Source organism: Streptomyces fulvoviolaceus, from assembly GCF_000718165.1.
GTDB classification, from domain to species: Bacteria; Actinomycetota; Actinomycetes; order Streptomycetales; family Streptomycetaceae; genus Streptomyces; species Streptomyces fulvoviolaceus.
The window spans coordinates 57,672-286,816 of record NZ_JOEY01000024.1 but is presented as its reverse complement, the minus strand read 5'-3'; the positions used below and the strand labels follow the sequence as shown (position 1 = coordinate 286,816).

Annotated in this window: 208 protein-coding genes, 7 tRNA genes and 3 pseudogenes (2 of these 218 cut by a window edge); 74 read left to right on the top strand and 144 right to left on the bottom strand. The window is 70.3% G+C overall.

The features are described from left to right. The 4 genes from IG08_RS0126295 to fmt all read right to left on the bottom strand — a co-directional run. Positions 1-29, bottom strand: partial view of a TniB family NTP-binding protein gene (locus tag IG08_RS0126295; protein WP_030607106.1) — the beginning only. The gene continues 1,120 nt to the left of window position 1, outside the view; 29 of the gene's 1,149 nt are visible here — the first part of the coding sequence; its start codon is at positions 27-29; its stop codon lies beyond the left edge, outside the window. Beyond that, entirely contained in the window at positions 26-3,100 is a 3,075-nt protein-coding gene (locus IG08_RS0126290; protein WP_078655755.1) for a TnsA-like heteromeric transposase endonuclease subunit, read from the bottom strand. Before IG08_RS0126290 ends, IG08_RS0126295 begins: the two co-directional genes overlap by 4 nt. 231 nt (positions 3,101-3,331) lie before the next feature. Continuing rightward, positions 3,332-4,750, bottom strand: coding sequence for an RsmB/NOP family class I SAM-dependent RNA methyltransferase (locus IG08_RS0126285; protein ID WP_030607102.1), 1,419 nt, complete (start codon positions 4,748-4,750; stop codon positions 3,332-3,334). Positions 4,751-4,814: 64 nt separating this feature from the next. After that, positions 4,815-5,747 carry a methionyl-tRNA formyltransferase gene (gene fmt / locus IG08_RS0126280; RefSeq protein ID WP_030607100.1) on the bottom strand — a complete coding sequence of 311 codons (933 nt, stop codon included), beginning with the start codon at positions 5,745-5,747 and terminating at the stop codon, positions 4,815-4,817. A 347-nt stretch (positions 5,748-6,094) separates the two neighbouring features. Between fmt and IG08_RS0126275 the strand changes: the two genes are divergently transcribed. Beyond that, the gene (locus IG08_RS0126275) at positions 6,095-6,646 is read left to right on the top strand and encodes a hypothetical protein (RefSeq protein ID WP_030607099.1); all 552 of its coding nucleotides are present in this window, start codon (positions 6,095-6,097) and stop codon (positions 6,644-6,646) included. Between the two features lie 200 nt (positions 6,647-6,846). Here the strand turns inward: IG08_RS0126275 and IG08_RS0126270 are convergent, their stop codons facing one another. The 14 genes from IG08_RS0126270 to pyrR all read right to left on the bottom strand — a co-directional run bounded on the left by IG08_RS0126270 (position 6,847) and on the right by pyrR (position 23,542). Further along, positions 6,847-8,997, bottom strand: coding sequence for a primosomal protein N' (locus IG08_RS0126270; RefSeq protein ID WP_030607097.1), 2,151 nt, complete (start codon positions 8,995-8,997; stop codon positions 6,847-6,849). A 169-nt stretch (positions 8,998-9,166) separates the two neighbouring features. Continuing rightward, positions 9,167-10,375: a methionine adenosyltransferase gene (gene metK, locus IG08_RS0126265; RefSeq protein ID WP_030607094.1), complete on the bottom strand. Its 1,209-nt coding sequence runs from the start codon at positions 10,373-10,375 to the stop codon at positions 9,167-9,169. Positions 10,376-10,615: 240 nt separating this feature from the next. Continuing rightward, positions 10,616-11,818 carry a bifunctional phosphopantothenoylcysteine decarboxylase/phosphopantothenate--cysteine ligase CoaBC gene (coaBC, locus tag IG08_RS0126260; RefSeq protein WP_030607092.1) on the bottom strand — a complete coding sequence of 401 codons (1,203 nt, stop codon included), beginning with the start codon at positions 11,816-11,818 and terminating at the stop codon, positions 10,616-10,618. A gap of 124 nt (positions 11,819-11,942) precedes the next feature. Continuing rightward, positions 11,943-12,215: a DNA-directed RNA polymerase subunit omega gene (gene rpoZ / locus IG08_RS0126255; RefSeq protein WP_003988945.1), complete on the bottom strand. Its 273-nt coding sequence runs from the start codon at positions 12,213-12,215 to the stop codon at positions 11,943-11,945. Between the two features lie 83 nt (positions 12,216-12,298). After that, entirely contained in the window at positions 12,299-12,892 is a 594-nt protein-coding gene (gmk, locus tag IG08_RS0126250) for a guanylate kinase (RefSeq protein WP_030607090.1), read from the bottom strand. Between the two features lie 60 nt (positions 12,893-12,952). After that, on the bottom strand, positions 12,953-13,276 hold the full coding sequence (locus tag IG08_RS0126245) for an integration host factor (RefSeq protein WP_003977346.1): 324 nt from the start codon (positions 13,274-13,276) through the stop codon (positions 12,953-12,955). A 311-nt stretch (positions 13,277-13,587) separates the two neighbouring features. Then, positions 13,588-14,430, bottom strand: a complete 843-nt coding sequence (pyrF, locus tag IG08_RS0126240; protein WP_030607088.1) for an orotidine-5'-phosphate decarboxylase — start codon at positions 14,428-14,430, stop codon at positions 13,588-13,590. Then, positions 14,427-15,533, bottom strand: coding sequence for a quinone-dependent dihydroorotate dehydrogenase (locus IG08_RS0126235; protein ID WP_030607085.1), 1,107 nt, complete (start codon positions 15,531-15,533; stop codon positions 14,427-14,429). Before IG08_RS0126235 ends, pyrF begins: the two co-directional genes overlap by 4 nt. 52 nt (positions 15,534-15,585) lie before the next feature. Continuing rightward, complete coding sequence (gene carB / locus IG08_RS0126230) at positions 15,586-18,894, bottom strand: carbamoyl-phosphate synthase large subunit (protein WP_030607082.1); 3,309 nt, start codon at positions 18,892-18,894, stop codon at positions 15,586-15,588. Beyond that, positions 18,887-20,044, bottom strand: a complete 1,158-nt coding sequence (gene carA / locus IG08_RS0126225; RefSeq protein WP_030607079.1) for a glutamine-hydrolyzing carbamoyl-phosphate synthase small subunit — start codon at positions 20,042-20,044, stop codon at positions 18,887-18,889. Before carA ends, carB begins: the two co-directional genes overlap by 8 nt. Continuing rightward, on the bottom strand, positions 20,041-20,622 hold the full coding sequence (locus tag IG08_RS0126220; protein ID WP_030607076.1) for a PH-like domain-containing protein: 582 nt from the start codon (positions 20,620-20,622) through the stop codon (positions 20,041-20,043). Before IG08_RS0126220 ends, carA begins: the two co-directional genes overlap by 4 nt. Beyond that, positions 20,619-21,905 (bottom strand): dihydroorotase, encoded by a 1,287-nt coding sequence (locus IG08_RS0126215; protein ID WP_030607073.1) that lies wholly within the window; start codon positions 21,903-21,905, stop codon positions 20,619-20,621. Before IG08_RS0126215 ends, IG08_RS0126220 begins: the two co-directional genes overlap by 4 nt. Positions 21,906-21,910: 5 nt before the next feature. After that, entirely contained in the window at positions 21,911-22,888 is a 978-nt protein-coding gene (locus IG08_RS0126210) for an aspartate carbamoyltransferase catalytic subunit (RefSeq protein ID WP_030607070.1), read from the bottom strand. A gap of 96 nt (positions 22,889-22,984) precedes the next feature. Then, complete coding sequence (pyrR, locus tag IG08_RS0126205) at positions 22,985-23,542, bottom strand: bifunctional pyr operon transcriptional regulator/uracil phosphoribosyltransferase PyrR (protein WP_030607055.1); 558 nt, start codon at positions 23,540-23,542, stop codon at positions 22,985-22,987. A gap of 253 nt (positions 23,543-23,795) precedes the next feature. Here pyrR and bldD point away from each other — a divergent pair, with 253 nt between their 5' ends. Beyond that, entirely contained in the window at positions 23,796-24,296 is a 501-nt protein-coding gene (bldD, locus tag IG08_RS0126200) for a transcriptional regulator BldD (RefSeq protein ID WP_030607052.1), read from the top strand. Between the two features lie 170 nt (positions 24,297-24,466). Here bldD and nusB read toward each other — a convergent pair whose 3' ends face one another. The 13 genes from nusB to IG08_RS0126135 form a co-directional block, all read right to left on the bottom strand. Then, positions 24,467-24,901 (bottom strand): transcription antitermination factor NusB, encoded by a 435-nt coding sequence (gene nusB, locus IG08_RS0126195; RefSeq protein WP_030607049.1) that lies wholly within the window; start codon positions 24,899-24,901, stop codon positions 24,467-24,469. A 2-nt stretch (positions 24,902-24,903) separates the two neighbouring features. Beyond that, positions 24,904-25,470: an elongation factor P gene (efp, locus tag IG08_RS0126190; protein WP_030607045.1), complete on the bottom strand. Its 567-nt coding sequence runs from the start codon at positions 25,468-25,470 to the stop codon at positions 24,904-24,906. 51 nt (positions 25,471-25,521) lie between these two features. Continuing rightward, positions 25,522-26,628, bottom strand: coding sequence for an aminopeptidase P family protein (locus IG08_RS0126185; RefSeq protein ID WP_030607042.1), 1,107 nt, complete (start codon positions 26,626-26,628; stop codon positions 25,522-25,524). Positions 26,629-26,792: 164 nt separating this feature from the next. After that, entirely contained in the window at positions 26,793-27,644 is an 852-nt protein-coding gene (locus IG08_RS0126180) for a Pro-rich N-terminal domain-containing protein (protein WP_078655754.1), read from the bottom strand. Positions 27,645-27,810: 166 nt separating this feature from the next. Beyond that, positions 27,811-28,902: a 3-dehydroquinate synthase gene (aroB, locus tag IG08_RS0126175; protein ID WP_030607035.1), complete on the bottom strand. Its 1,092-nt coding sequence runs from the start codon at positions 28,900-28,902 to the stop codon at positions 27,811-27,813. Further along, the gene (locus tag IG08_RS0126170; RefSeq protein WP_199820907.1) at positions 28,899-29,381 is read right to left on the bottom strand and encodes a shikimate kinase; all 483 of its coding nucleotides are present in this window, start codon (positions 29,379-29,381) and stop codon (positions 28,899-28,901) included. Before IG08_RS0126170 ends, aroB begins: the two co-directional genes overlap by 4 nt. 32 nt (positions 29,382-29,413) lie before the next feature. After that, positions 29,414-30,598, bottom strand: a complete 1,185-nt coding sequence (gene aroC, locus IG08_RS0126165) for a chorismate synthase (protein ID WP_030607029.1) — start codon at positions 30,596-30,598, stop codon at positions 29,414-29,416. 271 nt (positions 30,599-30,869) lie between these two features. Next, positions 30,870-31,709 carry a shikimate dehydrogenase gene (locus IG08_RS0126160; protein ID WP_030607026.1) on the bottom strand — a complete coding sequence of 280 codons (840 nt, stop codon included), beginning with the start codon at positions 31,707-31,709 and terminating at the stop codon, positions 30,870-30,872. Next, positions 31,690-33,402: an endolytic transglycosylase MltG gene (mltG, locus tag IG08_RS0126155; RefSeq protein ID WP_078655753.1), complete on the bottom strand. Its 1,713-nt coding sequence runs from the start codon at positions 33,400-33,402 to the stop codon at positions 31,690-31,692. The genes IG08_RS0126160 and mltG overlap by 20 nt, the downstream gene beginning before the upstream one ends. Positions 33,403-33,525: 123 nt before the next feature. After that, positions 33,526-33,990, bottom strand: coding sequence for a Holliday junction resolvase RuvX (gene ruvX / locus IG08_RS0126150; RefSeq protein ID WP_030607020.1), 465 nt, complete (start codon positions 33,988-33,990; stop codon positions 33,526-33,528). An 8-nt stretch (positions 33,991-33,998) separates the two neighbouring features. Next, positions 33,999-36,671, bottom strand: a complete 2,673-nt coding sequence (gene alaS / locus IG08_RS0126145) for an alanine--tRNA ligase (protein WP_030607018.1) — start codon at positions 36,669-36,671, stop codon at positions 33,999-34,001. Beyond that, complete coding sequence (locus IG08_RS0126140; protein WP_030607016.1) at positions 36,671-37,024, bottom strand: hypothetical protein; 354 nt, start codon at positions 37,022-37,024, stop codon at positions 36,671-36,673. Before IG08_RS0126140 ends, alaS begins: the two co-directional genes overlap by 1 nt. A gap of 15 nt (positions 37,025-37,039) precedes the next feature. Beyond that, entirely contained in the window at positions 37,040-37,483 is a 444-nt protein-coding gene (locus IG08_RS0126135; RefSeq protein WP_030607014.1) for a DUF948 domain-containing protein, read from the bottom strand. A 153-nt stretch (positions 37,484-37,636) separates the two neighbouring features. Between IG08_RS0126135 and IG08_RS0126130 the strand changes: the two genes are divergently transcribed. Next, positions 37,637-39,796 carry an ATP-binding protein gene (locus IG08_RS0126130; protein WP_030607012.1) on the top strand — a complete coding sequence of 720 codons (2,160 nt, stop codon included), beginning with the start codon at positions 37,637-37,639 and terminating at the stop codon, positions 39,794-39,796. 31 nt (positions 39,797-39,827) lie between these two features. On the opposite strand, the gene rpsD is transcribed toward IG08_RS0126130, so the two are convergent. From rpsD to IG08_RS0126115, 3 genes are all read right to left on the bottom strand, one after another. Beyond that, on the bottom strand, positions 39,828-40,442 hold the full coding sequence (gene rpsD / locus IG08_RS0126125) for a 30S ribosomal protein S4 (RefSeq protein WP_030607010.1): 615 nt from the start codon (positions 40,440-40,442) through the stop codon (positions 39,828-39,830). Between the two features lie 302 nt (positions 40,443-40,744). Continuing rightward, positions 40,745-42,100 (bottom strand): replication-associated recombination protein A, encoded by a 1,356-nt coding sequence (locus tag IG08_RS0126120; protein WP_030607008.1) that lies wholly within the window; start codon positions 42,098-42,100, stop codon positions 40,745-40,747. Positions 42,101-42,160: 60 nt separating this feature from the next. Beyond that, positions 42,161-42,823, bottom strand: coding sequence for a vitamin K epoxide reductase family protein (locus tag IG08_RS0126115; protein ID WP_030607005.1), 663 nt, complete (start codon positions 42,821-42,823; stop codon positions 42,161-42,163). A gap of 144 nt (positions 42,824-42,967) precedes the next feature. Here IG08_RS0126115 and IG08_RS0126110 point away from each other — a divergent pair, with 144 nt between their 5' ends. From IG08_RS0126110 to IG08_RS0126095, 4 genes are read left to right on the top strand one after another with little or no spacing between them, the layout of a single operon-like run. Next, a complete protein-coding gene (locus tag IG08_RS0126110) occupies positions 42,968-43,834 on the top strand; it encodes an ABC transporter ATP-binding protein (RefSeq protein WP_030607002.1) in 867 nt (288 codons plus the stop codon). Continuing rightward, entirely contained in the window at positions 43,831-44,676 is an 846-nt protein-coding gene (locus IG08_RS0126105; protein WP_030606999.1) for an ABC transporter permease, read from the top strand. The genes IG08_RS0126110 and IG08_RS0126105 overlap by 4 nt, the downstream gene beginning before the upstream one ends. Continuing rightward, positions 44,673-45,872: a sensor histidine kinase gene (locus IG08_RS0126100; RefSeq protein ID WP_030606996.1), complete on the top strand. Its 1,200-nt coding sequence runs from the start codon at positions 44,673-44,675 to the stop codon at positions 45,870-45,872. Before IG08_RS0126105 ends, IG08_RS0126100 begins: the two co-directional genes overlap by 4 nt. Further along, positions 45,869-46,492, top strand: coding sequence for a response regulator (locus tag IG08_RS0126095; protein ID WP_030606993.1), 624 nt, complete (start codon positions 45,869-45,871; stop codon positions 46,490-46,492). Before IG08_RS0126100 ends, IG08_RS0126095 begins: the two co-directional genes overlap by 4 nt. Positions 46,493-46,699: 207 nt before the next feature. Here IG08_RS0126095 and hisS read toward each other — a convergent pair whose 3' ends face one another. Both hisS and IG08_RS0126085 read right to left on the bottom strand, forming a co-directional pair. Further along, on the bottom strand, positions 46,700-47,962 hold the full coding sequence (gene hisS / locus IG08_RS0126090; protein WP_030606990.1) for a histidine--tRNA ligase: 1,263 nt from the start codon (positions 47,960-47,962) through the stop codon (positions 46,700-46,702). Positions 47,963-47,974: 12 nt separating this feature from the next. Further along, the gene (locus IG08_RS0126085) at positions 47,975-48,697 is read right to left on the bottom strand and encodes an MBL fold metallo-hydrolase (protein ID WP_030606987.1); all 723 of its coding nucleotides are present in this window, start codon (positions 48,695-48,697) and stop codon (positions 47,975-47,977) included. Between the two features lie 180 nt (positions 48,698-48,877). Here IG08_RS0126085 and IG08_RS0126080 point away from each other — a divergent pair, with 180 nt between their 5' ends. Beyond that, positions 48,878-49,708, top strand: a complete 831-nt coding sequence (locus tag IG08_RS0126080) for a peptidylprolyl isomerase (protein WP_030606984.1) — start codon at positions 48,878-48,880, stop codon at positions 49,706-49,708. A 135-nt stretch (positions 49,709-49,843) separates the two neighbouring features. After that, a complete protein-coding gene (locus IG08_RS0126075) occupies positions 49,844-51,073 on the top strand; it encodes a DUF349 domain-containing protein (protein ID WP_030606981.1) in 1,230 nt (409 codons plus the stop codon). 70 nt (positions 51,074-51,143) lie between these two features. On the opposite strand, the gene IG08_RS0126070 is transcribed toward IG08_RS0126075, so the two are convergent. From IG08_RS0126070 to pgsA, 15 genes are all read right to left on the bottom strand, one after another. Then, the gene (locus IG08_RS0126070) at positions 51,144-53,726 is read right to left on the bottom strand and encodes a RelA/SpoT family protein (protein WP_030606978.1); all 2,583 of its coding nucleotides are present in this window, start codon (positions 53,724-53,726) and stop codon (positions 51,144-51,146) included. Positions 53,727-54,046: 320 nt separating this feature from the next. Continuing rightward, positions 54,047-54,586 (bottom strand): adenine phosphoribosyltransferase, encoded by a 540-nt coding sequence (locus tag IG08_RS0126065; protein WP_030606976.1) that lies wholly within the window; start codon positions 54,584-54,586, stop codon positions 54,047-54,049. Continuing rightward, positions 54,583-55,707 (bottom strand): protein translocase subunit SecF, encoded by a 1,125-nt coding sequence (gene secF / locus IG08_RS0126060; RefSeq protein WP_030606973.1) that lies wholly within the window; start codon positions 55,705-55,707, stop codon positions 54,583-54,585. Before secF ends, IG08_RS0126065 begins: the two co-directional genes overlap by 4 nt. A gap of 1 nt (position 55,708) precedes the next feature. Further along, positions 55,709-57,469, bottom strand: coding sequence for a protein translocase subunit SecD (secD, locus tag IG08_RS0126055; protein WP_030606970.1), 1,761 nt, complete (start codon positions 57,467-57,469; stop codon positions 55,709-55,711). A 132-nt stretch (positions 57,470-57,601) separates the two neighbouring features. Continuing rightward, entirely contained in the window at positions 57,602-58,138 is a 537-nt protein-coding gene (yajC, locus tag IG08_RS0126045) for a preprotein translocase subunit YajC (RefSeq protein ID WP_030606967.1), read from the bottom strand. A gap of 175 nt (positions 58,139-58,313) precedes the next feature. Further along, positions 58,314-59,408, bottom strand: coding sequence for a Holliday junction branch migration DNA helicase RuvB (ruvB, locus tag IG08_RS0126040; protein WP_030606964.1), 1,095 nt, complete (start codon positions 59,406-59,408; stop codon positions 58,314-58,316). Between the two features lie 10 nt (positions 59,409-59,418). Beyond that, on the bottom strand, positions 59,419-60,024 hold the full coding sequence (gene ruvA / locus IG08_RS0126035) for a Holliday junction branch migration protein RuvA (protein ID WP_030606961.1): 606 nt from the start codon (positions 60,022-60,024) through the stop codon (positions 59,419-59,421). Next, positions 60,021-60,575 carry a crossover junction endodeoxyribonuclease RuvC gene (gene ruvC, locus IG08_RS0126030; RefSeq protein WP_030606958.1) on the bottom strand — a complete coding sequence of 185 codons (555 nt, stop codon included), beginning with the start codon at positions 60,573-60,575 and terminating at the stop codon, positions 60,021-60,023. The genes ruvA and ruvC overlap by 4 nt, the downstream gene beginning before the upstream one ends. A gap of 130 nt (positions 60,576-60,705) precedes the next feature. Then, entirely contained in the window at positions 60,706-61,458 is a 753-nt protein-coding gene (locus tag IG08_RS0126025; RefSeq protein ID WP_030606954.1) for a YebC/PmpR family DNA-binding transcriptional regulator, read from the bottom strand. A 51-nt stretch (positions 61,459-61,509) separates the two neighbouring features. Then, entirely contained in the window at positions 61,510-62,118 is a 609-nt protein-coding gene (gene pdxT / locus IG08_RS0126020) for a pyridoxal 5'-phosphate synthase glutaminase subunit PdxT (protein ID WP_030606952.1), read from the bottom strand. A 7-nt stretch (positions 62,119-62,125) separates the two neighbouring features. Continuing rightward, the gene (gene pdxS, locus IG08_RS0126015) at positions 62,126-63,037 is read right to left on the bottom strand and encodes a pyridoxal 5'-phosphate synthase lyase subunit PdxS (protein WP_030606950.1); all 912 of its coding nucleotides are present in this window, start codon (positions 63,035-63,037) and stop codon (positions 62,126-62,128) included. A 118-nt stretch (positions 63,038-63,155) separates the two neighbouring features. Beyond that, positions 63,156-63,698: a LemA family protein gene (locus IG08_RS0126010; RefSeq protein WP_030606948.1), complete on the bottom strand. Its 543-nt coding sequence runs from the start codon at positions 63,696-63,698 to the stop codon at positions 63,156-63,158. Between the two features lie 149 nt (positions 63,699-63,847). Further along, positions 63,848-65,023 carry a glycosyltransferase family 4 protein gene (locus IG08_RS0126005; protein WP_030606947.1) on the bottom strand — a complete coding sequence of 392 codons (1,176 nt, stop codon included), beginning with the start codon at positions 65,021-65,023 and terminating at the stop codon, positions 63,848-63,850. After that, on the bottom strand, positions 65,020-65,940 hold the full coding sequence (locus IG08_RS0126000; RefSeq protein ID WP_030606945.1) for a phosphatidylinositol mannoside acyltransferase: 921 nt from the start codon (positions 65,938-65,940) through the stop codon (positions 65,020-65,022). The genes IG08_RS0126005 and IG08_RS0126000 overlap by 4 nt, the downstream gene beginning before the upstream one ends. Next, the gene (gene pgsA / locus IG08_RS0125995; protein WP_078655751.1) at positions 65,937-66,689 is read right to left on the bottom strand and encodes a phosphatidylinositol phosphate synthase; all 753 of its coding nucleotides are present in this window, start codon (positions 66,687-66,689) and stop codon (positions 65,937-65,939) included. Before pgsA ends, IG08_RS0126000 begins: the two co-directional genes overlap by 4 nt. A gap of 216 nt (positions 66,690-66,905) precedes the next feature. Here pgsA and IG08_RS0125985 point away from each other — a divergent pair, with 216 nt between their 5' ends. Continuing rightward, complete coding sequence (locus tag IG08_RS0125985; RefSeq protein ID WP_030607134.1) at positions 66,906-69,104, top strand: elongation factor G-like protein EF-G2; 2,199 nt, start codon at positions 66,906-66,908, stop codon at positions 69,102-69,104. A gap of 226 nt (positions 69,105-69,330) precedes the next feature. Further along, on the top strand, positions 69,331-70,992 hold the full coding sequence (locus IG08_RS0125980; protein ID WP_030606939.1) for a hypothetical protein: 1,662 nt from the start codon (positions 69,331-69,333) through the stop codon (positions 70,990-70,992). Between the two features lie 136 nt (positions 70,993-71,128). On the opposite strand, the gene IG08_RS0125975 is transcribed toward IG08_RS0125980, so the two are convergent. After that, the gene (locus tag IG08_RS0125975; RefSeq protein WP_030606937.1) at positions 71,129-71,689 is read right to left on the bottom strand and encodes an HIT family protein; all 561 of its coding nucleotides are present in this window, start codon (positions 71,687-71,689) and stop codon (positions 71,129-71,131) included. Between the two features lie 67 nt (positions 71,690-71,756). On the opposite strand from IG08_RS0125975, the gene IG08_RS0125970 reads away from it, so the two are divergent. Continuing rightward, positions 71,757-72,413: a potassium channel family protein gene (locus IG08_RS0125970; RefSeq protein WP_030606934.1), complete on the top strand. Its 657-nt coding sequence runs from the start codon at positions 71,757-71,759 to the stop codon at positions 72,411-72,413. Between the two features lie 30 nt (positions 72,414-72,443). Here the strand turns inward: IG08_RS0125970 and thrS are convergent, their stop codons facing one another. From thrS to IG08_RS0125955, 3 genes are all read right to left on the bottom strand, one after another. Then, positions 72,444-74,420 (bottom strand): threonine--tRNA ligase, encoded by a 1,977-nt coding sequence (gene thrS, locus IG08_RS0125965; RefSeq protein ID WP_030606931.1) that lies wholly within the window; start codon positions 74,418-74,420, stop codon positions 72,444-72,446. A gap of 90 nt (positions 74,421-74,510) precedes the next feature. Beyond that, a complete protein-coding gene (locus IG08_RS0125960; RefSeq protein WP_030606928.1) occupies positions 74,511-75,725 on the bottom strand; it encodes a hypothetical protein in 1,215 nt (404 codons plus the stop codon). Next, positions 75,722-76,291, bottom strand: a complete 570-nt coding sequence (locus tag IG08_RS0125955) for a DUF4365 domain-containing protein (protein ID WP_030606926.1) — start codon at positions 76,289-76,291, stop codon at positions 75,722-75,724. Before IG08_RS0125955 ends, IG08_RS0125960 begins: the two co-directional genes overlap by 4 nt. 168 nt (positions 76,292-76,459) lie before the next feature. Between IG08_RS0125955 and IG08_RS0125950 the strand changes: the two genes are divergently transcribed. After that, a complete protein-coding gene (locus tag IG08_RS0125950; protein ID WP_030606923.1) occupies positions 76,460-77,188 on the top strand; it encodes a 3'-5' exonuclease in 729 nt (242 codons plus the stop codon). A gap of 64 nt (positions 77,189-77,252) precedes the next feature. Here IG08_RS0125950 and IG08_RS0125945 read toward each other — a convergent pair. Both IG08_RS0125945 and IG08_RS0125940 read right to left on the bottom strand, forming a co-directional pair. Next, a tRNA-Val gene (locus IG08_RS0125945) sits at positions 77,253-77,324 on the bottom strand. A 39-nt stretch (positions 77,325-77,363) separates the two neighbouring features. Beyond that, a complete protein-coding gene (locus IG08_RS0125940; RefSeq protein WP_030606920.1) occupies positions 77,364-77,810 on the bottom strand; it encodes an SRPBCC family protein in 447 nt (148 codons plus the stop codon). Between the two features lie 50 nt (positions 77,811-77,860). Between IG08_RS0125940 and IG08_RS0125935 the strand changes: the two genes are divergently transcribed. Continuing rightward, a complete protein-coding gene (locus IG08_RS0125935; protein WP_030606917.1) occupies positions 77,861-80,263 on the top strand; it encodes an SCO7613 C-terminal domain-containing membrane protein in 2,403 nt (800 codons plus the stop codon). A 60-nt stretch (positions 80,264-80,323) separates the two neighbouring features. Here IG08_RS0125935 and IG08_RS0125930 read toward each other — a convergent pair whose 3' ends face one another. The 7 genes from IG08_RS0125930 to IG08_RS0125900 form a co-directional block, all read right to left on the bottom strand. Next, complete coding sequence (locus IG08_RS0125930; RefSeq protein ID WP_030606914.1) at positions 80,324-83,059, bottom strand: exo-rhamnogalacturonan lyase family protein; 2,736 nt, start codon at positions 83,057-83,059, stop codon at positions 80,324-80,326. Positions 83,060-83,162: 103 nt separating this feature from the next. Continuing rightward, positions 83,163-83,753, bottom strand: a complete 591-nt coding sequence (locus IG08_RS0125925) for a hypothetical protein (protein WP_030606911.1) — start codon at positions 83,751-83,753, stop codon at positions 83,163-83,165. Between the two features lie 10 nt (positions 83,754-83,763). After that, positions 83,764-84,639 carry a carbohydrate ABC transporter permease gene (locus tag IG08_RS0125920; RefSeq protein ID WP_030606909.1) on the bottom strand — a complete coding sequence of 292 codons (876 nt, stop codon included), beginning with the start codon at positions 84,637-84,639 and terminating at the stop codon, positions 83,764-83,766. Then, on the bottom strand, positions 84,636-85,592 hold the full coding sequence (locus IG08_RS0125915; protein WP_030606906.1) for a carbohydrate ABC transporter permease: 957 nt from the start codon (positions 85,590-85,592) through the stop codon (positions 84,636-84,638). Before IG08_RS0125915 ends, IG08_RS0125920 begins: the two co-directional genes overlap by 4 nt. 14 nt (positions 85,593-85,606) lie before the next feature. After that, positions 85,607-86,893 (bottom strand): ABC transporter substrate-binding protein, encoded by a 1,287-nt coding sequence (locus IG08_RS0125910; RefSeq protein WP_030606904.1) that lies wholly within the window; start codon positions 86,891-86,893, stop codon positions 85,607-85,609. A gap of 426 nt (positions 86,894-87,319) precedes the next feature. Beyond that, positions 87,320-87,394, bottom strand: a tRNA-Val gene (locus IG08_RS0125905). A gap of 78 nt (positions 87,395-87,472) precedes the next feature. After that, positions 87,473-87,925: a TIGR02611 family protein gene (locus IG08_RS0125900; RefSeq protein WP_030606900.1), complete on the bottom strand. Its 453-nt coding sequence runs from the start codon at positions 87,923-87,925 to the stop codon at positions 87,473-87,475. A 191-nt stretch (positions 87,926-88,116) separates the two neighbouring features. Here IG08_RS0125900 and IG08_RS0125895 point away from each other — a divergent pair, with 191 nt between their 5' ends. Both IG08_RS0125895 and IG08_RS0125890 read left to right on the top strand, forming a co-directional pair. Next, complete coding sequence (locus IG08_RS0125895; protein WP_030606897.1) at positions 88,117-88,530, top strand: SsgA family sporulation/cell division regulator; 414 nt, start codon at positions 88,117-88,119, stop codon at positions 88,528-88,530. Positions 88,531-88,978: 448 nt separating this feature from the next. After that, positions 88,979-89,539 carry a CGNR zinc finger domain-containing protein gene (locus IG08_RS0125890; RefSeq protein ID WP_030606895.1) on the top strand — a complete coding sequence of 187 codons (561 nt, stop codon included), beginning with the start codon at positions 88,979-88,981 and terminating at the stop codon, positions 89,537-89,539. A 68-nt stretch (positions 89,540-89,607) separates the two neighbouring features. Here the strand turns inward: IG08_RS0125890 and IG08_RS60745 are convergent, their stop codons facing one another. Beyond that, a complete protein-coding gene (locus tag IG08_RS60745; RefSeq protein WP_167348056.1) occupies positions 89,608-89,760 on the bottom strand; it encodes a hypothetical protein in 153 nt (50 codons plus the stop codon). 155 nt (positions 89,761-89,915) lie between these two features. Next, positions 89,916-90,362 (bottom strand): hypothetical protein, encoded by a 447-nt coding sequence (locus IG08_RS0125880; protein WP_030606892.1) that lies wholly within the window; start codon positions 90,360-90,362, stop codon positions 89,916-89,918. A gap of 217 nt (positions 90,363-90,579) precedes the next feature. On the opposite strand from IG08_RS0125880, the gene IG08_RS0125875 reads away from it, so the two are divergent. Continuing rightward, on the top strand, positions 90,580-91,101 hold the full coding sequence (locus IG08_RS0125875) for a DsbA family protein (protein WP_030606889.1): 522 nt from the start codon (positions 90,580-90,582) through the stop codon (positions 91,099-91,101). Positions 91,102-91,108: 7 nt separating this feature from the next. Here IG08_RS0125875 and IG08_RS0125870 read toward each other — a convergent pair whose 3' ends face one another. The 3 genes from IG08_RS0125870 to IG08_RS0125860 all read right to left on the bottom strand — a co-directional run bounded on the left by IG08_RS0125870 (position 91,109) and on the right by IG08_RS0125860 (position 93,990). Beyond that, the gene (locus IG08_RS0125870) at positions 91,109-91,933 is read right to left on the bottom strand and encodes a GNAT family N-acetyltransferase (protein WP_030606886.1); all 825 of its coding nucleotides are present in this window, start codon (positions 91,931-91,933) and stop codon (positions 91,109-91,111) included. An 87-nt stretch (positions 91,934-92,020) separates the two neighbouring features. Further along, a complete protein-coding gene (locus tag IG08_RS0125865) occupies positions 92,021-92,842 on the bottom strand; it encodes an aminotransferase class IV (RefSeq protein WP_030606884.1) in 822 nt (273 codons plus the stop codon). Further along, entirely contained in the window at positions 92,839-93,990 is a 1,152-nt protein-coding gene (locus IG08_RS0125860; protein ID WP_030606882.1) for a chorismate-binding protein, read from the bottom strand. The genes IG08_RS0125865 and IG08_RS0125860 overlap by 4 nt, the downstream gene beginning before the upstream one ends. A 179-nt stretch (positions 93,991-94,169) precedes the next feature. Between IG08_RS0125860 and IG08_RS0125855 the strand changes: the two genes are divergently transcribed. The 5 genes from IG08_RS0125855 to IG08_RS0125835 all read left to right on the top strand — a co-directional run bounded on the left by IG08_RS0125855 (position 94,170) and on the right by IG08_RS0125835 (position 94,627). Next, positions 94,170-94,242, top strand: a tRNA-Gly gene (locus tag IG08_RS0125855). A gap of 39 nt (positions 94,243-94,281) precedes the next feature. After that, positions 94,282-94,355, top strand: a tRNA-Cys gene (locus tag IG08_RS0125850). A 1-nt stretch (position 94,356) separates the two neighbouring features. Next, positions 94,357-94,428: transfer RNA gene (locus IG08_RS0125845), tRNA-Val, on the top strand. Positions 94,429-94,462: 34 nt separating this feature from the next. Next, positions 94,463-94,534, top strand: a tRNA-Val gene (locus IG08_RS0125840). 21 nt (positions 94,535-94,555) lie between these two features. Beyond that, positions 94,556-94,627: transfer RNA gene (locus tag IG08_RS0125835), tRNA-Val, on the top strand. A 48-nt stretch (positions 94,628-94,675) separates the two neighbouring features. Here IG08_RS0125835 and IG08_RS0125830 read toward each other — a convergent pair. The 4 genes from IG08_RS0125830 to IG08_RS0125815 all read right to left on the bottom strand — a co-directional run bounded on the left by IG08_RS0125830 (position 94,676) and on the right by IG08_RS0125815 (position 97,162). Next, the gene (locus IG08_RS0125830; protein WP_078655749.1) at positions 94,676-94,975 is read right to left on the bottom strand and encodes a TFIIB-type zinc ribbon-containing protein; all 300 of its coding nucleotides are present in this window, start codon (positions 94,973-94,975) and stop codon (positions 94,676-94,678) included. Positions 94,976-95,055: 80 nt separating this feature from the next. Beyond that, on the bottom strand, positions 95,056-96,003 hold the full coding sequence (locus IG08_RS0125825) for a phosphotransferase family protein (RefSeq protein ID WP_030606877.1): 948 nt from the start codon (positions 96,001-96,003) through the stop codon (positions 95,056-95,058). A gap of 505 nt (positions 96,004-96,508) precedes the next feature. Continuing rightward, positions 96,509-96,688, bottom strand: a complete 180-nt coding sequence (locus IG08_RS0125820; RefSeq protein ID WP_030606874.1) for a hypothetical protein — start codon at positions 96,686-96,688, stop codon at positions 96,509-96,511. 198 nt (positions 96,689-96,886) lie between these two features. Beyond that, complete coding sequence (locus IG08_RS0125815; RefSeq protein WP_030606871.1) at positions 96,887-97,162, bottom strand: hypothetical protein; 276 nt, start codon at positions 97,160-97,162, stop codon at positions 96,887-96,889. A 196-nt stretch (positions 97,163-97,358) separates the two neighbouring features. Between IG08_RS0125815 and IG08_RS0125810 the strand changes: the two genes are divergently transcribed. Next, entirely contained in the window at positions 97,359-98,804 is a 1,446-nt protein-coding gene (locus IG08_RS0125810; protein ID WP_052424885.1) for a serine/threonine-protein kinase, read from the top strand. Here the strand turns inward: IG08_RS0125810 and IG08_RS0125805 are convergent, their stop codons facing one another. The 10 genes from IG08_RS0125805 to IG08_RS0125760 form a co-directional block, all read right to left on the bottom strand. Beyond that, on the bottom strand, positions 98,805-99,623 hold the full coding sequence (locus IG08_RS0125805; RefSeq protein ID WP_030606867.1) for a TrmH family RNA methyltransferase: 819 nt from the start codon (positions 99,621-99,623) through the stop codon (positions 98,805-98,807). A 64-nt stretch (positions 99,624-99,687) separates the two neighbouring features. After that, positions 99,688-100,920 (bottom strand): uroporphyrinogen-III C-methyltransferase, encoded by a 1,233-nt coding sequence (gene cobA, locus IG08_RS0125800; RefSeq protein WP_030606865.1) that lies wholly within the window; start codon positions 100,918-100,920, stop codon positions 99,688-99,690. 137 nt (positions 100,921-101,057) lie between these two features. Continuing rightward, the gene (gene cobT / locus IG08_RS0125795) at positions 101,058-104,876 is read right to left on the bottom strand and encodes a nicotinate-nucleotide--dimethylbenzimidazole phosphoribosyltransferase (protein ID WP_030606863.1); all 3,819 of its coding nucleotides are present in this window, start codon (positions 104,874-104,876) and stop codon (positions 101,058-101,060) included. Positions 104,877-105,254: 378 nt separating this feature from the next. Beyond that, positions 105,255-106,469 carry a precorrin-6y C5,15-methyltransferase (decarboxylating) subunit CbiE gene (gene cbiE, locus IG08_RS0125790; protein WP_030606861.1) on the bottom strand — a complete coding sequence of 405 codons (1,215 nt, stop codon included), beginning with the start codon at positions 106,467-106,469 and terminating at the stop codon, positions 105,255-105,257. Positions 106,470-106,573: 104 nt separating this feature from the next. Further along, positions 106,574-107,212, bottom strand: a complete 639-nt coding sequence (locus IG08_RS0125785) for a GNAT family N-acetyltransferase (RefSeq protein WP_030606859.1) — start codon at positions 107,210-107,212, stop codon at positions 106,574-106,576. A gap of 152 nt (positions 107,213-107,364) precedes the next feature. Further along, the gene (locus tag IG08_RS0125780; protein WP_030606856.1) at positions 107,365-108,183 is read right to left on the bottom strand and encodes a MetQ/NlpA family ABC transporter substrate-binding protein; all 819 of its coding nucleotides are present in this window, start codon (positions 108,181-108,183) and stop codon (positions 107,365-107,367) included. Positions 108,184-108,212: 29 nt separating this feature from the next. Beyond that, entirely contained in the window at positions 108,213-109,046 is an 834-nt protein-coding gene (locus IG08_RS0125775; RefSeq protein ID WP_030606853.1) for a MetQ/NlpA family ABC transporter substrate-binding protein, read from the bottom strand. A 70-nt stretch (positions 109,047-109,116) separates the two neighbouring features. After that, positions 109,117-109,854 (bottom strand): methionine ABC transporter permease, encoded by a 738-nt coding sequence (locus IG08_RS0125770; RefSeq protein WP_030606850.1) that lies wholly within the window; start codon positions 109,852-109,854, stop codon positions 109,117-109,119. Next, the gene (locus IG08_RS0125765; protein WP_030606847.1) at positions 109,851-110,885 is read right to left on the bottom strand and encodes a methionine ABC transporter ATP-binding protein; all 1,035 of its coding nucleotides are present in this window, start codon (positions 110,883-110,885) and stop codon (positions 109,851-109,853) included. Before IG08_RS0125765 ends, IG08_RS0125770 begins: the two co-directional genes overlap by 4 nt. A gap of 403 nt (positions 110,886-111,288) precedes the next feature. After that, on the bottom strand, positions 111,289-111,939 hold the full coding sequence (locus IG08_RS0125760; RefSeq protein WP_030606844.1) for an HAD-IA family hydrolase: 651 nt from the start codon (positions 111,937-111,939) through the stop codon (positions 111,289-111,291). Positions 111,940-112,008: 69 nt separating this feature from the next. Between IG08_RS0125760 and IG08_RS0125755 the strand changes: the two genes are divergently transcribed. After that, a complete protein-coding gene (locus tag IG08_RS0125755) occupies positions 112,009-112,368 on the top strand; it encodes a hypothetical protein (RefSeq protein WP_030606840.1) in 360 nt (119 codons plus the stop codon). After that, positions 112,349-112,777 (top strand): hypothetical protein, encoded by a 429-nt coding sequence (locus tag IG08_RS0125750; RefSeq protein ID WP_030606837.1) that lies wholly within the window; start codon positions 112,349-112,351, stop codon positions 112,775-112,777. The genes IG08_RS0125755 and IG08_RS0125750 overlap by 20 nt, the downstream gene beginning before the upstream one ends. Positions 112,778-112,870: 93 nt before the next feature. Here IG08_RS0125750 and IG08_RS0125745 read toward each other — a convergent pair whose 3' ends face one another. From IG08_RS0125745 to IG08_RS0125735, 3 genes are all read right to left on the bottom strand, one after another. Continuing rightward, complete coding sequence (locus IG08_RS0125745; protein ID WP_030606834.1) at positions 112,871-113,368, bottom strand: GNAT family N-acetyltransferase; 498 nt, start codon at positions 113,366-113,368, stop codon at positions 112,871-112,873. A 46-nt stretch (positions 113,369-113,414) separates the two neighbouring features. After that, a complete protein-coding gene (locus IG08_RS0125740; RefSeq protein ID WP_030606830.1) occupies positions 113,415-113,921 on the bottom strand; it encodes a sigma-70 family RNA polymerase sigma factor in 507 nt (168 codons plus the stop codon). Positions 113,922-114,021: 100 nt separating this feature from the next. Next, positions 114,022-115,200 carry a glycerophosphodiester phosphodiesterase gene (locus tag IG08_RS0125735; RefSeq protein WP_030606827.1) on the bottom strand — a complete coding sequence of 393 codons (1,179 nt, stop codon included), beginning with the start codon at positions 115,198-115,200 and terminating at the stop codon, positions 114,022-114,024. A 408-nt stretch (positions 115,201-115,608) separates the two neighbouring features. On the opposite strand from IG08_RS0125735, the gene IG08_RS0125730 reads away from it, so the two are divergent. Continuing rightward, positions 115,609-116,280: a lysophospholipid acyltransferase family protein gene (locus IG08_RS0125730; RefSeq protein ID WP_030606822.1), complete on the top strand. Its 672-nt coding sequence runs from the start codon at positions 115,609-115,611 to the stop codon at positions 116,278-116,280. A gap of 78 nt (positions 116,281-116,358) precedes the next feature. Here IG08_RS0125730 and IG08_RS0125725 read toward each other — a convergent pair whose 3' ends face one another. The 12 genes from IG08_RS0125725 to IG08_RS0125670 form a co-directional block, all read right to left on the bottom strand. Beyond that, on the bottom strand, positions 116,359-117,582 hold the full coding sequence (locus tag IG08_RS0125725) for a sensor histidine kinase (RefSeq protein ID WP_043455166.1): 1,224 nt from the start codon (positions 117,580-117,582) through the stop codon (positions 116,359-116,361). Then, on the bottom strand, positions 117,579-118,247 hold the full coding sequence (locus IG08_RS0125720) for a response regulator transcription factor (RefSeq protein ID WP_030606816.1): 669 nt from the start codon (positions 118,245-118,247) through the stop codon (positions 117,579-117,581). The genes IG08_RS0125725 and IG08_RS0125720 overlap by 4 nt, the downstream gene beginning before the upstream one ends. Before the next feature lie 12 nt (positions 118,248-118,259). Then, positions 118,260-119,138, bottom strand: a complete 879-nt coding sequence (locus IG08_RS54460) for a S1C family serine protease (RefSeq protein ID WP_063757790.1) — start codon at positions 119,136-119,138, stop codon at positions 118,260-118,262. 173 nt (positions 119,139-119,311) lie between these two features. Further along, positions 119,312-120,262, bottom strand: a complete 951-nt coding sequence (locus tag IG08_RS0125710; RefSeq protein ID WP_030606811.1) for a VWA domain-containing protein — start codon at positions 120,260-120,262, stop codon at positions 119,312-119,314. A gap of 37 nt (positions 120,263-120,299) precedes the next feature. After that, positions 120,300-121,208 (bottom strand): DUF58 domain-containing protein, encoded by a 909-nt coding sequence (locus IG08_RS0125705; RefSeq protein WP_030606808.1) that lies wholly within the window; start codon positions 121,206-121,208, stop codon positions 120,300-120,302. Beyond that, positions 121,205-122,182: an AAA family ATPase gene (locus IG08_RS0125700; protein ID WP_043455162.1), complete on the bottom strand. Its 978-nt coding sequence runs from the start codon at positions 122,180-122,182 to the stop codon at positions 121,205-121,207. The genes IG08_RS0125705 and IG08_RS0125700 overlap by 4 nt, the downstream gene beginning before the upstream one ends. Beyond that, complete coding sequence (locus tag IG08_RS60245) at positions 122,179-122,373, bottom strand: hypothetical protein (RefSeq protein WP_158812282.1); 195 nt, start codon at positions 122,371-122,373, stop codon at positions 122,179-122,181. The genes IG08_RS0125700 and IG08_RS60245 overlap by 4 nt, the downstream gene beginning before the upstream one ends. Positions 122,374-122,513: 140 nt before the next feature. Next, a complete protein-coding gene (locus tag IG08_RS0125690) occupies positions 122,514-124,037 on the bottom strand; it encodes an MFS transporter (RefSeq protein ID WP_030606803.1) in 1,524 nt (507 codons plus the stop codon). Between the two features lie 33 nt (positions 124,038-124,070). Then, entirely contained in the window at positions 124,071-124,619 is a 549-nt protein-coding gene (locus tag IG08_RS0125685; RefSeq protein WP_030606800.1) for a TetR/AcrR family transcriptional regulator, read from the bottom strand. Positions 124,620-124,702: 83 nt separating this feature from the next. Then, positions 124,703-125,674, bottom strand: coding sequence for an aldo/keto reductase (locus tag IG08_RS0125680; RefSeq protein ID WP_030606797.1), 972 nt, complete (start codon positions 125,672-125,674; stop codon positions 124,703-124,705). A gap of 194 nt (positions 125,675-125,868) precedes the next feature. Continuing rightward, positions 125,869-127,302 (bottom strand): argininosuccinate lyase, encoded by a 1,434-nt coding sequence (argH, locus tag IG08_RS0125675; protein WP_030606794.1) that lies wholly within the window; start codon positions 127,300-127,302, stop codon positions 125,869-125,871. Positions 127,303-127,339: 37 nt separating this feature from the next. Next, entirely contained in the window at positions 127,340-128,533 is a 1,194-nt protein-coding gene (locus IG08_RS0125670) for an argininosuccinate synthase (protein WP_030606791.1), read from the bottom strand. Between the two features lie 207 nt (positions 128,534-128,740). Here IG08_RS0125670 and IG08_RS54455 point away from each other — a divergent pair. From IG08_RS54455 to IG08_RS0125640, 6 genes and pseudogenes are all read left to right on the top strand, one after another. Beyond that, a pseudogene (locus tag IG08_RS54455) lies at positions 128,741-129,417 on the top strand (hypothetical protein). Between the two features lie 127 nt (positions 129,418-129,544). Continuing rightward, positions 129,545-130,156, top strand: coding sequence for a pyridoxamine 5'-phosphate oxidase family protein (locus IG08_RS0125660; RefSeq protein ID WP_030606788.1), 612 nt, complete (start codon positions 129,545-129,547; stop codon positions 130,154-130,156). A gap of 306 nt (positions 130,157-130,462) precedes the next feature. Next, entirely contained in the window at positions 130,463-131,164 is a 702-nt protein-coding gene (locus IG08_RS0125655) for a L,D-transpeptidase family protein (protein WP_030606785.1), read from the top strand. A gap of 88 nt (positions 131,165-131,252) precedes the next feature. Next, positions 131,253-132,635, top strand: coding sequence for a ferredoxin reductase family protein (locus IG08_RS0125650; protein WP_030606781.1), 1,383 nt, complete (start codon positions 131,253-131,255; stop codon positions 132,633-132,635). A 28-nt stretch (positions 132,636-132,663) separates the two neighbouring features. Continuing rightward, positions 132,664-133,470, top strand: a complete 807-nt coding sequence (locus IG08_RS0125645; protein WP_030606778.1) for an FMN-binding protein — start codon at positions 132,664-132,666, stop codon at positions 133,468-133,470. A 55-nt stretch (positions 133,471-133,525) separates the two neighbouring features. Continuing rightward, positions 133,526-134,263 (top strand): FAD:protein FMN transferase, encoded by a 738-nt coding sequence (locus IG08_RS0125640; protein WP_030606775.1) that lies wholly within the window; start codon positions 133,526-133,528, stop codon positions 134,261-134,263. Positions 134,264-134,359: 96 nt separating this feature from the next. Here the strand turns inward: IG08_RS0125640 and IG08_RS0125635 are convergent, their stop codons facing one another. From IG08_RS0125635 to argC, 5 genes are read right to left on the bottom strand one after another with little or no spacing between them, the layout of a single operon-like run. After that, positions 134,360-134,899, bottom strand: a complete 540-nt coding sequence (locus IG08_RS0125635) for an arginine repressor (protein ID WP_030606772.1) — start codon at positions 134,897-134,899, stop codon at positions 134,360-134,362. 19 nt (positions 134,900-134,918) lie between these two features. Next, entirely contained in the window at positions 134,919-136,115 is a 1,197-nt protein-coding gene (locus IG08_RS0125630; protein WP_030606769.1) for an acetylornithine transaminase, read from the bottom strand. Beyond that, the gene (gene argB, locus IG08_RS0125625; protein WP_030606767.1) at positions 136,112-137,020 is read right to left on the bottom strand and encodes an acetylglutamate kinase; all 909 of its coding nucleotides are present in this window, start codon (positions 137,018-137,020) and stop codon (positions 136,112-136,114) included. The genes IG08_RS0125630 and argB overlap by 4 nt, the downstream gene beginning before the upstream one ends. Then, the gene (gene argJ / locus IG08_RS0125620) at positions 137,017-138,168 is read right to left on the bottom strand and encodes a bifunctional glutamate N-acetyltransferase/amino-acid acetyltransferase ArgJ (RefSeq protein ID WP_030606764.1); all 1,152 of its coding nucleotides are present in this window, start codon (positions 138,166-138,168) and stop codon (positions 137,017-137,019) included. Before argJ ends, argB begins: the two co-directional genes overlap by 4 nt. Beyond that, complete coding sequence (argC, locus tag IG08_RS0125615; protein ID WP_030606761.1) at positions 138,165-139,193, bottom strand: N-acetyl-gamma-glutamyl-phosphate reductase; 1,029 nt, start codon at positions 139,191-139,193, stop codon at positions 138,165-138,167. The genes argJ and argC overlap by 4 nt, the downstream gene beginning before the upstream one ends. 182 nt (positions 139,194-139,375) lie before the next feature. Between argC and IG08_RS0125610 the strand changes: the two genes are divergently transcribed. The 19 genes from IG08_RS0125610 to IG08_RS0125520 all read left to right on the top strand — a co-directional run bounded on the left by IG08_RS0125610 (position 139,376) and on the right by IG08_RS0125520 (position 157,038). Continuing rightward, positions 139,376-140,356 (top strand): hypothetical protein, encoded by a 981-nt coding sequence (locus tag IG08_RS0125610; RefSeq protein ID WP_030606758.1) that lies wholly within the window; start codon positions 139,376-139,378, stop codon positions 140,354-140,356. Positions 140,357-140,402: 46 nt separating this feature from the next. Continuing rightward, entirely contained in the window at positions 140,403-142,592 is a 2,190-nt protein-coding gene (locus tag IG08_RS55965) for a phage tail sheath family protein (protein ID WP_052424884.1), read from the top strand. Positions 142,593-142,623: 31 nt separating this feature from the next. After that, the gene (locus IG08_RS0125600; protein ID WP_030606752.1) at positions 142,624-143,073 is read left to right on the top strand and encodes a phage tail protein; all 450 of its coding nucleotides are present in this window, start codon (positions 142,624-142,626) and stop codon (positions 143,071-143,073) included. Then, positions 143,073-143,837: a T4 family baseplate hub assembly chaperone gene (locus tag IG08_RS0125595; protein WP_030606749.1), complete on the top strand. Its 765-nt coding sequence runs from the start codon at positions 143,073-143,075 to the stop codon at positions 143,835-143,837. Before IG08_RS0125600 ends, IG08_RS0125595 begins: the two co-directional genes overlap by 1 nt. Further along, entirely contained in the window at positions 143,834-143,998 is a 165-nt protein-coding gene (locus IG08_RS60740; RefSeq protein ID WP_199820906.1) for a DUF6760 family protein, read from the top strand. Before IG08_RS0125595 ends, IG08_RS60740 begins: the two co-directional genes overlap by 4 nt. Further along, complete coding sequence (locus tag IG08_RS0125585) at positions 143,995-145,464, top strand: hypothetical protein (protein WP_158812281.1); 1,470 nt, start codon at positions 143,995-143,997, stop codon at positions 145,462-145,464. The genes IG08_RS60740 and IG08_RS0125585 overlap by 4 nt, the downstream gene beginning before the upstream one ends. Before the next feature lie 15 nt (positions 145,465-145,479). Continuing rightward, a complete protein-coding gene (locus tag IG08_RS0125580) occupies positions 145,480-146,178 on the top strand; it encodes a hypothetical protein (protein WP_030606743.1) in 699 nt (232 codons plus the stop codon). Between the two features lie 15 nt (positions 146,179-146,193). Continuing rightward, positions 146,194-146,505 carry a hypothetical protein gene (locus tag IG08_RS60240; protein WP_030606739.1) on the top strand — a complete coding sequence of 104 codons (312 nt, stop codon included), beginning with the start codon at positions 146,194-146,196 and terminating at the stop codon, positions 146,503-146,505. 7 nt (positions 146,506-146,512) lie between these two features. Then, positions 146,513-147,610, top strand: coding sequence for a phage late control D family protein (locus tag IG08_RS0125570; protein ID WP_030606736.1), 1,098 nt, complete (start codon positions 146,513-146,515; stop codon positions 147,608-147,610). Between the two features lie 5 nt (positions 147,611-147,615). Further along, positions 147,616-148,119: a phage baseplate assembly protein V gene (locus IG08_RS0125565; RefSeq protein WP_158812280.1), complete on the top strand. Its 504-nt coding sequence runs from the start codon at positions 147,616-147,618 to the stop codon at positions 148,117-148,119. 3 nt (positions 148,120-148,122) lie between these two features. Further along, entirely contained in the window at positions 148,123-148,470 is a 348-nt protein-coding gene (locus IG08_RS0125560; RefSeq protein WP_030606730.1) for a hypothetical protein, read from the top strand. Between the two features lie 18 nt (positions 148,471-148,488). Then, positions 148,489-148,869 (top strand): GPW/gp25 family protein, encoded by a 381-nt coding sequence (locus IG08_RS0125555; RefSeq protein WP_052424882.1) that lies wholly within the window; start codon positions 148,489-148,491, stop codon positions 148,867-148,869. Positions 148,870-148,874: 5 nt separating this feature from the next. After that, on the top strand, positions 148,875-150,383 hold the full coding sequence (locus IG08_RS0125550) for a putative baseplate assembly protein (protein WP_030606724.1): 1,509 nt from the start codon (positions 148,875-148,877) through the stop codon (positions 150,381-150,383). A 5-nt stretch (positions 150,384-150,388) separates the two neighbouring features. Next, entirely contained in the window at positions 150,389-151,927 is a 1,539-nt protein-coding gene (locus IG08_RS0125545; protein ID WP_158812279.1) for a phage tail protein, read from the top strand. A gap of 11 nt (positions 151,928-151,938) precedes the next feature. Beyond that, positions 151,939-152,463 carry a hypothetical protein gene (locus IG08_RS0125540; RefSeq protein WP_030606717.1) on the top strand — a complete coding sequence of 175 codons (525 nt, stop codon included), beginning with the start codon at positions 151,939-151,941 and terminating at the stop codon, positions 152,461-152,463. 21 nt (positions 152,464-152,484) lie between these two features. Continuing rightward, on the top strand, positions 152,485-153,579 hold the full coding sequence (locus IG08_RS0125535) for a DUF6519 domain-containing protein (protein ID WP_030606714.1): 1,095 nt from the start codon (positions 152,485-152,487) through the stop codon (positions 153,577-153,579). 26 nt (positions 153,580-153,605) lie between these two features. Beyond that, positions 153,606-154,277, top strand: coding sequence for a hypothetical protein (locus tag IG08_RS0125530; protein ID WP_030606711.1), 672 nt, complete (start codon positions 153,606-153,608; stop codon positions 154,275-154,277). Between the two features lie 158 nt (positions 154,278-154,435). Next, positions 154,436-156,337: a S41 family peptidase gene (locus IG08_RS0125525; RefSeq protein ID WP_078655743.1), complete on the top strand. Its 1,902-nt coding sequence runs from the start codon at positions 154,436-154,438 to the stop codon at positions 156,335-156,337. Beyond that, entirely contained in the window at positions 156,334-157,038 is a 705-nt protein-coding gene (locus tag IG08_RS0125520; RefSeq protein WP_043455153.1) for an AfsR/SARP family transcriptional regulator, read from the top strand. Before IG08_RS0125525 ends, IG08_RS0125520 begins: the two co-directional genes overlap by 4 nt. A gap of 65 nt (positions 157,039-157,103) precedes the next feature. Here the strand turns inward: IG08_RS0125520 and IG08_RS0125515 are convergent, their stop codons facing one another. Beyond that, on the bottom strand, positions 157,104-159,590 hold the full coding sequence (locus IG08_RS0125515) for an alpha-L-arabinofuranosidase C-terminal domain-containing protein (protein WP_030606703.1): 2,487 nt from the start codon (positions 159,588-159,590) through the stop codon (positions 157,104-157,106). A 132-nt stretch (positions 159,591-159,722) separates the two neighbouring features. Between IG08_RS0125515 and IG08_RS0125510 the strand changes: the two genes are divergently transcribed. Next, positions 159,723-160,181 carry a DUF6314 family protein gene (locus tag IG08_RS0125510; protein ID WP_030606700.1) on the top strand — a complete coding sequence of 153 codons (459 nt, stop codon included), beginning with the start codon at positions 159,723-159,725 and terminating at the stop codon, positions 160,179-160,181. 489 nt (positions 160,182-160,670) lie between these two features. On the opposite strand, the gene IG08_RS0125505 is transcribed toward IG08_RS0125510, so the two are convergent. Further along, the gene (locus tag IG08_RS0125505; RefSeq protein ID WP_030606697.1) at positions 160,671-161,249 is read right to left on the bottom strand and encodes a histidine phosphatase family protein; all 579 of its coding nucleotides are present in this window, start codon (positions 161,247-161,249) and stop codon (positions 160,671-160,673) included. 104 nt (positions 161,250-161,353) lie between these two features. Next, on the bottom strand, positions 161,354-161,782 hold the full coding sequence (locus IG08_RS0125500) for a GNAT family N-acetyltransferase (protein WP_030606694.1): 429 nt from the start codon (positions 161,780-161,782) through the stop codon (positions 161,354-161,356). Between the two features lie 83 nt (positions 161,783-161,865). Here IG08_RS0125500 and IG08_RS60235 point away from each other — a divergent pair, with 83 nt between their 5' ends. Next, a complete protein-coding gene (locus IG08_RS60235) occupies positions 161,866-162,507 on the top strand; it encodes a DUF6461 domain-containing protein (protein WP_052424881.1) in 642 nt (213 codons plus the stop codon). Here IG08_RS60235 and IG08_RS0125490 read toward each other — a convergent pair. Then, entirely contained in the window at positions 162,504-163,937 is a 1,434-nt protein-coding gene (locus tag IG08_RS0125490; RefSeq protein ID WP_030606676.1) for an aminotransferase-like domain-containing protein, read from the bottom strand. The two genes, IG08_RS60235 and IG08_RS0125490, sit on opposite strands and share 4 nt — an antisense overlap. Here IG08_RS0125490 and IG08_RS0125485 point away from each other — a divergent pair. Both IG08_RS0125485 and IG08_RS0125480 read left to right on the top strand, forming a co-directional pair. Further along, positions 163,936-164,868 carry a DMT family transporter gene (locus IG08_RS0125485; RefSeq protein ID WP_030606673.1) on the top strand — a complete coding sequence of 311 codons (933 nt, stop codon included), beginning with the start codon at positions 163,936-163,938 and terminating at the stop codon, positions 164,866-164,868. The genes IG08_RS0125490 and IG08_RS0125485 overlap by 2 nt on opposite strands. Positions 164,869-164,961: 93 nt before the next feature. Next, on the top strand, positions 164,962-165,156 hold the full coding sequence (locus IG08_RS0125480) for a DUF1918 domain-containing protein (protein WP_030606670.1): 195 nt from the start codon (positions 164,962-164,964) through the stop codon (positions 165,154-165,156). Between the two features lies 1 nt (position 165,157). On the opposite strand, the pseudogene IG08_RS0125475 reads toward IG08_RS0125480, so the two are convergent. Further along, positions 165,158-165,487: pseudogene (locus tag IG08_RS0125475) on the bottom strand (family 10 glycosylhydrolase); the annotation flags it as partial. A 25-nt stretch (positions 165,488-165,512) separates the two neighbouring features. Between IG08_RS0125475 and IG08_RS0125470 the strand changes: the two are divergent. After that, on the top strand, positions 165,513-167,081 hold the full coding sequence (locus IG08_RS0125470) for a recombinase family protein (protein ID WP_030606664.1): 1,569 nt from the start codon (positions 165,513-165,515) through the stop codon (positions 167,079-167,081). A gap of 194 nt (positions 167,082-167,275) precedes the next feature. Here IG08_RS0125470 and IG08_RS0125465 read toward each other — a convergent pair whose 3' ends face one another. Then, complete coding sequence (locus tag IG08_RS0125465) at positions 167,276-168,769, bottom strand: replication initiator (protein WP_234342976.1); 1,494 nt, start codon at positions 168,767-168,769, stop codon at positions 167,276-167,278. 1,386 nt (positions 168,770-170,155) lie between these two features. Further along, positions 170,156-170,350: a hypothetical protein gene (locus IG08_RS0125460; RefSeq protein ID WP_030606658.1), complete on the bottom strand. Its 195-nt coding sequence runs from the start codon at positions 170,348-170,350 to the stop codon at positions 170,156-170,158. Positions 170,351-170,540: 190 nt separating this feature from the next. Here IG08_RS0125460 and IG08_RS0125455 point away from each other — a divergent pair, with 190 nt between their 5' ends. Together IG08_RS0125455 and IG08_RS0125450 are read left to right on the top strand one after the other, a co-directional pair. Next, on the top strand, positions 170,541-171,356 hold the full coding sequence (locus tag IG08_RS0125455; protein ID WP_030606655.1) for a helix-turn-helix domain-containing protein: 816 nt from the start codon (positions 170,541-170,543) through the stop codon (positions 171,354-171,356). After that, the gene (locus IG08_RS0125450; protein WP_106981022.1) at positions 171,353-171,541 is read left to right on the top strand and encodes a DUF397 domain-containing protein; all 189 of its coding nucleotides are present in this window, start codon (positions 171,353-171,355) and stop codon (positions 171,539-171,541) included. The genes IG08_RS0125455 and IG08_RS0125450 overlap by 4 nt, the downstream gene beginning before the upstream one ends. A gap of 319 nt (positions 171,542-171,860) precedes the next feature. Here IG08_RS0125450 and IG08_RS0125445 read toward each other — a convergent pair whose 3' ends face one another. Beyond that, complete coding sequence (locus tag IG08_RS0125445) at positions 171,861-173,102, bottom strand: glycoside hydrolase family 10-like protein (protein ID WP_030606649.1); 1,242 nt, start codon at positions 173,100-173,102, stop codon at positions 171,861-171,863. 184 nt (positions 173,103-173,286) lie between these two features. On the opposite strand from IG08_RS0125445, the gene IG08_RS0125440 reads away from it, so the two are divergent. Together IG08_RS0125440 and IG08_RS0125435 are read left to right on the top strand one after the other, a co-directional pair. Further along, positions 173,287-174,147: a 3-hydroxybutyryl-CoA dehydrogenase gene (locus IG08_RS0125440; RefSeq protein WP_030606646.1), complete on the top strand. Its 861-nt coding sequence runs from the start codon at positions 173,287-173,289 to the stop codon at positions 174,145-174,147. 231 nt (positions 174,148-174,378) lie between these two features. Then, complete coding sequence (locus IG08_RS0125435) at positions 174,379-174,636, top strand: hypothetical protein (RefSeq protein WP_030606644.1); 258 nt, start codon at positions 174,379-174,381, stop codon at positions 174,634-174,636. A 26-nt stretch (positions 174,637-174,662) separates the two neighbouring features. On the opposite strand, the gene IG08_RS0125430 is transcribed toward IG08_RS0125435, so the two are convergent. The 10 genes and pseudogenes from IG08_RS0125430 to infC all read right to left on the bottom strand — a co-directional run bounded on the left by IG08_RS0125430 (position 174,663) and on the right by infC (position 185,597). After that, a complete protein-coding gene (locus tag IG08_RS0125430; RefSeq protein ID WP_030606641.1) occupies positions 174,663-175,208 on the bottom strand; it encodes an NUDIX hydrolase in 546 nt (181 codons plus the stop codon). A 75-nt stretch (positions 175,209-175,283) separates the two neighbouring features. Next, entirely contained in the window at positions 175,284-176,624 is a 1,341-nt protein-coding gene (locus IG08_RS0125425) for an NsdA family TPR-like regulatory protein (protein ID WP_030606638.1), read from the bottom strand. Between the two features lie 258 nt (positions 176,625-176,882). After that, on the bottom strand, positions 176,883-178,043 hold the full coding sequence (locus IG08_RS0125420; protein WP_078655741.1) for a PP2C family protein-serine/threonine phosphatase: 1,161 nt from the start codon (positions 178,041-178,043) through the stop codon (positions 176,883-176,885). A 157-nt stretch (positions 178,044-178,200) separates the two neighbouring features. Further along, the gene (pheT, locus tag IG08_RS0125415; RefSeq protein ID WP_030606634.1) at positions 178,201-180,711 is read right to left on the bottom strand and encodes a phenylalanine--tRNA ligase subunit beta; all 2,511 of its coding nucleotides are present in this window, start codon (positions 180,709-180,711) and stop codon (positions 178,201-178,203) included. Next, a complete protein-coding gene (gene pheS, locus IG08_RS0125410) occupies positions 180,711-181,832 on the bottom strand; it encodes a phenylalanine--tRNA ligase subunit alpha (protein WP_030606631.1) in 1,122 nt (373 codons plus the stop codon). Before pheS ends, pheT begins: the two co-directional genes overlap by 1 nt. Before the next feature lie 128 nt (positions 181,833-181,960). After that, a complete protein-coding gene (locus IG08_RS0125405; protein WP_030606628.1) occupies positions 181,961-183,097 on the bottom strand; it encodes a sensor histidine kinase in 1,137 nt (378 codons plus the stop codon). A 51-nt stretch (positions 183,098-183,148) separates the two neighbouring features. Beyond that, a complete protein-coding gene (locus IG08_RS0125400) occupies positions 183,149-183,997 on the bottom strand; it encodes a TrmH family RNA methyltransferase (protein WP_030606625.1) in 849 nt (282 codons plus the stop codon). Positions 183,998-184,090: 93 nt separating this feature from the next. Continuing rightward, positions 184,091-184,474: a 50S ribosomal protein L20 gene (gene rplT / locus IG08_RS0125395; protein ID WP_020132316.1), complete on the bottom strand. Its 384-nt coding sequence runs from the start codon at positions 184,472-184,474 to the stop codon at positions 184,091-184,093. Positions 184,475-184,574: 100 nt separating this feature from the next. Continuing rightward, positions 184,575-184,769, bottom strand: coding sequence for a 50S ribosomal protein L35 (rpmI, locus tag IG08_RS0125390; RefSeq protein WP_003977225.1), 195 nt, complete (start codon positions 184,767-184,769; stop codon positions 184,575-184,577). 107 nt (positions 184,770-184,876) lie between these two features. Beyond that, a pseudogene (gene infC, locus IG08_RS0125385) lies at positions 184,877-185,597 on the bottom strand (translation initiation factor IF-3). Between the two features lie 349 nt (positions 185,598-185,946). On the opposite strand from infC, the gene IG08_RS0125380 reads away from it, so the two are divergent. Further along, positions 185,947-186,321, top strand: a complete 375-nt coding sequence (locus tag IG08_RS0125380; protein ID WP_030606615.1) for a DUF1844 domain-containing protein — start codon at positions 185,947-185,949, stop codon at positions 186,319-186,321. A 1-nt stretch (position 186,322) separates the two neighbouring features. On the opposite strand, the gene IG08_RS0125375 is transcribed toward IG08_RS0125380, so the two are convergent. After that, positions 186,323-187,054, bottom strand: coding sequence for an SseB family protein (locus IG08_RS0125375; protein WP_030606612.1), 732 nt, complete (start codon positions 187,052-187,054; stop codon positions 186,323-186,325). Positions 187,055-187,204: 150 nt separating this feature from the next. Between IG08_RS0125375 and IG08_RS0125370 the strand changes: the two genes are divergently transcribed. Next, positions 187,205-188,212, top strand: a complete 1,008-nt coding sequence (locus IG08_RS0125370; protein ID WP_030606607.1) for a serine hydrolase — start codon at positions 187,205-187,207, stop codon at positions 188,210-188,212. 6 nt (positions 188,213-188,218) lie between these two features. Here IG08_RS0125370 and mycP read toward each other — a convergent pair whose 3' ends face one another. Both mycP and IG08_RS0125360 read right to left on the bottom strand, forming a co-directional pair. Next, complete coding sequence (mycP, locus tag IG08_RS0125365; protein ID WP_030606605.1) at positions 188,219-189,409, bottom strand: type VII secretion-associated serine protease mycosin; 1,191 nt, start codon at positions 189,407-189,409, stop codon at positions 188,219-188,221. After that, positions 189,406-191,031 carry a hypothetical protein gene (locus IG08_RS0125360; protein WP_338060168.1) on the bottom strand — a complete coding sequence of 542 codons (1,626 nt, stop codon included), beginning with the start codon at positions 191,029-191,031 and terminating at the stop codon, positions 189,406-189,408. The genes mycP and IG08_RS0125360 overlap by 4 nt, the downstream gene beginning before the upstream one ends. Positions 191,032-191,575: 544 nt before the next feature. Here IG08_RS0125360 and IG08_RS0125355 point away from each other — a divergent pair. Then, positions 191,576-192,778 (top strand): amino acid deaminase/aldolase, encoded by a 1,203-nt coding sequence (locus IG08_RS0125355; RefSeq protein ID WP_030606599.1) that lies wholly within the window; start codon positions 191,576-191,578, stop codon positions 192,776-192,778. A 1-nt stretch (position 192,779) separates the two neighbouring features. On the opposite strand, the gene IG08_RS0125350 is transcribed toward IG08_RS0125355, so the two are convergent. From IG08_RS0125350 to IG08_RS0125335, 4 genes are read right to left on the bottom strand one after another with little or no spacing between them, the layout of a single operon-like run. Continuing rightward, positions 192,780-193,496 (bottom strand): hypothetical protein, encoded by a 717-nt coding sequence (locus IG08_RS0125350; RefSeq protein ID WP_052424880.1) that lies wholly within the window; start codon positions 193,494-193,496, stop codon positions 192,780-192,782. 21 nt (positions 193,497-193,517) lie between these two features. Continuing rightward, on the bottom strand, positions 193,518-194,300 hold the full coding sequence (locus IG08_RS0125345) for a 3-oxoacyl-ACP reductase (protein WP_030606594.1): 783 nt from the start codon (positions 194,298-194,300) through the stop codon (positions 193,518-193,520). Next, entirely contained in the window at positions 194,297-195,670 is a 1,374-nt protein-coding gene (locus IG08_RS0125340) for an aldehyde dehydrogenase family protein (RefSeq protein WP_030606591.1), read from the bottom strand. Before IG08_RS0125340 ends, IG08_RS0125345 begins: the two co-directional genes overlap by 4 nt. An 11-nt stretch (positions 195,671-195,681) precedes the next feature. Next, positions 195,682-197,046 carry a glutamine synthetase family protein gene (locus IG08_RS0125335; RefSeq protein ID WP_030606588.1) on the bottom strand — a complete coding sequence of 455 codons (1,365 nt, stop codon included), beginning with the start codon at positions 197,044-197,046 and terminating at the stop codon, positions 195,682-195,684. Between the two features lie 94 nt (positions 197,047-197,140). Here IG08_RS0125335 and IG08_RS0125330 point away from each other — a divergent pair, with 94 nt between their 5' ends. Both IG08_RS0125330 and IG08_RS0125325 read left to right on the top strand, forming a co-directional pair. Then, positions 197,141-197,875, top strand: coding sequence for a FadR/GntR family transcriptional regulator (locus tag IG08_RS0125330; RefSeq protein WP_030606585.1), 735 nt, complete (start codon positions 197,141-197,143; stop codon positions 197,873-197,875). Between the two features lie 71 nt (positions 197,876-197,946). Next, positions 197,947-198,636 (top strand): gamma-glutamyl-gamma-aminobutyrate hydrolase family protein, encoded by a 690-nt coding sequence (locus tag IG08_RS0125325; RefSeq protein ID WP_030606583.1) that lies wholly within the window; start codon positions 197,947-197,949, stop codon positions 198,634-198,636. Between the two features lie 31 nt (positions 198,637-198,667). On the opposite strand, the gene IG08_RS0125320 is transcribed toward IG08_RS0125325, so the two are convergent. Beyond that, positions 198,668-199,609 carry a LysR family transcriptional regulator gene (locus IG08_RS0125320; RefSeq protein WP_030606580.1) on the bottom strand — a complete coding sequence of 314 codons (942 nt, stop codon included), beginning with the start codon at positions 199,607-199,609 and terminating at the stop codon, positions 198,668-198,670. Positions 199,610-199,679: 70 nt separating this feature from the next. Here IG08_RS0125320 and IG08_RS0125315 point away from each other — a divergent pair, with 70 nt between their 5' ends. Then, positions 199,680-200,804 carry a TDT family transporter gene (locus IG08_RS0125315; protein ID WP_030606577.1) on the top strand — a complete coding sequence of 375 codons (1,125 nt, stop codon included), beginning with the start codon at positions 199,680-199,682 and terminating at the stop codon, positions 200,802-200,804. Here the strand turns inward: IG08_RS0125315 and IG08_RS0125310 are convergent. From IG08_RS0125310 to IG08_RS0125295, 4 genes are all read right to left on the bottom strand, one after another. Continuing rightward, complete coding sequence (locus IG08_RS0125310; RefSeq protein WP_030606573.1) at positions 200,716-201,435, bottom strand: helical backbone metal receptor; 720 nt, start codon at positions 201,433-201,435, stop codon at positions 200,716-200,718. The genes IG08_RS0125315 and IG08_RS0125310 overlap by 89 nt on opposite strands. 4 nt (positions 201,436-201,439) lie before the next feature. Continuing rightward, positions 201,440-202,009 carry a helix-turn-helix domain-containing protein gene (locus IG08_RS0125305; RefSeq protein ID WP_030606570.1) on the bottom strand — a complete coding sequence of 190 codons (570 nt, stop codon included), beginning with the start codon at positions 202,007-202,009 and terminating at the stop codon, positions 201,440-201,442. 418 nt (positions 202,010-202,427) lie between these two features. Continuing rightward, on the bottom strand, positions 202,428-205,043 hold the full coding sequence (locus tag IG08_RS0125300) for an ABC transporter permease/substrate binding protein (RefSeq protein WP_030606568.1): 2,616 nt from the start codon (positions 205,041-205,043) through the stop codon (positions 202,428-202,430). After that, the gene (locus IG08_RS0125295; RefSeq protein ID WP_030606566.1) at positions 205,036-206,124 is read right to left on the bottom strand and encodes a quaternary amine ABC transporter ATP-binding protein; all 1,089 of its coding nucleotides are present in this window, start codon (positions 206,122-206,124) and stop codon (positions 205,036-205,038) included. Before IG08_RS0125295 ends, IG08_RS0125300 begins: the two co-directional genes overlap by 8 nt. A 195-nt stretch (positions 206,125-206,319) precedes the next feature. Here IG08_RS0125295 and IG08_RS0125290 point away from each other — a divergent pair, with 195 nt between their 5' ends. Further along, entirely contained in the window at positions 206,320-207,249 is a 930-nt protein-coding gene (locus IG08_RS0125290; protein WP_030606564.1) for a 5'-3' exonuclease, read from the top strand. 149 nt (positions 207,250-207,398) lie between these two features. Further along, positions 207,399-208,241 (top strand): siderophore-interacting protein, encoded by an 843-nt coding sequence (locus IG08_RS0125285; RefSeq protein WP_030606562.1) that lies wholly within the window; start codon positions 207,399-207,401, stop codon positions 208,239-208,241. A 53-nt stretch (positions 208,242-208,294) separates the two neighbouring features. Here IG08_RS0125285 and IG08_RS0125280 read toward each other — a convergent pair whose 3' ends face one another. The 3 genes from IG08_RS0125280 to IG08_RS0125270 all read right to left on the bottom strand — a co-directional run bounded on the left by IG08_RS0125280 (position 208,295) and on the right by IG08_RS0125270 (position 210,849). Continuing rightward, positions 208,295-209,071: an ABC transporter permease gene (locus IG08_RS0125280; RefSeq protein WP_030606560.1), complete on the bottom strand. Its 777-nt coding sequence runs from the start codon at positions 209,069-209,071 to the stop codon at positions 208,295-208,297. After that, complete coding sequence (locus tag IG08_RS0125275) at positions 209,068-210,075, bottom strand: daunorubicin resistance protein DrrA family ABC transporter ATP-binding protein (protein WP_030606558.1); 1,008 nt, start codon at positions 210,073-210,075, stop codon at positions 209,068-209,070. Before IG08_RS0125275 ends, IG08_RS0125280 begins: the two co-directional genes overlap by 4 nt. Before the next feature lie 177 nt (positions 210,076-210,252). Next, the gene (locus IG08_RS0125270; protein WP_030606556.1) at positions 210,253-210,849 is read right to left on the bottom strand and encodes a PadR family transcriptional regulator; all 597 of its coding nucleotides are present in this window, start codon (positions 210,847-210,849) and stop codon (positions 210,253-210,255) included. 210 nt (positions 210,850-211,059) lie between these two features. Here IG08_RS0125270 and IG08_RS0125265 point away from each other — a divergent pair, with 210 nt between their 5' ends. Then, positions 211,060-212,586 carry an amino acid permease gene (locus IG08_RS0125265; RefSeq protein WP_030606554.1) on the top strand — a complete coding sequence of 509 codons (1,527 nt, stop codon included), beginning with the start codon at positions 211,060-211,062 and terminating at the stop codon, positions 212,584-212,586. Positions 212,587-212,682: 96 nt separating this feature from the next. On the opposite strand, the gene IG08_RS0125260 is transcribed toward IG08_RS0125265, so the two are convergent. Continuing rightward, positions 212,683-213,264 (bottom strand): GNAT family N-acetyltransferase, encoded by a 582-nt coding sequence (locus IG08_RS0125260; protein ID WP_030606552.1) that lies wholly within the window; start codon positions 213,262-213,264, stop codon positions 212,683-212,685. 58 nt (positions 213,265-213,322) lie between these two features. On the opposite strand from IG08_RS0125260, the gene IG08_RS0125255 reads away from it, so the two are divergent. Beyond that, a complete protein-coding gene (locus IG08_RS0125255; RefSeq protein ID WP_030606550.1) occupies positions 213,323-214,270 on the top strand; it encodes an RluA family pseudouridine synthase in 948 nt (315 codons plus the stop codon). Here the strand turns inward: IG08_RS0125255 and IG08_RS0125250 are convergent. The 6 genes from IG08_RS0125250 to IG08_RS0125225 all read right to left on the bottom strand — a co-directional run bounded on the left by IG08_RS0125250 (position 214,264) and on the right by IG08_RS0125225 (position 219,815). After that, positions 214,264-215,760: a cytochrome P450 gene (locus IG08_RS0125250; protein ID WP_030606548.1), complete on the bottom strand. Its 1,497-nt coding sequence runs from the start codon at positions 215,758-215,760 to the stop codon at positions 214,264-214,266. The genes IG08_RS0125255 and IG08_RS0125250 overlap by 7 nt on opposite strands. Positions 215,761-215,824: 64 nt before the next feature. Beyond that, the gene (locus IG08_RS0125245; protein ID WP_030606546.1) at positions 215,825-216,445 is read right to left on the bottom strand and encodes a GTP-binding protein; all 621 of its coding nucleotides are present in this window, start codon (positions 216,443-216,445) and stop codon (positions 215,825-215,827) included. Continuing rightward, a complete protein-coding gene (locus tag IG08_RS0125240) occupies positions 216,426-216,878 on the bottom strand; it encodes a DUF742 domain-containing protein (protein ID WP_030606544.1) in 453 nt (150 codons plus the stop codon). Before IG08_RS0125240 ends, IG08_RS0125245 begins: the two co-directional genes overlap by 20 nt. Then, positions 216,875-217,282: a roadblock/LC7 domain-containing protein gene (locus IG08_RS0125235; RefSeq protein WP_030606542.1), complete on the bottom strand. Its 408-nt coding sequence runs from the start codon at positions 217,280-217,282 to the stop codon at positions 216,875-216,877. The genes IG08_RS0125240 and IG08_RS0125235 overlap by 4 nt, the downstream gene beginning before the upstream one ends. Then, positions 217,279-218,865, bottom strand: a complete 1,587-nt coding sequence (locus tag IG08_RS0125230; RefSeq protein ID WP_199820905.1) for a sensor histidine kinase — start codon at positions 218,863-218,865, stop codon at positions 217,279-217,281. The genes IG08_RS0125235 and IG08_RS0125230 overlap by 4 nt, the downstream gene beginning before the upstream one ends. A 314-nt stretch (positions 218,866-219,179) precedes the next feature. Beyond that, positions 219,180-219,815 (bottom strand): TetR/AcrR family transcriptional regulator, encoded by a 636-nt coding sequence (locus tag IG08_RS0125225; protein WP_030606536.1) that lies wholly within the window; start codon positions 219,813-219,815, stop codon positions 219,180-219,182. Between the two features lie 163 nt (positions 219,816-219,978). On the opposite strand from IG08_RS0125225, the gene IG08_RS0125220 reads away from it, so the two are divergent. From IG08_RS0125220 to atzF, 4 genes are read left to right on the top strand one after another with little or no spacing between them, the layout of a single operon-like run. Then, positions 219,979-220,803 carry an urea amidolyase associated protein UAAP1 gene (locus IG08_RS0125220; RefSeq protein WP_030606534.1) on the top strand — a complete coding sequence of 275 codons (825 nt, stop codon included), beginning with the start codon at positions 219,979-219,981 and terminating at the stop codon, positions 220,801-220,803. Next, positions 220,800-221,399: an urea amidolyase associated protein UAAP2 gene (locus IG08_RS0125215; protein WP_030606530.1), complete on the top strand. Its 600-nt coding sequence runs from the start codon at positions 220,800-220,802 to the stop codon at positions 221,397-221,399. The genes IG08_RS0125220 and IG08_RS0125215 overlap by 4 nt, the downstream gene beginning before the upstream one ends. Continuing rightward, complete coding sequence (locus IG08_RS0125210) at positions 221,396-224,902, top strand: 5-oxoprolinase/urea amidolyase family protein (protein WP_030606527.1); 3,507 nt, start codon at positions 221,396-221,398, stop codon at positions 224,900-224,902. The genes IG08_RS0125215 and IG08_RS0125210 overlap by 4 nt, the downstream gene beginning before the upstream one ends. Positions 224,903-224,915: 13 nt before the next feature. Further along, on the top strand, positions 224,916-226,577 hold the full coding sequence (gene atzF / locus IG08_RS0125205) for an allophanate hydrolase (protein WP_030606525.1): 1,662 nt from the start codon (positions 224,916-224,918) through the stop codon (positions 226,575-226,577). Positions 226,578-226,963: 386 nt separating this feature from the next. Here atzF and IG08_RS0125200 read toward each other — a convergent pair whose 3' ends face one another. Next, positions 226,964-229,145: the 3' portion of a DEAD/DEAH box helicase gene (locus IG08_RS0125200; protein ID WP_030606522.1), read on the bottom strand. The gene runs 680 nt beyond the window's last position; the window shows 2,182 of its 2,862 coding nt (coding positions 681-2,862); its start codon lies off the right edge, out of view — the gene reads right to left on this strand; its stop codon occupies positions 226,964-226,966.

Below are 229,145 nucleotides of genomic sequence, written 5' to 3'. Positions count from 1 at the left end.
CGTTCTGGTTGCGGCGTCCCGTCGGTCATGCGTCCTCCAGAGCATCCGCGTAGAAGTCGTCGTCATCATCGTCATCGGGACCCTCGAGGCTGTGGCCAGGGCCGCCGAGTTCGTCGTCGTCATCGTCATCACCTGGCTGTTGGCCCTCGTACGGCTCAGGCTCGGGATCCTCATCGCCCTCTGCCAGCACCACGGAATCAGCTGTCAGCACCCGCGCCACAGACGGCAACGCGGCAGCCTCGTCGGCAGCATCGGTGGACGGCAGCTCGATGGCCGACTGTTCGCGCGCCATCCGCAAGGCCATACGCCGCTCGGCCCTCGTCATACCCAGACCGAGGTTCCAGCGCTCCAGCAGGTCGGCCATCGCACTCTCGTCGTCGGGGTAGGGGTACTTTTTCGCGGCCAGTTGCCTGGCCAGTTCCAATGCTTCTTCACTGACCGGGAACTTCATGGCTGGCGCATGCTCCCAAGTCAGCGTGTGCCACTTCCGGGTTTCAGGGCGGCGGAAGTAGACGCGCGTAATGTCGTCGGGATCGACCTGGATGGGCCAACCCCCCTTGGCGCGCGGTCCGGTGTAGGGACTCGTCTGATTGCGCAGACCGTTCAGGCCTGGTCCGTTGTAGCGGCATCGACGGGTCTCGACACCGTAGGAGTGGATCGGCTTCCATTCGGTCTTGAGGAACTCGAATCCCAGGTCTGGATCGCGGGGAACCTCGATGTAGCCGGCGCGGGCGATGCCGTGGTCGAACATGGCAGCTGGAGACAGCCTCAGTCCCGGAACTCGCGGATCGACCAGGCCATCATGGGGACGGTGGTGGTAGACCACTGCGACCCATTCCCGGATGATCGCCTCAAGTTCGTTCAGGAAGAAGTAGGCCTCACCCTCCGGGTTCACCCCACGTGCATAGATGTCCGGCCCCTTGTATCCGGGGAGCGTCTCCAGTAACCCTTTGCGCAGCGTGAGAAAGAATCTTTCGATGGGCCCCTTGTCACGCCCCGTACGCAGACGGGCCGGCTGAATCGACAGTCCCAACCGCTGGCACACGCTGGTGATGTGCTCGGAGACGTAGACCTTGCCGTGGTCGACCACAAGAGTCTCCGGGACAAGCGCCGGCCCTGCTGCTCCCTGGCCAGTGACCCGGGCTGCAGCGTCCGCCATCGGGCCCTCAATCGCGTCCCGATCCAACAAGACCGCGCGAGGAACGCCATGGTCAGGCCAGACCGCATGGCTCGGCCAGTCCTTCCCCGCCTGGCGGGGGCGGTAGGCCTGAAACAGTGTCGCCGCAACATCGACGGACTTGGTGGATACCGGAGTGAGCCGCAGCCCCGCGATACAGCGGTCGTACCAATCCATGGCGACGGTCAACTCCGGCTGCACCCACCGCAGTGTCATCGGGTCCAGAGCGAAGACATCCAGTCGATTGGTGTCCATCAGCAAGTATTCGCCCGGCCTTGTCGGACGCAACTTCCCGTACACGCCGGTCGGACGGGCAGCAATGTCCCGGTTCCTCTTCGCGCTCAGCCTGAACGTCGGCCGACGCTTCTCCAGCTCACGCAGCCACCGATACGCCGTGGGCCTCGAAGGAACCCGCACCTCGCCCTTGCCATAGCGGGCATCCAAGCGAGGTCGCATACTGCGGATGACCAACGCCTGACTCGGCGTCGAATCATCTTCGTACTCCGCCATGATCTCCAAGGCCATCTCCACCCACCGCGGATCAGCCCGCCCCACACCCCCCGCATCGACTGCCCGCTCCGGCCGGTCACGCGTCAACGCAGCTTCCCGCTCAAGCTGGAAAGCACTCACCCACCTAGTGAGCGTGCGCAGGCCGACCCCCAGCTCGTCCGCCTTGGCCTGGTAGCGAGCCATCTTCGGTGTTCCCGGCGCATACTGCAGGCGTGGTTCCCCTGGAGCTGCCAACTCCGGTGATCCGGACCGAAAGCCACAGATCACTTCATTGAGGTGAGCGGCTCGTTCACGAACCTTCTCAAGCTCGTCGTCGTCGAGCTGAGCCAGAACCACTGAAGCGGTCTCACCCGGGTCGCCAGACGAAGGTCCGGGCTTGGCGGCAATGACGCGGGCCCGGCCCGAGGCCAGAACTTCCCTCAAGGACAGCCGGAACCTGCGGCCCCGCCCGTCCTTGACCAGGATTTCATTTCCGGCTGCAGATCCGAACATTTCCTCGACGGTGACAACTTCACCATCGTAATGGAACCGCGTCCCCACACCCACGCGTACCGCGCCGTCTCCGCTCATCCGTCCTCCCGTACCCCCATTTCCGGCGCGCTGCGGCGGGATAACCTCCGTGTCGCCGTACTCGTAATCCTCGATTGGGTCTGGCAGTGTGTTCATCCCAGCCCCCACGACCGTGGCTGGCTCCTGGCGCAACACATGCTGCTCGGACAGAATCTCGCTCAAGTTGGTGGACAGATCCTGATTCCACAGCAGATGCAGGACAGCGGCGCGAACGAGCTCATCTGGCCAGCGAGGGAAGGCGTGGAACGCCTCTCCCAAAGTCGCTCCATGAAGGTCATGACCGCGCATTTCTTCCAGCATCTCCGCCTCGAAGAGCCAGTCACGCCTGTAACCAGCCAAGAATCGGAGATTGGCCATCTCCTCCTCTGGAGGTTCACACCACGCCTGGAATTCCCAGCCGCAAGACTCCATCACTTTACGAGCCCAGCCGAGCGAGAAAGCGATCTTCGGCCGCGTCAGCAAATGGCGGGGCTTGACATCCACCACCAAAGGAACCATGCCGTCTCGAAGAATCAAGAAGTCGGGGACATGCCTCCTTAACGTCCCATCGATTTCTGCTGTAATCAAAAACGGCTGAGCAAATATCGCTCTGCCGTCTCGTGTAAAATCAGCATAAATCAAACGCGTGAGTTCCAGTCGTGATTCATAGATCACATGGGAGCGCATAGTTGAGGACCAGTAGAATCCCGAGTAGTGCTTCTGCCCGTAATACCAACGGAACGTACGCCACGGGGTGGAGAACTCCAGGAGGTCATCAACACTCGCGTGCGGCCAGGTCCTCACTGCGATCTCGCCGTCACTTCTGCGCAACTTCACCGAGACGGAATCGATAGACCTCGCCATGCGACCTCCCGAGGAAGCGGAGCGATGACCTCAAAGCAGTAGCTACGAGTCCCATCACCTTGAAGGTCACACGGGAGCGGCGAACCGTACAGAGGGCACCGCAAACTTCCACATACACGAGCGACGGTTCGAACGTCTATCCGTCTCACTTCGGTGACCGATTGGTCGGACACTGGCCAACTAGAATGAGAATTGGTCACTCATTTTGAGAACCTACACTCGCGCCACCCCTCAGCCGGTCCGCCGGATGAGCGCCAGATACATCGCGTCGGTCCCGTGCACATGCGGCCACAGCTGTACGTCGGGACCCTCACCGAGGTCCGGTACGCCCGGCAACAGGGGCCGCGCGTCGAGGAGTTCGGCCTCGGGGTGCTGCTTGAGCAGGTCGTCCACGACGGCCCGGGTCTCGGCGAGATGCGGCGAGCAGGTGGCGTAGCCGACGACCCCGCCGACCCGCACGGAGTCGAGCGCGGTGCGCAGCAGTCCGCGCTGCAGCGGCCCGAACCCGTCGAGGTCCTCGGGCCTGCGCCGCCACCGCGCCTCGGGCCGCCGCCGCAGCGCGCCCAGCCCGGTACACGGCACGTCCATCAGCACCCGGTCGAAGCTGCCGGGCAGCCACGGCGGCCGGGTCCCGTCGGCGGCGATGACCTGATACGGCCCCGGATTGCCGGCCAGCGCCTTGGCGACCAGCCCGGCCCGGTGCGGCTGCTTCTCGGAGGCCAGCAGCATCGCCCCGCGCTCCGCGGCGAGTGCGGCGAGCAGCGCGGCCTTGCCGCCGGGCCCGGCACACCCGTCGAGCCACTTCTCGTCCCGACCCTCCAGGGGCGCGTTCGCGAGGGCCAGCGCCACGAGCTGGCTCCCCTCGTCCTGCACACCGGCCCGGCCTTCCCGCACGGCGTCGACGGCACCGGGCTCTCCGCCCTCGGCCAGCCGCACGGCGTACGGCGACCAGCGCCCCGGCACCGCGGACTCCTCCCGCAGCAGCTCCTCGGCAGTGGACCGCCCGGGCCGGGCGACCAGGGTCACCTCGGGCCGCTCGTTGTCGGCCGCCAGCAGCTCCTCGATACCCGCCCGTCCGCCGCCCAGGGAGTCCCACAGCGCGGAGACGACCCAGCGCGGGTGCGAGTGCACGACAGCGAGGTTGTCCTCGGGGTCGTCGTCATAGGGAGGGGCGACCTTGGCGATCCACCCGTCGAGATCGTCCTGCGCGACCTTCCTGAGGACCGCGTTGACGAACTTGGCCCGCCCGTCGCCGAGGACGACCCGGGCGAGCTCGACGGACGCGGACACGGCGGCGTGCGTCGGGATACGCGTCCCGAGCAGCTGGTGCACCCCGAGACTGAGCACATCGAGCACGGGCGGGTCGACTTCCCGCAGCGGCCGGTCGACACACGAGGCGATGACGGCGTCGTACGTCCCCTGCCGCCGCAGCGTGCCGTACACCAGCTCGGTGGCGAGGGCCGCGTCCCGCCCGTCGAAGTCACCCTTCTCCCGCGCCTTCCGCAGCAGGGGCGGGAGCACGAGGTTGGCGTACGCGTCCCGCTCGTCCACGGCGCGCAGCGCCTCGAAGGCGAGGATGCGGACGGGGTCCTTCTGGGGCCGACGGTAGGGCTTGCCGGGCTTGCGGGGCCCACGGGGCTGGTCGCTCACGAAAAAGGTGCTCCGGATTTCAGGATGGGATACCTGCCAAGCGTACGTCCCACCCGTCCGCCCGCTACTCCCCGAGGGTCTCGCCGTCGGCGATACGCACGCCACGCGCCCAGTCCGCCGCCTTCATCGGCTTCTTGCCCTGGGCCTGCACCCACAGCAGCTCGACGCCGTACGAACCGGTGCCGACGTGGACGCTGTTCTTGCCGACGGACAGCGTGCCGGGCGCCAGATCGGTCCGGTCGGGCACCGAATGGACCTGGATGAGCTTGAGCCGCTCGCCCCGGAAGGTCGTCCAGGCACCGGGGGACGGATGGCATCCCCGCACGACGCGGTCCACCCGCAGCGCCGGGGCGGCCCAGTCGACCCGGGCGTCCTCGACGGAGATCTTCGGCGCGACGGTGATCCCCTCGGACGGCTGCGGCAGGGCCTTCAGCGTGCCGTCCTCGATCCCGTCCATGGTCGCCGCGAGCAGCCCGGCGCCGGCGAAGGCGAGCCGGGTCAGCAGGTCGCCGCTGGTGTCGGTGGACCGGATCTCCTCGGTGACCGTGCCGTAGACGGGACCGGAGTCGAGCCCTTCTTCGATGAGGAACGTCGAGGCGCCCGTGATCTCGTCCCCCGCCATGATGGAGTGCTGCACGGGAGCGGCCCCGCGCCAGGCGGGCAGCAGCGAGAAGTGCAGGTTGACCCAGCCCTGGGCGGGGATGTCGAGGGCGACCCGCGGGAGCAGCGCGCCGTAGGCGACGACGGGGCAGCAGTCGGGGGCGATCTCCCGGAGCCGCTCCAGGAACTCCGGATCCCGCGGCTTCAGGGGCTTCAGCACCTCGATGCCGGCCTCCTCGGCCCGCTCGGCGACGGGGCTCGCGACCAGCCTGCGCCCCCGCCCGGCCGGAGCGTCGGGCCGCGTGACGACGGCGGCCACCTCGTGCCGCCCGGAGGCGATCAGAGCGTCCAGAGCGGGAACAGCGACCTCGGGGGTACCGGCGAAGACGAGCTTCATGGGTGGGCAGGGCCTCTCGGGCGGGGTGGGTACGGGCAACGCACAAGTTTATGGGGGGAGGACGCGGAAGTGCCCGCCGCCCACGAGGAGAGAGCCGCAGGCGGCGACAAGCCCCCACAGGAGAGTCCGGCCTCCTGGCCGACTGGAAACAGGTGGTGCGCGGGTGGGAGAACGCCAAAGGCCGAAGGCCGAGGCGCAAACGATCCCCCACAGGCGCACGCATATGCCGGTACGCCCCCTCTGCGTGACCAGCGGAGCGTAAACGCGTTGGTCAAGAAAGAGTTGACCACAACGGGCCGCAATCGCGCGGCCCCATCCTTTTCATCGCCGGTTCGAGAGGCTTGTTCATGGCCGACCACGCAACCCACGACGCCCAGGCTCGGGCCAGCCTGCACTTGCTGGTGCGGGACATCGAGCGGGTCCGCCGGCAGGTGGACGCACTGCGCACGCTCACCGCCCAGCTGGGCAACGTCTACCGCCCGCGCCGCTCCGGCCCCTCCACGGGCTTCGTCGTCTACGGACGCGCCCCCGCCCCGACGGTCCGTCTCGCCCAGGAGCTGCGGGACAGTGTCGAGACCCTCGTGACGGCCGCGGTCGACTTCGACCGCTCGCTGGGCTTCTCGTGGGACGCGGTGGGCTCCGCCCTCGGGGTCACCAAGCAGGCGGTCCACCGCCGCTACGGCGCCCGCCGCGCCGCGACCCAGGCGGCCGCCGACACCGAGCGCACCACGGACCCGTCGGCCACGCGCACTGTCAGCGTCAACACCGGCATTCCCTCGGTGCCCGCGGTCCCCACGGTCCCCGCGGCCCGTTCCATGCCGACCCAGCCCACGGCAGGCAGCCCGGCACTCCGCGAGGAGGCCAGGCCGACCGCCTTCCCCGGCCCCCGCAACGGCTGACCGATCCCGCGCCACATCTGCCCTCCCGGAGCTCTCCGGGAGGGCAAACACATTCCTCACCGCCCAGCCGCCGACGGTGCTCAGCCCCCACAGGGGCCACCCGCACCCGACCACGATTCCCGCACGGCTGGTGCGGGTGGGAACACAAACCCGGCCGAAGGCCGGGTGCCCCCCACGCACCCGCACCAGACCACACACCGTCACCCGATATCAGGCGGATCGATCCGCACCCGCACCACGGCCTCGCCACCCCCACGCGCCATCCGCGAGGCCTGCGCAGCCTTCAGCGCGGAGGCCAACGCCGCCCCACTCCCCGGCGGCACCCGCACAAGCACCCTCTCCCACCGCTCACCCACAGGCGGCGCCCCAACCCGCCGCGGCCCCCCCGCCGCCGTAACAGCCACCGGCACGGGCCCCAACACCTGCGCCTCGCGAGGCAGTTCCACCGCCCCCAGAAACTCGGCAAGCGCCTCCGCGGCCCCCGACACCGCCGCCATCCGCGACACCGGCGGAAACCCCAGCTCGGCCCGCTCGGCAAGCTCCCGCACCGCATGACCGACGGGGTCCCACCGCACCAGCGCCTGCACAGGCCGCAGGGTCGGCTCGGCGACGACCACCACGGTCCCCCCGGCACCCTGCGGCCGTACGAGAGCCGCGGCCGCGATCCACCGCCGCAGCGCGTCCTCACCGGCCCGCAGATCAGGTCTCCCGAGCATGGCCCAGCCGTCCAGCAACAGGGCCGCCGCATACCCACCCTCGGCAACGGGCTCGGCCCCCGGCGTACTCACCACCAGCGCAGGCGCCCCCGGCACGGTGTCCAGCACATGCTCACGCCCCGAGGTCCGCACCGGAACCGCCGGAAACGCCCTCCCCAGCTCCTCGGCGGTACGCCGCGCCCCCACTACCTGCGCCCGCAGCCGGAAAGACCCGCACTCCGGGCAGTGCCAGGCCGCTTCCTCCTGCCCGCACCACCCGCACCGCAGGGCCCCCGCGTCCTGCCCCTCCAGGGGCCCGACGCAGTGCCGGCACCGGGCGGGCGCACGGCAGTTGGCACACGCCATCCGCGGGACGTACCCCCGCCGGGGCACCTGCACGAGCACCGGCCCGTGCCGCAGCCCCTCCCTGACGGCCTGCCAGGCGAGAGTGGGCAGCCGGGCGGCCCGCGCGGCCTCGTCACGCGCGAGATCGTGGTCCCCCACGGTCCGCACAAGCGGGGCGGCAGCCCGCACCTGCTCCCGCGCGGCGACCAGCGGCCGCGCCCACCCGCTCTCCACGAGCTGCGCGGCCTCCACGGTGCAGCTCCAGCTGCCCAGCAGGAAGCCGCACTTGTCCTGGGCGGCACGCAGCAACAGCACCTCGCGCGCGTGGGGCTGCGGGGCGTGCTGCTCACTGTGGCTGTCGTCGCCGTCGTCCCAGAGCGCGACGAGCCCAAGATCCCGCACCGGAGCGAACATGGCGGCCCGAGTCCCCACCACGGCCCGCACCGCCCCCCGCCGCACGGCAAGCCACTCCCGGTACCGCTTCTCCGGCCCGGCATCGGCAGTGAGGACAGCATGCCGCCCCTCCCCCAACAGCTGGGTCAGCGCGGCGTCGACCCGGGCGACCGCCCGCCCGTCCGGCAGGACGACGAGCGCACCGCGCCCGGAGGCCAGCGTCGCCGCCACGGCCCGCGCCAGCTCCTCGCTCCACTCCGGCCCGGGCAACGCGTTCCACACGGCACGCGGCGCGCCTCCCGTGGCCAGCGACTCCAGGAAGGCGGCCCCCTGTTCGTACCGCCCCCAGGACCCGGTCTCGGGCACTCCCGGCGGCGGCAGCGGCGCGGGCGAGGGCCGCTGCTCGGCCCGGGCGTTCCGGGGCGGCACGGCAAGCTGCAGCACATCGGCAAGGCTCCCCGCGTACCGATCGGCAACGGCCCGGGCAAGCCCCAACAGCTCCTCACTCAACACCCGCTCGGGCGAGACGACCTGGGCGAGCGCGGCCAGCGGCCCGGAGTAGTCGGACTCGGCCAGCCGCTCGACGAGAAACCCGTCGATCAGCCCGCCGCCCTCACGCCGCCCTTCCCGCACCCGATGCCGCCCGGCCCCGAACCGCACCCGCACCCGCACCCCGGGCTGCGCGTCGGCGTCGAGCTCCTCGGGCACGGCATAGTCGAAGTACCGATCAAGATGCAGCACCCCCTTGTCGACCAGCACCCGGGCAACCGGCAGCTCCTTGGCCAGCGCCGCCCCCCGCCAGGTCCGCGGCTTGGCCCGCGGCACCGCCGCCTTCCGCACGCTCTCCCGAATGAGCGCGAGCTGCTCGGGCGGCGCACCCTCCACGCCGTCCCGCGTCGGTCCGTCCTCGCTGCTCACACTTGCATTCTTACCAAACCCCACTGACAACCGACGTCGGCGGAGCTCCCCACCGGCGACGGCACGCACGCAGCCAGGCCCACCGATCCAACCCGACGGTTCACGACGCGAACGCGCCGAGGCCCGGCTCCCCCCAAAGGGAACCGGGCCTCGCAGCGAGCCGTGGGACCTACAGCCCCGCTGCCTTACGCAGCGCGTCCACGCGGTCCGTCTTCTCCCAGGTGAACTCGGGCAGCTCACGGCCGAAGTGGCCGTACGCCGCCGTCTGGGCGTAGATCGGGCGGAGCAGGTCGAGGTCGCGGATGATCGCGGCCGGGCGGAGGTCGAAGACCTCGTCGATGGCCTTCTCGATCTTGTCGGTGTCGACCTTGGCGGTGCCGAAGGTCTCGACGAAGAGGCCGACGGGCTCGGCCTTGCCGATCGCGTACGCGACCTGGACCTCGCAGCGGGAGGCGAGGCCCGCCGCGACGACGTTCTTGGCGACCCAGCGCATGGCGTAGGCGGCCGAACGGTCCACCTTGGACGGGTCCTTGCCGGAGAACGCGCCGCCGCCGTGGCGGGCCATGCCGCCGTACGTGTCGATGATGATCTTGCGGCCGGTCAGGCCGGCGTCGCCCATCGGGCCGCCGATCTCGAAGCGGCCGGTCGGGTTGACCAGCAGGCGGTAGCCCTCGGTGTCCAGCTTGATGCCCTCGTCGAGGAGCGCCTTCAGCTCGGCCTCGACGACGAACTCGCGGATGTCGGGAGCCAGGAGCGACTCGAGGTCGATGTCGCTGGCGTGCTGGGAGGAGACGACGACGGTGTCCAGGCGGACCGCCTTGTCGCCGTCGTACTCGATGGTGACCTGCGTCTTGCCGTCCGGGCGCAGGTAGGGGATGGTGCCGTTCTTGCGAACCTCGGACAGCCGCTTCGCCAGGCGGTGCGCCAGGAAGATCGGCAGCGGCATCAGGGTCGGGGTCTCGTCGGTCGCGTAACCGAACATCAGGCCCTGGTCGCCGGCGCCCTGCTTGTCCAGCTCGTCCTCGTCGCCCTCGACCCGGTTCTCGTAGGCCGTGTCGACACCCTGTGCGATGTCCGGGGACTGCGCGCCGATCGACACCGACACGCCGCAGGAGGCGCCGTCGAAGCCCTTCTTCGAGGAGTCGTAACCGATCTCCAGGATCTTGTCGCGCACCAGCTGGGCGATGGGCGCGTAGGTCTTGGTGGTGACCTCACCGGCCACGTGCACCAGACCGGTTGTGATCAGCGTCTCGACGGCGACCCGGGACGTCGGGTCCTCCTTCAGAAGCGCGTCGAGAATGGTGTCGCTGATCTGGTCAGCGATCTTGTCGGGGTGACCCTCGGTCACGGACTCCGAGGTGAACAGGCGACGGGACACAACGCTCCCTGGGGTTGCAGCGGCTGCTGGCTGATCATGGGCGGACGGGCTCGGGGGCTGCGCCCGGCACCGTCCGAGAACAGTTTATCGGTCGCGCTCGGCCACCGGCCCCCCTGTCTCGCCTCTCGGGAGGGCTGTGACCTGCGGCACGGGCATTCTGCCCAATCGGCTGCCCACTTGGCCAGGGGCGCCACACCCGATTGAGCGAGGTTTGAGGGACCTGCGAAGCGAATGCAACATTCAGTTCAGGCGTTCGGCCACCAGGTCCCACACGGTTTCGGCCAGGGCTTCCTTCGGGCCGTGCGACACCGGAGTCTCGCTGCCGTCGGCGCCCAGTACCACAGCTTCGTTCTCCTCGGCCCCGAAAGTCTTACGCTCCCCCACCTCGTTGACGACCAGGAGGTCGCAGCCCTTGCGCGCCAGCTTCGCGCGGCCGTTGGCCAAGACGTCGTCCGTCTCGGCGGCGAAGCCGACGACCACCTGTCCGGGGCGGGCCCGGTCCGCCGAGATCTCCGCGAGGATGTCCGGATTCCGTACCAGGACGATGGGCTCGGGATCCTGGCCGTCCTTCTTCTTGATCTTCCCGGCCGCGTAGGCCGCCGGCCGGAAGTCCGCGACCGCCGCGGCCATGACGACCGCGTCGGCGTCCGCGGCCGCCTTCAGGACCGCTTCGCGCAGCTGCACGGCCGTCCCGACCTGTACGACGTCCACGCCGGCCGGGTCCGGCAGGCCGGTGTTCGCGGCGATGAGCGTGACCCGGGCGCCGCGCGCGGCGGCAGTGCGGGCGAGGGCGTACCCCTGCTTGCCGGAGGAGCGGTTGCCGAGGAAGCGGACCGGGTCGAGGGGCTCGCGGGTGCCCCCGGCGCTGACGACGACGTGCCGGCCCTTGAGGTCGGGCTCGGTGACGCCCCGGGACAGGACGCGGCGGCAGACGCCGTAGATCTCCGTCGGGTCGGGCAGGCGGCCCTTGCCGGTGTCGACGCCGGTCAGACGGCCGACGGCCGGCTCGATCACGATCGCGCCGCGCCTGCGCAGCGTCGCCACGTTCTCCTGGGTGGCCGGGTGCTCCCACATCTCCGTGTGCATGGCGGGCGCGAAGACGACCGGACAGCGGGCGGTGAGGAGGGTGTTGGTGAGGAGGTCGTCGGCGATGCCGTGGGCCGCCTTCGCGAGGATGTCCGCGGTGGCGGGTGCGACGACCACCAGGTCGGCGTGCTGGCCGATGCGGACGTGCGGGACCTCGTGGACGTCGTCCCAGACCTCCGTGGAAACGGGGTTGCCGGAGAGGGCGGACCAGGTCGCGGCACCCACGAAGTGCAGCGCGGAGGCGGTGGGTACCACGCGCACCTCATGCCCCGACTCCGTCAGCCTGCGCAGCAGCTCACAGGCCTTGTACGCGGCGATGCCACCGCTGACGCCCAGAACGACCTTCGGCTTGTCCACCAGGTCTCCCATTCGTTGAACCTACGACTCCATGCTGCATCACAGCGGGGGACGACCCCCGCGCCCCCGGACACACCACAGGCCCGGCAGTCGCGCCGCCGGGCCTGTCATGCGAAACGAACGATTACTGCGCCGGGCCCTCAACGGCCTCGGACGTCAGGAGACCCGCGTTGATCTCGCGCAGGGCGATCGAGAGCGGCTTCTCGTGCACGTGGGTGTCGACGAGCGGACCGACGTACTCGAGGAGGCCCTCGCCGAGCTGCGAGTAGTACGCGTTGATCTGGCGGGCCCGCTTGGCCGCGTAGATCACGAGGCTGTACTTCGAGTCGGTGGCCTCGAGGAGCTCGTCGATCGGCGGGTTGATGATGCCCTCGGGCGCGGAGATGGAAGAGGACACGCTCTACCTTCCGATGGATGGGAAAAGATCGGTCGTGATCACAGCACCAGTGGTCACTGCACTAGCCGTCACGGCACTAGTGATCACACAACATCCATCAAGGCTAGCAGCTCACGAGCCACGTCCTCGACGGAGGTGTTTACCAAGGTCACGTCGAACTCCGGCTCGGCCGCGAGTTCGACCTTCGCCGCCTCCAGGCGACGTGCGATCACCTCGGGCGGCTCGGTGCCCCGTCCGGTGAGCCGGCGCACGAGCTCCTCCCAGGAGGGAGGAGCCAGGAACACCAGCTGGGCCTCCGGCATGGCCGCACGGACCTGCCGGGCGCCCTGGAGGTCGATCTCCAGGAGGACGGGCTCGCCCGCCTCCAGCCGCTCCAGCACGGCCGCACGCGGCGTGCCGTAGCGGTTGCCGGCGAACTCGGCCCACTCCAGCAGCTCGCCGTTGGCGATCAGCTTGTCCATCTCCTCGTCGGTGACGAAGAAGTACTGGACACCGTGCTTCTCGCCGGGGCGGGGCCTGCGGGTCGTCGCCGACACCGAGAGCCAGACCTCGGGATGTTCCTTGCGCATATGGGCGACGACCGTGCTCTTGCCGACCCCTGAGGGGCCGGAGAGCACGGTCAGCCGCGGACGTACGTCCGGGGGCTCGGGGGTCGTCCCCCGGAATGTTGCAGCCATGCAGCGATTATTCCAGCAATCCCGGAGTGCCCGGGACTCCCCCGTCCGGAGCGCCCGGGATCAGGATCCGGTGCTGCCGAACTCACGCTCCAGGGACGCGATCTGGTTGGAACCGAGACCCCGCACGCGGCGGCTCTCGGAGATACCGAGTCGCTCCATGATCTGCTTGGCGCGGACCTTGCCCACGCCCGGCAGGGACTCGAGCAGGGCGGAGACCTTCATCTTGCCGATGACGTCGTTTTCCTGGCCCTGCTTGATGACCTCATGCAGGGAGGCGCCGGAGTGCTTGAGTCGATTCTTGACCTCGGCCCGCTCCCGGCGAGCCGCGGCGGCCTTTTCGAGCGCGGCTGCGCGCTGTTCAGGGGTAAGGGGCGGAAGAGCCACGCCTACGTCACCTCGGATGTCGAACTGTCGGATACGGACCGGTGAGGAACCTAGTCGCCCCACACCTGGGGAGCCACGAGCAACACGCTTGCCCGTTGACTCTCGTCGGAGACTAGCGGCCAAGTCCGCCAGAGTCAGCGAGAACAGCGGAAAAGTCCTGGTCAGCCTCCGCCAGGTCGGATATTTCAGACATACTGCCCCGGATTTGAGAATGTATTCAGCCTCAAGCCGACCTCGACACCCTCGACGGAGCACTCATCGGAGGACTCGATCGAGCGATTCGAACACCTCGGCCGACCACGGCGAACGTCTCAGGCCGCATCCACAGCGGACCTGATCTCCTCCGCGAAGCGGTCCGCGGACACCCGCAGCGCCACGACATCGGGACCGTGCCTCAGCACCCCGCGGCTGACGTTCGGGACGACATTGCGCACCGCGGAGCCGAAGACGCCGGGCAGGTCGGCCGGAGTGGCCCCCTGGGCGCCGATGCCGGGCGCGAGGAGCGGGCCGTTGATGGCGAGGTCGTACGAGGACAGGTCGCCGAGCGTGGCACCGACCACCGCGCCGAAGGAGCCCAGGGGCTCCTCCCCCGTGTTCTCGGCGGCGAGGTGGGCCAGGATCGTCTCCCCGACGTTCCGGCCGTCCGCACGGACGGCGTGCTGGACCTCGCCGCCCTCCGGGTTGGAGGTGAGCGCGAGCACGAACAGGCCCGTGCCGCTCTCCCGGGCCAGCGCGATCGCCGGCGAGAGCGATCCGTAGCCGAGATACGGCGAGACGGTCAGCGCGTCCGAGAACAGCGGGGAGTCCTTGTGCAGGAAGGCCTCGGCGTACCCGGCCATGGTCGAGCCGATGTCGCCGCGCTTGGCATCCATCACGACCAGCGCACCGGCCGCGCGAGCCTCCTCGACCGTCTTCTCCAGGACGGCGATGCCGCGCGACCCGAAGCGCTCGAAGAAGGCGCTCTGCGGCTTCAGGACGGCGACCCGGTCAGCCATGGCCTCGACGACCGTACGGCTGAACCGCTCCAGGCCGGCGACGTCGTCGTTCAGGCCCCACTCGGAGAGCAGGGACGCGTGCGGGTCGATGCCGACACAGAGCGGGCCACGCTCGTCCATCGCCCGGCGGAGGCGCGCGCCGAAGGGCTCGAGAGTCATGCCGTCTTCCTCACGTCGGCGCCGACCGCGTCGGCGAGGGTGGCGTGCGGGCTCGTGCGCAGGCGCGCGGCGAGGCCCTTGTGGATGGCGCGGCCCCAGAAGGGACCTTCGTAGATGAACGCGCTGTAGCCCTGGACCAGCGTGGCGCCCGCCAGGATGCGCTGCCAGGCGTCCTCGGCGTTCTCGACGCCCCCGACGCCCACGAGGGTGATCCGGTCGCCCACGCGCGCGTACAGGCGGCGCAGGACCTCCAGGGAGCGCGCCTTGAGCGGCGCCCCGGAGAGCCCACCGGCCTCCTTCACCAGCGAGGGTTCGGACTTCAAACCGAGTCCGTCGCGCGCGATGGTCGTGTTGGTCGCGATGATCCCGTCCAGGCCGAGCTCGACGGCCAGGTCGGCGACCGCGTCGACGTCCTCGTCGGCGAGGTCCGGCGCGATCTTCACCAGGAGCGGGACGCGGCGGGCGGTCACCGTGCGGTCGGCGGCCTCGCGGACGGCCCTCAGGAGCGGGCGCAGCGCCTCCGTGGCCTGGAGGTTGCGCAGGCCGGGCGTGTTCGGGGAGGAGACGTTGACGACCAGGTAGTCGGCGTACGGCGCGAGCCGCTCGGTCGACTTCACGTAGTCGCCGACCGCCTCGCCCTCCGGAACGACCTTCGTCTTGCCGATGTTGACGCCCACGACGGTCCTGAAGACCGGCTCACGGGACGCCAGGCGGGCCGCCACGGCCAGCGAGCCCTCGTTGTTGAAGCCCATGCGGTTGATGAGCGCGCGGTCCGGCACGAGCCGGAACAGCCGCTTCTTGGGGTTGCCCGGCTGCGGCTCCCCCGTGACCGTGCCGATCTCGACGTGGTCGAAGCCGAGCATCGACATGCCGTCGATGGCGATCGCGTTCTTGTCGAACCCGGCCGCGAGGCCGAACGGGCCGTGCATCCGCAGCCCGAACGCCTCGGTCCGCAGCTCCTTGTGACGGGGAGCGAGGGCGGCCGCGACGAAGGTGCGCAGCACGGGGACGCGAACGGCCAGCCGGATCCAGCGGAAGGCCAGGTAGTGGGCCTGCTCCGGGTCCATCCGTTGGAAAACCAGACGGAAGAAAAGCTTGTACATCTGTGTGTCCTCACGAAGAGGGGGACACCTTCCGGTGTCCCCCTCAAGGCTGCTAGTCGCGGGCCGCGGTCAGGTGTTCGGCGTGTTCCTGGAGTGAACGGACGCCCACGTCACCGTGGTTGAGTGCGTCGATGCCCTGGACGGCGGCGGCGAGCGCCTGGACCGTCGTCAGACACGGCACCGACCGCGCCACGGCCGCCGTACGGATCTCGTAGCCGTCGAGGCGGCCACCGGTGCCGTACGGCGTGTTGACGATGAGGTCGACCTCGCCGTCGTGGATGAGCTGGACGATGGTCTTCTCGCCGTTCGGGCCGATGCCCTCGGACTGCTTGCGCACGACGATGGCGTTGATGCCGTTGCGCTTGAGGACCTCGGCGGTGCCGGACGTGGCGAGCAGCTCGAAGCCGTGGGCGACCAGTTCGCGCGCCGGGAAGATCATCGAGCGCTTGTCCCGGTTGGCGACCGAGATGAAGGCGCGGCCCTTGGTGGGCAGCGGGCCGTAGGCGCCGGCCTGCGACTTGGCGTACGCCGTGCCGAAGACGGAGTCGATGCCCATGACCTCGCCGGTGGAACGCATCTCCGGGCCGAGGACCGTGTCGACGCCGCGCCCGTGGATGTCGCGGAAGCGCGACCACGGCATGACGGCCTCCTTGACGGAGATCGGCGCGTCGAGCGGGAGCTCACCGCCGTCGCCGTTCGCCGGAAGCAGCCCCTCCGCGCGCAGTTCGGCGACGGTCGCGCCCAGGGAGATCCGGGCGGCGGCCTTGGCCAGCGGCACCGCGGTCGCCTTCGAGGTGAAGGGGACCGTACGGGACGCGCGCGGGTTGGCCTCGAGGACGTAGAGGATGTCCCCGGCCATCGCGAACTGGATGTTGATCAGGCCGCGGACGCCGACGCCCTTGGCGATGGCCTCCGTCGAGGCCCGCAGGCGCTTGATGTCGAAGCCCCCCAGGGTGATCGGGGGCAGCGCGCAGGCCGAGTCGCCGGAGTGGATGCCGGCCTCCTCGATGTGCTCCATGACGCCGCCGAGGTAGAGCTCCTCGCCGTCGTAGAGCGCGTCCACGTCGATCTCGATCGCGTCGTCGAGGAAGCGGTCGACCAGGACCGGCCGGGAGGGGCTGATCTCGGTCGACTCGGCGATGTAGGAGGCCAGCCGGGTCTCGTCGTAGACGATCTCCATGCCGCGCCCGCCGAGGACGTACGACGGCCGCACCAGGACCGGGTAGCCGATCTCGTCGGCGATGGCCTTGGCGCCGGCGAAGGTGGTGGCGGTGCCGTGCTTGGGCGCCGGCAGGCCCGCCTCCGCGAGGACCCGGCCGAAGGCGCCGCGGTCCTCGGCGGCGTGGATGGCCTCGGGGGGCGTGCCGACGATGGGCACGCCGTTGTCCTTGAGCGCCTGCGCCAGACCCAGCGGGGTCTGCCCGCCGAGCTGCACGATCACGCCCGCGATCGGGCCGGCCAGCGACTCCGCGTGGACGATCTCCAACACGTCTTCCAGCGTGAGCGGCTCGAAGTACAGGCGGTCGGAGGTGTCGTAGTCCGTGGAGACGGTCTCCGGGTTGCAGTTGACCATCACGGTCTCGTACCCGGCGTCGGACAGCGCGAAGGAGGCGTGGACGCAGGAGTAGTCGAACTCGATGCCCTGGCCGATGCGGTTGGGGCCGGAGCCCAGGATGATCACCGCGGGCTTCTCGCGCGGGGCGACCTCGGTCTCCTCGTCGTAGGAGGAGTAGAAGTACGGCGTCTTCGCGGCGAACTCGGCGGCGCAGGTGTCGACCGTCTTGTAGACCGGGCGGATGCCCAGCGCGTGCCGCACCTCGCGCACGACGTCCTCGCGCAGCCCCCGGATCTCACCGATCTGCTGGTCGGAGAAGCCGTGCCGCTTGGCCTCGGCGAGCAGCTCGCGGGTCAGCTCCGGCGCCTCGGCGAGCTCGTCGGCGATCTCCTTGATGAGGAAGAGCTGGTCGACGAACCAGGGGTCGATCTTCGTGAACTCGAAGACCTCCTCCTGCGTGGCGCCCGCGCGGATGGCCTGCATGACGGTGTTGATCCGGCCGTCGGTGGGACGGACGGCCTCCGCCAGCAGTTCGGCCTTGTCGCCGGGCTCGCCGACGAACGTGAACTGGCTGCCCTTCTTCTCCAGCGAGCGCAGTGCCTTCTGGAAGGCCTCGGTGAAGTTGCGGCCGATCGCCATGGCCTCGCCGACCGACTTCATGGTCGTGGTCAGCGTGGAGTCGGCGGACGGGAACTTCTCGAAGGCGAAACGCGGGGCCTTCACGACCACGTAGTCGAGAGTCGGCTCGAAGGACGCCGGGGTCTTCTCGGTGATGTCGTTCGGGATCTCGTCCAGCGTGTAGCCGACGGCCAGCTTCGCGGCGATCTTGGCGATCGGGAAGCCGGTCGCCTTGGAGGCGAGCGCCGAGGAGCGCGACACGCGCGGGTTCATCTCGATGACGATGACGCGGCCGTCGACCGGGTCGATCGCGAACTGGATGTTGCAGCCGCCGGTGTCGACGCCGACCTCGCGGATGATCGCGATACCGACGTCACGAAGGCGCTGGTACTCGCGGTCGGTCAGCGTCATCGCCGGAGCGACGGTGATGGAGTCGCCGGTGTGCACGCCCATCGGGTCGAAGTTCTCGATGGAGCAGACGACCACGACGTTGTCGTTCTTGTCGCGCATCAGCTCCAGTTCGTACTCCTTCCAGCCGAGGATGGACTCCTCGAGGAGCACCTCGGTGGTCGGCGAGAGCGTGAGGCCCTGGCCGGCGATGCGGCGCAGCTCCTCCTCGTCGTGGGCGAAGCCGGAGCCGGCGCCTCCCATGGTGAAGGACGGGCGGACGACGACGGGATAGCCGCCGAGCGTCTCGACGCCCTGCAGCACGTCGTCCATGGAGTGGCAGATCACGGACCGGGCGGACTCGCCGTGCCCGATCTTCTTGTTGACCTCTTCCACGACGTCCTTGAAGAGGTCGCGGTCCTCGCCCTTGTTGATCGCCTCGACGTTGGCGCCGATGAGCTCGACGCCGTACTTCTCGAGCGTCCCCGCCTCGTGCAGCGAGATGGCCGTGTTGAGGGCCGTCTGGCCGCCCAGGGTGGGCAGCAGCGCGTCCGGACGCTCCTTGGCGATGATCTTCTCGACGAACTCCGGGGTGATCGGCTCGACGTACGTGGCGTCGGCGATCTCCGGGTCGGTCATGATCGTCGCCGGGTTGGAATTGACCAGGATGACCCTGAGGCCCTCGGCGCGCAGGATGCGGCACGCCTGGGTCCCGGAGTAGTCGAACTCGGCGGCCTGGCCGATGACGATCGGGCCGGAGCCGATGACCAGGACGGACTGGATATCGGTGCGCTTAGGCACGCTGGCCCTCCATCAGGGATACGAAGCGGTCGAACAGGTAGGCGGCGTCGTGCGGGCCGGCTGCCGCTTCGGGGTGGTACTGGACGCTGAAGGCCGGCTGGTCGAGCAGCTGCAGACCCTCCACCACGTCGTCGTTGAGGCAGACGTGGGAGACCTGGGCGCGGCCGTAGGGCGTGTCGGACACCTTGTCGAGCGGGGCGTCGACGGCGAAGCCGTGGTTGTGCGCGGTGACCTCGACCTTGCCGGTCGTGCGGTCCTGCACCGGCTGGTTGATGCCGCGGTGGCCGTACTTCAGCTTGTAGGTGCCGAAGCCGAGCGCCCGGCCCAGGATCTGGTTGCCGAAGCAGATGCCGAACAGGGGCGTCCTGCGCTCCAGGACGGCCTGCATCACGGAGACCGGGTGATCGGCCTTCTCCGGGTCACCGGGGCCGTTGGAGAAGAACACGCCGTCGGGGTTGACCGCGTAGATGTCCTCGGCGGTCGCGGTGGCGGGCAGCACGTGCACCTCGATGCCGCGCTCGGCCATGCGGTGCGGGGTCATGCCCTTGATGCCGAGGTCGACCGCGGCGACGGTGAACTTCTTCTCACCGATGGCGGGGACGACGTACGCCTCCTTGGTGGCCACCTCCTCGTAGAGGCTGGCGCCCTTCATCTCGGGCGCCTGGCGCACCTCGGCGAGCATGGTGCCCTCGTCGGGCAGCGCGTTGCCGGAGAAGATGCCGACGCGCATGGCGCCGCTCTCCCGCAGGTGGCGCGTCAACGCGCGCGTGTCGATGCCGGAGATACCGACGACGCCCTGCTTGACCAGCTCCTCGTCGAGGGAGCGGCGGGAGCGCCAGTTGGACGGCACGCGCGCGGGGTCGCGCACGACGTATCCGGCGACCCAGATCTGCTTCGACTCGGGGTCCTCGTCGTTGACGCCGGTGTTGCCCACGTGCGGGGCGGTCATCACGACGACCTGGCGGTGGTACGACGGGTCGGTGAGGGTCTCCTGGTAGCCGGTCATGCCGGTGGAGAACACGGCCTCGCCGAAGGTCACCCCCACGGCCCCGTAGGCACGGCCGCGGAACATCCGGCCGTCCTCCAGGACGAGTACCGCGGGAGACACCTCTTTCCTCTTCGAGGCGTTCCCCTTTGTGGAGGTCGTCATCGTTCGGCGCCTTCCGTGCTGGTTGATTTGATCATGGAGTTAATGACGTCGACCCATTCGTTGTGCTCGGCCGCGCGGTCGGAGCGGAACCCGGAGTCGATCAGCCGGTCGCCGTGCGCCCAGGTCACGACGAGCAGGCCGCCCTCGGTCAGGACCTTGCCGGCGATGCCCTTGTCGAGCCGGGCCTCGCGCAGCGCGGCGGCCGGCACGAAGAAGTCGGCCGCTCCGGGGCGTACGACGTCCAGTCCCGCGTCCGTCAGCGTGAGCTCGACCCGGCTGCGGGTGCCGAGGCCGTGGGCCACGATGCGGTCCAGCCACTGCCCGGCGGTGGTGGAGCCGTGGTAGCGGCCGCTCAAGCTCAGTTTCGCCGGGCCGGGCTCGACCGGCGCGGTGGGCAGCTCGGGCAGGTCGCCCTGGAGCGTGCCGCGCCACTTCCAGCCCTCGCGCATCAGCCAGTAGACGAGCGCGACGAAGAGGGCGAGTCCGACGAGCCAGCCGATGCGTGCGGCCCAGTCGGTGACCTCGGCCGACTTCTTCTCGGCTGCGAGACCGGTGGCCAGCAGAATTACAGGTGTCACGTGAGCTTCCCGTCGACGAGCGTGGCCTTGCCCCGGAGCCACGTGTGCGTCACACGGCCCGGCAGCTCACGCCCCTCGTACGGGGTGTTCCGGCTGCGCGAGGCGAAGCCCGCGGGGTCCACGGACCCACGGTATTCCGTGTCGACGAGCGTGAGGTTGGCGGGCTCACCAGCCGAGACGGGACGCCCGTGCCCCTTGGCCTGCCCGATCCCGGCGGGCTTGAAGGACATGCGCTCGGCGACTCCGGCCCAGGTGAGGAGCCCGGTGTCCACCATGGTCTCCTGCACCACTGACAACGCGGTCTCCAGGCCCACCATCCCCATGGCGGCCGCGGCCCACTCGCAGTCCTTGTCCTCGTGCGGGTGCGGGGCGTGGTCGGTGGCGACGATGTCGATCGTGCCGTCGGCGAGCGCCTCGCGCAGGGCGAGCACGTCGCGCTCGGTGCGCAGCGGCGGGTTCACCTTGTAGACCGGGTTGTACGACCGCACCAGCTCGTCGGTGAGGAGCAGGTGGTGCGGGGTGACCTCGGCGGTGACGTCGATGCCGCGGGACTTGGCCCAGCGGACGATCTCCACCGAGCCGGCGGTCGACAGGTGGCAGATGTGGACGCGGGAACCGACGTGCTCGGCGAGCAGGACATCCCGGGCGATGATCGATTCTTCGGCCACCGCGGGCCAGCCGCCGAGGCCCAGCTCTGCGGAGACGACGCCCTCGTTCATCTGGGCGCCCTCGGTCAGCCGCGGCTCCTGCGCGTGCTGGGCGACGACCCCGCCGAAGGCCTTCACGTACTCCAGCGCCCGCCGCATGATCACGGCGTCGTCGACGCACTTGCCGTCGTCGGAGAAGACGGTGACACCGGCCGCCGACTCGTGCATGGCACCCAGCTCGGCGAGCTTCCTGCCCTCCAGGCCGACGGTGACGGCTCCGATGGGCTGCACATCGCAGTAGCCGTGCTCCTGGCCGAGCCGGTAGACCTGCTCGACGACGCCGGCGGTGTCGGCGACCGGGAAGGTGTTGGCCATGGCGAACACGGCGGTGTAGCCACCGGAGGCCGCCGCGCGCGTGCCGGTCAGCACGGTCTCGGAGTCCTCGCGGCCCGGCTCGCGCAGATGGGTGTGCAGGTCGACCAGGCCCGGCAGCAGCACCTTGCCGCCGGCCCCGACGACCTCGGCACCGTCGGCGGACAGTCCGGTACCGACCGCCTCAATGAGCGAACCGTCGATCAGGACGTCCTGCGGTTCGCCGCCGAGCACCTTCGCACCACGGATCAGGATCTTGCTCATGTGACTTACTTCTCCTCGATACGGGTGTGGGAGACGGCGGGCTCGTTGCCACCGAGCAGCAGGTACAGAACGGCCATCCGGATGGAGACTCCGTTTGCGACCTGCTCGACGGCGGTGCAGCGGTCGGAGTCGGCGACCTCGGCGGTGATCTCCATGCCACGGACCATCGGGCCGGGGTGCATCACGATGGCGTGCTCGGGCATCTTGGCCATGCGGTCGCCGTCGAGGCCGTAGCGCCGCGAGTACTCGCGCTCGGTCGGGAAGAACGCGGCGTTCATGCGCTCGCGCTGCACACGCAGCAGCATCACGGCGTCGGACTTGGAGAGCGTGCTGTCCAGGTCGTACGAGACCTCACAGGGCCAGGACTCGACGCCGACCGGCACCAGGGTCGGCGGGGCGACGAGCGTGACCTCGGCGCCGAGGGTGTGCAGCAGGTCGACGTTGGAGCGGGCGACCCGGCTGTGCAGGATGTCGCCGACGAGCGTGATGCGCTTGCCGGACAGGTCCTGGCCGAGCCCGGCGTCCCGCCCGACGAGGCGGCGGCGCATGGTGAACGCGTCCAGCAGGGCCTGGGTCGGGTGCTGGTGGGTGCCGTCTCCGGCGTTGATGACGGCGGCGTCGATCCAGCCGGAGGTGGCCAGGCGGTAGGGGGCTCCGGAGGCGCCGTGCCGGATGACCACGGCGTCGACGCCCATGGCTTCGAGGGTCTGGGCGGTGTCCTTGAGGGACTCGCCCTTGGACACCGAGGAGCCCTTGGCGGTGAAGTTGATGACGTCCGCGGAGAGGCGCTTCTCGGCGGCTTCGAAGGAGATACGCGTGCGCGTGGAGTCCTCGAAGAAGAGGTTGACGACGGTGCGGCCGCGCAGGGTCGGCAGCTTCTTGATCGGCCGGTCGGCGACCCGGGCCATCTCCTCGGCGGTGTCGAGGATCAGGACGGCGTCGTCGCGGGTGAGGTCGGCGGCCGAGATGAGATGACGCTGCATCTTTCAGGCTCCGTAAGGCAGTTCAGGTCGGGAGAATTCGGGCAGGCCGGGGCTCCGAGGAGCAGGCGTACGACAGCGACGTACGCCTTCCGCCTGCTACTGGGTCTGCTTCGCGCCGAGCAGCACGGTGTCGCGACCGTCCTCCTCGGCGAGCTGGACCTTGACCGTCTCCCGCAGCGACGTGGGGAGGTTCTTGCCGACATAGTCGGCGCGGATGGGCAGTTCGCGATGGCCTCGGTCGACCAGGACCGCGAGCTGCACGGCGCGAGGACGCCCGATGTCGTTCAGGGCATCGAGGGCGGCGCGGATGGTGCGGCCGGAGAAGAGCACGTCGTCGACGAGGACGACCAGGCGGCCGTCGATGCCGTCACCGGGGATGTCGGTACGGGCCAGCGCACGCGGTGGGTGCATGCGCAGGTCGTCGCGGTACATGGTGATGTCGAGGGAGCCGACCGGGATCTTGCGATCGGTGATCTCCTCGAGCTTGACGGCGAGCCGCTGGGCGAGGAACACGCCCCGGGTCGGAATGCCGAGGAGCACCACGTCGTCGGCGCCCTTGGCGCGCTCGACGATCTCGTGGGCGATGCGGGTCAGTACCCGCGCGATGTCAGGGCCTTCGAGTACCGGCCTTGCATCGGACGCTTGAGTGTCCATAAGAAACGGACCTCCTTCTCCGCCTCACGGGACGGACCTTAAAGGACGTCGGATTTGCGCCATCCACGGTAGCAGGCCGGGACGACGTCCCTGATCACCCCCTTGGCGTAATCGGCCACGGCTGCCACGGAAGAGTCGGTGTGGACCATTCGGCTTGACGCACAAGAGTCACGCTGCGTAACCTCACAGTGAGTTACCAGACGCGCGGCGCGGAAACACTGCAGCCGCGTCGACACAGTGTCCGGGGAGCTATATGTCCAGCGAATACGCCAAACAGCTCGGGGCGAAGCTCCGGGCCATCCGCACCCAGCAAGGCCTTTCCCTCCACGGTGTCGAGGAAAAGTCCCAGGGACGCTGGAAGGCGGTCGTGGTCGGATCGTACGAGCGCGGCGACCGCGCCGTGACCGTACAGCGCCTTGCCGAGCTGGCGGATTTCTATGGGGTCCCCGTGCAGGAGCTGCTGCCGGGCACCACGCCGGGCGGGGCCGCCGAGCCGCCGCCGAAGCTGGTTCTGGACCTGGAGCGGCTGGCCCACGTGCCGGCCGAGAAGGCGGGCCCGCTCCAGCGCTATGCCGCGACGATCCAGTCCCAGCGCGGTGACTACAACGGCAAGGTGCTCTCGATCCGCCAGGACGACCTGCGCACACTCGCCGTCATCTACGACCAGTCGCCCTCGGTCCTCACCGAGCAGCTGATCAGCTGGGGCGTGCTGGACGCGGACGCGCGTCGCGCGGTCGCCCACGAGGAGAGCTGAGCCGCTCCCAGCCTCAGCAGAAACGTGCCGCCGGGGTGGCCGGAACTTCATGGTTCCGGCCACCCCGGCGGCTTTCTGCGGCCTTCGGAGGCCTCGGTGGTCCCGGGATGCCGGAGGGCCCGCAGCGTGACTGCTGCGGGCCCTCCGGCTGTCGTGGCTCTTTCGGCCTCTTACGCCTCGTCGCGGCGCAGGGACGGCTTCAGGTCCTTGAGACGGCCGAGCAGTCCGTTGACGAAGGCGGGCGAGTCGTCCGTGGAGAACTCCTTCGCCAGCTGCACCATCTCGTCCAGCACGACGGCGTCCGGGATCTCGTCGGCCCAGATCAGCTCGTAGGCGCCGAGGCGCAGGATGTTGCGGTCGACGACCGGCATGCGGTCGAGCGTCCAGCCGACCGAGTACTGCGAGATGAGCTCGTCGATGCGCTTCGCGTGTTCCGCGTAGCCCTCGACCAACTGCATCGTGTACTCGCTCACCGGCGGCTGCCGGGTGTCGTCCCGGGAGAGCCGGATCCAGTCCGCGAGGACGGTCAGCACGCCGACGTCGCGCTGGTCGCCCTCGAAGAGGATCTGGAAGGCACGCTTGCGGGCCGTGTTGCGGGCAGCCACGGTTAGCTGTTCACCCGGCCGAGGTAGTCGCTCGTGCGGGTGTCGACCTTGATCTTCTCACCGGTGGTGATGAAGAGCGGCACGTTGATCTGGTGGCCGGTCTCCAGGATGGCGGGCTTGGTGCCACCGGTGGAGCGGTCGCCCTGGACGCCCGGCTCGGTCTCCTGGATGACGAGCTCGACGGCGGCCGGCAGCTCGACGAAGAGCACCTCGCCCTCGTGCTGCGCGACGGTGGCGGTGAAGCCCTCGATCAGGAAGTTGGCGGCGTCGCCGACGGCCTTGCGGTCGACCATGAGCTGGTCGTAGGTCTCCATGTCCATGAAGACGAAGTACTCACCGTCCATGTACGAGAACTGCATGTCGCGCTTGTCGACAGTGGCCGTCTCGACCTTGACGCCGGCGTTGAAGGTCTTGTCGACGACCTTGCCGGAGAGCACGTTCTTGAGCTTGGTGCGCACGAAGGCCGGGCCCTTGCCGGGCTTGACGTGCTGGAACTCGACGACGGACCAGAGCTGGCCGCCTTCGAGCTTGAGCACAAGGCCGTTCTTGAGGTCGTTCGTGGAAGCCACGGTTGCGGAATCTCCTGGACTGACGTGGACGACCCCGGCGCACGCACCTGCCTAGAGTGCGAGCAGCTCCTTGGTCGTGATGGTGAGTAGCTCGGGTCCGCCGTCCGCCTCGGGGCGTACGACGAGCGTGTCATCGATCCGGACGCCGCCCCGTCCCGGGAGGTGAACCCCCGGTTCGACGGTGACCGGCACGCAAGCGTCCAGTTTACCCATGGCCGCGGGGGCCAGCTGCGGGTCCTCGTCGATTTCGAGTCCCACCCCGTGCCCCGTCAGCGCCGCGAGGCCTTCCGCGTACCCCGCGGAGTCCAGCACCTGCCGTGCCGCACGGTCCACGTCGCGGTAGGCGGCACCGGGTGCGAGCATCTCCCGGCCGGCGCGCTGAGCGGCGAAGACGAGGTCGTACAGCTCGATCTGCCAGTCGGCCGGGGACGTACCGATGACGAACGTACGGCCGATCTCACAGCGGTAGCCGCGGTACGTGGCGCCCAGGCAGACGGAAAGGAAGTCGCCTTCCTCCACCCGCCGATCGGTGGGGCGGTGGCCGCGTCGGCCGGAGTTCGGGCCGGTGCCGACGGAGGTCGGGAAGGCCGCGCCGTCGGCGCCGTGATCGACGAGGCGGCGCTCCAGCTCGAGGGCGAGGTGGCGTTCGGTGCGGCCGACGAGGATGGACTCGAGGAGCTCACCGAGTGCCTGGTCGGCGATTTCGGCGCCGATGCGGAGACAGGAGATCTCTTCCTCGTCCTTGATCACCCTGAGCTGCTCCACGGCTCCGCCGAGCTCTGCGAGGCGCAGGCGGGGCACGACGGAGCGGATGGCTCTGTGCCGGGCGACGGTGAGGTGGTGTTCTTCCACGGCGAGAGAGTCGCCGCCCTGTGCCGCGGCGAGGTCGGCCGCCGCGACCGCGGGGTCGCCTCCGGCGCCGGGGAGCGTGTGGACTCGCAGTGCTTCGTCCGGGCGGCCCTCGGTGGGTCGGTTGTCCGGCGGGCCGGTGGACACCAGCAGGTCCTCGGTCTTGCCGAGGAGCAGGACGGCGCCGTGCGGGGCTGCGCCCGCGAGGTAGCGCACGTTGGCGGGGCGGGAAATTAGGGCCGACGTGCTGCCGACCGCGTTGCAGCGTTCCCTCAGCCTTGTGCGGCGGGCCGCGTAGACCTCTGACATGACACGAGCGTAGGAGCTCCGCAGGTTGGACGCCGTTCGAGAGAGGCCGAGTGGGGCAGGGGTCCGTTGTCGTCTGCGGGACTGTGGGGGCTGGTCGCGCCCACGCGGCGGAGCCGCATATCGATTCGGCCCCGCGCCCCTCGGGCACAACCACTCATCCCCGATTACCAGCTCGGGGGGCTTGCGATCGACCTCGCCAGTACGTCGTCCAGGATCTGTGCCGTCTGGGGGACGTCCAGCTGGGAGTTGTCGATGATCGGGAGGCCCGAGCCGTACCAGCCCGCCATGCGGCCGTGGATGCGGGCGACCTCCTCGTCGGTGAGGCGGCGGTTGCCGGAGCGTTCGGCGTTGCGTTCCAGGACGATTTCCAGGCCGGGGAGGAGGACCACCGGGAGGAGGCCGGGGCCGACGTGCCGCTTCCAGCCTCCGAGGCCGACGACCGGGCGGTCGGGGAAGACGGCGTCGTCGAGGATGCAGGAGATGCCGTTGGCGAGGAAGTTGCGGGCGGCGAAGCCGCAGGTGCGGCGGGCGAGGCGGTACTGGGCCTCGGAGTGGTCGTTCCACCCGGACTGCGGGTCGGCGAAGCCGGAGCGGACCCATTCGCGCACGTCGTCGAGGCTGATGTGGGCGGTGGGCACCCGGCGGTGGTCGGCCCAGTACTTGGCGACGCTCGTCTTTCCGGCGCCGGCGGGGCCGATGAGCAGCACGGCGAGGCACGTGGCGGCCGTGTCGGGGGCGGCCGTGACGGGCGGGGCGCTGGGCATCGCGACGGGGCCACCGGGCGGCAACGGCACATGGCCGGTGGTGTCCGGGGCGGGCGGCACCGGGGCGTGCTGCGGCGCGTGCGGGACCGGTGCCGGGGGCGGCGGGGTGAAGCCCGGTGCCGGGGGCGGCGGAGGCACCGGGGCCGGGCCCTGATGCGGACCCGGGTGGTGTGCGGCCGGCGACCAGCCGGCGGCCGGTCCGTGCCCCGGCTGATGGGGCGGCGGCAGCGGAGAACCCACTGCGTGCTGCATCCGGTGCCACTCCGTCTCGTACAGGCAATTGGCGCTGACAGGGGGGTGTATACCCCGCTCGCTACCGAACGGTACCGCCCCCTGCCGTCCTTTGGTGAAACGGCCGGGGGCGGTCCGAAGTGCCCGTTGCCACAAGGCGAATCGGGCAGAAGACGATCCGGAGGACTTACTGTCCCACTTCGCCGTACGCGGCGAGCAGCACAGCCGGGTCCGGGCCCTCCAGGACGGTCGGCTTGGCCAGGCCGTCCAGGACGATGAAGCGCAGCAGATCGCCGCGGGACTTCTTGTCGACCTTCATCGTCTCCAGCAGCTTGGGCCACTGGTCGTAGCGGTAGTGCAGCGGCAGCCCGACCGCCTCCAGGACGGCACGGTGGCGGTCGGCCGTCGCGTCGTCCAACCGGCCCGCGAGGCGGCCGAGTTCGGCTGCGAAGTGCATGCCCACGGCGACGGCGGCGCCGTGCCGCCACTTGTACCGCTCGTTCTTCTCGATGGCGTGGGCGAGCGTGTGGCCGTAGTTGAGGATCTCCCTGAGGCCCGACTCCTTCAGGTCGGAGGAGACGACCTCGGCCTTGACCCGGATGGAGCGCTCGATGAGCTCGGCGGTGTGCGGGCCGGCCGGGGTGCGGGCGGCCTCCGGGTCGGACTCGATGAGCTCCAGGATCGCCGGGTCGGCGATGAAGCCGGCCTTGATGATCTCGGCGAGCCCGGAGACGTAGTCGTTGACCGGGAGGGAGTCCAGCGCGGCCAGATCGCACAGGACGCCGGCGGGCGGGTGGAAGGAGCCCACGAGGTTCTTGCCCTCGGCGGTGTTGATGCCGGTCTTGCCGCCGACGGCCGCGTCCACCATGGCGAGCACGGTGGTCGGGATGGCGATCCAGCGCACTCCGCGCAGCCAGGTCGCGGCCACGAACCCGGCGAGGTCCGTGGTCGAACCGCCGCCGACTCCGACGACGACGTCCGTACGCGTGAACCCGGACTGGCCGAGCGCCTTCCAGCAGTAGGCGGCGACCTCGGCGGTCTTGGCCTCCTCCGCGTTCGGCACCTGGATGGCGATCGCGTCGTAGCCGTGTTCGGCCAGTTCGGCCCGCAGGGCGTCACCCGTCTCGGCGAGCGCCTCGGGGTGGACGACCGCGACCCGCTTGGCCTTGTCGCCGACCAACCCGGGGAGCTCGCCCAGGAGTTGACGGCCCACCAGGACCTCGTACGGCTCACTGCCCGCGGTGCCGCCGACCTGGATCCGGGTGACTGCCTCGCTCATGCTTCCTTCAACTCCAGTGCGTCCAGGGCGACTTGGGTGACCTCTTCGGGCGTACGGCCGTCGGTGGCCACGACCGCCGTGGCGATCGACTCGTACAGGTGCCGGCGCGCCTCCATCAGCTCGCGCCACTGCTTGCGCGGGTTGACCGCGAGCAGCGGGCGGGCGGCGTTGAGGCCGGTGCGCTTGACCGCCTCCTCGACGTCCATCGAGAGGTAGACGACGCGCAGTCCGGCCAGCAGCGCGCGGGTGTCCGCGTCCAGGATCGAGCCGCCGCCCAGCGCGAGGACGCCGTCGTGCCCGGCGAGCGCCCGCTGCACCGCCTGCTTCTCGATCGCGCGGAAGGCCGTCTCGCCCTCGTCGACGAAGATCTCGGCGATGGTGCGGCCCTGCTCGGCGACGATGTCGTCATCGGTGTCCCGGTAGCCGACCCCGAGTCGCTCGGCCAGCAGCCGGCCCACGGTGGACTTGCCGACCCCCATCGGGCCGACCAGTACGACGACGGGCGCCACGGTCACCGGATCGCCAGGTTCTCGAGGTACGACTGGACATTGCGACGAGTCTCGGTCACCGAGTCGCCGCCGAACTTCTCCGCCACCGCGTCCGCGAGGACCAGCGCGACCATCGCCTCGGCGACGATGCCTGCGGCCGGGACCGCGGACACGTCCGAACGCTGGTGGTGTGCCTGGGTCGCCTCGCCGGTGGTCACGTCCACCGTCTGAAGGGCGCGCGGCACGGTCGCGATCGGCTTCATCGCGGCGCGTACGCGCAGCAGCTCACCCGTGGTCAGGCCGCCCTCGGTGCCGCCGGAACGGCCGGAGACGCGCCGGATGCCCTCGGGCGTGTTGACGATCTCGTCGTGCGCCTTGGAGCCGGGCACCCGTGCCAGTTCGAAGCCGTCGCCGATCTCCACGCCCTTGATCGCCTGGATGCCCATCAGCGCACCGGCCAGGCGGGCGTCCAGCTTGCGGTCCCAGTGCACGTGCGAGCCCAGGCCCACCGGCACGCCGTAGGCCAGGATCTCGACCACGCCGCCGAGGGTGTCGCCGTCCTTGTGGGCCTGGTCGATCTCCGCGACCATCGCCTTCGACGCGTCCGCGTCCAGGCAGCGCACCGGGTCGGCGTCCAGCCGCTCGACGTCCGCCGGCGTCGGGTACACGCCCTGGGGCGCCTTGGCGGAGGCCAGCTCGACGACGTGCGACACGATCTCGATGCCGGCCGTCTCCTTCAGGTACGACCGGGCCACCGCGCCCAGCGCCACCCGGGCCGCCGTCTCCCGGGCGGAGGCCCGCTCCAGGATCGGCCGGGCCTCGTCGAAGCCGTACTTCTGCATCCCGGCGAGGTCGGCGTGACCGGGACGGGGGCGGGTCAGCGGCGCGTTGCGGGCGAGGCCCGCGAGGATCTCCGGGTCGACCGGGTCGGCCGCCATGACCTGTTCCCACTTGGGCCACTCCGTGTTGCCCACCATCACCGCGACCGGCGAGCCCATGGTCAGACCGTGCCGCACGCCACCGAGGAAGGTGACCTCGTCCCGTTCGAACTTCATCCGGGCACCGCGCCCATAGCCCAGCCGCCGCCGCGCGAGATGGTCCGCCACCATCTCCGTGGTGATCGGCACACCGGCGGGAAGGCCCTCCAGCGTCGCCACGAGTGCGGGACCGTGGGACTCCCCCGCGGTCAGCCAGCGCAACCTGCTCAACGGTGCTCCTCAGTGCTCGCGCCCTGCGTACTGCCTTGCGTACGCGCGTCCTCGCGTACGGCGACGGCGCGACCAGGTGCGCGGCCCTGGCCCGCCACCCCCGATCCTCCCACGTCCGGGCGCTGCGTCCGGCCCAAGGTCCAGCAGGCGGACGGAGAGAGCGGGAACCGGAGGCTGAGGGCCCGCCAAGGGGCGCGAGGAACTGCGCGACCAGCCACGACGGCGCCGCAACAGAACGACGGGGCATCGCGGCACTTCCTGGCGGCACTCCCTAGCGGAGCGCCAACGCGTGCTCGCCCGCCTTGCGCATCGCGAGCACCGGGGCCGGCGCGTGGCCCGTCATCTGCTCGACCTGCAGCACCGCCTGGTGCACCAGCAGGTCGAGACCGCTGACGACGGCCCCGCCGACCATGGACCAGCGGGCGGCGAGCTCGGTCGGCCACGGGTCGTAGAGCACGTCGAAGAGGGCGGCGGGCCGCTCGGGCACGGCGGCGGCGAGCGCGTCCGTCGTACCGGCCGGGGTGGTTGCGATCACCAGCGGGCTGTGCAGCGCCTCGGCCGCGTCCGCCCAATCCGCCGTACGGACGTCGATGTCGAGCCGCTTGCCCCACTGGCGCATCTCGGCGGCGCGGGCCTCGCTGCGGACGTAGGCGACGACCTCGCCGGTGCAGATCCGGGCCAGCGCGGCCAGTGCCGAGGAGGCGGTGGCGCCGGCGCCGAGGATCGCCGCGGTCTCGACCTGTTCGATTCCGCGCTCACGCAGGGCGGCGACCATTCCGGGGATGTCGGTGTTGTCGCCGACCCGGCGGCCGTCCTCGGTGAAGACGACGGTGTTGACCGCCTCGACCGAGGCTGCCGTCTCGCTGATCTCGTCGAGCAACGGGATCACGGCCCGCTTGAGCGGCATGGTCAGCGACAGCCCGGCCCACTCCGGCCCGAGCTGCCCGAAGAACCCGGGCAGAGCGGCCTCGTCGAGCTCGAACCGGTCGTACGACCAGCCCGTGAGCCCCAGTTCCTCGTAGGCGGCGCGGTGCAGCACCGGGGAGAGGGAGTGGGCGATGGGCGAACCGAGCACGGCGGCCCGGCGGGCGTCAGCTGCCCGTGCTTTCATTGAACTTTTCCTTGAGCTTCTGGAATTCCTCGTGCGTCTTGGCGAATTCGGTCTTGCTCACGCCGTCGGTCGCCACGAAGTAGTACCAGCCGTCGTCGGTCGGATTGAGCGTCGCCTTCAGCGCGACGGCGCCCGGGTTTCCGATCGGACCTGGCGGCAGACCCTTGTTGGTGTACGTGTTGTACGGGTCCTTGTTGCTGTTGATCTCCGACTCGCTGATCTCGATGTTGCTCTCGTTCTTCACGTAATTGAAGGTCGAGTCGAACTGCAGAGAGCCGTAGGTCTCGGGGTTCGCGGGATCGAGGCGGTTGTAGACCACTTCCGCCATCTTGCGGAAGTCTTCGCTGGTCTTGCCCTCGGCCTGGACGAGGCTCGCGACCGTGACGACCTGCAGCGGACTGTCCAGCTTGAGCGCCTTGGCCTTGGCCTCCAGGTCATAGTCCGCGTACACCTTCGCGGCCTGGGTGACCATGCCCTTCAGGATCGTCTCGGGCTTCATGCCCTTGGCGGCGGGATAGGTGCCCGGGGCGAGGAAGCCCTCCAGCGGGTCCTTGATCTCGCTGTTGTCGTTCGCCCAGTCCGGAAGTCCGAGGCTCTTGTACTTCGCCTCGGCAATCTTCCTGGTGGCGCCCGACTTCAGGTCGAGTTTCTCGTCGATCGCCTTGTAGACGGAGATGTTCCGCTGCCCCGGAGTGACCATGATGTTGTTCTGGCTCTTGGGGTCGAGCATCATCGCGACGGCGCTCTCGGCGGACATCTCCTTCTTCAGCAGATAGGCGCCGGCCTGAATCGAGTCGCCCTTGGAATTCTGCTGCTGAGCGGCCACGAACGCGTCGACGCTCTTGACGACGCCCGCTTCCTTCAGCTTCTGGCCGATCTGGGACCCGAGAGCGCCCTTGGGGATCTGGACGGTCACGGTCTCGCTCGTACCGTCCCCGGCAAAGTCCGGAGCCGAGCCGAAACGGTTCTCGTAGAACTTGTAGCCGAAGTATCCGACGCCGCCGATGCCACCGCCGAACACCAGCAGGACCACCAGGCAGGCGCATCCGCTGCGGCGCTTCTTGCCCCCCTTGCCGCCGCGACCGCGCCGGTCGCCACGGCCGCCTCCCGGGTCGTCGTCCTCGTCATCGTCGTCGCCGCCGGCGAAGAAGGCGTGCTCGCCCTGGTCCGGGCCCGGGTCCCAGTCGGGCCGCGGCTCGGGTTCGGCACGGCGTCGGCCGGGCGGCTCCGGCGGCGGGTACGCGTCAGGGGTGCCGTAGTAGTCGGGCTGCTGCCCGCCGTACGCGGCGGCCTGCTGGCCGTACGGGTCCGACGGATCGGCCGGGTACGCGGCCTGCGCGTGCGTGCCGGTGGCCCAGCCGTTGTTGTCGTACGACTGCTGCGGCTGGCCCGCGTAGGTCTGCTGGTCGTACTGCTGGTGCTGCGGCTGCTGGTGCTGCTGGCCGTACTGGCCGTCGTACTGCTGCGGGTACTGCTGCTGCGCCTGACCGTATGCGGCCTGCTGGCCGCCGTCGCCCCAGCCGCCGTTGTCGTACTGCGGCTGCTGCGGCTGCTCTGGATAGTGCTGCGGCTGGCCGCCGTAGGGGGACTGCTGGCCCGCATGGGCCTGCTGTCCACCCCATCCGTCGTCCCCGTACAACGGGTCCTCCGGATGCCACGGTTCGGAGCCTTGGCCCCGGCCATACTCAGTCATCGATCCCCTAGAGCCGCGAGGCGGCGGTCACGCGGCTTACGGCTCCGCTTCCGTTCCGCCTCATCTCTGTGCGGCACTTGTTCGAACAGCGCCGCAGTCGCGCGGAACGTTACCGTATCGCGATCAGATGACCACTTCGACGCCCTCGCCGGGTGCTTTACCTGACACCCGTTCGGATTCCAGCGCCTGCTGAAGGATGATCACGGCGGCTGCCTGGTCAATGACCGATCTGCCCTTTTTTGACTTCACACCCGAGGCGCGCAGTCCCTGACTGGCCGTCACCGTCGTCATCCGCTCGTCCACGAGCCGCACGGGGACGGGGGCGATGCCCTTGGCGAGCTCCTGGGCGAAGCCGCGGACCTTGACCGCGGCCGGGCCCTCGCCCCCCTTGAGGGAGCGAGGGAGACCGACGACGACCTCGATCGGCTCGTACTCCTCGACCAGCTGCTTCAACCGGCGGTGAGCCGCGGAGACGTCCCGCCCGGGGACCGTCTCCACCGGAGTGGCGAGGATCCCGTCGGGGTCGCACGAGGCGACCCCGATGCGGGCGTCCCCGACGTCGATCGCGAGTCGACGGCCCCTTCTCATGCCTGCACTCACTTGGCCGTTTCCGCCACGAGTCGCTCCACCGCGTCCACGGCGTCGCCGACCGCGGCCGGGTTCTGCCCGCCGCCCTGGGCGACGTCCGGCTTGCCGCCACCGCCACCGCCGAGGGTCTTGGCGGCCGTGCGGACCAGGTCGCCGGCCTTGAGACCGCGCTCGCGGGCGGCCTCGTTGGTGGCGATGACGGTGAGCGGCTTGCCGTTCGCCACGGTGAACAGGGCGACCACGGCGGCCCGGCCGCCCTGGATGCGGCCGCGCACGTCGAGGACCAGCTTGCGCAGGTCGTCGGCGGTCGTGCCGTCCGGGACCTGGCCGGTCACCAGAGCAACGCCGCGAACGTCCTTGGCGGACTCGGCAAGACCGGCGGCGGCCTGCAGCACCTTCTCGGCGCGGAACTTCTCGATCTCCTTCTCGGCGTCCTTCAGCTTGCCGAGCATGGCGGAGACCTTCTCCGGGAGCTCCTCCGGGCGGCCCTTGATCAGCTCCTGGAGCTGGGCGACGACGGTGTGCTCACGGGCGAGGAAGTTGTAGGCGTCGACACCGACGAGGGCTTCGATACGGCGGACTCCCGAGCCGATCGACGACTCGCCGAGCAGCTTCACCAGGCCCAGCTGGGAGGTGTTGTGGACGTGTGTGCCGCCGCACAGCTCCTTGGAGAAGTCGCCGATGGTCACCACACGGACCCGCTCGCCGTACTTCTCGCCGAACTCGGCGATGGCGCCCTGCTTCTTGGCCTCGTCGAGGCTCAGGATCTCGGCGCGCACGTCCAGGTCGCGGGCGAGCACCTCGTTGATCTTCTGCTCGACGTCGGTCATCACGGCCGTGGGCACGGCGGACGGGGAGCCGAAGTCGAAGCGGAAGCGGCCGGGCTGGTTCTCGGAACCGGCCTGTGCGGCCGTCGGGCCGAGGGCGTCGCGCAGGGCCTGGTGGGTGAGGTGCGTGGCCGAGTGGGCGCGGGCGATGGCCGTGCGGCGGCGGGCGTCGATCGAGGCCTGCGCCTTGGCGCCGACGGTGACCTCGCCGAACTGGACGACGCCCTTGTGGACGTACACACCCGGGACCGGCTTCTGGCAGTCGCGGATCTCGATGACGGCACCCGTGTCGACCTTGATGCGGCCGGTGTCGCCGATCTGGCCGCCGCCCTCGGCGTAGAAGGGGGTGCGGTCGAGGACGATCTCGACCTCGTCACCCTCGGTGGCGGCCGGGGAGGAGGCGCCGTCGACGAGGATGCCGACGATCGTGGACTCGGCGTCCGTGTCCGAGTAGCCGATGAACTCGGTCTCGCCGGCCTTGTCGGCGATCTCGCGATAGGCGCCGGTGCCGGCGTGGCCGGTCTTCTTGGCCTGGGCGTCGGCCTTGGCGCGCTCCCGCTGCTCCTTCATCAGGCGGCGGAAGCCGTCCTCGTCCACGGAGAGGCCCTGTTCGGCGGCCATCTCGAGGGTGAGGTCGATCGGGAAGCCCCAGGTGTCGTGGAGCAGGAACGCCTTGTCGCCGGCGAGGACCTTGCCGCCGGACTGCTTGGTCTCGGTGACGGCGGTGTCGAGGATGTTGGTGCCGGCCTTCAGCGTCTTGACGAAGGCGTTCTCCTCGGCTAGGGCGACCTTCTCGATGCGCTCGCGGTCCGTGACGAGCTCGGGGTACTGCTGGCCCATCATCGCGATGACGGTGTCGATCAGGTCCTTGACGACCAGACCCGTGGCACCGAGCAGCCGCATGTTGCGGATGGCGCGGCGCATGATGCGGCGCAGGACGTAGCCACGGCCTTCGTTGCCGGGGGTCACGCCGTCGCCGATGAGCATCACGGACGTCCGCATGTGGTCGGTGACGACGCGCAGGGAGACGTCCGAGTCGTGGGCCTGGCCGTACTCGACACCGGTCAGCTCGGTGGCCTTCTTGATGACGGCCATGGAGGTGTCGATCTCGTACATGTTCTGCACACCCTGCAGAATCATGGCGAGGCGCTCCAGGCCGAGGCCCGTGTCGATGTTCTTGCTCGGCAGCTCGCCGAGGATCTCGAAGTTGTCCTTGCCGATGCCCTCGCCGCGCTCGTACTGCATGAAGACGAGGTTCCAGATCTCCACGTACCGCTCGTCGTTGACGGCGGGGCCGCCCTCGACGCCGAACTCGGGGCCACGGTCGTAGTTGATCTCGGAGCAGGGGCCGCAGGGACCGGGGACGCCCATGGACCAGTAGTTGTCCTTCATACCGAGGCGCTGGATGCGCTCCTTCGGCACACCGACGACCTCGTGCCAGATGCGCTCGGCCTCATCGTCCTCCAGGTACACGGTGATCCAGAGCTTCTCCGGCTCCAGGCCGTAACCACCCTTGTCCTGGGGGCTGGTGAGCAGCTCCCAGGCGTACTTGATGGCGCCTTCCTTGAAGTAGTCGCCGAAGGAGAAGTTGCCGCACATCTGGAAGAAGGTGCCGTGGCGGGTGGTCTTGCCGACCTCTTCGATGTCGGGCGTGCGGACGCACTTCTGCACGCTGGTGGCGCGCGACCACGGCGGCTTGACCTCACCGAGGAAGTACGGCTTGAAGGGCACCATGCCCGCGGGAACGAGGAGCAGAGTCGGGTCGTCCGCGATGAGCGACGCCGAAGGGACGACGGTGTGACCGCGCTCCTCGTAGAAGCTCAGCCAGCGGCGGCGGATTTCAGCCGACTCCATCAGTGGTCCTCATTCCGGTTGTACGAGTACGTCTGGTACGTCGAGCCCTCGACGTACTTCGGGTTGTTGCGGTTCTCGATGGCGGCGTACTGCCGGGGCGCGGGGAGTTCGGGGTTCGCGTTGATGCCGAGGGCCTCCCCCAGCTCTTCCTCCCGCTGGGCCATGTTGTCCCGGACGTCCAGCGCGAAGCCGACCGCGCGGTCCTTGATGCGGTGACCGGCCTCGATCGCCTTGTTCGCGGCACTCGCGGCAAGGTTTTCGGGGGTCAGCTGCTTCAGCTTGCGGTTGACCTTGGTGGTGGCCCACACGCCGGCTGCGACGCCCGTGGTGAACCAGAAGGTACGGCGGAACATCGCTGGTCTCAGTCCTTACTTTCCACGGAGGTTTCGCTTGTCCCGCCGGGAGACCGTACGCCCCACGATCACGGTACGCCGGGGCGCCTTGGCGGGCACGTCGTCCTTGCGGCCGCTGATGGCCCGGCGCACGCCGTAGCCGAAGGCCGCGACCTTGACCAGGGGGCCGCCGAAGGTGGAGGCGACGGTGGTCGACAGCGCGGACGCGTTCGACGTGACTTCCTGGACGTCCGAGGCGATCGCGTCGACGCGGTCGATCTGGGTCTGTGCGGAGCGCACCGCCGAGGAGGCGTCGGCGAGCAGTGGGACGGCCTGGTCGGTCACGTCCGCCACGAGCTTGGTGGTCGCCTTGAGCGTCTGGGCCAGCCTCACCAGCGCGACGGCGAGGAAGGAGACCAGGATCGCCCAGAACACGGCCACCAGGATCCCGGCAACCTCACCACCGGACACTGTGTGCACCCGCTCCCTGAAACGTGCCTGCATATGGAAAAAGTCTCCGCCGAGCCTATCGCGCCGGGGATGCCGCTCCGCACCGGATTACCGTCCGCGCGCACCCGGGTTTACGTCCGGCGCTTGTACGGACTGAATACGGTTCAGTACGCTCCGTGTTCCATGCGCAGTCATCAGCCCGGCGGCACCTCGGTGAACCACAATCTCCCCCTGGAGCTCGACGCGTTCGTGGGTCGCTGTGCCGAACTCGACGGGCTGACAAGGGCGCTCGGCGCCTCGCGGCTGGTGACCGTGACGGGGCCCGGCGGGGTCGGCAAGTCGCGGCTGGCGGCGCGGGCGGCCGCGCGGACCGTGCCGGACGACGGGGTGTGGCGGGTCGAGCTGGCCGCGGTGCGCGATCCGGAGTTCGTCGACTACGCCGTCGTAGAGGCTCTGGGGCTGACGGACCACACCACGCGGCTGCCGCGCGAGACGCTGCTCGCGCACCTTGCCGAGCGTCAACTGCTGCTTGTTCTGGACGGGTTCGAGCATCTGGTGGACGCGTGCGCCGAGCTGGTGGCCGATCTGCTGCAGCGGGCGCCGGGCCTGCGGGTGCTGGCCGTGGGACGCAGGCCGCTGGCCGTGGCGGGTGAGCGGCTGTTCGTGCTGGGGCCGCTGGGCAAGGACGAGGCGGTGGAACTGTTCGCCGACCGGGCCGCGGGGCAGGGTCTGGCGCTCGGGGGCGATCCGGATGTACGGGAGCTCTGCCGGCGTCTGGACGGCATCCCGCTGGCGATCGAGCTGGCCGCGGGGCGGCTGCGGGCACTGTCGCCCGGGCAGTTGCTGGAGCGGCTCGACGACCGGTTCCGGTTGCTGACGGGCGGGGGCCGGGACGCACTCCCCCGCCATCGGACGCTGCGTACGGCGATCGGCTGGAGCCATGAACTGTGCACGCCCGAGGAGCGGTTGCTGTGGTCGCGCCTCTCGGTGTTCGCCGGGCGGTTCGACCTGGAGGCCGCCGAGTACGTGTGCAGCGGCGGCGGCCTGCACACCGACGACGTCCTCGAGGTGCTGACCGCGCTGCTCGCCCAGTCCGTGGTCGCCCGCGAGGAGACCGCTACGGGCGTGCGCTACCGGATGCTGGACACGGTCCGGGCGTACGGCGCCGACTGGCTGGAGGCGACGGGCGACGCGGTGCGGCTGCGGCGGCGGCACCGCGACTGGTACGTGGGACTCGCGACCTGGTGCGAGCTGGACTGGTTCTCGCCCCGGCAGAACGAGGTGGCCGCGCGGGTCGAGGCGGAGCTGCCGAACCTGCGCTGCGCCCTGGAGTACTGCCTGACCGTGCCGGGCGAGGCACATCTGGGCCAGTACCTCGCGGGCGCCCTCTGGTTCTGCTGGGTCGGCTGCGGGCGACTGTCGGAGGGGCGGCACTGGCTGGAGCGCAGTGTCGAGCTGGAGTCGGAGAACGAGCAGTCCCGGCTGAAGGCCCTGTGGGTGCTCGGTTACGTGGCGATCCTGCAGGGCGATCCGGTGCCCGCGCTGGGGGCGCTGCACGAGTGCCGGGAGGCGGCGGAGCGGACCGCGAACCCGACGGCGGTGGCGTACGCCGAGCACCGCACCGGCTGTCTGGCCCTGGTCACGGACGACATGGCCCGCGCGGAGACGCTGCTGCGCTCGGCGCTCGCGCGCTATCAGGAGATCGGCGAACTCAACAGCAATGTGCTGATGGGCCAGGTCGAGCTGGCGATGGCGCGTGCCTTTCAGGGCGATCTGCCGGACGCGGTGCGGCTGTGCGAGGACGTGCGGCAGGTGTGCGAGGACCACGGCGAGCGGTGGGCGCGCTCGTACGCGCTGTACGTCCTGGCGTACGCCGCCTGGAGCGAGGGCGATCCGGCACGCGCCCGCGAGCTGCTCACGGACTGCCTGGCCTGCGCGCACACCTTCCGCGACCTGCTCGGCTCGGTGCTGACGATCGAGTTGCTGGCCCTGGTCACGGCGGCGGAGGGCGACCCGGCGGAGGCCGCGGTGCTGCAGGGCGCGGCGGCCACGATGTGGCCGTCGGTGGGCCTGCCCCTGTTCGGCTCGGCCTACTACAACGCCCCGCACGAACTGTGCGAGGCAATGGCCCGGGAGCGGCTCGGCGACGAGCGGTACGAGGAGTGCGTACGGCAGGGCGGGGCGCTCGGGCGTGAGGCCGCGGTGGCCCGGGCCCTGGGGCGGCAGAAACTACTGGAGGCGCTGCCGATGCCACGCGGGCCCGTGCGTCATACGACGGTGGCCCTCGACATGCACGAACCCGCCGCCTCGCCCACCCGGAAGGGCGGGGAGACGGCGGGCTGAGGTGGTGCGTGGTGCTACGTCCGGCTGATGATCAGCGGGCGTAGTACTCGACGACGAGCTGCTCGTCGCAGATCACCGGGATCTCCTTGCGGTTCGGCTCACGGTCCAGGCGGAACGCCAGGGCCTTGAGGTTCACCTGGAGGTAGCGCGGGGTCTCGCCCTCGGGGGCGAAGCCGCCCTCGCGGGAGATCGAGAAGAGGGTCTTCTCGCGGCTGCGCTCGCGGACCATCACGACGTCGTCGGGACGGACGCGGAACGACGGCTTGTCGACCTTGCCACCGTTGACCTCGATGTGGCCGTGGACGACCATCTGGCGGGCCTGGTAGATCGTGCGGGCGATGCCCGAACGCAGGACCAGCGCGTCGAGACGGCGCTCGAGCTCGATGATCAGGGCCTCACCGGTCTTGCCCTGAACCTTGGAGGCACGCTCGTAGGCGCGGACGAGCTGACGCTCGGACACGTCGTACTGCGCACGCAGACGCTGCTTCTCGAGCAGACGGACCTTGTAGTCCGAGTTCTGCTTGCGGCCACGGCCGTGCTCACCCGGCGGGTAGGGGCGGGCCTCGAAGTACTTGACGGCCTTCGGGGTCAGCGCGATGCCGAGGGCACGCGACTTCTTGACCTTGGGGCGGGGCTGGTTCGCCACAATCTCTCATTTCTCAGCGTTCGGCTTGTCAGGGTTGAGGGAGGTCGCATCCGCAGCCGGGGAAACCCGCCTCGTCCTTGCGGACGGGGTGGGCAGCCGCTCCCCTGGTCTGGGCACATACGTGCAGCACACGAGTGGCCCACCGACCGGTCCCGTCGTACGACGAGTGGTGGTGGGCTGCCCGCGACACCATTCGAACGGTGCGCGACGCTCCTGGAGACCGGTCCGAGGACCGGGACTCCGGCTGACTGTCCTGTTCTGACTGCACAGGACGCAGCACTTCGAGGGATTCTACAGGGCGCTCAGGACCGCTTGCGACCGAGGTGCTTCCTCGTCCACTCCACCGCGTCCGCGTACCGCGCCTCGGCGCCGTGCCGGGTGGGCGTGTAGTACTCGCGCTCCTTGATGGCGTCCGGGGCGTACTGCTGGGAGGCGATGCCCTCGGGCAGGTCGTGCGGATACACATAGCCCTGCGCGTGCCCGAGCTTGGCCGCGCCCTTGTAGTGCCCGTCGCGCAGGTGCGGCGGCACCGGGCCCGCCAGACCTTTTCGTACGTCCTCCATGGCGGCGCCGATCGCCGTGGTCGCGGCGTTGGACTTGGGGGCGAGGGCGAGGGCGATGGTGGCGTGGCTGAGGGTGAGGGCGGCCTCGGGGAAGCCGATCATGGCGACGGCCTGGGCGGCGGCGACGGCTATCGGCAGGGCGTTGGGATCGGCGAGGCCGATGTCCTCGCTGGCGGAGATCATCAGGCGGCGGGCGATGAAGCGGGGGTCCTCGCCGGCCTCGATCATGCGGGCCAGATAGTGCAGGGCGGCGTCGACGTCGGAGCCGCGGATGGACTTGATCAGGGCGCTGGCGACGTCGTAGTGCTGGTCGCCGTCGCGGTCGTACTTCACGGCGGCCCGGTCGACCGTCTCCTCCAGGGTCTGGAGGCCGATCTCCGCGTCGCCCTTGTCGAGCGCGGCCCCGGCTGAGGCCTCCAGGGCGGTGAGCGCGCGGCGGGCGTCGCCGCCGGCGATCCGCAGGAGGTGGTCCTCGGTGTCCTCGGGGAGGGTGACGGTGCCCTTGAGGCCGCGGTCGTCGATGAGAGCGCGCCGGACGAGACCGCGCAGGTCGTCGTCGGTGAGGGGTTCGAGGGTGAGGAGGAGGGAGCGGGAGAGGAGGGGCGAGATCACCGAGAAGTACGGGTTCTCGGTGGTCGCCGCGATCAGTGTCACCCAGCGGTTCTCGACGGCCGGGAGCAGGGAGTCCTGCTGGGCCTTGCTGAAGCGGTGGATCTCGTCGAGGAAGAGGACGGTCTCCTTGCCGTAGCCTCCGATGGCGCGGCGGGCGCCGTCGATGACGGTGCGGACCTCCTTGACGCCGGCGGTGATCGCCGAGAGCTCCACGAAGCGCTTGTTGGTGGCCTTCGAGACGACGTACGCCAGGGTGGTCTTGCCGGTGCCGGGCGGGCCCCAGAGGATCACCGAGGAGGGGCCGGCGGGGCCGCCACTGCCCTCGCCGACCAGTCGGCGCAGCGGTGAGCCCGGCTTCAGCAGGTGCTGCTGGCCCACCACCTCGTCGAGGACGCGCGGGCGCATCCGGACCGCCAGGGGGCTCCCGGCGGGGTCCTTCTCCTGGCGGTCTTCCGCTGCGGCGGTGAACAGGTCGGGCTCCACGGTCAAAACCCTATGTCACCGCACTGACAACGCCGTCGGCCTGCCCTCACGACCGTCGGTTCAGGCCCAGAGCCGGTCGCCCCAGCGGGTCAGGATCATCATCGCGATGATGCCGACGTGCGTGACCGGCAGCACCCAGGTGAACTCGGCGAGGAAGCGCTTGAGCCAGCCCGGGGACGGCAGGAAGTCGTTGCGGACGTTGAACGAGGTGACGTACCAGAACATGGTGATCGTCGCGACCCAGGCCAGCGAGCACCACAGGCACAGGGCGTTGATCCGGTACAGCGACTGGAACATCAGCCAGGTGCAGAAGGCCACACCGAAGAGCGTGCCGAAGTTGAAGGTGAGCCAGTACCAGCGCGGGAAGCGGGCGCGGGCGAGCAGGCTCATGCCGACGCAGATGACGATGCCGTAGGCCACCAGACCCAGCATCGGGTTGGGGAACCCGAAGGCGGCGGCCTGCTTGCTCTCCATGACGCTGCCGCAGGAGATGATCGGGTTGAGGCTGCAGCTGGGCGTGAAGGTCTTGCCGTCGACCTTGGCCTCGAGGATCTTGAACTTGTCGATCGTGATGACCCACGCGGCGAGCAGACCGGCCGCGCCGGTGATCACCAGCAGCAGGGCGAAGGCACGACTGCCGCCCACCGTCCGGGGCACGGCGTCGGCGCCCGCCGACGAGGACTCGGGTTCGGTGGAGACGTCTTTGACAGTGGTCTTGCTCATCACGCCGATCCGTCTGCTTGAGAGTTGGACCTTCTTCGGGCACGGGCCATTGTGCCGCACGCACGCGCGTGTCCACCGTTCGGTGGACATAAGGAAGTACGTGCGGTCGTCCCTGAGCGTTCGGTTCCGGCCGACGCTCGATGCATGACCACACACGGATACGAACTCGCGGTGGACGTTCGGGGACTGCGCAAGCAGTACGGCGACGTGACCGCGGTCGACGGCATCGATCTCGGCATCCGCAGGGGCGAGGTGTTCGGCCTGCTGGGACCCAACGGCGCGGGCAAGAGCACCACGGTGGAGATCCTCCAGGGCAACCGCGGCCGGGACGCGGGCGAGGTGTCCGTGCTCGGCTCGGACCCCGCGCACGGCACACGCGCGTGGCGATCCCGCGTCGGCATCGTCTGGCAGGACGAATCCGCACCCGCGGAGTTGACGGTCCGCGAGACGGTGCGGCACTTCGCCCGCTACTACCCGCGGCCCCGTGACCCCGAGGAGGTCATGGGTCTGGTGGGTCTTCAGGAGCAGGCGGGCAGCCGGATCAAGGCGCTCTCGGGCGGCCAGCGACGGCGGCTCGACGTTGCGCTCGGGGTGATCGGCGGTCCCGAGCTGCTGCTCCTGGACGAGCCGACGACCGGCTTCGACCCGGCAGCCCGGCGCCAGTTCTGGCAGCTGATCCGCAAGCTGTCCGACGAGGGCACGACGATCCTGCTGACCACGCACTACCTGGAGGAGGCGGAGGCGCTCGCCGACCGGCTCGCCGTCATCGCCCAGGGCCAGGTCGTCGCCGAGGGCGAGCCGACCGGCCTGCGGGAGCGGTACGGCACCGGGGCCACCGTCGAGTGGACCGAGCAGGACGGCGCCCCGCGCGCGGAACGCACGGACACCCCGACCAGGACGGTCGCCGAGCTGATGCGCCGCTTCGACGGCGAGATCCCCGGGCTCCAGGTACGCCGACCCACGCTGGAGGACGTCTACCTCCGGCTGACCGGACAGGAGGACGCACGATGACCACGACCGCCGTACGGAAAGCGCGCGGTGAAGTCGCGGTACGGCTTCCGGGCGCGTGGGGGCTCGGACTGCAGCACGGCGCCCTGGAGATCAAGCAGTTCTTCCGGCAGCGCGACCAGGTCGTGTTCACCTTCGCCTTCCCCGTCGTCTTCCTGTTCCTGTTCGCGTCGATCTTCAGCGACGACGTGCAGGGCGCCGGCATCACCGCCTCGCAGCTGTACGTCCCGGCGATGATGGCCGCCGGCATCATGTCGACGAGTTTCCAGTCGCTCGGCATCTCGATCGCGATCGAGCGGGACGAGAAGGTGCTGCGGCGGCTGCGCGGGACGCCGATGCCGCCGGCGTCGTACTTCCTCGGCAAGATCTGGCTGGTTCTCGTCACGGGGCTGCTGGAGACGGCGATCCTGCTGCTCGTCGGCACGACCCTGTACGACGTCGATCTGCCCTCGGACGTGGGCCGTTGGTTCGACTTCGCCTGGATCTTCGTGCTCGGTCTGACGGCGTGCGCGCTGCTCGGCATCGCGATCAGCTCGGTACCGAAGTCCGGGAAGAGCGCGACCTCCGTGGTCGTACTCCCCTTCCTCGTCCTGCAGTTCATCTCCGGGGTGTACATCGCGATCGACACCATCCCGGACTGGATGCTGAACATCGGCGCCCTGTTCCCGCTGAAGTGGATGTGCCAAGGACTGCGCGGGGTGTTCCTGCCGGAGTCGGCGCAGGTCCTGGAACAGGCCGGAAGCTGGGAGTTCGGACGGGCCGCCCTGGTGCTGGGGGCGTGGTGCGTCGGAGGATTGGTGCTGTGTCTGCTGACCTTCCGGTGGAAGAACCGGCGCGACGGATGAACGGTCCGGCAGGCGTCGGGAGTGCGTACACCTGGGACCGCTCCTTCCGGCTCTGGGACTTCTACTTCGCACTGATGTGGCTGGCGACCCTGGTCTTCGTGCTCGGCACGGGGTATCCGGGGTGGCCGGTCCGCGGCGTCGCGGCGGGGCTGCTCGTCCCGTTGATCCCGCTCTACGTGTGGGTCGGGCGCCCCATCCTGCGGGGCGACCCGCCCGACGAGCGGCGGGCCCTGCGCTACCTCGGCACGGCGCTGGCCCTGTTCCTGTCGTCGGCGGTCCTGGTCGGCGAGACGCGGCTGATGGCCTTCGCGCTCGTGCCCCAGTGCTTCATGACGCTGCGGATGCGATGGGCGCTGGTGACCGTGGGCGTCATCAACCTCGCGCCCGTGATCGGCTGGGCGCTGCTGTGGTCGCCCGGTGACGAGGCCGTCTTCTTCAACAGTGTGTTCGCGGTCGTCACCTTCGTCTTCTCCATGGCCATCGGCAGCTGGATCATCCGGGTCATCGAGCAGAGCCAGGAGCGGGCCGACCTCATCGCCGAGCTGGACGCGAGCCGGCACGAGGTCTCGCGGCTGTCGACGGCGCACGGGGCGCTCGCCGAACGGGAGCGGATGGCCCGCGAGATCCACGACACCCTCGCCCAGGGCTTCACCAGCCTGCTGATGCTGATCCAGGCCGTCGAGGCGGAGTTGGACGACGACGTGCCGCAGGCCCGCCGCCATCTTGCGCTGATGGACGAGACGGCCCGGCAGAACCTCGCCGAGGCCCGTGCCCTGGTCGCCGACGGGACACCCGCCGACCTCGACGGCGCCTCGCTGCCGGACGCCCTGCGCCGGCTGGCGGCCCGGCACTCCGCGTCCCTCGACGTGAGCGGCCCGGTGCGTCCGCTGCCCGCAGGTCCCGAGGTGGTGGTCCTGCGTTCCTGCCAGGAGGCGCTCACGAACTGCCGCAAGCACGCGGGGAGTTCGGCGACGGCGGGCATCGAGCTGACGTACACCGACGACGCCCTCACCGTGTCCGTACGGGACGACGGCCGCGGCTTCGACCCGGGCGCGCTCTGTGACGGCTACGGTCTGGCGGGGCTGCGCGCCCGGGCCGCCGAGGTGGGCGGGACGGCCCGGATCCGCAGCGCCCCGGGCGACGGCACGACGGTGACCGTGCGCCTGCCGGTACCACCCTTCAGGAGCTCGCCATGATCCGGATCATCCTGGCCGACGACCATCCCGTCGTACGGGAGGGCCTGCGGGCGATGTTGAGCGCGGAGCCGGACCTGGACGTGATCGCCGACGCGGTCAACGGCCCACAGGCCGAGGCACTGGCGGCGGAACTCCGCCCCGACATCGTGCTGATGGATCTGCGGATGCCGGGCGGCGGGGGCGTGGACTCGATCGTGCGGATGTCCGAGGCCGGGCTGGCCTGCCGGGTGATCGTCCTGACGACGTACGAGACGGACCGGGACATCCTGCGGGCGGTCGAGGCGGGGGCCGCGGGGTACCTGCTGAAGGATCTGCCGCGGGGTGCACTGGCCGAAGCGGTGCGGGCCGCTGCGCGGGGCGAGACGGTGCTGGCTCCGTCGGTGGCGGCGCGGCTGGTGGACCAGCTGCGGACGAGGCCGGAACGGCCGCGGCTGTCTCAGCGGGAGACGGCTGTGCTGCGGTTGGTGGCGGAGGGGTGTACGAACGCGGAGATCGGGCGGCGGTTGTACATCGGGGAGTCGACCGTGAAGACCCATCTGCTGCGGGTCTTCGGCAAGTTGGGGGTGGACGACCGGACGGCGGCGGTGACGAGTGCGATGCGGTTCGGGTTGCTGGACTGAGGTTTTTCGCCCCCGCCGCCCCTACCCGTCCCATCCCGTCCCAGGGGGCTCCGCTCCTCAAACGCCGGAGGGGCTGATTTCAGCCCGTCCGGCGTTTGAGGACGAGGCCCGTTCAGGGCCGACAGCGGGGGTCTGGGGGCGGCAGCCCCCAGGGACGGGAATGGGAAGGGGCGGCGGGGGCGAAAAAGACCTCCGCCGCCCGCGCCCTCAGCCCAGCCTCGACTCCAGCTCCGCCACGATCTCGTTCACCCCGACCGCCGTCTGCTCGCCGGACTCCATGTCCTTGAGCTGGACGACGCCCTCGGCGAGGTCGCGCTCGCCGGCGACGATCGTGAAGCGCGCACCGCTGCGGTTGGCGTTCTTCATCGCGCCCTTGAGCCCCTTGGCGCCGTAGGAGAAGTCGGCGGCGATACCGACCTTGCGGAGCTCGGTGACCTTGGCGAAGAGAACGCGGCGGGCCTCCTCCCCCAGCGGCACCGCGAACACACTGGTCGTGGAGGGGAGTTCGAGCTCGACACCCTCCGCCTCCAGAGCCAGCACCGTACGGTCCACGCCCAGCGCCCAGCCCACCGACGGCAGCGCCGGGCCGCCGATCATCTCGGACAGACCGTCGTAGCGACCGCCGCCGCCCACCGCGGACTGGGAGCCCAGACCGTCGTGGACGAACTCGAAGGTCGTACGGGTGTAGTAGTCCAGCCCGCGGACCAGCCTCGGGTCGTCCTCGAAGACGACACCGGCCGCCGTGATCAGGTCACGGACCTCCTCGTGGTACGCCTTGCAGGCGTCGCAGAGGTAGTCGCGGAGCAGCGGCGCGTCCGTCAGCTGCTTCTGGACGTCCGGGCGCTTGTCGTCCAGGACCCGCAGCGGGTTGATGTCCGCACGGCGCAGCGTCTCCTCGTCCAGGTCCAGGCCCCGCAGGAAGTCCTGCAGCGCGGCCCGGTACACCGGCCGGCACTCCTTGTCGCCCAGGCTGTTGAGCAGGATGCGGAAGTTGCGCAGCCCCAGCGAGCGGTACGCCTGGTCGGCCAGGATGATCAACTCGGCGTCCAGCGCCGGGTCCTCGGCACCGATCGCCTCGGCACCCACCTGGGAGAAGTGCCTGTAACGGCCCTTCTGCGGGCGCTCGTAGCGGTAGTACGAGCCGGAGTACCAGAGCTTGACCGGGAGGTTGCCCGCCTTGTGCAGGTTGGCCTCAAGAGCCGCGCGCAGTACGGAAGCGGTGCCTTCGGGGCGCAGGGCCAGCTTGTCGCCGCCCTTGGTCTCGAAGGCGTACATCTCCTTGGTCACGATGTCCGTCGACTCGCCCACACCGCGCGCGAAGAGCTCCACGCTCTCGAAGCCCGGCGTCTCGATGTAGCCGTAGCCCGAATTGCGCAGGGGCGCGGCGATCGCCTCACGGACCGCCAGAAACTTGGCGCTGTCCGGCGGGATCAGGTCGTACGTGCCCTTGGGGGCCTGAAAGGTGCTCACGAAAGTCTCTCGTCACATTCCTCGTCGGGGAGGGGTGTTGACACCCTCACCGCGATCTTGGCGGCCTGCGGCCACTTGCCGCAGATACGGGTTGGTGGCGCGCTCCTGGCCGATGGTCGTCTGGGGGCCGTGCCCCGACAGCACCACGGTCGAGTCGTCGAGCGGCAGGCACACGCGGGCCAGCGAGTCGAGCATCTCGTCCATGTCACCGCCGGGCAGGTCGGTGCGTCCGATGGAGCCGGCGAAGAGCAGGTCACCCGAGAAGAAGACCGACGGGATGTCGGACGTCTCGGGCATCCTGAAGGCCACCGACCCCTTGGTATGACCGGGCGCGTGCGCCACGGACAGCTCCAGGCCCGCGAGCTCCAGCCGCGCGCCGTCGGTCAGCTCCTTGACGTCGTCCGGCTCCCCCACGGTCAGCTCGCCCATGAGCGGCATCCCGATGGAACGGCCGAGCCCCATCGACGGGTCGCTCATCATGTACCGGTCCTCGGGGTGGATCCACGCCGGTACGCCGTGCGCGCCGCACACCGGGACGACCGAGGCCACGTGGTCGATGTGGCCGTGCGTGAGGACGACCGCGACGGGCTTGAGCCGATGCTTCTTCAGCGCCTCTTCGACTCCCTCGGCGGCCTGATGGCCCGGGTCGATGATCACGCACTCCTCACCGGCGGCGGGGGCGACGAGATAACAGTTCGTCCCCCAGGCCCCGGCGGGGAACCCGGCAATGAGCACGATCGTCCTTCGTTTGTGTCGATACGCGTGGGCTTCTGGGCGGCTGCGCCAGTGGTCAGAGCCTACCGGCGCTGCCGATTCCTCAGCGAACCCATATACGGTACGGGGCACACGCAGGCGGTCGGCTCACAAGACGCACGCGTCCCAGCAGGCGTACGAGACGCATGAGGAGAGAACCCGGTGGTCACCCAGGAACAGCGGAAGCGGCAGCTCGCGCGAGAGAAGTTCTTGCGGCAGCAGCAGCGGCGCACGGCCGCACGGCGCAAGGCGCGCGCACGCAACTCGGTGATCGCGTCGGTGCTCGGCGTGATCCTGATCGGCAGCGTGGCGCTCTACACGACCGGTGTCCTCAAGGACGACGACAAGGCCAGTGCGAGCACCGAGGCGAGCACCGCGGCGAGCCCGAGCGCATCGGCGACCAGCAAGGCGCCGGACCCGTGCGAGAAGGCCGCCGCGGGCAAGGTCAAGACGGCGACCTGGAAGAAGGAGCCGACGATGACCATCGACAAGTCGGCGAAGTACACCCTGAAGCTCGCGACGACCTGCGGCGAGATAGACGTCGCGCTGAAGACGTCGGCGGCGCCGCACACCGTGAACTCGTTCAACTTCCTCGCCGGCAAGGGCTTCTTCGACCACAGCTCGTGCCACCGGCTCACCACCAGCGGCATCTACGTGCTGCAGTGCGGCGACCCGACGGCCTCCGGCAGCGGCGGGCCCGGCTACACGATTCCGGACGAGAATCTGAAGGACAAGAGCCTCAAGGACAACATCTACCCGGCGGGCACGGTCGCGATGGCGAACACCGGCCAGGCGGACACCGGCGGCAGCCAGTTCTTCCTGGTCTACCAGGACAGCCAGTTGCCGCCCAGCTACACACCGTTCGGCACCATTTCCGAATCCGGTATGAAGGTCCTGAAGAAGATCGCCGCCGCCGGAGAGAACACCGGAGCGGGCGACGGGACGCCGAACGCAACGGTCGTGATCAACAAGGCAACCGTCACGAAATCCTGACCCCCAGCAGCGAAACTTCGGTCGCGCGGGATGCGGACAGGCAACCCGCCGGTCGCCTATGTTGGCCGTGACGAAACTGTGGACGATGCCCGGGGGCGCCGAAGCCCTCTGCAGGCATCATGTGGAGGAGGCGCTGTGAGCAGCGACCCGTGGGGCCGCGTCGACGAGACGGGGACCGTGTACGTGCGTACGGCCGACGGCGAGCAGGTCGTCGGTTCCTGGCAGGCCGGCTCCCCCGAGGAGGCGTTGGCCTACTTCGAGCGCAAGTACGAGGGCCTGGTTGTCGAGATCGGCCTCCTCGAGAAGCGCGTGAAGACCACCGACCTGTCGGCGAAGGACGCGCAGACGGCCATCGACCATATTCGGGAGCAGGTCGACGCACACCACGCGGTCGGTGACCTCGCCGCGCTGAAGACCCGGCTGGACAAGCTCGTCGAGACGGTCCACGCGCGCCGCGAGGAGCGCAAGCAGCAGCGGGCGAAGCAGTCCGACGAGGCGCGCCACGCCAAGGAGGCGCTGGTCGCCGAGGCGGAGGAGCTGGCGCAGTCCGACCAGTGGCGGGCGGCCGGTGAGCGGCTGCGGTCGCTGGTGGACACCTGGAAGGGTCTGCCGCGCCTGGACCGCAAGTCGGACGACGAGCTGTGGCACCGCTTCTCGCACGCGCGCTCGGCGTTCTCCAAGCGGCGCAAGGCGCACTTCGCGTCGCTGGACGCGCAGCGCGAGGAGGCCCGCAAGACCAAGGAGCGGCTGGTCTCCGAGGCCGAGGCGCTGTCCGGGTCGACGGACTGGGGTCCCACGGCCGCGCGCTACCGCGACCTCATGACCGAGTGGAAGGCCGCGGGCCGCGCCCAGCGCGAGCACGAGGACGACCTGTGGAACCGCTTCCGCGGCGCCCAGGACGTGTTCTTCGCCGCCCGCAGCTCGGTCTTCGCCGAGCGGGACGCCGAGCAGACCGAGAACCTGAAGCTCAAGGAGGAGCTGGCCGAGGAGGCCGAGAAGCTCCTGCCGATCGGTGATCTGAAGGCGACACGGGCCGCCTTCCGTACGATCAACGAGCGCTGGGAGGCCATCGGCCACGTGCCGCGTGACGCGCGGCCGAAGGTCGAGGGCCGGATGCACACGGTCGAGCGGGCCCTCCAGGAGGCAGAGGAGACCGAGTGGCGCCGGACGAACCCGGAGGCACGCGCGCGTGCCGCGGGTCTCACCGGTCAGCTCCAGGCCGCCGTGGACAAGCTGAAGGGCCAGATCGAGCAGGCGCGCGCCCAGGGCAACAACGCGAAGGCCGACAAGCTGGAGCGTGAGCTGGAAGGCCGTCAGGCGCTGCTGGACCAGGCGCTGAAGGGTCTGCAGGAGTTCGGCGGCTAAAGCCAAAGCCACACAGAGCCATAGGAGAAGGGCCCCGCACCGAGGTGCGGGGCCCTTCTCCTATGCCCTACTACGACCGGCTGCGCGCCGACGTCACCCGGTACACGTCGTACACGCCCTCGACGCCCCTGACCGCCTTCAGGACGTGCCCGAGGTGCTTCGGGTCGCCCATCTCGAAGGTGAAGCGGGAGGTGGCGACGCGGTCGCGGGAGGTCTGGACGGCCGCGGAGAGGATGTTGACGTGCTGGTCGGACAGGACGCGCGTGACGTCCGACAGGAGCCGGGAGCGGTCCAGCGCCTCGACCTGGATGGCGACCAGGAAGACCGAGGACTGGGTGGGCGCCCACTCGACCTCGAGGATGCGCTCGGGCTCGCGGGAGAGTGAGTCCACGTTCACGCAGTCGCTGCGGTGAACCGATACGCCACTACCGCGGGTGACGAAGCCGATGATCGGGTCGCCGGGGACGGGCGTACAACAGCGGGCCAGCTTGACCCACACGTCGTCGACGCCCTTGACCACGACACCCGGGTCGTTGCTGCTGCGCCGCTTGCGGCCACGGCCGCGGGACGGCGGGACCGACTCGTCGATCTCCTCGGTGGCCGCCTCCTCGCCGCCGAGCGCCTGGACCAGCTTCTGTACGACGTTCTGCGCGGAGACGTGGCCCTCGCCGATCGCCGCGTACAGCGCGGAGATGTCCGGGTAGCGCATCTCGTGCGCGAGCGTCACCAGCGAGTCGCCGGTCAGGATGCGCTGGATCGGCAGGTTCTGCTTGCGCATCGCGCGGACGATGGCGTCCTTGCCCTGCTCGATCGCCTCGTCGCGGCGCTCCTTGGAGAACCAGGCCCGGATCTTGTTGCGGGCGCGCGGCGACTTGACGAAGTTCAGCCAGTCCCGGGACGGTCCGGCACCGGCCGCCTTGGAGGTGAAGACCTCGACCAGGTCGCCGTTGTCCAGGGTCGATTCCAGCGGTACGAGGCGTCCGTTGACGCGGGCTCCTATGGTGCGGTGGCCCACCTCGGTGTGCACCGCGTACGAGAAGTCCACGGGCGTGGCGCCGGCCGGCAGCGCTATCACGTCGCCCTTGGGCGTGAAGACGAAGACCTCGTTGCGCGAGAGGTCGAAGCGCAGGGACTCCAGGAACTCGCCCGGGTCCTCGGTCTCCTTCTGCCAGTCGAGGAGCTGGCGCAGCCACGCCATGTCGTTGAGGTGGTCGTCCTTGCCGGTGGTCCTCGGCTGGTCCGAACGCACCTTGGAGGTGCCGGCGACGGCCTCCTGCTTGTACTTCCAGTGTGCGGCGATGCCGTACTCGGCGCGGCGGTGCATGTCGAACGTGCGGATCTGGAGTTCGACCGGCTTGCCGTTGGGCCCGATGACCGTCGTGTGCAACGACTGGTACATGTTGAACTTGGGCATCGCGATGTAGTCCTTGAACCGCCCCGGAACCGGGTTCCAGCGGGCGTGGACGGTGCCCAGGGCCGCGTAGCAGTCGCGGACGGTGTCCACCAGGACGCGGATGCCCACCAGGTCGTAGATCTCCGCGAAGTCGCGACCGCGGACGATCATCTTCTGGTAGACGCTGTAGTAGTGCTTCGGGCGCCCCGTGACGGTCGCCTTGATGCGGGCCGCGCGCAGGTCCTGCTGGACCTCGTCGGTCACTATGGCCAGGTACTCGTCACGCTTCGGTGCGCGCTCGGCCACCAGCCGTACGATCTCGTCGTACATCTTGGGGTAGAGGATCGCGAAGGCGAGGTCCTCCAGTTCCCACTTGATGGTGTTCATGCCCAGGCGGTGGGCGAGCGGCGCGTAGATCTCGAGGGTCTCGCGCGCCTTCTTCTCCTGCTTCTCGCGCTTGAGGTAGCGCATGGTGCGCATGTTGTGCAGGCGGTCGGCGAGCTTGATGACCAGGACCCGCGGGTCCTTGGCCATCGCCACGACCATCTTGCGCACGGTCTCGGCCTGGGCGGCCTCGCCGAACTTGACCTTGTCCAGCTTGGTGACGCCGTCGACGAGGAGGGCGACGGAGTCGCCGAAGTCGCGGCGGAGCTGGTCGAGGCCGTACTCGGTGTCCTCGACGGTGTCGTGCAGCAGGCCTGCCATGAGGGTGGCCGGGTCCATGCCGAGCTCGGAAAGGATGGTGGTCACCGCGAGCGGGTGGGTGATGTACGGGTCGCCGCTCTTGCGCTTCTGGCCGCGGTGCCAGCGCTCGGCGACCTGGTAGGCCTTCTCGATCTGGCGCAGCGTCGCCGTCTCGATCTTCGGGTCGTTGCTGCGCACTATCCGCAGCAGCGGCTCCAGGACCGGGTTGTACGGGTTGGAGCGCTGGACACCGAGGCGGGCGAGGCGGGCGCGGACGCGGTTGGAGGAGCCGGAGCGGGCGGGCTGGCCGGCGGCGGGACGGGGCGGCTGCGCGGCGGATGCGGGGCCCTCGGCTGATGGGGGTCCCCCCGCTTGAGCGGAGTCGAGAGCGGCGGAGGGCTTGGGGCGAGGCGGCTCGGCCGGCTTGTCGGCGGGCACGGACTGGGCGTGCTCGACCGGCCCGCGCGCATCGTTCGCTGCGTCCTTCGCGGGCGACGCGTTCGGCGCGGGCTTTGCCGCGGGCGCCGAGCCGGGCTCGGGCTTGGCGGCGGTGAGTGGCTGGGCCTCGTCTGGCAAGAGGACTCCTCGTGCGCGATCCGGGTCCCCCGATCAGGCTCCGGAGACCCCATGGTAGCGATCCTGCGCTCCAGGATCGCCTTCAGGCCAATGTGAGGACCGTCTACCCGAGAAACACGAGGGGCTGCTGCGTGATTCCTGAGAGCGGCCTGGGAGCGTGCGGTGGGTGTCCTGCGGGTGGCGGGAGGCTTGCGCGGGAGCCCCGCGTCGAGGCGCCGAGCGCGGGCGGTGCCGCCTTGGGAGAGCCCTCTGCCCGACTATGCGCGAACGGCCGTTCCGGAGGGATCGGAACGACCGTTCAGCAGGGGTTCTCTGTGGGCTCAGACCCTGAGCAGGGCCTCCAGCGGCGCCCCCGCGAGCGCCGGTTCCAGGCGGGTGCGCCCGCCGAGGAAACCCAGCTCCATGAGGACTGCGAGGCCGGCGACCTCGGCGCCCGCCCGGCGGATGAGCTGGAGGGACGCCTCGGCGGTGCCGCCGGTGGCGAGGACGTCGTCGATGACCAGGACGCGGTCGTCCGCGCTGAGGTCCTCGGCGTGCACCTCGATCTCGGCGGAGCCGTACTCCAGGTCGTAGGCCTGGCCGAGGGTCGCTCCGGGGAGCTTGCCCGCCTTGCGTACGGGGATGAAGCCGAGGCCCGCGCGGACGGCGACCGGGGCGCCGAGGATGAAGCCCCGGGCCTCCAGGCCGACGACCTTGGTGGCGCGGGTGCGCTCGGCGATCTCGGCGAGCGCGTCGGTGAGCGCCGTGAAGGCCGCCGGGTCCGCCAGGAGCGGGGTGATGTCCTTGAACATCACGCCCGGCTCCGGGTAGTCGGCCACGTCACGGATCCTGCTGAGCAGCAGCTCCTGGATGCCGGTCATCGGCGCTTCCCCGAGGGTCGGCCACGGCCCCGGTTGCGGGACGCGGGCTGGTTGCGCGGGCCGACGACCGCGTGCGCGGCGTCGTCGTCCTCGGGCTCGTCGGCGAGCGGCTGAGCGGTGACCGGGGCATCCGGGGACTCGCCCGCCGCGGCGGCCTGGGCCCGCTTGGCGAGGACGCGCTTCCTGAGCGCCTTCATCTGCGGCTCGTGCTCCTTGAGGTCGGCGACGAGCGGCGTGGCGATGAAGATCGAGGAGTACGCACCGGCCGCGAGGCCGACGAACAGCGACAGCGAGATGTCGTTCAGCATGCCGGCGCCGAGCACGCCGCCACCGATGAACAGCAGGCCCGCCACCGGCAGCAGCGCCACCACGGTGGTGTTGATGGAGCGGACCAGGGTGCTGTTGATCGAGCGGTTGGCGACGTCGCTGTAGGTCCAGCGGGTCTGCTTGGTGAGGTCCTTCGTCTGCTCCTTGAGGCTGTCGAAGACGACGACCGTGTCGTAGAGCGAGTAACCGAGGATCGTCAGCAGACCGATCACCGTGCCCGGGGTGACCTCGAAGCCCACCAGGGCGTAGATGCCGACGGTGATGGTGATGTCGTGGATCAGGGCGACGAGAGCGGCCAGAGCCATGCGCCACTCGAACGCGATCGCCAGGTAGATCGCGACGAGGACCATGAAGATCGCCAGGCCCTGCCAGGCCTTGTTGGCGACCTGGTCACCCCAACTGGGGCCGACCAGGTCGGCGTTGATGCTCTCGGCGTCGACCTTCAGGTCCTTGGCGAGTTCTGCCTTGATCTCGTTGGACTTGTCGGTGTCGATGCCGGCGATCTGGATGCGGAGGCTGCCGTTCCCCAGCCCCTGCACGATCGCGTCGTGACCGGAGGCCTCTTCCGCGTACGTCTCCGCCTGGGAGACCGAGACGGCCGTGTTCTTCGGGGTGGTGAAGACGGCGCCGCCCTGGAACTCGATGCCCATGGTCAGGCCGCGCACCGCCAGGCCGACGATGGCCGTGATGGTGATCAGGATCGAGATGCCGTACCAGATCTTGCGGTTGCCGACGAAGTCGTAACCGACTTCGCCACGGTGCAGTCGGGCGCCGAGGTTGCCGAGCTTCGACATCTCACGCCTCCTTGGTCTCGACGGGGGCGGAGGGACGGCGCGTGCGGCGCAGCGGGGGCTTGGCGCCCAGTGCCGTCGGGTCGAGGCCCGACCACTTGTGGCCGTTCGCGAAGAACTTCCTGCGGGCGAGGATCGTCATCAGCGGCTTGGTGAAGAAGAAGACCACGACCACGTCGAGGACGGTGGTCAGGCCGAGGGTGAACGCGAAGCCCTGGACCTTGCCGACGGTGACGATGAACAGCACGGCGGCGGCGAGGAACGTCACGAAGTCGGAGACCAGGATGGTGCGCCGGGCGCGCGGCCAGGCGCGCTCCACGGCGGGACGCAGTGTGCGGCCCTCGCGGATCTCGTCCCGGATGCGCTCGAAGAACACGATGAACGAGTCGGCTGTGATACCGATCGCGACGATCGCTCCGCAGACGGCCGGCAGGTTCAGCGCGAAGCCGATGGCCGGGCCGAGCAGCGCCATGATCACGTACGTGAGGATCGCGGAGACCAGCAGCGAGGGGACCGCGATGACCGACAGACCGCGGTAGAAGATCAGCAGGTAGAGCATGACCAGCGCCAGGCCGATCGCGCCCGCGATCAGACCGGCCTGCAGCTGCTCACCGCCCAGCGCGGCGGTCACCGTGGTGACGCTGTCCTCCTTGAAGGTCAGCGGCAGGGCGCCGTACGACAGCATGTTGGCGAGGCTCTGGGCCGAATCCTGGTTGAAGTTGCCGGAGATCTCCGCGCTGCCGCCGGTCAGCGCCTGGTCGACGGACGGGTCGGAGACGACGTCGCCGTCCAGGACGATCGCGAACTGGTTCTGCGGGGACTGGTTCTTGGCCAGCTGGCCGGTGATGTCCCCGAACTTCTTGGTGCCCTTGGACGTGAAGTCCATGGTGACGGTCCAGCCGGCGCCGGTCGTCGTGTTGAGGACGGCCTTTGCCTCGTCCACGTCGGTACCGTCGACCTCGGCGGGGCCGAGGACGTACTTCTGCCACTGGCCCGACGAGTTCTGGCCGCAGGCGACGGTCGAGTCGGTGGGCTTGGCACCCTTGCCGGCCGTCGCGCGGACCGAGGCCTTGGTGCAGTCCAGTGCGGCGTACTCGGCCTGCAGCTTGGTGGCGTCGGCGGTGTCCGAGCCGCTGCTCGCCGACGGGGAGGCGCTCGCGGAGGCCGAGGCGCTCGTGGACGGCGTGGCGTCGGCCTTCAGGGCGTCGGTGACGGCACGGCCCTGCGAGGTGGAGGTCGCCGAGGGGCTGGCGGAGCTGGAGGGAGAGGACGACGAGGTCGCCTTCTCGGAGCTCGACGCGCTGCTCGAGGCACTGCTGGAGGCGCTCGGCGAGGGGCTGGCCGTCGCGGCGGCGCCGGAGATCTCGGTGGCGAGGACCGGCCGGAAGTAGAGCTTGGCGGTGGTGCCGACCTGCTCCTGGGCTTCCTTGGAGTTCGTGCCCTTGGGGATGTTGACGATGATGTTCGCGTCGCCCTGGGTCTGAACCTCGGCCTCCGAGACACCAAGACCATTGACACGGCGGTTCATGATGTCGACCGCGGTGTCCATGTTGGTCTTGTTGATCGCGGATTCCTGGCCCTTCTCCGGGACCGCACGGAGCGTGATGCTCGTTCCACCGGCAAGGTCGATGCCGAGACGCGGCGTGGTGTGCCCGGAGGCGAACATTCCGCCGGTGAGCGCCACGATCGCGATCAGGATGAGGGCCAGCGAGCGCCCTGGCTTGCTCTGGGCGCTCGAGCTCCGGCCCTTCTTAGGTGCTGCCACCTTCTCGTACTCCCTCTCGGGCCGCCTCGCGCCGGATCTGCGGGGCGGGCGGCCGTGACATGGTTCGGGATCCCGTGCGAGCTGCGCGGATTCCGGGGTGCGCGGAGCTGGTCCACGCGCCCCGGAGTGCGACTACTTCGCGTCCGAGTCGCCGTCGGTCTTCTTCGGCTCGTCGTCCGACTTCGCCTCGGCGGCCTCGGCAGGCTCGTCGGCCTCGGCCTCGGCGTCAGCCTTGGCGTCGGCAGGCTCCTCGGCCGTGTCCTTCTTACCGAGGTCGACGGACTTCTCGTCGGAGGCGGCGGCAGCTTCGTCGGCGGACTCGTCGGTCTCGGTGAGGGAGGAGGCGTCGTCCGGGACGACGTCGGAGTCGGACTTCAGGTCGTGCTCGATGCCGTGCACGATGCGGTTGTACTCGTCGTCGGTGAGGACGGCACCGATGGCGTTCTTCGCGAAGAGAAGCTCGACGCCGGGAGCGGCGTCGACGAGGACCGTGTCCTCGTTGACCTCCTTGACCGTGGCGTACATGCCCCCGATGGTGCGGATACCGCTGCCGGGCTGCATTTCGTTACGCATGTTCGCGGCCTGCTGCTGCTTCTTCTTGGCCGAGCGGGTCATCAGGAACATGGCCCCGATGAGCACGATGAACGGGAGGAGGGTCACGAGACTCACGGGTCGGTACTTCCTTCACGTGACCGCGATGGTGAGCGGCCTGATGGTTGGGGGTATGTACACCGCCGACAAAGGCGGCATCGGCGGAGTCTAAGCGAGTCCGCGCGCATGGAACAACGCTCAGCATGGCACCGGGGTTCCTGGTCCGGCCAATGCGCGTGCCGTCACGGAGTCGTCACGTCCCGAACAGGTCCTGTTGTCCGTTTCCTGTGGCCGCCGAGCGGGGCGGGGTGAGGCCGAGATGCGCCCATGCGGCGGGGGTGGCAACCCGGCCGCGCGGTGTACGGGCGAGCAGGCCCTCCCGGACGAGGAACGGCTCGGCGACCTCCTCCACGGTCTCACGCTCCTCCCCCACGGCGACCGCGAGCGTGGACAGGCCGACCGGCCCGCCGCCGAACAGCTTGAGCAACGCCTCCAGGACCCCGCGGTCGAGGCGGTCGAGCCCACGGGCGTCGACCTCGTAGACCTTCAGCGCGGCCGCCGCGATGTCGCGCGTGATGATCCCGTCGGCCTTGACCTGGGCGTAGTCGCGGACGCGGCGCAGCAGGCGGTTGGCGATACGGGGTGTACCGCGGGAGCGGCCGGCGATCTCGGCGGCGCCGTCGGTGTCGATCTCGACGTCGAGCAGGTTCGCCGAGCGGTGGATGACGCGCTCCAGCTCGGCGGGCTCGTAGAACTCCATGTGCGCGGTGAAGCCGAAGCGGTCGCGCAGCGGGGGCGGCAGCAGGCCCGCGCGCGTGGTGGCGCCGACCAGCGTGAACGGGGGAAGTTCGAGCGGGATCGCGGTGGCGCCCGGGCCCTTGCCGACGATGACGTCGACGCGGAAGTCCTCCATCGCCATGTAGAGCATCTCCTCGGCGGGCCTCGACATACGGTGGATCTCGTCGAGGAAGAGGACCTCGCCCTCCTGGAGGGAGGAGAGGATCGCCGCGAGGTCGCCGGCGTGCTGGATGGCGGGGCCGCTGGTGATGCGGATCGGGGCGTTCATCTCGGCCGCGATGATCATCGACAGGGTGGTCTTGCCGAGGCCGGGGGCGCCGGAGAGCAGCACGTGGTCGGCAGTGGCGCCACGCGCGCGTGCGGCACGCAGGACCAGGTCGAGCTGTTCGCGGACCTTCTCCTGACCGATGAACTCGTCCAGGTCCTTGGGGCGCAGGGCGGCCTCGACGGCCTGGTCCTCACCGTCGGCGACAGAGCCCACCAGCCGGTCCTCGGCGGGGCCGACGAGCCGCTCGGAGGCGGTCTCTTCGGACGTGTCGTCCCAGTTCACTGACGTTCTCCTAGCGGGCGCGGTTCAGGGTCTGCAGGGCGGCCTTCAACAGGTGGCCCACCTGGGGCGTGCCCTCGGCGGCCTCGGCCTGCGGTGCTACGGCGGACACCGCCTCGTCGGCCTCGCGGGTGGCGTAGCCGAGCCCGATCAGGGCGGCGTGCAGCTGGTCGCGCCAGCCGCTGCTGACCGGGGCACCGACGGCCGGAGCACCGATCGGCTCGCCCAGCCGGTCCCTGAGCTCGAGCAACAGCTTCTGTGCGCCCTTCTTACCGATGCCCGGAACCTGGATGAGCGCCTTCTCGTCACCCGTGGCCACCGCTCGGCGCAGGGCGTCCGGTGTGTGGACCCCCAGCATGGCCTGGGCGAGCCGCGGGCCGACGCCGCTCGCGGTCTGCAGCAGCTCGAAGACCTGGCGTTCGTCGTCGTCCACGAAGCCGTACAGGGTCAGCGAGTCCTCGCGGACGACGAGAGAGGTGGCGAGCTTGGCCGGCTTGCCGAGCCGGAGCGTGGACAGCGTGTTCGGCGTGCACTGGACGGCCATGCCGACGCCGCCCACCTCGAGCACCGCGGTGTCGGGAGCGAGTGCGGCGACCGTGCCGCTGACGAAGGCGATCATGCGAGGCGGCCTTTCGGTGCTTGGGCTGGGTGCGTTTTGGCTGTGTGCAGGGCGACGGCCTGCTGGAGTCGGTTCTGGGCGGGGGCGCGCCAGATGTGGCAGATGGCGAGCGCGAGGGCGTCGGCGGCGTCGGCCGGCTTGGGCGGCGCGTCGAGCCGGAGCAGGCGGGTGACCATGGCACCGACCTGGGCCTTGTCGGCGCGGCCGCTGCCGGTGACGGCGGCCTTGACCTCGCTGGGCGTGTGCAGGGCGACGGGGATGCCGCGACGGGCGGCACACAGCATGGCGACGGCGCTGGCCTGGGCGGTGCCCATCACGGTCCGTACGTTGTGCTGGCTGAACACCCGCTCCACGGCGACGAATTCGGGCCGGTACTCGTCCAGCCACTGCTCGATGCCCTGCTCGATGGCGACGAGGCGCTGCCCCAACTCGGCGTCCGCGGGCGTGCGTACGACGCCGACGCCGACCATGGTGAGCGGTCGGCCCGCGACGCCCTCGACGACACCGACACCGCACCGCGTCAGTCCGGGGTCCACCCCGAGTACACGCAACGCGCCCCTCCCTTCGATCGCCTGTTTGTGCAGGCTATCGGGTGCCACCGACAACGACTCGCAGCAACGCCCGGCAACGCGACGGGCCGACGGGTGTGTCCCGTCGGCCCGTTCGAGCGTGAGCGTCGGCTCAGGCGTCTACCTTCTCCATGACCTCGTCGCTGACGTCGAAGTTGGCGAACACGTTCTGCACGTCGTCGCTGTCCTCGAGGGCGTCGATCAGCTTGAAGATCTTCCGGGCACCTTCCTCGTCGAGCTCGACCTGCATGGTCGGGACGAAGTTGGCGTCGGCGGAGTCGTAGTCGATCCCGGCGTCTTGAAGGGCGGTGCGGACCGCGACCAGGTCGGTGGCCTCGGAGAGGACCTCGAAGGACTCACCGAGGTCGTTGACCTCCTCGGCACCCGCGTCCAGGACGGCACCGAGGACGTCGTCCTCGCCCAGCTCGCCCTTGGGGACGATCACGACGCCCTTGCGGTTGAAGAGGTACGAGACCGAACCCGGGTCGGCCATCGAGCCGCCGTTGCGGGTCATGGCGACGCGCACGTCGGAGGCGGCGCGGTTGCGGTTGTCGGTGAGGCACTCGATGAGCACCGCGACGCCGTTCGGGCCGTAGCCCTCGTACATGATCGTCTCGTAGTCGGCGCCACCGGCCTCGAGACCGGCACCGCGCTTGACCGCGGAGTCGATGTTCTTGTTCGGGACCGAGCTCTTCTTGGCCTTCTGGATGGCGTCGAACAGCGTCGGGTTACCGGACACATCGGCGCCACCGGTACGGGCCGCGACCTCGATGTTCTTGATCATCTTCGCGAAGAGCTTGCCGCGCTTGGCGTCGATCACGGCCTTCTTGTGCTTCGTCGTAGCCCATTTAGAGTGGCCGGACATCTGCCTGTCTCCTTCGCGTAACCCAACTCTTTACGAACGCCAGAGATCCTACTAGGACCCCGGCGCCCGGTTCGCGCGCACCATGTCGACGAACAGAGAGTGCACGCGGTGGTCGCCGGTCAGTTCCGGGTGGAACGACGTGGCGAGAGCGTTGCCCTGGCGGACCGCGACGATGTGACCCTCATGCTCGGCGAGCACCTCGGTCTCGGCGCCCACGGACTCGACCCAGGGGGCACGGATGAAGACGCCCTCTACAGGATCGCCCTCGACGCCCGTCACGTCGACCGCCGCTTCGAAGGACTCGTTCTGCCGTCCGAAGGCGTTGCGGCGCACGATCATGTCGATGCCGCCGATGGTCTCCTGGCCCGAGCGGGGGTCGAGGATCTTGTCGGCGAGCATGATCATGCCGGCGCAGGTGCCGTAGACGGGCATGCCGGCCTGCACGCGCGCGCGTAGGGGCTCCATCACGCCGAAGAGCACGGCCAGCTTGGAGATGGTGGTGGACTCGCCGCCGGGGATGACCAGGCCGTCCACCTCGGCGAGTTCCTCGGGGCGCCGAACCGCCCTGGCCACGGCGTCGGCCGCGGCCAGGGCGATCAGGTGCTCCCGTACGTCGCCCTGGAGGGCCAGGACGCCTATGACAGGGGCTTCAGCGCTCATGGGGGTGTTACCAGCCCCGGTTCGCGTAGCGCTCGGCCTCGGGGAGGGTGTCGCAGTTGATGCCGACCATGGCCTCGCCGAGGTTGCGGGACGCGTCCGCGATGATCTTCGGGTCGTCGTAGAAGGTGGTCGCCTTGACGATGGCGGCGGCGCGCTTGGCCGGGTCGCCGGACTTGAAGATGCCGGAGCCGACGAAGACGCCCTCGGCGCCGAGCTGGCGCATCAGCGCGGCATCGGCGGGGGTGGCGACGCCACCGGCGGAGAACAGGACGACCGGCAGCTTGCCGAGCTCGGCGACCTCGCGCACGATCTCGTACGGGGCGCGCAGCTCCTTGGCGGCGGCGTACAGCTCGTTGTTGTCGTAGCCGCGGAGTCGGGCGATCTCGTTCTTGATCTGGCGCAGGTGACGGACGGCCTCGACGACGTTGCCGGTGCCGGCCTCGCCCTTGGAGCGGATCATGGCCGCGCCCTCGGCGATGCGGCGCAGGGCCTCGCCCAGGTTGGTGGCACCGCAGACGAAGGGGGTCGTGAAGGCCCACTTGTCGGAGTGGTTGACCTCGTCGGCCGGGGTGAGGACCTCGGACTCGTCGATGTAGTCGACGCCGAGGGACTGCAGGACCTGGGCCTCGACGAAGTGGCCGATGCGGGACTTGGCCATCACGGGGATGGAGACCGCCTCGATGATCTCCTCGATCATGTTCGGGTCCGACATCCGGGCCACGCCGCCGTCCTTGCGGATGTCGGCGGGGACCCGCTCCAGGGCCATGACGGCCACGGCGCCGGCGTCCTCGGCGATCTTCGCCTGCTCGGCGTTGACCACGTCCATGATCACGCCGCCCTTGAGCTGCTCGGCCATGCCGCGCTTCACACGGGCGGTGCCGGTCTCGGGACCCTGGTTTTCGGAGAGCGTGCTGGACACGGATTGACCTCACTGGAGTGAAAAGAGGATTTCTGCATCACTGAGGAAACGCGAGAGAACCAGTCCACAGCAAGGGCCAATAGGGAGGCGGTGGATCGTTTTGAGGCCGCTGGGCCCGTCAGGCGGCCCGGTCCACCAGTGCCGCGGGCGGCTCGTCGTCCATCTCGAAGGCCATCGGGAACGGCGCGTGTCCCGCCAGCCGGAACCAGCGCACCTTGCGATGCCGGCGCAGGGCGCGTGCCGCGCGTACGGCGTCGTTGTGGAAGCGGCGGGCCATGGGCACCTTGCGGACCGCCTCGGTGAGTTCGCGGGCCGCTGCCTCTCCCCCGGGCGCCCTGCGCACCCCCTCCACCTGCGGGGCCTCGGCGAACACGGCCCGCAGCGCCTGGCTCAGCTCGCTCTCGGCGACCTCCCGCTGCTCCTCCTCGGCCTGGCGGGCGGCGTGGGCCGCCTCGTACAGGACGATCGACGCGGCCGGATCGAGCACTGCGGAGGTGGCCAGTTCCTGGGCCACGGAGGCCCGGCGCAGCAGTTGGGCGTCGAGGGCGGCGCGGGCGGCGTCGATCCGGGCGTGCAGCCGGTCCAGCCGTCCCGCCGTCCAGCTCAGATACAGGCCGATCGCAACGAGCGCGACGAGGATCCAGATGAGGGTTGCGGTCACGGGCGGCAACGTTACCGGGGCGCTCCGCCCGGTCAGCCGGGTGCCGTGCGGGGAGTTGGTGTGGGCCTGCCCGGGGGCTGCCGCCCCCAGACCCCCGCTGTCGGCCCTGAACGGGCCTCGTCCTCAAACGCCGGACGGGCTGGGTGGCCTCAGTCCCGCGCCAACCCCAGCCGCGCCATGAACCCCGTTCCCGTCGTCCGGTCCTCGTCCGCCGCGGCGACCGCCGCCGCTCCCGCCGTCACGGTCTCGTACACGGACAGGATGTCCGCGCCGACCGTCGACCAGTCGAACCGCCGCACGTGCGCGCTGCCGCGCTCCCGCAGTTCGGCCAGCCGTGCCGGATCACCGAGCAGCCGCAGTGCCGCCTCGGCCAACGCGTCCGCGTCCTCGTTGGCGAACAGCTCGCCCGCCGCGCCCTGGTCGAGGACCTGGGCGAAGGCGTCCAGGTCCGAGGCGAGCACCGGGGCGCCCGCCGACATGGCCTCGACCAGGATGATCCCGAAGCTCTCGCCGCCGGTGTTGGGCGCGACGTACAGGTCGACGCTGCGCAGGAAGCGGGCCTTGTCCTCGTCACTGACCATCCCGAGGAACTCCACGCGCGGGCGCAGCTCCTCGGGCAGGGACTCGACGGCCTCCTCCTCGTCGCCGCGGCCGGCCACGAGCAGCCGGGTCTGCGGGCGCCCGGCGAGGATCTTCGGCAGGGCCTTCATCAGCACCGGCAGTCCCTTGCGGGGCTCGTCGATCCGGCCGATGAAGCCGATCGTGTCGCCCTGCCACTCGGGCTTGGGCTTGGCCTTGGCGAAGAAGTCGACGTCCACGCCGTTCGGGATGACCACCGCGTCGCCGCCGAGGTGCTCGACGAGAGTGCGGCGGGCGTACTCGCTCACGGCGATCCGGGCGCTGATCTTCTCCAGGGCGGCCTGGAGGATCGAGTACGCGGCGATCATGGCCTTGGAGCGCGGGTTCGAGGTGTGGAAGGTCGCGACGAGCGGGCCCTGCGCTGCCCAGCAGGCCAGCAGGCCGAGGGACGGCGAGGACGGCTCATGGATGTGTACGACGTCGAACTCGCCGTCGTGCAGCCAGCGGCGCACGCGCGCGGCGCTCAGGAAGCCGAAGTTCAGCCGGGCCACCGAGCCGTTGTAGGGCACCGGCACCGCGCGGCCGGCCGAGACGACGTAGGGCGGCAGCGGGGTGTCGTCGTCGGCGGGGGCGAGGACGGAGACCTCGTGGCCGAGGCGGATGAAGTACTCGGCGAGATCGCGGATGTGGAACTGGACGCCACCCGGCACATCCCAGGAGTACGGGCAGACGATGCCGATCCTCACGCGGTCCCCCCGGTGGGAGAACGCGCGGGGTCAAGATCCTTGAGCCACAAGCGCTGCAGCATGTGCCAGTCCTCCGGGTGGTCGGCGATACCGGTGGCGAAGGCATCGGCCAGCGCCTGTGTCATGACAGACGTCCTTTCCGCCCTGGTGCCTGTCTCGGGTACGTCGATCGGTGGATGCACGCGCCCCCGCATGACCGGCGAGTCGTCGTACCAGAGCGTCACGGGCAGCAGCAGGGCGCCGGTCTGCTGGGCGAGCAGGGCCGGGCCCGCGGGCATCCGGGTGGCCTCGCCGAAGAACTTCACCTCGACGCCGGAGGACGACAGGTCGCGCTCGGCGACCAGGCAGATCAGGCCGCCGTCGCGCAGCCGCCGGGCCAGGGTGCCGAAGGCGGTGCCGCCGCTGTGCGGCAGGACCTCCATGCCGAGGCCCTCGCGGTAGGCGACGAAACGGTCGTAGAGCGTCTCCGGCTTGAGGCGTTCGGCGACCGTGGTGAACGGCGTCTCCAGCTTAGTGGTGACCCAGGCGCCGGCGAGGTCCCAGTTGGCCATGTGCGGCAGGGCGAGGATGACACCACGGTCGGAGGCGATTCCGTCGGTCAGGTAGTGCACGTCCTTGGCGTCGAAGCCCTCCTTGACGCGCTCGGGGCTCCAGGCGGGCAGCCGGAAGGACTCCATCCAGTAGCGCAGGTACGAGCGCATGCCCGCGCGGGACAGTTCGGCGAGGCGCTCGGGGCTCGCGTCGGGCACCACGCGCGCGTAGTTGCTCTCCAGGCGCTGGACGCCCTTGCCACGCTGTTTCCAGGCGAGGTCGGCGATGCTCCGGCCCAGACGCACGGCGACCGGCTCGGGGAGCTTCTTGACCACGCCCCAGCCGAGGCCGTAAAGCGAGTCCGTCAGCCGGTCCTGGGCGCTCACTTCGCCGCCTCGCTCCCCTGGGTCTCCTGGGTCTCCTGGGTCTCCTGTTCCTGGGCGGTCGCCGCCTCCGCCTCCGCGGACTCCCGGCGGACCGTGACGACCCGCTGGATCAGCGTGACCAGGCTGCCGACGGCGACGATCCACAGCGCCACGGGCAGCAGGTACTGGATGCCCGGCACGCCGAACGCGTGCATCCCTGCAAGACCGGCCGCGACCAGGGAGATCACCAGGCGCTCGGCGCGCTCGACAAGTCCGTTGACGGCGACCGGCAGGCCGATCGACTCTCCCCGGGCCTTGGTGTACGACACCACCTGGCCGCTGGCCAGGCAGAAGATCGAGACGGCGCACAGGACGTTGTCGTCGCCGCCACCGGCGTACCAGAGGGCGAAGCCGCCGAAGATGGCGCTGTCGGCGACCCGGTCGAGGGTGGAGTCCAGGAAGGCGCCCCAGCGGCTGGTGCGGCCCAGCTGGCGGGCCATGTTGCCGTCGACGAGGTCGGAGAACACGAACAGCGTGATCACGATCGTGCCCCAGAAGAGCTCGCCCCGGGGGTAGAAGACCAGCGCGCCCGCGACCACCCCGGCGGTGCCGAGCAGTGTGACCGTGTCGGGGCTGACCCCCCGCCGGATGAGAAACGCGGCGAACGGTGTGAGAACACGCGTGAAGAATGCACGCGCGTACTTGTTCAGCATGGCCTTCCCGAGGGTCGGTGTGGCCGCGCGGCCCCTGCTGGCCACCGGCTGGCCCATCGTAGCCACGCGCGCGCGTGGGCGACGTCCGGGCACCCGGGCCCCGTGTCACGGCCTGACTGCATACGGGTCACGGCGCGATCGCGTCCGCTGTATGGACGCACCGTGACGAGAGTGGAAAGCTCGAAGAACCGCGGGCGTCATCGGAGCCGCCACCGCACGCGGCCCGGCATGTCCGCGCCCACAGTGACCTCACCGTGCACGGGAGGCAAGGCCATGGGCGACAAGGCGAACGCACACCCCGGAGCCGCCGGCAGGGCAACAGCGGCCGACCACCCCGCGTCCGTACGGAATGTGGTGCTGGTCGGCCACTCCGGTTCGGGCAAGACGACATTGGTGGAAGCTCTCGCGCTGACGGCGGGAGCAGTGAACCGGGCGGGCCGCGTGGAGGACGGCGGCACCGTCTCCGACTACGACGAGATCGAGCACCGGCAGCAGCGCTCGGTGCAGCTCTCCCTGGTGCCCGTCGAATGGGGCGGGTACAAGATCAATATTCTGGACACCCCCGGATACGCCGACTTCGTCGGGGAACTCAGGGCCGGTCTGCGAGCGGCGGACGCGGCCCTTTTCGTCGTCTCCGCCTCGGACGGCGTGGACGGCTCGACCCGCATGGTGTGGGAGGAGTGCGCGGCCGTCGGCATGCCGCGGGCGATCGTCGTCACGCATCTGGAGGCCGCCCGCGCGGACTTCGACGAGATGACGCGGACCTGCGCCGAGGCCTTCGGCGGCGACGACCCCGACGCCGTACTGCCGCTGTACCTGCCACTGCACGGCCCGCAGGGATCCGACGGGCACGCGCCCGTGACCGGACTGACCGGGCTGCTGACGCAGAAGCTGTTCGACTACGCATCCGGAGAGCGCAAGGAGTCCGAGCCGGACGAGGAGCAGCTGCCGGACATCGAGGAGGCCCGCAACCGGCTGATCGAGGGGATCATCTCGGAGAGCGAGGACGAGACCCTCATGGACCGGTATCTCGGCGGCGAGCCGATCGACGTCAAGACGCTGGTGGACGACCTGGAGCGGGCCGTCGCGCGCGGGGTCTTCTTCCCCGTCCTGGCCGCCGCCCCCGCGGCCGAGGGCGCCCGGCAGGGCATCGGCACGGTCGAGCTCCTGGAGCTGATCACGGGCGGTTTCCCGACGCCGCTGGAGCGCGAGGCGCCCCGGGTCACCACGGTGGACGGCAGGTCGCGCGAGCTGAAGCTGTGCGATCCGGACGGGCCGCTGGTCGCGGAGGTCGTGAAGACCTCGTCCGACCCGTACGTCGGCCGCGTCTCGCTGGTCCGGGTCTTCTCCGGGACGCTGCGCTCCGACGACACCGTGCACGTCTCCGGGCACGGGCTCGCCGACCGCGGGCACGAGGACCACGACGTCGACGAGCGGATCGGCGCGCTGTCGGCGCCGTTCGGCAAGCAGCAGCGATCGCTCACACACTGCATCGCGGGCGATCTCGCGTGTGTGGCGAAGCTGAGCCGCGCGGAGACCGGCGACACGCTCTCGGCCAAGGACGACCCGCTGCTCATGGAGCCGTGGGAGATGCCCGACCCGCTGCTGCCGCTCGCCATTCAGGCGCACAGCAAGCCGGACGAGGACAAGCTCTCGCAGGGCCTGTCCCGGCTGGTCGCCGAGGACCCGACGATGCGGCTCGAACAGAACCAGGACACCCACCAGGTGGTCCTGTGGTGCCTCGGCGAGGCGCACGCGGACGTCGCGCTGGAGCGGCTGCGCAACCGCTACGGCGTGCAGGTCGACGTCGTGCCGTACAAGGTCTCCCTACGGGAGACGTTCGCGGACAGGTCCGCCGGCCGGGGCCGCCATGTGAAGCAGTCGGGCGGGCACGGGCAGTACGCCATCTGCGAGATCGAGGTGGAGCCGCTGCCGGGCGGCTCGGGCATCGAGTTCGTGGACAAGGTCATCGGCGGCGCGGTCCCGCGCCAGTTCATCCCGTCCGTCGAGAAGGGCGTACGCGCCCAGGCGGCCAAGGGAATCGCCACCGGGCACCCGCTCATCGACGTCCGGGTCACGCTGCTGGACGGCAAGGCGCACTCCGTGGACTCCTCCGACGCCGCGTTCCAGACGGCCGGCGCGCTCGCGCTGCGGGAGGCGGCGGGCGACGCGAGGATCCATCTCCTGGAACCGGTGGCCGAGGTGACCGTCCTGGTGGGCGACGACTACGTGGGGGCCGTGATGAGCGACCTGTCGGGGCGGCGCGGCCGGGTGGTCGGCACGGAACAGACCAACGGCGGCCGCACGTTGGTGCGGGCCGAGGTACCCGAGATCGAGATCGGCCGGTACGCGGTCGACCTCCGGTCCCTGTCGCACGGCACCGCCCGCTTCAGCCGCTCCTACGCCCGGCACGAACCCATGCCGCCGCAGATCGCCGAGAGGATCCGTGAAGAGGCGGGCGACGCCTCCTAGTTGGCACCGGGCGCCGCGCAAGTGCTGCTCGCGGCCGCACAAGTGGCGTTCGGCGCCCCACAAGTGACGTTTGTGGAACGCTCCCCTCCGTGTCGGCGGGCGGCTTCGGCCGTCCGCCGACGAATGTCGGTGCCTGCGGATACGCTGATGACCTGATCAACAGGTGTGCGAAGCACGGAAGTCGGGAAGGCCGCAGGAGCGAGACCAGCGGCGATCGGGGGCGGGAATGACCGTTGACAGCGGTTACGGCGACATCTTCGGTCCGCAGGTGCCACGCACGGGCGACGAGGGCCAGACGTCGACGTTCGCGCTGGCCTCGGCGGCCTATCGGGACAACCCGGTGGAGGACATCCTCAAGGCCAACAACGAATGGCACGAGTCGGTCGTCAAGGGCGGCCGCAGCTGGGCCAAGATCTTCCGGCCCAACCTGGGCGAGGCCTTCTCCACGGCCGTGATCGGCCGCATGGTGGGCGCCGGCCGCAAGCCGCTCATCCAGTCCTTCGGCGCCGAGCCGCAGGTCGTGGTCGAGCACTGCCTCGCGGCGAACAACATCCGCAGGGAGCGCGACAACTGGCTGGCCGCGGTGACGGTGCTGTGCGGGGTGCTCTTCCTGCCGGGCCTCCTCGTCTGGCTGCTGGTCTTCACCCTGCGCACCAACATCGCCAAGCGCGAGGACAAGCAGGCCGGCGCGCTCGCCACCGCGCTGCTCGTCGCGATGGGCGCACTCGCCGTGCTCTTCCTGATCAAGATGCCGTTCACGGGATTCTGGGCCTGGTACGCGCGTGCGTGTGTCGTCCTTCCCGTGGTCGGCTGGTTCTGGGCCAAGCAGATCTGCGAGCGCACGGCGACCGATCTGCGGGGGCGCTGGAGCAGCCTGCTGGCCGGCAGCAGCGTCGGCGCGAAGGTCCCCGAAGCGGTGCCGAGCAGCCCCGGCGAGACCGCGGCCGAGCAGCTGCGCCAGTCCCTCGCCAAGCTCAGCGCCGAGCAGCAGTCCAACGCCGTCTTCTACGCGGGCCCCAAGGGCATACTCGGCATGGGCACGCGCTGGGGCAGCTGGCAGCTCGCCGAGGACCTGATCGCGGCCGACCGCACCAGGGAGATCCACCCCTTCCGCAGCTGGGACGTCATACGTTCCATCCACGACCAGTTGCGCATGCTGGAGCGGAACACCCTGAACACCGGCGGCTTCCCCAAGGCGTCCATACGCCACTGGGTCGTCACGCCGATCGCGGAGAACGCGAAGGCGGTGACCCGGCCCGAGGGCACGGACGTGGACGCGTACCAGGTCAAGACGCACGCGATACAGGACATCTGCAACAAGCAGCAGTTCGGCGGCGGTGACCGGCACTACCTGGGCGTCCAGTGGACGCTCTGGGAAGGCCAGTTGGTGATCACCATGCTGATCACGGTGACCGTGCTGCACGAGACGCTGCGCATCGAGGTGACCGGGCATGCGCTGGGGCCGGTGCACGGGCTGTTCACCTCGAAGCCGGAGGCCAAGGAGAAGGAAGTCCAGAAGTCCCTCAAGTTCTGGGAGACCCGGAAGGTGAAGCTTCCGCTGGTCGACGCGGACGAGGTCGTACGACTGGCCGCGCGGGCGCCCCTGACCTGGTATCCGCCGCTGCTGAACTGGCTCGGCGGCTCCCTGACGCTGCCCGAGCCGTTCGGTCTGCGGCACGCCTGGGCGGACAAGCCGTGGCGGCACCGCTTCATGGCCGACGACGCGCTGCGCGCCGCCACGCCGGTCCTGCGCGTGGTGCACTCCGCGGCGATCCGGGTCCTTGAGGAGAACGGCGTGGACATCGAGAAGTTCGGATCGCGATCGGCGTTCCTGAGCACGGCCGTGCAGGACCCGATGCCGCGGAAGGCCGACCTGTATGACGCTTAGGCCTCCGGCGGTTCAGCCGGGTGAGGTGGGTTTGGGTTACCGTCCCTGGGGGCTACGCCCCCAGACCCCCCTTCGGCCTGGACGGCCTCGTCCTCAAGCGCTGGACGGGCTGTTCCCGTACTGCCCAGCCTGAGAATCAGGCTGTCGGCCAGGCGTCCGCCAGCATCTTCCGGGTGTCGGCCAGCAGCTGCGGCAGCACCCTCGTGTGGCCGACGACCGGCATGAAGTTCGTGTCGCCGCCCCAGCGCGGGACGATGTGCTGGTGGAGGTGGGCGGCGATGCCGGCGCCGGCGACCGAGCCCTGGTTCATGCCGATGTTGAAGCCGTGCGCACCGGAGGCCGTGCGCAGGGCCGTCATCGCCTGCTTGGTCAGCGCGGCGAGCTCGGCGGTCTCCGGGTCGGTGAGGTCCGTGTAGTCGGCGACATGCCGGTAGGGCACGACCATCAGGTGGCCGCCGTTGTACGGGTACAGGTTGAGCACCGCGTACACCTGCTCGCCGCGCCGGACGATCAGACCGTCCTCGTCGGACTTGGCCGGAATCGAGCAGAAGGGGCAGCCGTCGTCGGCACCCGGGCCGGTCGGCTTGTTCTCGCCCTGGATGTAGGCCATCCGGTGGGGCGTCCACAGACGCTGGAACGCGTCCTGAGTCCCCACTCCCAGCTGCTGCTCCGGCTCACTCGTCATGCAGTGCAGCATATGGCTTCGCCCGTTCGCGCCGTGTCGGCGGGGTTGTGCGAAAAGCGGCCCGGGCCAAGCTGGGCCAGTGGACGATGACAGTCGCAAGATCCGATGGGAGGCGCGCACGGAGGTCCCGCTCGCCGTGGCGTCACTGGTCTTTCTCACCTCGTACGCGATCCGCGTACTGGCCCCTGGTCTGCCCGACGGTGTGCTGGCCCTCTGCCTGGCACTGATGCTGGCCTCGTGGGCGCTGTTCGCCGTCGACTACGCGGTGCGCTGGCGGCTGAGCGGACAGCGGCTGCGCTTCGTACGGACGCACTGGCTGGACACTCTGGTGCTGGTCCTGCCACTGCTCAGGCCGTTGCGGGTCGTGAAGGTCTACGAGGCCGTGCAGCGACGGCATGGGCGGCCCCGGCTCGCGCTGCACGCGCGCGTGATGCTCTACGCAGGGCTGTCGGCCGTGCTGCTGGGCTTCGCGGGCGCGCTCGCCGTGTACCAGCAGGAGCGCGGGGCCCCTCAGGCGTCCATGCGGACCTTCGGCGACGCCGTGTGGTGGACCTGCGCCACCTTCGCCACCGTCGGCTACGGCGACGTCTCCCCCGTCACACCCGTCGGACGCCTGATCGCGGTCGGGATGATGGCCATCGGGATGGCCCTCCTCGGCGCCGTGACCGGGACGTTCGCCTCGTGGCTGCTCCAGGTGTTCGCGCGGGAGGACGACGAAAGGCCCCCGGGGAGCTGAACTCCCCGGGGGCCCCACGTCACGTACGCGTCAGACCTGCACCCGCTCCTCCACGACCTTCGCGATCTTCGCGATGGCCTCGTCGAACGGGATGCCGTTCTCCTGCGAGCCGTCGCGGTAGCGGAAGGACACGGATCCACCGGACATGTCCTCGTCGCCCGCGATGACCATGAAGGGCACCTTCTGCTTCTGGGCGTTGCGGATCTTCTTCTGCATACGGTCCGAGGAGGAGTCGACCTCGACTCGCAGCCCCTGCTTCTTGGCCGCGGCGGCGAACTTCTCCAGGTACTCGACGTGCGCGTCCCCGATCGGGATGCCGACCGCCTGGACCGGGGCCAGCCACGCCGGGAAGGCGCCCGCGTAGTGCTCCAGGAGCACCGCGAAGAACCGCTCGATGGAGCCGAACAGGGCCCGGTGGATCATGACCGGACGCTGCTTGGAACCGTCGGGCGAGGTGTACTCGAGCTCGAAGCGCTCCGGCAGGTTGAAGTCGAGCTGGATCGTCGACATCTGCCAGGTGCGGCCGATGGCGTCCTTGGTCTGGACGGAGATCTTCGGGCCGTAGAAGGCGGCGCCCCCCGGGTCGGGAACGAGCGGAAGTCCCTGCTTCTCGGCCACCTGGCGAAGGGTCTCCGTCGCCTCCTCCCAGGCCTCGTCGGAGCCGACGAACTTCTCCGGGTCCTTGGTGGACAGCTCCAGGTAGAAGTCGGTCAGACCGTAGTCGCGCAGCAGGCCGAGGACGAAGGTGAGCGTCTTGTCGAGCTCCTCCGACATCTGCTCACGGGTGCAGTAGATGTGCGCGTCGTCCTGCGTGAAGCCACGCGCACGCGTGAGGCCGTGCACGACGCCCGACTTCTCGTACCGGTACACGGTCCCGAACTCGAAGAGGCGCAGCGGCAGTTCGCGGTAGGAGCGGCCGCGCGCATCGAAGATCAGGTTGTGCATCGGGCAGTTCATGGGCTTGAGGTAGTAGTCCACGCCCTCGTCGAGCTGCATGGGCGGGTACATGCCCTCGGCGTACCAGTCCAGGTGGCCCGAGGTCTCGAAGAGCTTCCCCTTCGTCGCGTGCGGGGTGTAGACGAACTCGTAGCCCTCCTCCTCGTGACGGCGGCGCGAGTAGTCCTCCATCACGCGGCGGATGATGCCGCCCTTGGGGTGGAAGACGGCGAGGCCGGAACCGATCTGCTCCGGGATGGAGAACAGGTCCAGCTCGGAGCCCAGCTTGCGGTGGTCTCGCTTCTCCGCCTCGGCGAGGAAGTCGAGGTGCGCCTTCAGCTCGTCCTTGGTCGGCCAAGCGGTGCCGTAGATGCGCTGGAGCATCGGGTTCTTCTCGCTGCCGCGCCAGTAGGCGGCCGCGTTGCGCATCAGCTTGAACGCCGGGATGTTCCGGGTGGAGGGCAGGTGGGGACCGCGGCAGAGGTCCTTCCAGCACAGGTCACCGGTCTTGGCGTCCAGGTTGTCGTAGATCGTCAGCTCACCGGCGCCGACCTCGACGTCCGCGCCGTCGTCCGAGGACGCAGAGCCCTTGAGACCGATCAGCTCCAGCTTGTACGGCTCGTCGGCCAGCTCCTCGCGGGCGGCCTCGTCGGTGATCACCCGGCGGGAGAACTTCTGCCCCCGCTTCTGGATCTCCTGCATCTTCTTCTCGACGGCCTTGAGGTCCTCGGGCGTGAACGGCTTCTCGACGTCGAAGTCGTAGTAGAAGCCGTCCTTGACCGGCGGGCCGATGCCCAGCTTGGCGTCGGGGAAGAGCTCCTGCACGGCCTGGGCCATGACGTGCGCGGTGGAGTGGCGCAGGATGTTGAGGCCGTCCTGGGAGGAGATCTCGACGCCCTCGACCTCGTCGCCCTCGGACAGGGCGTACGACAGGTCCTTGAGCTCGCCGCCCACGCGCGCGGCGATGATCGAGCGCTCGCCGGCGAAGAGCTCGGCGGCCGTAGTGCCCGTCGTCACCACGCGTTCTTCCCGCTCGGAATCGCGTTGGATGATCACACGGACGTCTGACACCGGTCTCTCCTGACTGAAGGTGGGTGCGGCGCCATACCGAGAGCGCGCGCAATAGGGGATCGTACCGACCCGGCACCCACCTCTGCGAAATCAGTCCCCTCCGCAGGCTTCCTCGAAGAAGTCGAGATTCTCCTGCAGGGACTTCATCAGCCGGTCGCGCTCGGCCTCGTCCACCTGCACGGGTACGACTCCGGAGACCCCGGTGAGCCGGCGGAAGCCGCCGCGGCTCTCCAGCCTGCCGTGGACCCGGACCGGCAGCCCGACGAGGTGCGCGTGCCCGGCGATCCGGTACGCCTCCTCGTCCAGGGCCAGCCGTACGTACGGAACCTCGGCGCCCGCGATCACCCGCAGCCGCACCGACCCCTCCCCGCGCGGTCCCGATCTGCGCATCCGGACCACAGCACCGGTGACCCGCACCGAGACCGAGGGCTCCTCGCGCAGGAAGCGGGCCCCCGCCTCGCGCAGCACGGGCAGGTCGCCGGGCGAGAACTCGACGGCCTCGGCGGGCGCCGCGCACCCTTCGGGGACACCGGCCGCCGGCGCCCACTCCACGGCGATGCGGGCGCCTTCCGTACCGCGCACGAGGGCGATCAGCGCCTCGGTGAGCTCGCGGCTGACGCCCGCCTCGACGGCGCCGTCGAAGGCGTCCATGCCGCCGGTGGCCCGCTGGTAGTCGATGGCCTCGCGGGCGGCGTAGAGGGCCTGGTGAAGGCGTACGGCGAGGGGCCGGCCGGTGCCGACGGGCACGAAGGCGGTGAGGTGGCGGCCGCCGGCCGCGGAGCCGACGAGGACGTTGTCCAGGGAAGCGGCGGCGGTACGGCGGTAGCGGACGCCGTAGTAGCCCGCACGCGCGCGTGTGGCCAGCGCGCCGGCGAGCAGCGTCTGGCGGGCGGCGCTGCGCAGTTGTTCCTCGACCGTCCAGGGCGTGGCGTCGGCGGGGCCGGGCGGGACGTCCCGCCACCAGCGGATCTCGTCGCTGGGCACGGCAAGCCCGACCAGCACCTCGCGCGCCGACGGCGTACCGCTGCGTGTCAGGGCGACCAGGGCCTCGCCGAGCAGGTCCTCGCTGTCGGGGAAGGCGAGGCTCTCGGGCACGAGCAGGCTCGTCCCGCCGCCGCCCGGTCCCGGCGGGGTCCAGCGGCCGTAGCGTCCGGCGGCCCCGCCGCGCCGCTGCCAGCCGTGCCGGTGCAGCAGGGCGCTGAGCACGGCGGGGTCGACCTGGCCGGGTTCGGGGGCGCGGTGCCAGGCCTCGTCAGGGTGCGGCCTGACCGGCCGCAGGGGCTCGTCGAGCGGACGGTGCGTCATGGTCTGCCTCCCGTCCCGACCCGCGTCATGATCTCGCACAGCGCCCGGTCGTCGAAGATGCGTGAGGTCGGTATCCGCACGGTGGTCCGGGTCCGGCCGGTGATCGGGTGGCCGGCGAGGTTGACCCAGTAACAGCAGTGTCTGAGGTCCAGCCGGTCGTGGCTGGCGCGCAGCCAGTCGTCCTGGGTTCTCGGCACGAGCATGACCACCAGGATCTTGTGCACCGACACCGGAGTGCGGGCGAGCTTGCGCAGGTGGTCGTTGTCGAGCGTGAAGGAGAAGAACCGGCCGGGAGGGTTCGGCGCGATCTGGTAGGTGCACTTGAGCTGCACCTTGATGGTGACCTCGTCGTCGACGGTGTGCCCGGGCGAGCCATGACTGACGTGCCAGTCGATGCCGTTGTCCGGAAAGGGTTGCGACAGCGAGCAGCCGGCCGCGGCGGCGACGGCGTGCAGATAGCCCACCTGCAAGGTCTCCATGCAGGCGGTGGTGGCGAGTGTGCCGCGATGGGGGCCCGTGCGTTGTTCGGGCAGCAGCCCGCCCCGCTCGGGCTGCGCTATCGCCATGACCAACAGCCTTCCACGTTCAGTGAATCCGCAGTGCGGGCCCCTGAACTGCAAAGACCCGTACTCCTGTTGTGTCCTTCCGGCGTACGGCGCAAACAGCCCGGGTATCACCAAACTGGCAGAAGACGGTGCGTCAGCTGCCGTGGGTGAACGAGGGGTTGTGTAGGTATGACGTGCTGGTACGAAGGGCCCCTGGCCGCTTTCGACACAGAGACCACGGGCGTTGACGTCGAGACCGATCGCATCGTGTCGGCCGCCGTCGTCGTCCAGGACGCCCCGGGAACCCGGCCCCGGGTGAGCCGGTGGCTGGTGAACCCGGGCGTGCCGGTGCCCGCCGGGGCGACGGAGGTGCACGGGCTGACGGACGAACATCTGCAGCGCAACGGCCGCTGGCCCGCGCCGGTGATGTACGAGATAGCGGAAGCGCTGGCCGAGCAGGCCGCGGCGGGCCGCCCGCTGGTGATCATGAACGCGCCGTTCGATCTGACGCTCCTGGACCGCGAGTTGCGCCGCCATCGCGCCTCGTCCCTGGACCGCTGGTTCGAGTCGTCGCCGCTGCTGGTGCTGGACCCACGGGTCCTGGACAAGCATCTGGACCGCTACCGCAAGGGCCGCCGCACCCTCACCGACCTGTGTGCGCACTACGGCGTCACGCTGGACGGCGCGCACGACGCGGCGGCCGACGCACAGGCCTCGCTGGACGTCGTACGGGCGGTCGGTCGCCGGTTCGCGGCCCGGCTGGAGCGGCTGGCCCCCTCCGAGCTGCACACGCTGCAGGCGGTGTGGCACGCGGCCCAGGCGCGGGGCCTGCAGGCGTGGTTCGCGCGCAGCGGCAGCGAGGAGGCGGTGGATCCGGCGTGGCCGCTGCGTCCGGACCTGCCGGCGGCGGCCGCGTAGTCGCTCCAGGCGCTCCAGGCGCGCAAAAAAAGCCGGTCCGCTGCTGCGGACCGGCCTTTCCCGGTGGGCGATACTGGGTTCGAACCAGTGACCCCTTCGGTGTGAACGAAGTGCTCTCCCACTGAGCTAATCGCCCGGGAACGCACCGAACAATACAGGTCCCCGCGGGTTTCCTTCAAACCGCTTCCAAGTACGCGGCCAGGCCCCGCCGTCCGGCCCGCATCATCAGCCAGTGATTGGCACGGAAGACCGGCCGTCCCGGCACGGCGAAGCGCCTGAGCAGCGGCTTGTTCACGACGACCACCTGGTCGTAGCGGGCGAGGCAGCCGGCGCCGTCCCCGGTGACCGTCCAGCGCGCCCACCCCTCCAGGTCCCCGGTCATGGCGATCTCCAGCACCCCGGCCACCGGATCGCGCCGCACCTCGCGCGCGGTGAAGGTCAGGTCGTACGGCAGGACGGCGCGGATCCTGATGACGCCGGTGGTGTCGTCGAGGCGGTTCACCTCGCGCACCGCGGGCCACCAGCGGGGGTAGTCCTCGGCCTGTTCCAGCACGTCGTAGACGGTGGCGGGCGACGCGTGCAGGGCCCACGAGCTGCGGAAACGGTAACGGGTCCAGTCCATGCACAGAGTGTGCCCGGACGGATCTGAGTACGTTCTGAGTACGCGCACTCATGCCGTGCGACGTGACTCAGACCACACTTCAAGACATGACGCATGTTCCGCCCCCGGCGGAGGAGTTGCGACTCCTCGACGCCGAGCTGTGGCAACTCGACCGCCGCCGGGCCCAGTTGCTGGCGCGCCGGGCCTGGCTGATCGCCACGCTGCAGCCGCCGAAGTCGGCCCCGGCCGCCGCCCCGCCTCGCCCGGAGACGAGCGCGCCCGGCGTACAGAACCTTCTCCTGCTGCTGGGCGGCGTCCTGCTGACCATCGCGGCGATGGTGTTCACGCTGGTCAGCTGGGGGCACCTGGGGATCGCCGGGCGGGCCCTGGTGCTCGGCGCGGTCACGGTCGCCGCGCTCGGCACGCCGATGCTCCTGCTGAAGCGCGGACTGCGTTCGACGGCCGAGTCGGTGGCGGGCCTGGGGCTGGCGCTGACGGTGCTGGACGCGTACGCGCTGTACCGGGTCGCCTTCCCGGGGGCGGGCGGTGCCGGATACACGGCGAGCGCGTCGGCGCTGCTGGCGGTGCTCTGGACGGCGTACGGCCTGCTGCCGCGCACGGCCGAGCTGCGGCTCCCGCTCCCCTCCGCGCTGGTCGCGGCCCAACTCCCGCTGTTCTTCTGGGCGATCGAAACCGACACAGGTTCCTACGGCATCACGGCCGCGCTTCTCGCGACGGCCGCGTTCGACACAGCTGTGGCGCTCCGGGTGACCGCCAAGTCCGTACGCGTCGTCGCCGTCGTCGGCGCGTACGGACTTGGCTCCTCGGGCGTACTGGCGGCCGGCTGGCTGTCCTGGACGGCCTCCGGTCCGAGCGCCGCCGCCCGTGCGGCGGCGCTCCTCCTCCTTGCCGCGGCGATCGCGCTGGGCGCCGCATGGCTGGGGGCGGGCGAGAAGCACGCCCTCGGCCTCTCGCTCGCCTCCGGCCTGCTCACGGTCACCGCGCTCGGCGGCATGGCGCGCTCCGTGCTGCCGGAGCTGTGGACGGTTCCGGCCCATCTGGTGTGCGGAATGGCCCTGTTGGCGACGATCCGGGTCGAGCGGCTGCCGGAGGCGGTACGGCGTGGGGCGGCCTGGGCCTCCGGGGTCGTACAGGCGCTGGCCGTGCTGTGGGCGCTGCCCGTCGTCGGCGTGGTGGCGCTGGCGCCGGTCGGCTGGGCCGCGCGGGCCTGGACCGGCACGCCGCCGGACGCCCGCGCCGCGCTGACGGTCGACGCGCCCTGGCCCCCGCACGCGGCGGCGGTCCCGGTCGTCCTGGCGGCCGTCGCGGCCGTACTCGTCCTGGTGGTGTGGGGCGAGGTCTGGCGTCCGCGAGCTCTGACCGGCGCGCTGGGCCTCACCTGGGCGACGGTATTCACGCTTCCGGCGGTGCTGGAACTCCCCTACCCCGTAGGCCTGTTGATCCAGGGAGCCACAACAGCCGGAGTCATCGCGGCAGCGGCATTCCTACGGCAGTCCACGCACGAAGGCACTCGTCTCACGGCGCTCATCCTGGCGCCCGCCACCTCCGTGAGCCTCGCGTTCCTCTCCCTGGCCTCGCAGACCGCGACTCTCACCGTGCTCTCCACTCTGGTCGCGCTGTTCGCGGTGGCCTCGTGGCAGTCGCGGCTCGCGCCCTTCACGGCCCCGACCGCGCTCGTGTACGCCGCCGCACTGGCCTGTGCGGTCGGTGCCGCCGTGGACTGGCAGCCCTCGCACACCGCTCTGCTCGTCCTTGCGGTCCCCGTGGCCGCGGCCCTGATCGCACCCCGAGCGGATTCCCGGGCCACCGTGCCCATCGAGGCGACCGGAGCCGCCGCAGGCCTGCTCGCCGTCGGACTCGCCGCCACCGACCTGCCCCTGCTCGCCCTGGTCCTGGCCCTGTGCGGCGTGATCACCGCGGGCACGGCTATCCGCCCGGACCGCCGCCCCGTCGGCTACGCGGCCGCGGCCCTGTTCGTCCTGGCCACCTGGGTGCGCCTGGCGGCCTGGGACGTCGGCACCCCCGAGGCGTATACCCTCCCGGTGACCGTCCCGGCGCTGATCGTCGGCCACCTGCGCAGGCGCCGCGACCCGCAGACCTCGTCCTGGACGGCGTACGCCCCCGGCCTCGCCGCCACCCTCCTGCCGAGCCTCCTCGCGGCCTGGGGCGACCCGCACTGGACGCGCCCGCTGCTGCTCGGCCTGGCCGCGCTGTCGCTCACGCTGCTGGGCGGCGGATACAACCTCCAGGCCCCGCTTCTGCTGGGCGGCTCCGTGCTGACCCTGGACGCGCTGCACGAACTCGCCCCGTACATCGCCCAGGTGACAGACGCGCTGCCCCGCTGGGTGCCGCCTGCCCTGGCCGGCCTCCTGCTGCTCGCACTAGGAGCGACGTACGAGCAACGCATCAGGGACATAAGAAGGGTGCGAGGAATCCTGGGCAAGATGGACTGACCCAGGGGCGCGGGGAACTGCGCGACCAGCCACAACGGACCCGCAGTTCCCCACCGGCCGCTACGGCATCTTGTCCCCCAGCAGCGCCAGGTTCTCAATGGCGGCAAGCCCGTACAGCGCGGTGTCGTTCGTGGACACCCAAGCGGCCTCACTACCCGCCACCAACGCCACCGGCCCGCTCAACTCCTCCGTCTTCCAGGGCGCCGACTCCTTGTACCCATCGGAGTTGTAGAACTTCTCCCACGCCCGCGTGGCCAACTTCGCGTCCCCGTTCTGCACAGCCGCATACGCATCGAGCCGCGAGTGCCCCTGGAACAGCAGCAACGTGCCGAAGTTGGAGCCGTAGCGCGCCGCCTGCTCGGCCTTGGTCGCGTTGAAGTACCGGCAGTAGTCGAAGTACGCCTCGTTGAACGCGGGAATGTCGACGAGGTCGATCAACTCAGCACACAGCTCGTTGAGCCCGAAGACCGCAGACAGGTGCGAAACCCCGACGACCGGCGCCGAAGCGACCGCGAACTTGCCCGTGTCGAGGTCGTACAGGCCACTCCCCTGCACGAAGCCGTTGGGCTGGGCGGCGATGGTCTCCATCGTCGACAGCACCCGCGCCTTGGCCTTCTCCCACTTCGGGCCCTTGCGCTCCCACTCCGTCAGCCAGGCCGACACCAGCCCGCTCCAGTCCGTGCCGAACCCGATCGACAGGGCGTGCCGGTCCGGCGTGTACGGCTCGGTGCGGATCTTGCGGATCGGGTCGAGGACGAGGAAGGTCTCGTCGGAGTCGACGTTGGCGTGCATGAGGTCGCCGACCCGTTCGTCGGCGGTGAGGAAGTAGTAGTAGCGGCGATACGTCGTGTTGGCGATGCGCTGCTGCTTGGCGCTGTCGGCGTAGTGCTGAACGCCGTGGCGCGTGCCGAGGCCGGCCCACTCCCCCAGGTGATAGACGTCGACCTCGCCGGTGTGCCGGGTCATCGCCTCGGCGAACCGGAAGATGTCCGCGCGGCCGCTTCTCAGATACGCGAACCACAGCCAGAGGTCCGGCGAGAGCTCGGAGTTGTCCCAGGCGTACCCGCCGATGTCGTACCGCCACTGGTGCCGCACCGTGTCATAGGTGTGCATGATGTCGCCGTAGTCCCAGAAGCCGTACCAACGGCGTTGCTCCACCTGGTCCTTGTAGTAGGTGAAGAGGAAGTCGAGGTGGTCCTCGATCTTCGCCTTGGCATCGGTGGAACGGTCGGGCTCGGCGTAGAGGCCCGGCCCGAAGACCCCGGCCTTGATGAGCTGCTTGGGCGGGGCGGCTAGCTGCGGCAACACCCGTACCGCCTCGACCTGTTGAGCCAGGGCGTCTGCCGACGGCGTCGACTCGTTGGCCCAGAAGAGGAGTTCGGAGGTGCGGGCGATGCCGTACGGGGTGCCGAACTCCGGCTCGTAGTCCTCGTAGGTGATGTTGAGGCCTTCGAGCTGCTCGGCGTAGGTGTCCTGGCCCATGCCGTCGTGGTAGAAGCGCAGGTCCATCGGCTGCGCCTCGGGCGACCAGAGCCAGAGGGTGACCTCGGCCTCGTCGGTGTGGGCGTCGCGGATGTCGAGCTGGGAGGGGTGCTTCTCCCAGAAGTCCCGCAGGCCGAAGGAGAATCCGCCGCTCACGCCACCGACGTAACCGAACCCGGAGGCCCGCCTGCCGCCGCCGGCGCCGATCCAGCCATAGCCCTTCTTCGTGCGCTTGCGCAGGGTGAAGCCGTCGGCCGAGAGCTGGGAGAGCGTGTAGTCGCCCCACTCGGGGATGTACTGCAGCCGCGTCGTGACCCGCTGGTCCCAGGTGGACGGGTCGGGCAGCTTCTCGCCCGCGTACTGGGCCGCCTGCACGGCCGCGCCGGGGTCGCGGCGCAGCCCGGTGATGCCCTTGACGGCCTCCCGCAGCAGACCGGTGCCCTCGCCGCCGATGCGGATGTGGCGGTCGTACGACTGGTCCCGCATCGGCACGGTGAAGCGGACGCCGAGCCCGCGGATGAAGTCACCGCTGGCCTTGCCCGGCTCCTGTGTGCCGTCGTAGGTGATGGTGTGCACCATGCGGAAGGAGTCGGCGCCCGCGTAGAAGTAGAGGCGGATGGAGAACGGCAGCCAACTCCGGCTGCCCTTGCGGTGCTTGCCGTCGATGCGGACGACCGCGCGGACCGGGCCCTCCTGCTCGACGGTGACCTCGGAGATGGCGCCCTCGAAGCGCTCGGTCTTGACCGTGCCCTGGTCCTCGTCCTCGATCTCCGGCTGGCGGATGAGCACGAGCCGCCCGTTCTTGGCGATCTCGGTGGAGCCGCGGGTCACCGACTTGATGAGGGTCGCACCCGACTTGCCGATCTTCGCCGTGATGACCCCGGTCGAGACGTCGATGGTGCCGCCGCTCTTGTCGACGGTGACCTTCTTGTCCGGTACGGCGGCCTCGCCCGCGGCGAGGGTGAGCTTGCCGGAGCCCGAACTCACCGCGTGGGCCGTCCACTTGAGGGAGCCGTCGGGCCAGTAGGCGATCGGCCAGGACTGCACCGGCACGGACTTGCCGTCGGCGTCCGTCAGCGCGAAGACCTGGTCCTCCTGGTAGGTGCCCTTGGGCCAGGGCACACCGAGAGTGGAGCCGGGTGCGGCACCCTGGCCGCCGTCCTCCAGCCAGTCCAGGGTCACGGGATCGGCGTCGGCCTCGGCGGCTCTGGGCGCAGCCTGCGCGTCCTTGGCTCCTAGCGCCCAGCTGAACTGCGCGGCGGCTCCGGCTACGGCGGCTGCCTTGAGGATGGACCTGCGAGGGATGGGAGACATGAGAGACCAGCCTTTCCTTTCCGTGCGGATGCAGGGGTGGTCAGGGGCATGACAGAGAGAGGTGCGACGCCGAGGCGCCGACCTTGTGTGAGGGCACCGCCCGTCAGCGGTGCCGGTACCGCTCCTCCACTGCGACGGCCGCCGCCGCGACGGCCCCGAGGACGGGGACCGCGAGCGGCGGAAGGAACCCTGCGGACAGGGCCACGACGGCCAGCCCGCAGACGACGAGGAAGGACCCGGCGGGATCGCGCACGGTCCGCCGCCCGGCGTCGGCGAGCAACGCCCGCCAGGCGGCACCCGGCGTCCAGACGGCCGCCGCCCGCAGCAGGGCCACGGCCAGCCCGATCAGCGCGAACAGACCGACGGCCCCGACGAACGGCCCGCCGGGAAGCCCGGCCCGCGCGGCCAGGACGTCCACCCAGACCGCGGCGGCCGCCGCCCAGCCGGCGAGCCCGACGGCCCACCCGCCGCGCACGGCCGCCCGGAAGTCCGCGACGAACTCCCGCCAGCCGCCGACCTCATGGGCCGTACGACGCCGCAGATGCCGTGCGCCGGCGGCGAAGGCCGCGGGGTAGGTGACGACCCCGAGACAGGCCACGGCGATCCACACTCCGGTGAGCAGGCACTCCGCGAAGACCGCGAAGCGCTCGCCGAACACGGACTCCCTGCGGGGCTTGACGCGCGCTCGGGCCATGGTGACCACCTCAGCCCTTCAGACCCGACGTCGCCATACCGTCGATCAGGTGGCGCTGGAAGGCCATGAAGAAGGCGATGACGGGCACCAGCGCCACCAGCGACATCGCGATCATGCTGCCGTAGTTGGAGATGCCCTCCTGGTCGCGGAACATCATCAGGCCGAGCGAAACGGTGTATTTGGAGGGGGTGTTGAGGTAGATCAACGGCCCCATGAAGTCGTTCCACGCGTTGATGAAGGTGAAGATGGCGCTGGTGATGAGGGCGGGCCGGCTCAGCGGCAGCACGATGGACCAGTAGGTCCTCAGGTGCCCGCAGCCGTCGAGCTTGGCGGCCTCGTCCAGCTCGCGCGGCAGGCCGCGCATGAACTGCACCATCAGGAAGACGAAGAACGCCTCCGTGGCCAGGAACTTGCCCGCGACGAGCGGCACCAGTGTGTCGATGAACTCGAGCTTGCGGAACATCACGTACTGCGGGATGAGCAGTACGTGATACGGCAGCAGCAGCGTACCGATCATCAGCGTGAACAGCAGGTTCCGCCCGGCGAACCGGATCTTGGCGAAGGCGTACGCGGTCAGCGAGCTGGAGAGCACCACACCGACCACGGCCAGGCCCGCGTACATCAGCGAGTTGGTGAAGAAGCTGGTGATGGAGATGCCGGAGATGCCGTCGGCGAGCCCGGAGAAGTTCGCCCAGACCGGCTTGGTGGGCAGCAGGTCGAGGCTGGCGATGATGTCCTTGCTCGGCTTGAACGAGGCGCCGAGCACCCAGATCACCGGGTAGAGGACGACCGCGAGCACGAGGAGCGCGCCCACGTGCCAGGCGAGGGAGCCGATGCGCCGCCGCTCGTTCGTGGCGTGCACAACAGGGCTGGTGACACTGGTCACTTGGCTGCCTCCTCGTAGTGCACCCACTTCTTCTGCGACCAGAACAGGACCGCCGTGACGAGCGCCACCGCGATCACCAGCGTCCAGGCCATCGCGGAGGCGAAGCCCATCTGGGCCTCCTTGAAGCCCTTCTGGTAGAGGTAACAGGTGTAGACGAGCGTGGCGTCGGCGGGCCCGCACCGGGTGTCGGAGACGACGTAGGCGGAGCCGAACACCTGGAACGCGTGGATGGACTCCAGCAGCACGTTGAAGAAGAGCACCGGGGAGATCATCGGCAACGTGATGTTCCAGAACCGCCGGAAGGGACCGGCCCCGTCCACCTCGGCGGCCTCGTACAACTCCTGTGGGACCTGCTTGAGGCCGGCCAGGAAGATGACCATCGGCGCACCGAACTGCCAGATGCTCAGAGCCACCAGGGAGTACAGGACATAGTCCGGATTGCCGATCCAGCCGCCGACGTCGACCCCGAAGATCTTCTGCGTACGGTCCACGACGGCGTCGTCGGAGAACAGTGCCCGCCACACGAAGCCCACGGAGACACTGGCACCGATGAGGGACGGCATGTAGAACGCGGCCCGGTACAGGGCCTGTCCGCGCCGCTTCTGCGCGAGCAGCAGCGCCACCCCGAGCGCGAGGAGCAGCTTCAGCGGTGTGGCCACGACGACGTACTTCAGCGTGACCTCGACCGACTTCTGCCAGCGCGGGTCCTGGAACATCGTCGTGAAGTTGTCCAGCCCCACCCACTGGGGCGGCGTGAACAGGTTGTAGCTGGTGAACGCGTAGTACAGCGACGCGATCATCGGCCCCGCCGTGAGCAGCAGGAATCCCGCGATCCACGGCGACATGAAGAGATAGCCGGCGAGGTTCTCGCGGCGCCGCCCGCGCCGCCCGGCTGCAGGAGCGGCGGGCCGCTTCTTCGCCGGGCGCGCGGGCGCTTCCTTGACGAGCGTCATGGTGGTACGTCCCCTCAGCCCGCGAACGCGGCCTTGGCCTCGCTGAACAGCGCCTTCGCGGCGTCGGCCGGCTTGGTCTTGCCCTGGGCGACCTCACCGCCGAGGCGCAGGAACGCCGCCTCGATGACGTCGGCGCCGGACGGGTGCGGGGTGATCTTCCCGAGCACGCCCGCCTTGGCGACCTCGTCCTCGTAGGCCGCGACGCCCTTGTTGTTGGCGTCGGTGGGCTTGAACGCGTCGTACTGCTCGGTCGTGGCGAGGATGCCGCGGTCATAGCCCATGATCTTGCCGACCTCGGGGTCGTGGACCATGAAGTCGATGAACTGGGCTGCCTCCTTGGGGTGCTTGGTCCCGGAGAAGGCGCTGAGCATCAGCGAGCCGAGGTACTGGCCGGTGTCCTTGCCGTCCGTGGTGGGAATCGGCGCGAGCCCGTAGTCCGACTCGCCCTCGCCCTCGTAGCGGATGGAGAAGTTGTCCCAGGTGAACTCGGACGCGGCGAGCCCCGCCGACAGACCGGACTTCGGCTTGACCTGCTCGATCTTCTTCGGGTCGGCGACGAGCCCGGACTTCACGCGCTTGTAGCCGTCCGCCCACCACTGCGTCACATCGTCCTCGGTGAAGCCGAGATCGGAGTCGGTGAAGAAGGCCTTGCCGTTCTGACGCAGGTACAGGTCGTAGAGGTACATGATGGCGAAGTAGCCGGTGTCACCGGCGATCTTCAGCTTGTCCTGGATCGTCTGGAGCGCGTCGAAGTACTCGTCCCAGGTCCAGCCGAACTTCGCCTCCACGCCCGCCTTCTCGAAGGCCTTGAGGTCGATGACGAGCGCCATCGTGTTGGCGCCGACGGGTATGCCGATCTGCTTGCCGTCGACCTGACCGTTCGCCAGAACGCCGTTGCGGAAGTCCTCCAGGCTCAGATTCCCCGCGTCCGCCTGCGTCTTGAGATCCAGCAGAACACCGCGCTTGTCGTACTTGCGCAGGAAACCGACCGCATTCTGGAAAACGTCCGGCGGATTCCCGCCGGAGGCCTGGGTCTGGAACTTCTCCCAGAACGCCTCGTAGTCGGTGAATTCAGGCTTGATTTTGATCTTCGGGTACTTCTTCTCGAAGAGCGCGATCGTCTTCTTGATGGCGATGGTGCGCGGCTCGCCGCCCCACCACGCATAACGGAGCGTCACATTCCCATTCCCCGAACCGCTGTCGCCACCGCAGCCCGTCGTCGCGGCCAGCCCCAGCGTGGCCGCCGAGGCCCCGGCCACCTTCAGGATCGTTCGCCTCTCAACATTCCTGCTGGTTCCCATGGTTGGGCCCCCTCCCCGCAGCGTCATTGCCGCCTGCATGAATCGTTTCAAGTAAGCGCTTGCTGGCACAAGCTACGGAGGGCCTCGGGGTGCGTCAATGATTCGGACAGGAATTTCTTGTGAGCCGACGCGGCGATCCGGCGGCGCTCAAGAGCCGTACGGCGCTTCGGACTTGACGATGCCCCAGGTGAGAGGCGTCGGGTCGGCCGGCCGAACAGGAAGCAGGTCGCCGCACGAGAACGTCGCGCGGCCGAAAAAGGTCTGGGCCGTGGGGACTTGAGGCTGCGGACGGTCACGCCACAGAGGGGCGATCCCACGACCGCCGTTCCCACCCGCCGGGGGCTCACGACGACGGCCGTCCCACCTGCCGGGGGCTCACGACGACGGCCCGTCCGCACTGTCTGCGGACGGGCCGTCGTATCCGGGTGGTGGGCGATACTGGGTTCGAACCAGTGACCTCTTCGGTGTGAACGAAGCGCTCTCCCACTGAGCTAATCGCCCGGACGCAGGAAGAAGATTACCCCATGTCAGGGGGTGCGTGTGACCAGCGCCGACCGGCCCCCGCACCCCCGTCCCGGCTCACTGGTCCTTGATGTTCCAGGGCATCTCGAAGCCGAACCTGTAGAGGTAGACCCCGACGATCACGGCCACGATCACCAGGCCGATCGACGTCAGGATGATGTTGCGCCGCCGGACTTCGGGGTCGAGCGCCTTCTGGGCCGCCTCGGTGACCTTGCGCTTGGTCCAGCGGAGCACCAGCTGGGCCCAGACGAACTCGGTCGCCCAGATCGCCATGCCGCCGAAGATCACGACCCACCCGGGCCCGGGCAGCGGCAGCATGACGATGCCGGCGCCCACGACCGCGAGCCCGATGATGAAGACGCCGACCTGCCAGCTCAGGTGCAGCATGCGGCGCGCCTTGATGAATGCGGGCGCCTTCGAGCCGAGCCCCTGCTCGCTCTGCGCCCCGCTCGTTTCCGTCTTGTCCGACGCCACGGCAACCTCGCCCGGCTCGTCACTCCCCGTGTTCATACAGCCAAACCCTACCCGAGAGAAACCAGTCACCGGAATGGTCGTACCTCGCGAACGGGTTCTCGGCCGGAAGAGTTACGTAAAGGCACGCAAAACACTCAGAGGGGTTTACAACGGCACCGTAGGTGGCATGTCGATTTCGCCGACGTGCGAATCCCCGAGCGCACACTGAGCGAAAGGCCCTGGCGCTTATGAACACCACGGTCAGCTGCGAGCTGCACCTGCGCCTCGTTGTGTCGAGCGAGTCCTCCCTGCCTGTCCCCGCAGGCCTGCGGTACGACACGGCCGACCCCTACGCCGTGCACGCCACCTTCCACACCGGAGCCGAGGAAACCGTCGAGTGGGTGTTCGCCCGCGACCTCCTCGCGGAGGGCCTCCATCGGCCCACCGGAACCGGCGACGTCCGTGTCTGGCCGTCGCGCAGTCACGGTCAGGGCGTCGTGTGCATCGCCCTGAGCTCTCCGGAGGGCGAAGCCCTGCTGGAGGCCCCGGCGCGAGCCCTGGAGTCGTACCTGAAGCGGACGGACGCCGCCGTGCCTCCCGGCACGGAGCACCGCCACTTCGATCTCGATCAGGAGCTCTCGCACATCCTGGCGGAAAGCTAACCGCGAGGCCGAACAGAGCCGCCCGGCGCCGTCCACTCGGGGAGACGGCTCGGGCCAAGACAACTGCATACAGGCAACACACCGGCGCCGTCGCCGCGGATCACTCCGTGGGGGCGGCGCCGGTGCGCGTGCGGTGTGTGCGCTGCCTGACCGACGGTCCAGGGCCTCTGCGGCGGATCAGGTCGGCTGCAAACGACGGTGCCTCGCAGCGAGCCGAGCGGGGGCTGGTGCGTGCAGCTGCAAGACGGGGGTGCCGGAGGGCGGGCGGAGTCGGCGAGTGACGACTACGCGGCAGATTCGCGTGCCGGACCCCGCGACGCCGAGCTGATCCGCCGGACAGGCCCCAGGGCTCCCTGCGCACAGGTGTCCGCCACCAGTGCGGCCTGAGCCACTACCATCGGCCAGCATCGGCGGGCGTCCGCCCGACCCCCAGGCCAGGGAGCGAAACGTGCTGATCACCCACGACACCAGGTGCTCCCTCGACGCCGTGGTGGATCTGGTGAACACCGCGCCGGAGGACGACGCGACGCCGGACGCGCTGCCGGACGTAGCGGCCCTCGAGGATTTCGTACGAAAGCACGAAATCAGCGATGTCGGCGTGCTCTCGGAGTTCGACCTCTCGGCGGTGCGGAAGGTCCGCGCACGCTTCGCCTCGGTCTTCGCCGCCCCGGACGCCCGGACCGCCGCCGGACTGATCAACGATTTGGTCGCCGCCGCGGGCACCACTCCCCGCCTGACCGACCACGACGGCTACGACTGGCACGTGCACTACTTCGCACCCGGCGCCTCCGTCGCCGATCACCTGGCGGCCGACTGCGGGATGGCGCTGGCGTTCTTCGTGGTGGCCGGTGAGGAGGAGCGGCTGCGGCGCTGCGAGGCTCCCGACTGCCGGCGGGCCTTCGTCGACCTCTCCCGCAACCGGTCGCGGCGGTACTGCGACAGTCGTACCTGCGGAAACCGCCTGCATGTGGCCGCCTACCGGGCGCGGCGCAAGGAAGCGGCGGGCTGACACCCGGGCCGGACGGTGGTGTCGACGTGGCCCCCGGCGGGTGACGCCGGGGAACCACGGGGTACGGCTCAGAGCAGCAGCAGGTCGTGCAGCGCAGCCATGAGCAGCAGACACCCGATCACCGCAAGGAAGATCATCAGCGGTGGCTGGGAAAGGGCGAAGAGGCATCCACGCGGCTCGTCCTGCGGCGGCGCGGTATCGCTCTGTTTCGTGTCCAGCATCTCGCGGCGATGATGGCGCAATCGACACACCTGGCGCGTTCAACACGCCCGGAACGAGCGGTAGTTCGCCGGATCCCGTGACGCCGACGTCAGGTCGTCGACGCCGGTGGCCGGGCGCGGGGACTCACTGTGTCGTTTCAGTCGTCATGCGAGGGTCATATGCCGTGCTTCTTCAGGATCGCCTCGATGTCGCTGAAGTCGTCCCCGCCGGACTCGGTACGGGGCCGGCTCGCCGGCCGGGCCGTCGTGCGCGTCCCCGGGCCGAGGGAGGGTGCGGACGCCGCGGGCGCGACCGCCTCGCTCTGTGCTCCCCGGGCCGCCGCCTTGCGCTCCTTGCGGGTGCCGCCGCGCCTGCGTTCCACGGCCCGTGTGGTCGAGAACAGCGCCCAGGAGACGCCGAGCACGGCGAAGCCCGCCCAGGCCGTGGGACTGAACGCGGTGTCCGCCAGCCAATCGACGACCCCGGTCATCACCAGGCCGAGCGGGACGAGGGAGTAGGCGGCGATGCGGGTGGCCGCGAGGAAGCGCTTGCGGTAGGCCGTGACCACCGCGATGCCCAGGCCGGCCGCGGCGCCGGCGGAACAGACGGTCTCGGCAATCATCCGGTCCTCCAGGCAGGGCTCGATCGGGAAGGGACCACTTCGTCCCCTTCCATCCTGCACCTCTCGGACCCCGGCGGGCCATGCCCCGGCGGGACATCAGGGACATCTCCGGGTCGGCTCCTCCGGAGGTGCCGGATCGGTGTCGTACCGGCGAAGGTGCCCGGCGGCGCCCGAGGTCCGATTGGGTCGTCCCGGCCCGGGCTGGGAGACTGTGACCATGAGCGACTCCTCCCCCGTGCGTCCCGCCGCCCCCGTGCTCGACGTCTGGTGCGAACTCCAGTGCCCGGACTGCCGGAGCGCCCTGGACGACCTGCGGGCCCTGCGCGCCCGGTACGGCGACCGTCTGGAGCTGCGGCTGCGGCACTTCCCGCTGGAGAAGCACAAGCACGCCTTCGCCGCCGCGCAGGCCGCCGAGGAGGCCGTGGAGCAGGGGCAGGGGTGGCCGTACGTCGAGGCCGTGCTCGGGCGGGTCGAGGAGCTGGGCCGTGAGGGGGAGCCCTTCCTGGTCGAGATGGCCGGTGAACTGGGGCTGGACGCCGAGGAGTTCGACACCGCGCTGATCGACGGCCGGCACATCCTGATCGTCGACGCCGACCAGGCCGAGGGCAAGGCGATCGGCGTGACCGGCACCCCGACCTACGTCATCGGCGGCGAGCGCCTGGACGGCGGCAAGAGCCAGGAGGGACTGCGCGAGCGCATCGAGGAGATCGCGGACCGGCTGCTGGCCGAGCAGGCGTGAGCCGGCCTCAGAGCAGGCTCTTGTACAGCGAGTAGCCCACCGGCTCGTATCCCAGTGACTCGTACAGCCGCTCGGCCGGAGTGTTGCCCGCGAAGACGTTGAGACCGAGCACGCGTCTGCCCGCGGCGATCGCCTGGCCCTCGGCCAGCAGCATCAGGGAGCGGCCGTGCCCCTGGCCGCGGAAGGCCTCGTCGGTCTCGACGTCGAAGACGAACGCCTTGTCGCCGATCAACGCCACCCACAGGATTCCGACCCTGATGCCCTCGTGCTCCAGCACGCTGAACAGCATGTTCTCCGTCGCCCGGCCCTGCGGCAGCCCCTCGGCGTTGTCCCGCTTCACCTTGGCCCAGGCCTCGTCCTCAGGCACGCCGCGGTCGATCCAGTCCTGGGCGTACTCCGCGAGGCCGCGCTCGTTCCACGGCTCGAACTCGGCCTCCGTCATGGGTCTGCCCCGGCTGCCCTCGGGCAGTTCGGGGGCGGTGGTGCCGAGCTGCTTCTCCATGCCGCGGTTGCGGTGGACGTAGCCGAGCGCCGTGGCGAGCCGCAGCGCGGTCTCCGCGTCGGCCGGAACCCTGATCTCCAGCCGCTTGCAGCCCCAGCCCCGCGCCACCTCCTCGGCGGCGAGCGCGGCGACCGTGCCCCGGCCGCGCCTGCGGTCCGGTTCCTCGATCCGCAGATCCTGGATCTGAGCGACGGTCGGCCCGAAGGCGGGGTGCGTCGAGAGGTGTACCGCTCCGACGGGACGGCTGTTCACGCACACCTGGTAGTGGCGGGACAGCGCCCCGTCGGCGGCACGCTGGAGCGGCTCGGTCGGCCGCAGGGTCGTGGTCATCACCGGAGTTCTACCCGCTGCGACGCTCCGGGTCAGCCGAATATCTACGGCCTTCTTGCGGCTTCCTTGCGGCTTTCCTGTGGCTTTCTACGGATCCAGATCGTTCCCGGACCGCTCGTCGAAGATCCGCATCGCCTTGGCGGTCACCGGGCCCGGTGTGCCCGGCAGTTCGCGGTCGTCGACGCGGTGCACGGCCTGGACGTCCCGCAGGGTGGAGGTGAGGAAGACCTCGTCCGCCCGCTCCAGGACGTCCAGAGGAAGGTCGCTCTCCTTGGCGCCGGTCCACTCGACGGCCAACGCGCGCGTGATGCCCGCCAGGCACCCGGAGGCGACCGGCGGGGTGCGGATCTCGCCGTCCAGGACGACGAAGACGTTCGACCCCGTGCCCTCGCAGAGCTGTCCGACCGTGTTGGCGAACAGCGCTTCGGAGGCGCCGTGTTGGCGGGCGCGGGCGAGCGCGACGACGTTCTCGGCGTAGGAGGTCGTCTTGAGGCCGGTGAGGGCGCCGCGTTCATTGCGGGTCCACGGGACCGTGATCACGGCCGTGGAGTCGGGGCGGCGGGTGGTCTCGCCCAGGGCGACCACGAGGGTCGGGCCGTGCTCGCCACGGTCGGAGCCGAGAGGGCCGTGGCCGCCGGTGTACGTGATGCGCAGCCGGCCGAGCGGCATGGGGTTGGCCTCGAGGACGGCGGCGCAGGCGCGGCGGACCTCGTCGTGGTCGGGGTCGGGCAGGCCGAGACCGCGCGCGGAGCGGGTCAGCCGGTCGAGGTGCCGGGTGAGCGCGAACGGCTTCCCGTCGGTCGCCTTCACCGTCTCGAAGATGCCGTCGCCCACGGTCAGCCCGTGGTCGAAGACGGAAACGCGGGCGGCCTCGATGTCCTGCAGCCCGCCGTCGAGCCAAAGCTTCACTGGTCTCTTCCTCGCTGGTCCGCACCGGGGGCGTCGTGTCGGCCGGGGGTCCGGCCCGCGGCGGAGTCGCTATCGGATGCTGCGTCCCCCGGGCCGGCACAGCACGTCGTCAGTCCTTCTCCGCTCACCTCGTACGTCCCCGACGCTACCGCGAGCAGTCGGGACGCCTTGAGTTCGGTCTCCTGCCACTCCCCCTCGGGATCCGAGCCCCAGGTGATCCCGGCGCCGGTGCCGAAGCGCAGGACCCCTTCCGCGCGGTCGATCCAGAAGGTGCGGATGCCCACGGCCAGCTCGCCCTCGCCCCGGTCGGCGTCGACCCAGCCGATGCCTCCGCAGTACGGGCCGCGGGGTGCCGTCTCCAGCGCGTCGATGATCCGCAGGGCACTCGACTTGGGTGCGCCGGTGACCGAGCCGGGCGGGAAGGCGGCGTCGAGCAGCTCCGGCCAGCCGGCGTCGGCGCGCAGCTCGCCGCGGACCGTCGACACGAGGTGCACGAGCCCCGGGTGCTTCTCCACGGCGCACAGGTCGGGCACGCTCACGCTGCCGGTGGCGCAGACCCGCCCGATGTCGTTGCGGACCAGGTCCACGATCATGACGTTCTCGGCGTAGTCCTTCTCCAGGAGGTCGGCCTCGGTGCGTCCGGTGCCCTTGATGGGGCCGGACTCGACGACCCGGCCGTCGCGGTGGAGGAACAGTTCGGGCGAGGCGGTGGCTATCTCCACGCCGTGTTCCGGCAGCCGGATCGTTCCTGCGTACGGTGCCGGGTTGCCGCGTGCCAACAGGGCCGTCAGCGCGTCCACGTCGGCGTCCGGGGGGATCGGCGCGGACAGCACCCGGCAGAGGTTGGCCTGGTAGACCTCGCCGGTCGCGATGTGCTCGCGGATGCGGCGCACCCCGGCCGTGTACGCGGCGCGGTCGAGGGAGGACGTCCAGGCATCGGCCGCCGGCCCCCGCCACGCCCCCGGCACCGGGGCGGGCACCTGTTCCGCCCGCACGTCCCGGAACCGGGCGCAGGTCAGCCCACCCTCGAAATCCGCGGCCACGGCCCAGAAGCCGGTGGAGTCCAGGGCCGCGGGATCGCTGGTGACGTCCAGGAGGCCGGTGGCGAGACGGTCGCCGAAACGGGCGAGAGGAGGCAGGTCGAGCACGCAGTCGAGTCTATGGCGGGTGACCTGCGAGTGACCTGGTCATGTCCCCTCGGGTGCCCTGACCACGTCTGTCGCCATGCGCAGCGCAGCACGCTGCGCAAACGCGTTTTTGTACTGGCTCCGGAATCCGCTAGAGTTCAACACGTCACCGGGACGCGCGAGCGGGCCGGAAACGACAAGCGGACGTAGCTCAGTTGGTAGAGCGCAACCTTGCCAAGGTTGAGGTCGCCAGTTCGAACCTGGTCGTCCGCTCGCAGGAAGTGGGGGATCTTCCCGAACCCCTACGCTCCTGGTGGAGTGGCCGAGAGGCGAGGCAACGGCCTGCAAAGCCGTCTACACGGGTTCAAATCCCGTCTCCACCTCCAAGGACGATTAGCTCAGCGGGAGAGCGCTTCCCTGACACGGAAGAGGTCACTGGTTCAATCCCAGTATCGTCCACTGGATCTTCGACAGATCATCGAAGGTCTGTCCCGCGCGATTAGCTCAGCGGGAGAGCGCTTCCCTGACACGGAAGAGGTCACTGGTTCAATCCCAGTATCGCGCACGCAGTAGATGCAGTTCCCGAGGACGATTAGCTCAGCGGGAGAGCGCTTCCCTGACACGGAAGAGGTCACTGGTTCAATCCCAGTATCGTCCACACACCGAAGCCCCCGGCCCTGCGGCCGGGGGCTTCCTCGTCTCTCGGTCAGCTGGAGAACAGCATGCGGCCGAAGCCCTTGTTGCGGTGGTGGCCTCCGTGGTGACCGCCGTAGTGGCCGCCGCCATGCTGCGCGCCCCAGGCGGGAGCGACGGGCTGGGCCGGGTACTGCGGGGCGGCCGGGGGCGGCGGGACGGCTTGACCGGCTCCCCACTGGGACTCCATGCGGGTCAGTGCCTCCAGCTCGCCGTAGTCGAGAAATATCCCGCGGCAGCCGCTGCACTGCTCGATCTGGACACCATTGCGGTTGTACGTGTGCATCGGTGCGTGACACTTCGGACACTGCATCGTCGGCTCAACTCCTCGCCGGTCGGTCCTGCTTCGCGTTACGCCAGGACAGACTCTGTCCGGCTGCGGTCGGTTGCACCCTACTTTGGGAAACCGTGTGCCAACTGCGGCGGGGTGGAACCCATTCGGCCACAGGCGTCGACCACCGCCTGCTCCACCTCGTCCAGGGGCCGGTCCGCCGCGACCGCCTTCGCGATCGCGCGGGCCGCGGTCTGCACGGTGAGCGCACGGGCGGGGATGTCCAGGGCCGGCCAGGGGTCACCGTCCGCCGGGACGGCCGGTCCGCCCGCCGCGCGATAGGCGGCGAGGAAGCGGGCCCAGTCCTCGGGCGAGAGCAGGCCGCAGGCGTACCAGGCCGCCGGGCGGGCCAGGTCCCAAGCCGGGACGCCGACGCCGAGGTCGTCGACGTCGATGAGCCGCCAGGGGCCGTCGGGGGCCGGGTGGCGTACGAGCTGGCCGAGGTGGAGGTCGCCGTGGCACAGGGTGGTGGTGTCCGGCATGGGGGCCTCCGCGCGCGCCCAGGCGGGGAGGGCGGACCAGGCGTGCAGGACGTCGGCGACGGCCGGGTGCGAGGTGGCGTCCCGTAGGCGGGCGACGGCGAGCGCGGCTTTGGCGGGGCCGCGCATCGGGGGCAGGTGGGTCGGGGCGGGGGTTCGGTGGAGGCGGGCGAGGAGGGTGGCGGCGGGTTCCCAGGGGGCCGCGTCCGGGTTCTCCGGGTCCACGGGGGTGCCGTACGGCCAGAACGTGACGAGTCTGCCGTGCAGGTCGACGGGCGTCGGGCTGAGCGGGGGGAGGAGGAGGTCGGGGAGGTGGGTGGCGGTGGTGAGGCGGGGTGTCAGCTCGGTTTGGTCGGTGTCGGGGGCGTGGGCCTTGGCGACCGTGTCGGCGTGACGGACGACTGTGGCGTCGGGGCGATCGGCGAGGGTGGTGGTCGCTCCGCAGGGGCAGGTCGAGGGTGTACGGCGGCGTGCGTGGGCCTCCGTGCCGGCTCGGAGGGTGAGCTCGGTGAGCAGGGGGGTGGTGGTCACGGGGCTCCCTGGGGGCGTGCGGGTCTGTTCGCGAGGGTACGCAGGTTGTTCGGGCGGGTTGTCAGGTGCCCGGCGGTGGTGTGCATCACCAGGGGCTCCGCCCCTTCGACCCCGCTGGGGGCTGCGCCCCCAGACCCCCCTTCGGCCTGAACGGCCTCGTCCTCAAACGCCGGACGGGCTGACAGATGCCGTGAACGGCGTTGGGAAGCGAGCGCCGGACCGGCTGGAAGGTGCCGTGAACAGCGTTGGGAAGCGAGCGCCGGACAGGCTGATAGATGCCGGACGGCGATCAAAGGGCGCGCCCTCTGCGGGTGGGTGGGGGTCCGCCGGACGGAGTGGGTTCACTGGCCGGTGTCGCGCCGTGAACATGTGTCGGCGCACAGCAATGCCGGCGCAGCTCCCCAGCTGCGCCGGCATTTGTGCCGTCCGCCGCACCCCCGTCCCCACGGGGTTTCATGGGTGGATGTCCCCGCCCGGACCGCTCTTCCGGGCCTGGGGTCGCCGCTCAGCGCCCCAGCATCACTCCCACGGACGACGCTTGTGTGGCCACTGTCTCCCAGCCGTCGAAGACGACGAGGAGCAGGACCGCCAGGGGAAGGGCCATGAGCGTCGCCACCAAGGGGTGGCGACGACCCGTGCGGCGCTTTTGTGTGCGGATCATCGTCCGCGGTGCCGTGTGGGCCATGGTCCCTCTCCTGACCGTTCTCCATTGTGGTTGGCAGCGGCGGGTGTCTGACCTCGGGGGACGAGTGCTGCACCCGCCGCTTGACCTCAAATCTAGGCGTCCGGCGCCTGCCGCACGTCATGCCCTCGTACCGATTGCCGGGCCTCCCGGAGGATGAGCCATGACCTGCGGAGTACTCCCATGGGTGGAGACGAGGACCTAGGTCTCGGGGTCCTCCCGGAGGGGTCGCCCGGTGTGTCCGTCTTTCTCCGAGCTGTCCTCTCGCGGCACCGGCTGCTCGACCAGTGCCAGGACCCGGGTCGCCATGAAGCGGGCCGTGCGGACGACGGAGCCACTGCGGGTGACTTCGCTCACTTCCACGACACCTCGGCGTACCGCCGTCTCCACCCGGCGGCCCGCCCTGCTCGCCACCACCTCGTACGTACGCGTCGTGTCCCCTGCGTCCACGACTATCTCCACGCGATCACCCTTCACGCGTCCAATCCCCCTTCTGCGACGGGTGGTTGGGATCACAGGCAGGTCGAAGTCGGCCTGTTCGCGGGCTCCCTGACCACCCCTCAAGTCTCCCACCCGGCACTGACAATCGATCGGTCCGAGAGGGCGCGGCCTCTGCGCGCGGCGGGCCATGGAAACGTAAGCTGTGGCACGTCACACGGACCGGGCAGCGGGGATGAACATGGCGATGATGCGCCTGAGGCGCGAGGACCCGCGCGTCGTCGGCTCGTTCAGGCTTCACAGACGGCTCGGCGCGGGCGGGATGGGTGTCGTCTACCTGGGCTCCGACCGCAAGGGGCAACGGGTCGCCCTGAAGGTCATCCGGCCTGACCTGGCGGAGGATCAGGAGTTCCGGTCGCGCTTCGCACGTGAGGTGTCGGCGGCGCGGCGGATTCGCGGCGGGTGTACGGCACGGCTCGTCGCCGCCGACCTCGACGCCGACCGCCCGTGGTTCGCCACCCAGTACGTGCCCGGGCCCTCCCTGCACGACAAGGTCGCCGACGCGGGCTCGCTGGTCGCGGCCGAGGTCGCCGCCATCGGGGCCGCCCTGTCGGAGGGGCTGGTCGCCGTGCACGAGGCGGGCGTCGTGCACCGGGACCTGAAGCCGTCCAACATTCTGCTGTCCCCCAAGGGGCCGCGGATCATCGACTTCGGCATCGCCTGGGCGACCGGGGCCTCCACGCTCACTCATGTCGGTACGGCCGTGGGCTCCCCCGGCTTCCTCGCGCCGGAGCAGGTGCGTGGCGCCGCGGTGACGCCGGCCACGGACGTCTTCTCCCTCGGCGCGACCCTGGCGTACGCATCGATGGGCGACTCGCCCTTCGGGCACGGCAGTTCCGAGGTGATGCTGTACCGCGTGGTGCACGAGGAGGCGCAGCTGCACGGCGTACCGGACGCCCTGGCTCCGCTCGTCCGGGCGTGTCTGGCCAAGGATCCCGAGGAGCGGCCCAGCACGCTTCAGCTGTCGCTGCGCCTCAAGGAGATCGCGGCCCGTGAGGCACAGGGACTCGCGGACCTGCGTCCGCCCGCGCCGCGCGGCGGGGAGGCGGACCGGCCCACCGGGCGGCTCTCGGACACCTATCCGGAGCGGACGGCCCAGCGGCGACCGCAGGGGCAGCAGGGCCCGCAGGGCGGCCAAGGCACTCAGGGGACTCCCGCACCTCGGGGCAGCGGCGCGGCTCGCGGTTCCGGGCCGGTGCGGGGCGGAACCCCGTCACGTGGTGGCGGGCCCTCGCGCGGCAACGGTACGCCGGCGTCGTCGTCCCGGTCCGGGGCGCGGCCCACACCGGCCTCGCGGAACACGCCCCGTTCCGGCAGCGGGAGTCGTACCGCGCCGCGCAGTGGTACGGGGCGGCCGGGCCCCAGGACCACCGGGACAGGCCGGCGGCCCGCGAATCCCCGGCTGCTGCGTCAGCGGCTGTTCGTGTTCGTCGTCGTCACGCTGCTCGTGGCGCTCGGCATCGCGGCGGCCCAGGGCTGCCAGGGACCGCCGCGTGGCCTCGGCGACGACCGTGACGTCGTACGACAGCAGGAGCAGGTCCATGTGCCGCCGGACTACGCGCCTCTGAAGGGGCAGTTGATGTCCGAGCGGTACGAGTCGACGCTCAGTCGCAACGACTAGCTAGGCCTGCGGGCGGCCCGTCGCCACCGCGTAGAAGGCGACCGCGGCCGCCGCGCCCACGTTGAGGGAGTCGACGCCGTGGGCCATGGGGATGCGCACCCATTCGTCGGCGGCGACCAGGGCCTGGGTGGAGAGGCCGTCGCCCTCGGCGCCGAGCATCAGGGACACCCGGTCCATCTTGTGGGGAGCGGCCTCGTCGAGGGTCCTGGCCTTGGGGTCCGGGGTGAGGGCGAGGAGGGTGAAGCCGGCCTCGCGGACCGACTCCAGGCCCTTGGGCCAGGTGTCGAGGCGGGCGTAGGGGACCGAGAAGACCGCGCCCATGGAGACCTTGACGCTGCGGCGGTACAACGGGTCCGCGCAGTCCGGGGACAGCAGGACCGCGTCCATGCCGAGGGCGGCCGCCGAGCGGAAGATCGCGCCGATGTTGGTGTGGTCGTTGACCGACTCCATGACCACGACCCGGCGGGCCGTCTGGAGGAGGTCGGCGGCCGTGGGCAGCGGCTTGCGCTGCATCGAGGCGAGCGCGCCGCGGTGCACGTGGTAGCCGGTGACCTGTTCGGCGAGCTCCGGGCTGACCGCGTACACCGGGGCCGGGAGCTCGTCTATGACGTCGCGCATGACGTCGACCCACTTGGCGGACAGCAGCATCGAACGCATCTCGTACCCGGCGTCCTTGGCCCGGCGGATGACCTTCTCGCCCTCGGCGATGAACAGGCCCTCGGCCGGTTCGCGCTTGCGGCGCAGTTCGACGTCGGTCAGGCCCGTGTAGTCGTGCAGGCGCGGGTCGTCGGGGTCCTCGACGGTGATGAGATCGGCCACAGGGTGATACTGCCTTGTCCTGGGTGTGGTGCCAACGGCTGGGAGCGGGTTGTGTTACCCGCGGTTACGCGGAGGGGTCCGGGCCGACCTTCACGACCTCGCCGATGACGATGACGGCCGGGGGCTTCACGTCCTCGTTCACCACCGTCTCGGCGACCGTCGCCAGGGTCGCGTCGACCCGGCGCTGGGCGGCCGTCGTGCCCTCCTGGACGAGGGCGACCGGGGTGTCCGGGGACTTGCCGTGGGCCACCAGCGTCTCGGCGATCCGGCCGATCTTGTCGACGCCCATGAGGATCACGAGCGTGCCGGTCAGCTTGGCCAGCGACGGCCAGTCGACCAGGGAGCGCTCGTCGTCGGGGGCGACATGGCCGCTGACCACCGTGAACTCGTGGGCGACACCGCGGTGGGTGACCGGGATGCCGACCGCGCCCGGGACCGAGATCGAGCTGGAGATACCGGGGACGACGGTGCACGGGATGCCGGCCTCGGCGAGCGCCTGGAGCTCCTCCATGCCACGGCCGAAGACGTACGGGTCCCCGCCCTTGAGGCGTACGACCGACTTGCCCTGCTTGGCGTGCTCGATCAGGGCGTTGTTGATGGCCTCCTGGGCCATGAAGCGGCCGTACGGGATCTTCGCCGCGTCGATCACCTCGACGTGCGGCGGGAGTTCGGCGAGGAGGTCGCGCGGGCCGAGGCGGTCCGCGATGACGACGTCGGCCGCGGCGAGGAGGCGGCGGCCGCGGACCGTGATCAGGTCCGGGTCGCCGGGGCCACCGCCGACGAGGGCGACGCCGGTCGTTCGGGTGCGGTGGTGGGGCGCCACCAGGGTGCCGTCGCGGAGGCCTTCCACCACCGCGTCACGGATCGCGGCGGTGTGGCGCGGGTCGCGGCCGCGCGCGTTCGTGGTGAGGACGGCGATCGTCACGCCCTCGCTGTGGCCGGTGGCCGGGGTCCAGGCCGTCGCCGCGTCGGCGTCGTCCGAGCGGACGCACCAGACCCGGTGCCGCTCCGCCTCCGCGGAGGCGGCGGCGGACGCGTCCTTGTCACCGGTGGCGATCAGGGCGTACCAGGCGTCGGCGAGGTCGCCTTCCGCGTAGGGGCGCTTCTCCCAGGTGATCTCGCCCGCGTCCGCCATCGCCTCGACCGAGGGGGTCGCCTCGGGGGACACGAGGAGGATGTCCGCGCCGGCTGCGATGAGCGCCGGCAGCCGGCGCTGGGCGACCTGGCCGCCGCCGAGGACCACGACCTTGCGGCCGGTGAGGCGGAGGCCTACGGGGTAGGCGGGGTGTTCGGCCATGGAGGTGCGGCTCCTCGTACAGGCGGTGCGACGGGTGCTACGGCGCTGGAGCAGCCCTGACGTGCGGATTCTGGATGTGGGTTCAGCGTACGGCGGGGGCGGGAGCGTTGCTCGTCCCCGCCCCCGCCGTCATGGGTCTACTTCTCGGTGACGCCGGCCGAGTCGAACGTCGCCACCTCGTGCATGGCCCGCGCCGTGCTCTGCACCAGCGGCAGCGCCAGCAGCGCGCCCGTGCCCTCGCCGAGGCGCAGGTCCAGGTCGACCAGGGGGCGCAGGCCGAGCTTGTTCAGGGCGGCCACGTGGCCGGGCTCGGCGCTGCGGTGCCCTGCGATGCAGGCGGCGAGGACCTCGGGGGCGATCGCGCGGGCCACCAGGGCGGCGGCGCCGGCGCTGACGCCGTCCAGGATCACCGGCGTACGCAGGGAGGCGCCGCCGAGGAGGAGGCCGACGATGGCGGCGTGTTCGAAGCCGCCGATCGCGGCGAGGACGCCGATCGGGTCGGCCGGGTCCGGCTGGTGGAGTTCGATGGCGCGGCGGACGACCTCGGTCTTGCGGGCGAGGGTCTCGTCGTTGATGCCGGTGCCGCGGCCCGTCACCTCGGCCGGGTCGGCGTCCGTGTAGACCGAGATCAGGGCGGCGGACGCGGTGGTGTTCGCGATGCCCATCTCGCCGGTGAGCAGGGCCTTGTTGCCTGCCGCGACCAGGTCGCGGGCGGTCTCGATGCCCACCTCGATGGCCTGCTTGGCCTCCTCGCGGGTCATCGCGGGGCCGGTCGTCATGTCGGACGTGCCCGCGCGGACCTTGCGGGGCAGCAGACCGGGGGTCGCCGGGAGGTCGGCGGCCACGCCCACGTCCACGACGCAGACCTCGGCGCCCACCTGGCCGGCGAAGGCGTTGCAGACCGCTCCCCCGCCGAGGAAGTTGGCCACCATCTGGGCGGTGACCTCCTGCGGCCAGGGGGTGACGCCCTGGGCGTGCACACCATGGTCGCCGGCGAAGATCGCGACGGCCGCGGGCTCCGGGATCGGCGGCGGGCACTGGCGGGACAGGCCGGACAGCTGGGCGGAGATGATCTCCAGCATGCCGAGCGAGCCGGGCGGCTTGGTCATCCGCTTCTGGCGCTCCCAGGCCTCGCCGAGCGCCTTGGCGTCCAGCGGGCGGATCTGGGAGACGGTCTCGGAGAGCAGGTCGTGCGGCTCCTCGCCGGGCAGCGCGCGACGGCCGTACGTCTCCTCGTGCACGACCCAGGACAGCGGGCGGCGCTTGGACCAGCCGGCCTGCATCAGCTCGGGCTCGTCCGGGAACTCGTCGACGTAGCCCACGCAGAGGTAGGCGATGACCTCGAGGTGCTCGGGCAGGCCGAGGGCGCGGACCATCTCGCGCTCGTCGAAGAAGCTGACCCAGCCGACGCCGAGGCCCTCGGCGCGGGCGGCGAGCCAGAGGTTCTCGACGGCGAGCGCGGCGGAGTAGGGCGCCATCTGCGGCTGGGTGTGCCGGCCGAGGGTGTGGCGGCCGCCGCGGGTCGGGTCGGCCGTGACGACGATGTTCACCGGGGTGTCGAGGATGGCCTCGATCTTCAGTTCCTTGAACTGCTTCGCGCGGCCCTTGGGGAGGGACTTGGCGTAGGCGTCGCGCTGGCGCATGGCCAGTTCGTGCATGCCGCTGCGGGTCTCCGCCGAGCGGATGACGACGAAGTCCCAGGGCTGCGAGTGGCCGACGGACGGGGCGGTGTGGGCCGCCTCCAGGACGCGGAGCAACACCTCGTGCGGGATCGGGTCGCTGCGGAAGCCGTTGCGGATGTCGCGGCGCTCGCGCATGACCTTGAGGACGGCCTCGCGCTCGACGTCCTCGTAGGCGGGCGCGGCCGGGCCCGTGGACACGCGTACTTCTTCCACTACGGCCGTGCTCTCTTCCGGGTCTTCCTGGTCGGCGGCCCTGGTGTCCAGGTCCTCCGCGTGCTGTACGAGTTCTTCTTCCACCTCGGCCTCGCGCGGGGCGGGGACCGCGGCGACGGGCTCCGGGGCGCCCTGCTGCTCGTCCACGGGGAGTGTCAGCGGGTGGGGCGGTGTCGGCGCGAGGTGCGGGGTGGTCGGCACCGAGCCCTCGACCGGGACGAACTGGCCGAGTGGCTGGTCCTGCTGGGGCTCCAGCGGGACGGTGGCCGGGAGGACCGCGGCGGGGGCCTCGGCGTGGTCGTGCACCGGGGTGCCGGGGTGCGCGAACTGGCCCTGTGTGTCGGCGGGTTCGGCGGCGAGCGGCTGGAGGACGGGGGCCACCGGGGCGGCGGGCGCCTGATCCTGGGGGGCGGGCTCGATGCCCTCGGCCGGCTCCACGGGGGGTGACGGCTGGGCCTCCTCCGCCGGAGCCGGGACGGCCGCGTCCGTGAACTGGGCTTCGGCGTCGGGGATCTGGGGTGCTTCCGGGATGTCGACGGGCTGGTCCGGGGCGGGGGCGGCCGTGTCCGCGGGCTGGGCGAAGGCGTCCGGCGGGGCGGGCTGCGCGAGGCTCGGGTCCGGGACGAGCTGGGCGGGCAGCTCCTCCGGGTGGGGCTCCTGGGCCTGCTCCGACACTGCCTGCTCAGGGAGCACGGTTGCGTCTTCCGCGGGTGCCGGCTGCGGGATCTGCTCGACGTCCGGAGCCACCGGGAAGGCCACGGCGTCCGAGGCGTCCGGTGCCTGCGCGGCGACGGGAATCTCCTCGGGAGCCTGCTCGGCGTCAAGGGCAGCGCCTGCTGCAGGAGCCTCGTCGGCCTCCGGGGCCGGGACGGCTGCGGGAATCGGCCCGGCGTCCACGGCGGAGGGAGCCTCAGGGACCTCGGGCGCGGCGGCCTCGGCAACCGGCGCGGGCGCCTCGAAGACGGGATCGGGCGCGGGGACCTCGGCCTCGGAGACAGGGTCGGGCACGGGTACGACCGGCTCGGCCTCGAAGACGGGGTCGGCCGCGGGTACGACCGGTTCGGCCTCCGGCAAGGGCTCGGGAACGATTTCCGACGGGAGCACGGCCTCCGGAACCGGCCCGGCGTCCGGGACGGAGACGGGCTCCTGTCCGGCTTGCACGACAGGGTCAACTCCCGGAACCTGCGCCCCTTCCGAGGCCGGCCCGTACACCGGGCCCTGCCCCGCGTCCCAGGCCACCTCGGCCGGTGGACCCTGCCCGGAGTCCGGAGCGTATGCGCCCTCCGCCGGGTTCCCGGCGTCGAATGCGTGCGCTTCCGCGGAAACCTGCTCGACGCCGCCCTGCGGAGCGGCCTGAGCGGCGTACTCGTTCTCCGGCCCCTGCAGCGCGTGACCGGCCTCCGCCGGGTGCGGAACAGCCGCCGCGACGGCCTCGGTCGCGAGGCGCGCCATGGTCGCCTGGGCCGCGCCCACCGGCTCGGCGACGGGCGCGGCCGACGGGACAACCGTTTCCGCAGCCGGTGCCCCGGTGGCGACCGGCGCCTGCACCGTGCCCGGCGCCGGAGCGCCCCAGGGCATCGCACCCTGCGGGGGCATCTCCTGCAGCGGCGGGACGTCGAAGTACTCGGGGCCGGTCGTGGCCGGGCCGGGGTGCCGCACGGGCGCGCCCGCGGGGCCGCGGTCGGCGAGGGAGCGGACCGGGCTCGCGGAGGCGTCGGGAATCGCCGGGCCCAGGTGCAGGGGGCGGCGCGGCGCGGCCACGGCGGACGGAGCCGTCGAGGTGGGCAGGCGGACGCCGCCGAGGTCGACCGAACCGCTGTCGCGGCCGGACATCTCGTGCGGGCCCGGCTCGTGCACGGTCTCGACGACGGGCTCCGGCAGGGGCGGGGCGACCTCGTTGCCCCAGGCGCCCTGGGCGCCCGGCAGCAGCAACAGGTCTTCGTCCTCGGCGGTGGTCTCGGAGAGGTAGGTGTACGCGCCGTGCGCAGGGACGCCCGGCTGTTCCACCATGCCTGCGCTCTCCGGCAGTCCCTCGCCCGGGACCTGGCCGGTGTCGGTCATGCGTACCCCTCGCCCATCGGTTAGTGCTCCTACGACCAGCTCTCACCGGGAACGGCGCACCGACCGCCCCGCAGTGAAGAACGAGCGTGCGTGCCCAGCGGCACGAACGACCGCCGAAAAAGACGACAAAGCCATTAACTGGCATTGTCCCGGCCGTCCGACCCTCGCGACAGCTTGATCCGCGACGGTCCGCTGTGGACTGCGCCACGTTGCGCGTCCTCCGGTTCCGCCGTACCACACCCACCCCAAAACGGGCGCGTTTTCCGGACATTGACCTACGAAGCGCCGGGTGTCCGAGTGCGGTACAACGATCGGCCAGCCTACCGCGCGCAGTACGACAACAGGATCACGGGGACGGGATCCGAGACGGTATCGACGTCAGGCCGTGCGGTCGGGCAGCAGGCCGCTGAGCAGGAACGCGACGCTCCGCTCCGTCTCCGTCCAGGCCCGGGTGTCGAGTTCGACGGACTGCAGCAGGGCGCACTCGACCCGGTAGCCGTGCTCGGTCAGGTCCCGGCCGATGAGTTCGGCCTCGTCGCGGGTGGCCGCATGGGTGACGATGCGCTGCGGGCGGCGATCAACGACCGCGGAGACCACGGCCGCTCCCCCGCCGCCGACACGGACGACGTCCGGCTCGGGGAGGTTCTCCAGGACGTGCGGGGCGGTGCCGTGCACGATCTGGAGCTGGACCCCGAAATCGCGTGCGGCTGCCTCGGTGCGGACGCAGGACGCCAGGTCCCGGTCGACGGCGAGGACGGCGGCCCCGGCCAGGGCGGCCTCGGTGGCGAAGGCGCCGCTGCCGCAGCCGATGTCCCACACGAGGTCGCCGACGCGCGGGCCGAGCCGGGCGAGTTGGGCCGCGCGGAGCAGTTCCGTCTCACCCTCGCCCAGGGGTCCGCCGTACGCCTCTGAGGGCTGCGTCCAGCCGCGCGGGCCGGTGCCCGGGTCGCGTCCGGCGATCCAGCCGTCGCCGCCGCTGCCGGGGCCGGCCGGGCCGCCGATGACGATGACGACGTTCGGGTCGCGCCAGGTGTGGTCGGCGGCCTTGTCGGAGGTGACGACGGTGACCTGTTCGCGTTCGGTGCCGAGTTCCTCGCAGATCACGAAGGTGCGGTGGACGCCCTCCATGAGGAGACCGAGTTCGGCGGGGCCGGCGCCCGGTGAGGTGAGGACGGCGACCTTGGTGTGGGCTCGGCACACATTCACCGCGCGTCGCAGGGTGCGACGGTGTGCGACGACCACCTGTGCGTCGTCCCAGGGCATACCGGCCCGGGCGAAGGCGGCGGCGACCGCGGAGACGGCGGGCACGACCTCGACCTCCAGGCCGAACTCGGGCGCGCGCAGGGTCCGTACGACTCCGAAGAAGCCCGGATCCCCGTCGGCGAACACGACCGCGCTGCCGCGATGGCCGGCGATACGGCGGGCGGCGAGGGCGACGCTGCCGAGGCGGATGCGCTCGGCGGCGGGCGGCACCTCGGGGAGCGCGAGATGGTGCGCGGCACCGGCCACCAGCGTGGCGGCGCCGAGCGCGGCGCGTGCCGCGGCGGTCAGCGGCGAGCCGTCCCAGCCGATCACCGTGACGCGGTCGGCCATCGTGTCTCAGTCTCCAGGGGTTTTCGCAGGTGGTCAGAGCCGGCCCGGAGGGCGGGCACCGTGAGGGTACCTGGTGGAGTCGGCCGGGTCGGTGGCTCCCTGGTTCAGTTCCAGTCCGAGTACGACGTGAAACCGTTGCTGTCCGCCAGCTGCTCCCCCGCGCCGTCGAGGTCCTCCGGCAGCAGGCTCCACACGATGTAGTCGGTGCGGACGTCGCTCCAGGTGCCGTCCTCTGCACGGACGTGCGCTATGCAGGCGCCCCGCAGGACGCCCTCGCTGATGCAGCCGATCTTCTGGGCGACCTGCTGGGAGGCGGTGTTGTCGGCGGCCGTGCGCAGTTCGATGCGTTCGAGCTTCTGGTCGGTGAGGAGCCACTGGGCAGTGGCGAGCGTGGCTTCGGAGGCATAGCCCTCGCCGCGGGCCCAGGGGGCGATGACGTACGACAGCTCGGTGGAGCGGATGTGCCAGTTGGTCTTGGCGAGCTGGACGACGCCGACCAGGCGCTGGGTGAGGAACTCGGTGACCGCGAGGTCGAGACCGCGGCCCGACTCCCGCTCGCTGGGCGCGTGTTCGGTGATCCAGGTGCGGGCCTGCTCCTCGGAGTAGGGCTGCGGCACATCGGTCCAGGCCCCGACCTGCTCGTCGTTCATCATCTCGGCCAGCGCGGGCACGTCGTCCTCGTCGAGGGGACGCAGCACCAACCGCTCCGTGCTGATGGAGATGTTGGGGAAGGTGCCAGTCATGCGCCGCTCCGTTAACTTCGGGAAACCTGCGGAAACCGTCAGGGCCTGCTGAACTGCCCAGCATGCAGCATGAAACCAGTGAACCGCACTACGGGGTCCACTCCCGGTGAGGGAGCGGACCCCGTGCGTGGCGATAAGCCGTATACGCCCCGTCAGCCGGAACTGACCGGCAGGACGGACCCCTTGTATTTGTCCTCGATGAACTTCCTCACGTCGGACGAGACGAGGAGCTTCGCGAGCTTCTCGACCCGCGGGTCGTCCTCGTCGCCCTTCCTGACAGCCAGGAGGTTGGCGTAGGGGTTGCCCTTCGCCGACTCCAGGAGGATGGCGTCCTTCGTGGGGCTGAGGCCCGCGTCCTGGGCGTAGTTGTTGTTGATGACCGCCGCGTCCACGTCGTCGAGCGAGCGCGGCAGCTGGGCGGGCTCCAGCTCCTTGAACACCAGGTGCTTGGGGTTGGCCGTGATGTCCGCCGGGGAGGCGTCGGTAGCCGCCCCTTCCTTGAGCGTGATGACGCCCTCGGCGGCGAGGAGCTTGAGGGCGCGGCCCTCGTTGGTGGTCTCGTTGGGCACGGCGACGGTGGCTCCGTCGGCTAGCTTCGTGACGTCGGTGACCTTCTTCGAGTACACGCCCATGGGCGGCAGGTAGGCCTTCACGACCGACACCAGGTCGGTTCCCTGCGTCTTGTTGAACTCGTCCAGGTACGGCTGGTTCTGGTACAGGTTCGCGTCCAGCGAGCCTTCCTGGAGAGCGGTGTTCGGCAGGACGTAGTCCGTGAACTCCTTGATCTCCAGGTTCAGGCCCGCCTTCTCGGCGAGGTCGTCCTTGATGTACGTCAGGACCTCGCCGGCCGGGACGGCGGTGGCGCCGACGACCAGGGCGTCGTCGTCACCACCACCGCTGTCTCCCGAGCCGCAGGCGGTGAGGCCGAGGGCCAGTGCCACCGCGGCCGCGGGTATGACGGACTTGCGCATGAGTTCAGTCCCCCAGTTGTTCAGTGCGCTCAGAAGGACGCGATGACGGAGCCGTCGTACTTGTCCTCGATGAACTTCTTGACCTCGTCGGAGGTGAGGAGCTTGGCGAGCTTCTTCACGCGCGGGTCGTCCTCGTTGCCGTCCTTGACCGCGAGGAAGTTGCCGTAGGGGTTGTCCTTCGCGGACTCCAGGACGAGGGCGTCCTCGGCGGGCTTCAGGTCGGCCTCGATGGCGTAGTTGCCGTTGATGACGGCCGCGTCCACGTCGTCCAGGGAGCGCGGGGTCTGGGCCGCCTCCAGCTCCTTGAACTTGAGGTTCTTGGGGTTCTTGGTGATGTCGGAGGGGGTCGCTTCGTTGCCCACGCCGTCCTTGAGGGTGATCAGCCCGTTCGCGGCGAGCAGCTTGAGGGCGCGCGCCTCGTTCACGCTGTCGTTCGGGACGGCGATCGTCGCACCGCTCTTCAGGGCGTCGGCGCTCTTGACCTTGTGGGAGTAGAGGCCGAGGGGCTCCAGGTGGACCGTGACGACGGGCACGATGTGGGTGCCGTTCTTCTTGTTGAAGTCGTCGAGGTACGGCTGGTTCTGGAAGTAGTTGGCGTCCACCGAACCGTCTTCGGTCGCCGTGTTCGGCGTCACGTAGTCGGTGAACTCCTTGACCTCCAGGTCGAGGCCCGCCTTCTTCGCCAGGTTGTCCTTGATGTAGTTCAGGATCTCGGCGTGCGGGGTGGGGCTCGCGGCGACGACCAGCGGTCCGCTGGAGTCGGAGGAGGAAGAGGAGCCGTTGTCCGAGCCGCAGGCGGTGAGCCCGAAGGTGAGGGCTCCGGCGGCGAGGACGGCGGCGGTGATCTTTGCGGTGTTACGCACGAAAAGTGCCTTTCCTGATGGGTGCAGCGACCCCGCTAATTGGGTGGGCGGGGAGTCTGGGGGGGGAGGGTTACGCGACCTTGCCGACGTCGGCCGTCGCGGGCTCCTTGGCCTTGAGGAGGCGGAGCTTCGGCGCGGAGCCGGAGCGGCCGCCGCGGCCGTGCAGGGAGCGGGCCGCGTAGTCACCGGCGAACTGGATGAGGGAGATGACGACGGCGAGGATCGCCACGATCACCCACATCAGCTCGCTTTCGAAGCGCTGGTAGCCGTAGCGGATGGCGAGGTCGCCCAAACCGCCGGCGCCCACGGTGCCGGCCATCGCGGAGTAACCGATGAGGGCGACGACCGTTGTGGTCGCAGAGGCGATCAGCGACGGCAGGGCTTCCGGCACGAGGACCTTGCGCACGATGGTCCAGGTATTGCCACCCATCGACTGGACGGCTTCTACGAGACCGCCGTCCACTTCGCGGACAGCCGTCTCGACGAGGCGGGCGAAGAAGGGAATGGCACCGACAGCCAGCGGCACAATGGCGGCGTCACGACCGATGGTCGTTCCGGTGACCCAGCGGGTGAAGGTCATCAGCGCAACCATCAGGATGATGAACGGCATCGAGCGGGCGATGTTCACGATCTGGCCGATGACCCTGTTCGCCACAACGTTCTGCAGCAGTCCGCCACGATCAGTCAGAACCAGCAGGATGCCGAGCGGCAGTCCGCCGACAATGGCGATGAGTGTGGACCAGCCGACCATGTACAGCGTGTTCCAACACTCGGGCTCCAGCAGCGCCCACATCTCGGACCAGGTCACTTCGCACCTTCCTTCAGCAGTACGGGCTCCTGGCCCAACACGTCGATCTGCAGGCCCTGTTCGCGCAGGAAGCCGATCGGCACGACGTTGTCCTCGTAGCGGCCGGGCAGTTCGATGCGCATACGGCCGACCTGGAGGCCGCCGACGGTGTCGATGGCGGCGCCGAGGATCGAGATGTCGATGTTGTAGGTGCGCGAGAGCTGGGAGATGACGGGCTGGGTGGCGGCCTCGCCGTGGAAGGTGACGTCGACGACGGTCCGGTCGTCGCCGGTGGCCTCGCCGCCGACCGGGAAGAGGGCGGCGGCGAGCTCGGAACCGGGGGTCGCGAGCAGCTCGCTCACCGTCCCGGACTCGACGATGCGGCCGTTCTCCATGAGGGCGGCGGAGTCGCAGACGTTCTTGACGACGTCCATCTCGTGGGTGATGAGCAGGACGGTCAGGCCCAGCTGCCGGTTCAGGTCGCGCAGCAGCTGGAGGATGGAGCGGGTGGTCTCCGGGTCGAGGGCGCTGGTGGCCTCGTCGGACAGGAGGACCTTGGGGTCGCCGGCCAGGGCGCGGGCGATGCCGACGCGCTGCTTCTGACCGCCGGAGAGCTGGGCGGGGTAGGCCTTCGCCTTGTCGGCGAGCCCTACGAGGTCGAGCAGCTCCAGCGCCTTCCGCGACCGCTCCTTGCCGGACGTGCCGAGGATTTCGAGCGGCAGCTCGACGTTGTCCTGCACGGTGCGCGTGGACAGCAGGTTGAAGTGCTGGAAGACCATGCCGATACGGCTGCGCGCCTGCCGGAGTTCCCTGCCGGCGCGCGGTCCGCGCCCGGAGAGGGCGGTGAGGTCCTGCCCGGCGACGGTCACGGTGCCGGCGGTGGGCTTCTCCAGCAGGTTGACGCAGCGGATCAGCGAGGACTTGCCGGCGCCGGACTGGCCGATGACGCCGTACACCTCTCCTTCGCGGACATGGAGATCGACGCCGTCCAAGGCGGTGACCTCACGGCCGCGTGAGCGGTAGACCTTGGTCAGGCCTGTGGTGGTGATCACGTGGGTTTCCGTCACTGTCGGGTGCAGGGCGTGGGTGTGCCCTGGCGGGGTGCATTCGGTCTGGAACGCAACACGGTTCTCGTGCGGTGGCATGGGGAACCGGGGAGAACATGTGCGCGATGGGGGTCCCCCCACACCGTTCAGGCAGTGGGGGAGGCGTCAGTCACATACGGCGTTCACGGTGTACGGACATGCCACGGCGTCTCGCTTCGGGGCGCGAGGCTCGGGGTGGTGCAGGGGCCCTCTAGAAGGCGCACATTCGACACATACAACGAGCACCGGGCGTCATGGTCGCCTCGGTCGCAAGGGTGCGGCTGCTCGTAGTGGTCATGAGATCAGTAAAGCAGACGTACGGTCCTGACAAAGTGCCGCTGTCCGGATACTGGACAGCGGCGGACGCGTCTCAGCCGCGGAGCGAGATCTCCACTCCCCCGGTGGTGACCAGTGCCGACAGGGCCGACAGGTCCTTCACCACGAGGTCGGCGTCGAGCTCGTGGGCCTGGTGGGTTGTGGCCAATGCCACGGTGGTCATACCGGCGGCGCGGCCGGCCGCCAGGCCCGCGGGGGCGTCCTCGAAGACGACGCAGTGGGCGGGGTCGACGCCGAGTTCACGGGCGGCGAGCAGGTAGGGCTCGGGGTCGGGCTTGCCGCGGGTGACGTCGTCGGCGGCGATCAGCATCTTGGGCAGGATGCCGACGGCGTCGAGGCGGGCCTCGGCGAGGCGCCGGGTGGCGGAGGTGACGACGGCCCAGCGGTCGGCGGGCAGCGCGTCGAGGAAGTCCTTGGTGCCGGGCAGCAGGTGCACGCCGCCATCGGACACGTCCTCCACCTCCAGCTTCTCGATCCGCGCGACGGCCGCCGGTACGACGTCCGCGGGCAGGAGGTCGGCGGCTATCTCCGCGGCCGTTCGCCCGTGCAGTTCGACGCGTCCGAAATCCTCGGCGGTGAGGCCGTACTCCACGGCCCAGCGCGTCCAGCAGCGCTGCACGGATTCGAGGGAGGAGACGAGGGTTCCGTCGTTGTCGAAGAGGAGGGCCTGTGCATGGATCGTCATGGTCTAGACCCTACGGTCTCCGCCGGGGTCGACCGCATCAGGTCTTTTGGCCCGTAATAGGGTCGCCGCATGCTTGATGCCCTGACGCTCGCGACCGGCGTCGCCGCACTTCTGCTCGCCGCCTGGTGCGGCTGGGCCGCCTACCGTGATCAGCCGACGAAGGACTGGCACTTCATCGGGATGGGTGTGGTGTCGCTGCTGGCCGTGGTCCAGCTGGTGATCGGGATCGTGCAGCTGGCGCGGGGCGAGAAGCCGGAGCAGGGTACGACGATCTTCGTCGCGTATCTGCTGGGCGCGTTCGCGTGTGTGCCGGCGGCGGGGTTCATGTCGCTGGCGGAGCGGACGCGGTGGGGTTCGGTGACGGTCGCCGCCGGCGGGGTGGTGCTGGCTGTGCTGGAGGTGCGGCTCTATGACATCTGGGGAGGCTGAGGTGAGCCGACGGCGGCTGACCAGTGGGCCGGGCACGCTGCTCGTGTGGCTTTACGGCGTGATGGTCGTCGGGGCGGTGTCGAGGTCGGCCGTGCAGATCTCCACCGAGTTCGACCATGCCCCGCTCGCCTACTCGCTGTCGGCCGTTGCCGGGGTGGTGTACGGGTTCATCACGTACTCGCTGGTGCGGGGTGGGGAGACGGCGCGTAAAGCTGCACTCGCGTGCTGTGTTCTGGAGCTGCTGGGTGTGCTGACCGTCGGTACCTGGACGTTGGTGGAGCCGTCCGCGTTCCCTGACGCGACCGTGTGGTCGGACTTCGGGATCGGGTACATCTTCATCCCCGTGCTGCTTCCCCTTTCGGCCATCTACTGGCTTCGGAAGGGTGCGCCGACCGGGGATGCCGCCTGAGGTCGTGTGGCGGCATCCGGCCGTCAGTGGCTGATCGCGCCCACGCGGCGGAGCCACATATCGACACAGCCCCGCGCCCCTAGAAAAACCTCGTCACGCCGTCGCTGCGTATGTTCCCGCGGGCTTTTCGAGGACGATCATCGGTACTCCGTCCGCGCCCTTTGACGTGCCTACCGTCTCGTAGCCCACTCGGCGGTACAGGCGGAGGTTGCCCTCGCTTCGGTGACCCGTGAAGAGGCGGAACCTGGTGGCGCCGCGGTCTTCGGCGAGGGCCGATTCGGCCGCGCGGAGGAGCCTCGCGCCGATGCCGTGGCCCTGGAGGCGGGGGTGGACGCAGAGCTTGCCGATGGCGGCCGAGCCGTCCTCGGTGACCCGGCCGCGGACCGAGCCGACCACTTCGTCGCCGAGGCGGGCCACGAAGACGCAGTCCGAGGCCACCTCCTCGCGGACCGAGTCCAGGGTCTGGACGAGCGGGTCGATGCGGTAGTTGCCGTACAGCGCAGCCTCGCTCTGGAAGCAGAGGTACTGCAGCCGGAAGATCTGCTCCGCATCCTGCTCGGTCGCCGCCGAGATGGTCACGCTCATGCCCATGTGCGCACGCCTCCCGCTCACCTGATCGCCATTTCGTCCCTCACTCCTATCCCCGCGCTTCGCGGGCCGCAACCTCCGGTGTGAGCAATCGGCGAAGACATCCCAGACATCTGGAACGTTCCGGCCCGAGACTGCCCTGTGAGATACCCAACTCCCCCGCGATCTCCCGGTATGTGAGGTCCCTCGGGGAGAGCAGGGCGGCCATCAGGGAGGGGCAGCGACCCGGCAGACGGCGTACGGCGTCGTGCAGGGCGCGGCGGCGGGCGGCGGCGAGGGTGAGCTGTTCGGGGGTGCGCTCGCCGTCGTCGGCGGGTTCGGCGTCGTACGGCTGTTCGTGTCGGGTCGTACGGCGACTGCGGCGGGACTCGGAGCGGACGGCTCGGCGGAGCCAGCCGGGCGGGTCGAGGGGCGGGCCCTGGGTGTCCAGGTGCTCCAGGAGGCGGAGCCAGACCGCCTGTTCCAGGTCGCCCGGTTCCGTACCGGTGGCATGTGCCTCGGCGGAGGCCTCGGCGGTGAGCAGTGGGCGCAGGGTGGTGACCAGGTCGTGCGTCATATGCGGTTCGACGCGGCCGCCCGGGCGGCGGGTTGCCCGGGCGGCCGGATGTCACCCCAACCGGGGCCGGTCGATCGACAGTTGACCTCAGCCGTTGACCTCAGCCGTTGACGAAGTCCTCGCGGGCCAGCACGCCGGTGTCCGGGTTGTCGGTGAAGACGCCGTCGATGCCCGTGGCGAAGTACGTCCTGAACGCACCGAAGGAGTCGCCGTAGGCGTCCACGTCCGTGCCCTTGCGGAAGTTCGCGGGCAGGAAGGGGTTCTCGTTGCGCATGGTGTACGGGTGCAGGATCAGACCGGCCGCGTGGGTGTCCGCCACCAGGGTGGTGGGCGTGGTGAGGTTGCCGCTCGCGTCCTTCGGGATGACCAGGTCGAGGGTCGGGCCGATGCCCTGGGCGTAGGAGCCGATCTCCGCCAGGCCCGCGGGCTTGATGAGGTCGGCGACCGTGCGCGGGTCGCCCGTCTCGACGAAGTCCCAGGGGCGGCTGGCCGCGGTGGAGAGGAGCACCACCAGAGGGTTGCCGACGAGCTTGTTCAGGCGCTGGATGCTGGTGGGCTCGAAGGACTGGAGGATGACCGGCGAGTTCTTCTTGTCCTTGCCGTACTTGCGCAGCAGCTTGGCCACCCGCTCCTCCAGACCGAGGCCCAGCTTGCGGAAGTAGGTGGGGTGCTTGGTCTCCGGGTAGATCCAGACCTGCTTGCCGCGCTTGCGGGTCTGTTCGTCCTGCCACTTCAGGACTTCCTCGAAGGTGGGGATCTCCCAGCGGCCGTTGTAGAGCGTGTTGTGCGGGCGGTTGGCCGGGATGCGCTCGATGGCACGCAGGGTCTTCAGCTCGGCGAGTGTGAAGTCCTCGGTGAACCAGCCGGTGGTGGAGACGCCGTCGAGGACCTTGGTGGTCTTGCGGCCGGCGAACTCGGGGTGGTCCGCGACATCGGTGGTGCCGCCGATCTCCGGCTCGTGGCGGCAGACGATGTGGCCGTCCTTGGTGGGCACCAGGTCGCCGGCCTCGACGATGTCGGCGCCCAGGTCGAGGGCGAGCTGATAGGAGCCGAACGTGTGCTCCGGGCGGTACCCGCTGGCGCCCCGGTGGCCGATGACCGTCGGCACGGGCAGGCTCTTCAACCCGCCGCTCCCGTGTCCGGCGCCGGCAGCTCTCGCCGTGCCGGACAGTCCGAGGACCGCTCCGCCGGCACCGAGCACCGCGGCGCCGAGGAGTGCCCGCCGTCCGGTGCCGCCGCCCGCCTGCTCGTTCGACTCCTGCGACTCCTGCGTTCCCATGAGGGGTCTCCTGCCGTCGGCTCGTGAGTGCGGGCCGATCGTAGGGGCGTGTCCATGACGGACGGGAGACCTCCGGCAGAACACGCGGGTGACGCGGGATGTCGCATGGGAACAGATGTCTGACAGTCCGTCGACTTCATCGGCTTCGTCGGCTTCATGGTGAAGACCCGGGGTAGGCGGTCAGTGGGCGCGGACGGGCATCGGGGGCGCGACCTCCGTCACATCATTCCGGGCGGGTTACCGTCCGGCAACGGTGCGGCACCGCAGGTAAACACGGGTCAACAGTGCGTAAGACCTCGGTGAACCCGCGGCTCCCGATGTGCACGACCCCCCGGGCCGCGAGTAATGTCCTCACCTGCACAGACTCATACAGATTCTCTGGCCGTTCTCTTGACATCGGAGGGCCCGTTGTCCCGCTTCGCGCTCATCAAGGCACTGCTCGGACCGATCATGCGCCTGATGTTCCGCCCACGGGTGGAGGGTGCGGAGCACATCCCGGGCGACGGTCCGGTCATCCTGGCCGGCAACCACCTCACCTTCATCGACTCGATGATCCTGCCGCTGGTGTGCGACCGGCAGGTGTTCTTCATCGGCAAGGACGAGTACGTCACCGGCAAGGGTTTCAAGGGCCGGCTCATGGCCTGGTTCTTCACCGGCGTCGGCATGATCCCGGTGGACCGGGACGGTGCGAACGGTGGGGTGGCGGCGCTGATGACCGGCCGCCGCGTCCTGGAGGAGGGCAAGGTCTTCGGGATCTACCCCGAGGGCACACGGTCGCCCGACGGGCGCCTGTACCGGGGACGCACCGGGATCGCCCGGCTCACCATGATGACCGGCGCGCCGGTCGTTCCGTTCGCGATGATCGGCACGGACAAGTTGCAGCCGGGGGGTGCGGGTATGCCCCGTCCCGGGCGCGTCACTGTTCGGTTCGGTGAGGCGATGGAATTCTCTCGGTACGAGGGGATGGACCGGGACCGGTATGTGCTGCGGGCGGTGACCGACTCGGTGATGACCGAGGTCATGCGGCTGTCCGGGCAGGAGTACGTGGACATGTATGCGACCAAGGCCAAGGCTGCGTAGGCCGTTCGTCGGGTGCGGGTGCGCTGTGGCTGGTCGCGCCCACGCGGCGGAGCCGCAAATCGATACAGCCCCGCGCCCCTAAAAGACGGGTCGTTCTTCGGGCGGCCCGTCATTTGCGTGCTCGGCGCCTCTGGCCAGCAGCCATAGTACGAACGTCGAACCCTCGCCCACCCTTGAGAACAGCCGCACCTGGCCGCCGTGCGACTCGACGATCTGTCGGACGATGGCGAGGCCCAGGCCGGCGTGCCGGTCACGTCCGCCTGCTCCTGGTTTCGCACGCCAGAAGCGGTCGAAGACCCGCGCCTGGTCGTCGTCCAGGATGCCGGGCCCCTCGTCTCGTACGGCCGTCCACAGCCAGCCTCCGGTCCGGCCCGCGGCGACCGTGATGCGGGTGCCGGGCGGGGACAGCCGTACCGCGTTGGAGAGCAGGTTGCCGACCGCTCGGCGCAGGGCGTCGTGGTCGCCGATGACGGTCAGGCCGGTGGTGAGGCGGCGCTGCAGGATGAGGTCGCGCTCGGCGGCGAGCGGGGCGAACTCCTCGCAGGCCTCGGCCGCCGCGGCCGCCAGGTCGACGTCGGCGTCGGCGAGGGCGGGCGCGTTGCGGCGGGAGGTGGCGAGCAGGTCCTCGACGAGGCGGGTCATCCGGGTGGTGGCCCGGTCCACGCCGCGGGCGGCCTGACGGCGTTCCTCCTCGTCCGAGTCCTCGGCGGTCAGTACGGCGTCCAGGTTGGCGCGGATGATCGCGAGCGGGCTGCGCAGTTCGTGGGAGGCGTCGTCGATGAGCTGGCGCTGGGCGCGGAACGCCTCGTCGAGCCGGTCGAGCATGGAGTCGACGGTGTCGGCGAGGTCGCGCAGCTCGTCCTGGGGGCCCGTCAGGCGGATGCGCTGGGAGAGGTCGGTGGCCTGGATCTCGGCGGCCGTACGGGAGATGGCGCGTACCGGGCGCAGGGCGCGGCCGGAGAGGATCCAGCCGAGGGCGAGGCTGGCGACGGCGACGCCGCCGAGGACGGCGTACGAGAAGCGGCGCAGGTTGGCGAGGGTCTCGTAGTTGACGGCGGCCTCGATCTCCTCGACCCGGGCCACCTGGATCTGTCCGACGTACCGGTCGCCGACGTATTTCGACGCGGTGTACTCCTTGGTGACCGGGTGCGCGTCGCCGCTGCGCTCCACCGCGACGTACACGCCGCCGAGGACCAGGGCGGTGAGGACGAACAGGAGGCCGGAGTAGAGGACGGTGAGGCGGAAGCGGATGGTGTGGGTGAAGGCGGGGAGGCGGGGCCGTGGGAAGGAGGGGCGTTTCATGGGGTCTCCCTCAGGCGGTAGCCCTGCCGGATCACCGTCTCGATGAGCGGTTCCTCGTCCCCGGTGACCTTGCGGCGCAGTGAACCGACCGTGACCCGCACGGTGTTGGTGAACGGGTCGGCGTACTCGTCCCAGACGTGTTCGAGGAGTTCCTCGGCCGGGACGACCCTGCCGGGGCGGGTCATCAGGTAGTGCAGGACGCTGAACTCCTTGGGCGTGAGCTGGAGTTGGCGGCCGCCCCGGTACGCCTCGAAGCGGGCGGTGTCCAGGCGGAGTTCACCGACCTCGACGACCGAGGTGCCGCCGTCCTCGCGGCGGAGCAACGCCCTGATGCGGGCGAGGAGTTCGGGCAGCGCGAAGGGTTTCACGAGGTAGTCGTCCGCGCCCTCGTCGAGACCGCGCACCCGGTCGGCGAGCCGGTCGCGCGCGGTCAGCATGAGGATGCGGGGGCCGCCCGGGTGGGCGCGAATGGCGCGGCAGACCGAGAAGCCGTCCCCGTCGGGCAGGTTGAGGTCCAGTAGGACGAGGTCGTAGTCGTTGACGGCGAGCTTCTCGGTCGCGGCGAGGACGTCCGGGGCGACGTCGACCGCGTAACCGGCCCTGACCAGCCCGACCTTGAGCGCGACGACCAGGTCCTCCTCGTCCTCGACCACGAGCAGTCGCATCTACGACCCCTCCTAACCGCCGTCGATGATGGTCCGGGCGGCGGCCGCGGCGTCGGCCACGGGGATGGCGAAGCCGATGCCGATGGAACCGCCCCGTTGCTGGTCCAACGTCGCGATGGCCGTATTGATGCCGATGACCCGCCCCTCGGCGTCGACCAGCGGCCCGCCGGAGTTGCCCGGGTTGATCGACGCGTCGGTCTGCAGGGCGCGCCGCTGCGAACTGCCCTCGCCGATCCGCACGGCCCGGTCGAGGGCGCTGACGATGCCCGAGGTGACGGTGCCGCTCAGGCCGAGCGGAGAGCCGATGGCGAGGACGGTGTCGCCGACGCCGGGGCGGGTGCCGGTGGCGAGCTCGACGGCCCTGAGCCCGCGTGCCGTCTCGGGTTCCAGTACGGCGACGTCGTGCGCGGGGTCGTCGCCGATCACCTCGGCGCTCAGCCGGCGGCCGTCCTGCAGCTCGACGGTGACCCGTGAACTGCCGTCCACCACATGGGCGTTGGTGAGGATCCGGCCCCGCTCGTCGAACACGAACCCGGAGCCCTGTCCGTCCGCCGTCCGCACGGAGACCACGCTGGGCAGGACCCGGGCGGCGACGGCTTCGAGCCCTCCGGAGTCGCGTGCGGCGGCCGGGGCGGCGGCGGGGTCGTCGTCGCCGAGGGCTCCGGCCGCGTATCCGGCGGCGCCGCCTGCGAGTACGGCGGCGAGGAGTGCGGTGGTGAGGGGGCGGGGGGTGCGGGGGCGTACCGGGACGTGCGTGTCTGTGGAGGGGGGCGGGTCCGGCTCGGCAGTAGGTGTGGGCCGGGCGGGGAGTGTGGGGCGGCGGCCTGGCAGGAAGGAGGGGCCGCGGGGGTGGCCGAGGCCGGGTGCGGGTGCGGGTGCGTGGGAGGACACCTGGCCTTCGGCCGGGTCTGGTTTCCCACCCGCACCACCCGTACTGCTTTCGTTGTCGGGTGCGGGTGGCCCCTGTGGGGGTTGAGCACCGTCGGCGGCCACAGGATCGCCGGGGGCTGGCGGGCCGGAGTGGATGGGGTCTGTCACGTCTGGCTCCTTGGTGGATGTGCCGGTCATGGCAGGCGGGAGAACCAGAGCAGCGAGGTCGCGGCCGCGATCAGTGCCGCGCCGAGGCCCGCCGCGACGAACCACTGCCAGATCTCGCGTTCCTCGGTGCGGTGGCCGACGGAGCTGCCGATGTCCTCGTAGACGGCCTGGAGTTCCTCGCCCGTGGCGGCCTCGTGGTAGTCGCCGCCGGTGACGGAGGCGAGGTTCTCCAGGGCGGGTCCGTCGACCGGTACCTGGAGGAGGCGGCCGTCGCCGAGATCGACGACGCCGTCCGGCGTGCCGTAGGCGATCGTGGAGACCGGGATCTTCTCGGCCGCCGCCTCCTCGGCCGCCGACTCGACCGAGCGGCCCACGGTGTTGGAGCCGTCGGACAGCAGCACGATGTGCGCGGGCGGGGGCTCGGTCTCGGCCTGTCGGTCGAGTGAGCGGATCGCGTCGCGCGCGGCGATGACGGCTTCGCCGATCGCCGTGCCCTGGCCGGTGGTGAGCTGCTCGACGGCCGAGCGGAGCACCACGCGGTCGGTGGTCGGCGGCACCGCGACCGTGGCGGAGCCGCTGAACGACACCAGCCCGGTGTTGAAGCGTTCGGGCAGCCGGTCGATGAAGGCGAGGGCGGCACGCTGGGCGGCGACGAACCGGGTGGGCTCGACGTCGGTCGCCTCCATGGAGCCGGACGTGTCGAACGCGACGACGATGGTCGCCCGCTCCCGCGGCACCTGCACGTCGGCGGTCGGCCGGGCGAAGCCGACCACCAGCAGGCCGAGCGTGGCGCAGAAGGCGCCCGCCGGGACGTGCCGGCGCCAACCCGGCCGTACGGGCGCCACCTTGTCGAGCAGGTCGAGGTTGGTGAAGCGGACGGCATAGCGGCCGCGCCTGCGCTGGACCAGCAGATACGCGCCGATCAGAACGGCGAGCGGCAGCAGGAGCAGCAGCCAGCCGGGCGAACGCAGCCCCATGGTCCCTCCCTTCCCGCGCGTCCTGTGAGTGGTCGTGTCATGCGGCGCCGCCTCCCGCTCGGCGCCGCTGGTCCTCGACGTGGCGCACGACGTCGCGCACCCAGTCCCGGTCCGTGCGCAGCCTCAGATGCGCGGCGCCCGCGCGGCGGACGGACTGCTTGATCACGGCCCGCTGCTCCAGCGCGGCCTCGGCGTACCGTTCGCGCAACCCCCTTACGTGCGTGGGGACTTCACGCCTGCGTCCGGTCTCCGGGTCCACGACGGTCAGCAGCCCCACATCGGGCAGCTCCAGCTCGCGCGGGTCGACGGTCTCGACGGCGAGGACCTGGTGGCGCTGGGCCACGGTGCGCAGCGGCCGCTCCCAGCCGCCCTCCAGGAAGTCGGAGACCACGGCGACCAGGCCCCCGCCGGGCAGGGCGCGCAGGGCGCGGAGGGCGTCCGCGAGGGTGTCGGCCGGGGCCCCGGTGTCGACGCGCGGGCGGTCCAGGGCGGCGTGCAGGACGGTGAGCAGATGGCGCCGGCCGGTGCGGGGCGGAATCCGCCGTATGCCGTGCGGCCCTGTGATCTGTGCGCCGAGCCGGTTGCCCGCCCGCTCGGTGAGGAACGCGACGGCCGCCGCCGCGCCCACCGCGAGGTCCCGCTTCTCCATCCGTGCGGTGCCGAAGTCCATGCTCGCGGAGGCGTCGAGGACGATCCAGGTGGTGAGTTCGCGGTCGGCGAGGCTGAGGCGGACGTGGGGGACGGTGGTGCGGGCGGTGGCGTTCCAGTCCATCCGGCGTACGTCGTCGCCGATGACGTACGGCCGGGTCTCCGCGACCTCGCTGCCCGGGCCGGGGAAGAGGGCCGGGTGGTCGCCCTGGAGGAGCCCGTCCGGATGCCGGTTGAAGAGCAACTCCATGTGTTTCAGGGCTTGTTCGGGGGTGAGTTCCCGCAGCGTCGGGGTCATGCCACGGCCTCCTCGGCGACCTGGCGCGGCCTGATCCGGGGCTGCTGCACCGCCGCGAGCACCTCGTCGACGATCTCGCCGGGGGTGACGCCGTCGGCGAGCGCGTCGAAGGAGAGGACCAGACGGTGGGCGATGACCTCGTGCGCCAAGTCCCCCACGTCTTCGGGGAGTACGTAGCCCCGGCCGCGCAGAAGGGCGAGCGCACGGGCGGCGGCGACCAGGCCGAGCGTGGCGCGGGGGCCCGCTCCGTGCGCCAACCGGGTTTCGGGGCCCGCGAGTTCGCGGGTCGCGACGACGAGCCGTACGACGTACTCGGCGACCGCGTGGTGCACGAACACCTCGTCGGCGCTGCGCTGGAGCTCGACGAGCCGTTCGGGGGTGAGGATACGGCGCGGGCTGGGCGGGTCGACGCTCATCCGGTAGAGGATCGCGAGCTCCTCGGACTCGCTGGGCGCGGGGACCTCCACCTTGAGCAGGAAACGGTCGCGCTGGGCCTCGGGGAGCCGGTAGACGCCCTCGGACTCGATCGGGTTCTGGGTGGCGAGGACCAGGAACGGCTCCGGGACGGGGATCGTGGTGCCGCCGATCGAGACCTGGTGCTCGCCCATGACCTCCAGGAGCGCGGACTGCACCTTGGCGGGGGCACGGTTGATCTCGTCGGCGAGAACGACGTTGGCGATGACCGGGCCCGGTTCGATGTCGAACGCCTCTTGTGAGGGGCGGTAGATACGGGTGCCGGTGATGTCGGAGGGGACGAGGTCGGGGGTGAACTGGAGGCGGGCGAAACGGCCGCCGGCGACGTGGGCGAGGGTCTTGGCGGCGAGGGTCTTGGCCACGCCGGGTACGCCTTCCAGGAGGCAGTGGCCGCGGGCCAGGAACGCGGTGAACATCCGTTCCACCATGCGGTCCTGGCCGACTATGACTCGCTTCACCTCGAAGAGGGCCTCCTCGAGGAGTTCGACCTCCGTGGTCACAGTTCTGAGGCGGGGTCGGTCGTGCCGGTGTTGCCCTTGTCCGGGCAGTCGTCATGCTCGTTGACGACGAGCCTGACCTCGTTGGGGGGTTTGTCTTCGCCGTCGGCGGCGAGGGCCACGCCGCCTCCGGCCAAGCCGACGGTGGCGATTGCAGCTCCGGTGACGATCAGTTTGCGTGTTCGTCGTGTCATGGAGCCAAGACCATCAGGTCGGGGCGAAAAGGGACCTAAAGCCGGTTGTAGGGCTGGTTGGGGTTCGTGGGCGCGTGCGGAGCCGTTGTGGCTGGTCGCGCCCACGCGGCGGAGCCGCACATTGATACAGCCCCGCGCCGCTAAGCGGCGTTTTCCAACCGTTGGCCGCGGAGCATGAACCATGCGGCTACCGCCGTTGCCAGCAGTACCGCTGCTCCCAGACCGGCCGCCAGCGCCAGGCCGTCCACGAAGGCCTGGCGAGCCGCGTCCAGCAATGCCTCGGACTTCTGGGCGGGCATCGCCGCTGCCGCCTCCACCGCACCGCCCAGGGACTCGTGCGCTCCGGCCGGGGTGCCCGTCGGGCCCGTGAAGTCGCGGTACACGCCGGTCACGATCGTGCCCAGCAGCGCGATGCCCAGTGCCGCGCCCAGTTCGTACGCCGTCTCGGACACCGCCGAGGCCGCGCCCGCCTGGTCCTTGGGGACGCTGGAGAGGATCACGTCGGCGGTCACGGTGAAGGAGAAGCCGGCGCCGATGCCGACGACCAGCAGGGCCGCCCCCAGCAGGGGGTAACCGGTGGACTGGTCGAGGACGGTGAGCGCCGCCAGTGCGAGGCCCACGGCGGCGAGTCCGCCGGCGACCACGGACCGCACCGAGAAGCGCCGGGCCGTGCGGCCGGCGATCAGACCGGCCGCCACCGCGCCGATCGCGGCGGGCAGTTCGGCCAGGCCCGCCTCCAACGGCGGCCGCCCCTGCACGAGTTGCAGGTACTGGGAGAGGAAGAAGACCAGGCCGGACAGACCGAGGATCGTCAGCAGGTCGGCCAGTACCGCCGCGCTGAAGCCGCGGTTGCGGAACAGACGCATGTCCAGCAGCGGGGACGGCAGGGTGAGTTGGCGGCGTACGAAGCCGTACAGCGCGGCCGCGCCCAGCAGGCCGACGGCGAGGATCTCCCACGTGAAGCCGTGGGTGGCCGCCTCCTTGACGGCGTACACGAGGGCGATCACGCCCACCAGCGACAGCAGGACGCTGGCCATGTCCCAGGGGCCGGGGTTGGGGTTGCGCGACTCGGGCAGCAGCTTGATGCCGACCAGGACGAGGACCGCCATCACGGGCAGGTTGATCAGGAAGACCGAGCCCCACCAGAAGTGTTCGAGGAGAAACCCACCCGCGATCGGGCCGATGGCCGTACCCGCGGAGGCCGTCGCGCCCCAGATGCCCACGGCGAGGCTGCGTTCGCGTGGGTCGTGGAAGAGGTTGCGGATCAGGGCGAGCGTGGCGGGCATCAGGGTCGCGCCCGCGACACCGAGCAGCGCACGCGCGAAAATCATCAACTCCGGTGTCGTGGCGTAGGCGTTGAGCACCGACACCGCGCCGAACGCCGTCGCGCCCACGAGCAGGATCCGCTTACGGCCGATGCGGTCGCCGAGGCTGCCCATGGAGACGAGCAGTCCGGCGATGACGAAGGAGTAGACGTCGCCGATCCAGAGGAGCTGGGTGCCCGACGGCTTCAGGTCCTCGCTGATGTAGGGGGTCGCGAGACCGAGGACGGTCGCGTCGACGGCCACCAGCAGCACGGCGAGCACGAGGACGGACAGCGCGAGCCACCGGCCGGGGCGCTTCACCGCCTCGGTCGTGGTCGCCGGCTGCAGGGTGCTGGTCATGATTCCTCTCTTCTTGAGTCTCTTCGTGAATCGTCAGTACGCGGTACGCAGTGCGCCGCCGAGCAGCAGCTCGACGATCATGTAGTTGAAGTCCTTCGAGGCCACACGGCCTTCCGACACCGCCCAGGCGCCGGAGGCCAACAGGCCGTAGAGCGCCTCGGTGAGCCAGGCCGGCGTGAGGTCGATGCGGAACTCGCCGGACGCCTGGCCGCGCCGGAAGAGGCCCGCGATGCGGTCGTCGATCCGGGTCCAGCCCGCGTTCTGCTCCTCGCCCTCGAACAGCTGGTTCTCGGAGTAGAGGAAGGCGAGCAGCGCGGCGGCCGGTTCGATCGCGCCCACGAGTCGCCGTACGGCGTCGCTCGCGGGCCCGTCGTCCAGGCGGGCCGCGTCCAGCGCGGCCTCGCACTCCGCGATGCCGAGCGCCTCCAGCGCCCGGACCAGCGCGTCGCGCCCGGCGAAGTGCCGGTGCAGAGTGGCGCGGCTGATCCCGGCGGCCTTGGCGACCTCGTCCATGGTCGCGGTGGATTTGCGGGTCAGCAGGGCCGCGGCGCTGCGCAGTACATGGTCACGGTCGACAGCCATGAGACAACCATAATCCATGTGAGACATCTTTGTCTCATCATGGGCATGGACGTCTCATGAGCGACCGCTGAGCGAGAGTCTCCTCAGTGCCAGGGCAGCTGCCCGCGCCGCTCCCAGTACGCCCCCGGCTCCTCCACCAGCGCCCCGAGCCGTCCGAGCTGGTCCTCGTCGAGGTCCACGACCGCCGCGTGCAGATTGGAGGCGAGCTGGACGGCGGTCGCGGCGCCGGACAGGACGACTCCGGCCCAGGGATGGCGCAGGACGAGCGCGAGGGCGACCGCGTCGCAGCCGAGAGACGTTTCTGCGGCTACGGCCTTCAGCGCCTCCGGCGCATACGGGTCCGCGAGCCTGCCGTTCGCCATGGCCTCCTTGACGATCACCGTCAGTCCCGCGTCGTGGGCCTCGGCGAGGGCAGGGGCGGCCGAGGTCTCCAGGGCGTTGTAGGTGGACTGGACGGTACGGAAGAGGGGCTCGCCGTCGACCGTCACGGCGAGGGCGGCGCGGATGGCGTCCGCCTGCGCGGGGCCACTGGTGGAGAAGCCGACGGTGAGGCCCTGGGCCGCGGCTTCCGCGAGCCTTGCGTGCAGTTCCTTGTCGGTGAGGGCCGGGCTGTCCGGGGTCACCGAGTGGATCTGGTAGAGGTCGAGCCGGTCGCCGAGCAGGTCGGCCGTCTCGGCGTGCTGGCGGTCGTACGTCTGGACGCTGTGGTCCTTGACCTCGTGCGTCTCGGCGTCCGCCGTCCAGCCGGCGGTGTAGGTGTAGCCCCACTTGCTGCCTACGACGATGTCGTCGATGTCGGGGCGCGCGTTCAGCCAGTCGGCGAGGAACTCCTCGCTGCGGCCGTAGGAGCGGGCCACGTCGAAGTAGCGGACGCCCTGGAAGTAGGCGGCGTCGAGGAGTTCGTGGGTACGTTTGCGCAGCGTCTCGACGCTGCGGTTTTCTCCGAGGTCGTGGTCTCGGCCGAGGTTGATGTAGCCGGGGCGGCCGACTGCGGCCAGGCCGAAGCCGATGTGGCAGGTGGGGGTTGTTGCTGTGGCCAGGCGGGCGAAGGGCATCGCGGGCTCCGTTCGGTCGGCTCCGGTACGGCTCCTGACCAACGTAACCCGCGATGACCTTCGGTGAATGCAGGGCGCCTCAGAGCTCGGGGTGTACGGCTCCTTGGCGAGTGCGGGAGCGCTGCGGCTTGTCGCGCCCACGCGGTGGAGCCGCAAAATTGATACAGCCCCGCGCCCCTGACGGGGCGCTCCGGTTACCGCTTCGCTTTGGCCGTCGCCCATTCGTGCTGAGCCGCCACGTCCTGCTTCACCTCTGCCAGCTGGATCGCCACCGCGCTCGGGGCCGTGCCTCCGCGGCCGTTGCGGGACGCCAGGGCGCCCGGGACGTTGAGGACGGACCGGACCTCGGGGGTGAGGTGGGCGGAGATCTTCGCGAACTGCTCGTCGGTGAGGCCGTCGAGCTCGATGCCGTCGGCCTCGGCGACCTTGACGCACTCGCCGGCGACCTCGTGCGCGACCCGGAAGGGGACGCCCTGCTTGACCAGCCACTCGGCGATGTCGGTGGCGAGGGAGAAGCCGGCCGGGGCCAGTTCCTCCATGCGCTCGCGGTGGACGGTGAGGGTGGCCATCATGCCGGTGAAGGCGGGGAGCAGGACCTCGAGCTGGTCACAGGAGTCGAAGACCGGCTCCTTGTCCTCCTGGAGGTCGCGGTTGTACGCGAGCGGGAGGGCCTTGAGCGTGGCCATCAGGCCCGTCAGGTTGCCGATCAGGCGACCGCTCTTGCCGCGCGCCAGCTCCGCGATGTCCGGGTTCTTCTTCTGCGGCATGATCGACGAGCCCGTGGAGAAGGCGTCGTGCAGGGTCACGAAGGAGAACTCCTTCGTGTTCCAGATGATGACCTCCTCGGCGATCCGGGAGAGGTTCACGCCGATCATCGCGGTGATGAAGGCGAACTCGGCGACGAAGTCACGGGAGGCCGTGCCGTCGATGGAGTTCGCGGAGCTGCCGTGCTCGAAGCCGAGGTCCTTGGCGACCGACTCGGGGTCCAGGCCGAGGCTGCTGCCCGCGAGGGCTCCCGAGCCGTACGGCGAGACCGCCGTCCGCTCGTCCCACTGGCGCAGCCGCTCGGCGTCCCGGGACAGGGACTGGACGTGGGCCAGGACATGGTGGGCGAAGAGCACCGGCTGGGCGTGCTGGAGGTGGGTGCGGCCGGGCATCGCCACGTCCGGGTGGGCCTCCGCGAGGCCGATCAGCGCGTCCTGGAGGTCGGCGATCAGACCGCCGATGATCCGGGCGTGGTCCCGCAGGTACATGCGGAAGAGGGTCGCGACCTGGTCGTTGCGCGAGCGGCCGGCGCGGAGCTTGCCGCCGAGGTCGGCGCCGAGGCGCTCCAGGAGGCCGCGCTCGAGAGCCGTGTGGACGTCTTCGTCGGCGACCGTGCCGACGAAGTCACCTGATGCCACGTCCACCTCGAGCTGGTCGAGGCCCGCGAGCATCCGAGTCAGCTCGTCGTCCGTGAGCAGGCCCGCCTTGTGCAGCACGCGCGCGTGGGCACGCGAACCGGCGATGTCGTACGGTGCGAGCCGCCAGTCGAAGTGGACGGACGCGGACAGCTTGGCCAGGGCCTCGGCGGGACCGTCGGCGAAACGGGCGCCCCAGAGCCGTACGTCACCGCTGTTGCTGCTCACTTGCGTTGCTCCTAGAGAGGGTTGGTCGGGGTTGCGCCTACGCGAGGTCGCGCTGGGCGGCAATCTTCGACGACAGACTGTAGATGTCGATGAAGCCCTTGGCCGCGGCCTGGTCGAAGGTGTCACCAGTGTCGTACGTCGCGAGGTTGAAGTCGTACAGCGACGTCTCGGAGCGCCGGCCGGTGACGACAGCTCGGCCGCCGTGCAGGGTCATCCGGATGTCACCGTTGACGTGCTGATTCGCCTCGTCGATGAAGCCGTCCAGGGCCCGCTTGAGCGGGGAGAACCACTGGCCGTCGTAGACCAGTTCGCCCCAGCGCTGCTCGACCTGCCGCTTGTAGCGGGCGAGTTCGCGCTCGACGGTGACGTTCTCCAGCTCCTGGTGGGCCGTGATGAGCGCGATCGCGCCCGGGGCCTCGTACACCTCGCGGGACTTGATGCCGACGAGCCGGTCCTCGACCATGTCGATCCGGCCGATGCCCTGGGCGCCGGCGCGCTCGTTGAGCTGCTGGATCGCCTGCAGGACGGTGACGGGCCTGCCGTCGACGGCGACCGGGACACCCGCCTTGAAGGAGATGATCACCTCGTCGGCCTCGCGAGTCTCCGCCGGGTTCGAGGTGTACTCGTAGATGTCCTCGATCGGCGCGTTCCAGATGTCCTCCAGGAAGCCCGTCTCGACGGCGCGCCCGAAGACGTTCTGGTCGATGGAGTACGGGGACTTCTTGGTGGTCGCGATCGGGAGCTGCTTCTCCTCGCAGAAGGCGATCGCCTTGTCGCGGGTCATCGCGTAGTCGCGGACCGGGGCGATGCACTTGAGGCCGGGGGCGAGGGCGACGATGCCGGCCTCGAAGCGGACCTGGTCGTTGCCCTTGCCGGTGCAGCCGTGAGCGACCGTGGTGGCGCCGTGCTTCTGTGCGGCGGCGACGAGGTGCTTGACGATCGTCGGCCGGGAGAGCGCGGAGACCAGTGGATAACGGTCCATGTAGAGCGCGTTGGCCTTGATCGCCGGAAGGCAGTACTCCTCGGCGAACTCGTCCTTGGCGTCGGCGACTTCGGCCTCCACGGCGCCGCATGCGAGGGCGCGCTTGCGGATGACGTCCAGGTCCTCGCCGCCCTGGCCGACGTCCACCGCGACAGCGATGACCTCGGCGCCCGTCTCCTCGGCGATCCAGCCGATGGCGACGGAGGTGTCGAGACCGCCCGAGTAGGCGAGTACGACGCGCTCGGTCATGGGTTTCTCCTCACCCTGCGTTCACTGGCCTTCATTCACTGGCATGCATGAGTATGCAGAACTCTGCATGATTCGTCAATCTCGCCGGAGGTTTGCCAGAGGTTTGAACGCGCGAAACCGCTTTCCCGTACTCCTCGCCGAACGCAGGCGCCGCGTTTGTAAACAAGGGAAACGACCACACCCGCCGACCCCTAGTGAGGCATCCGCATGTCCAGGGCTCTTCCGAAGTACAACAAGCGCCGCGTCGCGATCATCGGCGGCGCCGCCGCGGTGGCGCTGACCGGGGCGATCGTCGCCGGCACCGCCCTCGCCGGGGAGACGTCCAAGAGCAGCACCGCGACCGCCCGGACCCTGGGGTCGGCCAGGGCGGACCCAACTTCGTCCAGAACGCGGTCCTCGGCCCGCTGGAGGACAAGCGGATCGCCACGGTCAACCGCATCGCCACCGCCATCGGCCGTACGGCCGACAAGCCGCAGGGTCTCGAGGCGCTCGCGCCGTGCGCCCTCGACGCCGACGGCGCCGCCGACACGGGCGAGGAGGCGGGCGAGGAAGCGGGCGCGGGCGAAGAGGCCGAGGCCACGCCGAGCGCGACGGCTTCCGAGGCGGCCGGCGAGGACACCGGTGAGACCGGGGACACGGGTGACGCCGCGGCGGCGGGGGCCATCACCTGCCCCGACGTCGCCTCGCAGCTGCCCGCGATCCCGGCCACCGCGCAGGCAGAGGTGGTCGGCCAGGGCGGACCCAACTTCGTCCAGAACGCGGTCCTCGGCCCGCTGGAGGACAAGCGGATCGCCACGGTCAACCGCATCGCCACCGCCATCGGTCGTACGGCCGACAAGCCGCAGGGTCTGGACTCCCTGGCCGCCTGCACGCTCACCCAGTGACGTGACAGGCGCTGTGGCCGCCCCGTGTGAGCGCCGGCCGGGGCGGCCACGGTCCTGTCTGCCGTCCGGGAACCGGATGCCGGAATTCATTAGACGTGCGAAAGACTTGCACCCATAATCCTTAGACATGGGAAAGACTTACGAGCGCATAGACGGCAGGCTCCGCACGTTCATCGAGGCGCAGCCCCTCTTCTTCACCGCGTCCGCGCCCCTGTCCGGCGACGGCACGGTGAACCTCTCCCCCAAGGGCCTGCGCGGTTCCTTCGTGATCCTCGACGAACTCACCCTGGCCTACCTCGACTTCGCCGGCTCCACCGCGGAGACCGTCGCGCATCTGCGGGAGAACGGCCGGATCACCCTCATGTGGTGCGCCTTCCAGGGCCCGCCGAACATCGTCCGGGTGCACGGCCGCGGCGAGCCGGTCTTCCGAGACGACCCGCGCTTCCCGGAACTGCTCGGCCACTTCCCGGACATCGACCCGAGCCTGCACGGCCTGCGGGCGATCATCGTCGTGACGGCCGAGACGATCCGCGACTCCTGCGGCTACGCGGTGCCCTTCATGACGTACGACGAGGACCGCGACCTGCACGCCAGGCGCTTCGCGCGCGAGGACGACGAGTCACTCAGCGCGTACTTCGCCAAGAAGGAGCACATCGCCACCAGCCTGGACGGCCTCCAGGGGCTGCCGCTGCCGCTGCCTCCCACACCGGCGCCCCACTCGTCCGCCCCAGCTTCCTGACCGTGCATCACAGTGCACGCTGATGGTCGATTTACCAGAGTTTGATTGATGTACACATATACGCGATCACTGAGGCCGTTTGTTGGAATCCTCCCTTCCGTCGTGTCTGTCCCCTAGCGCGGGCCCAACTCACAGGAACACAAGGGGATCCGGGATCAGCGGTCGACGCCGCTCGGCCGAGCTGCTCAATCCGCTGGGCACCTGAGCCCAGCCGGCATCGGCGGAGGCGGCGGCATCACGGACGGGCGGGCGGCCGATCGGCCCAACCACCCTGCGGTCGCCGTCGCCTCCGTCTACGGTCGCAGCATGCGCCCGGGTCTCGCCGTCGTCCTCGCCGCCACATCCGTCCTCCTGCTCGGCGCCGCGCCGGGGAACGCCGGTGCGCCGCTGCCCGCGCGCATGGCCGACACCGGGGGCGGCACCCAGCTGATCACCGCCGTGGCCGCGAAGACCGGCTCGACCTCGGGCACCGTGACCTGGTGGGACCGTCGGAACGGACAGTGGGTGAAGACCGGTTCCGCGAAAGCCCGCTTCGGGGCGAACGGGCTCGTGGAGGGCGCCTCGCGCAAGCAGGGGACGAACACGACACCGACAGGGCTGTACGAGCTGCCGTACGCCTTCGGGATCAAGGCGGCCCCGAGCGGGACGACGTACAAGTACCGGGCCGTGAAGCAGAGTTCGTGGTGGTGCCAGGACAACGACTCGCGGTCCTACAACCGCTGGGTCCAGCCGCGCCCCGCCCACTGCAGGGCCGCCGAGGCCGAGCACCTGATCTCGTACGGGACGCAGTACGCGTACGCGATGGTGATCGGGTTCAACTACGCCGAGCCGGTCCGGGGGCGGGGCGCCGGCATCTTCCTTCATGTCAACGGGCGTGGGGCGACCGCCGGTTGTGTGTCGGTGCCGTCGGACGCGATGCGGCGGATCCTCAAGTGGGCCGATCCCGGGCGGAAACCGCATATGGCGATCGGGACCACCGGGGGCGTCACAGCGATCACCCGGTACTGAAGAGGCGGCTGAACACACGAGCGTCGCGGCACGTATCTGAGGACCAAGGGACCACGCCAACCCCCTTGCCCCCGTCCCCGGAGGAAACGTGACCACCACGCTCGCAGGCGGCCGCGCCGCCCGCCGCCAGACGATGCGCCGCATCCGCCCGCGCCGCTCCCCGGCGACCGTTCTGCTGCTCGCCGTCTGGGCCGGCGCGGTCGGCGTGCTGTACCTGTGGTGGCACAACACGCCGTCCGTCGCCGACGACAACAGCAAGATCCTCAATGCGGGCCGGATCACCGGCCTGCTGGCCGGCTACCTGATGGCGCTCGTGGTGCTGCAGATGGCCCGGGTGCCCGCCCTGGAACGCCGCGTGGGCTCCGACCGGGTCGCCCGCTGGCACGCGATGAGCGGCCGGTACACCCTCTGTCTGACCCTCGCCCACGTCGTCCTCATCATGTGGGGTTACGCCCTTCAGGCCGGCAAGGGCTTCGGCGACATCGTCCAGCAGACGATCGACTCCATCAACCAGCTGCCGGACATGGGCAAGGCGGCCATCGGCACCGGTCTGCTGTTCCTCATCGGGCTGATGTCCATCGGCGGCGTCCGCCGCAGGATCCCGTACGACACCTGGTACCACGTGCACCTGATGACGTACGCGGCGGTGTTCCTGACCTTCTGGCACCAGCTCACCACCGGCAACGACTTCGCCGTCGAGCCGGTCGCCAAGACCGTCTGGTACGCGCTGTACGGCTCGGTGACCGCGCTGGTGATCTGGTACCGGATCTTCACCCCGATCCGGCTGAACCTGCGCCACCGGATGTATGTCGAGGCCGTGATCGAGGAGACGCCGGGTGTCGTGTCGGTGCTCATCGGTGGGCGGAAGCTGCACCGGATGGGCGCGGAGGCGGGCCAGTTCTTCCGCTGGCGGTTCCTGGCGCCGGGCATGCGGTTCAGCTCCCACCCGTACTCCCTGTCGGCGGCGCCCCGCCCCGGCATGCTGCGGATCACGGTCAAGGCGATCGGCGACCACAGCGAGCGGCTGCGCGAGCTGGTGCCCGGCACCAAGGTGTGGGCCGAGGGCCCGTACGGCGCGCTGACCGCCCAGCGCCGCAGCCGCGGCAAGGTACTGCTGGTCGCGGGCGGCGTCGGCATCACCCCGATGCGGGCGCTGTTCGAGACGCTGCCCGGCGCGGCCGGCGACATCACCCTTCTCTACCGGGCCAACAGCACCCAGGACCTGGCGCTGTGGGACGAGCTGGCCGCCATCGCGGACGAGCGCGGCGCCCGGCTGATGTACGCGGTCAACAGCCCGGACGGTGAACGCCCGGACATCTCCGCGGACACCCTGCGCCGCAAACTCCCCGACATCGACAAGCACGACGCCTTCCTGTGCGGGCCGCCCGGCTTCGCACAGGGGGTGTACGACGCACTGCGCGGCGCGGGTGTGCCCGCCCGCCGCATCCATCACGAGTCGTTCGAGATGTGAGCGACGGGACTTCAGGAGCTGTAGGAGCATGAGGAAGAGTCACCCCGTCCGACGTGTCGTGCTCGCGACGGCCGCCACCGTGTCCGGTGTCGTGCTGATTCTGTCGCTGAAGCCGTCCACCGACCCGGCCTCCGCCCAGGCGGGCGGAACGGTTCCGCAACAGACCGCAGCCGGGCAGGAGTCGGCCCAGGGCGGCGCCGAGGCCACCGGTGGCACGGTCACCGGCGACGCGATCCAGACCCAGTACGGCGCCGTCCAGGTCCGGCTGACCGCCGCCAACGGCAAGATCACCAAGGCCGAGGCGGTCCAGGCGCCCAAGGGCGGACAGAGCGACCAGATCACCGCCAACGCCGTACCCAAGCTCAACCAGGCGACGATCACGGCGCAGAGCGCGGAGATCGACGCGGTGTCCGGGGCGACGTACACCAGCGACGGCTACAAGAAGTCACTGCAGTCGGCCATCGACAAGGCGAACGCCGCGGCCACCGCCCCGGCCTCCCCGGCGCCTTCGCAGAGCTCGGAGCAGGGTGCCGACCAGGGCTCGGGCAGCGCCGAGGCCGCCGCGAAGACGGTCACCGGCGACGTGGCCCAGACCCAGTACGGTCCCGTCCAGGTCCGTATCACGGTCAGCGGCGGCAAGATCACCAAGGCCGAGGCCGTGCAGCAGCCGACCGGCGGACAGAGCGACCAGATCTCCGGCAACGCGGTTCCCAAGCTCAACCAGGAGGCGGTCGCGGCCGGCAGCGCCGACATCGACGCGGTCTCCGGCGCCACCTACACGAGCACCGGCTACAAGGAGTCCCTCCAGTCGGCCCTGGACCAGGCCGGTGGCTGACACGGTGGCCGAATCGGCACAAGCTCCCGCCGCGGTACGTCACGCGGAGGAGGTCATGGGGACAGTCTTCTCCTTTGACGTCCGCGGCGGGGATCCCGAGGCCGTGCAGACGGCACTGCGGGAGGCGGTGGCGGGCCTGCACCGGGTCGACGAGGTGTTCAGCACGTACCGCGACGCCAGCCAGATCTCCCGCCTGGCCCGGGGCGAACTGACCGTGGACGAGTGCGACCCGGAAGTCGCCGAGGTACTCGAACTCGGCGCCGAGGCCGAGCGGTTGAGCGACGGCTGGTTCAGCATGCGCTACGAGGGCAGCCTCGACCCGACGGGCATCGTCAAGGGCTGGGCCGTGGAGCGAGCGGCCCGACGGATGGCGGAGTCCGGCGCGACCGGAGTGAGCCTCAACGGCGGCGGAGACGTGCAACTGCTGGGCGTACCCGGCCCGGACCGCCCGTGGCGGGTCGGCGTGGCGGACCCGTTGCGCCCGGGAGGACTGGCGGCGGTCGTCTCCGCGGCGGGCACGGCCGAACTGGCCGTAGCCACCTCGGGCACGGCCGAACGAGGCGCCCACATCGTCGACCCCCGCACGGGCCGCTCGGCGGTCACGGACCTGGTGGCGGTGACGGTGGTGGCCCCTCGCATCACCTGGGCGGACTGCTGGGCGACGGCAGCCTTCGCGATGGGTTCGAGAGAGGGCCTGAGCTGGCTGGAATCGCTGCCGGACGTGGAGGCCCTACTGATCACGGCGGGCGACGAGGTCAGGTGTACAGGAGGCTTGGCGTCTCGACTCGGGTAAGTGGATGTCCTCAGGGGCGCGGGGGCTGTATCGATTTGCGGCTCCGCCGCGTGGGCGCGACCAGCCACAGCGAACCCGCACCCGACACACAACCCCTCAGTGCCCGTTCTGAGCCAACCGCAACAAATGCTCGGCCAACGCCTGCCCCCCGACGGGATCCCGACTGATCAACAGCAAGGTGTCATCACCGGCGATCGTCCCGAGAATGTCATGCAGCTCAGCCTGATCAATCGCCGAGGCCAGGAACTGGGCGGCACCGGGCGGCGTCCGCAGAACAACCAGGTTCGCCGAAGCCTCCGCAGAGATCAGCAGCTCCTGCGAGAGCCGCCGCATCCGCTCCTCCTTCGCCGACTCCCCCAGCGGCACACGGGGGGTCCGGAAACCCCCTTCGCTCGGCACCGCGTAGATCAGGTCGCCGTCGTTGTTGCGGATCTTGACCGCGTTCAGCTCGTCGAGATCCCGGGAGAGCGTCGCCTGCGTGACGCTCAGCCCGTCATCGGCGAGCAGCTTCGCCAACTGGCTCTGCGACCGCACGGGTTGCCGGTTGAGGATGTCCACGATCCGGCGGTGCCGTGCGGTGCGGGTCTGCGGTACGGCAGGCCCCGCGGTCTGCTCGTGCTCCTGCGCATGGCTCATCGTCGTCTCATTCTCCGGATCATCCGTCCCCCTTGGCCACGTCCAGGATGCCGGGCAGCGCCTGCAGGAGCGCGTCCGCCTCGTCGTCGCCGAGGTTCAGCGGCGGCATGAGCCGTACGACATCGGCGGCGGGCGCGTTCACCAGGAACCCGGCGTCCTGAGCCGCCTGCTGCACCTTCGGTGCGAGCGGCTCGGTGAGCACGATACCCAGGAGGAGGCCCGCACCCCGGACATGGGCGATCAGCGGGTGCCCCAGTGACTCGATTCCGGTGCGCAGCTTCTCGCTCTGCGCCTTCACGTTCTCGAGCAGGCCCTCGGACGCGATCGTGTCCAGGACCGCGAGCCCGGCCGCGCAGGAGATCGGGTTGCCGCCGAACGTCGTACCGTGCTGGCCGGGCTGCAGCAGCTCCGCGGCCCGCCCGAAGGCGACCGTCGCGCCGAGCGGGAGTCCGCCGCCCAGGCCCTTCGCAAGGGTGACGACGTCCGGCAGGACGCCCTCGTGGGCCTGGTACTCGAACCAGTGTCCGGTACGGCCGATGCCGGTCTGCACCTCGTCCAGCACCAGCAGCGATCCCGTGGCGGCGGTGATGGCCCGGGCCGCCTTCAGATAGCCGGCCGGGGGCACCACGACCCCCTTCTCGCCCTGGATCGGCTCGATGATGACGAGGGCCGTCTCCTCGGTGACCGCGGCGGCCAGCGCCTGCGCGTCGCCGTACGGCACGTGCGTCACGTCGCCGGGCAGCGGGTGGAAGCCGTCCTGCTTGCCGGCCTGGCCGGTGAGGGCGAGGGCGCCCATGGTCCGGCCGTGGAAGCCGCCCTCGGTGGCGACCATGTGGGTCCGCCCGGTCAACCGGCCGATCTTGAAGGCGCCCTCGGTGGCCTCGGCGCCCGAGTTGCAGAAGAAGACCTTGCCGTCCCGGCCGAAGTGCTGGAGAAGCCGTTCGGCGAGCGCGACGGGCGGCTCGGCGATGAAGAGGTTGGAGACGTGCCCGAGGGAGGCGATCTGCTTGCTGACGGCCTCGACGATCGCCGGGTGGGCGTGGCCGAGCGCGTTGACCGCGATGCCGCCGACGAAGTCGAGGTACTGCTTGCCGTCGGCGTCCCACAGCTTGGTGCCCTCACCACGGACCAGGGCCAGCCGGGGAGTGCCGTAGTTGTTCATGAGAGCGCCCTGCCACCGCTGGGTGAGCTCTGCGTTGGTCGCGGTGCCGGTCATTCCCCATCCCCCTCTTCCGCATCCGGCACGACCATCGTGCCGATGCCCTCGTCGGTGAAGATCTCCAGCAGGATCGAGTGCTGGACCCGTCCGTCGATGACCCGGGCGGTCGTGACGCCGTTGCGCACGGCGTGCAGGCAGCCCTCCATCTTCGGGACCATGCCGGAGCTCAACTCCGGCAGCAGCTTCTCCAGTTGGGAAGCTGTGAGGCGGCTGATCACCTCGTCGCTGTTCGGCCAGTCCTCGTAGAGGCCCTCGACGTCCGTGAGGACCATGAGGGTTTCGGCGTCCAGAGCAGCAGCGAGTGCCGCAGCCGCCGTATCAGCATTGACGTTGTAGACATGGTGGTCGTCCTGGCTCCGGGCGATCGACGAGACGACCGGGATCCGGCCGTCGGCGAGCAGTGCCTCGATCGCGCCCGTGTCGATCGCGGTGATCTCGCCCACCCGCCCGATGTCGACCAACTCGCCGTCGATCGTGGGCTGGTGCTTGGTGGCGGTGATGGTGTGCGCGTCCTCGCCGGTGATACCCACGGCGAGCGGACCGTGCTGGTTGAGGAGCCCGACCAGCTCGCGCTGGACCTGTCCGGCGAGCACCATGCGTACGACGTCCATGGCGTCCTCGGTGGTGACGCGCAGGCCGGCCTTGAACTCGCTGACGATGCCGTGCCGGTCGAGGGCGGCGCTGATCTGGGGGCCGCCGCCGTGCACGACGACGGGCTTGAGGCCGGCGTGGTGCAGGAACACGACGTCCTGGGCGAACGCGGCCTTCAGGTCCTCGTCGATCATGGCGTTGCCGCCGAACTTGATGACGACCGTCTTGCCGTTGTGCCTGACCAGCCAGGGCAGCGCCTCGATGAGGATCTGGGCCTTGGGCAGGGCGGTGTGCTTCCGAGTAGTGCTCATGAGGAGTACGCGCTGTTCTCGTGGACGTAGTCGGCGGTGAGGTCGTTGGTCCAGATGGTGGCGGTCTCGGACCCGGCGGCGAGGTCGGCGACGATGTGCACCTCGCGGTAGCGCATGTCGACCTTGTCGCGGTCCTCGCCGACTCCGCCGTTCTTGCAGACCCAGACGCCGTTGATGGCGACGTTCAACTGGTCCGGCTCGAAGGCGGCTTGGGTCGTGCCGATCGCGGAGAGCACGCGGCCCCAGTTGGGGTCCTCGCCGTGGATCGCGCACTTCAGGAGGTTGTTGCGGGCGATGGAGCGGCCCACCTCGACGGCGTCGTCCTCGGTCGCGGCGTTGACCACTTCGACCTTGATGTCCTTGCTGGCGCCCTCGGCGTCCCGGATGAGCTGCTGACCGAGGTCGTCGCAGACGGTCCGTACGGCCTCTGCGAACTCCGCGTACTCCGGCGTGACTTCGGAGGCGCCGGAGGCGAGCAGCAGCACCGTGTCGTTGGTGGACATGCAGCCGTCGGAGTCGACGCGGTCGAAGGTCGTGCGCGTGGCCGCACGGAGTGCCTTGTCCAGGAGGTCGCTCTCCACGTCCGCGTCGGTGGTGAGGACGACCAGCATGGTGGCCAGGCCCGGGGCGAGCATGCCCGCGCCCTTGGCCATGCCGCCGACGGTCCAGCCGTTCTTCGTCACGACGGACGTCTTGTGGACGGAGTCGGTGGTCTTGATGGCGATGGCGGCCTTCTCGCCGCCGTGCTCGCTCAAGGCCTCGGCTGCCGTCTCAACTCCCGGGAGCAGCTTGTCCATCGGGAGCAGGAGGCCGATGAGCCCGGTGGAGGCGACGGCGACCTCGCCGGCGCCCACACCGAGCACCTCGGCGACCTTCTCGGCGGTGGCGTGCGTGTCCTGGAAGCCCTTGGGGCCCGTACAGGCGTTGGCACCACCGGAGTTGAGGACGACGGCCGACAACTGGCCGCTCTTGAGGACCTGCTCGGACCAGAGCACCGGCGCGGCCTTCACACGGTTGGAGGTGAAGACGCCCGCGGCGGCGCGGCGGGGCCCGGCGTTGACCACGAGGGCCAGGTCCGGGTTGCCGTTCTCCTTGATCCCGGCGGCGATGCCCGCCGCCTGGAACCCCTTGGCTGCCGTGACGCTCACGGTGCGACTCCGATCGTGGAAAGCCCGGTGGTCTCGTCGAGGCCCAGGGCGATGTTCATGCTCTGTACGGCACCGCCCGCGGTGCCCTTGGTCAGGTTGTCGATGGCGCTGATGGCGATGATGCGGCCCGCGGCCTCGTCGAACGCGACCTGCACCTGAACGGCGTTGGAACCGTAGACGGACGCCGTGGTGGGCCACTGCCCCTCGGGGAGGAGGTGGACGAAGGGCTCGTCGGCGAAGGCCTTCTCGTAGGCGGCGCGGACGGACTCGGCCGTGACACCTGGGAGCGCCTTCGCACTGCATGTGGCGAGGATGCCGCGGGACATCGGCGCGAGGGTGGGCGTGAAGGAGACACTCACGGTTTCGCCGGCGGCCCCGCTGAGGTTCTGGATCATCTCGGGGGTGTGCCGGTGGCCACCGCCGACGCCGTACGGCGACATGGAGCCCATGACCTCGCTGCCGAGCAGGTTGGGCTTGGGGGCCTTGCCCGCGCCGGAGGTTCCGGAGGCGGCGACGATCACGGCCTCGGTCTCGGCGAGCCCCGCCGCGTAGGCCGGGAAGAGCGCAAGCGAGACGGCGGTCGGGTAGCAGCCGGGTACCGCGATGCGCTTGGACCCCGCAAGCCGGGCGCGGCCACCCGGCAGTTCGGGAAGGCCGTAGGGCCAGGTCCCGGCGTGCGCGGAACCGTAGAACCTCTCCCAGTCGGCCGCGTCCTTCAGCCGGAAGTCGGCGCCCATGTCGACGACGAGGACGTCCGGGCCGAGCTGCTCGGCGACGGCGGCGGACTGCCCGTGCGGGAGGGCGAGGAAGACGACATCATGGCCGGAAAGCACCTCGGCGGTGGTCTCCTGGAGTACGCGGTCGGCCAGCGGCAGCAGGTGCGGCTGCAGGGCGCCGAGCTTCTGACCGGCGTTGGAGTTGCCGGTCAGGGCACCGATCTCGACCTCGGGGTGCGCCAGGAGCAGTCGCAGGACCTCGCCGCCCGCGTACCCGCTCGCTCCGGCCACTGCCGCACGTACCGCCATGGAATCCTCCTCTTGGATGGCATGACTATACGTTTCGCTGCAGCTTTATGCAATCTCATGGATCATTATGCGGGCCCGCCCCGCACTCGCTCCTGGTGACGCAGGTGTGACGGACCGGTGACGCCCGCCGGGAAACATGGGCGCCCGCAGCGTCACGGGGTGCGGCGGGGGGGGTGTGTCCGATGGGCAGTCGCGTTCTCGACGACTTCGCCTCTCCCTGGCAGTCGGACGGCTCCGGGCTGTGGAGCGCCGCCACCGGACCGGAGGCCGCCTGCCTGGGTCCCGACGGCCGGGGCATGGCGGTCACGGCCACCGCCGGATCCGGCGGGCAGACCCCTTACGTGCAGCGACTGTTCAGTCCCGCTCAAGACCTCCGCGACAGCACCGAACTGCGACTGTGGCTGCGCTCCTCGACCGTCTCGCCCGGCCTCGTCCTGGAGGCCGGCACGGACCCGGCGGCCGGCGTCCAGCCCTGGCACCGGCGGCTGCGCGTCGAGCAGCCGGACACCTGGGAGCTGCACCGTCTGTGGCTGGGTGACATGCCGCCCGCACTGCGGCAGGCGGTCGGCCTGCTGCGGCTGCGCGGCCGGACGCCGACACCCGCCTTCACGGCTGCGGTCGACGACCTGGCCGCCGGCACACCGGAGGCGCTGCGGGACGCCGACGCCGCGCTGCTGGCCCGGCTGGACGCCCTGGTGACGGGCGTCCCCGCGTTTTTCGACGTCCCGCCGGACCAGTCGCCGCCGTACATCGCGATCAGCACGTTCGCCGTACTGGCGCTACCCCCGCAGTCCGCCGGCACGCTCATCGACAACGAGACGGACCAAGGGGCGTATGTCCGCCCGCAACCCCAGCAGATCCGGCTGGACTACCGGATCGAGGCCGTCGCGGCCGGACACCCCGAACGCGCCCGGATCACCGAGGCGATCACCGCCGAGCTGGCCGGCAGTGCGCGCCTGCTGGTCTTCGACGAGCCCCTCGCGCTGCTCCCGCTGGAACCCGGCCCGCTGGCCACCGGACCGTACCGGCCGCCCGCGACCCCGCTGTACTACCGGCTGCTCGCACCCCAGGAGACCGGCCCCCGGCGGCCGTACGGCTTCGGGGTGCCCCTGCTGGTGACCGGGCAGCCGGACAGCCTCCTGCGGGAGGTGACGCCCGGATGAGCGCCCCGGTCCCCTTCTGCCCCCTCCGGAACGGCTGGAGATGTCCATGAGCCTCAACATCGGTATCAACGTGCTGGAGACGGACGGGCGGACGGCCCCTGCGATCGCCGGGGCGCCCACCTCGGTGGCCGGGCTGCTTCTGCGCAGCCGGCGGGGCCCGGTGGACTCGGCCGTGCGGATCTCCTCCGCGCAGCAGTTCACCGGCCGCTTCGGCGGGTACGACGCCCGCTTCACGGGGGCGTACGCCGTCGACGGGTTCTTCGGCAACGGTGGCCGGCAGGCGTACGCGGCCCGCGTCGTCGGCGCCGGCGCAGCGGCCGCCTCGGTCACCCTCAAGGACCGGGACGGCAGCGACTCGCTCCAGGTCGGCGCCGGCCACCGGGGCACCGCCGATCCCGGAACCTGGGGCAACGAGCTGTACGTGGCGGTCGCCGACAACCCGGAGTTCTCCACCCCGCTGACCGCTCCCCTGGACGGCAACCGCCCGGCGCGGTTGCAGGGCGAGGCCTGGGCGGCCCGTACCGTCGACCTCGCATCCGTCGGCGGCACGGCACGCCGGCTGGTGCTGCACGTGGAGGCCCCCGCGGTGACGCTGACCGTGACGTTCGGTCCCGGTGCGGTGCCGGTGCTGTCGCAGGCGACCGCCGAGGACGTGGCCGCCACGGTCAACGCCCAGGTGGGCGACCGGGTGCGCGCCGAGGCCGCCGCGGACGGACTGCTGCTGGTCACTCGGGGCAAGGGCGGCACAGCGAAGCTGAGCGTCGTCACCGGCGCCGACGGCGACGACCCGACCCGTACGCTGCTCGGCTTCCCGGACGGCACGACCACAGCCGCCGGCACCGACAGCGCCAACCCGTCCTACACCCGGGCCCAGGTCGCGAGCACGGCCGGCTTCAGGGCCGGGGACCAGGTGCGCTTCGACGACGGGATCTCCTCGGACTGGGTGCGGATCAAGACCATCGAGCAGCAGTCCGCGGGCGGCGTCACCAGCTATCTGCTGACCTGGGACGAGCCGGGCTCGGCCGGCGCCCGCAACGAGTACCGCGTACAGGACGGCGCGACCGTCTCCACCTGCGAGTTCAACCTGACCGTACGCCGCCGTGCGGCGGACGGGCCGGGGTTCACGACCGTGGAGGACTGGGAGAAACTCACACTGGACGCGAGCCGCCCGGGCTACGCCCCGACCCGGGTGAACGACCCGCACACCGGCTCCGCCTCGATCGTGCTGACCGACCCCGCTCCCGGTGCCTTCACCGGCCGGGACGTACCGGCCCCCACCGCGGGCGTACGGCTCGGGCTGCCCACGCCGGACAGCACCGGCCTCGCCCGGACCGCCGGGGCGGACGGCGACGACCCGACCGCCGGGGACTACCGGGCGGCCCTGGCCCGCTTCGACACCGTCGCGATCCAGCTGCTCGCCGTGCCCGAGCTGATGGCGGACGTGCTGCTGCGGCCGGTCACCCGGGCCGCGCTGGACTACTGCGAGGCACGGGGCGACGCGATGTTCGTCGGTCACACCCCGGCAGGCCGCGACACCGACGGGGCACGGGAGTTCGGCCAGGACTTCCGGGCCGCGAAGGTGTACGGGGCGCTGTACTGGCCGTGGATCACCGTCTCCGACCCGATCGGCGCCGGCGCCGCCCCGACCCGGGTGGTCCCGCCGACCGGCCATGTGCTGGGCGTCTACGCCCGGATCGACCAGACGCGCGGGGTGTGGAAGGCGCCGGCCGGCGACGAGGCGGTGCTGCGCGGGGCGCTCGCCGTGGAGCGGGACGTCACCGACGTCGACAACACCGAACTGGTGAAGAACGGCTCGGTGAACTCCGTCCGCGCGGTGCGCGGCGCGGGCATCGTCGTCGACACCTCGCGCACGTTGTCCACCGACTCCCGCTGGCTGTTCGTCAACGTCCGGCTGCTCTTCAACTACGTCAAGTCGTCGCTGCGCGAGGGGCTGCGCTGGGTGCGGCAGGAGCCGAACCGGGACAGCCTGTGGAACAAGGTCAAGTACAACTCGGTGACCCCGTTCCTGATGCGCCTGCACCAGGCCCAGGCGTTCGGCACCGGCAGGCCGGAGGACGTCTTCACCGTGGTCTGCGGCCCCGAGAACAACCCGCCGGACGAGGTGGCGCTCGGCAATCTGCGCATCGAGGTCTATTTCTACCCGTCCAGGCCCGCCGAGACGATCCTCGTCGTGGTCGGCCAGCAGGACAGCGGCGCTTCGGCGAGCGACAGCTGACGGATCACAGGGGACCAGAGGAGGGGCAGTCATGCCAGAGCCCTACCGGGCCAACGAGTTCGTGGTGGAGATCGGAACCGTGGAGAGCCCGACGGTCTCCAAGGTGTCCGGCCTCAGCCTCGGCGAGACCGAGGCCATCGAGATGCCGGAAGGCGGCACCAACGTCGTCCGCAAGGTGTCCAGCGGGATCGTGAAGTTCCAGCCGCTGACCATCGAACGCTATGTGGACGGCAGCCAGGACGACCAGAACTTCAAGACGTTCTTCGAGGACATGTTCAAGCACGGTGGCGGCGGCCGGGGTTCGACGGTCCGGCGGGACGGCGCGATCGTCAAGAAGCACTTCGGCGCCGAGGTCTTCCGGATCATGTTCTACGACGCGTGGGTGAAGTCGGCCAGCTTCTCCGACCTGGAGGCCGGATCCACCAGCCTGCTCCGGCAGATCGTGGTCGTGGAGCACAACGGCCTGGAGTGGAAACGGTGATGGCGACCTCCCAGCACCTCAGGGCCTCCGTCCCGCTCCCGGTCGGTCACCGCACGGGCGACGGTGAGCCGCTGCGCGAGGTCACCGTACGGAAGATGACCGGTCGCGAGGAGGCGCTGCTCACCGACCCCAAACTGCGCCACAACGCGGGCAAGCTGATCACCGCGCTCCTGGCCAGCTGTGTGCAGACCCCCGACGGCACCCCGCTGAGCGCGCCGGCGGCCCGTCAACTGTGCTCGGCGGACCGCAACTTCCTGCTCCTGGAGCTGCGCCGCACGACCTTCGGCGACGAGATGGAGGCGCACTACCGCTGCCCTCGCTGCCAGGGCACGACGCTGGTCCTGGAGGACCTGTCCACCATCGAGGTGCGTGAACTTCCGGACGGACAGGGCGAGGTGACCGTGGAGCTGGAGGACGGCTACACCGACACCCACGGCGACTGCCACCGCGAGCTGGTCTTCGCACTGCCGACGGGTGAGGACGAGGAGACCGCCGCCGCCCGCCGGGACGCGAACCCGAGCAGGCAGCGGGACGCCCTGCTGGCCCGCTGTCTGCGCCGGGTCGGCGAGATGGACGAACGGGCGGTGCGGGCCACCGGTGTCCGCCTGCTGAGCGATCTGTCCATGTCCGACCGGCAGTTGATCCGCCGCACGCTCGACGAGCAGGCGCCGGGACCGGAGCTGATCCGCACGGTGGTCTGCGAGCACTGCGACGAGGAGTTCCGCACCACCTTGGACATGTCCCAGTTTTTCCCGCTGGGGTGAGCGATGAGGACTCGTTGCGGCGCGAGGTCTTCCTGCTCGCCTATCACCTGCACTGGTCGCCGGACGCCGTCCTGGACCTCCCCGCACCCGAACGCCGCGGCTATCTCCGGCTGCTCCAGGACCAGTTGGAGAGAGAACAGCAGGCCATGAGGACGCCTTGACGACCGACCGATCACCGGAAGGGGGTGAACCGCACACCATGGGCGAGGAGTTGGACAAGCTCACCACCACCCTGTCCACCATGCTCGACCAGCAGAGCAAGGATCTCGACCGGGGCATCCGCTCGCTGGCCGACGCGCTCAGGCAGGCTGCGGACCGGGTCGCCGCGTATGCCCCCGGGGCTCCCCCGCCCGCGGCCGTCACCGCGGCCGTCACCGCCGCGGGGACGGCCGCGGCCTCGGCCGGCGGTGGCATCCTGGCGGTCCGGGTGGTCAACGACCTGAACGCGCCGGTCCCGGTCGTCGCGACCGGGGCGGCCCAGCGGCAGGAGAGCCGGGGCGGCGGGGTGTGGGGAGCGGTCACCGGGATCGCCGGCGGGATCGGCAGCCTGGTCGGCGGCGTCGTGGGCGGCTTCCTGGGCGGTGGGCTCGGCGGGCCGGTCCTGGTGGCCGGCCTGATCGCGTTGGTGGCCCGGCTGACCGAGCTGGCGGTCCGGATCGACGGTCTGCTGAACCGCTTCTACGCGTTCACCCGCACCGTGTTCGGCGAGCTCACCACCGCCGGGATCTTCCCGGTCTCCCAGCTGTTCGCCTCGCTGCTGCTCTTCATCGACCTCGGGGTCTCGGTGGTACTCGCCCATCTGGGCACGGTGATCAACTGGGTGGAGAAGCTGTTCGCCTCGCTGGTGGACTGGCTGGGGAAGTTCGTGGACGCACTGGGCCACTGGGTCGGCCGGACGGTCAACCGGCTCGGCCCGTACCTGACGGCTCTACTGGCCCATCTGCTGGAGCACGTGGTCCGGCCGTACGTCGTGGTGATCACGCTCGACGCGACGCGCAAGGCACTGGAAGCACTGGCATCGGTGTTGCTCGGCTCCTCCTACGCCATGGCCAACGTCATCGTGGAGGCCTTCAAGTACGCGGCCGCGTGGGTACTGAACGCCATCGCCACATCCCAACTGGGCCCGATCGGCGCCGTGCTGTTCCCGCCACCACCGCCCTTGGGCCCGAGCATCGGCAAGGCGATCTCCGACGGCATGGCCGAGGGGACCAAGGCCGGCGAGTCCTGGACCCGGAAGATCCTCGGCCCGCCCGGCGCCACACCCGCCCCCGGCACCCCGGGCGCCCCGCCGCCCGCCCCCGACAAGCTGCCGACCTTCAAGGTGCCCGGCTTCACGGCGCCCGAGCTGACGCTGCCGAAGGTCCCGGACATCACCCCGCAGCTACAGAACCTGGTGACGGGCCGGCCGCCGACACCGGCGGCGTCCACGACCACGGCCGCCCCGCAGAGCGCCTCCCCGCTGACGCTCAACGGCGGGGTTCACATCACGATCGCCGCCGAGAGCGTGGACGCCGAGCACGCCGACGAGACGGCCCGGCACCTGGCCCGCTCGATGCTCGACGAACTGCGCCGCCTCGCCGAACGTGAACGCTTCCGCGTCGGTCTGCCGACCTCCGCCGCCCCGTGAGCACGAGGAGAGCCCGTGTCCCTGTCCACCCTGACCCAGCCCAAGCGCGGCTATCTGGCGCAGCTGCTGACCATCCCGCCGCTGATCTATCCCTTCCAGTACAACCCGACCCAGATCAGCGACAGCCGCCGGCTGAACTGGTCGACGGACCGGGCTCCGGCCGAGGCGAAGGGGATCACGCAGCAGCTGGAGACCAAGGGCATGCGGTTCTCCGGCTCGACCCTCAAGTCCTTCGAGGCCAACGCCGAGCGCACGGTCAGCTTCACGTTCACCGTCGACGGCCGGGAGCTCAGGCCCGGCGAACCGGCCCGCCGCCGCAGCGACTCCGGCAGCATCCTCGGCGACCTGGCGGTCATCCGGTCGTTCGCGTATCCGCAGATGGTGGACGTGCTGGAGCTGGTGTCCGGGGTCGTGGGCACCTTCTCCCCCGGTGCGGCGCCCGCCGCGGGGAAACCCCAGGACGAGATCTTCTTCCACGAGCCGCCACCCCTGCTGCTGGTCTTCGGCAGCACCACCGTGGATGGCCTGGTCACCGAACTCCGCATCACCGAGACCCAGTTCAACGCCGATCTCGACCCGGTCCGGGCCGAGGTGCAGATCTCCATGACCGAGCGGGTCGACTCGCTCTCCTTCATGATCGACACCGCCAAGCGGATCGGCCTGACCTTCTACGGCACCGCCTACGAGGACATCGCCAACGTCGCCGCACCCTGATGAGGAGTCATGCCCATGGCCGTCGGCCCGCTTTCCCGCTATCGGGGCATGGAGGCACTGGAGGTGCGCCACGCCACCCGGGGCACGACCCGCTCGCTGCCCGTGCGGCGCGCCCTGCCCGCCCCCGCCGATCCCGCCACCGCCCGCAGGCACCGCTGGACCGGCTATGACACCGTCGACCTGCTGGCCCTGCGCACCCTCGGCCGCGAAGACCTGTACTGGGCGCTGCTCGACGCCAACTCGGGCCGCCTGCCCGACAGTTACCGGCCCGGCGATCTGCTGCTGGTCCCGTCGGCGGACGACGCGACCCGGATCGAGCGGGCCTGATGCCGCCATGGCCGACATCCACCTGAGCGTGCGCATCGCCGGTCAGGACGCGAGCAACCTGGTCGCCCGGGTCGAGGTCGAGGAGAGCGACCTGCGGGCCGACCTGGCCACGCTCACCTTCCACGACCGGTCCCTCGCGCTGCCCGACATCCTGCACGAGGGGCTGCCGGTGGAGATCGACCTGGGCAGCCGGTCCGCCCACGCCCGCCTGTTCCGGGGCACCGTCACCTCGGTGCGGTGCTCCTTCGCCCGGCTGGGCGCCGCCCGGGTCGTGGTCGAGGCGGTGGACGGCCTGGCCGGGCTGGCGCTGAAGCCCCGTACCAAACGCTGGTGGAACACCACGCTCAGCACCGTCGTCCGGGAGGTCGCGCTCGCGGGCGGCATGGCGCCGGGCCGCATCGCACCCGGCGCGGACCCGGTGTTCGACGAGGACCGGCCGCTGCAGCAGGTCGAGGAGACCGACCTGGCGCTGCTGCACCGACTGGCCGACGCCTACGACTGCAAGGTCTCGGTGGACCACTCGGGACCCCGCGACCTGCTCGACTTCGTGGCCACCCGGACGCTGCTGGCCGATCCGCCGATCGCGCAGCAGCTCGTCCACAATCTGAACGTCCTGGATCTGGAGACCGCCTTCGACGCCTTCGCCACCGATCCGAAGGAGCGGCTGGTCACCACCGACCCGCAGACCGGCGACCGGGTCGAGACCGAGCAGACCTCGGTGACGGGGGCCGACACCGGCTGGGTACCGGACCCCACCCGGCTGGTCGCCCTGGGCAAGGGCAGCGAGTGGGCCGCGGCGATCCTGCTCGCCGGCGCCCCGGTCCGGGCCCGGCTCACCGAGAACTGGCGTACCCGGGAACGCCTGGCCGGGGCCGCCTCCCGCACACCGTCCGACCGTTCCTCGGTGCTCGGCGACCGGGCCCGGCGCTTCGGCCAGACCGCGACCGGCCGCGCGGCGGGCAACGTGCTGTTCCAGCCCCGCAGACGGGTCAGGCTCAGCGGCTTCGGCGGCCGCTGGTCCGGCGACTGGTACCTCGCTCGGGTCCGGCACGAGGTGGACGTCATGGCCCGCTCGTACACGACCGCGTTCATGGCACGGAGGTGACAGCAGTGTTCGACACCGCAGGGGGAACGACCGCCCTATTTCCCGGGCTGTACGCGGGAACCGTCACCGACGTGCGTGAGAACGGCCGGCTTATGGTCGGCGTTCCCGCCGTCTACGACGTCGACGGCCCCGAGGCCGACGCACTCGCCCGGCCCTGCCTGCCGTACGGGCACTTCTTCGTGCCGCCCGTCGGGGCGAAGGTGTGGATCGCCTTCGAGAACGGCGACCCGGCCGCCCCGGTGTGGATCGGTACATGGTTCCCGCAGGGCGGGCTGCCTCCGGAGGCGGATTCGCCGGACAAGCGGGTCGTGAGGACGGCGTCCGGGCATCTGATCGTGCTCGACGACCGCGACGGCGAGGAACGGATCACGGTCGCCGACACGTCCGGCAACCGCATCGAGCTGAGCGCCGACGGGGTGCTGATCAAGTGCGCGAAGGGGCTCGTCATCGACGCGAGCGGTCAGAGCGTGCGGATCACTGCCGCCAAGGTCGAGATCAAGAAGGGGTGAGGGATGGACAGCGTCGTGACCGAGGGGTCGTCCGTGGCGTGTGAACACCACGGCACCGTGTCGGTGGTCGCCACCGCGGTCCACGCGGTGCTGCAGGTGGCCGAAAAGAGCGTCTCCGCCGATACGTTGGCCGGTTCGACGGTCGACGCGAAGTGCATCCAGAACGACCCGAGCAAGGGCCAGAAGCAGTGCACGCTGATCCTGGACCAGTCCGAGGGCAGCACGTCGAAAGTCCTGTACATCGACGACAAGCCCGTGCTGCTCGCCACCGCCAAGGGCACGACCGACGGCGTACCCGGCAATTCCTGGCTGGTGACCGACGCCGCCCAGGACGTACTCACGGCCGACTGACCCGGAAAGCGAGCCCTCATGCCCGAAGACAGCGCTGCCATCCGCGGCGTGGCGTTTCCCTTCCGTGTGGATCCGCGTACCGGCGGCATCGCCGTCTCCGCCGGTGCCGACAAACTGCGCGAGAACGTCGTACGGCTGCTGCTCACCCGGATCGGCGAGCGGCCGATGCTGCGGGAGTACGGCGGGGGCGTCACGCAGTTGTTCCAGGAGAACGTCGACGACGGCATGGTCGCCATCGCCCGGCACCAGATCACCCGCGCACTGCTCCGCTTCGAGCCGCGCGTGCTCCCGCAGGAGGTCAGCGTGATCGAGACCGAACCGGGCGTGCTGCGGCTGCGCGTGCTCTACCTGGACTCCACCCGGCCCGGCCTGCAGTCGGCCGTCATCCCGATCGGCTGACCGCCATGGCCACCGACCCCGGGATCTTCGACTACACCCAGCGTGACTACGACGCGCTGCTCGTCTCCCTCCTCGACACCGCCGCGCTCAAGTTGCCGGAGTGGACGGACCGTTCGGAGAACGACCTAGGACGACTGCTGCTGGAACTGTTCGCCCAGGTCGGCGACGTACTGCTCTACTACCAGGACCGGATCGCGAACGAGGCGTTCCTCGCCACCGCCGTCGAACGCCGCAGCGTCATCGACCTGTTGGGCCTGATCGGCTACGCCCTCTCCACCCCCGCCCCGGCCGCCGTCGAACTGACCGTCACCGCCCGCAACGACACCGTCGCCCCGCTGGTCGTCCGGCCCGCCGCCCGCTTCGCCACCGAGGCCGCGCCCGGCAGGCCCCCGACGGAGTTCAGCTATCTGCCGGTGCCGCCCGTGCCCCTATCGGTGCCCCGGGACGGTTCCGGCGGTACCGTGACCGCCACCCTGACCTGCGTGAACGCCCAGCAGATCGCCGACGAGACACTGGGCACCGCCACCGGCGACGCGGGCCAGGGCTTCCGGCTCGCCCAGCACCCGGTGCTGCTGCCGCGCGACCCGGACTCCCAGGAGTACCTGGCCGTGGAGGTGGACGCGGGCGGCGGCTTCGAGCGCTGGCAGAGGCGCGGGACGTTGCTGCGCAGCCGCTCGGCGGACCCGCACTACGTGGTGCGGATCGACGCCGAGGACAACGCCGAACTGGTCTTCGGCGACGCCACCTACGGCCGTGTCCCGCCCGCCGGAGCGACCGTCCGGGCCACCTATCTGATCGGCGGCGGGCAGCGCGGCAACGTCGGGGCGGGCACCGTCACGGTCGCCAAGTCCGGCGTCAACTCCCCTGTCACCGTGGTCAATCGGCTGGCGGCGTCCGGTGGTGCGGAGCGCGAGTCGATCGAGCACGCCCGCGCGCTCGCGCCGTACGTCTTCCGCAGCGGGCAGCGGGCGGTCACCGCCACCGACTACGCGGCGCTCACCGAGAACGTCCCCGGTGTGACCCGGGCGATCGCCGTGTCGCCGTCCTGGAACCACGTGGACGTGTACGTGGTGGACTCCGCCGGCGCCGCGCCCACCGACCGGCTGCGCGCCCAGGTGCTGACCCAGCTGTCCGAGCGGGCGATGGTGACCACCCTGGTGTCGGTCAGGCAGCCGGTGTTCGTGCGGATCGACCTCGCGGTGACGGTCGGCGTCGAGCCGACCTACTACCGGGACGACGTGCGCAGCCGGGTCAGGGACGCGCTCGGCGCGCTCTTCGACGTCGAGCGGATCGAGTTCGGGCAGAGCTTCTACCTCAGCAAGATCTACGAAGCGGTGGAGAGCCGGGCCGGAGTGGCGTACGCGCAGGTCACCACCTTCGCCGGGGTGCGCTCGGATCCTCCGGGTGAGCAGGTGGACCCGGCGGCCGCGGCGGCCGGGCTGATCCAGCTCCAGCCCCGGGAGTTCCCCACGGCGGGTCTCCTCCAGGTGAAGGCCGAGGGCGGCCTGGCATGAACGCCATGACCGCAATGAACCCAGTCGTGGATCTAGCGGCGCTGGGCTTCACCGCCTGCACGGACCCGCTGGGCCCGGCGGTCCGGCTGTCCTGGAACGTGTCCGATCCTGCCGTACGGATCCGGGTGCTGCGCCGCGAGCGCCGCTTCCCCGGCACCGCCCGCCGCGGCTGGGTCCCCGTCCCGGCGGCGACCGCCGACCTCACCGACGGAGTGCTGGTGCACGACAGCGCGGACTTCCCGGCCGACGTCGAGGAGACCCGCAGCGAGTGGGAGGCGGGCACCCTCGTCGCCACCACCCGGTTCTTCCGCTACCGGGGCACGCCACGCGACCGGCACCTGGTGGGCCTGATCCGCCGTACCACCGCCGCCGACGGCACACCGCTCGCCACCACCGCCGAAATCATCGACGGTGACGGGGTGTTGCCGGGCACGCGCTACTACTACACGGCCTTCGCCGCCGCCTCCGGCCTCTACAGCCGTGCCACCCAGGCCTCCGCGCTCGCCACCGGCCGCTACGGCACGGCCCTGTTCGCCGCGCTGCCGCAGGCCGACCGGGTCCGCGACACCGTCTCGCCGGCACCGTTCACCGTGGCCCGCGAGGACGCGGACAAGGGGCAGCTGCAGCGTTTCGTGGAGATCGTGGAGGCTCATGCCGATCTGCTGCGCGGCCAGGTCGAGGAGCTGGCCGGGCTGCACGACCCGCGGCGGGTGGACGCCCGGCTGCTGCCGTACCTCGCCCGGCACATCGGCTGGCGGCTGAAGGACTACCTGGACGAGGACGCCCAGCGCGGCGAGGTGATGTTCGCGCCGGAGTTCTACCGGACGGTCGGCACCGTCTCCAACATCACCGCCATGATCAACCGGCTGACCGGCTGGGACGCCCAGGTCCGCGAGTTCGTACGCAACGTGCTGGCCGTCTTCGACACGAGCCGTCTGGAGCCGGTGGAGGGCGGCCGGTCCGCGTACGCCGACGGCAGCACGCGCGCGCACGACGGCGGGCCGCCGTATCTCGACTACCGCACCGCGCCGCCCGGTTCACTGGACACCACCGACGCCCAGGCGATGTACCGGCTGCGCAACCGCCTCATCGACGACACGGCGGCCTACTCCTACGACTGCGGCAGGCCCCGGGCCGACGGCGGTTACGACCGCGACGACCGCACCTGGTACTCCCGGGACACCATCGGCGTGTACATCGTTCCGGACGTCGCCACCGAGGCCTTCGTGCTGCAGGCCGAGTGGGAGCGGATCCGGGCGATCCTGCGGGAGTTCCTGCCCGTCAACATCCGCGCGGTGTTCGTGCTGATGCCGAGTGTGGTGGTCGAGGAGGAGTACGACGCCGTCGCCATGGCGACGGAGGAAGCGGGCGACCGGGGCGTACTGCTCCAGGAGGAGCGGTACGGCGAGGGCTCGGACACGGGGGCCGACGCCATCGCGGGCTGGCGGCGCTTCCTCACCAACTCCGCCGCGCACTGCTCGGTGGACACGGCCGCCGGCCCGCCCGACACGGCCTCCCGCAGCTGGCACACCGGGATCTCGTAGGAGGAACGCCCATGGACGACCAACCCATCGACGGCGGACCGTCCGGACAGTACCGGGACGTGCTCGTCGACGCCGCGGGACGGCAGATGTGGTGCCGTGACTGGCAGCAGAACCTGATCGTCGACGGGCTGCGCAGACTGCTGGCCGCGCTGGTGAAGGGCGACCCGCAGGGCGCCCGACTCGCCTACTGGGCGGTCGGCACCGGCGATCCGTCCTGGGACACGGGCACCGTCCCGCCCGAGGCAGCCCGCCGCACCCGCAGCCAGCTCTACACCGAGACCGCCCGCCAGGCTCTGACAGGAGGTCAGATCACCTACCTGGGCGGTGTGTTCACCAACCGGCTGGAGATCACCGCCCAGTTCACCACCGCCGACATCCCCGGCGGGCCGGCCGCCTGGTCGCTGCGCGAGTTCGGCGTCTTCGGCGGCGGCACCGCCGCGGCGAACTCCGGTGTGCTGATCAACCATCGCATCCACCCGCGCATCGACATGCAGGCCGGCTTCAGTCTGCAGCGCACCCTGCGGCTCACCTTCTGAGGGGAAGGAACACGAGGGATCATGGGCAACTTCTCACGCAATACCTTCCACCCGGAGAAGAGTTACGTCGGCGTACGCCTGCAGCAGGGCGTTCCGCTGGTGGACGCGGACTGGAACGAGCAGAACGACGTGATCCGGCAGGAGGTGTACGACGGTCTGGCGGCCGTCGGCGCGGACGGCGTCTGCCGCGTGGCGTCCGGCAGCTCCACGTACGCGTTCCGGCTCTCGCCGACGGGCACCGCGAACAACTTCCAGTTCCTGGCCGGTCCGGCGGTCGTCGGCGGCCGTCCGGTGCGGATTCCGGTGAACCTGACGACGTACGGCGCCCAGCCGTGGACCGATCCGGCCAGAGCGGCCCGGGACGGCGTGGCCGTGCTGCCGGCACTCACCACCCCGGCGGCCGCCCGCTCCGACCTGGTCTACCTCGACGTATGGGAGCGCGAGGTGGGGCAGGCCGAGGACGGCGAGATCGTCAATCCGGTGATCGGGGTGGAGACCGCCGTACGGCTGAAGCGCGAGGTGGCGGTCCGGGTGGCCGAGGGCAGCAGCGCGCTGCCGGCCGTCCCGGCGGGGCACTTCTGCACTCCGGTCGCGCTGCTCAACCGAGTGGCGGGCGGTGCGGTGATCCAGGCCGACGAGATCGAGGAGCGGCGGCCCTTTCTCGACCTGGGTCCGACCACTCGATACCTGCCGCTCGACCCCGTGTTCACGACGGTCACCGGGTCCCCGGCCTGGGAGACCGGGATTTCCGGCCCCAAGCTGTTCGCCCGCAAGCCCGCCAACATCACCACCGTGGGCATCCTGCCCCTCCAGCTGCCCCATCGCGCCAGGCTGGGAAACCTGACCTATCACATCGTCGTGCCGAACGGCAGCGGCAGCGTGCTGATCCTCCTCGCACGCAACGCCCTCGACCCCGCCGACACCAGCAGCCTGTTCATCGGCGGCGACAGTGTGAGCGTCTCCGGGCCCACCCCGGTCAGGCGCTCCGCGAGGGTGCCCCGGGAGCAGAACGTCCACGTCGTCGACAACAGGACCTACTCCTACACCCTGTACGTGTGGGCCGGCGGGATCGGTGAGCTCCAACTGCACGGCCTGCTCCTCGACTTCGAGTTCTGACCACGACTTCCGAAAGGCGGCCCACCATGGAACAGCCCCCGCCGACCCGTCCCCCGGAGTCCACCGTCGGCGCCACGCTCCCGGTGGAGCTCGACGCGGCCGAGAACACCGTGGTGGCCCGGGCCGAGGGCCACGACTGGATAGCGCTCGCCCGCGACGGGGAGGAACTGGTCCGGCAGTCCGGCGGGCCGCCGTCCGCCGAGTTCACCGCTCGGCCGGGCTCGTACGAGATCCGCACCGACGGCCGGCTGCGCGGTGTGGAGACCGTCCACCGGGACCCGTTCCCCTTTCCCCTGACCCCTGTGGAGGCCGCCGCCGATCTCCTGAGCGGCCTGATCGCCGCCACGGACACCGGCGCCGTCCTGCGCCTGGAGGTCGACGCCCCCGCCCGGCATCCGGCCGACGGCATGCCGCAGCTCCCCGCCGACGGCAACACGTCCTGCACGGTCACCGTCCGCAAGACGACGCCGGCGGGCACCCTCCTCAAGGGCCGTCCGCACACCGACGAGGTCTTCCTGCGCGCCACGGGAGGTACGCTGCTGCGCCGCGACACGGACGCCCGCGTCGCCTCCGTACGGCTGAAGTCGGGCCGGGCGGCCTTCCGGCTGGTGGCGGAGGCGGCGCCGAGGCTGGTGACCGTGTACGCGTTCACCGCGGATCCGCAGCTGTCGGCGGAAACTCAGGTGGAGTTCGTATGACGTGGCGTATCGACACACATCACTCCGTATGACTCCCTGTGCGTCAAGTCTGCGCAAAGGGTAGGTAGTTCGCGACGCAGCCGTCCCCCTCGGCCCCTGGCTCTGCTGACCTGGTACCGCCCGGAACGCCCGACCGGGCATCGACATCGGGGGATGCCATGGCCACGACCGACCTGTCCGACTTCCTGCTCGGCACCAAGGGCACTCTGACCCTCGCCGACCGCCGCACGCTCACCGAGCAGGCTCTGGTCCTCTTCGAGGACAACTACGTCCACCTGCCGCTGAAGACGGCCATGCACGCCGTCCACCCGGTGCAGCGACTGCGGCTGCTGCTCACCAAGCTGGGGCGCCAGACCGAGCAGACCATGGACCCCGAGTGGCGGTTCCACGCCGAACTGTCCGCGATCTTCCACTCGGTGCGCGACCTGCACACCAACTACCTGCTGCCGGCGCCCTTCTCGGGCAAGATCGCCTACCTTCCGTTCCGGGTCGAGGAGTACTACGACACGAACGGCCCGCGGTACGTCGTCACCCACGTCGTGCGTGACTTCACCGCCCCCGCCTTCGGACCCGGCGTGGTCATCGACCACTGGAACGGGGTCCCCATCGACCGCGAGGTCGACCTGGCCGGAGACCGCTTCGCGGGGAGCAACCCGGCCGCCCGGCACTCCCGGGGACTGCAGTCCCTGACCGTCCGCCCGCTGGTCATGCATCTTCCGCCGAACGAGGACTGGGTCGTCGTCGGCTACACCGGCACCGACGGCACCGCGCGCGAACTGCGTCAGCCCTGGCGGGTGACCGACAACCTCCCGCCCTACGTCAACACCGACGACCTGAGTGCCGCGGCCGTCGCACAGGGGACCGACCTGGTCGGGGACGAGATCAGCCGCGCGACCAAGATGCTGTTCGTGCCTGACGTGCTGGCCCTGGAGGAGGCGGGCGGACCGGCGCCGCAAGAGCTGACCGCCGAACCCGCCGAGGCCGGACAGGACATTCCGACGACGCTGCCCGGCTTCTTCCGGGCCCGCGCCGTACAGACCCCGTCCGGGGTCTTCGGCCACATCCGGGTCTTCACTTTCAACACCGACGACCCGGACGGCTTCGTCGAGGAGTTCGTGCGGCTGCTGGCGCTGATCCCGCAGGACGGGCTGGTGCTGGACATGCGCGACAACGGCGGCGGCCACATCTTCGCCTCGGAGTTCCTGCTGCAGACCCTCACCCCGCGCCGGATCGCACCGGAGCCGACCCAGTTCATCAGCAGCCCGCTCAACCTGAGGCTGTGCCGCCGGCACGCCACCAACCCCACCCGGCAGATCGACCTCGGCCCGTGGTTCCGCTCCCTGGACCAGGCGGTGGAGACGGGCGCGTCCTTCTCCGCCACCTTCCCCATCACCCCCGAGGACGGCGCCAACGCACTCGGGCAGCAGTACCAGGGTCCCGTGGTCCTGGTCACCAACGCCCGCTGCTACTCCGCCACCGACATCTTCGCCGCCGGTTTCCAGGACCACGCCGTCGGCCCCGTCCTCGGCGTCGACGACAACACCGGCGCGGGCGGCGCCAACGTCTGGACCCATGGGCTGCTCAAGGCCCTCTTCGAACTGCCCGCGCCGGCCGACACCGCCTCCCCGTTCCAGGCGCTGCCCGGCGGGGCCAACATGCGGGTCGCGATCCGCCGTACGGTACGGGTCGGCGCGCCGGCCGGCACGCCCGTGGAGGACCTCGGCGTGGTGCCGGAGGTCCGGCACCGGATGACCCGCGACGACGTGCTGCACGACAACACCGACCTGCTCGCCCGGGCCGGACAGGTCCTCGCGTCCCTGCCCGCCTACCGGCTCGACGCGGCCCTCGACGGGGCCGACGGCACCCTCGGCCTGCGCACCTCGGGTCTGGACCGCGTGGACGTCTTCGTCGCGGGCCGGCCCCGCGCCTCGGTGGACGTCTCCGACGGCGACACCTCCGTCACTGTCACCCCGGCTCCCGGTCCCGGCGACCGCATCCGGATCGAGGGTTACGCCGCCGGAGACCTCGCCGCCGCGCGCACCCTCATCAGCGGCGCATGAGCCACCCGGGCCCGGCCGCGGCCCCGCAGCTTCAGCTGCTGGGCCGTTTCCGGCTCGAACACGACGGTCCGGTCGAGGTCAGTGCAAGTGCCCGGCGGCTGCTCGCCTACCTCGGCCTGCACCGATACGCCACCCGTACCGTCCTGGCCGGAACACTGTGGCCCGAGGTCCCGGAGGCGCGCGCGCACGGGAGTCTGCGCACCACGCTGTGGCGCCTGCACCGGGACTGGCGCTCCCGGCCGCTGGTCGTCTCCAGCGGCCGGGACACGCTGGCCCTCGCCGACGCCGTCGCGGTGGACATCCGGGTGCTGGACGACGGCGCCCGCGAGATGCCGCCGGGCCTCCTGTTCGAGGGAGACCTGCTGCCGGGCTGGGACGAGGACTGGGTTCTCTTCGAACGCGAGCGTCTCCGGCAGGTCAGACTGCACGCCCTGGACACCCTGTCCGGGCGCCTGCTCGCGCGTGGCCGCCATGCCCCGGCGCTGGCGGCGGCCCTGGAGAGCATACGGATCGATCCGCTGCGGGAGAGCGGTCACCGGGCGGTGGTCGCGGTGCACCTGGCGGAGGGCAACACGGCGGAGGCCGTCCGCAGCTACCGCGCCTTCGCCACCCTGCTCCGTGCCGAGCTGGGCCTGCCGCCGTCACCGCTCTTCACCACCTTGCTCCCCGCCGTCGCCGTCAACCGGGTCGCCGAGGGCTGACGGAGGTACGTCCCCGGCCGAGCGCGGGCTGCTGCCGCCGGGGCAGCAGCCCACCTCGGAACCGGCTACCTCTGCTTGATCCTCAGGAAGGTGACGGAGTTCGCCGGGAAGGTGTAGGTGAACTTGTCGGTGACCCCCTCGAACGTGGACTTCACCGGCGCGACCGGCGTCTCGGTCTCCGTGTTCGTCGCGTTCGGGTCGGCCGTCAGCGTGGTCACGCGGGCCTCCGAGGCGACCTTCGCACCGCCCAGGTCCACGGCCGTACGGGCCGCGACCGACTGGGCGTTGACCACCTTGACGATCAGGTCACCGGTCTTGGCGTCCTTCGTGACGACCTGACGGAACGGCTCGGCCGGCTTGTCGTCGGTGAAGCTGCCCCACTCCTCGCCGTCGAGGTAGAGGGTGACCTGACGGCCCCTCACCTTGACGTCGATGTCGTAGGTCCGGCCCGTCTCGATCGTCCCGGCCTTCGAGATGAGCGTCGACTTGCCGCCGTCCACGGCCTGTTCGACGGCGGACTGGGTGTTGTTCCAGCCGCCCAGGTTCCACCAGTAGTAGTTGCCGGTGTCCTTGACGCCGAAGGCGACGAGGAAGCCCTCCTTGCCGGACTTCTTGGTGGCCTTCACCGTCAGGTCGTAGTCGTGCCAGGAGGCGTCTCCGGCCGAGACCATGGTGTTCTCGGCGGCCACGTCGGTCTGGACGTACTGCCCGTCCTGGACGCTCCAGCTGCCACCACCGGTGTGGGTCCACTGGGAGGCGTCACCGCTGAAGTCGTCGGTGAGCAGGCTGGTCCCGTCCTCGCCGGTCACCTTCACGTCGTCGTACGCCGCCGTCGTCGCCCAGGTCGACAGGCCCACGGCGCCCGTGATGGGGCCGACCAGCGACGGTGTGCCGGTGGCCGTCGAGGGCACCACCCGGTCGCCGACGTTGTTCATGAACAGCTTCTGGACCTCGTAGTTGGCGGAGTTCCAGGAGGCGTGGTTGTTGAACCAGACCAGGTCCGGGCTCCACTGCACATAGTCCTCGTTGGCGAACAGCGGTGCGTACGAGGCGAGTTTGACGACGTCGGCATTGCGCTCCAGGCCGGTCATGAACGCGGCTTCGGCGAGGCCGTTCTTGAAGGCGTTGCCCCAGGAGGCGTACTCACCGAGGAAGACCTTCGGGCCGTTCCTGTCGTAGGAGTCGTAGCGGTCGTTGTTCTGCAGGAACCACTGCGTGCTGTTGTAGTAGTGCTCGTCGACCATGTCGACCTTGGCGTCCCTGTTGAGCTGCCAGGCCGTGTCGAAGGTCGAACCCGCGTCGTCCGGGCCGGAGTTGGAGATGACGGTGATGTCCGGGTACTTCGCCTCGATGGCGGCGCGGAACTCCTTGAACCGGGCGAAGAACTCGTTCGGGAGGTTCTCCTCGTTGCCGACCTCGAGATGGGTGAGATGGAAGGGCTTGGGGTGGCCCATCTGCGCCCGCTTCTTGCCCCACGTCGACGTCACGGGCCCGTTGGCGAACTCGATCAGATCGAGGGTGTCCTGGATGTGCCGCTTGAGCAGCGCCTCGTCGTCGACGGCCTTGTTCTGGCCGCAGCCGGTCACCAGCGCCGGGACGACGGGCAGCGGCATCGCACCGATGTCCTCGGAGAAGCGGAAGTACTCGTAGTAGCCGATGCCGTAACTCTGGTTGTAGCCCCAGAAGTTGGAATTGGTCGCGCGCTCCTCGACCGGGCCGATGGTGTCCTTCCACTGGTAGGAGCGCTTGCGCTGGTAGCCGGAGGCCTCGCTGTAGTCCTCCATGGAGCCGGTGTTGACCAGGCAGCCGCCGGGGAAGCGCACGAAGCCCGGGTGCAGGGCGGCGACCTTCTCGGCGAGGTCCTTGCGCAGGCCGTTGGGCTCGTTCTTGTAGGTGTCGCGGGGGAAGAGGGACACCATGTCGAGGGCGGCCGCGGCGGAGGAGGCCACGGTGAGGCGGCCGTTGCTGCTGGTGCGGGTCGCGGTGAAGGTCGCCTTGTACTTGGCCCAGCCGCTCTTCGTCACGGCCACCTGACGGGCGGTGGCCAGGGTGCCGTCGGCATCCTGCAGCGAGACCGTGAGGGCCGTACCGCTGTCCGCGCGGGCCCACACCGAGAAGTCGTACTTCTTGCCCTCGTCCACCCGGATGCCGGTGTTGTAGCCGGCGTTCGTGACGGACGAACCGGCGCTCAGGGAGAGGTAGTTGCGGTTGCGCTCGTTGAGCCGGCCGGCGTCGTTCACCACCTGTCCCGTGCCGTCGACCGTCCAGGAGGTGAGGGGGGTGTACGAGGTGTTGTCGGCGGCGGAGTACTCGAAGGATCGGTTCTGCACGAGCTCGGCGTACAGACCGCCGTCGGCGGCCCGGTTGATGTCCTCGAAGAAGACGCCGTACATCGTGTCGTCGATCTTCGCGCCCTTGGTGGTGGGATCGACGGTGATCGCGTAGTCCGTGACGTCCTCGGCGTGGGCGGGGGCGGGGACGAGACCCGCGGCCAGCAGGAAAGCGCTTGCCCCCAGGCCGAGTCTCAGGCGGTTTCGGGTGGTGCGTGACATGGATACTCCGCGGCTCGACAATTGCGTTCGAAATACCAGACGATGATCAGCACTTCGAACGGCAAGATAGGGAGGGGGCCGAGACGCGTCAATGGGTCGCGCAGCAACGGATGGGACGGAGTGCGGGACGGAATGGGTGAGTTCTGGCCAGTACCCGACGTGCTGACCTATCTGGCCGGGAGCTGGCGGGTGGAACGGTCGGTGCGGGATCTGGCGAGCGGCGAGGCGGGCCACTTCAGCGGTACGACGGTTTTCAGCCGGTCGGACGGCGACGGGCTCCTGCACTTCGAGTCCGGAACCTTCACCTGGCAGGGCGTCCCCCGGCCCGCCGAACGCACCCTGCGTTTCCTGCCGGGACCCTCACCGGCGACGGCGGACGTGCGCTTCGCGGACGGCCGGCCCTTCCACGACCTCGACCTGACCTCCGGCCGGCACATCGCCGACCACCCCTGCTCGGCGGACCTCTATCGCGGCGAGTTCACCGTCCACGACCGGGACCACTGGCGGAGCGTGTGGCGCGTGGGCGGCCCCGCCAAGGACCTCGTCCTCACCACCGACTACGCCCGCGAGGGCCAGGGCCTGCCCGACTGACCAGCCGGATCAGCCCGATCAGCCCGATCTGCCGGATCTGCCGGATCAGCCGGATCAGCCGGATCAGCCGGATCAGCCGGATCAGCCGGATCAGCCGGATCAGCCGGATCAGGCTGGAGCAAAGCAGCGGGCGCCGAATCAACGCAGGGGAGCGGGATTTGGCGCGTGCAGCTGCAAGGCGGAGGAGGCAGCCGACGCGGAGCGATGGGGGCCCTCCCGCTCGGGCGAAGTCGAGAGCGGGGGAGAGCGACGACAACGCCGCCGATGTACGTGCCAAACCCCGCGTCTCCGGCGTGATCCGCCGGACAGGCCCTGGGGCCTGCCGACAGATTCCCGTCGTCCGCCCGGAGGGTGGGCCGCGCGGCGTCAGGTGCGTGCTCTCGGTGTGCCGGACACAGGCGCTCGTACTGGTTGTACGTGGGTCTGCGCCCGGTGCGGCGAGAGTGCGTGCATGGCGTCGCGCGGCAGGCGGGAATGTGACGCCAGGCCCTAGGCCGGTGCCCCCTCGAAGCGGAGGGTCCAGCGTCCGGCGCGGCCCGTGACGGTCGTCGTCGACAGGGGGCGTACGTCGATGTTCCAGTACGTCGACGGTGGCGCCTTCAGGGCGTACACCAGGGCGGCCCGGATCACGGAGGGTTCGGCCACGGCGACGATACGGCCACCGTCCCCGACGGGCCGGGTGTCGAGCCAGTCACCGACCCGGGAGATGAACGCGAGCAGCGACTCACCGCCGTGGGGCGTGGCGCGGGGATCGGCGAGCCAGGCGTCCACGGCCCCCGGCTCACGGGCCATCGCCTCGCCGAGGGTCAGCCCGCGCCAGCGGCCCATGTCGCAGTCCCGCAGGGCGAGTTGCACCAGCGGTGCGTAACCGAGGGCGTCCCCGGTGGCGCGACTGCGCGGAATCGGCGAGCAGTAGCGCAGTTCCGCCGCCGCGAGCGGCAGCAACTCCCCCGCGGCGCGCTGCACCTCGTCCCAGCCGGCCTGGTCGAGCGGCCGGTCGTCCTCGAAGCGCTCCGCGAGCAGCGGGGAGCTGCGCGCGGCGGCGACGAATGTGATCCGAAGAGGCATGCGGTGATGGTGAGTGGAGAAAGTGCGCAGGTCAAGGGGTGTTATCCGGGAGTTACGCAGGGTTGGCGAAACCTTACTTCAAGGTCATGACGGGGCCGGACACATCACTGGAAAACGAGCACCATCCACTGGTCCGGCTTCTCCAGCCCCGCGAAGCCGACCTTCTCGTACACCCCGTGCGCGTCGTGCGTGGCGAGCAGGATGCGCCGCAGCCCGTACGGCCGCAGGTGCTCGCGTACGGCCTCGACCAGCGCCGTCCCGACCCCCTCGCCCCGCACCGACGGATCGACGTACACATCGCACAGCCACGCGAAGGTCACCCGGTCGGTGACGACCCGGGCATACGCCACCTGATCCCCCGAAGCCGTCTCGTACACCCCGAAGTTGAGCGAGCCCGCGATCGCGCGGTCCTGCTTCTCCCGGGAACGGCCGGTCGCCCAGTACGCGTCGGTGGACAACCAGTGGTGGACGCGCTCGGCGTCGATGCGGTCGGGGTCGGTGGAGATCTCGTAGCCGTCGGCGAGGTCGGTCATGGTGGGATCTTCGCAGGACGGGGAAGCCGAGGTCGAACGGTTTCCATCCGGGCGTTGTCAGTGGCGGGTGCGAGGCTGAACTCATGACCGAGACCACGACCGCCGCCGACTACGCGTGGCTGGAAGAGCGGTACGAGAGCCTGACGGAGGCGTACTGCATCACCCTCGTCCGAGGGCTCACCGCCCAGGAACTACTCAGGAACCTCAAGGCGGAGCCCGCCGGCCGGGTCACCGGCGTCGAGGAGCTGTACGAGCCGTCGTACGACGTGTCCGGCCACAGCCGGCTGTTCGTGGGCGCGGCCGACCTGGACGGCTGGGCGCTGATGGTCGAGTACAACGGCTACCTCGGCACCCTGGACGAGATCATGCTCCCCCTCTCCCGGGGGCGCACCGTGGTCTCCCACTTCCGCAACATCAACGCGGTGGACCACTTCAACTGGTTCGAGGACGGCACCCTGCGACTGCACTTCGAGCCCCTCTTCGCCCACGCCCGCGACGGCAGCCACCCCGACGAACTCCTCACCGAGATGCGGGAAGCGGGCTTCGACACGGAGGAACCCGACGAAGGCGACGAAGGACTCGATGGCGATGAAGGCGACGACCAGGACTTCGAGACTCTCACCGCGGCCTCCTTCGTCCTGGCCGACCGCATCACGGGCGTACGTCTGACGCCCGAGCTGTTCGCCTCCGCCGAGTTCAGGTGCGGCATAGCACCGATCAGTTAGAGCACCTCGTCGCACGCGCCCCGCAACCGCCGTACGCCCTCGCCGATCTCACCGGTCCCCGCCACCGCCGCGAAGCTCAACCGCACGTGTCCCGCGGGGGGTTCGGCACTGAAGTACGGGCGGCCCGGCGTGATCGCGACGCCCGCGCGCAGGGCGGCCGCCGTCAGAGCAGACTCGTCCGTGCCGTCGGGAAGGCGGAGCCAGAGGTGGTAGCCGCCCGACGGGATGTGCGGGAGGGCGAGTTCGGGGAGGCCCGACCGCAGCGCCGCCGTCATCGTGTCGCGGCGGGTCTTCAACTCCGCGGAGATCGTGCGCAGATGGCGGGGCCAGGCCGGGGAGCCCACGAGTTCGAGCGCCGCTTCCTGGAGCGGCCGGGGGACGAAGAAGGTGTCGACCACCTGGATGGCGCGCAGCCGTTCCAGCACCGGGCCGCGTGCGACGAGCGCGCTCACCCGGAAGCTGGGCGAGGTCGCCTTGGTGAGCGAACCGACGTACACGACCCCGCCGTCGGGATCGTCGGCGGCGAGCGGCCGCGGCAGCGGCCCGGCGTCCTCGTGCACGAGCCGTCGTACGAAGTCGTCCTCCACGACGAACGCACCGGCCTCGCGCGCGATGCGCAGCACCTCGGCGCGCCGTTCGGGGGCGAGTACCGCACCGGTCGGGTTCTGGAACAGCGGCTGGCAGACGAACAACCGGGCGCCGGTCGCCCGGAACGCGTCGGCGAGCAACGCGGGCCGGACTCCGTCCGCGTCCACCGGAACCGGCACCGGACGGAGGCCGGCCGCTCGCGCGATCGCCAGCATGCCCGGATACGTGGGCGACTCCACCAGCACGGGCGCACCAGGAGGCGCCAGTGCACGGAGCGCGGTGGTGAGTGCCGACTGGCCGCCCGCGGAGATCAGCACCTCGGCCGCGGTGACGGCCCCGCCGATGCTCCGCGCGAACCACTCGCGCAGCTCCGGCAGCCCCTCCATGGGCGGTCGCCCCCAGGCGCCGGGACGGCGTGCGGCGCGGGCGAGCGCCGCGGCGAGCGCCTGTTCGGGCTGGAGCGACGGATGCAGATAGCCACCGTTGAACTCGATGACGCCGGGCGGCGGAGCGGCGAGCGAGACCAGCACACCGGAGGCGTCGACCGAGCGTGGTACGAGGTCGGCGGCGCTGTCCGCACTCAGTGCCAGCTCCTGCCAGGACGTGTCCCCCGCCGGCGCGGGCCTCGTGCGTGGCCGTGCGCGGAACGCCCCGGCGCCGGGGCGGGTGACCACGAGCCCCTCGGCGGCCAGCTGCCCGAGGGCCCGCGAGACGGTCACCGGACTCACCCGGTAGCGCTCGACGAGGGCCCGGCTCGACGGGAGCTTTCCACCAGGAGAGTAGCGGTCGAGTTCCCTCCTCAGCCGTTCCACCAGTTCACCGACACTGCTACGCTCGTGCATGAGAGTACAGAGTAGCGCTACCCCCTCCACCCGGATAGCGGTTGCCGCCCCCGTCTCCCCCGTGTCCCCCGTCTCCCGGACGAGGGGCACTCTCCTCGCCGCCCTCGGCGTCGTCTCCTTCTCCCTCACCTTCCCCGCGACCGCGTGGGGCCTGGAAGGCTTCGGCGCCTGGTCGCTGGTGGCCGTACGGAGCGTCCTCGCGGCGCTGATCGCCGGGTCCTGTCTGCTGGCGCTGCGTGTACCGGTTCCCGCCCGCCGCCACTGGGCGGGCCTCGCGGTCGTCGCCGCCGGGGTCGTCGTCGGCTTCCCGCTGCTGACCACGCTCGCGCTGCAGACGTCGACCACCGCGCACGCCGCCGTGGTGGTCGGCCTCCTCCCGCTGACCACCGCCCTGCTGTCCGCCCTGCGCCTGGGCACCCGCCCCTCCCGCACCTTCTGGGCCGCGGCGGGCGCGGGCGCGGCCGCGGTGGTCGCCTTCACCGTGCAGCAGAGCGGTGGCGCCCTGACCTCCGCCGACCTGTATCTCTTCGCCGCGCTGCTGGTGTGCGCGGCCGGCTACACCGAGGGCGGCCTGCTGGCCCGGGTCATGCCCGGCTGGCAGGTCGTCGGCTGGGCGCTGGTGCTGTGTCTGCCGCTCACCGTGCCCGCCGCCGTGGTCGCGCTGTCGCACGAGCCCGTGCACCTCACCGCGCACAGCGTCGCCGGACTGCTGTGGGTGGCTGCGGGCTCGCAGTTCCTCGGTCTGGTCGTCTGGTACCGGGGCATGGCGGCCATCGGGATCCCCAAGGCCAGCCAGTTGCAGTTGGCCCAGCCCCTGCTCACACTGGTGTGGTCGGTGCTGCTGCTCGGCGAGCACCTGACGGTGGCCGCCCCGCTGACCGCCGCGGCGGTGCTCGTGTGCATCGCCGTCACCCAGCGGGCGCGGGGCTGAGCGGCGTGCACGCGCCGGTCCCAACCGGGCCCCCGCGCCGTAAACTCAAGGCCACGGACCGCTGCTCCCGCACATGGTGAGGAGGCCCTTCAGATGCGTGCAACCGTGGGCGACCAGATCGTCCAGCACGGCAGGGTGGTCGGACAGCACGACAAGATCGGCGAGATCGTCGAAGTGATGGGCCAGGAGGGCAACCCCCCGTACCGCGTCCGCTTCGAGGACGGGCACGAGGGCGTGTGCTCACCCGGCCCCGACACCGAGATCCGGCACAAGGAGCTCGGCAGGTAGGTCAGCGCGGGGTCCTCGCCGGCCGCCCGTAGTGGTCGGCGACCACCCGCGCCATGGCGCCGATGGGATCCGCCGTCACTTCCTTGGCGGCGAAGAAGACATGTCCGCGCACCTCGCTGTGGTCCTTGGCGAGGGTGAGGTGCCGCGAGAGCTCGGCGGGGTCCTGCCAGGCCGCCGCCTGCGCCGGATCACCGGCCTTGTACAGGGCTTCGCCCACATAGAGCTTCGTCCTGCTCCCCTGGGCCGTCTTGGCCCACCAGGACACCAGCTTGGCGTAGTCGGCGGCCGCGAAGCCGATGTTCCAGTAGACCTGCGGCCAGGTGTATCCAAGGTGACAAACACCTTAGGCTTGCCGCATGACGATCACGAGAGCGAGCCACGATCGCCCATGGACAGAGGGCGAGTTGACCGAGCTTGCGCACCTCAAGTCTGTGAACGAGCAACTCCCGGAGGACTCTCCGCGCGCGCTGCTCTCAGTGCGCCTGTCGATCCTGACCGACGACACGACGTCTCCGGTACGCCAAGAGCTGGACCTCTGGCGCAAGGCGAACGACGACAGGGTCAGAGTCGTAGGAGTCGCCAGGGACCTGAACGTATCGGCGACCAAGGTCCCGCCTTGGAAGCGCAAGGAACTGGGGGAGTGGCTCAACGACCGGTCCCCCGAGTTCGACGTTCTGATGTTCTGGAAGCTGGACCGCTTCGTCCGCCGCATCCTGGACCTACAAGTGATCATCAACTGGTGCCAGGAGTACGGGAAGAACCTCAAGTCCCTTCACGACCCCATCGACCTCTCCAGCACGATAGGCAAGACAATCGTCTCCCTCATTGCTGGCATGGCAGAGATCGAGGCCGCAAACACCGGTATCCGAGTTGCCTCCGTGTGGCAGCACGCGAAGACGCAGGAAACCTGGATCATCGGTCGCCCCCCGTTTGGGTACATGACAGAAAAGGGCAAAGGCGAGAAGGTCCGCCTCGTAATTGACCCCTTCCGTTACAGGATCTTGCGCTGGGCTTACGGCGCGGCGCTACGAGGCGTCTCCGCTTCGAAGATGGCCAAGATTCTCAATCGCGCACGAATCCCGGGGGCGAACGGCGGGAAGTGGACCTCAACCACACTCCTCATTCAGCTTCGTAATCCCGCCATCATGGGATTGCGTGTTGAGACCTCTAGCCGGTCCGGACGGAAGCGCTCGAAGGAAGTGCTCGACGGCAAGGGAAATCCCATCAGGGTAGCGGAACCTATCCTGACTCAGGAAGAGTTCGACGAGCTACAGAGCGCCCTCGACCGAGCCAGCAGAACCAATGAAAATCCATGGACTGCAGGGGCAACCAAGTTCCTTGGTGTCATCGTCTGCCGCATCTGCAAGACCAACTACACCGTACGTACATCGACCAGCCGAGGAATTCGGTACAAGTACCTTCGGTGCCGTGTATGCGGGGGCAAGGGAGCAGACCCTCAAGAGCTTTACGCGGCTCTCGTGGAGGCTGTGCTTGAGGAGCTTGGGGATCATCCCGTTGAGTACAGGGAATACGCCCGTGGTGCAGAAAAGCGAGACCAGCTCCGCCAGGTAGAAGCATCCATCAAGTACTACATGGAAGGCCTCGCCCCCCGAGGCCGGTTCGACCGAGGGGGATTCGTCAAAGAGACCGCCGAGGAAACTCTTCAGTCCCTACTCAAGCAGATGGACGAGATCGATCCGGAGAGCACCAAAGACAGGTGGGTTCTCACTCATGGTGGTCGCACGTACCAACAGCAGTGGGAGGCTGGAGGCACGGAAGATATGTCTCGGGATCTCCTGCGTGCCGGTATCAAATTCGAGGTGGGATACAACGAGTCAAACGAGGTTGAGGCAGACCTACTGATTCCCGAGGACGTCAGGGAGCGCCTGGTAATCCGAGAGGACGCCTTCAAGACTGGTTTCTGAGAATGCAAGGAACCCCGGCACCCACAAGGGAGCCGGGGTTCCTTTACGTCAGGGCTTCTTTACGCGGACGAGTTTCCGCTCTCCACTCTCACTGACTCGATACACGCGCACCGTAACTCTTTCGCCCCGCCCAACGATCCGCGAGCGGGATATCACTTCACCGGACTGCCGTTTCCTCCTTTTCTTAGCATTACTCACAACCACTCCCCCCACTGCTGCGCGTCCTCCCGTGCCTCCTTGGCCAGTTGGAGGCTCTGGGCGTGGCTCTCGGCGATTCCGGCAGCGAATTCGGCGGCGCCGGGGGTGTAGCCGGATCCGGCGTAGCGCCAGGCCGATTCCGTGACTGTGTTCGGATCGTCCCCGGGTTTGGTGTCGCCCCTGCGGTGGTCGGCGCGCTCCTCGCGCAGTGCGCCGTAGGTGGTGGAGTAGCGGCGGGACTTGGTGAGGATGTGGCCCCGGTAGCCGAGGCCATGAGCCCAGGCGCGGAGCCGGAGGTGTTCCAGTTCGGCGAGGCCGCCCAGGCGCCAGCAGGTACCCATCAGGGCCCGTACGTGACTGTTGACGACCGCCGCGCGGATGTCTTCCAGGCTGGTGACGCGGTAGTCCAGTCCGGCAGCTGTGTCGGCCGCGCCCTTGGTGACGTACTTGGCGACGTACCCGGCGACGGCCGCATCTGACGGAATGTCACTATCGGGGAGAGGGCGGATCGGGTGGGCGTCGAACTGCTCTCCCCAGCCGACCCGTTCGGTGCCGTAGGCGCCGGAGTCCGGCACCGTGACGAAGCTGGACGCGGCAGCGTGCTCGACCGCGTCCAGGAGCAGGTCCTCACTGGCCCAGTCCGGCGCGGATGAGGCGGGACCGTCCGGCCCGTCCAGGCGTACGACGGCATGGAAGTGGATCGCCGCGCGCCGCTGGAACTCGGCGACCTTGGCGAAGGACACCACCAGGTGCTCACCGAGCTTGGAGCGCGGTATCCCACCGGCCGAGGCCAGGTGACGCCGTACGGCGGTGGTGAACCGGTCCCATAGCCGTCCGGCGTGTGCGTGCCACAGCACATGCCCGGTGTAGTCGTAGCAGTCCGGGCACAGCGGCAGGCCGACCAGCGGGTCATCCTCGGTGTGCACCAGGCCGCAGCCGAGGCGCAGCCCATGCTCGCAGCGCGGATCATCCCGGCGCGGACGGCACCGATCTCCGTCGAGCACGCGATGTACCGGCCCGAACGAGGGGGCGGTCAGCGTGACGAACAGCCGGGGCCGATCCCGCACCGCATCCGGTACACCTTTGCCGCCGGACAAGCCCGCACGGATCAGCTGGAAGGTATCCCCGGCATGCAGGCGAGAGCACGGCTCGCACACCGAGGCACGCCGGTTACGGCAGCGCACCGCCAGCCGCTCACCAGGCTCCCCGTCCGTCGAGTACGAGGAGAACACCTCACCCGTGACGGCATTACGGGTGACCGTGGAACCGGACAGGTAAATGGGATTGGCGCAGCCGCCAATTGCTTTGATCTGCTCCTTCCAGCGGGAGAAGAGCGGATCGTTGACGAGCCGTATAAGGTCACGGTCCACCTCTGAGAGAGCTTGCAGACGTAGTTCGCGCGCCAGAGCGTCGGAACGCCCGGCCGGAGCGGACGATCCGGCGGACAGGTTGGTTGCTTGTGCGGTGATGGTGCGTGGTTCGGCAGACATGGCGCGGCCTCCAGAGCCTGAAATCGGGAAGTAGGTAACGGGTGTTCATGGCTTCTCTCCTTTGCGCTCACAGGGCGCGTATCCTGCATACGCCCTGATCAGGCGCAGTCAACTTGCCTTTGAATTATATGAGTTGCCACCGACAACGGCCTGTTACTTTTCCGTGATACACACCACCGGCACATCGGGAACTTCCGGAACTCCGTAATGGAATCGGCCGGAGTAAGAACCACATCAGCTCGCGCCGACTCATAACGGCAGCGGTACGTCAACTGAATTACCGCCGAGGCGAAGGCACTTGAGGGCACGTCCGCAGGGCGGGAGTCTCTCGGCTCCGGCAACGGTGGACCGAGCGTTTCTGTCCGGCCGGTTGCATTCCGCGCCGTGCATCCAGCGGGAGACGGGAGCGGTCAGCGGTTCGGGGGGTGGCGGAATCTGGCTTTACCTTGTCCAGGCGCGCCTTCGGCGCGCCGCCGGAACGGCTTGCCGCACCCCGGCCCGGCATGCGGCCTTCGGCCGGTCCGGTCCGGGGCGCCGCCGCCCCGGCGCACACCAGACGCGCCCGGAGATGTGCGCCAGATCCAGCACGGCCCACCTTGCCCGCCCCGACCCCGTGAACTCTGGCCCGAGACTCACGGCCTCCAGCAGCCCAGCCACCGATCCGGACCACGACACTCTCACCGGCCAGCCCAAGAACCTGTCCCACGCGGCATCAGCCAGTTCATACCCGCCGGAACAGCTGGAGTTTGGGTTCACCCTCTTGGGCCGGGGGCCGACGGCCTACGAGGCTTTTAGGCAGCCACCATGGGGCGAGCCTCGAAGAACAGGGGGCCGATCGGGCTATTGCGGGCAGGCTCCAAGAGACTGCCCGATCCGCTGGCGAGCGTAAGGCCCCCTGTTCACTCGCCCCATGGCAGCTCCCGCCCAAAAGCCTCTACGGCCGGCGGCGTGCCCAAACCGCGCCATCACCAGGGCAGATCAACAAGCCCAAGAAGAAATACAAAAGCCTTCCCTCACCGGTTCTTGCGGGGATACACGGGACCGTATCCACCGGTAAGGGAAGGCGTGATACCCCGCCTCCGCCAAGGGCTCTGACTTGGCAAGGGGAGACCAGTCTTCGGAATCATCCTTGACGGAGGCGGGAGTTCAAGGGGTCCTCTTCTCTAGCACCACTAAGACGACGATGTAGCCACACACAGAGAACCAGATCAGAAGGCAGAGAACCGCTCCCCAAAATGGGCCATCGGCAGTGAATCGCCAAGACCGAAGTTCCCGGGGCACTTCATCGTCGGAAGACGTCACACGTGGCGGCCAGCTCATCGACGTCCCCATCCACTCTTACTCTCCTCGTTCTTCTTCTTGACTTTCTCGGGAACATCAGTGGGCTCACCGGGCATTGACGGACTCCTCAGGGTGCCTGGCACGCAACGTGAGCCCGTCGCGAATGATGTTGTGCAGAACCATGCCGACGCGCACGTTGCAGGCACCAAGCCGGATCAAGAATTCTCCACTGGTGGCGACCGCGAACTGGGGGAGCCTGATCCCGGCATCGTCGAGTGCTCCGCCGAGTGCGATGGACACCTCTGACGCCTCAACAGCTGCCGGTCGCACATCAGGATCGTCGTGGGGGGACACCATTTCCATACCTCTCGGAGGTTGCTGTTCGTAGTTCCATCGTCGCCGTCCGGCGTTACGATCAACAGGTCCGAGGTGTTGACAGTCGCGGGTGTCACGTGTGACAACACCCCATGTCACAGGGAAGGTTGAGCCGGTGGCCGTACTCGAAGAGCAGAACGAGACCGACAGCATGCTGAAGTTCTTCGGGGACGAGTTGCAGCGGCTCCGCGCCGAACAGGGCAAGTCGCAACAAGCACTTGCTGACGCGTGTTTCTGCAACCGCACTTTGGTCAACAAGATCGAGAACGCCAAGCGCGTACCATCCAAGAACTTCGCGCTGCACGCGGATGAGTTCTTCCAAACAGGTGGCCATTTCGAACGACTGTGGCCTCTGGTCATCAAGTACGCGTACCCGAGTTGGTTCCGGCCGTACGTCGAGCTTGAAGCCCAAGCAGCCATCATCCGCGCATTCGACACGATGATCATCCCTGGACTCCTACAGACAAGGGCCTACGCTCACGCCGTCCTGGCCTCTGGACGCAGCAACGACGTTGACGGGCTACTGGACGCCCGCATGGAACGACAGGCCATCCTCGAACGAGAGACTCCGCCCGAGTTGTGGGTCGTCATGGAGGAATACGCACTGAGGCGCAAGGTGGCCGACAGTCAGGTGATGCGCGAGCAGCTACAGCAGTTGATCGATGTATCCGAGCGGCCATCCACCGTGATTCAGGTGGTGCCGTTCTCGGCGGGGGCACACGCAGGCATCGCCGGACCGTTCCACTCGCTGACCTTCGCGGAGGGCAATCCGGTGGTGTACGTGGACGGCTTCCTGAAGGGCCAGCTTCTGGCCGACCCGACAGAGGTCAAGGCCGCCCAACGAGCCTATGATCTGCTCATGGGCACTGCCCTTGACGTTCAGAAGTCGGTCGACCTGATCGCCGAAGTCATGAAGGAAGTAGCAACGTGATCCGCGCAAACAGCCTGCCGGAGACGGCTTGGCGCAAGAGTTCGTACAGCAGCGACAACGGCGGCACGTGCGTCGAGGTCGTTGACGGTCTTCCGGCCGTGCCCGTCCGTGACTCCAAGGCCAAGGAAGGCCCTTCCCTGGTCTTCGGACGTTCCGCATGGTCAGCGTTCGTCGACGCCCTCTGATCGACATAGAAGCCGCACAGAGCCCCCTTTCAGCTTTGAGAGGGGGCTCACTGCTGTACGCGAGGGTCTCTCGTGCCCCTGAGAGGGGCTCAGGACTGCTTTGCCCCTTGCCTTCTGACAGCGACCTTGATGGACGTAGCCCCGGACCTTCTCCGGGGCAGGGGAGTGACTTCCCCCGGTTCTACGCGTTGCTGCCGGGGAACCGCCTCAGCCCTGAGTAGCGCCCCACTGATGTGGGCCTGCTCCTGCTCGCTGTGTTGATCAAGGAGCTTGGCAAGCAGGGCATAGGAACCGTCGAGTCCCGTACTCCTGCTACCCGTCATCGCGGCACCTTCGCTGGCCGCTGGTAATGGTCGGCAACCACGCGAGCCATCGCACCGATCGGGTCTGCCCCGACCTCCTTGGCAGCGAAGAAGACGTGGCCCTTCACCTCCGGATGCTCCGCAGCCAGCGTGAGATGCCGGGAGAGTTCGGCCGGGTCCTGCCACTGCTTGGGCTGCGCCGGGTCGCCCGCCTTGTACAGGGCTTCGCCGATGTAGAGCTTCGTCCTGCTGTGCCTCGCCACCTCCGACCACCAGGGCACGAGGACGGAATAATTCGCAGGAACTTGCTGGTCAAGAGGTTGTGCCAACCAATACAGCTGCGGCACGAGGTAGTCGATCCAGCCCTTCTGGACCCACTTGCGGGTGTCGGCGTAGTTGTCGTCGTACGACTGCACACCGGCCCGGGTGTCCGAGCCGAGCGGGTCGGTGGCGGCGTTGCGCCACACTCCGAAGGGGCTGATGCCGAACTGGGTGGTGGGCCGGATCCGCTTGATCCGGGCCGCCGTCTCCAGGACCAGCCTGTCGATGTTGTCGCGCCGCCAGTCGGCCCGGTTCGAGAAGCCGCCGCCGTACTCGTCGAAGGCCGCGTCGTCGTCGAAGGTCTGGCCCGCCACCGGGTACGGGTAGAAGTAGTCGTCGAAGTGGACCGCGTCCAGCGGGTACTTCTTCACCGCGTCCAGGATCGCCTTCTGCACGAAGGCGCGTACTGCGGGCAGCCCGGGGTTGTAGTAGAGCTTCCCGCCGTACGTCACCACCCACTCCGGGTGCCGGCGGGCGGGGTGGGAGGAGATGAGCTTCGTCGGATCCGCCTGATTGGAGATGCGGTACGGGTTGAACCAGGCGTGCAGTTCCAGGCCGCGGGCGTGGGCCTCCTCGACGGCGGTGCCCAGCGGGTCCCAGCCGGGGTCCTTGCCCTGGGTGCCGGTGAGGTACTGCGACCACGGTTCGTACGGTGAGGGCCACAGCGCGTCGGCCGTGGGGCGCACCTGGAAGACCACCGTGTTGAGGCCGGACTCCACGGCCTTGTCGAGGTGGGCGAGCAGCTCGGCACGCTGGTCCGCGGCGCTCAGACCCGCGCGGGAGGGCCAGTCCCGGTTCGCCACGGTCGCCACCCACACGCCCCGCATCTCGCTGGCCTCCCGCGGCCGGCGGGCAGGTGCGGCCGACGCACTGCCCGAGGCCGTGGTGACCGTCGTCAGCGCGGCCAGCGCGAACGCCCGACGTGACAAACGCCCCATCTGTACACCCCAAGAACCCCAAGGATCCGCCCGACCGCGGATCGTTCGCGCCCAGGATGCCCGACCCCACTGATCGATCATCGATACTTTCCAGTAACCTGCACGAACGGAGCAGGGCATCTTCACCAAGGGGCATCTTCACCACGAGATCCTGCGATGTCCGTGGACCAGCGAAAGGGACGATGTGAGCGACATCGAGCGCGTCGGAGTGGTCGGCTGCGGCCAGATGGGAGCGGGCATCGCCGAGGTGTGCGCCCGGGCCGGACTGGATGTGAAGGTCGCCGAGACCACCGGCGAGGCCCTGGAGATCGGCCGGACCCGGCTGCTCAACTCTCTTGCCAAGGCGGCCGAGCGCGGCAAGATCAGCGCGGCGGAGCTGGAGGAGACGCAGGCGCGGCTCAGCTTCACCACCGACCTCGGCGAGTTCGCGGACCGCGACCTGGTGATCGAGGCCGTCGTCGAGAACGAGCAGGTGAAGACCGAGATCTTCCAGGTGCTCGACCAGGTGGTGACCCGCCCGGACGCGATCCTGGCCTCCAACACCTCCTCCATCCCGCTGGTGCGGCTGGCGGTCGCCACCTCGCGCCCCGACCAGGTCGTCGGCATCCACTTCTTCAACCCGGCCCCGGTGCAGAAGCTCGTCGAGCTGATCCCGGCGCTCACCACCTCCGAGGGCACGCTCAGCCGGGCCCAGGCCTTCGCGGAGAAGCTGCTGGGCAAGCACGCGATCCGCGCCCAGGACCGCTCCGGCTTCGTGGTGAACGCGCTGCTGATCCCGTACCTCCTCTCCGCGATCCGGATGTTCGAGTCGGGCATCGCCAGCCGCGAGGACATCGACAACGGCATGGAGCTCGGCTGCGCCCACCCGATGGGCCCGCTGAAGCTGTCCGACCTGATCGGCCTGGACACGGTCGCCTCCGTGGCGTACTCGATGTACGAGGAGTACAAGGAGCCGCTGTACGCCGCTCCCCCGCTGCTGCAGCGCATGGTCGACGCCGGCCGGCTGGGCCGGAAGTCCGGCTCGGGCTTCTACACCTACAGCTGAACTACGTCTGATCTACGGCCGATTGCACAGTGCCCGTTCCAGGGTGCCGGTTACACAGTGCGACGGCCACGGGCCCGGCACTCTTCGGAGCGCCGGGCCCGCCGTATTCACACACCGTGTGCGCGCCGGGCTCGCATATGCCCGTCGCACACTCTCCCCACGCGTCCACCAGGCGAGTTGACTCTTCATGCGCATGCAAGGGATGTGACGACTACGGAAAGGAGCGGACCAGTGACCGCCGACCCCGAACATCCCGTGGTCCATGGAGAACTCGCAGAGTTACGTCGCCGCCTCGATGTCGCGTACGCACGCGTCGAGGGAGGGCTGGCGCTGCTCAGCCATCGTACGGAGGAGACGAACAAGGAAATCGACAACCTGAGCGCACGGATCGTCGCCCTGGAGCACGCCCGCTGGCCGCTGCCGGCTGTCGCAGCCGTCACGGCCGTGGGCGCACTCATCGTCGCCGTCTGGCAGGCCCTGGGACACTGAGGCATCGGGAGATGTGGGTGGGGATGTCAGGGCAAGGTGTCCTGCCCGAGCCTGAGATGGTGCAACAGGAGTAACGCGGCCGCCATGTTGGCGGCCGGGACCTCCCCGCGGGCGACCATGTCGGGGACGAGTTTGAGGGGAACCCATTCCCGGCGGTCTGATTCGAAGTCGTCCACGGGGTGTCCGACGTACTCGCCCTCGTCGGCCCAGTAGATGTGGTGCCGGGCGTCGGTGAGCCCGTTGGAGGGCTCCACGGTCATGAGGTGGTGCAGCGGTCCCGGTCGCCAGCCGGTCTCTTCCTCGAGTTCCCTGGCGGCCGCCACGGCGATGTCCTCGCCGTCCTCGACCACGCCCGCGGCGAGTTCCCACCCCCAGCTGTCGGTGATGAAGCGGTGGCGCCACAGGAGGAGGACCTCATTGGCCTCGTTCACCACCGTGGCCACGGCGACGGGCCGCAGCCGTATCAAAAAGTGATCGAGGTGCCGACCGTCCGGCAGCTCCACATCGGCGAGATTGACGCTGAACCAGCGGTTTTCATACACGGTTTGTTCGTTCTGTTTCGTCCACTGCACGGTTCTGCCACCTTCCGTCGAGTAAGTGGCAATATCGCAGCAGGGACTATGAGGTGTCGGTGCTCGTGTACCCGCTTACAGCGGTACGCGCAGCGCGCCGTCGATGAGTTCGGCTGCCTCGGCCGTGCCGGCGCAGCCGCTGCGCACCAGGTGTTCGCGTACCGCCCGGAGTCTGTCGCGCAACCGCTGGGACTCCATCCCGCGGGCCTGTTCGGCCATCTGTACGGCGGTGGCCACCGCCTTGTCGGCGTTGCCCTGGCGCAGGGCGATCGTGCTGAGCATGGCGAGCCGGTGCACCCTGCCCCGGTCGTGGGCGGGGTTGTCGACGGCCGCCGCGGCGTGCTCCGCGGCCGCCGCCAGCTCGCCGAGGCTGAGGAGCGCCTCCGCCACCTGGACATTGACCAGTCCCGGCTGGACATAGCCCGTTTCGTCGGGCTCGTATCCGCGCCGGATGCGTTCGGCGGCCTGCTCGGCCCGCCGGATGCAGGACAGCGCGCTCGTGCCGTCGCCGAGGTGTGCGTACGCCTTCGCCTGCATCGCGTACAGGTCGGAGGCGAGCGCCGGCGTGATGTGCTTGCCGGCGGCGCGCAGCGCGGCCTCCGCGAAGGCGACGGCCTGGCGGTACTCCCGCATGAAGAGCGACTGGTTGACGAGCAGCGCGATGACGTACGCGCCAAGTCCCCTGTCCCCACTGGCCTTCGCGAGCCGCAGCGCCTGGTGGAAGTAGCGCTGGGCGAGGCCGTGAGCGTCGGAGTCGTAGGCGCAGATGCCGGCGATGGCGACTAAACCGCCGGTCGCCCGGTGGAGTTGGCGGCCGGTGGCGTCGGTGTAGCTGCCGCGCAGCAGCGGGGCGGCCTCGGCGTTCAGGAAGCCGACGATGCGGCTGCGGGTCGCCACGCCGCCGGCCTTGCGGTACATCTGCTCGTAGTGGGTACGTGCGGCGCGCAGCATCTCGAGGTCGGCCGGGGTGACCCGGTGCCGGCCGCCACGCGAGACGTCCACGTCCTCGGGCGGGTTCTCCCACTCCCACACGGGCATGACGGCGGGCGTGCCGGTGACCGCGGGCGCGCCCAGGATGTGCGGACGCTGCTGTTCGTCGGAGCGCCACAGGGCGGTGGCCCGCTCGACGAACCCGGACAGCGAGGTGCCGTGCGGGGCGGACGGCTCGCCGGGCACGCCGAGGCCGATGTCGTCGAGGGTGACGGGGCGTTGCAGCCGGCCGGCCAGCACCTCGCAGATCAGGTCGGGTACCTGGCCGCGGGGCCGCTGGCCCTTCAACCACCGTGCCACGGCGGTGTGTTCGTAGCGGAGCGCGAGTCCACGCGCCCGTCCCGCCTGGTTCACATGGGCGGCGAGTCCCGCGTGCGAGATCCCCGCCTCGTCCAGGATGGCGTCGAGCAGAGTGTTGGGCTGCATGGGAGGCCCCCGTTGGCTCGGTGCGGACAGAGTAGTGCGAACCCCTTCACACGGGGTGTGAACGGAGTGCTCGAATCCGCAGCGTGCGCGCACTGTTGCGGAGAGTTTCCAGCCGGTTGACTGAAATGCCTCGCAAGAGGCCGGTCGGGCCGCCGGCTCCCCCTCGTACAGTGCGGCGGCCCGTTTCGCGCCGTCCGCCGAAGCTGCCTGCCCGACACTCCGTGGCTCGGCGGACGGTGCGACCAAACGCCGGTGCTGTCACAGGTGTGTGGTCGGCTGCGGGTGCGTTGGGGCTTGTCGCGCAGTTCCCCGCGCCCCTGAGGCATGCCGCACTTGCCGGTCGTTTCTGAGTACCAGTAAGGCGATGTCGTCCGCCGGAGTGCCGCCAGTGTGGTTCAGGAGGGCGGTGAAGACCGAACCCAACAAGGCTTGAGGGGTGCTGCGGGCAACCCTGGACAGTGCGTCGCGCAACGAGAAGAAGCGGCCGCGGCTGTCCCTTGCGTCCTCCGCTCCGTCCGTGTGCAGGACCAAGGCCTCGCCCGGGAGCAGGTGGCCGCACTCCAGGGGCGACAGATCGCGCGGCAGTGGGAACGGGCCGAGGGGTGGGAAGGGGGCCACGTGCGAGAGGGACTCGACCCCTGTGCCGCTCAGCAGATACGGCCACGGATGGCCACAGTTCAATGCCCGCACCTCTCCATCCCGGCCGATCTCCAGCAGCAGTACGGTGACGAACTCCTCGGCGACCGGGTTGTCGGGCTCCTCGCCGGTGGAGGGGTGTTCGGCGCGGGAGCGCTCGCGCAGATGGCGGGCCAACGCGCGGTCCAGTCTGCGCAGCACACCGCCGAGTTCGGGCTCGTCGTGCACGGCCTCGCGGAAGCTGCCGAGGACGGCGGCGGCCGTGGCGATGGAGGTGAGGCCGTGCCCTCGGACGTCGCCCATCACGACCCGGACGCCGTGTTCGGTGGCGATGACGTCGTACAGGTCACCGCCGATGGCGGCGTCGCGGTCCGCGGACAGCTGGGCGGCGGCGACGTGCAGCCCGTCGATGCGCGGGGGCAGAGGCCGCAGTAACGCGCTCTGCGCGGCGCCCGCGATGCGGCGGGCCTGCCTGAGTTCACGCAGCAGGGCGTGTCGGACGTGGACGACCAGTCCGGTGCCCACAACGAAGAAGACGGCACTGGTGACGGCGCGCGCCCCGAAGCCGTTCTGCTGGGCGAGCGGACAGGCCAGCTTGTAGGTGATCGCGACGGCGCCCCAGACCGTGGGCAGCCCTAACGAAAGGGCCCGCCGCAACGGTCGGCGGGCGGGCCGACGGGTGCTCGTCCGGAGCCAGGCGGGAAGCCGCCGGCGACCGGGTCCCCGTGAGTCCGTCCGGGGCCGCCCCACACTGCGGGGCACCCCAGCCTTGATGCGGATCATGCCGATGGCCCCCCAATTAGGCCCTGACAGCGCAATCGGACCGACCCCGAAAGGCCGGTCCGATTCTGTCGACAGCATGGGCCGAAAGGGCCAGATCACCGGTACAACTCACTCAATCGAGTGAGGTGACTGCGAGGGCCCCATCGAGCGCCGGGCTTTAGCTCCGCAGAACCGCCCCCGCGCGCTCGCCGGCCAGGGCGACCGCCGCGTCCCGGGCCGCCGACGCCTCGTCGACGGTCAGCGTCCGGTCGGCCGCGCGGAAGCGCAGCGCGTACGCGAGCGACTTCCTGCCCTCACCGAGCTGCTCGTCGTTCTCGTACACGTCGAACAGCCGGATCCCCTCGAGGAGTTCACCCGCACCCTCACGCAGTGCGGCCTCGACCTCGGCATGCGGAACCTCGCGGGAGACGACCAGCGCGACGTCCTGGGTGGCAACCGGGAACGTGGAGATGCCCGGCGCCTGCGGGGTGTCGTTGCCGACCTCCTCCAGAACGTCCAGGTTCAGCTCCGCCGCGGAGGTGCGCGCGGGCAGCCCCAGCGCCTTCACCACCCGCGGGTGCAGCTCACCGGCGTGACCGACGACCCGCTCGGCACCGTCCACGACGACCACGAGCTCGGCGCAGCGTCCCGGGTGCCACGGACCGTACTGCCCCTGGCGGACGACCAGTTCGGCACCGGCCTCACGGGCGACCGCCCGTGCCGCCTCGACCGCGTCGGCCCAGTCGGCCGGACGGCCCTTGCCCCACCAGCCGGCCTGCTCGCGGGCGCCCGCGAGGACGACGGCGGCATGGCGCGGCTGCTCGGGCAGCGCGGCGTTCAGCTCGGCGATCTCCTCGTCGGTCGGACGCCGGTCGACGGGCAGCGACACGGCGACCCGCTGCTTCTCGCGCGGAAGGAAGACCAGACCGGTCTCGAACAGCGCCAGGTCGTGCGAGCCCCGGCCGTCGTTGCGCCGCAGGGCACCGAGCAGCCCCGGCAGCAGCGACGTACGGAGCGCGGGCTCCTCGTCGTTGAGCGGGTTGGTCAGCTTGACGACACGGCGGGCCGGGTCGTCGGCCTCCAGGAGGAGCTGGTCGAAGACCTGCTCGCCGATGAAGGGGTAGTTCGGCGCCTCGACGTACCCGGCACCGGCCAGCGCCCGCCCGACGCGGCGGTGCAGCCGCTGCCGGTGGGTGAGGCCACGGCCGGAGGGCGGCTTCGGCAGCGTGGAGGGCAGGTTCTCGTAGCCCTCCAGGCGGATGACCTCTTCGGCCAGGTCGTTGACTTCGGCGAGGTCGGGACGCCAGGACGGGACGGTGACGATCAGCTCGTCCTGCCCGTACACGTCGCAGCCGACCTGCTGGAGACGGCGTACGACGGTCTCGCGGCCGTACTCGACACCCGCCACCTTGTCCGGGTGACTGGCCGGGACGGTGATGGTGTGCGGCGCGGACGGGGCGATGACCTCGGTGACGCCGGCCTCGGCGGAGCCGCCCGCGAGCAGCACCAGCAGGTCGACCGTGCGCTGGGCGGCGGCGGACGTGGCCTGCGGGTCGACGCCGCGCTCGAAGCGCTTGGACGCCTCGGAGGACAGCTTGTGGCGACGGGCCGTACGGGCGATCGCGACCTGGTCGAAGTGCGCGGCCTCGATGACCACGTCGGTCGTGCCCTCGGCCTCGGTGTGGTCGGCGATCTCCGTGTTGGCGCCGCCCATGACACCGGCGAGGCCGATCGGGCCGCGCTCGTCGGTGATCACCAGGTCCTCGGCGTGCAGCTTCCGCTCGACACCGTCGAGGGTGACGATCTTCTCGCCCTCCTCGGCCCGGCGTACACCGATGGTGCCCTGGACCAGGTTGCGGTCGTAGGCGTGCAGCGGCTGGCCGAGCTCCATCATCACGTAGTTCGTGACGTCGACGGCGAGCGAGATCGGGCGCATGCCGACCTTCTGCAGCCGGCGCTGCAGCCAGAGCGGGGAGCGCGCCTCGGGGCTCAGACCGGTGACGGTGCGCGCGGTGAAGCGGTCGCAGCCGATCGGGTCGGAGACCTGCACCGGGTAGCCGAAGGCGTTCGGGCCGGGCACGTCGAGGAGGGCCGGGTCGCTCAGCGGGAGGCCGTAGGCGATGGCGGTCTCGCGGGCGACGCCGCGGATGGACAGGCAGTCGCCGCGGTTTGCGGTGACGGCGATGTCCAGGACCTCGTCAACGAGTTCGAGCAGCTCGATGGCGTCCTTGCCGACCTCGGTCTCCGGCGGCAGCACGATGATGCCGTGGCTGCCGTCGTCGCCCATGCCCAGCTCGTCGCCGGAGCAGATCATGCCGTGGGACGTCTTGCCGTACGTCTTGCGGGCGGCGATGGCGAAGTTGCCGGGGAGGACCGCGCCCGGGAGCACGACCACGACCTTGTCGCCGACGGCGAAGTTGCGGGCGCCGCAGACGATCTCCTGGGGCTCACCGGTGCCGTTGGCCTGACCGACGTTCACCGTGCAGAAGCGGATCGGCTTCTTGAAGCCCTCCAGCTCCTCGATGGTCAGCACCTGGCCGACGACCAGCGGGCCCTTGAGGTCGGCGCCGAGGTGCTCGACGGCCTCGACCTCGAGGCCCGCCGAAATGAGCTTGGCCTGGACGTCACGGCCGGTCTCCGTCGCCGGCAGGTCGACGTACTCCCGCAGCCAAGAAAGCGGGACCCGCATCAGATCTCCATCCCGAACGGCCGGGTGAACCGGACGTCACCCTCGACCATGTCTCGCATGTCTTCGACGTTGTGGCGGAACATCAGCATCCGCTCGATGCCGAACCCGAAGGCGAACCCGCTGTACTTCTCCGGGTCGACGCCACAGGCGGTCAGCACCTTGGGGTTGACCATGCCGCAGCCGCCGAGCTCGATCCAGCCCTCGCTGGAGCAGGTGCGGCAGGGGCGGTCGGGGTTGCCGACGGACTCGCCGCGGCAGACATAGCAGACCATGTCCATCTCGGCGGACGGCTCGGTGAACGGGAAGAAGTTCGGCCGCAGCCGGGTCTTCATGCCCTCGCCGAACAGGGCCTGGACCATGTGGTCCATCGTGCCCTTGAGGTCGGCCATGGTGAGGCCCTCGTCCACGGCGAGCAGCTCGACCTGGCGGAAGACAGGCGTGTGCGTGGCGTCCAGCTCGTCGGTGCGGTACACGACGCCGGGACAGATCACGTAGACCGGCAGCTCACGGTCGAGCAGCGAGCGGATCTGTACGGGCGAGGTGTGGGTGCGCAGCACGACACCGGACTCGGTGCCGCCCTCCGGGCCCTGGACGAAGAAGGTGTCGGCCTCGCCTCGGGCCGGGTGGTCCGGGCCGATGTTGAGCGCGTCGAAGTTGAACCACTCGGCCTCGACCTGCGGGCCCTCGGCGACCTCGTAGCCCATGGCCACGAAGACGTCCTCGATGCGCTCGGAGAGCGTGGTGAGCGGGTGGCGGGCGCCGGCCGGCACGCGGTCGTGGGGCAGCGTGACGTCCACCGCCTCCTCGACCAGCACGCGCGCGTCGCGCTCGGCCTCCAGCTCGGTCTGGCGGACGGCCAGGGCCTTGTTCACCGCACCGCGGGCCTGGCCGACCAGCTTGCCGGCGGCTGCCTTGGCGTGCGGGGGCAGGGCGCCGATCTCGCGGTTGGCGAGGGCCAGCGGGGAGGTGCCGCCGGTGTGGGCGACCTTGGCCTCCTGGAGCGCGTCGAGGGAGCCCGCGGCGGCGAAGGCGGCGAGCGCCTCGTCCCGCATGCGCTCGATCTCTTCCGGTTTCAAGGCCTCGACCTCTACAGGGTCGTACGACTTATTCGGTGCCGACATCTCTTCCCGTGCTTCCGATTGGCTGGCTGGAGGTCCCCGTCACCGACTCGCAGGGCCGTGTGAAGGACACAAAGGTGCCAAAGGCCGAGTCTAACGGGGTGGAGGTATACGAATGCGCCCGCGGGCACTCAGGTCAGATAGGCCGGAGTGCTCACGGGCAACGTAAATCGGAATTCGGCGCCGCCGCCGGGGGCGCGGCCGACCGTGATGGTGCCGCCGTGGGCCTCGACGATGCCCTTGACGATGTAGAGCCCGAGGCCGGTGCCACCGCGCTTGCTGCCCCGCCAGAAGCGGGTGAAGACGCGGTTCATGGACTCCTCCGGGATGCCGGGGCCTTCGTCGCTCACCGTGACCGACGTGCTGGCGTCCTCCCGCTCGCGCGGGGACGCCGAGGGCGTGATGTCAATCGTGACGGTTCCCTCGCCGTGTCGCACGGCATTTTCCAGCAGGTTGCTGAGCACCTGGTCGATCTTGTCCGGATCGGCCCACAGGGCGGGCAGGGGCTGCTCCATGCGCAGCAGGAACCGGTCGGCGGCGAGGCCGGCGGCGACGTAGGCCTGGATGTGGCGCCCGACGGCGGCGCCCATGTCGACGGGCTGGCGGCGGAGCTCGAGCCGACCGGAGTCGATCCGCGAGATGTCCAGCAGCTCGGCGATGAGCCGGGTGACCCGGTCGGCGTCCGCGTCGACCGTCTCCAGCATCAGCCGCTTCTGGTCGTCGGTGAACCGTTCCCACTTGGCGAGGAGGGTGGCGGTGAAGCCCTTGACGGAGGTGAGCGGCGAGCGCAGTTCGTGGGCGACCGTGGCGATCAGCTCGGCGTGGCTGCGCTCGGTGCGACGGCGGGCCTCGGTGTCGCGCAGGGAGACGACGACGCGGCGGACGGGCCCGGTGGGCCGGGTGCGGACGTACTGCGCGCAGACGAGCACCTCACGGCCGCCGGGCAGGAGCAGATTGCGCTCGGGCTGCCGCGACCGGATGGCGAGTCCGCCGTACGGATCGGTCAGCTCCCACCAGCGCCGGCCCTCCAGGTCCTCTAACGGCAGGACCTTCTCCAGCCGCTGTCCGAGGGCGTCCTCGGCGGCGACGGCGGTGATCCGGGCCGCGGCGGCGTTGAAGCAGATCACGCGCCGGTGTTCGTCCGCGACGACGAGGCCGTCGGGCAGCTGGTCGGGATCGATGCCGAGCTCGGCGAGATCACCGGGACCCGAAGCGGACGCACCCCGTACGTCCCGCGCACCCGGTGCGCTGCTCGTGCCGACACTCATCCCCGTACCCCACCTCTCAGACGGCGCAGGGCCCCCGAGCTGGTCACCCTACTAGCTCTCGGTGACGGAGCGGCACCCTCCGGAGGCGCGCTGTGCCCGGGCTGACGCATAGAGACATACGGCGGCCGCGGTGGCGAGGTTCAGACTCTCGGCCTTCCCGTGGATCGGGACGCGCACCACGGCGTCCGCGAGTGCGCGGGTCTCCTCCGGAAGCCCCCAGGCCTCGTTCCCGAACACCCAGGCGGTGGGCCCGCCCATGCTCCCCTTGTCGAGCTCGTCGTCGAGATCGTCGGTGCCGGCCCCGTCGGCGGCGAGGATGCGCACGCCGGCCCGCTTGAGCCCCTCGACCGCCTCCTGCACGGGGACGCCGACGGCGACGGGGAGGTGGAACAGCGAACCCACGGAGGCCCGTACGGCCTTGGGGTTGTAGAGATCGACGGAGGCGTCGGTCAGGACGACGGCCTCGGCACCGGCGGCATCCGCGCACCGCAGGACGGTCCCGGCGTTGCCGGGGTCGCGGACGTTCGCGAGCACGGCGACGAGCTTGGGCCGGGCGGCGAGGATCTCCTCGAAGGGGGTGTCGAGGAACCGGCAGACACCGACGAGACCCTGCGGGGTGACGGTGGTGGAGATGTCGGCGATGACCTGCTCGTCGGCGAGGTGAACGCGCGCCCCCGCGGCGCGGGCCTCCCCCACGATGTCGGCGTACCGCTCCGCGGCCTCGACCGTGGCGAACAGCTCGACGAGCGTGTCCACATGCCCGGCGGCCTCCCGCACGGCCTGCGGCCCCTCCGCGAGAAACAGCCGCTCCTTGCCCCGGAAGTTCCGCCGGGCGAGCCGCCGGGCGGCGGAGACGCGGGGGGAACGGGAGGAGATCAGCTCGGGGGTGGCGGAGGGCATGGAGTCACCTTCAGGAGTTCAGGAAACAACAGACCCGCAGGCTCCAGGCCTGCGGGTCCATCCAGTCACGTCGGCTTCAAGCCAGCGCCAGCGTCACGCGGCCTTCGGCGCGTTCACGTCCGCCGGCAGCGCCTTCTGGGCGACCTCGACGAGCGCCGCGAACGCGGTGGCGTCGTTGACGGCCAGCTCGGCCAGGATCTTGCGGTCGACCTCGATGTTCGCGGCGTTCAGACCCTGGATGAAGCGGTTGTACGTGATGCCGTTGGCGCGGGCAGCGGCGTTGATGCGCTGGATCCACAGCCGACGGAAGTCACCCTTGCGCTTCTTGCGGTCGTTGTAGTTGTAGACCAGCGAGTGGGTGACCTGCTCCTTGGCCTTGCGGTACAGGCGCGAACGCTGACCGCGGTAGCCGGAGGCCGCCTCGAGGATCGCCCGGCGCTTCTTGTGGGCGTTGACTGCCCGCTTGACGCGTGCCACTTGTTAACTCCTTGTAGCGGGGCCGTGGTTGGACTCACACGACCCGGTATCGATTGGGTCCCGGACCAGACGCAGGGCGCTCAGTGAAGGCGCCGCCGCATCACTTGCCGAGAAGCTTCTTGATCTTCGCGGCGTCGCCCGGGGCCATCTCGGCGTTGCCGGTGAGGCGACGCGTCACGCGGGACGACTTGTGCTCGAGCAGGTGGCGCTTGCCGGCACGCTCACGGAGCACCTTGCCGGAGCCGGTGATCTTGAAGCGCTTGCTGGCACCGCTGTGCGACTTGTTCTTCGGCATAGCGCCGTTCTCTCCTCGTCGGTGGCGTTCCGGTGCCCGGTCGTGAAACCGGGCACGGTGGAACGTCGCTCTTGTATCGGTTACCTGGGGACTCGCGTCCCCCGGGGTCACGCCTCGGCCGGAGCCTCGACGGGCGCTTCGGCCGGAGCCTCGGCGGACGCCTCGACGTCCACGGCGTGCTCGTCCTCGACGCCGTCGGTCTCCGCGGCGTTCTGCGACTTGCCGGGGTTCGCCTTCGCCTCAGCCTTGCGGGCTTCCTGCGCCTGGCGAGCCTCGGCCATGGCCTCGGTCTTCTTCTTGTGCGGGCCGAGAACCATGATCATGTTCCGGCCGTCCTGCTTCGGGTTCGACTCGATGAAGCCGAGGTCCTCGACGTCCGACGCGAGACGCTGCAGCAGTCGGTAGCCCAGCTCGGGCCGGGACTGCTCGCGACCACGGAACATGATCGTGATCTTGACCTTGTCGCCCTGCTTGAGGAACCGGACGACGTGACCCTTCTTGGTGTCATAGTCGTGCGGGTCGATCTTCGGCCGGAGCTTCATCTCCTTGATGACCGTGTGCGCCTGGTTCTTGCGCGCCTCACGGGCCTTCATGGCCGACTCGTACTTGAACTTCCCGTAGTCCATGAGCTTGCACACGGGCGGACGGGCGTTCGCCGCGACCTCGACCAGGTCCAGGTCGTACTCCTGCGCAAGCTCCAGTGCCTTGGCCAGCGGGACAATGCCCACCTGCTCGCCACTGGGACCGACAAGTCGCACCTCGGGAACGCGAATCCGGTCGTTGATGCGGGGCTCGGCGCTGATGGATCCTCCTCGGTTAGCACCACACGGCCATCTGGCGGACGGCCGCGTTTGTCTCTGTTCGACAGACCTAACCGCGCCGAAGCACAAAAAATGCCCCGGACGATCACAAGACGGGGCTCCAAAGCACTGCCGGAGCACCGCCGCGATGATCGCGGGGCGCAGTATCGGGCGACTCCATCGTCCGTACGGAACGATGGTGGCCGCCTGACCGGGGTGACCCGCCGTCCCGGGGGACGGTCAGGTGGGAGATCGGAGCCTCCACTTGTGGGCCAGTCACACTTACACACATGCGTGTCCGGCCGGTCGTCACACAAGGTTAGCAGCTTCCCGGGGGTGGTGCTAACCGTCGCGCACCGGGGCCTATCGTGTGGGGCATGAGTGACACCCCCGCCGAGTCCCCCGAGGCCCCGCAGTCCCCCGACTTCGACGAGATGACCCGCGACATCGCCGAGGTCCCCGCCGTCGAGGTGATCGTGACGGTCGCCGTCAACCTGATGAGCGCCGCCGCCGTGAAGCTCGGCCTCACGGAGGAGGGTGACAAGTACAAGGACCTGGACGAGGCCCGCAAGCTGATCCACGCCCTGGCCGGTCTGCTGGACGGCAGCGCCACCGAGATCAGCTCCTTCCACGCCGCGCCGCTGCGCGACGGCCTGAAGTCCCTGCAGCTGGCGTTCCGCGAGGCGTCCCTCGTCCCGGACGAGCCGGGCCAGGGCCCGGGCGAGAAGTACACCGGGCCGGTCTACGGCTAGTTCATTCCCGTACGTACAAGGGCTCGCCCGGCGGCGTCGCCCCGGCCGACAGCAGTGCCAGGTCGAGGCCGCGCACCAGGCGGGCCCTGAGTGTTTCGTCGGCCGCGAGACGCTCCGCGACGGCCCGGGCGGCCTCGGCGGGAGCGGCTGCCGGATCCAGTACGAGGGCGAGAGTGCCGTCCGCCTGCCCGGGCCCGAGGTGGGCACGGAGTACGGCGGTCTCGGCGGCCACCGCGCCGCGTACCGCCTCGCGTACCGCCGGGTCGGCGAGCGGGTCGGCGGTCGTGCGCCCCTCCGCGAGCGCGCGCAGCGCGGGTCCCGTCAACTCGAACGGCACCGGCCCGGCCAGGTCCAGCACGACCGTGTCCGCCTTCTCGTGCGCCGCGGCCTGCAGCGCCTGGTGCAGCGGTACGGCGACGGGGCGGGCCTCGGGGTCCCAGCGGGCCAGCGAGTCGGTGGACGTGAAGGCGGGCAGGGCGGTGCGGGGGCCGGCCTTCAGGGTCGGGACGGCCATGTCGCTGGTCTTCTCGCGGCGCAGTCCGTTCTCGTCCTCCTCCACCTCGCCGAGCACGGCCACGACGGGGACGAGCAGCCGGGCGCCCTTGAGCGCTTCCAGGACGGGCCCCACGGCGGCGCGGTCCTCGGCCCAGGCCGCGAGCGCCGCGCTGAGCCGGGGGTCGGCGGAGCCGTCGTCGTCGGAGAAGCCGGAGTCGGGAATGTTCTTGTTCGCCACGGTCACCGACCCTATCGGGGGGATGCTGCTGCGCTTGTGCGGGCCCGGAAACCTGCCCGTGACGCCTTTCACGGATTTCTCAGACTTCCCTGACACACATCTAACTTCCGTCTAACGGCCCGCACAGTCGGCGGCCCGACCATCGCGAACATGGAGTCCTCCAGAGCCGACCGACACCTCTCCCGCCCGTCCCGGCGCCGCCCCCTGATGTACACCGCCCTCGCCTCCGTCGCCGTCCTGGGCGCCACGGCCGCGGGCACGGTGTACGTGAAGGCACAGGCGCACTCCGGGGGGAGCCCCGTATCGTCGGCCTCGCCGTCGGCCTCGCCGTCGCCCTCGCCGTCGCCCTCGTCCCCGGCCTCGGAGGTGGCATCGGTGGAACCTGTCGCGCAGCCGACGGTGGACTACGACTCGCTGCTCGCCGACGCGATGGACTCGGTGAGCGTGACGGGCGACGCGGACGTGTCGGTGGCGGTCCTCGACCTGGACTCCGGGGACAGCGCCACGTACGGCGACGACGCCTTCGACACGGCGAGCATCGTCAAGGTCGACATCCTGGCGACGCTGCTGCTCCAGCACCAGAAGGCGGGTACGCAGCTCACCGCGCAGGAGAAGTCGTACGCCACCGCGATGATCGAGAACAGCGACAACGCCTCCGCGACGGCGCTGTGGAACATCATCGGCGAGGCGGACGGGCTGGACGCCGCGAACGAGACGTTCGGGCTCACGGACACCGAGGGCGGCGACGGTGCGCTGTGGGGGCTGACGCAGACCACGGCCGCCGACCAACTCACCCTGCTCCAGCAGGTGTTCGGGGACGACTCGAAGCTGAGCGAGTCCTCGCAGTCGTATCTCCAGGAGCTGATGGGGCAGATAGCCGCCGGCCAGCACTGGGGTGTGTCGGCGGCGGCCGACGGCTCCGAGTGGGCCCTGAAGAACGGCTGGCTGCCGCGCAGCGCCACCGCGCTGTGGGACATCAACAGCATCGGGCGCGTGACCGTGGACGGCCACGACTATCTGGTGGCCGTGCTGTCGAAGGGCAACTCGACTCAGGCGAAGGGCATTTCGCTGGTCGAGGCGGCGGCGAAGGCGGCGGTGTCGGTGTTCACCGGCGAGAGCGCGTCCGCGTCTCCCTCCGCCTCCTCGGCCGCTCGCTAGCCCCTCCTAGAAGCCGTCGTAGCCCTCGTGGGGGCGCGGCCCGCGACGGCCGCGCCACAGGACCACCGCGACGACGAGCAGGACGCCGCCGAGGCTGCCCGCGAGCGGGGCCGCCCAGCTCGCGGTGTCGTCCGCCGACTCCGGGGCGTCGGGGCCCGAGCCGAAGTACTCGTCGCCGTAGGACGCCGCCTGCAGGCCCTTCGGCTTGAGGCGGTCGGCTGCCTTGAGCGCGGCCGCCGGGTCGATGAAGCCGAAGCCCCGGGAGTCGTCGCGGCCGCCGGCGGGGGCGTTGCGGGCCGTGTCCTCCAGGAGCTTCTTGATCTGTGCGGGCTTCAGGTCCGGGTGGGCGGCCCTGATGAGGGCGACCGCTCCCGAGACGAACGCGGAGGCCGCGCTGGTGCCCCAGCCCTCGTAGTACTTGTGGTCGGGATCGGCGATGACGACGTTGACGCCGGGGGCGCTGACCGTGGCGTACCAGCGGCGGGTCGAGAAGGAAGCGCGGGTGCCGTACTTGTCGACGGCGGTGGTGGCGATGACGCCCGGGTAGGCGGCCGGGTAGGAGATGTGGTCGCCCTTCTCCCCGCCGTTCCCGGCCGAGGCGACGACGACCACGCCCTTCTTCAGCGCGTACTGGACGGCCTCGTCCTCGGCGGGTTCGGGATGCGCGGAGGACGAGTCGTCGCCGAGGGAGAGGTTGATGACGTCGGCGCCGTGGTCGGCGGCCCAGCGGATGCCCTGGGCGAGGGCGTTGCCGCGGGTGTTGCGGGCCTTGGCGCGGGCGTCGTCGCCGTCCTCCAGGATCACGCGGACGGGGAGGATCTTCGCCTCGGGGGCGATGCCCATGACGCCGTCGCCGTTGCCTACGCCGTGTCCGTGCCCGGCGATGATGCCGGCCATCGCGGTGCCGTGCCGGGCCCAGGCGCGGTCGCCGCGCTCGGCGCCGAAGCCGATCATGTCCTTGCCGGTGAGGACGTTGCCGACGAGGTCGGGGTGGTCGTCCTCGACGCCGGTGTCGAGGACTGCGACGGTGACGCCGGCGCCCTTCGTGGTCTGCCAGGCCTGCTGGGTGTGCATGGCCTCCAGGGCCCACTGCTGGCCGCGGATGCTGTCGGCGTGCGCGGCGGTGGGCGGGACGAGGGCGACCGAGGCGGCGAGGAAAACGCTCAGGAGCCCGGTCCTGCGGATCGCGCGGCTCATGAGGGCTGCTCCGTGGGCGAGGTGACGGTTTTGCGCAGGGTCCGCTCGACGCGGTCGGCGAGACCCTGCGCCTCGTTTCCGAGGCCGGCCTGGGCGGGGTCCGTGGTGGCGCCGGACTCCATCGCCTGCTCGGCGGGCTCCGGGTCGTCCACCGTACGGCCGTCGGCCCAGCCGGAGACGGCGTAGACGACGACGGGGGCGTCGGTGAGGACGGAGACGGTCCAGGAGGCGCGCTGCTTGGTGCCGAAGTCGGCGGCGACGGTGTTCTTCGCGGCGTACGGGCGGGGCATCAGGTCGGTGCGACTGTCCAGGCCCTGTTTGGTGAAGCGAGTGTTGAGGGCTTTCATGGCGGTGGCGTCGGCCTTGGTGAAGAGGAGGCCGACGGTGGTGACGTAGCTCTGGGTGGCGTCGGTGTAGGTGGCGCGGAGGAGCCGCTCGCAGCCGACGGGGGCGAGGGCCTTCTGGAGCAGCGGGTCGAAGGCGTCCTCGCAGCCGGTGTCCGGTGCGACGGCGATCCGCGTCCAGGCGCGGTCGGCGCCCCCGGGGCCCGCACCCTTGCCCGCGACGGTGGGCGGGAACAGCTGGTCGACGGGCACGCTGTGCCACAGGCTCCCGGCCACGGCGAAGCTGTCGCCCGTCCCGGCCGCCGCCGAGTCACCGATCAGCCAACTCCCGGTCACGGCACCGCCGATGAGTCCCAGTCCGAGCACCACACAGGCGGCCGCCGCGACGGTCCGGGAGCGGAACCGCCCACCGAGCGGCCGCGGCCGCGCCTTGTCGTCGTACCTCTCGGGCTGCCCGAACGAGACGACGGGCCGACCGCCGACGCGGGTCTTGGCCAGCGGGGGCAGGGGGGCGCTCCAGGAGAGGGCCGGGTCCGGGGAGAGAGGGGCGGCGTCGGGTCGCTCCGCGGGTGCCTCGTGCGGAGGGCGGGGCGGAACGTCGGGCCGGGCGGGCGTGCCGGTGCTGCCGGGCGTGGTCCGGGGCATGGGCGGCACGGCGGGCGCGGGGTCCGCGGGGATCGGCCGCATGCGGAAGGTCGTCTCGGACGCGGTCTCGGCAGGGGCACCGGTACGGCGTGGCGGCACGGGGGGCTGAAAACCGGGCCGCGGCGGTACGACGCCGGGCGTCGGCATCCCGGTGGGCGGCCGATGCGGCGCGGAAGCCGGCGCCGGCGACGGGACGGTCGGTGTACTCGTGCCGGTGCTGTCGGGCCGGGCGCCGTGGCCGGGCGCGGGCATCCCGGTCGGCGGCCGATGCGGCGCGGAAGCCGGCGCCGGCGGCGGGACGGTCGGTGTGCTCGTGCCGGTGCTGTCGGGCCGGGCGACGTGGCCGGGCGCGGGCATCCCGGTCGGCGGCCGATACGGCGCGGAAGCCGGCGCCGGCGGCGGGACGGTCGGTGTGCTCGTGCCGGTGTTGGCGGGCCGGGCGACGTGGCCGGGCGCGGGCATCCCGGTCGGCGGCCGATGCGGCGCGGAAGCCGGCGCCGGCGACGGGACGGTCGGTGTACTCGTGCCGGTGCTGTCGGGCCGGGCGCCGTGGCCGGGCGCCGGTGGTGCGTCCGGGAAGCGGGCCGAGGCCGGAGGCGGGGGCGGGGTCGCCGGGGGCGGCGGCGTGGTCACGGGGGTGGAACTGCCGGGGAACGGGTCCCTCGGGTTCGACGTACCCGGGCCGGGCCCGCCCGGGCCCGATGAGGTCTCGGGCGACGGGGCCGCAGCGCCGCCACCACGGCCCGCCGCGGGACCGGGACCGGAGTCGGTGCCGCTCGCCTGTATCGGCGGGCGCCCTGGGGAACCCGGCGTCTCGGACCGCTCTCCGCCCTCCGTGTCGCCGTCGCCGGACAACGGCGGCCGGGACGGGCGTGGAGGGATGGAGGCGCGACGTGCTTCCGTGCTCATGCACCCCCCGTTTCCTCGTGCCCGGGCCGTTCTCGTGCGCGGGCCGTTGCAGGTCTCCCGGGCCCGGCGCGGATTCGGTCGTCCGGGCACGCATACCCGCACGGACGGAACGGCATCCCCGGATGGTGTGCGACCGGGGCCGATCCTCCGTGCGTGCGCGTCACTCTACGGCGTGTCAGGGGGCGAACGGGAACCAGTCCACGACCCCGGGGCATCTGCCCGGAACGTCCCCCTACCCTGCGGTAATCCTGTCTGGCAGGCTTCGTTCATGACTGCGCGCGCCGCCGACCGGGCCCGTTACGACCGGGCCACCGCCCCTCTCGACGCCCCCCTCGCGATCGTGGACCTGGACGCCTTCGACGCGAACGCGGACGATCTCGTCCGCCGCGCCGGGGGCAAGCCGATCCGCGTCGCCAGCAAGTCCGTACGCTGCCGGGCCCTGCTGGAGCGGGTGCTCGCGAGGGACGGGTTCGCGGGCATCATGTCCTTCACCCTCGCCGAGTCCCTGTGGCTGGCCCGGGGCGGATTCGACGACATCCTGCTCGCCTACCCCTCCGCCGACCGGGCCGCCTTCGCCGAGCTGGCCGCCGATCCCAAGCTCGCCGCCGCCGTGACCGTGATGGTCGACGACCCCGCGCAGCTCCGGTTCATCGACGAGGCGCGCGACGGCGGGCGCGAAGTCATCCGTGTCTGCCTGGAGTTGGACACCTCCCTGAAGCTGCTGGGCGGCCGCGTCCGCGTCGGGGCCCGCCGGTCCCCGCTGCACTCCCCCGGCCAGGTCGCCGACATGGCCCGTGCCGTGGCCCGGCGGCCGGGGTTCAAGGTCGTGGGGATCATGGCGTACGAGGGGCACATCGCCGGTGTCGGGGACGCGATCGCCGGGCGGCCGCTGCGTTCGCGGGCCGTACGGCTGATGCAGGCCACCGCCCGCCGGGAACTCGCCGAGCGGCGCGCCGCGGTGGTGCGTGCGGTGCGGGCCGTGGTGCCGGACCTGGAGTTCGTCAACGGCGGCGGCACGGGGAGCGTGCAGCACACCGCCGCGGAGGACGCGGTCACCGAGATCGGCGCCGGGTCGGGGCTGTACGTGCCGCGGCTGTTCGACAACTACACGGCCTTCAGCGGCCGTCCGGCCGCGCTCTACGCCCACCCCGTCGTACGGCGGCCCGGTGTCGGCGTCGTGACCGTCCTCGGCGGCGGGTATCCCGCCTCCGGTGCGGCCGGGCCCGACCGGCTGCCGGTGCCGTATCTGCCGGAGGGGCTGAAGTACGACCCCCAGGAAGGGCCCGGCGAGGTGCAGACGCCCCTGCTCGGCTCGCCCGCCGACGACCTGCTGATCGGCGACAAGGTGTGGTTCCGGCACGCCAAGGCTGGTGAACTGTGCGAGCGGTTCGAGGTGCTGCACCTGATCGAGGGCGACGCGGTGACGGCGACCGTCCCGACGTATCGCGGGGAAGGTCATACGTTCCTGTAGGTCAGTCGGCCGGGCCGATGCCCCGGGCGATCTCGTCCATGTCGGCGAGCGGCGGTCCGTCCGGACCCGCGTCGAAGACGAAGCGGACGACGAGCGGCGACTTCCTGCCGACGCCGGCCGGAAGGGCCAGCGACTGCACATAGCCGCCGGGGCCCCGGGCGGTCCTCACCCGCCAGCGCACGAGGTACCCGGGGCGGCCCGCCACCGCGACCTGCCCGGACTTCACGCTCTGGTGGGACTCGATGCCGCCGTAGGGGCGCCGGCCCAGGGCGTCGCGGTCGTAGGCCCGGTGGGCCGCCGCCGGGATGTCCTCCTTGGCGAGGGCCTCGGCGGACTTCCCGTCGTTCAGGGGCACCGCGCGCGTGAGGACCGTGCCGTGCCGGCAGCGGCCGACGCCTGCGGGACAGTCGTAGACGCCGTCCGTGGTCATGGCGACGCCGCCCCGGTCGACGCTCTTCGGTCGGACCCAGCCCTCGGGCAGCGGCAGGGTGATGCCGTGGAGCCGGTCCACCACGACGGCCGGGTCGTCGGCGGCCGTGGAGGTCACGGCCCCGGGCACGGTGTCCGCCGCCACCCCGCCGCCGTCGTCCTCGCCGAGCGCGAGCGCCCCGGTGACGATCGCGGCGACGAGGACGGTCCCGGTGGTCGTGAGGGCCACGGCTTTCGCGCGTCCGGAGGCCTCGTCGGTGTACCGGCCGGATGGCGGCGTCACGCTCATCCCGGCACTGTAGGGCGCGATTTACAGCGGTGTGACGTACGCCCCCGAGATGCCGCCGTCCACGAGGAAGTCGCTGGCGTTGACGAAGGAGGAGTCGTCGCTGGCCAGGAAGGCGACGGCGGCGGCGATCTCCTCGGCCTCGGCGAACCGGCCGACCGGGATGTGGACGAGACGGCGGGCGGCCCGCTCGGGGTCCTTTGCGAACAGCTCCTGCAGGAGCGGGGTGTTGACCGGGCCCGGGCAGAGGGCGTTCACGCGGATGCCCTCCCGCGCGAACTGCACGCCCAGTTCGCGGGACATGGCCAGAACGCCACCCTTGGACGCCGTGTACGAGATCTGGGACGTGGCGGCGCCCATCCGCGCCACGAAGGACGCCGTGTTGATGATCGAGCCCCTGCCCTGCCGCTGCATGTAGGGAATCGCGGCCTTGCAGCACAGGTAGACGGAGGTGAGGTTGACCTCCTGGACGCGCTTCCAGGCCTCCAGGCCGGTCTCCAGGATGGAGTCGTCGTCGGGCGGCGAGATGCCCGCGTTGTTGAAGGCGACGTCGACGCTGCCGTAGGTGTCGTACGCCGTCCTGAACAGGGCCTCGACCTGCTCCGGGTCGGTGACGTCGACCTTCACGAAGATCCCGCCGACCGCCTCGGCGGCCGCCTTGCCGCGCTGCTCGTCGACGTCGCCGCAGACGACGTGCGCGCCCTCGGAGGCGAGCCGGCGGGCGGTGGCGAGGCCGATGCCGCTGCCGGCTCCGGTGATGACTGCGGTACGGCCGACGAGGCGGCGGCACACCATCTGTTCGGTCACTGTGCGGGGCCCTCCGTGCTGATGAAGACGTTCTTGGTTTCGGTGAAGGCGGCGAGGGCGTCCGGGCCGAGCTCGCGGCCGACGCCGGACTGCTTGTAGCCGCCGAAGGGGGTCCAGTAGCGGACGCTGGAGTGGGAGTTGACGGACAGGTTGCCGGCCCGGACCGCCCGGGAGACGCGGAGCGCGCGGCCTACGTCACGGGTCCAGATGGAGCCGGAGAGGCCGTACGGGGTGTCGTTGGCGAGGCGGATCGCGTCCGCCTCGTCGGTGAAGGGCAGGAGCACCGCGACCGGGCCGAAGATCTCCTCCCGGGCCGCCTCGGAGTCGTGCCGCTCCCCCGTGAGGACGGTCGGCGCGAACCAGAAGCCGGGCCCGGCGGGGGCGCTGCCGCGCAGGGCCGGGGCGTCGTCCGGCACGAACGACCGTACGCGGTCCAGCTGCTGACGGGAGATCAGCGGGCCCATCTGCGTCTTCTCGTCGGCCGGGTCTCCCACGACGACGGCGGACAGCGCGTCGGCGAGCAGCTCGCGGACCTCGTCGTACACGGACTCCTGGACCAGGATGCGGGTGCGGGCGCAGCAGTCCTGGCCGGAGTTGTCGAGGAAGGAGAAGGGGTCCACGGCGGTCTTGAGATCGGCGTCCGCGAAGACGATGTTCGGGCTCTTGCCGCCGAGTTCGAGGGTGACCGGCTTGACCAGGCGGGCGCCGCGCTCCATGACCTCGCGGCCGGTGCGGGTGGAGCCGGTGAACACGATCTTCGCCACGTCGGGGTGGTCGACGAGGGCGCGTCCGGCGATGTGGCCGTGTCCGGGGAGAACCTGGAACAGCCCCTCGGGCAGGCCCGCCTCCAGGGCGAGTTCGGCCAGTCGCAGGGCGGTCAGCGGGGTCGTCTCCGCGGGCTTGAGGATCACCGCGTTCCCCGCCGCCAGCGCAGGAGCGGTCCCCCACGCCGCGATCGGCATCGGGAAGTTCCAGGGCGCGATGACGCCGACGACGCCCAGCGGTTCGAGGATCGTGATGTCCAGGCCGCCCGGGACCGGGATCTGGCGGCCGGTAAGCCGCTCCACTCCCCCGGCCGCGTAGTCGAGCAGATCGCGGACGTTGCCCGCCTCCCAGCGGGCGTTGCCGACGGTGTGTCCGGCCTCCCGGACCTCCAACCGGGCCAGCTCTTCGAGGTGTTCGTCGACCGCGGTGGCGAACCGCCGCAGCAGCCGGGCCCGGTCGCCGGGCGCGAGGGCGGCCCAGGCGGCCTGGGCCTTCGTCGCGCGTACGACGGCCGCGTCCACGTCGGCGGCGGTCGCGGCCGGGACGGTGGCGACCACCTCTTCGGTGGCCGGATTGAGTACCTGGAGCTCAGGCTCGTACGACAAGGAAAGACCTCTCACATGCGTTCGAAGGAGCGACGCAGCTCCCAGTCGGTCACCGCGGCGTCGAAGGCGTCCAGCTCGACCCGCGCCATGTTGCGGTAGTGCGCGACGACCTCGTCGCCGAAGGCGGCCTTGGCGATCGGGCTGTTCTCCCAGAGCTCGGCGGCCTCGCGGAGCGTGGTGGGCACGTGGGCGTACTCGGCGGTGTACGCGTTCCCCGCACACGCCTCGGGAAGCTCCAGCTTCTGCTCGATGCCGTACAGCCCCGCCGCGACGAGTCCGGCCACCGCGAGGTGCGGGTTGACGTCGCCGCCGGGCAGCCGGTTCTCGAAGCGCATCGAGCGGCCGTGGCCGACCACTCGGAGGGCGCAGGTGCGGTTGTCGTGGCCCCAGGCGACGGCGGTCGGGGCGAAGGAGCCCGGCTGGAACCGCTTGTAGGAGTTGATGTTGGGGGCGTAGAGCAGCGAGAAGTCGCGGAGTGCGGCCAGCTGTCCGGCGAGGAAGTGGCGCATGACGTCCGACATGCCGCCCTCGCCGTCCCCGGCCATGGCGTTGTTGCCGGCGGCGTCCGCGAGCGAGAGGTGGATGTGGCAGGAGTTGCCCTCGCGCTCGTTGTACTTGGCCATGAAGGTGATCGACACACCCTCCTGGGCGGCGATCTCCTTGGTGCCGGTCTTGTAGATCGCGTGCTGGTCGCAGGTGACCACGGCCTCGTCGTACTTGAACACGATCTCGTGCTGGCCCGGGTTGCACTCGCCCTTGGCGGACTCGACGGTGAGGCCGGCTCCGGTCATGTCGTTGCGGATGCGGCGGAGCAGGGGCTCGATGCGGCCCGTGCCGAGCACCGAGTAGTCGATGTTGTACTGGTTGGCCGGGGTCAGCCCCTGGTAGCCCGCGTCCCAGGCCTGCTCGTAGGTGTCCTTGAAGACGATGAACTCCAGCTCGGTGCCGACCTGGGCGGTGAACCCGTGCTCGGCGAGGCGCTCCAGCTGGCGGCGCAGGATCTGCCGCGGGGCGGCGACGACGGGCGATCCGTCGTTCCAGGCGAGGTCGGCGATCAGCATCGCCGTGCCGGCGTTCCACGGGACGCGGCGCAGGGTGCTGAGGTCGGGGTGCATGGCGAAGTCGCCGTAGCCGCGGTCCCAGGAGGACATCGCGTAGCCGTCGACGGTGTTCATCTCGGTGTCGACGGCGAGGAGGTAGTTGCAGCCCTCGGTGCCGTGGTGGAGGACCTCGTCGAGGAAGAAGCGGGCGGCGAACCGCTTGCCCTGGAGCCGCCCTTGCATATCGGGGAAGGCCAGGACGACAGTGTCGATCTCACCGCTCGCGACGAGGGCGTGCAGCTCCTCGACGCCGAGCGGGGGTGTGCGGTCTGCCACGGAACGCTCCTTCGGCTTCTTCGCGCTTTTTCGACCGGGCCGGAAGCCATAAGGTATTGCGGAAGACCATTGCTTGGGAAGGGGGCGCGGCCACATGACAGTGGACGCTGACGACGGCCCGGACGACCGGCTCACGCCGGTGCTGCGGCCGGTGCGGGCGGGCAACGGTTTCGAGGAGGCGCTGGAGCAGATCCTGCAGGTCGTACGCCTTGGCCTGGTGCCGGGCGGCGAGCGGCTGCCCGCCGAGCGGGAGCTGGCGGAGCGGCTCGGGATCAGCCGGGTGACCCTGCGGGAAGTGCTCAAGGTGCTTCAGGATCAGGGGTTGGTGGAGTCCCGTCGAGGGCGCTACGGCGGGACGTTCGTGCTGCCGAAGTCGGACGCGGGCGGCGAGGACGAGCTGCGGCGGCGGATCACCGAGGTCGACATCGAGGACGTGCTGCGCTTCCGGGAGGTGCTGGAGGTGGGGGCGGCAGGCCTGTGCGCGACCCACGGCCTGACCGAGGAGCAGGCGGACCGGCTGCGCGAGGCCCTGGCCCGCACGCAGGACGCTCCGCTGTCCGACTACCGGCGCCTGGACACGCTGCTCCACCTCACCCTGGCCGAGCTGTGCGGCTCGCCGACGCTGACCGCCCAGTACGCGGCGGTACGCGCCTCGGTGAACGACCTCCTCGACTGCATCCCGCTCCTCGTGCGCAACCTGGAGCACTCCCAGCGCCAGCACGCCGCGCTGGTCGACGCGGTGCTCGACGGGGACGCCGACGGGGCGCGGGAGATGATGCGGGAGCACTGCTCGGGGACGGCGGCGCTGCTGCGGGGGTTCCTGGCGTGAGACGGCCTTGCCGTGCGGGGTGACTCTCGGCAAAGGTATGCAAGCAGTCCATTGCTGGAACGGGAGGGCGCATGGCGGGCAGGCCGCTGATCGGTGTCAGTACGTATCTCGAGGCCGGGGCGCGCTGGGGCGTGTGGGAGCTGGAGGCGGCGCTGCTGCCGGCCGGGTATCCACGGCTCGTGCAGCGGGCCGGCGGCCTCGCCGCGATGCTCCCGCCGGACGCCCCGGAGTACGCGGCGGCGGCCGTGGCCCGGCTCGACGGCCTGGTGATCGCGGGCGGCCCGGACGTCGAGCCGGTCCACTACGGCGCCGAGCGCGACCCCCGCACCGGGCCGCCCGCGCCGGCCCGGGACGCGTGGGAGCTGGCGCTGGTCGACGCTGCCCTTGCCGCCGGCGTCCCGCTGCTGGGCATCTGCCGGGGCATGCAGCTGCTGAACGTCGCCCTGGGCGGCACGCTCGTTCAGCACATCTCCGGCCATGCGGAGGTGCCCGGCGTCTTCGGCCGGCACCCGGTGAAGCCCGTACCGGGCACGTCGTACGCCGCCGCCGTCCCGGAGGAGACCTCGGTACCGACCTTCCACCACCAGGCCGTGGACCGCCTCGGCTCGGGGCTGATCGCCTCGGCGTACGCGGCGGACGGGACGGTGGAGGCCGTCGAACTCCCGGGTACGCACTGGGTGTTGGGGGTGCAGTGGCATCCGGAGATGGGGGAGGATCTGCGGGTGATGGAGGCGCTGGTGTCGGCCGCCGCGGCCGGCTGAGCAGGGTTTTTCGCGGCGGGGGCGAGGAAACTCAGCCTCGCGTCAGCGACAGCAGTTCCCTCGCCGGCCCCACCGGGCGATGTCCCGTCGGCCATACCGCGCGCAAGTCCCGGGCCAACGACACCCCCTCCACCGGCACGCTCACCAAGCGACGCATCGCCAGCTCCTCCCCCACCGCCAGTTCGCTCAGGACCGCCGGCCCCGCCCCGCTCACCGCCGCCGCCTTCACCGCCGTGGTGGAGGACAGTTCGATCAGCGGGCGGGCCAGGCCGCCCAGTGCCGTGTCCAGGACCTGGCGGGTGCCTGAGCCCTCCTCGCGGAGGATCAGGGGGGTCGCCGCCAACTCCGCGGCCTCCAGAGGGCGTCGGCGACGGGCCCAGGGGTGGCGTGGGGCCGTCACCACGATCAAGTGGTCGTGGGCGATGACCACCGAGTCGAGGCCCGTCGGGATCGTGAGGCCCTCTATGAAGCCAAGGTCCGCCTCGCCAGCCAGCAGTCGCTCCGCCACCGCCGCCGAGTTGCCCGCGAGCAGTGACACCGCCGTGTCCGGACGCGCCGCACGCAGCGCCAACAGCCAGCCCGGGAGCAGGTACTCCGCGATCGTCATGCTCGCCGCCACCCGGAGACGGGAGTCGCGGCGGTCGCGCAGGGCTTGGGCACCCGCGTCGAAGGCCTCGGCCGCCTCGACGATCCGGCGCGCCCAGTCCGTCACCAGCGCGCCCGCGTCCGTCAGCCGGGAGCCGCGCGGTGAGCGGTCGACCAGTGCCACGCCCAGCTGTCGTTCCATGGAGCGGACCCGGCTGCTGGCCGCCGGCTGGGTGATGCCCAGCTCGCGTGCCGCCCCGCCGAGACTCCCGAGCCGCGCCACCGCCAGCAGCAGTTCGAGCGCTCCGAGGTCCGGCACCCGGTGCGCGATCGAGCCACCCGTCGACGGCGCCGACCGCCCGTTCTCCTGCCCCTCCACGCTGCTCATAACCTCAGCTTATGCCCTCATAGAGACATACTCCCTGGTCCTGGACGTATCCCGGCGAGACCGTGGACACATGGTCACCACCGTCCGTCACCTCGGACCCAACTGGTACGCCTCTGTCATGGGCACCGCCATCGTCGCCACCGCGGGAGCCACCCTCCCCGTGCACGTCCCCGGCCTGCGCACCGTCCTCGTCGGTGTCTGGGCCCTCTCGTTCGTCCTCCTCGTCACACTCCTCTGCGCCCGGGCCCTGCACTGGATGCACCACGGCGACCAGGCCCGCGCCCACCTCCTCGACCCGGCCGTGGCCCCCTTCTACGGCTGCCTCTCCATGGCCCTGCTCGCCGTCGGCGGCGGCGTCCTCACGGTCGGCCGGGACTGGATCGGCATGCAGGCGGCCGTCGCTCTCGACTTCGTCCTGTTCACCGCCGGTACGGTCGTCGGGCTCGCGGCCGCCGTCGCCGTGCCGTACCTCATGGCCGTACGCCATCGGGTCGCGCCGGAGCAGGCCACGCCCGTGTGGCTGCTGCCCGTCGTCGCACCCATGGTGTCCGCGGCGCTCGGGCCGCTCCTCGTGCCGCACCTGCCGGAAGGACAGGCTCAGGAGACCCTCCTGCTCGCCTGTTTCGCGATGTTCGGGCTCAGTCTCCTCGCGACTCTGATCATGCTGCCGATGGTCTTCACCCGGATCCTCGCCGGTGGACCGCTCCCCCTCGCCCTCACCCCGACCCTGTTCCTGGTCCTCGGTCCGCTGGGCCAGTCCACCACCGCGGTCGGCAAGTTCGCGGACGTGGCGCCCGGAGTCGTGCCCGCTCCCTACAGCCAGGGCTTCGCCGTGTTCGCCGTCCTCTACGGTGTGCCCGTCATGGGGTTCGCGCTGCTGTGGCTCGCTCTCGCCACCGCCCATGTCGTGCGGGCGCGGCGGAACGGGATGGGGTTCGCGATGACCTGGTGGGCGTTCACCTTCCCCGTGGGTACCTGCGTCACGGGGGCCGAGGCGCTGGCCCGGCACACCGGGCTCGTCGTCTACGACTGGCTCGCGGTCGGCCTGTACGTCGTCCTCGTGGCCGCCTGGGGCACGGCCGCGGTGCACACCACGCGCGGTGTCCTCAGCGGCGTGCTGCTCGCAGGGCCTCGCCCAGTACCCGTGGTGCTTCGGCCAGCGACGGTCCGTACCACGTCAGGTGCCGTCCGCTGACCAGCGCGCAGGGCAGGCCCGGGAAGGCCTCCGGGCCGTCCCCGGGCGTGAAGCGGTACGGCTCGTCGGGGAGGACGACGAGGTCCGGTGCCGTCGCCCGCAGCTCCTCGATCGGGACGCGCGGGTAGCGCTCCGCGTGGGTCGCGTACAGGTGGTCCACCCCGAGTCGGGACAGCACGTCTCCCGCGAACGTGTCCCTGCCCAGCACCATCCACGGCCGCCGCCAGACGGGTACGACCGCCGTCGTACGGCGCTCCGGCGGCGGGAGGGCCGACCAGGCCTCCTCCGCCTCGTCCAGCCAGCGCGGCCGTACCGCCGCCCCGCAGGCCGCGAGCACCCGCGCCAGTTCCCGGAAGGCCTGCGGGACGTCCCGCACCTCGGTCACGAGCACCTCGACGCCCGCCTCTCGCAGCACGGCGAGGTCGGGTTCGCGGTTCTCCTCCTCGTTGGCGATCACCAGGTCGGGGGCGAGCGCGAGGATCGGGTCGGTCTTCGGGTTCTTGGTGCCGCCGACGCGGGTCACGTCGAGGCCGGCCGGGTGGGTGCACCAGTCCGTGACGCCGACCAGGACGCCGGGGAGCGTCACGGCCACCGCCTCCGTCAGGGACGGGACCAGTGAGACGACCCTCACCGGCTCACCGGCGAAGCCGGTCCTGGACCGCCTCGATGTGCTCGGCCACCGCGACGACGACCACGCGGGTGTCCGCCACGGTCGCCCGCCAGCGGTGGCGCACGCCACCGGTGAGGTACAGGGTGTCGCCGCGGCCGAGGCGGTAGGCACGGCCCTCGGCCTCGATCTCCACCGCGCCGTCGGCGACGTACATCAACTGGTCGTTGCGGTGCTGGAATTCGCGGCCCGCGTCGTGGTCGCCGGTGAACTCCGAGGCGTGCATCTGGTGGTGACCGCGCACCAGGGAGCGCACCTGGGGGGTGTACCCCGTCTCGGCGCCCTCCGCGCGGACGACGTCGACGCTGCACGCCGGGTCGGCGGCGGCGAGGAGTTCGACGGCGGTGGTGCGCAGGGCGTCGGCGACCTTCTCGAGGGAGCTCCGGCTGGGCCGGGCCCGTTCGTTCTCGATCTGGCTCAGGAAGGGGACCGACAGGCCGCTGCGTTCGGCCACGACGGCGAGGGTGAGCTCCAGTGCCCGACGCCGGCGGCGTACGGCCGCGCCCACCCGAAGTGGCTGTTCTTTGTGGTCGCCCATAGCTCCGGCTCCCTCCTTCGCTCGTCGGTCCGCTGCCTTCGCGCCACGGTTCGCGCGCACTGCTCCTGATGAGTTGTCTGCACCCTACGCATGTTCGGCAAACCGTTTCATGCGCCCGTCACATCGATGTCACACTGCATGCGATCGGACCTCACACTTCTCGCCAGTGAATCAAACCCCGAAAGCGCCGGGCGACGACCCGGATCGCCCTCCGATGGCGGGATAGCACCCTTACATCCACCCGCTACCGCCGAACTCTCCCCACGGGCATCGAAGTTCGGGCGGTGGCGTAGCGCTATGTGGTTGGCCGGATCCTTTTCGTGGGCGAAAGCCCCCGACACGGCCCGAGGGGCGGGCCCCACCACACGCTGTCAGGACGCGTGGGGAGACCCGCCCCTCGGGCGGCTCGGTACGACGGCTACTGCGGGGTCATCCGGTCGACCATGTCCGGGTGCTCCTTCAGCCACGCGGCGACCGCTTCCTCCTCGTGGCCCTGGCCGAGCTTGTTGATCTCGGCCTCCAGGCTGCCGAGCTCGGACTCGCTCATCTTGAAGTTCTTGATCCACTTGGTGAGCTGCGGGTACTGCTCGGGGAACTTCTCGTTCGAGATGGTGCGGATCGTGTTGCCCTCGCCGAAGAGCTTCTTGGAGTCCGTCAACTTGGTCAGGTCGTACTGGCTGTACGCCCAGTGCGGGGACCAGAGGACGACGGCGACGGGCTCCTTCTTGGCGTACGCGCGCTTCAGCTGGGCCAGCATCGCCGGTGTGGAGCCGTCGACGACCTCGTACTCCTTGTCCAGGCCGTAGCCGGGCAACACCTTCGTCTTGAGCAGGTTCATCTCGCCGGTGCCCGGTTCGATGCCGATGATCTTCCCGTCGAAGAGGTCGGCCTTGCCCTTGAGGTCCTCGTAGGACTTCACGTTCTTGACGTAGGAGGGCACCGCGACCTCGAGTGAGGTCGGTTCGTACCAGGTACCCAGGTCGGCGAGTTTGTCCTTGCTCTTTTCCCAGTAGTTCTGCTGGGCGTACGGCAGCCAGGCGTCGAAGTTGAGATCGAGGTCGCCCGACGCGAGGCCGGTGTAGACCGGGCCGACGTCCATCTGCTTGAGGTTCAGCTTGTAGCCGCGCCGCTCCAGGACGTTCTTCCAGAGGTAGGTGACGGCGATGTCCTCGTCCCAGGGGAACCAGGCCACGTCGATGGTCCGCTTGGCCTCGGCGGGGGTGGAGGTGTCCGCCACCGGTGCCAGCTTGTCGACGACGCCCGGGTTGGCCTTGAGCCACGCGCGGACGGCGTCCTGCTGCTTGCCCTTGCCCGCCTTGTTGATCTCGGCTTCCAGGCCGGTGAGCTGCTTCTCGCTCATCGTGAAGTTCTTCAGCCACTTGGCGACGGTCGGGTTCTCGCCCGCGAAGCCCTTGCGGGCCACCGTGTGCACGCCGTCGCCCTTGCCCCAGGCGCCCTTCGGGTCCTTCAGCTTCTTCAGGCTGTAGTCGCTGTACGCCCAGTGCGGCGACCAGAGCGTGACGACGATCGGCTCCTTCTTGGCGTACGCGCGCTTCAGCTCGGCCAGCATCGCGGGCGTGGAGCTGTCGACGACCTTGTACTCCTTGTCGAGGCCGTACTCCTTGAGGACCTTGGTCTTGAGCAGGCTCATCATTCCGGCGCTGGACTCGATGCCGGTGATCTTCCCGCCGAAGGTGGCGGCCTTGCCCTTGAGGTCCTCCAGGGAGTCGATGCCCTTCATGTACGAGGGGACGCTCAGCTCCAGGGAGGTCTCGCCGTACCAGGCCCCGAGGTCGTCGAGCTTGCTGCCGTACGTCTTCCAGTACTGCTCGTGGGTCGTCGGCAGCCAGGCGTCGGTCTGGAAGTCGACGCTGCCCGAGGCGAGGGAGGTGTAGAGCGGTCCGGCGTCGAACTGCTTGGCGTCCACCTGGTAGCCGCGCTCCTCCAGGATCTCCTTCCAGAGGAAGGTGGAGGCGACGCCCTCGTCCCAGGGGATGTAGCCGATGGTGACCTTCTTGCCCTGGCCGACGTCCTTGCTGTCGACCACCGGGGTGGCATCGTTCGAGTTGCCGCCGAAGATGCCCATGCCGCCGCCCAGGAGGGCGAGGATCACGACGCCGACCACGGCGACCTGCGCGCGGGGCCGGTAGGACCAGATCTTCAGGCCGCCCTGGACGGCACGCGCCTTGGCGGCGGCGCGGCGGCCCAGCGGGGAGACCTGGGTGCCCAGGGCGTTGGTCATGCGGTCCAGGTAGATCGCGAGGATCACGATGGCGACACCGGCCTCGGAGCCGAGACCCACGTTGAGCTGGCCGATGGCCTCGTTGACGCGGCCGCCGAGGCCGCCGGTGCCGACCATGCCGGCGATCGCGGCCATGGACAGGCCGAGCATGATGACCTGGTTCACGCCGGCCATGACGGTGGGCAGCGCGAGCGGGAGCTGGACGCGCAGCAGGGTGTCGCGCGGTGTGGTGCCGAACGCGTCGGCGGCCTCGACCAGTTCCTTGTCGACCTGCCGGATGCCCAGCTCGGTCATACGCACACCGGGAGGCAGCGCGAAGATCAGGGTGGCGACGATGCCCGCGGAGGCGCCGGAGCCGAAGAACAGGATCGCCGGGATGAGGTAGACCATCGCGGGCAGCGTCTGCATGAAGTCCAGCACGGGCCGGACGAGTCCGCTGACCCGGTCGGAGCGTGCCGCCCAGATGCCCACCGGCACGGAGATCACCAGGGCGATGATCGTGGCGACGAGGACGAGCGAGAGGGTCACCATCGCGTCGTCCCACAGTTCGAGGGAGTCGATGAAGGCGAATCCCACGAAGGTGAGGAGACCGGCCGCGGTGCCGCGCAGCCAGAAGGCGAACACGGCGAAGATGCCCGCGAGGATCAGGGGTTCGGGCGCCTGGAGGACGGCGTCGATGCCGTCGTAGGTGCCGGTGAAGACGGTCTTGAAGAAGTCGAAGAGCCACGACACGTGGTTGAGCAACCAGTCGACGGTGTCGTTGACCCAGTCGCCGAGCGGAATCCTAGGCACGGGTCACCGCCTTGTCGCCGCCCTTGTCCCGGGGGGAGTCGCAGGCAGCCGGGGCACCCTGTTCGTCGCCGAGGAAGCCGATGAGGCGTTGTCTGGGTACGCGGCCGACGAGTTTCCGTTGCGCGTCGACGACTGCCACGGGGTGCGTCAACCGGGCGCTGATCGCGCAGAGTTCACCGAACGGCGTGTCCGGCGTCGCGGTCTCGCAGCCGCAGCTGATCTCGTCGCCGCGGACGTCCGTGTCCATGACGGCGGAGGCGGTCAGCACGCGGGAGCGGTCGACGTCCTGGGTGAAGGAGGCCACGTAGTCGTCGGCGGGCCGGATGAGGATGTCCTCAGCGGTGCCGATCTGGACGATACGGCCGTCGCGCATGACGGCGATGCGGTCGCCCAGGCGCATGGCCTCGTTCAGGTCGTGGGTGATGAAGACGATCGTCTTCTTCAGCGTCTTCTGGAGCTGGAGGAGCTGGTCCTGCATGTCACGCCGGATCAGCGGGTCGAGCGCGCTGAAGGACTCGTCCATGAGGAGCAGGTCGGCGTTGGTGGCGAGGGCGCGGGCGAGGCCCACGCGCTGCTGCATGCCGCCGGACAGTTCGTCGGGCCAGGACTTCTCCCAGCCGGCCAGGCCGCACAGGCCGAGTGCCTCGACGGCGCGCTCCTCCCGCTCGCGGCGGGGCACGCCCTGGACGGCCAGGCCGTAGGCGGCGTTCTCCACGACACTGCGGTGCGGGAAGAGCGCGAAGTGCTGGAAGACCATGCTGATCTTCTTCGCCCGGACCTCGCGCAGTTCGCCGGCGCTGAGCGCGGTGAGGTCCTGGTCCTCGAAGCGGACGTGCCCCGCGGTCGGCTCCAGAAGGCCGTTCAGCATGCGCAGCAGCGTCGACTTTCCGGATCCGGACAGGCCCATGACGACGAAGATCTCGCCCGGTTCCACGGTGAAGGAGGCGTCGATCACGGCGGCGGTGGTGCCGTCGGAGCGCAGTTCCTCACGGTCGGCTCCCTCTCGGAGCCGTTCGACAGCGTTGTCCGGTCGTCTTCCGAACACCTTGTAAAGGTGTTCTGCCTCAAGCCTTGATGACACGCGTACCTCTCGTCTCTGCGGCCGGTTGGGGAGACGAAGGGCCGCCAACCCGTTGAATGTGCAACCTGCATCGCTCCGTGGCGGCGCCTGCCCGGTCACGTTTCGGCCAAACGCACAGGTGGTCCAGTTCACAGGACGTTTACCCCCGGCCGATCGAGTTAGCGGCGGCGACCTGTGTCCGTGACGTGCGGCATGATGCGTGGCGTGACCGGACGACTGATGCTCCTCGACACCGCCTCGCTCTACTTCCGCGCCTACTTCGGCGTACCGGAGTCCGTGAAGGCCCCGGACGGTACGCCGGTGAACGCCGTGCGCGGGCTGCTGGAGTTCATCGACCGCCTGGTCAAGGACCACCGCCCCGATGAGCTGGTGGCCTGCATGGACGCCGACTGGCGCCCGCAGTGGCGGGTCGACCTGATCCCCTCCTACAAGGCGCACCGCGTCGCCGAGGAGCGTGAAGTCGGGCCGGACGAGGAGGAGGTGCCGGACACGCTCTCGCCGCAGGTGCCGGTCATCGAGGCCGTCCTCGACGCGCTCGGCATCGCGCGTGTGGGGGTCGCCGGGTACGAGGCGGACGACGTGATCGGCACGTTCACCGGGCAGGCGTCGGGACCGGTCGACATCGTCACCGGCGACCGGGACCTGTACCAGCTGGTGGACGACGCGCGCGGGGTGCGCGTGCTGTACCCGCTCAAGGGCGTCGGCACGCTGCAGCTCACCGACGAGGCGTGGCTGCGGGAGAAGTACGGCGTCGACGGCCGCGGGTACATGGATCTGGCGCTGCTGCGCGGCGACCCGAGCGACGGTCTGCCGGGGGTGCCCGGGATCGGCGAGAAGACGGCCGCCAAGCTGCTCACCGAGTTCGGCGACCTGGCCGGGATCATGGCCGCGGTCGACGATCCGAAGGCGAAGCTCACGCCGTCACAGCGCAAGCGGCTGGACGAGTCGCGGCCGTACGTCGCGGTCGCGCCGAAGGTCGTCCGGGTCGCCGGCGACGTCCCGCTGCCGAAGGTCGACACGGCGTTGCCGCGGGCGCCACGCGATCCGGCGGCGCTGGAGGAGCTGGCGGCACACTGGGGCTTGGGTGGATCATTGCAACGACTGTTGGCAACGCTGACCGCGTAAGCAATGTTCTCGCTATCCACGAGGCACATTCTCCCCAGCGGAAAGCAAAATTCTTAACAGGTGAGCGACAGACCACTCTCATGGGGTCCATCGCCGGGGGGTAGATGCTAACTTAGGTAAGCCTAAGCAGAGGGATCAGGGAGGCCGCCATGGCAGAACGACCGGCACGACAGCCGCGGAAGCCCCACTCCGCGCAGGTTGTCCGCACCGAGCGGCTCACCCCGCACATGCAGCGCGTGGTGCTGGGCGGCGAGTCGCTCGCCGAGTTCGCGGCGGACACCAGCACCGACCATTACGTCAAGATCCTGTTCCCGGCCGCGGGTGTGACCTACCCCGAGCCCTTCGACATGGAGCGCATCCGCGCCGAGTTCCCGCGCGACCAGTGGCCCGTGACCCGGACGTACACCGTGCGTCACTGGGACGCCGAGCAGCGCGAGCTGACCCTGGACTTCGTGATCCACGGCGACGAGGGCCTGGCCGGCCCCTGGGCGATGCGCGTCCAGCCCGGCGAGACCGTGCGCTTCATGGGCCCGGGCGGCGCCTACGCTCCCGACGCGAGCGCCGACTGGCATCTGCTCGTGGGTGACGAGAGCGCCCTGCCCGCGATCGCCCGCTCCCTGGAGGCGCTGCCCGACGGCGTCCGGGCGTATGCCTTCGTGGAGGTCTCCGGCCCCGAGGAGGAGCAGAAGATCGACTCCGACGTGGAGGTCGTCTGGCTGCACCGCGGGGCCCGACCGATCGGCGAGGCACTGGTCGAGGCCGTACGGGCGCTGGAGTTCCCGGAGGGCCGGGTGCACTCCTTCGTGCACGGCGAGGCGCACTTCGTGAAGCAGCTGCGTCATCTGCTCCGGGTCGAGCGCGGGGTCGCGCGCGAGGACCTGTCGATCTCCGGTTACTGGCGGCTCGGCCACAACGAGGACGGCTGGCAGGCCTCCAAGCAGGACTGGAACGCGCGCATCGAGGCGGAGCAGGAGGGGGCGCCCGCCGCTTAGGCATCGCTCTGTGGGCGGCGGCACCTTGACGGTGCCGCCGCTTTCCGTATGGCTCACACCGACCGCTGGTACGACCTGAACGTCCGGATCGACAGCCACACCGCCGCCACCGCCAGCGCGAGCAGCGCTCCCCCGCGGCCGAGCACCACGCCCCGGTCCGGGTCGGCGGACATCGCCGAACGGCCCGCCACCATCGCCCAGTTGAGCGGGTTGAAGTCGGCGATGTGCCGCATCCAGGACGGCATCTGCGAGGGCGCCATGAAGGCACTGGACAGGAAGGTCAGCGGCAGCAGCAGGAAGGTGTTGATCCCGATGATCGACTCCCGCTCCCGCACCAGCATGCCGAGGGCGTTGGACAGGGCCCCGAAGACCGTGCCCAGCAGGACCGAGGCGAGCACCAGGACGGCGATGCCGCCGATGCCGCCCGGGTAGTCGGCACCGCCCAGCAGGCCGAGCAGCACGATGATCACCGACTGCAGGGCGGTGACCAGGCCGTTGTTGACGACGTTGCCGTTCATGAGCGCGGCCCGGCTGACCGGCGTGGTCAGGAAGCGGTTGAGGGTGCCGCGCTGGATCTCGTCCAGGGTGGTCATCCCCGCCCACATGTTGGAGCTGAGGGCGCTCATCACGACCACGCCGGGGACGAGGTAGTCGAGGTAGGAGGTGGTGCCGAAACCGCCCAGCTCGACGACCTCCTTGAAGAGGTTGCCGAACAGGAACAGCCAGATCACCGGCTGGATCAGGGTGATGATCGCGTACGCGGGCTGCCGTACGAACACCATGAGTTGACGCTGCGTCATGTACCAGGTCTGGGAGACGGCGGTGCTCATCGGACACCTCCGGCAAGGGTGAGGCCGTCGGCGCCGTCCACCTCGGCGTACCGGCGGCCGGCGTACCGGAGATACACGTCGTCGAGGGAGGGACGGGCGACGGTCGCGGTGGCGACGCCGACCCCGGCCCGTTCGAGTGCGGCAAGGAGCGCGGGCACCGCGGCACCCCCGTCGTCGGCGCGGACGCTGACGCGGCGCCCGTCGACCAGCACCTCGTGCACACCGGGCAGGCCGCGCAGGGCGCCCGTCAGCAGGGTGCGGCCGGCGTCCTGGACGGCTTCGCGCAGCTCCAAGTGGACGGCGTCACCGCGGAGTTCGCCCTTGAGCGAGTCCGGGGTGCCCTCGACGACGATCCGGCCACGGTCGACGACGGCGATGCGCTCGGCGAGCCGGTCGGCCTCTTCGAGGTAGTGCGTGGTGAGCAGGATGGTCAGGCACTCCTCGCCGGCCAGGCGGCCGATCTCGTCCCACATGGCGGTGCGGGCCTGCGGATCGAGGCCGGTGGTGGGCTCGTCGAGGAAGAGCACCTCGGGCCGGTGCACGAGGCCGAGGGCGACGTCGAGTCGGCGCCGCATACCGCCGGAGTAGCCCTTGGCCTGGCGCCGGGCGGCGTCGGTGAGCGTGAAGCGGTCGAGGAGCTCGTCCACCCGCCTGTCGAGCGCGGCGCCCTTCAACCCGTAGAGCCTGCCCTGGAGTCGGAGGTTCTCGCGGCCGGTGGCCACCGGGTCGGCGCCGGAGCTCTGGGCGACCACGCCGATCGCGCGCCGCACCCGGTCGGGGTGGCGCAGCACGTCGTGGCCGGCGACGGTGGCCGAGCCCGAGTCGGGGCGGGCCAGGGTGGTGAGGATCTTGACGGTGGTGGACTTGCCGGAGCCGTTGGGGCCGAGGAGGCCGAAGACGGTGCCGGGCTCGACGGCGAGGTCCATGCCGCTCAGGGCGGTGGCGTCACCGGGGTAGGTCTTGATCAGCTGACGCGCCTCGATCGCGGGCGCACGGGTGTTCATGACAGGTGCTCTCCTGAGGTGAGCGGATGTGGTGACTGATCCGCGTGAAGAGCACCGGGCTATCCTGGGTGTGCCGCACCTCGATCGCCTGGAGCTGCCTCACGGCGGATTCAGTTCGGGGTTCGAGGCCCCGGCGGGCTGCTGCAACAGCCGTGCCGGGGCCTGTTCTTGGTCAGGTCACGGCTCGTGGAACGCCTTCCACTCCTCGATGCCGGGCATCGTGCCTTTTCTGATCTCGTCGAGGAAACCGCGGACCCACTCCGCCTCCGCCTCGACCATGTGGAGCTGGTACTCGTTCTCCACGAGGAAGAGCCGGGGCAGCGTCTCGTACAGCTTCTCCAGCGCACCTCGGCCGCTCGCCACCTGGACCTCCAGGGCATCGAGCCGTTCCTCCAGCAGCGGCACCACCTCGTCGGGGTGCAGCACGCCGAGCAGCGAGAGCGCGGTCTCGAAGATCGGGAACTCCTTGGCCGGAAAGGCGATCAGGTCCGACATCCACTCGGTCGTCTCCTGTCGCCCGGCCGCAGTGATGCCGTAGACGGTCCGCTCGGGCCGGTTGCCCTGCCGCTCCACGTCCGTGACCTCGACGAAGCCGTGCTTCTCGAGGTTCTGCACCACCGTGTAGAGCGAGCCGTAGTTGATCTTCGTGCTGGCGTCCTTGCCCTGGCGGCGCAGGGTCTGGGCGATCTCGTACGGATGCATCGGCTTCTGCCAGAGGGTCGACAGCACGGCGAGGGCGAGCGGATTGCTGAGCTTGCGGCGCTTCGTCGCCATGACGGTTCACCTCGCATCCGAATATCCGTGGCCGAACATATCGCGAGTCACCGCCGGGCGTCAATACACACGATGTATCGCGTTTTAGCTGCGACCGCAAGGGCGTGAGGACTTGGGACCTAGGTGGACATGGCCGCGTCACGCACACGAAACAGCCCCTCCCTAATTTCTGTCACCCGACAGGAATTCGCGCCGAAGGCAGGTGCCGCCGTGACGACAACCACCCCCTCCGACGTACGCCCCGATCCTCCGCACTCCCCCGACGACGGCTCCCTCGCCGAGTTCGGCTACCGCCAGGAACTGCACCGCAGCCTGGGCCGGTACGCCTCGTTCGCGGCCGGGTTCTCCTTCATCTCGGTCCTGACCACCGTCTTCCAGTTCTTCGCCTTCGGGTACGCGTTCGGCGGCCCCGTCTTCTTCTGGGCCTGGCCGGCGGTACTGGTCGGGCAGCTCCTGGTGGCCGCCTGCTTCGCCGAGCTGGCCGCCCGCTATCCGATCTCGGGCGCCATCTACCAGTGGTCGTCGCGCCTTTCGAACCTCACCTTCGGCTGGTTCGCCGGCTGGATCATGGTGATCGGCCAGATCGTGGTGGTCGCGGCCGCGGCACTCGCGCTGCAGATGGTGCTGCCCGCGATCTGGCCGGGCTTCCAGCTGATCGGCACCGACCCGGCCCCCACCTCGGCGGACGGCGCGGCCAACGCGGCCGTCCTCGGTGTGATCCTGCTGGTCCTGACCACGCTGGTGAACATCCTGGACAACCGTGTGATGTCCGTGATCAACCGCGTCGGCGTCACCGCCGAGATCATCGGCGCGGTCCTGATCGTCGTCCTGCTGCTGACGCACTCCGAGCGCACGCCGAGCATCACCTTCCACACCGAAGGGGCCGCCCAGTCCGGCCTGTTCGGGGCCCTGCTGGTGGGCTCGTTCACGGCAGCGTACGTGATGATCGGCTTCGACAGCGCGGGCGAGATGAGCGAGGAGACGCGCGACCCCCGGCGCACCGCGCCCCGCACGATCCTCACCGCGCTCGGCGCGGCCGGCCTGCTCGGCGGGCTGATCGTGCTGGGCGGCCTGCTCGCCGCGCCCAGCCTCACCGACGGGCACCTGGCCGTCGACGGCCTGAGCTACGTCCTCACCAGCAGCCTCGGCGACGGGGTCGGCAAGGTCCTGCTGGCCGACGTCGTGGTGGCGATCGCCGTCGCGACGCTGGCGATCCAGACCGCGGCCTGCCGGATGCTGTTCTCCATGGCCCGCGACGGCCAGCTCCCCTTCTCCGGCCGCCTCGCACGCGTGAACCCGCGCACCGGCATGCCGAACGCCCCCGCCCTGGTCGTCGGCATCCTCGCGGCGGCCCTGCTGCTGCTCAACTTCGCCTCCCCAGAGGCGTTCCTGGCCATCGGCACCACGTGCATCGTGATGCTGTACCTGGCGTACGCGATGGTCACCGGCCCGCTCCTGGTCCGCCGCCTGCGCGGCGACTTCACCTCCGAGGGCACCGACGAGACGGGCGCCCGCCTCTTCTCCCTCGGCCGCTGGGGCATCCCGGTCAACGCCCTCGCCCTGCTCTACGGCCTCGTGATGACGGTCAACCTGGCCTGGCCGCGCGCGGAGGTGTACGACCCGGCGGGCGGGCACTGGTACTTCCAGTGGTTCACGGTGCTGTTCCTCGGCGCGACGGTGGCCGCTGGTGTGGGCTGGCGGGCGTATTACAGGCGTACGTCAGCGGAAGCGCCCTAAAGGGGCGCGGGGCTGTGTCGATATGCGGCTCCGCCGCGTGGGCGCGACCAGCCACAACGACGCAGCAGCCGACAGACGACACATCGCGGCACCCCCTTAGTCGCCCCGCACCCGCGCATGCAGGTGCATGTCGTGCCAGCCGTCCGGATGGAGGAGGGCACTGCGCCGAGTGCCCTCCTCCACGAAGCCCGCCTTGATGGCGACCCGGCAGGAGGCCTGATTGGCGGTGGCGTGCATCAATTCCAGCCGGTGGAAGCCGATCTCCTCGAACGCCCAGTGGACCAGCGCGGTCGTGGCGCGGGCGGCGACGCCCCTGCCGCGGGCCGCCGCCGTCGTCCAGTACGCGACCTCGGCGATGCCGTCGCGGAACACGATCTCGCGCAGCGCCACCCGGCCCAGCAGCCGGTCGGTGTCCGCGTCGGCGACGGCCCACTGGGCGGTCTGCTCCCCCTCCCACTCCTTCGCCCACGCCTCGATCCAGCCGGCCACCTCCGTCACGGAGTCGGAGGTCCTCATGTGCCACTGATGCATCAGCGGGTCCTGGAAGGCGGCGTGGACGGCGGGCGCGTCCTCGGCCCGCCACGGGCGCAGGACGAGTCCGTCGCCGGTGGGGAGTACGGGCTGCGGGATACGGGCGAGGGTTCCGGCGGGCAGGACGGGGCTGGTGAGGTAGGGCATGATCCGCATCCTGCCAACCATGCGGAGGTCGGCCCAAGGGGATTTACCCTTGATCGTGATGAGACGCCGTACCCCGCCCCCGCCCTCTCCGCTGCCGCAGCGCGACGGGATCGACCCCGTGCGGGTGCGGCTGCCGGGCGAGGGGCACTGGGCCACGGTGCGCGAGTACCTCGTCGAGCGGCTCTCCGGAGCCGGCGAGGGGGTCGTCGACGGGATGCTCGCCGCAGGGCTGATCGTCGGCGCGGACGGACACTCGGTCGCCCCGGACGCGCCGTACGTCCCCGGCATGTTCGTGTGGTTCCACCGCGATGTGCCCGAAGAGATCAGCGTGCCGTTCCCGATCGACATCGTGTACCGCGACGAGCACCTCGTCGTCGCCGACAAGCCGCACTTCCTGGCCACCACCCCGCGCGGCAGCCATGTCACCGAGACCGTGCTCGCGCGGCTGCGTCGGGAGCTCGGCATCCCCGCGCTCGGTGCCGCGCACCGACTGGACCGACTCACCGCCGGGCTCGTGCTGTTCACCGTACGGCCCGAGGATCGCGGCGCGTACCAGGCGCTGTTCCGTGACCGGCTGGTGCGCAAGGAGTACGAGGCGGTCGCGCCGTACGATCCGCGGCTCGCCCTGCCCCGGACGGTGCGCAGCCGGATCGTGAAGGAGCGGGGGGTGCTGGCCGCGTACGAGGTCGAGGGCGAGCCGAACGCCGTCAGCCGCGTCGAACTGGCCGACCACCGCGACGGGTTGGGCCGGTACCGGCTGCTGCCCGCCACCGGCCAGACCCATCAGCTGCGGGTCCACCTGAACACTATGGGTGTGCCGATCCTCGGCGATCCGCTCTATCCGGTGGTGACCGGCCCCGTGCCGGCCGGCGACTTCCGGCGTCCGCTCCAACTGCTGGCGCGGGCGCTGGAGTTCACCGATCCGGTCACGGGGGTGGAGCACCGGTTCCGGAGTCCGAGGACGCTTCAGGCGTGGTCCTCGTACCCGGAGTGGGCCGGTCAGTAGCCGCGCCACCAGCGCAGGAAGCGCCGCCAGGCACCCATCGGGCGGACCGGTTCGGGCGCTGCCTCGGTCTGCGGCGGGGCGGTCGTCACCTGCTGGGGTGCCACCGGAACCTCGGGCGTCGGCTGCGGCTGCGCCTGCGGCGGGGCGGTGCCGACCTGCCAGGCGGGCCGCGGCTGCGGAACCGCGGCGTGGCCCGGCTTCTGCATCACGTCCTGCGGGGGCTTCCGCAGGAACTTGACCGGCAACTCCACCAGGTGGCGGGAGGCGATGGACTCGGTCCAGGACAACTCCTCCTCGGCACAGTCGAGTTCGACGTCCGGGAGCCGCATCAGCAGGGCGTCCACGCCGGAGTCGGCGATGGCACGGGCGATGTCCTGGCCGGGGCACTCGTGCGGCCCGCCGCCGAAGGCGAGGTGCGAGCGGTTGCCCATCATGTTGGCCGACAGGTCGGGGCGCACCCGCGGGTCGACATTGCCCGGGGCCGGCGCGAAGAGCAGCCCGTCGCCCTTGCGGACGCGCTGGCCGCCCAACTCCGTGTCCTGCTTGGCGTAGTAGGCGAACACCGTGCTGAACGGCGGCTCGTCCCACAGGGACTGCTCGACCGCCTCCGGCACCGTCATCTGACCGCCGCTGAGCTGGGCGCGGAAGCGGGGGTCGGTGAGGACCATGCGCAGCACGTTGGCGATGAGGGTGGCCGTCGCCTCGTAGGCCGCCATGAGGACGACCCAGATGTGCTTGGTGACCTCGTCATCGGTCAGCCGGGCCGGGTGGGCCATGAGCTGGCTGGTGAAGTCCTCGGCGGGCTGCTTGCGGCGGCGCTCGGTGAGCCGCTGCAGGGCACCCATGACGTAGCCGTGGCTGGCGATGGCCGTCTCCGTGCCGTGCAGCATGTCGCGAGTGGCCTGCACGATCCGGTCGTTGTACTCCTCGGGCATGCCGAGGATCTCGCACATCACGGCCATCGGGAGGTGCTCGGCGAACTGGCTGACGAGGTCGGCCGAGCCCTCCTCGCAGAACTGGTTGACCAGGCGCTGGGTGTAGCGGTTGATGTGGCGGCGGATGCCGCGGTGGTCGATGGTCGACATGGCGCCGGTGACCGCGCCGCGCAGCCGCAGGTGTTCGTCGCCCTCGGCGTAGGAGCAGATGGGCTCCCAGGCGATGTGCGGCATGAGCGGGTGGTCGGGCTTGACCATGCCCTCGTTCAGAGGGGTCCAGATGCGGCTGTCCCGGCAGAACTGCGAGGGCGTGCGCAGCATGTGCAGGTTCTCGGTGTGGCCGAGCACCACCCACATCGGCACGTCGTCGTGCAGCAGCACGGGCGCCACCGGGCCGTGTTCGTCGCGCAGCCGGTCGTAGAGGGAACTCAGGTCCTCCGCGTCGGGACCGTAGAGCCGGTGCAGTCCCCCGGGGCCGCGGCCGTGCGCGGGGCAGCCGGGCGGCGGGCCGGCGGTGGGGTCCGTACCGGTCAGGGAGTGGGATTCAGGCGTCACAGTGGTCGCTCCGAAGTGGATCCGGTGTCTGTGTCTTGTTGATGAACGGTTGCGGATACGGTGCTCAGCGCAGCGCGCCCGACATGGCGAGCGAGTGCAGGAAGCGCATCAGGGTCATCAGGACGTCCCGGCTGGAGGCGCGGCGGCGGGCGTCGCACTCGATGATGGGGATGTCCTCGCTCAGGTCGAGCGCGGTGCGCAGCTCCTCGACGGCGTAATGGGGCCCGTCCGGGAAGGTGTTGACGGCGACCACGAACGGCACGCCGCGCTCCTCCAGACGTCCCATGACGTCGAAGCTGACCTCCAGGCGCCGGGTGTCGATCAGCACGACCGCTCCCAGCGCGCCCTCGAACAGCCCGTTCCACAGGAACCAGAAGCGTTCCTGGCCGGGGGTGCCGAAGAGATACAGCACGAGTTGCTCGGTGATGCTGATGCGGCCGAAGTCCATCGCCACGGTGGTGGCCGTCTTGGTCTCGGAGCCGTAGTTGTCGTCGACCCCGACGCCGGCCTGGGTCATGGTCTCCTCGGTGGTCAGCGGTTTGATCTCGCTGACCGAGCCGACCATGGTCGTCTTGCCGACCCCGAAGCCGCCCACGATCACGATCTTCACCGCGGCCTGCGCGCTGTGCGGGAGGTGGTCCGCGCTTCGTGGGCCCGGGATGGTGTCAGAGTTTTTGAAGTCCATGCATCACCGCTTCGAGGAGGGAACGGTCGGCCAGCGACTGACGGATGACCGGGGCGCGCAGCTGCACCAGTTCGGCCGTCATCAGCTCGGTCAGCAGGACGGTCACCACGCTGAACGGCAGGCTCAGATAGGCCGACAGCTCGGCCACGGACAGGGGGGCGGTGCACAGCCGGAGCAGCGCCGCCTGCTCCGGCGTGGCGGAGGGCGGTGGGTCGGCGCGCGCCACGATTAACGTGACCAGGTCGAGGTCGGTGCGCTCGCCGCCGTCGGGGCCGGCGATGACGTACAGCCGCTCGGGGTTCTTCTTCTGACCCTCCGGCGGTTTCTGGCCCTCCGGCGGTTTCTCACCGTCCTGCGGGGTCGGGTCCTCCTGCGGGGGTTGCGGGGCCGGTTCTTCCCTGGGGTATCGCCGCCGGCGTTGCGGAGGAGTCATACGGTCTGCCCGTTGCGCCGCGGCGGGCTGGTGAGGTGCGCGCCGATCCGGACGACCAGGTCGCTCATGCGGGCGCTCATCATGCCGGGTTCGGCGATGATGTCGGAGAGCACGGCGAGATAGGCGTTGGGGCCCGCGGCCATCAGGTAGAAGTAGCCGCCGTTGATCTCGATGAGGACCATCTTCATTCCGCCGTCGCTGCCCGGGATCTCCTGGGCGACGGCTCCGGCCAGGCTCTGCAGGCCCGCGCAGGCCGCGGCGACGCGGTCGGCGGCGTCCGGGTCGCCCCCGTGGCGGGCGATGCGCAGGCCGTCGGCGGACAGCACCACGATCATCTCGATGCCGGGTACGCCCTTGGCGAGGTCCTGGAGCATCCAGTCGAAGTTGCCTCGCTGCTGGATCACTTGAGGTCCCCCTCGTCGTCGGCCTCGACATGGGCCGGTTCATTGGTCGGCTGGGTGAAAGCGGTCGGGTCCGGGCGCTTGAGTCCGTTCATGAACGCCGCGACCCACTTGCCCGGTGCGGGTTCGGGGTCCTTCTCCGGCTCCGGCTCCGGCTTGGGGGTCGACCAGATGGTCGGCCGGCCCTCCCGTTCCGCCTGTTCGATGGCCGCCTGCTCGGCGTACCGCTGGGTGAGCGGGGTCTTGACCCGGCTGCGGCGCTGCGGCAGGCCGTTCGCCGTCCACTCGGTGACCTCGGGAACGTCGTCCTCCAGGGAGAGCGCGGCCGTGATCTTGGGGCTGGTGGGGCGTCGCTTCTTGACCGTGCGCTTGGGCCCTTCGAGGGCGCCGAGTGTGGGCTTGGGCGCGGCGGTGGCTCCGATGCCGTGGGCCAGTCCGACGCCGGGCTCGGAGGTGAGCATGTCGCTGGGCACCACGAGGACGGCGCGGACCCCGCCGTACGCGGAGGCACGCAGCGAGATCTGCATGTTGTACGTCTGACAGAGCCGGCCCACGACGGCGAGGCCGAGGCGCGGCGACTCACCGAGGTCCTGCAGGTCGACGCCCGCCTTGGCGCGCTCCAGCATGCCCTCGGCCCGGGCGCGGGCCTCCTCGCTGAGGCTGACGCCGGCGTCCTCGATCTCGATGGCGACGCCGGTCTGCACCTCGACGGCGGTGACGTGCACCTTGCTCTGCGGAGGCGAGTAGCGGGTGGCGTTGTCGAGGAGTTCGGCCGCGGCGTGGATGACCGGCTCCACGGCGGTTCCCTTGACGTTGACCTTGGCGATGGCGGCCAGGTCGATGCGCCGGTACTCCAGGATCCGGGACATGGCGCCGCGCAGCACGCTGTACAGCGCGACGGGCTCGGGCCACTGGCGGCCGGGGCGGCCGCCGCCCAGGACGGAGATGGAGTCGGCGAGGCGGCCGATCAGCGCGGTGCCGTGGTCGATGCGCAGGAGGTCGTCGAAGACCTCGGGGTTGCGACCGTGGTCCTCCTCCATCTCCCGCAGTTCGTTGGCCTGTTGGTGGACGATGGCCTGGACGCGGCGGGCGATGTTGACGAAGGAGCGCTGCGCGGCGTCGCGCATGACTTCCTCGGTGTCGACGATGTTGAGCACCGTCTTGATCAACGACACCTGGGCTTCGGGAAGTTCGCTCCAGGCCGGGTCCATGTCGCCGAGGTCGCGAATCACCTCTCCGGGGGAATTTCCGCTCCGCAACCGGTGCAGTGCGGCGGGCGCGATCTCCTTGGCGAGGCGGACCATCTCGTGGTCGTGTTCGGCGATACGCCGTTCCAGATACGCGGTGTAACGGACCTGCTCGGTCCGCTGGTCGCGCAGGGCGCGGCCACGGCGTACCGCTTCGGCAGCCGTCGCGATCACCAGCAGGGTGGCGACCGCCCCGCACCAGCCGACGGCCACCCGGGCCGGCTGTGTCACCGCGGCGACGGCGGCGCCGGTCGCTGCGGCCATGAGTATGGCGGGGAGCAACAGCACGCGCGCGTACGGCAGTTCACGGCGTCCCGGGGGAGATTGAAGACTCACCATGTAGGCCCTCTGAAACGAATCGGCTGGGTGTCGGGGAGCTTGCTGGGGGGAATGTCATGGAACAGGCTGGATCTTCGGTATTTTTTGGGAACAAGCGCACGAATACATCTCAACTCGGTGCGCTGCGGGCGAGCTTAGTCCGACCGGATCATCGCTGTGTCATATTCAGCAAGCGCCTGAAACCGGGCACGGCACAGGAGTACCCTCGGCCCCATTTACACGCTCAGGTTCCGATCGCACACGGTGCGTGATGGCGTACGGGCATGCGAAAACCACTCACCGTGACGGGTGAAGACCGGGGAAGACCGGGTTGCTCAGACCCCGGCGGTGCGCAGGGCGGCGTCGGCGGTGGCCTCCGCAAACGCCGAGACGGGCCGCTCGGGATCGGAGCGGTGGACGAGGATGACACCCTCGATCAGCCCGAACAGCAGGTCCGTACGCAGGTCGAGCTCGCTCTTGGCGAGCGCCCCGCCCGCAGCCGTGGCGGCGAGCAACTGGCGGTAGGCGTCCTTGAGTTCGGCGCGCACGGCATGGAAGCCGGCGAACCGCTCGGCGCGCACCTCGGGCAGCAGATAGAGGCCGCCGAGGTTGTGCGTTCCGCCGCACAGCACCTCGACGTCCGCGCGGCACAGCTCCCACAGCCGGTCCTCGGCCGGGGCCGTGTCGTCGGCGAGCAGTTCACGGGCGTACGCCAGGGAGGGCGTGACGGTGGACTCCAGGAGCTCGGCGAGCAGCTCCTCCTTGCCGGAGACGTAGTGGTACATGGACGCCTGCCGCATGCCGGCGCGCTCGGCGACGGCACGGGTGCTGGTGGCGGCGTAGCCGAGCGTGGTGAACAACTCCGCGGCGGCGGCGAGGAGTTCCTCACGCGGCTCCAGCCCGCTGTCCGGCCGCTTGGCGGCCCGCGGCCGGCCGACCCGACGGCCCGGTTCTGCACCTGTCGTCCCCATGTGTTCGATCCTCGCACACGGGGGTGCGCGGCGATCTTCGTGAGGGGTCGGTAACCGACCGGCAACACACGGGCAATGCCCGCGACCCTGCCGCCTCCTAATTTCTGTCGAGCGACAGAAATACAGGTCGGAAGTTTCAGACACCGGAGCCGGAGGTCCCTCGATGGCGACAGAGACCACTTACGGAGCCCGTGCCCACGCACGCGCCCAGGAGGGCACGCGCACCGAGGCCATGCCCGTCGTCCCCGCGGTGGAGTGGCCCGCGCCGCCCTGCGAGGCGGGCCACCTGGTGTGGGCGGAGACCGTGGCGGGCGGCAACTACACGCACCGGGTGCTGGCCCGCGGCACCGAGCTGCGCCTGACCGACCTGCGCGGCGACGCCTGCGCCCACCTGCTGCTCTACGCGGCCGACCGGCCCTGGGAGCGGCTCAACGTCGCCGACACGGTGAAGGTCCAGTGGAACGCCTACCTCGGCGAGGGACAGCTGCTGCTCTCCGACCAGGGCCGGGTGCTCGCGAGTGTCGTCACCGACACCTCCGGGCGGCACGACGCCTTGTGCGGGACCTCCACCCTCGTCCGCAACACCGGGCGGTACGGAGACGGCACCCCGCAGGGCCCCTCCCCCGCCGGCCGCGAGCTGTTCAAGCTGGCGGCCGCGAAGAACGGCCTCGAACCCCGCGACCTGCCGCCGTCGCTCTCCTTCTTCCAGGGCGTGGAGGTCCGCGAGGACGGCGTCCTGGACTTCACCGGCTCGGCCGGCCCGGGCGGCAGTGTGACGCTGCGCGCCGAGCAGGACGTGACCGTACTGATCGCGAACGTGCCGCACCCGGCCGACCCCCGCCCCGAGTACGTCAGCACCCCGCTGGAGGTGCTCGCCTGGCGCGCGGAGGCGACCAAGCCGGGCGACCGCCTGTGGGACGCCACGCCCGAGGGCCGCCGGGCCTTCCTCAACACCGCCGATTTCCTTGCCGCGAGGGGGCTCGTATGAAGACCGTGGTTCCGGCCCGCGCGGCCTGGTCGTCCGTGATACGCACCGGCGAGACGCTCACCATCACCGACCTGCACGGCAACCAGGCCGTCGACTTCCTCGTGTACGACGCCCACGACACGTCGGTCCGCTACAGCGCCCCCGACACGATCCACGCGCAGGGCGGCATCTTCCTCACCACGGGCAGCGTGCTCCTGTCCAACGAGCACACCCCGCTGATGACCGTGACCGACGACGAGGTGGGCCGCCACGACACGGTCGGCGGTGCCTGCTCCAAGGAGTCGAACACCCTCCGCTACGGCCACCACACCTGGTCGCAGCACGCGTGCGTGGACAACTTCCTCGCCGAGGGCGCCAGGCACGGCCTCGGCAAGCGCGACCTGGTCTCCAACATCAACTGGTACATGAACGTCCCGGTCGAGAAGGACGGCACGCTCGGCATTGTCGACGGCCTCTCGGCACCGGGCCTGAAGCTCTCGCTCCGCGCCGAGTGCGACGTCCTGGTCCTCGTCTCCAACTGCCCCCAGATCAACAACCCGTGCAACGGCTTCGAGCCGACGGCGGTGGAGATGACGATCACCGGGACGAGCGCATGACCTTCGACACGGTGTTGGTCGCCAACCGGGGCGAGATCGCCGTCCGCATCATCCGTACGGCCCGCGAACTCGGCCTGCGGACGGTGGCGGTGTACTCCGACGCCGACCGCTCGGCACCCCACGTCCGGCTCGCCGACCAGGCGGTGCGGCTCGGCCCGGCGCCCGCGAAGGAGTCGTATCTCGACGCCGATCTGGTGCTCAGGGCGGCCAAGGACACGGGGGCCGGGGCGATTCACCCCGGGTACGGCTTCCTGTCCGAGGACGCCTTGTTCGCTCGCCGGTGCGAGGAGGCCGGGGTCGTGTTCGTGGGCCCGACGCCTGAGCAGCTGGAGCTGTTCGGCGCCAAGCACACGGCACGGGCGGCGGCGGAGGCGGCGGGGGTGCCGCTGGCTCCGGGGACGGGACTGCTGGAGTCCCTGGACGACGCCCTCGGACAAGCAGGTGTCATCGGCTATCCCGTCATGCTCAAGGCGACCGGCGGTGGCGGCGGTATCGGTATGTCGGCATGTCACTCCGCCGACGAACTGACCGACGCCTGGGAGCGCGTGCAGCGCGTGGCCGCCGCCTCCTTCTCCTCCGCCGGCGTCTTCCTGGAACGGCTCGTCGAGCACGCCCGCCATGTCGAGGTGCAGGTCTTCGGCGACGGCGACGGCACGGTGGTCACCTTCGGCGACCGCGACTGCTCCCTCCAGCGCCGCAACCAGAAGGTGCTGGAGGAGGCTCCGGCACCGGGCCTGCCCGCCCACGTACGCGAACAACTGGCTGTGTCCGCCCGCTACTTGTGCGCCTCGGTCGACTACCGCTCCGCCGGAACCGTGGAGTTCGTCTACGACGCCGCCCGCGAGGAGGCCTACTTCCTCGAGGTCAACACCCGCCTCCAGGTGGAACATCCGGTCACCGAGGAGATATACGGCGTTGACCTGGTCGCCTGGATGCTCCGCCTGGCGCGAGGAGAGAAGCACGTCGTCCGCGCCCCGGGCGCACCGCGCGGCCACGCCGTCGAGGCCCGCCTGTACGCCGAGGACCCGTCCCGCGAACACCGCCCCAGCGCTGGCCTGTTGACCCGGGTCGAGTACCCACCCGGCGTACGCGTCGACGGCTGGGTGGAGACCGGCACCGAAGTGACGACGTCGTACGACCCGATGCTCGCGAAGGTCATCGCGTACGGCTCCGACCGCGCCCACGCGCTACGGCGCCTCGACGAGGCGCTGGCCCGCACCCGCGTCGACGGCATCGAGACGAACCTGGGCCTGGTGCGGGCGGCACTCAAGAACCCCCGCTTCGTCACAGCGGGCCACTCGACGGCGACCCTGACCGAGGTGCACGACCCGACCCCGCGCATCGAGGTCGTCGCGGGCGGGACACTCACCACGGTGCAGGACTGGCCGGGCCGCACCGGCTACTGGCAGGTCGGCGTGCCGCCGTGCGGTCCGATGGACGACCTCTCCTTCCGGCTCGGCAACCGCGCACTGGGCAACGCCGAGGGCGCTCCGGGCCTCGAATGCACCCTGCAGGGACCGTCGTTGAGGTTCACGCACCCCACCACCGTGTGCGTGACGGGCGCGCCCGCCGCGGTGGCGGTGGACGGTGTCCCGGTCCCGCAGTGGGAGCCGGTGGCGGTTCCCCCGGGCGCCGCACTGGAAGTCGGCGCGCCTCTTGAACACGGCCTCAGGACATACGTTCTCGTCGCCGGCGGCCTGGACGTACCCGCCTTCCTGGGCAGCGCGAGCACCTTCACACTGGGCCGCTTCGGCGGGCACGGCGGACGGACGCTGCACACGGGGGACGTCCTGCACGGGGGAGCTCCGGCCGAGGGCACGCCTGTCGAGGACCGGCCTTCCTACGACTCGACCTGGCACATCGGCGCCGTAGAAGGCCCGCACGCCGCACCGGAGTTCTTCACCGAGGACGACATCCGCGCCTTCTACGCCGCCGACTGGAAGGTCCACTTCAACTCGGCGCGCACCGGAGTCCGTCTGGTCGGCCCGAAGCCGCGCTGGGCCCGCACCGACGGCGGCGAGGCGGGCCTGCACCCGTCCAACATCCACGACACCCCGTACTCCGTCGGCGCCGTCGACTACACGGGCGACATGCCGGTGCTGCTCGGCCCGGACGGCCCGTCACTCGGCGGGTTCGTGTGCCCGGCGACCGTCCTGAGCAGCGAGCGCTGGAAACTGGGCCAGCTGCGGCCGGGCGACACGGTGCGCTTCGTACCGGTGAACGTTTCGGGCGAGGCACGCCCGGTCATCGTGGACGGCGGCATCCTCGCCCGGGACGGCGACGTGACGTACCGCCGCAGCGGCGACGACAACCTGCTGGTCGAATTCGGCCCGATGCAGCTGGACCTGGCCCTGCGCATGCGCGTCCACGCACTGATGGAGGCAGTGGCCGAGGAGGGCCTGGACGGCATCACCGACCTCACCCCCGGCATCCGCTCGCTCCAGATCCAGACGGACCCGAGCCGCCTCCCCCAGCACGAACTCCTCGCGGCCGTAAGGGAGATCACCGCGGCCCTCCCCCCGAGCGACGAACTGGTCGTCCCCTCCCGCACGGTCCACCTCCCCCTCTCCTGGGACGACCCGGCCACCCGCGAGGCGATCGCCCGCTACATGGCGGGCGTCCGCGACGACGCGCCCTGGTGCCCCTGGAACATCGAGTTCATCCGCCGGGTCAACGGCCTGGAGTCGGTGGCGGAGGTGTACGACACGGTCTTCGACGCGGAGTACCTCGTACTGGGCCTGGGTGACGTCTACTTGGGCGCGCCGGTGGCCACCCCCCTCGACCCGCGCCACCGTCTGGTGACCACGAAGTACAACCCGGCACGCACCTGGACGGCCGAGAACTCGGTGGGCATCGGCGGCGCCTACCTGTGCATCTACGGCATGGAGGGCCCCGGCGGCTACCAGTTCGTGGGCCGTACGACGCAGGTGTGGTCGGGCTGGCAGCAGCGCGGCGCGTTCGAGCCGGGCTCGCCCTGGCTGCTGCGCTTCTTCGACCGGATCAAGTGGTACCCGGTGGACGCGGACGAACTCCTGGAGCTGCGGGCCGACATCACCTCCGGCCGTTTCGTACCGCGGATCGAGGAGGGCACGTTCTCGCTGGCCGAGTACCAGAGCTTCCTGTCCGAGAACGCGGAGTCGATCGCAGAGTTCAGGTCCCGGCAGCAGGAAGCCTTCGCCGCGGAGCGAGACGCGTGGGAGGCAGCGGGCGAGTTCACCCGAGCGGAAGCAGCCGCTGCGCCGGCCGCTCCCCCGACGGATATCGAAGTCCCCGCGGGCGGTCGCCTGATCGAGGCCGAATTCGCAGCATCCGTATGGCAGTTGAACGTAGAGCCGGGCGACGAAGTGGCGGCGGGCCAACCCCTCCTCGCCCTGGAGGCGATGAAGATGGAGTCCAGGGTGCACGCGCCGATGGCCGGCGTAGTGACGGAAATCCTGGCCAGACCGGGCGACCAGGTGGAGGCGGGGACGGCACTGCTCGTCCTGGCCCCGCCCGCGAACTGAAAGAGGAACAGCAATGTCCACCACCCTCTCCCGCGTCCGCGCCGCCTACGCCCGCATCGACGCCGTGGACCGCCCCGAGATCTGGATCGACCTGCGCCCACAGCCGGAGGTCGAGGCGGAAGCCCGGACGATCGACGAACGCGTCGCCGCGGGCGAACAACTCCCCCTCGCGGGACGCCTGTTCGCCGCCAAGGGCAACATCGACGTGGCGGGCCTGCCCACCACAGCGGGCTGCCCGACGTACGCCTACCACCCCCAGGCCGACGCGCCGGTCGTAGCCCGTCTCCGCGCCGCAGGAGCGATCGCACTCGGCACCACGAACCTGGACCAGTTCGCGACGGGCCTGGTGGGCACCCGCTCCCCGCACGGCGCGGTACGGAACGCGTACGACCCGTCGCGCATCAGCGGCGGCTCCAGCTCGGGCTCGGCCGTCGCCGTGGCGCTGGGCATCGTCGACCTCGCGCTCGGCACCGACACCGCGGGCTCGGGCCGGGTCCCGGCCGCCTTCAACGGCATCGTCGGCATCAAGCCCACCCGCGGCCTGGTCCCCACGACCGGCGTCGTCCCGGCCTGCGCCTCGATCGACTGCGTGACGGTCTTCGCCCGCACACTCCCGGAGGCCGAACAGGCCCTGTCCTTCATGGCGTCCCCACCGGACCGCCCCCTCGATGCCCTCCCCCAGCGCACCCCCGGTCCATGGCGCATCGCCGTCCCGGCACGCGATCAACTCGGCGAACTGGACGAGGGCTGGGCAGAGGCATACGAGGCCGCGGTGGAGCAGCTCGTCACAGCGGGAGCATCAGTACGCGAGCTCGACCTCACGCCCTTCACCGAGGCCGCCACGATGCTCTACCAGGGCGCGTTCGTCGCCGAGCGCTACACCGCGGTGGGGAGTTTCATCGACAAGGCGATGGCCGAAGGCGACGAGAGCCTCGACCCCACCGTCGCCGGCATCATCACCCGGTCCCGCGACATCCCGGCCCACCAGCTCTTCGCCGACAACGACCGCCTGGCCATCCTCCGCACCCGGGCCCTGGCCGAACTGGCCGACGCCGACGCCCTGTTGCTGCCGACCGCCCCCGGCCACCCCACCCTCGCCGAGGTGGCGGCCGACCCACTGGGCACCAACGCCCGCATGGGCCGCTTCACCAACTCCACGAACCTCTTCGACCTGGCGGCGATCGCCGTCCCGGCCACCCAGGTCAACGGCCTCCCCTTCGGCGTGATGCTGATCGGCCCGGCCTTCACGGACGAACGGCTGGCGACGATCGCCCGCCTCCTCCAGCCCGAGGCCCGAGTGGCGGTGGTGGGCGCCCATCTCTCGGGCCAGCCACTGAACCCCCAGCTCCTGGCCCTGGGCGCCCGGCTCGACCGTACGACCACGACCGCCCCCGTCTACCACCTGCACGCCCTGCGAACGACCCCACCGAAGCCGGGCCTGGTCCACGTGGGCGAGGGAGGCGCTTCCCTGGAGGCCGAGGTATGGCACCTCCCGGCGGAGGGCCTCGGCCGCCTACTGGCAGCACTCCCCCGCCCGATGACCCTGGGCAGCGTGGAACTGGCGGACGGCACCACCGTCCCCGGCTTCCTGTGCGAGCCCTCGGCCCTCACCGACGCCGAGGACATCACGTCGTACGGCGGCTGGCGAGCGTACCTGCGGCACGGCCACCGGTAGTGCCACGCTGTGTCGTCGGGCGGGCGCGGGTCCGTTGCGGCTGGTCGCGCAGTTCCCCGCGCCCCTGGGCAAGCTGCGGCAGGCGCCGCTGGCGAGAACCCGGCGTGGGTGTGAACGTGAGCCGCCGACGGTGAGCAACCCGGCACGGGCATGAGCGTAAGCCGCCGACAGCGAGAACCCGGCGCGGTCGTGGGCGTCGTCAGCCGCGTACGGCGGCAAGGGGACGTGCCGGGGGGTGTCCGCCCGCAGCGGCGGGCGTCCGACACCGAGCACATCCCCAGCAGACGGCACCGCCCGACCGAGGACGGACACCCCCCGACCCACCACACAACCCAAGGCGCTACACGCACCCCCACCACACCCGCACAGGCGCCGCAGGCACCCGCTCAGCCCACAGACGAGTAGGCCACAACCCCCCGCAGCAACTCGTCCACAGCCTTGCGCGCGTTCTTCGCGACGGTAGACCCCTCCCCACCGGACACGGGCGCCGCCGCGGAAATCTGCCCCAGCACGTCGATGACCTGCTTGCACCAGCGCACGAAGTCACCGGCAGGCATCTCCACCTCGCGCAGCACCTCGTCGAGCCCCTTCCCGGAAGCCCACATGTACGCGGCCCAGGCGAACCCGAGATCCGGCTCACGCTGCCCCACACCCTCGGTCTGCGTGATCCGGAAGTCCTCCTCAAGGGCATCCAGCCGCCCCCAGATCCGCACCATCTCACCGAGCGCGGCCTTCGCCTTGCCCGAAGGCACCTTGGGCGTCATGGCGTCGTCACTGACCCGCGCCTCGAACACCAACGCCGAGACACAGGCGGCCAGTTCGGCAGGAGCAAGCCCCTCCCACACTCCCGCCCGCAGACACTCACTCGCCAGCAGATCGAGCTCGCCGTACAGCCGCGCAAGCCGCTTCCCGTGCTCGGTGACCTCATCACCCCGCAGGTAGTCCAGCTCGGTCAACAGCGCCACGATCCGGTCAAACGTCCGCGCGATCGTGTTCGTACGCCCCTCGATCCGCCGCTCCAGCTGCGAGGTGTCACGCAGCAGCCGGTGATACCGCTCGGCCCAACGCGCATGGTCCTCACGGTCGTTGCACCCATGACACGCATGCGCGCGGATCGCCGTACGCAGCCGGGCGATCTCCCGGTCGTCGGCGGCCTGGGATCGCTGCTTACGCGCCCGCTCCGGCGGAATGTGCCCGGCCTTGGTACGCAGCGCGGAGGCCAGGTCCCGACGCGACTGCGGCGAGCGCGGATTGAACGACTTCGGAATCCGCATCCGCTCCAACGGCTCGACCGGCACCGGAAAGTCCATCGACGCGAGCCGCTTGACCTGCCGCTCGGCGGTCAGAACCAACGGACGCGGCCCGTCATGATGCTCGAACCCACGATGGCCGTTGGACCGACCAGCGGGCAGCCCCGGATCCAACACCAGCGCCAGACCGGCGTACTTGCCCGTCGGCACATGGATGACGTCACCCGGCTTGAGCTTCTCCAGCGCGACGGCGGCCTCGGCCCGCCGCTGGCTGACCCCCTGCCGGGCCAGCTCGGTCTCCCGGTCCTTCAGTTCACGCCGCAGCCGCGCATACTCCTCGAAGTCCCCGAGATGGCAGGTCATGGAGTCCTTGTAACCCTCGAGGCCCTCCTCGTTGCGCTGCACCTGCCGCGAGATCCCGACGACCGACTTGTCGGCCTGGAACTGCGCGAACGACGTCTCCAGCAGCTCACGCGACCGATGGCGCCCGAACTGCTCGACGAGATTGACCGCCATGTTGTACGACGGCTTGAAGCTGGACCGCAGCGGATACGTACGCGTGCCGGCGAGCCCCGCGAGATGCTCCGGGCTCATCCCCCGCTGCCACAGCACCACCGCATGGCCCTCGACATCGATGCCCCGCCGCCCCGCACGCCCCGTCAACTGCGTGAACTCACCGGGGGTGATGTCGGCGTGCTGCTCGCCGTTCCACTTGACGAGCTTCTCCAACACCACCGACCGCGCGGGCATGTTGATACCCAGGGCAAGCGTCTCGGTCGCGAACACGGCCTTCACCAGCCCACGCACGAACAGCTCCTCGACGACCTCCTTGAAGGTCGGCAGCATGCCCGCGTGGTGGGCCGCGATGCCCCGCTCCAGGCCCTCGAGCCACTCGTAGTAGCCCAGGACATGGAGGTCCTCATGAGGAATGGACGCCGTACGCTCCTCGACGAGCGCACGCACCTTCTCCCGCGCCTCCTCGTCGTTCAACCGCAGTCCCGCGTACAGACACTGCTGTACGGCGGCCTCGCAGGCAGCGCGGCTGAAGATAAAGGTGATGGCGGGCAACAGCCCCTCGGCGTCCAGCCGCTCGATCACCTCGGGCCGGCTCGGCGTCCACACCCGGGACCGCTGCCGCCGCTCCCGCTCACGGTCCGCCTCGCGCATGGCACGCCCGCGTCTGCGGTCCTGGAACGACGGACGCTGCGCCTCCATCCGAGCCAGCCGCGCGAGGTCGGGATTGACCGCCTTCTTGTGGCCCTCGCCCTCCTCGAACAGGTCGTACATCCGCCGCCCGGCGAGCACGTGCTGGAACAGC

Bases quoted from the DNA above. Each gene is read 5' to 3' on its own strand.
- IG08_RS60745 (WP_167348056.1), bottom strand. From the start codon at position 89,760: ATGCTGGACACGAAACAGAGCGATACCGCGCCGCCGCAGGACGAGCCG.
- IG08_RS0125280 (WP_030606560.1), bottom strand. From the start codon at position 209,071: ATGAGCACCGCCGTCTCCCAGACCTGGTACATGACGCAGCGTCAACTC.
- IG08_RS0125215 (WP_030606530.1), top strand. From the start codon at position 220,800: ATGAAGACCGTGGTTCCGGCCCGCGCGGCCTGGTCGTCCGTGATACGC.
- IG08_RS0125750 (WP_030606837.1), top strand. From the start codon at position 112,349: ATGACATCTGGGGAGGCTGAGGTGAGCCGACGGCGGCTGACCAGTGGG.
- IG08_RS0125535 (WP_030606714.1), top strand. From the start codon at position 152,485: ATGGGCAACTTCTCACGCAATACCTTCCACCCGGAGAAGAGTTACGTC.
- ruvX (WP_030607020.1), bottom strand. From the start codon at position 33,990: ATGAGAAGGGGCCGTCGACTCGCGATCGACGTCGGGGACGCCCGCATC.
- IG08_RS0125915 (WP_030606906.1), bottom strand. From the start codon at position 85,592: ATGACGCTCGTCAAGGAAGCGCCCGCGCGCCCGGCGAAGAAGCGGCCC.
- IG08_RS0125530 (WP_030606711.1), top strand. From the start codon at position 153,606: ATGGAACAGCCCCCGCCGACCCGTCCCCCGGAGTCCACCGTCGGCGCC.
- cobA (WP_030606865.1), bottom strand. From the start codon at position 100,920: ATGGCCGAACACCCCGCCTACCCCGTAGGCCTCCGCCTCACCGGCCGC.
- IG08_RS0125740 (WP_030606830.1), bottom strand. From the start codon at position 113,921: ATGACGCACGACCTGGTCACCACCCTGCGCCCACTGCTCACCGCCGAG.
- IG08_RS0125975 (WP_030606937.1), bottom strand. From the start codon at position 71,689: ATGCTGCACTGCATGACGAGTGAGCCGGAGCAGCAGCTGGGAGTGGGG.
- IG08_RS0126180 (WP_078655754.1), bottom strand. From the start codon at position 27,644: ATGCAGCACGCAGTGGGTTCTCCGCTGCCGCCGCCCCATCAGCCGGGG.
- IG08_RS0125940 (WP_030606920.1), bottom strand. From the start codon at position 77,810: ATGGACTGGACCCGTTACCGTTTCCGCAGCTCGTGGGCCCTGCACGCG.
- IG08_RS0125720 (WP_030606816.1), bottom strand. From the start codon at position 118,247: ATGCGACTGCTCGTGGTCGAGGACGAGGAGGACCTGGTCGTCGCGCTC.
- IG08_RS0126110 (WP_030607002.1), top strand. From the start codon at position 42,968: ATGACCACACACGGATACGAACTCGCGGTGGACGTTCGGGGACTGCGC.
- IG08_RS0125245 (WP_030606546.1), bottom strand. From the start codon at position 216,445: ATGGACTTCAAAAACTCTGACACCATCCCGGGCCCACGAAGCGCGGAC.
- IG08_RS60235 (WP_052424881.1), top strand. From the start codon at position 161,866: ATGACCGAGACCACGACCGCCGCCGACTACGCGTGGCTGGAAGAGCGG.
- IG08_RS0125660 (WP_030606788.1), top strand. From the start codon at position 129,545: ATGGGAAAGACTTACGAGCGCATAGACGGCAGGCTCCGCACGTTCATC.
- IG08_RS0125505 (WP_030606697.1), bottom strand. From the start codon at position 161,249: ATGCCTCTTCGGATCACATTCGTCGCCGCCGCGCGCAGCTCCCCGCTG.
- cobT (WP_030606863.1), bottom strand. From the start codon at position 104,876: ATGACCGACACCGGCCAGGTCCCGGGCGAGGGACTGCCGGAGAGCGCA.
- IG08_RS0125725 (WP_043455166.1), bottom strand. From the start codon at position 117,582: ATGAAACGCCCCTCCTTCCCACGGCCCCGCCTCCCCGCCTTCACCCAC.
- IG08_RS0125745 (WP_030606834.1), bottom strand. From the start codon at position 113,368: ATGGGCATGAGCGTGACCATCTCGGCGGCGACCGAGCAGGATGCGGAG.
- IG08_RS0125485 (WP_030606673.1), top strand. From the start codon at position 163,936: ATGAGAGTACAGAGTAGCGCTACCCCCTCCACCCGGATAGCGGTTGCC.
- atzF (WP_030606525.1), top strand. From the start codon at position 224,916: ATGTCCACCACCCTCTCCCGCGTCCGCGCCGCCTACGCCCGCATCGAC.
- IG08_RS0125655 (WP_030606785.1), top strand. From the start codon at position 130,463: ATGCGCCCGGGTCTCGCCGTCGTCCTCGCCGCCACATCCGTCCTCCTG.
- IG08_RS0125755 (WP_030606840.1), top strand. From the start codon at position 112,009: ATGCTTGATGCCCTGACGCTCGCGACCGGCGTCGCCGCACTTCTGCTC.
- IG08_RS0126105 (WP_030606999.1), top strand. From the start codon at position 43,831: ATGACCACGACCGCCGTACGGAAAGCGCGCGGTGAAGTCGCGGTACGG.
- IG08_RS0125980 (WP_030606939.1), top strand. From the start codon at position 69,331: ATGACCGTTGACAGCGGTTACGGCGACATCTTCGGTCCGCAGGTGCCA.
- rpmI (WP_003977225.1), bottom strand. From the start codon at position 184,769: ATGCCGAAGAACAAGTCGCACAGCGGTGCCAGCAAGCGCTTCAAGATC.
- IG08_RS0125230 (WP_199820905.1), bottom strand. From the start codon at position 218,865: ATGGTGAGTCTTCAATCTCCCCCGGGACGCCGTGAACTGCCGTACGCG.
- pyrR (WP_030607055.1), bottom strand. From the start codon at position 23,542: ATGGACACTCAAGCGTCCGATGCAAGGCCGGTACTCGAAGGCCCTGAC.
- IG08_RS0125370 (WP_030606607.1), top strand. From the start codon at position 187,205: ATGGAGTCCTCCAGAGCCGACCGACACCTCTCCCGCCCGTCCCGGCGC.
- IG08_RS0125960 (WP_030606928.1), bottom strand. From the start codon at position 75,725: ATGACGCACCGTCCGCTCGACGAGCCCCTGCGGCCGGTCAGGCCGCAC.
- IG08_RS0125830 (WP_078655749.1), bottom strand. From the start codon at position 94,975: ATGCAGTGTCCGAAGTGTCACGCACCGATGCACACGTACAACCGCAAT.
- IG08_RS0125210 (WP_030606527.1), top strand. From the start codon at position 221,396: ATGACCTTCGACACGGTGTTGGTCGCCAACCGGGGCGAGATCGCCGTC.
- IG08_RS0125870 (WP_030606886.1), bottom strand. From the start codon at position 91,933: ATGACCACGACCCTGCGGCCGACCGAGCCGCTCCAGCGTGCCGCCGAC.
- IG08_RS0125640 (WP_030606775.1), top strand. From the start codon at position 133,526: ATGGGGACAGTCTTCTCCTTTGACGTCCGCGGCGGGGATCCCGAGGCC.
- IG08_RS0125510 (WP_030606700.1), top strand. From the start codon at position 159,723: ATGGGTGAGTTCTGGCCAGTACCCGACGTGCTGACCTATCTGGCCGGG.
- bldD (WP_030607052.1), top strand. From the start codon at position 23,796: ATGTCCAGCGAATACGCCAAACAGCTCGGGGCGAAGCTCCGGGCCATC.
- IG08_RS0125260 (WP_030606552.1), bottom strand. From the start codon at position 213,264: ATGCCCTACCTCACCAGCCCCGTCCTGCCCGCCGGAACCCTCGCCCGT.
- IG08_RS0125255 (WP_030606550.1), top strand. From the start codon at position 213,323: ATGAGACGCCGTACCCCGCCCCCGCCCTCTCCGCTGCCGCAGCGCGAC.
- IG08_RS0125610 (WP_030606758.1), top strand. From the start codon at position 139,376: ATGGGCAGTCGCGTTCTCGACGACTTCGCCTCTCCCTGGCAGTCGGAC.
- IG08_RS0125405 (WP_030606628.1), bottom strand. From the start codon at position 183,097: ATGAGTGTCGGCACGAGCAGCGCACCGGGTGCGCGGGACGTACGGGGT.
- mltG (WP_078655753.1), bottom strand. From the start codon at position 33,402: ATGACTGAGTATGGCCGGGGCCAAGGCTCCGAACCGTGGCATCCGGAG.
- pheS (WP_030606631.1), bottom strand. From the start codon at position 181,832: ATGTCGGCACCGAATAAGTCGTACGACCCTGTAGAGGTCGAGGCCTTG.
- IG08_RS0125680 (WP_030606797.1), bottom strand. From the start codon at position 125,674: ATGCCCTTCGCCCGCCTGGCCACAGCAACAACCCCCACCTGCCACATC.
- aroB (WP_030607035.1), bottom strand. From the start codon at position 28,902: ATGAGCGAGGCAGTCACCCGGATCCAGGTCGGCGGCACCGCGGGCAGT.
- IG08_RS0126275 (WP_030607099.1), top strand. From the start codon at position 6,095: ATGGCCGACCACGCAACCCACGACGCCCAGGCTCGGGCCAGCCTGCAC.
- IG08_RS0125275 (WP_030606558.1), bottom strand. From the start codon at position 210,075: ATGAACACCCGTGCGCCCGCGATCGAGGCGCGTCAGCTGATCAAGACC.
- IG08_RS0126095 (WP_030606993.1), top strand. From the start codon at position 45,869: ATGATCCGGATCATCCTGGCCGACGACCATCCCGTCGTACGGGAGGGC.
- pyrF (WP_030607088.1), bottom strand. From the start codon at position 14,430: ATGACTCTCGAGCCCTTCGGCGCGCGCCTCCGCCGGGCGATGGACGAG.
- pdxT (WP_030606952.1), bottom strand. From the start codon at position 62,118: ATGAGCGCTGAAGCCCCTGTCATAGGCGTCCTGGCCCTCCAGGGCGAC.
- IG08_RS0125380 (WP_030606615.1), top strand. From the start codon at position 185,947: ATGAGTGACACCCCCGCCGAGTCCCCCGAGGCCCCGCAGTCCCCCGAC.
- carA (WP_030607079.1), bottom strand. From the start codon at position 20,044: ATGACGACCTCCACAAAGGGGAACGCCTCGAAGAGGAAAGAGGTGTCT.
- IG08_RS0125270 (WP_030606556.1), bottom strand. From the start codon at position 210,849: ATGGCGACGAAGCGCCGCAAGCTCAGCAATCCGCTCGCCCTCGCCGTG.
- IG08_RS0125490 (WP_030606676.1), bottom strand. From the start codon at position 163,937: ATGCACGAGCGTAGCAGTGTCGGTGAACTGGTGGAACGGCTGAGGAGG.
- IG08_RS0126130 (WP_030607012.1), top strand. From the start codon at position 37,637: ATGCGCAGTCATCAGCCCGGCGGCACCTCGGTGAACCACAATCTCCCC.
- IG08_RS0125240 (WP_030606544.1), bottom strand. From the start codon at position 216,878: ATGACTCCTCCGCAACGCCGGCGGCGATACCCCAGGGAAGAACCGGCC.
- IG08_RS0125930 (WP_030606914.1), bottom strand. From the start codon at position 83,059: ATGTCTCCCATCCCTCGCAGGTCCATCCTCAAGGCAGCCGCCGTAGCC.
- IG08_RS0125545 (WP_158812279.1), top strand. From the start codon at position 150,389: ATGACCGCAATGAACCCAGTCGTGGATCTAGCGGCGCTGGGCTTCACC.
- IG08_RS0125690 (WP_030606803.1), bottom strand. From the start codon at position 124,037: ATGACCAGCACCCTGCAGCCGGCGACCACGACCGAGGCGGTGAAGCGC.
- IG08_RS0126235 (WP_030607085.1), bottom strand. From the start codon at position 15,533: ATGTACAAGCTTTTCTTCCGTCTGGTTTTCCAACGGATGGACCCGGAG.
- IG08_RS60240 (WP_030606739.1), top strand. From the start codon at position 146,194: ATGGCCGTCGGCCCGCTTTCCCGCTATCGGGGCATGGAGGCACTGGAG.
- IG08_RS0125425 (WP_030606638.1), bottom strand. From the start codon at position 176,624: ATGCAGCCCAACACTCTGCTCGACGCCATCCTGGACGAGGCGGGGATC.
- IG08_RS0125880 (WP_030606892.1), bottom strand. From the start codon at position 90,362: ATGATTGCCGAGACCGTCTGTTCCGCCGGCGCCGCGGCCGGCCTGGGC.
- IG08_RS0126065 (WP_030606976.1), bottom strand. From the start codon at position 54,586: ATGACCGGCATCCAGGAGCTGCTGCTCAGCAGGATCCGTGACGTGGCC.
- IG08_RS0126290 (WP_078655755.1), bottom strand. From the start codon at position 3,100: ATGGCGAGGTCTATCGATTCCGTCTCGGTGAAGTTGCGCAGAAGTGAC.
- IG08_RS0125785 (WP_030606859.1), bottom strand. From the start codon at position 107,212: ATGACTGGCACCTTCCCCAACATCTCCATCAGCACGGAGCGGTTGGTG.
- IG08_RS0125330 (WP_030606585.1), top strand. From the start codon at position 197,141: ATGACAGTGGACGCTGACGACGGCCCGGACGACCGGCTCACGCCGGTG.
- IG08_RS0125500 (WP_030606694.1), bottom strand. From the start codon at position 161,782: ATGACCGACCTCGCCGACGGCTACGAGATCTCCACCGACCCCGACCGC.
- IG08_RS0125735 (WP_030606827.1), bottom strand. From the start codon at position 115,200: ATGGGAACGCAGGAGTCGCAGGAGTCGAACGAGCAGGCGGGCGGCGGC.
- IG08_RS0125520 (WP_043455153.1), top strand. From the start codon at position 156,334: ATGAGCCACCCGGGCCCGGCCGCGGCCCCGCAGCTTCAGCTGCTGGGC.
- IG08_RS0126140 (WP_030607016.1), bottom strand. From the start codon at position 37,024: ATGTTCCGCCGTACCTTCTGGTTCACCACGGGCGTCGCAGCCGGCGTG.
- IG08_RS0125955 (WP_030606926.1), bottom strand. From the start codon at position 76,291: ATGGCGATAGCGCAGCCCGAGCGGGGCGGGCTGCTGCCCGAACAACGC.
- IG08_RS0125635 (WP_030606772.1), bottom strand. From the start codon at position 134,899: ATGAGCCATGCGCAGGAGCACGAGCAGACCGCGGGGCCTGCCGTACCG.
- IG08_RS0125780 (WP_030606856.1), bottom strand. From the start codon at position 108,183: ATGCGCAAGTCCGTCATACCCGCGGCCGCGGTGGCACTGGCCCTCGGC.
- IG08_RS0125900 (WP_030606900.1), bottom strand. From the start codon at position 87,925: ATGAACACGGGGAGTGACGAGCCGGGCGAGGTTGCCGTGGCGTCGGAC.
- IG08_RS0126025 (WP_030606954.1), bottom strand. From the start codon at position 61,458: ATGTCCGGCCACTCTAAATGGGCTACGACGAAGCACAAGAAGGCCGTG.
- IG08_RS0125670 (WP_030606791.1), bottom strand. From the start codon at position 128,533: ATGACCGAGCGCGTCGTACTCGCCTACTCGGGCGGTCTCGACACCTCC.
- cbiE (WP_030606861.1), bottom strand. From the start codon at position 106,469: ATGGCCGACCGCGTCACGGTGATCGGCTGGGACGGCTCGCCGCTGACC.
- IG08_RS0125285 (WP_030606562.1), top strand. From the start codon at position 207,399: ATGGCAGAACGACCGGCACGACAGCCGCGGAAGCCCCACTCCGCGCAG.
- IG08_RS0125350 (WP_052424880.1), bottom strand. From the start codon at position 193,496: ATGAGCGTGACGCCGCCATCCGGCCGGTACACCGACGAGGCCTCCGGA.
- IG08_RS0126115 (WP_030607005.1), bottom strand. From the start codon at position 42,823: ATGAGCAAGACCACTGTCAAAGACGTCTCCACCGAACCCGAGTCCTCG.
- IG08_RS0125325 (WP_030606583.1), top strand. From the start codon at position 197,947: ATGGCGGGCAGGCCGCTGATCGGTGTCAGTACGTATCTCGAGGCCGGG.
- IG08_RS0125810 (WP_052424885.1), top strand. From the start codon at position 97,359: ATGAACATGGCGATGATGCGCCTGAGGCGCGAGGACCCGCGCGTCGTC.
- IG08_RS0125515 (WP_030606703.1), bottom strand. From the start codon at position 159,590: ATGTCACGCACCACCCGAAACCGCCTGAGACTCGGCCTGGGGGCAAGC.
- IG08_RS0125540 (WP_030606717.1), top strand. From the start codon at position 151,939: ATGGACGACCAACCCATCGACGGCGGACCGTCCGGACAGTACCGGGAC.
- pheT (WP_030606634.1), bottom strand. From the start codon at position 180,711: ATGCGGGTCCCGCTTTCTTGGCTGCGGGAGTACGTCGACCTGCCGGCG.
- fmt (WP_030607100.1), bottom strand. From the start codon at position 5,747: ATGAAGCTCGTCTTCGCCGGTACCCCCGAGGTCGCTGTTCCCGCTCTG.
- IG08_RS0125570 (WP_030606736.1), top strand. From the start codon at position 146,513: ATGGCCGACATCCACCTGAGCGTGCGCATCGCCGGTCAGGACGCGAGC.
- IG08_RS0125290 (WP_030606564.1), top strand. From the start codon at position 206,320: ATGCGTGGCGTGACCGGACGACTGATGCTCCTCGACACCGCCTCGCTC.
- IG08_RS0125420 (WP_078655741.1), bottom strand. From the start codon at position 178,043: ATGATCCGCATCAAGGCTGGGGTGCCCCGCAGTGTGGGGCGGCCCCGG.
- IG08_RS0125555 (WP_052424882.1), top strand. From the start codon at position 148,489: ATGCCCGAAGACAGCGCTGCCATCCGCGGCGTGGCGTTTCCCTTCCGT.
- IG08_RS0126185 (WP_030607042.1), bottom strand. From the start codon at position 26,628: ATGTCAGAGGTCTACGCGGCCCGCCGCACAAGGCTGAGGGAACGCTGC.
- IG08_RS0125220 (WP_030606534.1), top strand. From the start codon at position 219,979: ATGGCGACAGAGACCACTTACGGAGCCCGTGCCCACGCACGCGCCCAG.
- IG08_RS55965 (WP_052424884.1), top strand. From the start codon at position 140,403: ATGAGCCTCAACATCGGTATCAACGTGCTGGAGACGGACGGGCGGACG.
- IG08_RS0125225 (WP_030606536.1), bottom strand. From the start codon at position 219,815: ATGGGGACGACAGGTGCAGAACCGGGCCGTCGGGTCGGCCGGCCGCGG.
- IG08_RS0125315 (WP_030606577.1), top strand. From the start codon at position 199,680: ATGGTCACCACCGTCCGTCACCTCGGACCCAACTGGTACGCCTCTGTC.
- argC (WP_030606761.1), bottom strand. From the start codon at position 139,193: ATGGCGGTACGTGCGGCAGTGGCCGGAGCGAGCGGGTACGCGGGCGGC.
- IG08_RS0125645 (WP_030606778.1), top strand. From the start codon at position 132,664: ATGAGGAAGAGTCACCCCGTCCGACGTGTCGTGCTCGCGACGGCCGCC.
- IG08_RS0125560 (WP_030606730.1), top strand. From the start codon at position 148,123: ATGGACAGCGTCGTGACCGAGGGGTCGTCCGTGGCGTGTGAACACCAC.
- IG08_RS0125935 (WP_030606917.1), top strand. From the start codon at position 77,861: ATGCCGTGCGACGTGACTCAGACCACACTTCAAGACATGACGCATGTT.
- IG08_RS0125950 (WP_030606923.1), top strand. From the start codon at position 76,460: ATGACGTGCTGGTACGAAGGGCCCCTGGCCGCTTTCGACACAGAGACC.
- IG08_RS0125710 (WP_030606811.1), bottom strand. From the start codon at position 120,262: ATGGGGCTGCGTTCGCCCGGCTGGCTGCTGCTCCTGCTGCCGCTCGCC.
- IG08_RS0125445 (WP_030606649.1), bottom strand. From the start codon at position 173,102: ATGGGGCGTTTGTCACGTCGGGCGTTCGCGCTGGCCGCGCTGACGACG.
- IG08_RS0126170 (WP_199820907.1), bottom strand. From the start codon at position 29,381: ATGGGGGTCGGCAAGTCCACCGTGGGCCGGCTGCTGGCCGAGCGACTC.
- IG08_RS0126210 (WP_030607070.1), bottom strand. From the start codon at position 22,888: ATGCAGCGTCATCTCATCTCGGCCGCCGACCTCACCCGCGACGACGCC.
- IG08_RS0125595 (WP_030606749.1), top strand. From the start codon at position 143,073: ATGGCGACCTCCCAGCACCTCAGGGCCTCCGTCCCGCTCCCGGTCGGT.
- ruvA (WP_030606961.1), bottom strand. From the start codon at position 60,024: ATGATCGCCTTCGTCAGCGGCACGGTCGCCGCACTCGCTCCCGACACC.
- IG08_RS0125355 (WP_030606599.1), top strand. From the start codon at position 191,576: ATGACTGCGCGCGCCGCCGACCGGGCCCGTTACGACCGGGCCACCGCC.
- alaS (WP_030607018.1), bottom strand. From the start codon at position 36,671: ATGGAGTCGGCTGAAATCCGCCGCCGCTGGCTGAGCTTCTACGAGGAG.
- IG08_RS0125705 (WP_030606808.1), bottom strand. From the start codon at position 121,208: ATGACCCCGACGCTGCGGGAACTCACCCCCGAACAAGCCCTGAAACAC.
- argB (WP_030606767.1), bottom strand. From the start codon at position 137,020: ATGAGCACTACTCGGAAGCACACCGCCCTGCCCAAGGCCCAGATCCTC.
- IG08_RS0125895 (WP_030606897.1), top strand. From the start codon at position 88,117: ATGAACACCACGGTCAGCTGCGAGCTGCACCTGCGCCTCGTTGTGTCG.
- IG08_RS0126160 (WP_030607026.1), bottom strand. From the start codon at position 31,709: ATGAAAGCACGGGCAGCTGACGCCCGCCGGGCCGCCGTGCTCGGTTCG.
- IG08_RS0125760 (WP_030606844.1), bottom strand. From the start codon at position 111,939: ATGACGATCCATGCACAGGCCCTCCTCTTCGACAACGACGGAACCCTC.
- gmk (WP_030607090.1), bottom strand. From the start codon at position 12,892: ATGGCTGCAACATTCCGGGGGACGACCCCCGAGCCCCCGGACGTACGT.
- IG08_RS0125465 (WP_234342976.1), bottom strand. From the start codon at position 168,769: ATGTCTGCCGAACCACGCACCATCACCGCACAAGCAACCAACCTGTCC.
- IG08_RS0125820 (WP_030606874.1), bottom strand. From the start codon at position 96,688: ATGGCCCACACGGCACCGCGGACGATGATCCGCACACAAAAGCGCCGC.
- IG08_RS0126100 (WP_030606996.1), top strand. From the start codon at position 44,673: ATGAACGGTCCGGCAGGCGTCGGGAGTGCGTACACCTGGGACCGCTCC.
- IG08_RS0125985 (WP_030607134.1), top strand. From the start codon at position 66,906: ATGGGCGACAAGGCGAACGCACACCCCGGAGCCGCCGGCAGGGCAACA.
- secF (WP_030606973.1), bottom strand. From the start codon at position 55,707: ATGTCGAAGCTCGGCAACCTCGGCGCCCGACTGCACCGTGGCGAAGTC.
- IG08_RS0125550 (WP_030606724.1), top strand. From the start codon at position 148,875: ATGGCCACCGACCCCGGGATCTTCGACTACACCCAGCGTGACTACGAC.
- IG08_RS0125600 (WP_030606752.1), top strand. From the start codon at position 142,624: ATGCCAGAGCCCTACCGGGCCAACGAGTTCGTGGTGGAGATCGGAACC.
- IG08_RS0126215 (WP_030607073.1), bottom strand. From the start codon at position 21,905: ATGAGCAAGATCCTGATCCGTGGTGCGAAGGTGCTCGGCGGCGAACCG.
- IG08_RS0125480 (WP_030606670.1), top strand. From the start codon at position 164,962: ATGCGTGCAACCGTGGGCGACCAGATCGTCCAGCACGGCAGGGTGGTC.
- IG08_RS0125925 (WP_030606911.1), bottom strand. From the start codon at position 83,753: ATGGCCCGAGCGCGCGTCAAGCCCCGCAGGGAGTCCGTGTTCGGCGAG.
- IG08_RS0125875 (WP_030606889.1), top strand. From the start codon at position 90,580: ATGAGCGACTCCTCCCCCGTGCGTCCCGCCGCCCCCGTGCTCGACGTC.
- IG08_RS0125630 (WP_030606769.1), bottom strand. From the start codon at position 136,115: ATGACCGGCACCGCGACCAACGCAGAGCTCACCCAGCGGTGGCAGGGC.
- IG08_RS0125525 (WP_078655743.1), top strand. From the start codon at position 154,436: ATGGCCACGACCGACCTGTCCGACTTCCTGCTCGGCACCAAGGGCACT.
- IG08_RS0125470 (WP_030606664.1), top strand. From the start codon at position 165,513: ATGACGATCACGAGAGCGAGCCACGATCGCCCATGGACAGAGGGCGAG.
- IG08_RS0125685 (WP_030606800.1), bottom strand. From the start codon at position 124,619: ATGGCTGTCGACCGTGACCATGTACTGCGCAGCGCCGCGGCCCTGCTG.
- pgsA (WP_078655751.1), bottom strand. From the start codon at position 66,689: ATGGGCCAGCCGGTGGCCAGCAGGGGCCGCGCGGCCACACCGACCCTC.
- IG08_RS0125400 (WP_030606625.1), bottom strand. From the start codon at position 183,997: ATGCCCTCCGCCACCCCCGAGCTGATCTCCTCCCGTTCCCCCCGCGTC.
- IG08_RS0125320 (WP_030606580.1), bottom strand. From the start codon at position 199,609: ATGAGCAGCGTGGAGGGGCAGGAGAACGGGCGGTCGGCGCCGTCGACG.
- IG08_RS0125910 (WP_030606904.1), bottom strand. From the start codon at position 86,893: ATGGGAACCAGCAGGAATGTTGAGAGGCGAACGATCCTGAAGGTGGCC.
- mycP (WP_030606605.1), bottom strand. From the start codon at position 189,409: ATGAGCCGCGCGATCCGCAGGACCGGGCTCCTGAGCGTTTTCCTCGCC.
- IG08_RS0125305 (WP_030606570.1), bottom strand. From the start codon at position 202,009: ATGGGCGACCACAAAGAACAGCCACTTCGGGTGGGCGCGGCCGTACGC.
- IG08_RS60245 (WP_158812282.1), bottom strand. From the start codon at position 122,373: ATGACACGACGAACACGCAAACTGATCGTCACCGGAGCTGCAATCGCC.